Origin of the sequence: Devosia sp. Root436 (assembly GCF_001426345.1) — a bacterium.
GTDB lineage: Bacteria > Pseudomonadota > Alphaproteobacteria > Rhizobiales > Devosiaceae > Devosia.
In genome coordinates this window covers 288,224-454,968 of the sequence record NZ_LMEM01000010.1, presented here as the reverse complement: position 1 = coordinate 454,968, position 166,745 = coordinate 288,224, and the positions used below count along the sequence as shown (strand labels likewise).

167 protein-coding genes, 2 tRNA genes and 3 pseudogenes (1 of these 172 cut by a window edge) are annotated in these 166,745 nt (G+C 64.7%); 91 read left to right on the top strand and 81 right to left on the bottom strand.

Annotated elements, in window-relative coordinates; all coding sequences use genetic code 11:
- Positions 1-135 precede the first annotated feature (135 nt).
- Both ASD04_RS11090 and ASD04_RS11085 read right to left on the bottom strand, forming a co-directional pair.
- Positions 136-1,020 (bottom strand): PfkB family carbohydrate kinase, encoded by an 885-nt coding sequence (locus ASD04_RS11090; protein WP_056256533.1) that lies wholly within the window; start codon positions 1,018-1,020, stop codon positions 136-138.
- On the bottom strand, positions 1,017-1,964 hold the full coding sequence (locus ASD04_RS11085; protein WP_056256530.1) for a pseudouridine-5'-phosphate glycosidase: 948 nt from the start codon (positions 1,962-1,964) through the stop codon (positions 1,017-1,019). Before ASD04_RS11085 ends, ASD04_RS11090 begins: the two co-directional genes overlap by 4 nt.
- A gap of 434 nt (positions 1,965-2,398) precedes the next feature.
- Between ASD04_RS11085 and ASD04_RS11080 the strand changes: the two genes are divergently transcribed.
- From ASD04_RS11080 to purU, 5 genes are all read left to right on the top strand, one after another.
- On the top strand, positions 2,399-3,490 hold the full coding sequence (locus tag ASD04_RS11080; RefSeq protein WP_056256527.1) for a polyamine ABC transporter substrate-binding protein: 1,092 nt from the start codon (positions 2,399-2,401) through the stop codon (positions 3,488-3,490).
- Positions 3,491-3,643: 153 nt separating this feature from the next.
- Positions 3,644-4,792, top strand: a complete 1,149-nt coding sequence (gene potA / locus ASD04_RS11075) for a polyamine ABC transporter ATP-binding protein (protein ID WP_056256524.1) — start codon at positions 3,644-3,646, stop codon at positions 4,790-4,792.
- Between the two features lie 181 nt (positions 4,793-4,973).
- Positions 4,974-5,927 carry an ABC transporter permease subunit gene (locus tag ASD04_RS11070; RefSeq protein WP_056256519.1) on the top strand — a complete coding sequence of 318 codons (954 nt, stop codon included), beginning with the start codon at positions 4,974-4,976 and terminating at the stop codon, positions 5,925-5,927.
- A gap of 1 nt (position 5,928) precedes the next feature.
- Positions 5,929-6,738, top strand: a complete 810-nt coding sequence (locus ASD04_RS11065) for an ABC transporter permease subunit (RefSeq protein WP_056256514.1) — start codon at positions 5,929-5,931, stop codon at positions 6,736-6,738.
- A gap of 276 nt (positions 6,739-7,014) precedes the next feature.
- Positions 7,015-7,869 (top strand): formyltetrahydrofolate deformylase, encoded by an 855-nt coding sequence (gene purU / locus ASD04_RS11060; RefSeq protein WP_056256510.1) that lies wholly within the window; start codon positions 7,015-7,017, stop codon positions 7,867-7,869.
- 42 nt (positions 7,870-7,911) lie between these two features.
- On the opposite strand, the gene ASD04_RS11055 is transcribed toward purU, so the two are convergent.
- The 5 genes and pseudogenes from ASD04_RS11055 to ASD04_RS11035 all read right to left on the bottom strand — a co-directional run bounded on the left by ASD04_RS11055 (position 7,912) and on the right by ASD04_RS11035 (position 13,948).
- Positions 7,912-8,340, bottom strand: coding sequence for an Rrf2 family transcriptional regulator (locus tag ASD04_RS11055; protein WP_056256507.1), 429 nt, complete (start codon positions 8,338-8,340; stop codon positions 7,912-7,914).
- A gap of 612 nt (positions 8,341-8,952) precedes the next feature.
- Positions 8,953-10,722: pseudogene (locus tag ASD04_RS11050) on the bottom strand (cation:proton antiporter); the annotation flags it as partial.
- A gap of 400 nt (positions 10,723-11,122) precedes the next feature.
- On the bottom strand, positions 11,123-12,211 hold the full coding sequence (locus ASD04_RS11045; RefSeq protein ID WP_056233139.1) for an AAA family ATPase: 1,089 nt from the start codon (positions 12,209-12,211) through the stop codon (positions 11,123-11,125).
- Positions 12,211-12,894, bottom strand: a complete 684-nt coding sequence (locus tag ASD04_RS11040; protein ID WP_244488300.1) for a fumarylacetoacetate hydrolase family protein — start codon at positions 12,892-12,894, stop codon at positions 12,211-12,213. Before ASD04_RS11040 ends, ASD04_RS11045 begins: the two co-directional genes overlap by 1 nt.
- Complete coding sequence (locus tag ASD04_RS11035; protein WP_056256497.1) at positions 12,887-13,948, bottom strand: aldo/keto reductase; 1,062 nt, start codon at positions 13,946-13,948, stop codon at positions 12,887-12,889. Before ASD04_RS11035 ends, ASD04_RS11040 begins: the two co-directional genes overlap by 8 nt.
- A 131-nt stretch (positions 13,949-14,079) precedes the next feature.
- Between ASD04_RS11035 and ASD04_RS11030 the strand changes: the two genes are divergently transcribed.
- The 10 genes from ASD04_RS11030 (at position 14,080) to ASD04_RS10985 (ending at position 24,109) form a co-directional block, all read left to right on the top strand.
- Complete coding sequence (locus ASD04_RS11030; protein ID WP_056256494.1) at positions 14,080-14,775, top strand: AprI/Inh family metalloprotease inhibitor; 696 nt, start codon at positions 14,080-14,082, stop codon at positions 14,773-14,775.
- 60 nt (positions 14,776-14,835) lie between these two features.
- Positions 14,836-15,702, top strand: coding sequence for an EamA family transporter (locus ASD04_RS11025; RefSeq protein WP_244488299.1), 867 nt, complete (start codon positions 14,836-14,838; stop codon positions 15,700-15,702).
- Positions 15,703-15,796: 94 nt separating this feature from the next.
- A complete protein-coding gene (locus ASD04_RS11020) occupies positions 15,797-16,168 on the top strand; it encodes a YciI family protein (protein ID WP_056256607.1) in 372 nt (123 codons plus the stop codon).
- A complete protein-coding gene (locus ASD04_RS11015; protein ID WP_056256487.1) occupies positions 16,169-17,437 on the top strand; it encodes an RNA polymerase sigma factor in 1,269 nt (422 codons plus the stop codon).
- Between the two features lie 64 nt (positions 17,438-17,501).
- On the top strand, positions 17,502-17,903 hold the full coding sequence (locus tag ASD04_RS11010; RefSeq protein WP_056256486.1) for a VOC family protein: 402 nt from the start codon (positions 17,502-17,504) through the stop codon (positions 17,901-17,903).
- Between the two features lie 231 nt (positions 17,904-18,134).
- Positions 18,135-20,567, top strand: coding sequence for a DNA ligase D (ligD, locus tag ASD04_RS11005; protein WP_056256483.1), 2,433 nt, complete (start codon positions 18,135-18,137; stop codon positions 20,565-20,567).
- A 42-nt stretch (positions 20,568-20,609) separates the two neighbouring features.
- The gene (locus ASD04_RS11000; protein ID WP_056256481.1) at positions 20,610-21,512 is read left to right on the top strand and encodes a Ku protein; all 903 of its coding nucleotides are present in this window, start codon (positions 20,610-20,612) and stop codon (positions 21,510-21,512) included.
- Between the two features lie 5 nt (positions 21,513-21,517).
- Positions 21,518-22,594 carry a tetratricopeptide repeat protein gene (locus ASD04_RS10995; protein ID WP_056256478.1) on the top strand — a complete coding sequence of 359 codons (1,077 nt, stop codon included), beginning with the start codon at positions 21,518-21,520 and terminating at the stop codon, positions 22,592-22,594.
- Positions 22,595-22,694: 100 nt separating this feature from the next.
- Positions 22,695-23,339: an alpha/beta family hydrolase gene (locus tag ASD04_RS10990; protein WP_056256475.1), complete on the top strand. Its 645-nt coding sequence runs from the start codon at positions 22,695-22,697 to the stop codon at positions 23,337-23,339.
- Entirely contained in the window at positions 23,336-24,109 is a 774-nt protein-coding gene (locus ASD04_RS10985) for an exodeoxyribonuclease III (RefSeq protein ID WP_056256473.1), read from the top strand. The genes ASD04_RS10990 and ASD04_RS10985 overlap by 4 nt, the downstream gene beginning before the upstream one ends.
- A 7-nt stretch (positions 24,110-24,116) precedes the next feature.
- Here the strand turns inward: ASD04_RS10985 and ASD04_RS10980 are convergent, their stop codons facing one another.
- The 3 genes and pseudogenes from ASD04_RS10980 to ASD04_RS10975 all read right to left on the bottom strand — a co-directional run bounded on the left by ASD04_RS10980 (position 24,117) and on the right by ASD04_RS10975 (position 25,985).
- Complete coding sequence (locus ASD04_RS10980; RefSeq protein ID WP_056256470.1) at positions 24,117-25,460, bottom strand: FAD/NAD(P)-binding protein; 1,344 nt, start codon at positions 25,458-25,460, stop codon at positions 24,117-24,119.
- A gap of 184 nt (positions 25,461-25,644) precedes the next feature.
- Positions 25,645-25,808, bottom strand: a pseudogene (locus tag ASD04_RS19860) (ABC transporter ATP-binding protein); the annotation flags it as partial.
- Between the two features lie 87 nt (positions 25,809-25,895).
- A tRNA-Ser gene (locus ASD04_RS10975) sits at positions 25,896-25,985 on the bottom strand.
- Positions 25,986-26,104: 119 nt separating this feature from the next.
- Between ASD04_RS10975 and ASD04_RS10970 the strand changes: the two genes are divergently transcribed.
- The 20 genes from ASD04_RS10970 to ASD04_RS10875 all read left to right on the top strand — a co-directional run bounded on the left by ASD04_RS10970 (position 26,105) and on the right by ASD04_RS10875 (position 41,737).
- The gene (locus ASD04_RS10970) at positions 26,105-26,545 is read left to right on the top strand and encodes a gamma-glutamylcyclotransferase family protein (RefSeq protein ID WP_156461208.1); all 441 of its coding nucleotides are present in this window, start codon (positions 26,105-26,107) and stop codon (positions 26,543-26,545) included.
- Between the two features lie 83 nt (positions 26,546-26,628).
- Complete coding sequence (locus tag ASD04_RS10965; RefSeq protein ID WP_200940255.1) at positions 26,629-27,402, top strand: MBL fold metallo-hydrolase; 774 nt, start codon at positions 26,629-26,631, stop codon at positions 27,400-27,402.
- A gap of 211 nt (positions 27,403-27,613) precedes the next feature.
- Positions 27,614-28,177, top strand: a complete 564-nt coding sequence (rplU, locus tag ASD04_RS10960) for a 50S ribosomal protein L21 (RefSeq protein WP_056256466.1) — start codon at positions 27,614-27,616, stop codon at positions 28,175-28,177.
- Between the two features lie 12 nt (positions 28,178-28,189).
- Positions 28,190-28,456: a 50S ribosomal protein L27 gene (rpmA, locus tag ASD04_RS10955; protein ID WP_056256464.1), complete on the top strand. Its 267-nt coding sequence runs from the start codon at positions 28,190-28,192 to the stop codon at positions 28,454-28,456.
- Between the two features lie 122 nt (positions 28,457-28,578).
- Positions 28,579-29,106, top strand: a complete 528-nt coding sequence (locus tag ASD04_RS10950) for a GNAT family N-acetyltransferase (RefSeq protein ID WP_056256462.1) — start codon at positions 28,579-28,581, stop codon at positions 29,104-29,106.
- Positions 29,103-29,621 carry a GNAT family N-acetyltransferase gene (locus tag ASD04_RS10945; RefSeq protein WP_056256460.1) on the top strand — a complete coding sequence of 173 codons (519 nt, stop codon included), beginning with the start codon at positions 29,103-29,105 and terminating at the stop codon, positions 29,619-29,621. Before ASD04_RS10950 ends, ASD04_RS10945 begins: the two co-directional genes overlap by 4 nt.
- The gene (locus ASD04_RS10940) at positions 29,618-30,154 is read left to right on the top strand and encodes a GNAT family N-acetyltransferase (RefSeq protein WP_082531147.1); all 537 of its coding nucleotides are present in this window, start codon (positions 29,618-29,620) and stop codon (positions 30,152-30,154) included. The genes ASD04_RS10945 and ASD04_RS10940 overlap by 4 nt, the downstream gene beginning before the upstream one ends.
- Entirely contained in the window at positions 30,151-31,194 is a 1,044-nt protein-coding gene (gene obgE / locus ASD04_RS10935; RefSeq protein ID WP_056256456.1) for a GTPase ObgE, read from the top strand. Before ASD04_RS10940 ends, obgE begins: the two co-directional genes overlap by 4 nt.
- Positions 31,195-31,354: 160 nt before the next feature.
- On the top strand, positions 31,355-32,494 hold the full coding sequence (gene proB / locus ASD04_RS10930; protein WP_056256454.1) for a glutamate 5-kinase: 1,140 nt from the start codon (positions 31,355-31,357) through the stop codon (positions 32,492-32,494).
- Positions 32,481-33,761: a glutamate-5-semialdehyde dehydrogenase gene (locus ASD04_RS10925; protein ID WP_056256451.1), complete on the top strand. Its 1,281-nt coding sequence runs from the start codon at positions 32,481-32,483 to the stop codon at positions 33,759-33,761. Before proB ends, ASD04_RS10925 begins: the two co-directional genes overlap by 14 nt.
- Before the next feature lie 82 nt (positions 33,762-33,843).
- Positions 33,844-34,485, top strand: a complete 642-nt coding sequence (locus tag ASD04_RS10920; protein ID WP_056256448.1) for a nicotinate-nucleotide adenylyltransferase — start codon at positions 33,844-33,846, stop codon at positions 34,483-34,485.
- 244 nt (positions 34,486-34,729) lie between these two features.
- Positions 34,730-35,056 carry a ribosome silencing factor gene (gene rsfS, locus ASD04_RS10915; RefSeq protein ID WP_156461215.1) on the top strand — a complete coding sequence of 109 codons (327 nt, stop codon included), beginning with the start codon at positions 34,730-34,732 and terminating at the stop codon, positions 35,054-35,056.
- A gap of 99 nt (positions 35,057-35,155) precedes the next feature.
- Positions 35,156-35,638, top strand: coding sequence for a 23S rRNA (pseudouridine(1915)-N(3))-methyltransferase RlmH (gene rlmH / locus ASD04_RS10910; protein WP_056256443.1), 483 nt, complete (start codon positions 35,156-35,158; stop codon positions 35,636-35,638).
- Between the two features lie 57 nt (positions 35,639-35,695).
- Positions 35,696-35,953, top strand: coding sequence for a type II toxin-antitoxin system prevent-host-death family antitoxin (locus ASD04_RS10905; protein ID WP_056256442.1), 258 nt, complete (start codon positions 35,696-35,698; stop codon positions 35,951-35,953).
- Positions 35,950-36,333 carry a type II toxin-antitoxin system VapC family toxin gene (locus ASD04_RS10900; RefSeq protein WP_056256440.1) on the top strand — a complete coding sequence of 128 codons (384 nt, stop codon included), beginning with the start codon at positions 35,950-35,952 and terminating at the stop codon, positions 36,331-36,333. The genes ASD04_RS10905 and ASD04_RS10900 overlap by 4 nt, the downstream gene beginning before the upstream one ends.
- A gap of 99 nt (positions 36,334-36,432) precedes the next feature.
- A complete protein-coding gene (locus ASD04_RS10895; protein WP_056256438.1) occupies positions 36,433-37,842 on the top strand; it encodes a peptidoglycan DD-metalloendopeptidase family protein in 1,410 nt (469 codons plus the stop codon).
- A 7-nt stretch (positions 37,843-37,849) separates the two neighbouring features.
- Positions 37,850-39,277, top strand: coding sequence for a S41 family peptidase (locus tag ASD04_RS10890; RefSeq protein ID WP_056256433.1), 1,428 nt, complete (start codon positions 37,850-37,852; stop codon positions 39,275-39,277).
- A gap of 94 nt (positions 39,278-39,371) precedes the next feature.
- Entirely contained in the window at positions 39,372-40,499 is a 1,128-nt protein-coding gene (locus ASD04_RS10885; protein ID WP_056256431.1) for a divergent polysaccharide deacetylase family protein, read from the top strand.
- A gap of 9 nt (positions 40,500-40,508) precedes the next feature.
- The gene (locus ASD04_RS10880; protein ID WP_056256429.1) at positions 40,509-41,045 is read left to right on the top strand and encodes an RNA pyrophosphohydrolase; all 537 of its coding nucleotides are present in this window, start codon (positions 40,509-40,511) and stop codon (positions 41,043-41,045) included.
- A gap of 5 nt (positions 41,046-41,050) precedes the next feature.
- A complete protein-coding gene (locus ASD04_RS10875; RefSeq protein WP_056256426.1) occupies positions 41,051-41,737 on the top strand; it encodes an aspartate/glutamate racemase family protein in 687 nt (228 codons plus the stop codon).
- Positions 41,738-41,740: 3 nt separating this feature from the next.
- Here ASD04_RS10875 and ASD04_RS19985 read toward each other — a convergent pair whose 3' ends face one another.
- From ASD04_RS19985 to ASD04_RS10840, 8 genes are all read right to left on the bottom strand, one after another.
- A complete protein-coding gene (locus tag ASD04_RS19985) occupies positions 41,741-41,863 on the bottom strand; it encodes a hypothetical protein (protein ID WP_280137675.1) in 123 nt (40 codons plus the stop codon).
- 58 nt (positions 41,864-41,921) lie between these two features.
- Entirely contained in the window at positions 41,922-42,347 is a 426-nt protein-coding gene (locus tag ASD04_RS10870; protein ID WP_056256424.1) for a F0F1 ATP synthase subunit epsilon, read from the bottom strand.
- Positions 42,348-42,407: 60 nt separating this feature from the next.
- Positions 42,408-43,847: a F0F1 ATP synthase subunit beta gene (gene atpD, locus ASD04_RS10865; RefSeq protein WP_056256422.1), complete on the bottom strand. Its 1,440-nt coding sequence runs from the start codon at positions 43,845-43,847 to the stop codon at positions 42,408-42,410.
- 15 nt (positions 43,848-43,862) lie between these two features.
- Positions 43,863-44,750: a F0F1 ATP synthase subunit gamma gene (locus ASD04_RS10860; RefSeq protein ID WP_056256419.1), complete on the bottom strand. Its 888-nt coding sequence runs from the start codon at positions 44,748-44,750 to the stop codon at positions 43,863-43,865.
- 21 nt (positions 44,751-44,771) lie between these two features.
- The gene (gene atpA / locus ASD04_RS10855) at positions 44,772-46,307 is read right to left on the bottom strand and encodes a F0F1 ATP synthase subunit alpha (RefSeq protein WP_056256416.1); all 1,536 of its coding nucleotides are present in this window, start codon (positions 46,305-46,307) and stop codon (positions 44,772-44,774) included.
- Positions 46,308-46,868, bottom strand: a complete 561-nt coding sequence (locus tag ASD04_RS10850) for a F0F1 ATP synthase subunit delta (protein WP_056256413.1) — start codon at positions 46,866-46,868, stop codon at positions 46,308-46,310.
- Positions 46,869-47,405: 537 nt separating this feature from the next.
- Positions 47,406-49,574 carry a primosomal protein N' gene (locus tag ASD04_RS10845; protein ID WP_082531146.1) on the bottom strand — a complete coding sequence of 723 codons (2,169 nt, stop codon included), beginning with the start codon at positions 49,572-49,574 and terminating at the stop codon, positions 47,406-47,408.
- Positions 49,575-49,693: 119 nt separating this feature from the next.
- On the bottom strand, positions 49,694-50,368 hold the full coding sequence (locus ASD04_RS10840; protein WP_056256407.1) for a L,D-transpeptidase: 675 nt from the start codon (positions 50,366-50,368) through the stop codon (positions 49,694-49,696).
- A 316-nt stretch (positions 50,369-50,684) separates the two neighbouring features.
- Here ASD04_RS10840 and ASD04_RS10835 point away from each other — a divergent pair, with 316 nt between their 5' ends.
- The 4 genes from ASD04_RS10835 to ASD04_RS19705 all read left to right on the top strand — a co-directional run bounded on the left by ASD04_RS10835 (position 50,685) and on the right by ASD04_RS19705 (position 54,475).
- Positions 50,685-50,876 carry a hypothetical protein gene (locus tag ASD04_RS10835; RefSeq protein ID WP_056256404.1) on the top strand — a complete coding sequence of 64 codons (192 nt, stop codon included), beginning with the start codon at positions 50,685-50,687 and terminating at the stop codon, positions 50,874-50,876.
- A 39-nt stretch (positions 50,877-50,915) separates the two neighbouring features.
- Positions 50,916-51,848 carry a tyrosine recombinase XerC gene (locus ASD04_RS10830; RefSeq protein ID WP_056256401.1) on the top strand — a complete coding sequence of 311 codons (933 nt, stop codon included), beginning with the start codon at positions 50,916-50,918 and terminating at the stop codon, positions 51,846-51,848.
- 99 nt (positions 51,849-51,947) lie between these two features.
- Positions 51,948-52,883: a DMT family transporter gene (locus ASD04_RS10825; RefSeq protein ID WP_056256398.1), complete on the top strand. Its 936-nt coding sequence runs from the start codon at positions 51,948-51,950 to the stop codon at positions 52,881-52,883.
- A gap of 86 nt (positions 52,884-52,969) precedes the next feature.
- Positions 52,970-54,475 (top strand): hypothetical protein, encoded by a 1,506-nt coding sequence (locus tag ASD04_RS19705; protein ID WP_056256393.1) that lies wholly within the window; start codon positions 52,970-52,972, stop codon positions 54,473-54,475.
- A 217-nt stretch (positions 54,476-54,692) separates the two neighbouring features.
- Here ASD04_RS19705 and ASD04_RS10815 read toward each other — a convergent pair whose 3' ends face one another.
- The 6 genes from ASD04_RS10815 to sdhC form a co-directional block, all read right to left on the bottom strand.
- Positions 54,693-55,841 carry a tetratricopeptide repeat protein gene (locus tag ASD04_RS10815; protein ID WP_156461207.1) on the bottom strand — a complete coding sequence of 383 codons (1,149 nt, stop codon included), beginning with the start codon at positions 55,839-55,841 and terminating at the stop codon, positions 54,693-54,695.
- An 87-nt stretch (positions 55,842-55,928) separates the two neighbouring features.
- Positions 55,929-56,711, bottom strand: a complete 783-nt coding sequence (locus ASD04_RS10810; protein ID WP_056256388.1) for a succinate dehydrogenase iron-sulfur subunit — start codon at positions 56,709-56,711, stop codon at positions 55,929-55,931.
- Positions 56,712-56,819: 108 nt separating this feature from the next.
- The gene (locus tag ASD04_RS10805) at positions 56,820-57,110 is read right to left on the bottom strand and encodes a hypothetical protein (RefSeq protein ID WP_056256385.1); all 291 of its coding nucleotides are present in this window, start codon (positions 57,108-57,110) and stop codon (positions 56,820-56,822) included.
- On the bottom strand, positions 57,110-58,921 hold the full coding sequence (gene sdhA / locus ASD04_RS10800; RefSeq protein ID WP_056256382.1) for a succinate dehydrogenase flavoprotein subunit: 1,812 nt from the start codon (positions 58,919-58,921) through the stop codon (positions 57,110-57,112). The genes ASD04_RS10805 and sdhA overlap by 1 nt, the downstream gene beginning before the upstream one ends.
- A gap of 3 nt (positions 58,922-58,924) precedes the next feature.
- On the bottom strand, positions 58,925-59,317 hold the full coding sequence (gene sdhD, locus ASD04_RS10795) for a succinate dehydrogenase, hydrophobic membrane anchor protein (protein ID WP_056256380.1): 393 nt from the start codon (positions 59,315-59,317) through the stop codon (positions 58,925-58,927).
- Positions 59,317-59,703 carry a succinate dehydrogenase, cytochrome b556 subunit gene (gene sdhC, locus ASD04_RS10790; protein ID WP_056256377.1) on the bottom strand — a complete coding sequence of 129 codons (387 nt, stop codon included), beginning with the start codon at positions 59,701-59,703 and terminating at the stop codon, positions 59,317-59,319. Before sdhC ends, sdhD begins: the two co-directional genes overlap by 1 nt.
- Positions 59,704-59,984: 281 nt before the next feature.
- On the opposite strand from sdhC, the gene ASD04_RS10785 reads away from it, so the two are divergent.
- Positions 59,985-60,869 carry an AraC family transcriptional regulator gene (locus ASD04_RS10785; RefSeq protein ID WP_056256374.1) on the top strand — a complete coding sequence of 295 codons (885 nt, stop codon included), beginning with the start codon at positions 59,985-59,987 and terminating at the stop codon, positions 60,867-60,869.
- Between the two features lie 135 nt (positions 60,870-61,004).
- Here the strand turns inward: ASD04_RS10785 and ASD04_RS10780 are convergent, their stop codons facing one another.
- On the bottom strand, positions 61,005-61,424 hold the full coding sequence (locus ASD04_RS10780) for a hypothetical protein (RefSeq protein WP_056256372.1): 420 nt from the start codon (positions 61,422-61,424) through the stop codon (positions 61,005-61,007).
- Between the two features lie 171 nt (positions 61,425-61,595).
- On the opposite strand from ASD04_RS10780, the gene ASD04_RS10775 reads away from it, so the two are divergent.
- Positions 61,596-62,183, top strand: a complete 588-nt coding sequence (locus tag ASD04_RS10775) for an NUDIX domain-containing protein (RefSeq protein WP_056256370.1) — start codon at positions 61,596-61,598, stop codon at positions 62,181-62,183.
- Positions 62,184-62,343: 160 nt separating this feature from the next.
- Here ASD04_RS10775 and ASD04_RS10770 read toward each other — a convergent pair whose 3' ends face one another.
- Entirely contained in the window at positions 62,344-62,550 is a 207-nt protein-coding gene (locus ASD04_RS10770) for a DUF1737 domain-containing protein (protein ID WP_056256367.1), read from the bottom strand.
- 72 nt (positions 62,551-62,622) lie between these two features.
- On the opposite strand from ASD04_RS10770, the gene ASD04_RS10765 reads away from it, so the two are divergent.
- The 3 genes from ASD04_RS10765 (at position 62,623) to ASD04_RS10755 (ending at position 64,276) form a co-directional block, all read left to right on the top strand.
- Positions 62,623-63,264, top strand: coding sequence for a carbonic anhydrase (locus tag ASD04_RS10765; protein WP_056256364.1), 642 nt, complete (start codon positions 62,623-62,625; stop codon positions 63,262-63,264).
- A 384-nt stretch (positions 63,265-63,648) separates the two neighbouring features.
- Positions 63,649-63,906, top strand: a complete 258-nt coding sequence (locus ASD04_RS10760; protein ID WP_056256363.1) for a hypothetical protein — start codon at positions 63,649-63,651, stop codon at positions 63,904-63,906.
- Positions 63,907-64,012: 106 nt separating this feature from the next.
- The gene (locus tag ASD04_RS10755; RefSeq protein ID WP_056256361.1) at positions 64,013-64,276 is read left to right on the top strand and encodes a hypothetical protein; all 264 of its coding nucleotides are present in this window, start codon (positions 64,013-64,015) and stop codon (positions 64,274-64,276) included.
- Between the two features lie 8 nt (positions 64,277-64,284).
- Here ASD04_RS10755 and ASD04_RS10750 read toward each other — a convergent pair whose 3' ends face one another.
- Positions 64,285-65,166 carry an EamA family transporter gene (locus ASD04_RS10750; RefSeq protein WP_056256357.1) on the bottom strand — a complete coding sequence of 294 codons (882 nt, stop codon included), beginning with the start codon at positions 65,164-65,166 and terminating at the stop codon, positions 64,285-64,287.
- A 143-nt stretch (positions 65,167-65,309) separates the two neighbouring features.
- The gene (locus tag ASD04_RS10745; protein ID WP_056256355.1) at positions 65,310-66,350 is read right to left on the bottom strand and encodes an aspartate-semialdehyde dehydrogenase; all 1,041 of its coding nucleotides are present in this window, start codon (positions 66,348-66,350) and stop codon (positions 65,310-65,312) included.
- A 389-nt stretch (positions 66,351-66,739) separates the two neighbouring features.
- Here ASD04_RS10745 and ASD04_RS10740 point away from each other — a divergent pair, with 389 nt between their 5' ends.
- Both ASD04_RS10740 and ASD04_RS10735 read left to right on the top strand, forming a co-directional pair.
- Entirely contained in the window at positions 66,740-67,825 is a 1,086-nt protein-coding gene (locus ASD04_RS10740; protein ID WP_156461206.1) for a hypothetical protein, read from the top strand.
- 173 nt (positions 67,826-67,998) lie between these two features.
- Positions 67,999-69,225 (top strand): NAD(P)/FAD-dependent oxidoreductase, encoded by a 1,227-nt coding sequence (locus ASD04_RS10735; protein ID WP_056256350.1) that lies wholly within the window; start codon positions 67,999-68,001, stop codon positions 69,223-69,225.
- A gap of 37 nt (positions 69,226-69,262) precedes the next feature.
- Here ASD04_RS10735 and ASD04_RS10730 read toward each other — a convergent pair whose 3' ends face one another.
- Positions 69,263-69,823: a hypothetical protein gene (locus ASD04_RS10730; RefSeq protein ID WP_056256343.1), complete on the bottom strand. Its 561-nt coding sequence runs from the start codon at positions 69,821-69,823 to the stop codon at positions 69,263-69,265.
- 218 nt (positions 69,824-70,041) lie between these two features.
- On the opposite strand from ASD04_RS10730, the gene ASD04_RS10725 reads away from it, so the two are divergent.
- The gene (locus ASD04_RS10725) at positions 70,042-71,052 is read left to right on the top strand and encodes an LLM class flavin-dependent oxidoreductase (RefSeq protein ID WP_056256341.1); all 1,011 of its coding nucleotides are present in this window, start codon (positions 70,042-70,044) and stop codon (positions 71,050-71,052) included.
- Here the strand turns inward: ASD04_RS10725 and ASD04_RS10720 are convergent.
- From ASD04_RS10720 to argC, 3 genes are all read right to left on the bottom strand, one after another.
- Positions 71,049-71,438, bottom strand: coding sequence for a RidA family protein (locus ASD04_RS10720; protein ID WP_056256339.1), 390 nt, complete (start codon positions 71,436-71,438; stop codon positions 71,049-71,051). The genes ASD04_RS10725 and ASD04_RS10720 overlap by 4 nt on opposite strands.
- An 8-nt stretch (positions 71,439-71,446) precedes the next feature.
- Positions 71,447-72,052, bottom strand: coding sequence for a 3-isopropylmalate dehydratase small subunit (gene leuD / locus ASD04_RS10715; RefSeq protein ID WP_056256336.1), 606 nt, complete (start codon positions 72,050-72,052; stop codon positions 71,447-71,449).
- 270 nt (positions 72,053-72,322) lie between these two features.
- Positions 72,323-73,273 carry an N-acetyl-gamma-glutamyl-phosphate reductase gene (gene argC, locus ASD04_RS10710; protein ID WP_056256331.1) on the bottom strand — a complete coding sequence of 317 codons (951 nt, stop codon included), beginning with the start codon at positions 73,271-73,273 and terminating at the stop codon, positions 72,323-72,325.
- A 133-nt stretch (positions 73,274-73,406) separates the two neighbouring features.
- Here argC and deoD point away from each other — a divergent pair, with 133 nt between their 5' ends.
- From deoD to ASD04_RS10680, 6 genes are all read left to right on the top strand, one after another.
- A complete protein-coding gene (gene deoD / locus ASD04_RS10705; RefSeq protein WP_056256328.1) occupies positions 73,407-74,117 on the top strand; it encodes a purine-nucleoside phosphorylase in 711 nt (236 codons plus the stop codon).
- A 39-nt stretch (positions 74,118-74,156) separates the two neighbouring features.
- The gene (locus tag ASD04_RS10700; protein ID WP_056256325.1) at positions 74,157-74,780 is read left to right on the top strand and encodes a hypothetical protein; all 624 of its coding nucleotides are present in this window, start codon (positions 74,157-74,159) and stop codon (positions 74,778-74,780) included.
- Between the two features lie 241 nt (positions 74,781-75,021).
- Positions 75,022-76,365: a hypothetical protein gene (locus tag ASD04_RS10695; protein ID WP_056256324.1), complete on the top strand. Its 1,344-nt coding sequence runs from the start codon at positions 75,022-75,024 to the stop codon at positions 76,363-76,365.
- A complete protein-coding gene (locus ASD04_RS10690; RefSeq protein WP_056256321.1) occupies positions 76,362-77,180 on the top strand; it encodes a hypothetical protein in 819 nt (272 codons plus the stop codon). The genes ASD04_RS10695 and ASD04_RS10690 overlap by 4 nt, the downstream gene beginning before the upstream one ends.
- Positions 77,181-77,254: 74 nt before the next feature.
- Positions 77,255-77,545, top strand: a complete 291-nt coding sequence (locus tag ASD04_RS10685; protein WP_056256318.1) for a hypothetical protein — start codon at positions 77,255-77,257, stop codon at positions 77,543-77,545.
- A gap of 224 nt (positions 77,546-77,769) precedes the next feature.
- Positions 77,770-78,432: a CPBP family intramembrane glutamic endopeptidase gene (locus tag ASD04_RS10680; RefSeq protein ID WP_056256316.1), complete on the top strand. Its 663-nt coding sequence runs from the start codon at positions 77,770-77,772 to the stop codon at positions 78,430-78,432.
- Here the strand turns inward: ASD04_RS10680 and ASD04_RS10675 are convergent.
- Entirely contained in the window at positions 78,420-78,803 is a 384-nt protein-coding gene (locus tag ASD04_RS10675; RefSeq protein ID WP_056256313.1) for a hypothetical protein, read from the bottom strand. The two genes, ASD04_RS10680 and ASD04_RS10675, sit on opposite strands and share 13 nt — an antisense overlap.
- Positions 78,804-78,984: 181 nt before the next feature.
- Here ASD04_RS10675 and ASD04_RS10670 point away from each other — a divergent pair, with 181 nt between their 5' ends.
- Positions 78,985-80,250 (top strand): Glu/Leu/Phe/Val dehydrogenase, encoded by a 1,266-nt coding sequence (locus tag ASD04_RS10670; RefSeq protein WP_056256311.1) that lies wholly within the window; start codon positions 78,985-78,987, stop codon positions 80,248-80,250.
- 325 nt (positions 80,251-80,575) lie between these two features.
- Positions 80,576-81,676, top strand: coding sequence for a 3-isopropylmalate dehydrogenase (gene leuB / locus ASD04_RS10665; RefSeq protein WP_056256308.1), 1,101 nt, complete (start codon positions 80,576-80,578; stop codon positions 81,674-81,676).
- Positions 81,677-81,873: 197 nt separating this feature from the next.
- On the opposite strand, the gene rpsP is transcribed toward leuB, so the two are convergent.
- Complete coding sequence (gene rpsP / locus ASD04_RS10660; RefSeq protein ID WP_056256304.1) at positions 81,874-82,290, bottom strand: 30S ribosomal protein S16; 417 nt, start codon at positions 82,288-82,290, stop codon at positions 81,874-81,876.
- A gap of 29 nt (positions 82,291-82,319) precedes the next feature.
- Positions 82,320-83,903, bottom strand: coding sequence for a signal recognition particle protein (gene ffh / locus ASD04_RS10655; RefSeq protein ID WP_056256301.1), 1,584 nt, complete (start codon positions 83,901-83,903; stop codon positions 82,320-82,322).
- A gap of 324 nt (positions 83,904-84,227) precedes the next feature.
- Between ffh and ASD04_RS10650 the strand changes: the two genes are divergently transcribed.
- Positions 84,228-84,551 (top strand): hypothetical protein, encoded by a 324-nt coding sequence (locus ASD04_RS10650; protein ID WP_056256299.1) that lies wholly within the window; start codon positions 84,228-84,230, stop codon positions 84,549-84,551.
- A gap of 2 nt (positions 84,552-84,553) precedes the next feature.
- Here ASD04_RS10650 and ASD04_RS10645 read toward each other — a convergent pair whose 3' ends face one another.
- The 3 genes from ASD04_RS10645 to ASD04_RS10635 all read right to left on the bottom strand — a co-directional run bounded on the left by ASD04_RS10645 (position 84,554) and on the right by ASD04_RS10635 (position 88,231).
- Entirely contained in the window at positions 84,554-85,987 is a 1,434-nt protein-coding gene (locus ASD04_RS10645; RefSeq protein ID WP_056256296.1) for a methyl-accepting chemotaxis protein, read from the bottom strand.
- Positions 85,988-86,060: 73 nt separating this feature from the next.
- Positions 86,061-87,275, bottom strand: coding sequence for a GNAT family N-acetyltransferase (locus ASD04_RS10640; RefSeq protein ID WP_056256295.1), 1,215 nt, complete (start codon positions 87,273-87,275; stop codon positions 86,061-86,063).
- A complete protein-coding gene (locus ASD04_RS10635; RefSeq protein ID WP_056256292.1) occupies positions 87,272-88,231 on the bottom strand; it encodes a hypothetical protein in 960 nt (319 codons plus the stop codon). Before ASD04_RS10635 ends, ASD04_RS10640 begins: the two co-directional genes overlap by 4 nt.
- A gap of 363 nt (positions 88,232-88,594) precedes the next feature.
- On the opposite strand from ASD04_RS10635, the gene dapF reads away from it, so the two are divergent.
- The 4 genes from dapF to ASD04_RS10615 all read left to right on the top strand — a co-directional run bounded on the left by dapF (position 88,595) and on the right by ASD04_RS10615 (position 92,688).
- Positions 88,595-89,446 carry a diaminopimelate epimerase gene (gene dapF / locus ASD04_RS10630; RefSeq protein ID WP_156461213.1) on the top strand — a complete coding sequence of 284 codons (852 nt, stop codon included), beginning with the start codon at positions 88,595-88,597 and terminating at the stop codon, positions 89,444-89,446.
- The gene (gene mtaB, locus ASD04_RS10625) at positions 89,446-90,711 is read left to right on the top strand and encodes a tRNA (N(6)-L-threonylcarbamoyladenosine(37)-C(2))-methylthiotransferase MtaB (RefSeq protein WP_056256282.1); all 1,266 of its coding nucleotides are present in this window, start codon (positions 89,446-89,448) and stop codon (positions 90,709-90,711) included. The genes dapF and mtaB overlap by 1 nt, the downstream gene beginning before the upstream one ends.
- A 20-nt stretch (positions 90,712-90,731) precedes the next feature.
- Entirely contained in the window at positions 90,732-91,967 is a 1,236-nt protein-coding gene (gene ftsY / locus ASD04_RS10620; protein ID WP_056256277.1) for a signal recognition particle-docking protein FtsY, read from the top strand.
- A gap of 91 nt (positions 91,968-92,058) precedes the next feature.
- Entirely contained in the window at positions 92,059-92,688 is a 630-nt protein-coding gene (locus tag ASD04_RS10615; protein ID WP_056256272.1) for a septation protein A, read from the top strand.
- A gap of 144 nt (positions 92,689-92,832) precedes the next feature.
- Here ASD04_RS10615 and ASD04_RS10610 read toward each other — a convergent pair whose 3' ends face one another.
- The 5 genes from ASD04_RS10610 to tsaD form a co-directional block, all read right to left on the bottom strand.
- Positions 92,833-93,237 carry a DUF1761 domain-containing protein gene (locus ASD04_RS10610; protein WP_056256269.1) on the bottom strand — a complete coding sequence of 135 codons (405 nt, stop codon included), beginning with the start codon at positions 93,235-93,237 and terminating at the stop codon, positions 92,833-92,835.
- A gap of 372 nt (positions 93,238-93,609) precedes the next feature.
- The gene (locus ASD04_RS10605; protein ID WP_056256268.1) at positions 93,610-94,044 is read right to left on the bottom strand and encodes an EVE domain-containing protein; all 435 of its coding nucleotides are present in this window, start codon (positions 94,042-94,044) and stop codon (positions 93,610-93,612) included.
- A 2-nt stretch (positions 94,045-94,046) separates the two neighbouring features.
- Positions 94,047-94,343: a YciI family protein gene (locus ASD04_RS10600; protein WP_056256265.1), complete on the bottom strand. Its 297-nt coding sequence runs from the start codon at positions 94,341-94,343 to the stop codon at positions 94,047-94,049.
- Positions 94,344-94,347: 4 nt separating this feature from the next.
- Complete coding sequence (locus ASD04_RS10595; RefSeq protein ID WP_056256262.1) at positions 94,348-95,334, bottom strand: NAD(P)H-dependent glycerol-3-phosphate dehydrogenase; 987 nt, start codon at positions 95,332-95,334, stop codon at positions 94,348-94,350.
- On the bottom strand, positions 95,324-96,403 hold the full coding sequence (gene tsaD / locus ASD04_RS10590) for a tRNA (adenosine(37)-N6)-threonylcarbamoyltransferase complex transferase subunit TsaD (RefSeq protein WP_056256259.1): 1,080 nt from the start codon (positions 96,401-96,403) through the stop codon (positions 95,324-95,326). Before tsaD ends, ASD04_RS10595 begins: the two co-directional genes overlap by 11 nt.
- A gap of 57 nt (positions 96,404-96,460) precedes the next feature.
- Between tsaD and hemC the strand changes: the two genes are divergently transcribed.
- From hemC to ASD04_RS10565, 5 genes are all read left to right on the top strand, one after another.
- Positions 96,461-97,405: a hydroxymethylbilane synthase gene (hemC, locus tag ASD04_RS10585; protein ID WP_056256258.1), complete on the top strand. Its 945-nt coding sequence runs from the start codon at positions 96,461-96,463 to the stop codon at positions 97,403-97,405.
- Entirely contained in the window at positions 97,387-98,127 is a 741-nt protein-coding gene (locus ASD04_RS10580) for a uroporphyrinogen-III synthase (RefSeq protein ID WP_056256255.1), read from the top strand. The genes hemC and ASD04_RS10580 overlap by 19 nt, the downstream gene beginning before the upstream one ends.
- Positions 98,124-99,329 (top strand): hypothetical protein, encoded by a 1,206-nt coding sequence (locus ASD04_RS10575; protein ID WP_056256253.1) that lies wholly within the window; start codon positions 98,124-98,126, stop codon positions 99,327-99,329. Before ASD04_RS10580 ends, ASD04_RS10575 begins: the two co-directional genes overlap by 4 nt.
- Positions 99,326-100,693, top strand: a complete 1,368-nt coding sequence (locus ASD04_RS10570; RefSeq protein ID WP_056256250.1) for a heme biosynthesis HemY N-terminal domain-containing protein — start codon at positions 99,326-99,328, stop codon at positions 100,691-100,693. Before ASD04_RS10575 ends, ASD04_RS10570 begins: the two co-directional genes overlap by 4 nt.
- Positions 100,694-100,841: 148 nt before the next feature.
- Positions 100,842-100,917, top strand: a tRNA-Thr gene (locus tag ASD04_RS10565).
- Positions 100,918-100,943: 26 nt separating this feature from the next.
- Here the strand turns inward: ASD04_RS10565 and ASD04_RS10560 are convergent.
- From ASD04_RS10560 to ASD04_RS19420, 3 genes are read right to left on the bottom strand one after another with little or no spacing between them, the layout of a single operon-like run.
- A complete protein-coding gene (locus tag ASD04_RS10560; protein WP_156461205.1) occupies positions 100,944-101,822 on the bottom strand; it encodes a DMT family transporter in 879 nt (292 codons plus the stop codon).
- Positions 101,823-102,863 carry an Ldh family oxidoreductase gene (locus ASD04_RS10555; RefSeq protein ID WP_056256243.1) on the bottom strand — a complete coding sequence of 347 codons (1,041 nt, stop codon included), beginning with the start codon at positions 102,861-102,863 and terminating at the stop codon, positions 101,823-101,825. It abuts the gene before it with no gap.
- A 2-nt stretch (positions 102,864-102,865) separates the two neighbouring features.
- A complete protein-coding gene (locus tag ASD04_RS19420) occupies positions 102,866-103,072 on the bottom strand; it encodes a hypothetical protein (RefSeq protein WP_156461204.1) in 207 nt (68 codons plus the stop codon).
- A gap of 101 nt (positions 103,073-103,173) precedes the next feature.
- Between ASD04_RS19420 and ASD04_RS10550 the strand changes: the two genes are divergently transcribed.
- Complete coding sequence (locus ASD04_RS10550) at positions 103,174-103,821, top strand: GntR family transcriptional regulator (RefSeq protein ID WP_162245121.1); 648 nt, start codon at positions 103,174-103,176, stop codon at positions 103,819-103,821.
- Here ASD04_RS10550 and kdgD read toward each other — a convergent pair.
- From kdgD to ASD04_RS10505, 9 genes are all read right to left on the bottom strand, one after another.
- Positions 103,818-104,720, bottom strand: coding sequence for a 5-dehydro-4-deoxyglucarate dehydratase (gene kdgD / locus ASD04_RS10545; RefSeq protein WP_056256238.1), 903 nt, complete (start codon positions 104,718-104,720; stop codon positions 103,818-103,820). The two genes, ASD04_RS10550 and kdgD, sit on opposite strands and share 4 nt — an antisense overlap.
- A 7-nt stretch (positions 104,721-104,727) precedes the next feature.
- Positions 104,728-105,438, bottom strand: coding sequence for a ribonuclease activity regulator RraA (locus ASD04_RS10540; protein ID WP_056256236.1), 711 nt, complete (start codon positions 105,436-105,438; stop codon positions 104,728-104,730).
- 26 nt (positions 105,439-105,464) lie between these two features.
- Positions 105,465-107,213, bottom strand: a complete 1,749-nt coding sequence (gene araD / locus ASD04_RS10535; RefSeq protein WP_056256232.1) for an L-arabinonate dehydratase — start codon at positions 107,211-107,213, stop codon at positions 105,465-105,467.
- Positions 107,210-108,160: a 2-hydroxyacid dehydrogenase gene (locus ASD04_RS10530; RefSeq protein ID WP_056256228.1), complete on the bottom strand. Its 951-nt coding sequence runs from the start codon at positions 108,158-108,160 to the stop codon at positions 107,210-107,212. The genes araD and ASD04_RS10530 overlap by 4 nt, the downstream gene beginning before the upstream one ends.
- Positions 108,160-109,770: an ABC transporter ATP-binding protein gene (locus ASD04_RS10525; RefSeq protein ID WP_056256226.1), complete on the bottom strand. Its 1,611-nt coding sequence runs from the start codon at positions 109,768-109,770 to the stop codon at positions 108,160-108,162. Before ASD04_RS10525 ends, ASD04_RS10530 begins: the two co-directional genes overlap by 1 nt.
- Positions 109,763-110,689, bottom strand: a complete 927-nt coding sequence (locus ASD04_RS10520; protein WP_244488297.1) for an ABC transporter permease — start codon at positions 110,687-110,689, stop codon at positions 109,763-109,765. The genes ASD04_RS10525 and ASD04_RS10520 overlap by 8 nt, the downstream gene beginning before the upstream one ends.
- Positions 110,690-110,699: 10 nt before the next feature.
- On the bottom strand, positions 110,700-111,614 hold the full coding sequence (locus ASD04_RS10515) for an ABC transporter permease (RefSeq protein ID WP_056256221.1): 915 nt from the start codon (positions 111,612-111,614) through the stop codon (positions 110,700-110,702).
- A gap of 68 nt (positions 111,615-111,682) precedes the next feature.
- A complete protein-coding gene (locus ASD04_RS10510) occupies positions 111,683-113,191 on the bottom strand; it encodes an ABC transporter substrate-binding protein (RefSeq protein WP_056256219.1) in 1,509 nt (502 codons plus the stop codon).
- A 266-nt stretch (positions 113,192-113,457) separates the two neighbouring features.
- Positions 113,458-114,654, bottom strand: coding sequence for a mandelate racemase/muconate lactonizing enzyme family protein (locus tag ASD04_RS10505; RefSeq protein ID WP_280137674.1), 1,197 nt, complete (start codon positions 114,652-114,654; stop codon positions 113,458-113,460).
- Positions 114,655-114,811: 157 nt separating this feature from the next.
- On the opposite strand from ASD04_RS10505, the gene ASD04_RS10500 reads away from it, so the two are divergent.
- Complete coding sequence (locus tag ASD04_RS10500) at positions 114,812-115,522, top strand: FadR/GntR family transcriptional regulator (RefSeq protein ID WP_200940254.1); 711 nt, start codon at positions 114,812-114,814, stop codon at positions 115,520-115,522.
- A 9-nt stretch (positions 115,523-115,531) separates the two neighbouring features.
- Here ASD04_RS10500 and ASD04_RS10495 read toward each other — a convergent pair whose 3' ends face one another.
- The 3 genes from ASD04_RS10495 to ASD04_RS10485 form a co-directional block, all read right to left on the bottom strand.
- On the bottom strand, positions 115,532-116,284 hold the full coding sequence (locus tag ASD04_RS10495) for an acyl-homoserine-lactone synthase (protein ID WP_156461203.1): 753 nt from the start codon (positions 116,282-116,284) through the stop codon (positions 115,532-115,534).
- Positions 116,285-116,417: 133 nt separating this feature from the next.
- Positions 116,418-118,700 (bottom strand): EAL domain-containing protein, encoded by a 2,283-nt coding sequence (locus ASD04_RS10490; protein WP_056256214.1) that lies wholly within the window; start codon positions 118,698-118,700, stop codon positions 116,418-116,420.
- 165 nt (positions 118,701-118,865) lie between these two features.
- The gene (locus tag ASD04_RS10485) at positions 118,866-120,059 is read right to left on the bottom strand and encodes an ABC transporter substrate-binding protein (protein WP_056256211.1); all 1,194 of its coding nucleotides are present in this window, start codon (positions 120,057-120,059) and stop codon (positions 118,866-118,868) included.
- Between the two features lie 224 nt (positions 120,060-120,283).
- Between ASD04_RS10485 and ASD04_RS10480 the strand changes: the two genes are divergently transcribed.
- Positions 120,284-120,574 carry a 4a-hydroxytetrahydrobiopterin dehydratase gene (locus ASD04_RS10480; protein WP_056256209.1) on the top strand — a complete coding sequence of 97 codons (291 nt, stop codon included), beginning with the start codon at positions 120,284-120,286 and terminating at the stop codon, positions 120,572-120,574.
- Between the two features lie 60 nt (positions 120,575-120,634).
- Here ASD04_RS10480 and ASD04_RS10475 read toward each other — a convergent pair whose 3' ends face one another.
- The 3 genes from ASD04_RS10475 to ASD04_RS19605 are packed head-to-tail and all read right to left on the bottom strand — an operon-like array spanning position 120,635 to position 126,412.
- Complete coding sequence (locus ASD04_RS10475) at positions 120,635-124,057, bottom strand: error-prone DNA polymerase (protein WP_082531140.1); 3,423 nt, start codon at positions 124,055-124,057, stop codon at positions 120,635-120,637.
- A complete protein-coding gene (locus ASD04_RS10470) occupies positions 124,054-125,709 on the bottom strand; it encodes a DNA polymerase Y family protein (RefSeq protein WP_162245120.1) in 1,656 nt (551 codons plus the stop codon). Before ASD04_RS10470 ends, ASD04_RS10475 begins: the two co-directional genes overlap by 4 nt.
- Positions 125,594-126,412 carry a hypothetical protein gene (locus ASD04_RS19605; protein WP_056256203.1) on the bottom strand — a complete coding sequence of 273 codons (819 nt, stop codon included), beginning with the start codon at positions 126,410-126,412 and terminating at the stop codon, positions 125,594-125,596. Before ASD04_RS19605 ends, ASD04_RS10470 begins: the two co-directional genes overlap by 116 nt.
- A gap of 230 nt (positions 126,413-126,642) precedes the next feature.
- Between ASD04_RS19605 and ASD04_RS10460 the strand changes: the two genes are divergently transcribed.
- Positions 126,643-127,083 carry a TerB family tellurite resistance protein gene (locus ASD04_RS10460; RefSeq protein WP_056256200.1) on the top strand — a complete coding sequence of 147 codons (441 nt, stop codon included), beginning with the start codon at positions 126,643-126,645 and terminating at the stop codon, positions 127,081-127,083.
- Position 127,084: 1 nt separating this feature from the next.
- Here the strand turns inward: ASD04_RS10460 and ASD04_RS10455 are convergent, their stop codons facing one another.
- Entirely contained in the window at positions 127,085-127,627 is a 543-nt protein-coding gene (locus tag ASD04_RS10455) for a hypothetical protein (protein ID WP_056256197.1), read from the bottom strand.
- Positions 127,628-127,747: 120 nt separating this feature from the next.
- On the opposite strand from ASD04_RS10455, the gene ppa reads away from it, so the two are divergent.
- From ppa to ASD04_RS10440, 3 genes are all read left to right on the top strand, one after another.
- Positions 127,748-128,281 carry an inorganic diphosphatase gene (gene ppa / locus ASD04_RS10450; RefSeq protein WP_056256194.1) on the top strand — a complete coding sequence of 178 codons (534 nt, stop codon included), beginning with the start codon at positions 127,748-127,750 and terminating at the stop codon, positions 128,279-128,281.
- A 69-nt stretch (positions 128,282-128,350) separates the two neighbouring features.
- The gene (locus ASD04_RS10445) at positions 128,351-129,736 is read left to right on the top strand and encodes a serine hydrolase (RefSeq protein ID WP_056256192.1); all 1,386 of its coding nucleotides are present in this window, start codon (positions 128,351-128,353) and stop codon (positions 129,734-129,736) included.
- Positions 129,733-130,368, top strand: coding sequence for a chloramphenicol phosphotransferase (locus ASD04_RS10440; protein WP_056256189.1), 636 nt, complete (start codon positions 129,733-129,735; stop codon positions 130,366-130,368). Before ASD04_RS10445 ends, ASD04_RS10440 begins: the two co-directional genes overlap by 4 nt.
- On the opposite strand, the gene ASD04_RS10435 is transcribed toward ASD04_RS10440, so the two are convergent.
- Positions 130,325-130,861: a cytochrome b/b6 domain-containing protein gene (locus tag ASD04_RS10435; protein ID WP_162245119.1), complete on the bottom strand. Its 537-nt coding sequence runs from the start codon at positions 130,859-130,861 to the stop codon at positions 130,325-130,327. The two genes, ASD04_RS10440 and ASD04_RS10435, sit on opposite strands and share 44 nt — an antisense overlap.
- Before the next feature lie 74 nt (positions 130,862-130,935).
- Here ASD04_RS10435 and ASD04_RS10430 point away from each other — a divergent pair, with 74 nt between their 5' ends.
- The gene (locus ASD04_RS10430) at positions 130,936-131,385 is read left to right on the top strand and encodes a MarR family transcriptional regulator (protein WP_056256187.1); all 450 of its coding nucleotides are present in this window, start codon (positions 130,936-130,938) and stop codon (positions 131,383-131,385) included.
- A 59-nt stretch (positions 131,386-131,444) separates the two neighbouring features.
- On the opposite strand, the gene ASD04_RS10425 is transcribed toward ASD04_RS10430, so the two are convergent.
- From ASD04_RS10425 to ASD04_RS10385, 9 genes are all read right to left on the bottom strand, one after another.
- Positions 131,445-131,999 (bottom strand): dihydrofolate reductase family protein, encoded by a 555-nt coding sequence (locus tag ASD04_RS10425; protein ID WP_056256185.1) that lies wholly within the window; start codon positions 131,997-131,999, stop codon positions 131,445-131,447.
- Between the two features lie 449 nt (positions 132,000-132,448).
- Entirely contained in the window at positions 132,449-134,593 is a 2,145-nt protein-coding gene (locus ASD04_RS10420; protein WP_056256183.1) for a sodium-translocating pyrophosphatase, read from the bottom strand.
- 161 nt (positions 134,594-134,754) lie between these two features.
- On the bottom strand, positions 134,755-135,099 hold the full coding sequence (locus ASD04_RS10415) for a hypothetical protein (RefSeq protein ID WP_056256180.1): 345 nt from the start codon (positions 135,097-135,099) through the stop codon (positions 134,755-134,757).
- 94 nt (positions 135,100-135,193) lie between these two features.
- Positions 135,194-135,511 carry a DUF167 family protein gene (locus tag ASD04_RS10410; protein WP_056256589.1) on the bottom strand — a complete coding sequence of 106 codons (318 nt, stop codon included), beginning with the start codon at positions 135,509-135,511 and terminating at the stop codon, positions 135,194-135,196.
- A 2-nt stretch (positions 135,512-135,513) separates the two neighbouring features.
- On the bottom strand, positions 135,514-135,816 hold the full coding sequence (locus ASD04_RS10405; RefSeq protein WP_056256174.1) for a YggT family protein: 303 nt from the start codon (positions 135,814-135,816) through the stop codon (positions 135,514-135,516).
- A 291-nt stretch (positions 135,817-136,107) separates the two neighbouring features.
- On the bottom strand, positions 136,108-136,716 hold the full coding sequence (locus ASD04_RS10400; RefSeq protein ID WP_056256172.1) for a DedA family protein: 609 nt from the start codon (positions 136,714-136,716) through the stop codon (positions 136,108-136,110).
- A 159-nt stretch (positions 136,717-136,875) separates the two neighbouring features.
- Positions 136,876-138,690: a translational GTPase TypA gene (gene typA, locus ASD04_RS10395; protein ID WP_056256169.1), complete on the bottom strand. Its 1,815-nt coding sequence runs from the start codon at positions 138,688-138,690 to the stop codon at positions 136,876-136,878.
- Positions 138,691-138,938: 248 nt separating this feature from the next.
- On the bottom strand, positions 138,939-141,035 hold the full coding sequence (locus tag ASD04_RS10390; RefSeq protein ID WP_056256165.1) for an EAL domain-containing protein: 2,097 nt from the start codon (positions 141,033-141,035) through the stop codon (positions 138,939-138,941).
- 174 nt (positions 141,036-141,209) lie between these two features.
- A complete protein-coding gene (locus tag ASD04_RS10385; RefSeq protein ID WP_056256162.1) occupies positions 141,210-142,433 on the bottom strand; it encodes an argininosuccinate synthase in 1,224 nt (407 codons plus the stop codon).
- 107 nt (positions 142,434-142,540) lie between these two features.
- On the opposite strand from ASD04_RS10385, the gene ASD04_RS10380 reads away from it, so the two are divergent.
- Both ASD04_RS10380 and ASD04_RS10375 read left to right on the top strand, forming a co-directional pair.
- Positions 142,541-143,188: a LysE family translocator gene (locus ASD04_RS10380; protein ID WP_056256161.1), complete on the top strand. Its 648-nt coding sequence runs from the start codon at positions 142,541-142,543 to the stop codon at positions 143,186-143,188.
- Positions 143,189-144,037 carry a 23S rRNA (adenine(2030)-N(6))-methyltransferase RlmJ gene (locus ASD04_RS10375; RefSeq protein WP_056256159.1) on the top strand — a complete coding sequence of 283 codons (849 nt, stop codon included), beginning with the start codon at positions 143,189-143,191 and terminating at the stop codon, positions 144,035-144,037.
- Position 144,038: 1 nt separating this feature from the next.
- Here the strand turns inward: ASD04_RS10375 and rlmN are convergent, their stop codons facing one another.
- From rlmN to thpR, 4 genes are all read right to left on the bottom strand, one after another.
- Positions 144,039-145,247 (bottom strand): 23S rRNA (adenine(2503)-C(2))-methyltransferase RlmN, encoded by a 1,209-nt coding sequence (gene rlmN, locus ASD04_RS10370; RefSeq protein ID WP_156461199.1) that lies wholly within the window; start codon positions 145,245-145,247, stop codon positions 144,039-144,041.
- Positions 145,248-145,430: 183 nt separating this feature from the next.
- Positions 145,431-145,934 carry an invasion associated locus B family protein gene (locus ASD04_RS10365; RefSeq protein ID WP_056256158.1) on the bottom strand — a complete coding sequence of 168 codons (504 nt, stop codon included), beginning with the start codon at positions 145,932-145,934 and terminating at the stop codon, positions 145,431-145,433.
- Between the two features lie 88 nt (positions 145,935-146,022).
- Entirely contained in the window at positions 146,023-146,544 is a 522-nt protein-coding gene (locus ASD04_RS10360; RefSeq protein WP_056256156.1) for an invasion associated locus B family protein, read from the bottom strand.
- Positions 146,545-146,780: 236 nt separating this feature from the next.
- Positions 146,781-147,320, bottom strand: coding sequence for an RNA 2',3'-cyclic phosphodiesterase (gene thpR / locus ASD04_RS10355; protein ID WP_056256153.1), 540 nt, complete (start codon positions 147,318-147,320; stop codon positions 146,781-146,783).
- Between the two features lie 202 nt (positions 147,321-147,522).
- On the opposite strand from thpR, the gene ASD04_RS10350 reads away from it, so the two are divergent.
- Positions 147,523-148,293, top strand: a complete 771-nt coding sequence (locus ASD04_RS10350) for a Bax inhibitor-1/YccA family protein (protein WP_056256150.1) — start codon at positions 147,523-147,525, stop codon at positions 148,291-148,293.
- A 103-nt stretch (positions 148,294-148,396) separates the two neighbouring features.
- On the top strand, positions 148,397-148,897 hold the full coding sequence (locus tag ASD04_RS10345) for a GNAT family N-acetyltransferase (RefSeq protein ID WP_056256147.1): 501 nt from the start codon (positions 148,397-148,399) through the stop codon (positions 148,895-148,897).
- On the opposite strand, the gene ASD04_RS10340 is transcribed toward ASD04_RS10345, so the two are convergent.
- From ASD04_RS10340 to ASD04_RS10330, 3 genes are all read right to left on the bottom strand, one after another.
- Positions 148,894-149,322: a GNAT family N-acetyltransferase gene (locus ASD04_RS10340; protein ID WP_056256145.1), complete on the bottom strand. Its 429-nt coding sequence runs from the start codon at positions 149,320-149,322 to the stop codon at positions 148,894-148,896. The two genes, ASD04_RS10345 and ASD04_RS10340, sit on opposite strands and share 4 nt — an antisense overlap.
- A 41-nt stretch (positions 149,323-149,363) precedes the next feature.
- Positions 149,364-149,711, bottom strand: a complete 348-nt coding sequence (locus tag ASD04_RS10335) for a DUF2794 domain-containing protein (protein ID WP_056256584.1) — start codon at positions 149,709-149,711, stop codon at positions 149,364-149,366.
- Between the two features lie 377 nt (positions 149,712-150,088).
- Positions 150,089-150,829, bottom strand: a complete 741-nt coding sequence (locus ASD04_RS10330) for a DUF1223 domain-containing protein (protein WP_056256143.1) — start codon at positions 150,827-150,829, stop codon at positions 150,089-150,091.
- A 196-nt stretch (positions 150,830-151,025) separates the two neighbouring features.
- Between ASD04_RS10330 and ASD04_RS10325 the strand changes: the two are divergent.
- Positions 151,026-151,193 (top strand): annotated as a pseudogene (locus tag ASD04_RS10325) (helix-turn-helix domain-containing protein); the annotation flags it as partial.
- A 68-nt stretch (positions 151,194-151,261) separates the two neighbouring features.
- Here the strand turns inward: ASD04_RS10325 and acnA are convergent.
- Complete coding sequence (acnA, locus tag ASD04_RS10320) at positions 151,262-153,934, bottom strand: aconitate hydratase AcnA (RefSeq protein ID WP_056256139.1); 2,673 nt, start codon at positions 153,932-153,934, stop codon at positions 151,262-151,264.
- 171 nt (positions 153,935-154,105) lie between these two features.
- Here acnA and ccmA point away from each other — a divergent pair, with 171 nt between their 5' ends.
- From ccmA to ASD04_RS10300, 5 genes are all read left to right on the top strand, one after another.
- Positions 154,106-154,741 (top strand): heme ABC exporter ATP-binding protein CcmA, encoded by a 636-nt coding sequence (gene ccmA / locus ASD04_RS10315; RefSeq protein ID WP_082531138.1) that lies wholly within the window; start codon positions 154,106-154,108, stop codon positions 154,739-154,741.
- Positions 154,738-155,391: a heme exporter protein CcmB gene (gene ccmB, locus ASD04_RS10310; protein ID WP_056256137.1), complete on the top strand. Its 654-nt coding sequence runs from the start codon at positions 154,738-154,740 to the stop codon at positions 155,389-155,391. The genes ccmA and ccmB overlap by 4 nt, the downstream gene beginning before the upstream one ends.
- 97 nt (positions 155,392-155,488) lie before the next feature.
- A complete protein-coding gene (locus ASD04_RS10305; RefSeq protein ID WP_056256134.1) occupies positions 155,489-156,250 on the top strand; it encodes a heme ABC transporter permease in 762 nt (253 codons plus the stop codon).
- The gene (ccmD, locus tag ASD04_RS19150) at positions 156,247-156,390 is read left to right on the top strand and encodes a heme exporter protein CcmD (protein WP_082531137.1); all 144 of its coding nucleotides are present in this window, start codon (positions 156,247-156,249) and stop codon (positions 156,388-156,390) included. The genes ASD04_RS10305 and ccmD overlap by 4 nt, the downstream gene beginning before the upstream one ends.
- Positions 156,390-156,920 carry a DsbE family thiol:disulfide interchange protein gene (locus ASD04_RS10300; RefSeq protein ID WP_056256132.1) on the top strand — a complete coding sequence of 177 codons (531 nt, stop codon included), beginning with the start codon at positions 156,390-156,392 and terminating at the stop codon, positions 156,918-156,920. Before ccmD ends, ASD04_RS10300 begins: the two co-directional genes overlap by 1 nt.
- Positions 156,921-157,047: 127 nt before the next feature.
- Here ASD04_RS10300 and ASD04_RS10295 read toward each other — a convergent pair whose 3' ends face one another.
- The gene (locus ASD04_RS10295; protein WP_056256128.1) at positions 157,048-157,251 is read right to left on the bottom strand and encodes a DUF1674 domain-containing protein; all 204 of its coding nucleotides are present in this window, start codon (positions 157,249-157,251) and stop codon (positions 157,048-157,050) included.
- Between the two features lie 94 nt (positions 157,252-157,345).
- On the opposite strand from ASD04_RS10295, the gene htpX reads away from it, so the two are divergent.
- The 8 genes from htpX to ASD04_RS10255 all read left to right on the top strand — a co-directional run.
- Positions 157,346-158,329 carry a zinc metalloprotease HtpX gene (htpX, locus tag ASD04_RS10290; protein WP_056256126.1) on the top strand — a complete coding sequence of 328 codons (984 nt, stop codon included), beginning with the start codon at positions 157,346-157,348 and terminating at the stop codon, positions 158,327-158,329.
- Between the two features lie 9 nt (positions 158,330-158,338).
- Positions 158,339-159,640, top strand: a complete 1,302-nt coding sequence (locus ASD04_RS10285) for an RsmB/NOP family class I SAM-dependent RNA methyltransferase (RefSeq protein ID WP_056256123.1) — start codon at positions 158,339-158,341, stop codon at positions 159,638-159,640.
- Between the two features lie 113 nt (positions 159,641-159,753).
- Positions 159,754-161,349: a heparinase II/III family protein gene (locus ASD04_RS10280; RefSeq protein WP_056256120.1), complete on the top strand. Its 1,596-nt coding sequence runs from the start codon at positions 159,754-159,756 to the stop codon at positions 161,347-161,349.
- Positions 161,350-161,492: 143 nt separating this feature from the next.
- Complete coding sequence (purH, locus tag ASD04_RS10275) at positions 161,493-163,079, top strand: bifunctional phosphoribosylaminoimidazolecarboxamide formyltransferase/IMP cyclohydrolase (protein ID WP_056256118.1); 1,587 nt, start codon at positions 161,493-161,495, stop codon at positions 163,077-163,079.
- A 150-nt stretch (positions 163,080-163,229) separates the two neighbouring features.
- Positions 163,230-164,570, top strand: coding sequence for an oligosaccharide flippase family protein (locus tag ASD04_RS10270; RefSeq protein WP_156461198.1), 1,341 nt, complete (start codon positions 163,230-163,232; stop codon positions 164,568-164,570).
- Positions 164,571-164,664: 94 nt separating this feature from the next.
- The gene (gene leuC / locus ASD04_RS10265) at positions 164,665-166,071 is read left to right on the top strand and encodes a 3-isopropylmalate dehydratase large subunit (RefSeq protein WP_056256106.1); all 1,407 of its coding nucleotides are present in this window, start codon (positions 164,665-164,667) and stop codon (positions 166,069-166,071) included.
- Positions 166,062-166,490 (top strand): metallopeptidase family protein, encoded by a 429-nt coding sequence (locus ASD04_RS10260; RefSeq protein ID WP_056256103.1) that lies wholly within the window; start codon positions 166,062-166,064, stop codon positions 166,488-166,490. The genes leuC and ASD04_RS10260 overlap by 10 nt, the downstream gene beginning before the upstream one ends.
- Positions 166,491-166,644: 154 nt before the next feature.
- Positions 166,645-166,745, top strand: the 5' portion of a protein-coding gene (locus ASD04_RS10255) for a hypothetical protein (protein ID WP_056256100.1). It continues 205 nt past the right edge of the window; only the first 101 of its 306 coding nucleotides appear in the window; the start codon lies at positions 166,645-166,647; its stop codon lies off the right edge, out of view.

The following is a 166,745-nucleotide window of genomic DNA, read 5'->3' as shown; positions in this document are numbered from 1 at the left end:
CGTCGCATGCGCCAGAAAGCTCGTCATCTTCGCAAACACGGTCCTGCAAAGAGACAAGCCATGGACCGCATCACTTAATGGTTGCTCATGGTGAGGTGGGAGCGTAGCGACCCTCGAACCACGAGGGCGTGGCACTCAGCCCGGCTGGCCGCCGATGGATTGAACGGCTTTCGCTCCCGCTGCGATGCCTTTGGCGAGCGCACCGGCTTCATCCGCGCCGGCCAGTTTTGCAGCGATGAAGCCGGCCGCGAAGGCATCCCCCGCGCCGGTGGAATCCACCACACTCACCTCCGGGGCCGGCAGTTCGACGCGAATGCCGTTACGGCCGCCGATGGCGGCACCGAGGCGGCCACGCTTGATGAGAACCGTGTCGTAATGGCTGCCCAGGGCCCGCATCTGCGCTTCGCAGCCGGTGACGCCGGTCAGCGCCCCGGCTTCGCTTTCATTGGCGAAGATGGCATCGGCGCCGCTTGTCCAGTCGAGGAACTGGCTGGCGCCGACTTCGACCAGAAACCCCACCGAGGCCGGGTCGACCATGACGGCAATGCCGCGCGCCCTGGCGGCGGCAGACAGGCCCTGCACCGCGGCACGGGGCGCCGGGGCGAAGAAGCTGTAGCCCGAGACCATGACCATGCCGATATCGTCGAGCAGGCTTTCATTGAGGTCGGCGGGCGACAGGTTGAGATTGGCGCCGCGATCGGTGAGAAAGCTGCGTTCGCCATCGGGATCGACAATGGTCACCAGCACGCCCGAAGGCTGCTCGCGGTCGCCGGACAGCACCGGCACCACGCCCAGCCCGCGGAAATAATTCTCGTACATCGCCTTGTCCTCGGCCCCGACACGGGCCGCGAACACCACTTCGGCACCCATGGCGCCCAGCCACACCGCCTGGTTGGCGCCCGAGCCGCCGGGGCGGCTGCGCACCGTGGCGCGGCGATCGCTGCCTTTGACGACAGGGCCTTCGGGCACCACGATGACATCGGTCATCACGTCGCCGACGACGAGAACCTTGCCGCTCATGCGCGGCGCACGGCCGGGCGTGGCGTGGCACGGGCCGCCATGGCCACGGCGATCTGCGCGGCGACCATGGCATTGTTTTCGACCAGCGCGATATTGGAGACCAGCGACTTGCCGTCGGTCAATTCGAAGATGCGCTTGAGCAGAAAGGGGGTCAGATCCTTGCGGGAGACGCCTTCCTGCTCGGCGCCCCTTATGGCCTCGGCAATGCGCGCCTCGATGGCCGCGGGGTCGAGCGCATCGGCTTCGGGGATGGGGTTGGCGACCAGCACGCCGCCCAGGCCCAGGTCGATCTGCATGGCGACCACCTTGGCGATGCCGGCCACCTCATCGAAGCGATGATCGACCTTGTGGCCGCTCTTGCGCGCCCAGAAGGCGGGGAATTCGTCGGTGCCATAGCCCAGCACCGGCACGCCATTGGTTTCGAGCACTTCAAGCGTCTTGCCGATATCGAGGATCGACTTGGCTCCGGCACAGACCACACAGACCGGCGTGCGGCCCAGCTCTTCGAGGTCGGCGGAAATGTCGAAGGTTTCCTCGGCGCCGCGATGCACCCCGCCAATGCCGCCGGTGGCAAAGACATGGATGCCGGCCAGGGCCGCAATCTGCATGGTGGTGGCGACGGTGGTGCCGGCAATCTCGCCCTTGACCAGCAAGGCCGAAACATCGCGCCGGCTGGCCTTGGCGGCCTTGCCGCCTTCGAGCGCCAGCCGCTCCAGATCCTCGCCCGAAACGCCGACGCAGAAGCGGCCATCCATGATGGCGATGGTGGCGGGCACCGCGCCATGCTTGCGGATCACCGCCTCGACATTGTTGGCCATCTCCAGGTTCTGCGGATAGGGCATGCCATGGGTGATGATGGTCGATTCCAGCGCCACGACCGGCTTGCCTGATGCCAGCGCCTTCTTGACTTCTGGACTGACGGAAAGGTAGGCCTTGGCGCTCATCGTCTCACTCGCTCGATCTGTCGGTTGCGGGCCGCCGCGGCCCTGTTGCCGCGGGTTTTGCGCCTTGTTGCGCGATGGCGTCAACCCCTGCGGAATCTTGCCGCCAGATGCTTGTCGCCCCAGCGATTTGGCTCTAGGTTGCCCTCGTAAAACTCCAGCGTGGAAAGGGCACTTCGCTGCAGACGATCATGGTTGATCGCGCCGTGCGCGTCGATCGATACGCGCCCGGCTCCGGGCAGAGGCCAGCCGATTTGCCCAGCGCTTCCGAGCGCTCTTTTTCCGCACCAGCATGCCAGACCGGATCGACCGATCCGGGCCCTCGAAGATGAGCGCTCGGGACTGACCCGTCTGCGCCTCCGGGCGCCCCGATTGTGCCGCGCCACGGCGCCGTAACGCCAAAAAGACCAAAACTTTCGAACAGGAGCTCAATCCAGATGAACAAGTCGCTCGTACTTGCCCTCGGCGCCATCATGGTCGCCAGCCCGGCGCTGGCCCAGGAAGAGGCCGTGCTCAACGTCTATAACTGGTCCGACTACATTGCCGAGGACACCATCGCCAATTTCGAGGCGAAGACCGGCATCAAGGTCAATTACGACGTCTACGACAATAACGAGATCGTCGATGCCAAGCTCCTGGCCGGCAATTCCGGCTATGACATCGTGGTCCCCTCGGGCAACTTCCTCGAACGCCAGATCCAGGCCGGCCTGATCCTGCCGCTGGACAAATCCAAGCTGACCAATCTGGGCAATCTCGACCCGGCAGTGATGGCCACGGCCGCCGGCCAGGACCCTGACAACGCCCATGCCGTGCCCTATATGATCAACACCATCGGCTATGGCTACAATGTCGCCAAGGTGGCCGAGGCGCTGGGCGCCGACGCACCCACCGATAGCTGGGACCTGATCTTCAAGCCCGAATATGCCGAAAAGCTCGCTTCCTGCGGCATCAGCCTGCTTGACAGCCCCTCCGAAGTCACCGGCATCGCGCTGAACTATCTTGGCCTCGACGCCAATTCGGAGAGCGAGGAAGACCTGGCCAAGGCCGAGGAACTGCTCAACTCGGTCAAGCCCTATATCCGCTACTTCCACTCCAGCCAGTATATCGACGACCTGGGCAATGGCGAGATTTGCGTGGCCCTGGGCTATTCGGGCGACATCTTCATCGCCGCCGACGCCGCGGCTGCCGCCGGCGCGGGCGTCGAGGTGCAGTATGTCATCCCCAAGGAAGGGGCGGCGACCTTGTTCGACTTCCTGGCCATTCCGGCCGATGCGCCCCATCCCGGCAACGCCCACACCTTCATCAACTATATTCTCGAGCCCGAAGTCGTGGCCGCGATCACCAATTATGTGTTCTACGCCAACCCCAACCTGGCAGCGACCGAGTTCGTCGATGAAGAGGTCAAGTCCAATCCGGGCATCTATGCCCCGGCCGAAACCATCGCCAAGGCCTTCGTCATGGGCGCCCACAGCCCCGATTTCGAGGAAGTACTGACCCGCACCTGGACCCGCATCAAGACCGGCCAGTAAGACGATCATCCGGGGGCGGCACCAGCCGCCCCCAGCTTGCCAGCAGCCCTCATGGTGAGCCTGTCGAACCACGAGGGCGTGGCAACATCCAGTCACGACCTCGTCCTTCGACGAGCTCAGGATGAGGTCTACTGACAGGATCGCTAGAGACAGATGGCCAAAAAACCCCCGCTCGCTATCGACACCCGGCCCTGGCGCGACCCCAAGGCAAAGCCGTTCGTGCGCATCAGGAACGTCACCAAGAAATTCGGCGACGTTTCGGCGGTGCATGACGTGTCGCTCGACATCTACAAGTCCGAGCTGTTCTGCCTGCTCGGCGGCTCGGGTTCCGGCAAGTCGACCCTGCTGCGCATGCTGGCGGGCTTTGAAACGCCAACATCCGGCACGATCGAGATCGACGGCCAGGACATGACCCAGGTCGCCCCCTATAATCGGCCGGTCAACATGATGTTTCAGTCCTATGCGCTGTTCCCGCATATGAACGTGGAGCAGAATATCGCCTATGGCCTCAAGCGCGATGGGCTGCCCCGCGCCGAGATCGCCGCCCGGGTCGCCGAATTGCTGGCGCTGGTGAAGCTGCAGGACTATGGCGCGCGCAAGCCGCACCAGCTTTCGGGCGGGCAGCGCCAGCGCGTGGCTTTGGCCCGCGCCCTGGCCAAGCGCCCCAAGCTGCTGCTGCTCGACGAACCGCTCGGCGCGCTGGACAAGAAGCTGCGCGAGGAAACCCAGTTCGAGCTGGTCAAGATCCAGGAGACGCTGGGCGTTACCTTCATCGTGGTGACGCACGACCAGGAGGAGGCGATGAGTCTCGCCACCCGCATCGGAGTGATGAACCAGGGCGAAATCGCCATGATCGGCGAGCCCACCGACATCTACGAATTCCCCAATTCCAAATTCGTGGCCAATTTCATCGGCTCCGCCAACATGGTCGAGGGCGTGGTGACCGAGGACGAGCCCGACCATGTGCGCATCCGCTCGGCCGAGCTGGGCTGCGACATCCATGTCGGCCATGGCGTCGATTGCGCCCCCGACCAGCTCCTGTGGTGGGCTATCCGCCCCGAAAAACTGCATCTGAGCCGCGACAAGCCGGCCGGCATCCATGGCGCCAACGTAACCCATGGCATGGTCGAGGATATCGGCTATCTCGGCGACATGAGCGTCTACCAGGTGCTGCTCGACAGCGGCATGCGCCTGCGCGTGACCCAGACCAATACGGTGCGCGGCAACCCCGACGCCATCACCTGGGACGAACAGGTCTATGTTACCTGGGGCGACACATCCGGCTCGGTGCTGACGGTATGATTGTCCATTCGTCTCCGCTGAGCGTGGGCTCCCTCTCCCCTGAGGGGAGAGGGTGGGGTGAGGGGTTCAGTGCTGGTGGGGAGCACGCAGCCCGATGCAGCGCTGAACCCCTCACCCGGCGCTGCGCGCCGACCTCTCCCCTCAGGGGCGAGGTAACAAAGGCAAACGCGGGGACCACAACATGACCACCGCCCACGAACCCACCATTCCCCCGCCGCGCCGGCTTCGGCCCTGGAACGCGGTGGAGCGGCGGCTGGCCAAGGTCGGCATTTCCGGCCGCGTGCTGGTGCTGGTCGCGCCGGTCCTGTGGTTGCTGGTGTTTTTCCTCGTGCCGCTGGCCGTGGTCTTCGGCATTTCGCTGGCCACCAAGCAGTTTGGCCGCCCGCCCTATTCGGCCTTGCTCTCGACCGAAGAAGGCACGGTGCAGCTCACCCTGCATCTGTCCAATTACATCAAGCTCTTCACCGACAACCTCTATGTTGCGGCCTATCTGAGCTCGATCCGCATCGCGGCCATCGCCACGGTCATCACGCTCCTTATCGGCTATCCCATGGCCTATGCCATTGCGCGGGCACCCGACCGCTGGCGCAATATCCTGCTGATGCTGGTGGTGCTGCCCTTCTTCACCTCGTTCCTGCTGCGCGTCTATGCGCTGACCGGCTTCATGCGTGGCAATGGCGTCATCAACCAGTTTCTCGGCCTGTTCGGCATCGAGCCGCTGGTGATGATGCAGACCGATTTCGCCGTCTATGTCGGCATCGTCTATACCTATCTGCCCTTCATGATCCTGCCGCTCTATACGACGCTGGTGAAGCTCGACACCGCCTTGTTCGAAGCCTCCGCCGATCTCGGCGCCCGCCCGGCGCGCACTTTCCTCTCGATCACCCTGCCGCTGTCGCTGCCCGGCATCGTCGCCGGCTCCATGCTCGTCTTCATTCCGGCCATCGGTGAATTCGTCATCCCCTCGCTCCTGGGCGGACCGGGCACGCTGATGATCGGCCGCGTGCTGTGGGACGAGTTCTTCACCAATACCAACTGGCCGCGCGCTGCCGCCGTCGCCATGGCCATGCTGGTCGTGGTGGTGGTGCCCATCATGCTGCTGCAGCGCGCCCAGAGCGCCGTGGTGGAGAAGTAGCATGCGCCGGGGCTGGTTCCTTCCCATCGCCGCGTCGCTGGGCTTCGCGTTTCTTTACGCGCCCATCGTCTCGCTGGTCATCTTCTCGTTCAACGAGAGCAAGCTGGTCACCGTCTGGTCGGGCTTTTCGACCAAATGGTATGGCGAGCTGTTCAGCGACCCGCAATTGCTCGGCGCCGCCTGGCTGAGCCTGCAGATCGCCGCCATCAGCGCCAGCATCGCCCTGGTGCTGGGCACGCTGGCGGCGGTAGCCCTGGTGCGCTTCCGCCGCTTCAAGGGCAGGACGCTGTTTTCCGGCATGGTCTCGGCGCCGCTGGTCATGCCCGACGTGATCACCGGGCTGGCTTTGCTGCTGCTGTTCGTGGCCATGGAATCCACGCTGGGCTGGCCGCAGGGCCGTGGCATGCTGACCATCGTCATCGCCCACGCCACTTTCTGCACCGCCTATGTCTGCGTCGTCGTGCAGTCGCGCCTCAGCGATTTCGACCGGAGCCTCGAAGAAGCCGCCATGGACCTGGGCGCCTCCCCACTCCGCACCTTCTTCGACATTACCCTGCCCATCATCGCCCCGGCTTTGGTGTCCGGCTGGCTGCTGGGCTTCACCCTGTCGCTCGACGACCTGGTCATTGCCAGCTTCGTCTCGGGTCCGGGCTCATCCACCCTGCCCATGGTGATCTTCTCCAAGGTCAAGCTGGGCGTTTCGCCGGACGTCAACGCGCTGGCCACCATCATCATCGCCATTGTGGCTTTGGGCGTGCTGATTGCGACGATTTTGCAACTGCGGGCACGGCCGAAAAAGGCACGAGGCTGACCGGGACTGGACAAGACGGCAAATCAGGCGCACCTTTCCCTCATGTTCAACCAACGTGAAGGAGGTGATCCAGTGTCTTTTGAGATTTTGGTACTCGAAGAAGGTCTGGGATATCGTGTGCTGATCGGGAGTGATCTCGGATAACACGCGCCTCCTCGGCACTCGAGGCCGATACACTCAGGAAGGGTCGTCCTCGCGGGCGGCCCTTTTTGCTGCGCACTTGACGAAAGGGCGCAAGCCATTGATACCGCTGGGCAGATTTCCGGAGCCTCAGCGATGTCCTCGGCCAGTTTCGTTCTTACCCTTTCCTGCGCCGACCGCCCCGGCATCGTCGCCGCCATCACCACCGAACTGGCGGCCCTGGGCGCCAATATCGCCGAATCCAACCAGTTCTGGGATCGCGAGACCGACCGCTTCTTCATGCGGCTGGCCTTCACCACGCCCCATGGCGTGGGGCGCGACGCCATCGAGCGGGCGCTGAAATCGCCGGTGGAACGCTTTTCCATGAAGACCAGCCTGGCCGATGACAGCCGCAGGAAGCGCATGGTGATCTTGGTCAGCAAGTTCGACCATACATTGCTGCATCTGCTCTACCAGATCCGCGTGGGCTGGCTCGATGCCGAGGTGGCGGCCATCATTTCCAATCATGCCGACACGCAAAAGATCGCCCAGGATGCCGGCATCCCCTTCCACCTGCTGCCGGTGACCAAGGACACCAAGGCGGCGCAGGAGGAACAGGTGCTGGCGCTGGTCAAGCAGAGTGGCGCCGACCTCGTGGTGCTGGCGCGCTACATGCAGGTGCTGTCGGACAATCTCTCGACCCGGCTGTTCGGCCAGGTGATCAACATCCATCACTCCTTCCTGCCCAGCTTCAAGGGCGCCAAGCCCTATCACCAGGCCCATGAGCGCGGCGTCAAGATCATCGGCGCCACCGCCCATTACGTGACGCCCGACCTCGACGAAGGCCCGATCATCGAGCAGGAAACCGCCCGCGTCACCCACGCCATGAGCCCCGACGACCTGGTGGCCGCCGGCCGGGATATCGAGAGCCGGGTGCTGGCGCGGGCGGTGAAGCTGCACCTGGAAAGCCGGGTGATGCTGAACGGGAAGAAGACGGTGGTGTTTGGGTAGGGGTGCCCTTTCTTACCTCCCCCAAAGGGAGAGGTAAGAAGTCTAAACCGGGATATCCTCCAGCCGCAGCGAATCTGCCAGCGTGGTGCGGTCCAGCACTTCGCGCGTGGCCAGCGTCACCCGCTCGAAGACGTGGCGAATCTCGCATGACTGCTCGTCGCGGCAATCCTTGCAGCGCTTGTAGGCGATCTTGGAGAGGCAGGGGAGCGGGGCGATGGGGCCATCGATCAGCCGCAGCACCTCGCCGAACATGATCTCCTCCGGGGCGCGGAGCAGTTCATAGCCCCCGGCCCGGCCACGGCGGCTGGCGACGAAGCCGGCCCGCTTGAGTTCCAGCAGGATCTGCTCGAGGAATTTCTTGGGGATCGCCTGTTGCTTGGAAATCTCGCCGATCATCATGGTTTCCCCGCGTCCGGTCCGGGCGAGGGACACCAGCGCGCGCAAGGCATATTTGGCTTTTTGCGAAATCATCGGCCCTACTGACTTCCCGGCGCGCCGCATGGCGCGCCGAACGCGATCGGGGCAGGAACACAGCCCCGCTGAACTCTATGCGCCCGCGCTCAAGCCTTTGACAAGAGGCTAGCTTTTGGGCTCGGGGACCACCGGCGGCACGGTGGGCTCATCCTTGTTTTCCGCATCCGGCTCGGGCGGCGCGATGCCGCCTTCGCTGGTTTCGTTCGCAGCTTCCGCGGCGGTCTCGGCATCGATCTCCGCCGTGGTTTCGGCCGGCCCAGATGCCGCTTCCGGCTCGGCGGCGGGAACCACGACCTCGTCGATAGCGGCCGGCGCTTCGCCCACGGCCGGCGTCGCATCGACCGATTCCAGCCCTGCCGCTGCCGGCTCGCTCGCCGGTTCGTCCGGGATCGACGCGGCTTCCACCGCCGCGATGACCACCGGATCAGATGCCACTGTGGCCGGCGGCGGGAGTTCGATAACGGCGTCCGGCGGCGCCACGACATCGGCCAGTGCGGCCTTTTCCAGCAGGTTCTCCGCCACCGGCAGCCTGGGCTCCTCGGGCACCGGCATGGCGGCGGATGCCAGGTTGCCGCCATCGCCACGCAGGAACATCAGGATGCCCTTGCCGATCTCGCGCTCGCCGCGAATGACCGCGGTGGCGCCGAGATTGCGCAGGAAGGCTTCTTCCTCTGCCGAATAGGCGCGGGCGATGATGGAAATGCCCGGATTGAGCTTGCGGCCGGATTCGCAGACCGATCCGGCTTCGAACCCGTTGGAAATGGCGATCAGCAGGTTGCGCGCCTGGGGCAGGTTGGCCAGCCTGAGCATATCTTCGCTGGCGGCATTGCCGAACACCACTTCGAAGCCCTCGGCCCGCGCGGCGGCCACGTCGTGATCGGAATCCTCGATCACCACGAGCCCGCCGCCATCCGCCTTGATGCCCGCCGCCACGATGCGGCCGACCTGGCCATAGCCCACCAATACGGTATGGCCGGCCAGGCGCGAGGGCTCACCGGTATCGTCGTCAGCGCCCGGCGCACCCGTATCGATGGCGCCCTGGCTGGGCGCATCGGTGGTGGCCGGGCCGTTGGCCGCCTCGGACAATTCGGTGGGCTCGATGCGCGCCTCTTCGGGCTCCGCTTTTGCCGCCTTGCGCGCCGCCGCCTTGGCCTCGAAGCGCGGCTTCACCAGGTCGACGGCCCAGAACACGACCGGGTTGAGCACGATGGAAATCAGCGCCCCGGCCAGGATCAGGTCCTGTCCTTCCTTGGGCAGGATCGCCAGGCTCACGCCCATGCTGGCGAGGATGAAGGAAAATTCGCCGATCTGCGCCAGCGAGGCGGAAATCGTCAGCGCTGTCGCCACCGGCCGCCGGAACAGCAACACGATGGCAAAAGCGGCCAGTGACTTGCCGATGATGATGATGAACACCGTCGCCAGCAGCAGCAGCGGATTGGTGACGATGATGGACGGGTCGAACAGCATGCCGACCGAAACGAAGAACAGCACCGCGAAGGCGTCGCGCAGCGGCAGGGTTTCCTGCGCGGCGCGATGGCTGAGCTCACTTTCGGAAAGAATCATGCCGGCAAAGAAGGCGCCCAGCGCCAGCGACACCCCGAACAGCACGGCCGAACCCAAAGCCACGCCCAGGGCAATGGCCAGCACGGCGAGCCGGAACAGTTCGCGGCTGCCGGTATGGGCCGTGGCATGCAAAGCCCAGGGGATGAGCCGCCTTCCGACCACCAGCATGAAGCCGACAAAGGCCACCAGCTTGATGACCGTGAGCGCCAGCACGCCCCAGAGGCCGACCGAGCCGCCAATGATGCGTTCGACAAAGGACACGAAGGGGTCGTGGACGCCGCTATCGGTGCCCCCCAGGGCGGCCAGGGCCGGGATCAGCACCAGGGCCAGCACCATGGCCAGGTCTTCCACGATGAGCCAGCCCACCGCGATGCGCCCGCGCTCGGTCTCGATCAGCCGGCGATCCTGCATCGCCTTGAGCAGCACCACGGTCGAGGCGCAGGACAGCGACAAGCCGAACAGCAGGGCTGCCCCCAGGTCCCAGCCCAGCAACAGGCCCAGCCCCGCACCCAGCAATGTGGCAAAACCGATCTGCGCGATGGCGCCGGGAATGGCCAGCGCCCGCACGCTCATCAGGTCCTTGAGCGAAAAATGCAGGCCCACACCGAACATCAGCAGGATAACGCCGATTTCGGCCAGCTCGGCCCCCAGCGCCTGGTCGGCCACGAAACCGGGCGTATAGGGCCCCACCAGCACGCCGGCCAGCAGATAGCCCACCAGGGGCGGCATCTTGAACCGGTTGGCGATCATGCCGAATATGAAGGCCAGCACCAGACCCGCGACGATCGTTGAGATCAGGGGGGTGTCGTGGTGCATGATGCCTCCGCTTTTGGGAATGATCCGGGCTGTGGGAAATCTCTACGGGCAAAATGGGGTATAAGCCCAGGATGCGCAAGCGCTGCCAATGCATGAAACATCAGCAATTTGGCTTACTTGGCCAGAAATCTTCACAAGACCGGATGCAGCGGTGCGAGTTTGGCTTTGTTATGGCGGTCCGCGTCTTTGTTGGAGCCGTAGCAGCCCACCGCGCGTGGGCTTCCTCTCCCCTGAGGGGAGAGGGTGGGGTGAGGGGTTCAGTGCGGGTGAAGGCAACAGCGCCTGTCGCGACGCTGAACCCCTCACCCGACCCCTCGGGTCGACCTCTCCTCTCAGGGGAGAGGTGGTTCCGCTCCACTCCATCCGCGATAGCCCTGCCGGACGCGCGGGAAACACCGATCTAGGAAACCACCGTGATCTTTTCCGCCGCCCGGGTGATCCCCGTATAGAGCCAGCGCGCCCGTTCCTCGCGGAACACGAAGCTCTCGTCGAACAGATAGACATTGTCCCACTGGCTGCCCTGCGCCTTGTGGACGGTGAGGCAATAGCCGAAGGTGAATTCATCGAACTGGCGGCGCTCGGGCCAGCTCATCGTATCTTCCTCGCCCGAAAAGAACGCCTTGTGGGTGAGCACGCGCGCCTCGCCCTTGCCCTCGTCCGCCCCCAGCAGCAGCGAATATTTGCCGTTGGTCCGCTTGGTGACTTCGGTGACGATCCAGATCTGGCCATTGAGCAGCTTCTTGCGCGGATTGTTCCTGAGGCACACCATGCGGTCGCCCTCGACCGGCTCGTGGAAGGGCAGGCCGCGTAATTCGCGTAAGCGATCGTTATATTGCAGCCGCGTCTTGTTGCGGCCCACCAGCACCTGGTCGGCTTCCAGTACCGCATTGCGGTCGACATTGTCGCGGCCGACCACGATGGATTCGCCATAGGAGCCGCGCTCCAGAAAGCCGCCCTCGCGCACCTGCATGGAGAGGTGGATGATGGGGTTGTCCGCCGCCTGCCGATGGATTTCGGTCAGCATGATATCGGGTTCGTCGGCGGTGAAGAAGCCGGCGCCCTGCACCGGGGGAAGCTGGAACGGATCGCCCAGCACCAAGACCTTCACCCCGAAGCTCAGGAGGTCGCGGCCCAGCTGTTCGTCGACCATCGACACTTCGTCGATGACGATGAGATCGGCATCGGCGGCCGGGCTTTCATCGTCCAGCACGAAGCGCGGCTCGCCTTCCTTCTCGCTGACCAAAGTATAGATCAGGCTGTGGATGGTCTGCGCGCCCTTGCAGCCGCGCTTGCGCATGACCAGAGCCGCCTTGCCGGTAAAGGCGGCGTATTTGACGCTTCGGACATCCTGCGCCAGATGCACGGCGAGCGTCGACTTGCCGGTGCCCGCCCAGCCGAACAGGCGGAACACCTGCGGTCCGTTCTTGTCCTTGAGCCAGGCGGAAACGGCCTTGAGCGCGCCATCCTGCTGGGGCGACCAGACCGGCATCAGGCGATCCGCGTCCGCACCGTGCCCACCCCGGCAATGCTGCCTTCGAGCACATCGCCGCGCACCACCGCGCCCACCCCGGCCGGGGTGCCGGTCATGATGATGTCGCCGGCCCTCAGCGCCACGAATTGGCTCAGATAGGCGATGGTATCGGCCACATTCCAGATCTGGTCGGCGAGGTCACCCCGCTGGCGCTCGACGCCATTGACCGCCAGCGTTATGGCGCCGCTGTCGGGATGGCCGATGGCGCTGGCTGGCTCGATCGTGCCGATGGGCGCGGAATGGTCGAACCCCTTGGCCATGTCCCAGGGCCGCCCCGCTTTCTTGGCCTGGGCCTGCAGGTCTCGGCGGGTCATGTCTAGCCCGGCGGCATAGCCATAGACATGGGTCAGCGCATCGGCCGAGGCGATGTTGGCGCCATCATTGCCGATGGCGACGACCAGCTCGATCTCGTGATGCAGGTCGGCCGTTTGCGGTGGATAGGGAATATCGGCGCCGCCGACCACGATGGCATCGGCCGGCTTGCCGAAGAAGAAGGGTGGATCGCGCGTGTCATTGCCCATTTCCACCACATGCTCGGCATAGTTGCGCCCTACGCAATAGACGCGGCGCACGGCAAAGAGCCCGCCGCGGGCAATGGGGATGGTAACCGGAGCGTAGGGCTCAAAGAGAAAATCAGCCACGCTTGAACTCCTCGGCATAGGGCCCGATCAAATCGAGGTCGATCTTGCCCAGCCGGTCCTGCGCCGTGAAGGACTGGTGCCAATAGGGGTAGAGCAAGGGCGGCCGGCTGGCCGCATCGAGCCGGGCCCGTTCATCGGCGCCGAGCTTGAATTCGGCCGCCCCCAGATTGTCCTGGAACTGCGCATCGCTGCGCCCGCCTATTATGACCGAGGTCACCCCCGGCCGGCCGAGCAGCCAGGCCAGCGCCACCTGCGCCCCCGAAACACCACGCTCATCGGCCACCGCGACCAGTACGTCGATGATGTCGTAGAATTTTTCCCAGTCGTAGACCGGCGGCTCGCGGAAGCCGCCGACATGCCGTCCGGATTTCGGCCCGCCATCGCGCCGGTACTTGCCACTCAGCAACCCGCCCGCCAAAGGCGACCAGATGAGCATGCCCAGCCCCTGATCCTGGCTGATCGGCACCAGCTCATATTCGGCTTCGCGCGAATGCAGCGTGTAGTGGATTTGCTGGGAGATGAAGCGCTCGCCCTGCCGCTCCCTGGCCGCAGCCAGCGCCTTGCTGATCTGCCAGCCGGCATAATTGGAACAGCCGATATAACGGACCTTGCCGGATTTCACGAGCGTATCGAGGGCCTCCATCGTCTCTTCGATGGGGGTCTGCCCGTCCCATTCATGCACCTGATAGAGGTCGATGACATCGGTCTTGAGACGCCTTAGGCTCGCTTCGGCCTGGGCGATGATGTGGTGGCGGGAAAGGCCGATCTCGTTGGGGCCCTCGCCCATCTTGAAGCGGACTTTCGTGGCGACCAGGGTTTTCTGACGACGGCCATTCTCGGCCAAAGCCACCCCGACCATCTCCTCGGAGACGCCGGCATTGTAGACATTGGCGGTATCGAGCAGGTTGATCCCGGCATCGAGGCAGAGGTCGATCTGGCGCGTCGCATCGGCCTGTTCGGTATGGCCGACCTTCTCGGAGCCGCCAAAGGTCATGGTGCCCATGGTCAGCACGGAGACCTTGAGGCCCGAGCGCCCCAGATAACGGTATTCCATCGCCATTCTTCCTTTGTTCCGTCGGCAAGGGCTAAAGGGTTGCGGTAACGGGGTCAAGGCAGCCCATCGCCCTCTCGCAGAATCATGCCGTTTGGGCAATTGTGCCGGCCGCATCCATGGAGGGAAACTCGATGCGCATCAGCATTCTGCTCGTCGTCGCCTGGGTCGTGGCAATGGGCGCTTCGGCCCATGCCCAGGACAGCAGTGCCCGTTATGCCGGCGCCTGGCAGGTCACCACCGGCGATGGCGGCACCGGCATGTGCCGCATCGACCTGGCCACCAATCGCAGCACCTTTGGCCTGTGGGCGACCAGCCTGGGATGCCTGGGGCCGCTGGCTATGGTCAATGGCTGGAAATCGGAAGCGGGCCACCTGCACCTGCTCGGCTATGACGGCGGTACCGTTGCGACATTCTCGCCCGATGGCAAAGCACTCGACGGTCGTTTTTCCGACGGCGCACCGGTGGCGCTGGCGCCGCTGAACGGGCAAAATGTCGCCTCGCTCAATCCGCCGGTATCGCAGAACTGCATCCGCAACCCCGCCAGCGGCTATTGCGCCGACGCCGCCGATATCAATGTGCCGACGGCTTTTCCACTCTGGGTGCGCGGCCTGCACCCGCTGGTCATCCGCGCCCAACCCAGCATGGCCAGCGACAAGCTGGGCGAGACCACGGCAGGGCAGTGCTTCATGATCGACTCCTGCCAGGGCACGCCGGAAGGCACCCGCTGCCACATCGCCCCAGGCCAGAACAGCCTGCCCACGGGCTATGTGCTCAAGCATTTCAACGACAACGGCAGCACCTTCGTCGCCTTCCAGAACTTCTGCTGACTCCGGCCGGTGACGCGCGCGGCGGCGCCTGCTAAACCGCGCCGTCCCCGGAGCCTTCCCTTGCGCCCGCAATCCGTCATTTTCTCCGTCCTGCTCGTCACCCTGGGCATGGTGTTCACCCAGACCGGGGCGAGCTTTGCCAAGGGGCTGTTCCCCCTGGTCGGCGCGGCGGGTGCGACGACCCTGCGGCTGGTGCTGGCGGCCATCGTGCTGGTCGCCGTGTTCCGGCCCTGGCGACAGAGGCTCGACAAGAGGCAATGGCGCGCCGTTCTGGCCTATGGCGCCGTCATGGGCGCGATGAATCTGTTTTTTTATGCGGCGCTGGCGACCATTCCGCTCGGCGTGGCGGTGGCGCTCGAATTCACCGGGCCGCTGGCCGTGGCCCTGGCCGGCGCACGCAGGCCGCTCGATTTTGCCTGGATCGTGCTGGCCGTGGCAGGGCTGGCCATGCTGCTGCCGCTGGGGCAGTCGAGCGGCGAGATCGGCCTGCCGGGCGTGTTGCTGGCGCTGGCGGCAGGCGGCTGCTGGGCCGGCTACATCATTTTCGGCCAGCGCGCGGGCACCGGCGGCGGTCCACATATCACCGCGCTCGGCGTCTCGGTCGCCGCCATCATCGTCCTGCCCTTTGGCGTGGCAACCGCCGGCACGGCCCTGCTCGATCCGGCCATATTGCCCATCGGGCTGGGCGTGGCCCTGCTGTCGAGCGCCATCCCCTATGCGCTCGACATGGCGGCCCTGCCCCATATGCCTTCGCGGCTGTTCGGCATCCTGATGAGCGGCCAGCCGGCTTTGGGCGCTCTGTCCGGCTTTCTCATCCTCACCGAGACGCTGAGCTTGTGGCAGCTGGGCGGCATTGTCGCGATTATTGTCGCCTCGCTGGGCGCCACCGTGACGATTGCGCGGAACGCCCCGGCGCCGGTGGCTTAGGGGCAAGCCGCGTGGCGTGATCCCAAAAAAGCACTGGAGCCCCTGTCTGAATTGGGCATAGTCGCTCGTCATGTTTCCGACGAGGGATGTCGAAATGCTTTATGCTGTCCTCTGCTACAACGATGAAAACGCCGTCGCCACCTGGTCCAAGGAGGAGGATGACGCCTGCATGGCGCGCCTCGGCAAGGTCGAGGACGGCATGAAGGCCAAGGGCAAGATGGGCCCGGTGGCGCGTCTTCTGCCCACCACCTCGGCCACGACCTTGCGCAAGACCAGTGGCGAGCCATTCATCATCGATGGCCCCTTTGCCGAAACCAAGGAACAGTTCCTCGGTTTCTATATCGCCGATTGCGACTCGCTTGAGGAGGCCATGGCCTTCGCCAAGGATCTGGCCGAAGCCAATCCCGGTGCCGGCGGCTATGAAATCCGTCCGGTCGGCATCTTTCACCCCAGCGAGCTTGGATAAATGGTCGACAACGCCTGGATAGCTGCCGCCCTGACCGCGGCCCGACCCCAGGCGTTGAGCGCCCTGCTGCGCTATTTCCGCAATCTCGATACCGCCGAGGAGGCCTTCCAGGAAGCCAGCCTGCGTGCTGTCCGAACCTGGCCCGACAAGGGGCCGCCGCGCGACGCCACCGCCTGGCTGATTTTCGTCGGGCGCAATTGCGGCGTCGACGTGGTGCGCAAGACCAGGCGCAATGTGGCCCTGCCGTCCGAAGAATACCTGTCCGACCTCGACGATGCCGAGGTCGATATCGCCGAGCGGCTGGACGGCGCCCATTACCGCGACGACATATTGCGGCTGCTCTTCGTATGCTGCCACCCCGACCTGCTGGCCAACCAGCAGATCGCCCTGGCCCTGCGCATCGTCGCCGGCCTGCCGCTCAGGCGGATCGCGCGGGCTTTCCTCGTCGGCGAAGCGGCGATGGAGCAGCGCATCACCCGCGCCAAGGCCCGCATCGCCGCCAACAATGTACCCTTCGATCCGCCCGATGCCGAAAGCCGGCTGCAGCGGCTGGGCGTGGTGGCGGTCATGCTCTATCTCGTCTTCAACGAGGGCTATTCGCGCGGCCATTCCGATCCGGACGCCGCTTTGCTCTGCGATGAAGCCATCCGGCTCGGCCGCCTGCTGCAGCACCTTTTTCCCACCGAGCCGGAAATCATGGGGCTGGTGGCGCTGATGCTGCTGCAGCATGCGCGGCACCGGGCCCGCGTGGATGCCGGGGGACAGATCGTGCTGCTGGAGGACCAGGACCGGACCCTGTGGGACGGGCCGATGCTGGCCGAGGGGCGGGCGCTGGTGGAAAAGGCTTTGCGCCACCAGGAACCCGGCACCTATCAGATACAGGCTGCCATCGCCGCCCAGCATGCGCGGGCCAAGCGCGCCGAGGATACCGATTGGGGTGCCATCGACCGGCTCTACCAGAGCCTCGAAGTGATCCAGCCTTCGCCGGTGGTGACGCTCAACCGCGCCGTGGCGGTCAGCAAGGCCCGCGGCCCCGCGGCGGCCTTGGCGCTGGTCACGCCGCTGGCCGAGAAGCTCGATGGCTATTTCCACTATCACGGTGTGCGCGGCGGGCTGCTGCTGCAACTGGGCAATGCTGCTGGCGCCCGCGAGGCCTTCAATCGCGCCATCGCCCTGGCCGGCTCCCCCGCCGAAGCCGCCCATATCAGGCTGCATCTGGACCGGCTGGCGGCGCTACCGGCTCTGCCGCCAGCGACCATCGCCAACTGATTGCACCGTTTACTGGCGCCGGGCGGCGCATCGTGCTTGCATAGCAACAAGAGGAGGATCGACCATGACCGCACCCCGCCCCACCACCGGCGTTACGCCCTATCTCAATGTCGATGGCGCCCGGCAGGCACTCGATTTCTACAAGACCGCCTTTGCCGCCATCGAGCACGAAGCCATCAAGGCCGAGAACAGCGACAAGCTGATCCACAGCGCCATCGAGATCAACAACAGCGTGATCTTCCTGTGCGACTTCTTCCCCGAATATGGCTTTGCACCGGTCAAGCCGCAAGGCTTCAACATGCATATCCATGTCGACGACGCCCAGAAATGGTGGGAGCGCGCGGTCGCCGCCGGCTGCAAGATCACCTCGCCGCTCAAGACCGAGTTCTGGGGCGACATCTATGGCCAGCTCGAAGACCCGTTCGGGGTGACCTGGGCGATTGGGCAGAGCGTGAAGCTGGGGTGAGCTCCACCTTTTTGCGCCATCAGTCGTCATCCCTCTCCCCTTGAGGGAGAGGGCGGTTTTCCGCGTTCAGCGGAAAACCGGGTGAGGGGTTCTGCACTCGCCCATGCTTCAATGCTGATGGAGAGATCGACACCCCTCATCCGCCCTTCGGGCACCTTCTCCCTCAAGGGGAGAAGGCAACACCCCCGGCATTGAGGTAAGTCTTCACCTCCACCCTGCTAAAGTCCTCCCATGGCCGACAAGCTCAAGACCTACCGTGACAAGCGCGATTTCAAGCGCACTAGCGAGCCAGCAGGCACGTTGGGCAGCGGCAGCAATCGCTTCGTCATCCACAAGCATCACGCCACGGCAGACCACTACGATCTCCGCCTCGAACTCGATGGCGTGCTGAAAAGCTGGGCCGTGCCCAAGGGGCCCTCGCTCAACCCGGCCGACAAGCGCTTCGCCGCCGCCACCGAGGACCATCCGATCGACTATATCGACTTCGAGGGCGTCATCCCCGAAGGCGAATATGGCGGCGGGCCGATGATCGTCTGGGATACCGGCACCTGGGCGCCGATGGGCGATCCACATGAGGACCTCGCCAAGGGCGCCTTCAAATTTCGCCTGGTGGGCGACAAGCTGCGCGGCGGCTGGATGCTGGCGCGGCTCAAGGGCAAGCCGGAGGATAAGGGCAAGGAGGGCTGGATCCTGTTCAAGGAACGGGACACCTCAATGAGCACCGAGGAGGACATCCTCGAAACCCGCCCGGAAAGCGTCAAGACCGGGCGGCGAATCGAGGAACTGGTGGCGCCACCCCCTGCTCCGATCAGGAAAGCCAGCAAGCCGCAGCCGGGCAAGCTGACCGGCGCCGTGAAGGCGCCCCTGCCCGCGACGATGGAGCTGCAACTGGCCTCGCCAGCCGAGAAAGTGCCTGATCCCAAGGGGAAATACCTGCACGAAATCAAGTTCGACGGCTATCGCACCCTGGCCTTCGTGGAAGGCGGCAAGACACGGCTGATCACCCGCGGCGGGCTGGACTGGACCAGGCGCTATGGCGACCTTCCCAAGGCGTTCGGCGAGCTCAATTGCCGCGAGGCGATCATCGATGGCGAGATCGTCGTGCTCGACAAGCAGGGCATCAGCCGCTTTTCCATGCTGCAGGATGCGCTGTCGGAAGGGGCGGGCAACAAGCTGGTCTTCTACGCCTTCGACCTGCTGCATCTCGACGGCTGGGACCTTCGCGGCGTTGAACTGGCCAGGCGCAAGGGGCTGCTGGCGCAATTGCTCTCCGGCCACGTGACGCCGCGCTCGGCCATTCAATATTCCGACCATGTCGAGGGCGACGGGCAGCCATTGCTCGATCTGGCCTCGGAACGTGGCCTCGAAGGCATCGTCTCCAAGCGCGCGGGCAGCAAATATACCACCGGGCGCTCCTCCACCTGGCTCAAGATCAAGGCGCTCAAGACCGGCGACTATGTCATTGCCGGCTATAGCGACAGCGCCGCCAATGGCGGCATCGGCGCGCTGGCGGTGGGCGAATGGGTCGAGGGCGAGCTGGTCTATCGCGGCAAGGTCGGCACCGGCTTTGACGCGGCGACGATGAAAACGCTGCTGGCACGGCTGGCGCCCTTGCGCATCGACGAGAAGCTCGAAGGCGCGCCCAAGGAAATCCTGCCCGTCCGCCCCATCCTCACCGCGCGCGTGCAATATGCCAACCAGACCAGCGACGGCATGCTGCGCCATGCCGTGTTCAAGGGGTTGCGGCAGGCCGAGCTGACGACGCCGGTGGCGGCGCCGGTCAAGCGTATCATTTCGGACGCCGATCTCGCCGGCATCTGGGTGACCAATCCGACACGGCGCCTGTTCGGCAAGACCGGGCCGACCAAGCTCGATATCGCGGTCTACTATGCCGCGGTGGGCGACTACATGCTGCCGCACCTGTTCGGCCGGCCGGTGTCGCTGTTCCGCTGTCCAACAGGCAAGCCGCATGACTGCTTCTTCCAGCGCCATCCCTTTACCGGCATGCCGGGTGGCCTCAAGAGCTTCGAGACGCAGAATTCGGAGGGCGAGAAGCAGACCTATATCTCGGTCGAGGACGCCAAGGGTTATCTGGCGCTGGCGCAATTCGGGGTGGTGGAATTCCACGCCTGGGGCACCCACCACGCCCATATCGACAAGCCCGACCGGGTGATCTTCGACCTCGATCCCGGCGAGGGCATCGAGTGGCGCGACGTGGTCAATGCCGCCGTGCATCTGCGCGGCGGGCTGGAAGCCATGGGGCTCAGGCCCTTCGTCAAGACCTCGGGCGGCAAGGGCGTGCATATCGTGGTGCCGACGACCAAAAACCTGACCTGGAAACAGGCGCATGCCGCCTGCGCTGCCATCGCCGTGGAACTGGCGAAAACCGGGCGCGATACCTTCACCACCACGATGGGCGCCGAGAACCGCAAGAACCGCATCTTCATCGACTATCACCGCAATGCACGCAGCGCGACGGCAGTAGCCGCCTATTCGCTGCGGGCAAGGCCGCACCTGCCGGCCTCCACCCCGCTCGACTGGCGCGATCTTGAATCCATCGACTCTCCCGAGGACCTGAATTATTCTACGCTTCCGGGTTTGTTAACCACGGCGGGCGACCCCTGGGCCGACATTAATGAGTCAGAACGGGATCTAACGTCATGATTTATGTGTTGTTTGCGTAATGTTCGCGCGTAGGAGGCGACAATGGCACCCAGAGCAAGTTGGAAGGGCCATATCAGGCTGAGCCTTGTGAGCTGCGCGGTGAAGATGTTCCCCGCGACGTCAGCGTCGGAGCGCATCAGCTTCAACCAGCTGCACAAGGACACCCATAACCGCATCAACATGAAGCCGGTCGATCCCGAACTGGGGCTGGTCGAGCGTTCCGACCTGGTGCGCGGCTACGAATACGAAGACAAGCAGTATATCATCATCGAGGACGAAGACCTCGAAGCCGTCCGCATCGAATCCAACCACACGCTCAATATCGAAGCCTTCGTCGATGAGAGCGAAGTGGACGTGATCTACCAGGACGCCCCCTATTACCTCGCCCCTGACGGGGCCATGGCCGAGGAAACCTTCGTGGTCCTGCGCGAAGCCATGCGCAAGGCCGGCAAGGTCGCCATCGCCCGCCTGGTTCTCTCCAGCCGCGAACGCGTCGTCACCATCGGCGCCCGCGACAACGGCATGTTCGTCACCACCTTGCGCAACCCCAACGAGGTGCGCGGCACGGCAGAATATTTCGACAATATCCCCAAGGGCAAGCCGGAAGCCGAAATGCTCGAACTGGCCGAAAAGCTGATCGAGCAGAAGGTCACCCACTTCGATCCCAAGGCCTATGAAGACCGCTACGAAGTGGCGCTGCTCGGCATGATCAAGGAAAAGCTCAAAGGCCACAAACCAATCATTGCAGCGGCGCCCGAACGCGGCAATGTTATCAACCTGATGGATGCGCTGAAGGCCAGCCTCGGCGAGGCCAAGCCCGCCGCGAAAAGCAAGGCCAAGGCACCAGCCGCGCCCAAGGAATCCGCCGCCAAGGCATCGCTCAAGGCCGCATTGGAAGCCTCCAAGGCCGCAGCACCAAAGGCGGCCACAAAAAAGAAAGCCTGACCTAGATGCGAGCAAGCGGGGAGAGCTATGGGGTGATCGGCGCCCTGCAGGCCTTCCCGCTGCGCCTCGCCACGCGGCGCGTGCAGGCGCTCGGTGGACGCCTGCACCGCAACATTACCCGCGGCACCACCGCCGTCGTGCTGGGCCGCACGCTGCTCGCGAGAAAATCGCAGGACTATATCGAGCAGGCCGCCGGCAAGGCACGAGAAAACAACGTGCCGCTGCTGAGCGAAAACGGTTTCCTGCGTCTGCTGCGCAGCCTGCCGCCGGTGCCCACGGCCAACATCACCCGCCAGTCCATGCTCGACCAGTCGCGCCTCGATGGCGATGTTCTGGACCTGCTGGCTTTGTTCGACGCCTTCGAGCATCACGCCGAACCCTTCTCCTTCCGCGACGTCATCCTGGCGAAAAAATACGCCGGCCTCGTCGCGTCAGGGGCGAGCTGGAGCGCCATTGCCCGCTCTGTCCACCAGATCGGCCCGGTCGGGTCGCTGACCGCGCTGACCTTGCAGGCCGACGGTCCGGCGCGCATCGTAGCGAAAGACGCCCACTCGCTGGCCGAACTCGACGGCCAGCGCCTGCTGCCCTTGCCCGAGATCGCGGAAGACGCCGAGGACTATTTCGGCCTGGCCGAAACCGCAGAGGCGGCCGAACTCTTCGCCGAGGCAGCAACGCTCTACGAACACTGTTCCGCCATCGACCCGACCGACGCGGTCGCGGCGTTCAATTTCGGCAATTGCCTGCGCAAGCTGGGCCATTTCAATGAAGCGGCGACGGCCTATATCACGGCCATCAAGCGCGATCCCGATTTCGTCGAAGCCTGGTTCAACCACGGCGGCGTGCTGCGCGACATGGGTCGCGTGGCGGCGGCGCGCGAGCACCTGGCCAAGGCGGTGGCGCTGGACCCTGATTATGCCGACGCAGTCTACAATCTCGCCGCGCTGGAATATGACGCGCATGACCTGGCGGCGGCGCGGCAATGGTGGCTGCGCTATCTCGAGTTGGACAGTGACTCGGACTGGGCACGACGCGCGCGGGCCGGGGTGGGGCTGGCGAACCGGACGCTGAACAAGGCGGGGTAGAGGCAGCTTCCCGACACGCGACCGGCACCCTCGGGTCAAGCGCGAGGGGTGACGATCTGTGGGCGGGCGACTACAGTGCCAAAAACAGCGGGACCCACCCATGCCCACCAGCTTTCTCTTCGATGGCCCCGACGATGCCCATGTCACCATCCTGCTCGCGCATGGCGCCGGGGCGCCGATGGACTCCGCCTCGATGAATGCCACCGCCAAGACGCTGGCGGCAGAGGGCTTCCGCGTGGCGCGGTTCGAATTCGGCTATATGGCCGGGCGCCGCACCGAGGCGGGCCGGAAACCGCCGCCACGGGCCGACAAGGTGATGCCCGAATTCATCGCCGCGGTGGACGATCTCGGCCCGACCAACGGCCCGCTGCTGGTCGGCGGCAAGTCCATGGGCGGGCGGGTGGCCAGCATGGTGGCCGATGCCCTGTTCGATGCCGGCCGCATCGCCGGGCTGGTGTGCCTCGGTTATCCCTTCCATCCGCCCGGCAAGCCCGAAACCTTGCGCACGGCGCATCTGGCTACGCTGAAGACGCCGACGCTGATCCTGCATGGCACGCGCGACGAATTCGGCAGCCCCGCGGAAATCGCCACCTACACGCTGTCATCCGCCATCACCGTGCAGTTCCTCGAAGACGGCGACCATGATCTCAAGCCGCGCAAGTCAATTTCCGGCTTCTCGGCCGCCGATCATCTGAGGACCATAGCGACGAGCGTCGACGCCTGGGCCAAGCGCATCGCCAAGTGAAGATCGCCACCTACAACATCAACGGCATCACGAGGCGCCTGCCCAACCTGATGGACTGGCTGGCCGATGCGGCGCCCGACGTGGTGTGCCTGCAGGAACTCAAGGCCAGTGACCGCCAGTTTCCGGCCACCGCCCTTGCCGATGCGGGCTATGGCGCAGTGTGGCGGGGTGAATCGAGTTGGAATGGCGTCGCCATATTGGCGCGCGGCTTGGAGCCGGTGCTGACGCAGGCAGAACTGCCGGGCAATCCCGACGACAAGCAGGCGCGCTATATCGAAGCGGCGGTCAATGGCGTGCTGGTCGCCTGCCTCTATGCGCCCAACGGCAATCCGCAGCCTGGCCCCAAATTCACCTACAAGCTGGACTGGATGCGGCGATTCCTCACCCATGCCGAGGGCCTGTGGGACACCGGCCTGCCGGTAGTGCTGGCGGGGGACTACAATATCGTGCCCGAGCCGCGCGACATCTACGAGACCAAATCCTATCGTGACAACGCGCTGGTGCAGCCCGAGAGCCGGGCCTTGTTCGCCGCCCTGCTGGCGCAGGGCTGGACTGACGCCATCCGCAAGACCCATCCCGACGAGACCGTCTACACCTTCTGGGACTACATGCGGAACCGCTGGCCGCGCAATGCCGGGCTCCGCCTCGATCACCTGCTGCTCAGCAAGTCGCTGGCACGCAAGCTGGTGGCCTCCGGCGTCGACCGCGAGATACGCGGCGCCGAGGGCGCCAGCGATCATGCCCCGGCCTGGATTCAATTGCGGGACTAGCCTTCTGTCAGGCGTCCAGAATGTGTCGCGCCATGTCGGCGCACTGCTTGCGGATATCGGGAACCGCCTCGATCTCGAAGAAGCGTCCGCGGGTCAGCGGGCCGACGGCCAGCAGGTGGCGCGACACCTTGCCGTCGCCGGCAATGACGAAGCAGTTTTCATCGACATCGAGCCCGATATGGAGCGGATCGGGCCGGCCCGCATCCTTGGCGATGAGGTCGCGGATGACAGGGTTCGAGCTGGTTTCCACATCGACCGTGACGCCGCCGCAATCATAGACGCGCGCCACGTCCACGGCCTGCCGCTCCTGGCTGCCACGCGGCCTGATCGTGGCGCGGACACCCGCGCCATGGCGCTCGATGCCGACGAATTCGGCGGCGATCAGCTCGACCTGCCCGTCGGCCACGGCGGCGCTCAGCCGCTCATGCTGCTCGGGCGGCAGCCGATGGCGATGGATATTCCACCAGGGCCGCAGATGGCGCAAAGCCTGGCGCCTGGTATGCTCGGTCCAGCTCTGCCAGATGCGCTGGTTGAACGGCCGCAGCCCATCGATGACGCTGCGCCAGTCGCCACCCCTGGCCTCGGTCTCGGCGATCAGCGCCCGGAACCAGCCCATGAAATAGGGCAGGTTGGTGCCGAAAGGCACATCGGCGGCATCGATCGGCAGCGCCGGGACATCGTGGTGGCCCTTGGGCAGGAAGCCGTTGCGCGAGACGACGAGGATGGGGCCGCGATGCTCGATCTGGGCCAGCGACAGCCAGGTATCGACCATGCTGAGGCCCGAGCCCAGGATCATGACGGGAACATCGGGATCGAGCGGGGTATCGCGCTCCGAGCCGATGCGCACGGCAATGCCGCGGCCGCGGGCCGGCTGGGTCTCGTGACCCACCGCCAGCACGGCATGGCGGCTGACGATGCTGGTGCCATTGTCGAGCACAGTCTCGACGCCGGCTTCGCTCTGGCGCACCGCTACGGCTTCCTCGGCATGGACGATGAGCCGGCCGGGCCGCAGGCAGGCGGCTTCCTCCAGCACATGCTCGAGATAGACACCATAGAGCCGGCGAGGCACGAAGACCCACGAGCCGGTGGGGCTGGGATAGTTCCGCGCCTGCAGCCAGCGCCAGAAATGATCGGGATCGTCGCCGAAGGCGCTCATGCCCCGGGCCGGCACATTGACCTTGTGGTCGCGCTGGCTGGCCGAATAGGCGACGCCCTGCCCGAACTGGCCGCGGCGCTCCAGCAGCGTCACCCGGATATCGGAAGCGGGATCGCGCAGCAGATGAGCCGCCAGCAGCACGCCGCTGGCGCCGCCGCCGATAATGGTCACAGAGGATGGGCCTTGCTGGGGCACTTTGCGCCTTCCGGTCGTTGCCGCGTCAGGCGGTGCATTGATCCTCGCCCAGGATTGCTGCGCCGGCATTGCCCTTCTTGGTCAGCATCGGCGCATATCCCTGCCGCCCCGCAACGGGGCGGCACTGGCGATGCTCTTAATGTCCACCGACCCCATAGACAAGCTATGAGTTCCGCGGCGGGGCCGCCTCGCCGACATCGTGGGTGACAAAGAGGGCGGTGAAGCCCTGCTCGCGCCACACCCGCTCGATCCGCGCCTGCATGGTGATGCGGGTGAGCGCATCAAGGCGCCGAGCGGCTCGTCGAGCCCCAGGAAATCGGGCTGGCCGACCAGGGCGCACGCCAGCGCCCCGAGGGCAGGCCATCAGCCGATGCCAGCAGGACCAGGTCGAGCCTTGCTTCGGGCTGAACTATTGAATTGGGGTATTGGGAAAACTGGCGGAGAGAGAGGGATTCGAACCCCCGATGGAGTTGCCCCCATGCCGCATTTCGAGTGCGGTGCATTCAACCACTCTGCCATCTCTCCGCGAGATCGAAACGGACACCCTAGCGGATGCCGTCTGGTCGATACGGGCGGCTTATGACATAGCAATAAAAGACCCGCAACACCCCTTGTGGGCTTTCATTCCGCTTTGGTCGCATACCATGCTCTTTGTCTATGGCACGCTGCAGGATGCCGATGTGCTGGGCGCCGTGCTGGGGCGACCCATCGACGTGGCGGGATTGCGTCGGGCACTGGCCCCAGGCTTTCGCGCCGTTGCCTATCCCGGGCGGGTTTATCCGGCGCTGGTGGCGGCGGACCTGGATACGGCGCCCGGCCTGCTGCTCGATAGACTCTCTCCACTCGACATGGCCGTGCTCGATGCCTTCGAGGGCGAGGAATACCGGCGTGAGGCGATCACGGTGCTGGCCGGCGGCGCCAGGCACCTGGCCGGTGCCTATCTGCCGGTCGCCGCCATTGCCGCCGCGACGCCGGCCTGGTCGCTGGCGGAATGGACCGCCCGGCACAAGCCGCTCGTGCTGGGCCGGGAGACGGACATGACAACGACGCTCCGCCAGCGCCTGTCGGCACGGCCTGCCCACTGATCGTCACGATTTCGTGCGACATCGAACCACCAGACACGCGTTTGCGTTCGAGGAACGCAAAGCTGAGCACAGGGAGGAATCCGATGACCAAGCGTCGCGGCGTGATTGCCGGCATGGCAACCCTGCCACTTCTGTCCCTGGGCGCTGCCGCATTCCTGCCGGCCTGGGCACGGGAGCAGGCGGCTCTGGAGGGCGACGCCATTGCCACGGCAGATGGCGATATCATCATTCACCCGGTCGACCATGCCAGCCTGCTGCTCAGCTTTGGCGGCGCGGTGATCTATGTCGATCCGGTGGGCGGGGCCAGCCGCTATGAGGGCCTGCCCGCGCCGACGGCCATCCTGGTCACCCACGGGCATGGCGATCACTTCGATGTGCCCACGCTCGAGGCCATTGCCGGTGCGGCCCCCATCCTCACCAGCCAGGAGGTGTTCGACAAGCTGCCCGAAGCCCTCAAGGCCAATGCCACTGCCATCGCCAATGGCGCGGAAACCAGCCTCGACGGCATCGCTGTCCGCGCCATCGCCGCCCACAATATCACCGGGGACCGGATGCAGTATCACCCGGTGGGCGTGGGCAATGGCTATGTGCTCACGCTGGGCGACAGGCGCGTCTACGTGGCCGGCGATACCGAGCCGACCGAGGATATGCTGGCCCTGACCGGGATCGAAGTGGCCTTCCTGCCGATGAACCTGCCCTATACGATGACACCCGAGCAGGCCGTGGAAGCCATCGGCACCTTCAAGCCGAAAATCGTCTATCCCTATCACTATGGGGATAGCGACCTGGCGCCCCTGGAAGCGGTGGGCGAATATACCGAAGTGCGGCTGCGCGACTGGTACGCGAACAGCGCCTGAAGCCTTGACTCTTGGGGCATTTGCCCCGATAAGCGCCACCAGAAACGTGCGTCGGGTCTCCTGGCGCGCTTTTCTTTGTTTGAAAACGCTGTTCGAGGCTGCCTGCCGGTTTTCCGGCCGACCATTCGAAGACCGCAGGATTTCTGGCTTACCTGCGGCGCCGCAGAGCGCGACACAATGGGACCGGGCGTTTGACGCTCCCGGTTAAGCTATGACTTTCGCCGTGATCAAGACCGGTGGCAAGCAGTACAAGGTTGCCGCCAACGACGTTCTCAAGATTGAAAAGCTCGATGCCGAAGCCGGCACCATCGTCACCTTCGACCAGGTGCTGATGGTTGATGGCGAGGTGGGTGCTCCGCTCGTCGAAGGCGCGCTCGTCGCTGCCGAACTGCTCGAGACCCGCAAGCAGAAGACGGTCATCATCTTCAAGAAGAACCGTCGCCACAATTACCGCCGCCGCAACGGCCACCGCCAGCTGCTGTCGACCGTGCGCATCACCGAGATCCTGACCGGCGGCGCCAAGCCGACGATCAAGGCCGCCGGTGTCGCCAAGCCGACCGAGACCGTGACCGAGAAGGCCCCGGCCAAGAAGGCAACCAAGGCTGCACCGCACGCCGCTGCCGCGGAAACCGCCGAGGCCCCGGCCAAGGCACCCGCCAAGGCCAAGGCGGCGCCCAAGAAGGCCGCTGCCAAGACCGAGGAAGCCGCCGCTGACAAGCCGGCGAAGAAGGCCCCGGCCGCCAAGAAGGCCGCCCCCAAGGCCGCCAAGGAATAAGGAGCCCTAGAGATGGCACACAAAAAAGCAGGCGGTTCATCCCGCAACGGTCGTGATACCGCTGGCCGTCGTCTCGGCGTGAAGAAGTTCGGTGGCGAAGCTGTCGTCGCCGGCAACATCATCATCCGCCAGCGCGGCACCAAGTGGCACCCCGGCACCGGCGTCGGCCTGGGCAAGGATCACACCATCTACGCACTCGTTGACGGCGCCGTGTCGTTCCGAACCCGTGCGAATCAGCAAGTTTTCGTTTCCGTCGACCCGGCAAAGGCCGCCGAATAACCCGGCAGGTCGATCGAACCAGCCGGTGACCAGTTCCCCGGCTCGTGTTCTGACGATGCGAGAAAAATCCAAGGGGAACCGGTATGCCGGTTCCCCTTTTCGCATTCTGGAACAGAGCTCAAATGGACAGCATCAAGGATCGCCTCCCCGCCACGCTGACGACGGACCGCCTGGTGCTGACCACCCCCACCCTGGCGCATGTGCCGGAAATGGCGGTGCTGGCCAACAACAAGGCCATCTACGCGGTGCTGTCGCGCCTGCCCCATCCCTATGCGGAAAGCGACGGCGTGTTCTTCGTTGAGACCATCGCGCGCGGCGAGACCGAATTTGCCTGGTCCATCCTGCGCGAGGGAACCTATCTGGGCACGATAGGGCTGCACCTGCTGCCCAGCCAATTGCCCGAGCTGGGCTATTGGCTGGGCGAGCCGCATTGGGGCAATGGCTACGCCACCGAGGCCGCCCTGGCGGTGGTAGCGGCCGCGCGCGGTGCCGGGATCGCGGCTTTGCGCTCACGCGCCTTGCTGAGCAATGCCGGCTCGCGCAATGTGCTGGCCAAGGCCGGCTTCGTCGAAACAGGCGAAACGGTGGACGAGGCCGGCACACTGGCCGGCCGACAGGTAATGCAGATGCGGCTGGAGTTCGGCAGATGATGCCCTTGCATACGCAAAGGCTGATCCTGCGGGAGCCGACGCTCGACGATGCCCCCTGCTATGCGCTGGGCGTCGGCGAGTATGAAGTGGCGCGGTTCCTGACGCCCCTGCCCTATCCCTATACGCTCGCCATGGCCGTCGACTGGCTGCGCCAGGCCCGGCCGGCGACCCCGGCGCGCTCGGTCCTGGTCATCGACCTGCCGGGAAGGGGCGTCATCGGCTGCATCTCGCTGCTCGACGAACTGGGCTTCTGGATCGCCCGGCCGCACTGGAACCGCGGCTATGTGACCGAAGCGGCCAGCGCCCTGCTCGACTGGCACTTTGCCGGGAGCGAAGCGACCAATGTGACGTCGAGCGCCCACCACGACAATGCCGCCTCGCTGGCCGTGCAGTACAAGCTCGGCTTCCGGCCCACCGGCCGCGAGATGCGCTTCAGCCAGACGCTGCAGCACAATGTGGACCATGTGGTGACACGCCTGAGCCGGCAGGACTGGCAAGCGCGAGGTGCCCCATGAACGCAACATTGCACACGCCCCGCTTTATCCTGCGCCAGCCGCAGGTGGGCGACGCCGAGGCCATTGCCCGCTACCTCAACGATTTCGAAGTGGCCGGCAACCTGGCGCGGGTGCCCTTTCCCTATCGCCTGAGCGATGCCAAGGCGTGGCTGCGCACCAGGCGACCGGGCCTGCCGCCCGAGGAAACCAATTTTGCCATCGACCTGCCGGGCGAAGGTCTTGTCGGCCAGGTCGGCTTTCACCGCGGGTCGGACGGCCCGGTCATCGGCTATTGGCTGGGGCGGCCATATTGGGGCCAGCAGATCATGACCGAGGCGGTGATAGCAAGCCTCGACTGGCTGTTCTCGATTTCGACGGCGCCGGCGATCCGTTCCGGCGTATTCCATTTCAATGCGGCTTCGCTGGCCATCCAGACCAAGCTCGGATTTATCCAAACCGGCCGCTCAACCCTGCTCTGCCTTGCGCGCGAGGCCGAGGTGGAGCATATCGACACCATCATGACGCGCAGCGTCTGGAAGGCCAGAAGCAAATGAAATTCCTTGACCAGGCCAAGGTCTATATCCGATCGGGCGATGGCGGCGGCGGTTCCGTCTCGTTCCTGCGCGAGAAATTCGTGGAATTCGGTGGCCCCAATGGCGGCAATGGCGGGCGCGGCGGCGACGTGGTGCTCGAATGCGTCGATGGCCTCAACACGCTGATCGACTATCGCTACCAGCAGCATTTCAAGGCCAAGACCGGCACGCACGGCATGGGCAAGCAGCGCACCGGCGCCGATGGCGCCGACGTGGTTTTGCGCGTGCCCGTCGGCACCCAGGTCTTCGAAGACGACAACGAAACCCTGATCGCCGACATGACCGAAGTGGGCCAGCGCCTGGTGCTGCTCAGCGGCGGCAATGGCGGCTTCGGCAATGCGCATTTCAAGACCAGTTCCAACCAGGCGCCGCGCCACGCCAATCCGGGCCAGGTCGGCACGGAAAAATGGGTCTGGCTGCGCCTGAAGCTCATTGCCGACGCCGGCCTTGTCGGTCTGCCCAATGCCGGCAAGTCGACCTTTCTCGCCGCCGTCTCGGCTGCCAAGCCCAAGATCGCCGATTATCCCTTCACCACGCTCCATCCCAATCTGGGCGTGGTCTCCATCGGCGAGCGCGATTTCGTGCTAGCCGATATTCCGGGGCTGATCGAAGGCGCCAGCGAAGGCGCCGGTATCGGCGACCGGTTCCTCGGCCATATCGAGCGTTGCGGCGTGCTGATCCACCTGATCGACGGCACGCAGGACGATGTGAAACAGGCCTACAAGACCATCCGCGGCGAGCTTGCCGCCTATGACGAGCGGCTGGCCGAGAAGCCGGAAATCGTGGTGCTCAACAAGATCGACGCCATCGAGCCGGACGATCTCAAGGAAAAGCTCAAGGTGCTCAAGAGGGTCAGCAAGGCCGACGTGCTGCTGGTCTCGGGCGTCACCGGCAAGGGCACCGACATGGTGCTTTATGGCGTGGTCGAGACGCTAGATGCCGAAAAGGCGGCAAAGCTGGAAGCGGCGCGGCGGAAGGTCGAGCCGAATTGGGCGCCGTGATCCTCTTCATCTCTCCCTCTGGGGGAGAGGTCGGCGCGCAGCGGCGGGTGAGGGGGCCTTTCCCACCCACTGCATCAAGAAAAGGCCCCCTCACCCGCCTTGCTTCGCAAGTCGACCTCTCCCCCAAAGGGAGAGGTGATCAGATCGAGCTCGCTTCACCATGAACGCCCTTGCGCCCTATAAGCGCCTGACCATCAAGATCGGTTCGGCCCTGCTCGTCGACAAGGCGGGCGGGCTGCGCAAGGCGTGGCTGGGCGAGCTCGCCGCCGATATCACTGCGCTCAAGGCCAGCGGCTGCGAGGTTGTCATCGTTTCGTCTGGTGCCATCGCCCTGGGGCGGAGCCTGCTGGGCCTGTCGGCTGTGGCGCTGACGCTGGAGCAGAGCCAGGCCGCGGCCAGTGTCGGCCAGATCGCCTTGAGCCAGGCCTGGGCCGAGGCGCTCGGCCATCATGGCATCGTCACCGGGCAAATCCTCATCACGCCCAATATCACAGAGGAGCGGCGCTACTATCTCAATGCGCGCACCACCATCGCCACGCTGCTGGGGCTGGGCGCCATTCCGATCATCAACGAGAATGACAGCGTCGCCACGGCCGAAATCCGTTATGGCGACAATGATCGCCTGTCGGCCCGCGTCGCCACCATGATCGAGGCCGATTGCCTGGTGCTGCTGAGCGATGTCGACGGGCTCTATACCGCGCCGCCCGCCCGGGATCCCGAGGCGACCCACCTGCCCGTGATCAAGGCCATCACCCCGGCCATCGAGGCCATGGCAGGCGGCGCCGCCAGCCACCTGTCGCGCGGCGGCATGACCACCAAGGTCGAGGCCGGCAAGATCGCGACCCAGGCCGGCACGGCCATGATCATCGCCAAGGGCACCGAGAGCCACCCACTCAAGGCGCTAATGGAGGGCGCTCGCCACACGCTGTTCCATGCCGCCCAGAGCCGGGCGCAGGCTCGCAAGCGCTGGATCATGGGCACGCTCGCCGTTTCCGGCACGCTGCAAGTCGATGCTGGCGCAGCGCGGGCTCTGCTGACCGGCAAGTCGCTGCTGCCCATCGGGGTGACGAAAGTGACCGGCATATTCGAGCGCGGCGACGCCATTGCCGTGCTCGGCCCCGATGGCGCCGAGATCGCGCGTGGACTGGCCGGCTTCGACAGCGAGGATGCGCGCCTCGTCATCGGCAAGCGCAGCGATGCGGTGATCGAATTGCTCGGTTCGGGCAATCGCGGCGCCATGATACATCGCGACAATCTGGTGCTGATCGGCGCCAAGGAGGACATAAATGAGCCTGGCTGAGGCCGATACATCCATCGCCACCCTCATGGCCGGGATCGGCCAAAAGGCCCGCATCGGCGCGAAGGCGCTGGCCATTGCCACGCCGGAGCAGAAAAGCCGCGCCCTGACTGTCGCGGCCGGCGCCATCAATGCGCATCGCAAGGCCATCCTTGCCGCCAATGCCAGGGACATGGCGGCCGCGGAAGCCAAGGGCATTTCCAAGGCCTTTCTCGACCGCTTGGCTCTGACCGATGCCCGCATCGACGGCATCATCGAGGCGGTCAGGACCATTGCCGTCCTGCCCGACCCCGTCGGCGCCACCATTGCCGAATGGGACCGGCCCAATGGCCTCCACATCGAGCGCGTGCGCACGCCGCTCGGCGTTATCGGCGTGATCTTCGAATCCCGCCCCAATGTGACGGCCGATGCCGGTGCGCTCTGCATCAAGTCGGGCAATGCGGTGATCCTGCGCGGCGGCAGCGACAGTTTTCACTCCAGCCAGGCCATCGTCGACTGCATGCTTGACGGCCTGCACGCCGCCGGCCTGCCGGTGGAATGCGTGCAGCTTGTGCCCACTACCGACCGCGCCGCGGTGGGCGAAATGCTGAAGGGCCTGGGCGGCAATATCGATGTCATCGTGCCGCGCGGTGGCAAGACGCTGGTCGCCCGCGTACAGGACGAGGCGCGCGTGCCGGTCTTCGCCCATCTCGAAGGCCTGGTACATGTCTATATCGACAAGTCGGCCGATCTCGAAAAGGCGGTCAGCGTCACGCTCAACGCCAAGATGCGCCGCACCGGCATCTGCGGCGCCGCCGAGACGCTGCTGGTGCACAAGGATGTGGTCGAAACCCACCTCAGGCCGATCATCGAGGCGCTCATTGCCAAGGGCTGCGAAATCCGTGGCGATGCGGCCGTGATGGCCCTGATTCCTGCGGCCAGGCCAGCTACCGAGGAAGACTGGAAGACCGAATATGAGGACGCCATCATTTCGGTGAAGGTGGTCGACAGCCTCGAAGCCGCCATCGCCCATATCGAGCACTATTCGAGCCACCACACCGAAGCGATCATCAGCGAAGACCCGGCCTCGGTCGAAAAGTTCTTCAACGAAATCGACAGCGCGATCCTGCTGCACAATGCCTCGACCCAGTTCGCCGATGGCGGCGAATTCGGCTTCGGCGGCGAGATCGGCATCGCCACCGGCAAGATGCATGCCCGTGGCCCGGTCGGCGTCGAGCAGCTCACCAGCTTCAAATACCGCATCCGCGGCAATGGCCAGACCCGGCCGTGATTATTCTCGTCCTGACATCAAATACCTGGCCTTTGCCTCCCCTCCCCCTTGAGGGCGCGACAACCATTCGTTCCGGTGTCATTTGACCCTGCGCCATCCCATCCGCATTCCCGGGATTACCGAACTGCCGCCCTCCGGCAGCGGCATGCGCATCGGCCTGTTCGGGGGCAGTTTCAATCCGATCCATGAGGGTCATCGCCTCGTGGTCGAGGAGACCCTGCGCCGGCTGGAACTCGACGCGCTCTGGGTGCTGGTGACGCCCGGCAATCCGCTCAAGAACCACAGGGACCTGGCGCCGCTGGCCGACCGCGTGCAGGCCGCACGCCGCCTGCTCGACCACCCCAGGGTTCGCGTCACCGGGTTCGAAGCGGCGCATGGCTTCACCTATTCCTGGCAGACCGTCCGCTTCCTCACCCAATCCATGCCCGACCGGCGCTTCGTCTGGATCATGGGCGCCGACAATCTGGTGGACTTCAATCGCTGGGAACGCTGGCGCAACATTGCCGCCATGGTGCCCATCGCGGTCTATGTCCGGCCCGGATCGAGCCGCCGCGCGCCAGTGTCGATGGCCGCCAGCTACCTCGCGCGCTGGCGTATCGACGAAGAGGATGCACCCCGTCTCGCCGTGTTGCCGCCGCCGGCCTGGGTCTATCTGCATGGCCGGCAATCGCCGCTATCCTCATCGGCGATACGGGCAAGGCGGCAACACGTTAAGCCAAAGTGAAGCCCCAATCTTGCGAAACTGTCACGTAAAGCGCATATTGAAGCGTGTGATTTTTAGTCACCGGAACAGGAACTGACTGCTTGCCGTTTGCAAAACGCCTGCAACATTCCGATCAACAACCAAGGATGCTGACCCCACGCATGACCCATGCACTGGCATGGGCGGAAGGCCATTGCTGATGGCCGCGCTGCCCGAAAACACCGTCACCAAGCCCGAAGCGCCCGTCGCGGCCCCGGAACGTCCCATGATCGATGTGATCCTCGACTGCCTTGACGATGCCAAGGCTGAGGAAATCGTTGCCGTGGATATTACCGGCAAGTCGTCGCTGGCCGACCACATGGTGGTCGCCTCCGGCCGTTCGCAGCGCCATGTCGGCGCCGTGGCCGACCAGATGGTCACCGCCCTGCGCGACGCCGGCTATGGCAAGCCGCGTATCGAAGGCTTGCCGCATTGCGACTGGGTGCTGGTCGATGCCGGCGACGTCATCGTCCACATCTTCCGCCCCGAAGTGCGCGAATTCTACAATATCGAGAAGATGTGGCAGGCTGACTTCGCCGCCGACGCGCATTAAGCACGGGGGCACGACCTCGTCCTTCGACAGGCTCAGGATGAGGTCTACTGAGATTCCCGAACAGACCTCATGCCTGTCGAACCACGAGGTCGTGGCATTATGCGTATAACCATCGCGGCTGTCGGTCGGATGAAGGCCGGGCCGGAACGGGAACTGGTTGCCCGCTATCTCGACCGCGCAGTCGGCGGCGGCAAACCGCTGGCGCTGACTGGATTCGACGTCACAGAGCTCAGTGAATCGCGCGCGTCCTCCTCGGCCAGCCGCAAGGTCGACGAAGCCAAGGCTTTGCGCGCCGTATTGGCCGACGGCATCGTTGTGGCTCTCGATGAGCGCGGCAAATCCATCGGCTCGGAAGCCTTTGCCAACCAGATCCTGCGCTGGCGCGACGATGGCCGCCCCGCCGTGAGCTTCATCATCGGCGGCGCCGATGGCATCGACCCCGACTTCGTCAAGTCAGCCGACATGGTGCTGAGTTTTTCACCCATGGTCTGGCCGCATCAACTGGTGCGCATCATGCTGGCCGAACAGCTCTATCGCACCACCACGATCCTGAGCGGGCACCCCTATCACCGCGCCGATTGAATTGGACCATCCAATGGTCTATATTTCTGGCGCTTGCAGCATGTAGCGGAGGCACACATGGACGTGTCCGTATCTGACGCCAAGGCGCAACTAACTGATCTGGTTCGCCGCGCCGAGGAAGGCGAGGAAATCGTGTTGACGCGTCACGGCACTCCGATCGCACGCATCGCGCCAGTGAAGAAGCACCTTACGCCATCGCAACGCCGCGCAATCCTCGACGAGGTACGCGGAACGGGCACCGCTAGTTATGGCGACGGTACTGACGCTGCTCACAGCCAAGACTTCCTTTACGACGAAGACGGCCTACCAGGGTGATTGTTGTCGATACATCTGCACTGATTGCCATTATCGACGATGAGCCCTCCGCGCAGGCGTGCTCAACGGCGCTTGAAAATGCGACGGGGATACTTGTCTCCGCCGCAACGGTCTCAGAGGCCCTTATTGTCGCGGCGCGGCGCGGCATTCTGCCCTCGATGAACACCTTGTTGGATCGCCTCGATCTGGAGATCGTCGCCGTGGACGCGGCCGGGGCGCGCCAAGTGGGGAACACCTATGGCCTGTGGGGTAAGGGCTTCCATCCCGCCAAACTAAATTTCGGCGACTGCTTTGCCTACGCGCTCGCCAAGTCCCGCAAATGTCCGCTGCTGTTTGTCGGCAGCGATTTTTCGCAGACCGACATCGTCAGCGCCCTCTGACAATCACGCCATGGTTAAGCAACGTTAACCTGTGGTTTGCGGGCGGCTTGCTATTGTGCATCGATTGATTCGGGCGCTTGCGCCCCCTTTGGAGAGGTCATGGCGCTGGGGCCGGGCAAGAGACTGGGTGTGATGCTGGCCGGCATGCTGCTGGCGGGCGCTGCAGCCCTGCCTTTGCTCGCCCAGACCGAGACGCCTGCAACGCCCACGGACGCGGCGCCGGTGGAAGCGCCCGCCCCCGCTGAAGCCCCTGCTGCGCTGCCAGCGGAAACGCCGGCCGAAGCCGCCCCCAGTGCAACGGAGGGCGCCACCGAGCCTGCGGCTCCCACCCCCGCCGACCTGGACGAAATCGAAGCGTCGCTGACGCTCAGCCAGGAGCGAATCGACGCGCTCAAGGCCGAGATTGCCGAGATGGAGGGCGACCGCACGCGGCAGAATGCGGCGCTGATCGCGGCGGCCCAGCGGGTCAAGCTGGCCGAAATCGAAGTCGCCGATGTCGAGGACCGGCTGTCCAACCTCATCGTCCACGAACTCGAAGTGCGCGGCCGGCTCGACGGCTCCAATGCCGAGATCGCCAATGTGCTGGCGGCGCTGGAGCGCATCTCCCTCAATCCGCCACCCGCCCTGATCGTCGATCCCGATGATGCTCTGGGCTCAGCCCGCAGCGCCATCCTCATCACCGCCATCGTGCCGCAACTGCGCGCCCGCGCCGATGCTGTAACGGCCGATCTCAAGGCGCTGACCGACATCAAGGCGCAGGCGCAGGCCGAAGAGGCGATGCTCAAGGCCAATTATTCCGTGCTCGAGGAGGAACGGCTGCGCATCGCCACGCTGATCGCCGCGCGCAAGCAGGGCATCGAGATGCGTGGCGCGGAGCTGGCCGCCGAGGAAGCCGAGGCGGTGGCGCTGGCCGCCCGCGCCACGACGCTGCAGGAGTTGATCGGGAGCCTTTCGGCACGCGCCAATGCCGTCTCGGCCACCGGCTCCGCCGCCACCGATCCGGATGTGCCGGCGCTGACATCCGAGCAGATACAGGTGGCCTTGGCCAATCCGGCCCGCACCGAACCGGCCATCCCCTTTGCCGCAGCCCGCGGTTACCTGACCATGCCCGCCAACGGCGTCAACGTGGTCGACTACGGGGCCGGCGATGGCTTTGGCGGCATCAGCCATGGCATTTCGGTGGTAACCCGCGCCGAGGCGCAGGTGGTGGCCCCGGCCGACGGCTGGGTGCTTTATAAGGGCCCCTACCTCAATTATGGCCAGATCGTCATTCTCAATACCGGGCAGAACTACACCGCCCTGCTTGCAGGCCTGCAAACCATCACCGTAGACATCGGCCAGTTCGTGCAAATGGGCATGCCGCTGGGCACCATGGGATCACGTACAATTGGGCGCTCGGTAACCACCAATGCTGGCGCGGCCCAGCCGACCCTCTATATTGAACTCCGACAAAACAACGAGCCCGTCGATCCGACCGGATGGTGGGCAAACCCGACACAGAGTGGATAGAACCCTCATGCGCCTGACACCCCTTCGCGTTGCTGCCATCATCCTGGCGCTGTCGCTGCCCGCCGGCCTGTTGATCGCCCAGGAGGAGCCGGCTCCGGCCCCGCAGGAGCAGGCGCCGCCGGCCGAGCCCGCGCCGGCCCCCAGCGGCGAAGTTCCCGAGCCCACGGCCGAGGAGAATGCCGCCGCGCCGCGCGACCCGCTGGAGATTTATGCCGATCTCAACCTGTTCGGCGAAATCTTCGACCGCATCCGCGCCGAATATGTCGATCCGCCCGATGAGAAGGAGCTGATCCGCGCCGCCATCCAGGGCATGCTGACCTCGCTCGACCCCCATTCGGGCTATCTGCCGCCGGCCGATTATGACGACATGCGCGAAGACACGTCGGGCGAGTTCGGGGGCCTGGGCATCGAAGTCACCATGGAAGAGGGCATCATCAAGGTGGTGTCGCCCATCGACGACACTCCCGCCGCCAAGGCCGGCATCATGGCCAATGACCTCATCATCGAGCTCGACGGCATCCAGGTGCAGGGCCTGACGCTGGATGAGGCCGTGGCCAAGATGCGCGGGCCGATCGGCACCTCTATCAAGGTCACCGTGTTCCGCGAAGGCGTCGACAAGCCGCTCGATTTCGAACTGACCCGCGCCACCATCGCCATGCGCGCCGTGCGCTGGACCATGGAAGGCGGGACCGAGGAGGGCAAGGGCGATGTCGCCGTGCTGCGCCTTTCCCGCTTCTCGGAACAGGCCTTCGTGGGCATCGAAAAGGCCCTCAAGGACATCTACGAGCAGCGCGACGGCGTGGCGCCCAAGGGGATCATCCTCGACCTGCGCAACAATCCCGGTGGCCTGGTCGACCAGTCGGTCTATGTCGCCGACGCCTTCCTCAAGCAGGGCGCGGTAGTGCTGACGCGCGGCCGCATCCCCGAGGAAAGCGCCCGCTACGATGCCCAGCCCGACACCCTCGACGCCATGATATCAGACGTGCCGCTGGTCGTGCTGATCAATGGCGGCTCGGCTTCGGCTGCCGAAATCGTCGCCGGTGCGTTGCAGGACCACAAGCGGGCCACGCTGGTCGGCACGCGGTCATTCGGCAAGGGCAGCGTGCAGTCGATCATCTCGCTGGGGCCCGATGGCGCCATGCGGCTGACCACCGCGCGCTACTACACGCCCAATAACCGCTCGATCCAGGCGCTGGGCATCACCCCAGACATCGAGATCAAGCAGGTCGTGCCCGCCGAATTCCAGGGCCGCGACGAGATCATCGGCGAAGCGGGGCTGGCCGGTCACATCACCATCGAGGGCCAGGAAGAGACCAGCGTCGGCTCCTCGGTCTATGTGCCGGCCGAAAAGGCCGACGACACCCAGCTGCAATATGCCATCCGCCTGATCGACGGGGCGGAGACCAACCCGGCCTATCCGGCCGTGGGCGAATAACGGCAGCCGGCCTGCTGTGTTATGAAACCGTGGGGGCGGGGCCGCTGATTCGCTGCCCCGCCCCGCTGTCTTTGCATCGTGGAACCCATGATCGATGGCCAATGACCTGACGACGCCGTTGACCGGGCGCAAGCGCAAGTCCGGTGGCCCGCGTCCGCACCTGCCGGTAGCGCGAACCCTGTTCGCGATCCTGGCGCTCATTGCCATTGCCTTCGTGCTGCGCCTCGTGCTGACCGACGACCCCAATGGCGGCAGGCCCAGCCAGGAAGTCGCCATTGCCTCGACGCGCAACAGCAACGAAGTGGCCAACCAGGTCAGTTCAGGCCCGGTCGCCATCACTGCCGACCCCCAGCAATTTCCTGCCGGCAGCTCGATAACCAGCGTGCCCACGGGGACGTCTGGCGCCGGCTCCATCGCCGGCCTGCCCGACATTTTCGGCGCCCTGCCCGATCTCAGCGAGGAAACCGGCGACGGCCCCATTCCGCGCATTTCCGCGACCGGCCAGACGCCCTTCGCCACCTATGCGCGCCCGGTGGACCCGGCAACGACCAGCGGCATGGCAATGGTCGCCATCATCGTCACCGGCCTCGGCATCAACGAGCAGGGCTCGCTCGACGCCATCGACCAGCTCCCCGACGCCACCACGCTGGCCTTTGCGCCCTATGGCAAGACGCTGACCACGACCGTCGCCGCGGCACGCTCGGCCGGCCATGAAGTGCTGCTCGAAATTCCGCTCGAACCCTTCGACTTTCCGCAGAACGATCCCGGTCCGCAGACCCTGCTGACCGGCGAGCCGCTGCGGGCAAACCTCGAAAAGCTGTTCTGGCTGATGGCCCGCTTCGGCGGCTACACCGGCGTCATCAACAATATGGGCGCCCGCTTCACCGCCTCGGCCGCCGATTTCTCCCCCATCATGGAGGAGCTGGGCGCCCGCGGGCTGGGCTATGTCGATGACGGTTCATCCAACCGCTCGCTGGCCAACCAGCTTGCCGGCGGTAACAAGGTGCCCTTCTCGCGCGCCGACCTGGTGATCGACGCCAATCCGTCGCGCCAATCCATTCTCGCAGCGCTTGCCAGCCTTGAGGCCAAGGCGCTGGAGAATGGACACGCAATCGGTATTGTCAGCGCTCTGCCCATATCGGTCTCGGCGGTCGCGGAGTGGTCGCGGGAGCTCGAGAGCAAGGGCATCGTGCTGGTTCCGGCCAGCGCCCTGATGAAATAGAGAATAGCCATGCCCGCCCGTCCCGACCGAGACTCCCTGCCCTATCGCGATTGCGTGGGCATTGCCGTATTCAACCGCGAGGGCAATGTCTTCATCGGCCGGCGCAAGCGGGACGGCGACCCCGAAAGCAATTCCGAACACGGCGCGCCCTGGCAGATGCCCCAAGGCGGCATCGACAAGGGCGAGGACCCGTTGAAGGCGGCTTTGCGTGAACTCTACGAGGAAACCAGCATCGGCGCGGTGAGCCTGCTCGCCGAGGCGCCGGAATGGATCTACTACGACCTGCCTGACGAAGAGCTGGGCATTGCGCTCAAGGGCAAATATCGCGGGCAGCGCCAGCGCTGGTTCGCCTTCGCCTTTACCGGCAAGGACGGCGACATCGATGTCCTCTCGCCGGGCGGCGGCAAGCACCCTGCCGAATTCGATGCCTGGCGCTGGGAAAAGCTGAGCCGCATGCCCACCCTGATCGTGCCGTTCAAGAAGCAGGCCTATGAGAAGGTGGTGGAAGCCTTCGCCGATATCCCGCAACGCTTCACCCACACCTAGGCGCCATGAAAACCATTGGCCTTATCGGCGGCATGAGCTGGGAATCGACCGCGCACTACTACCGCGTCATCAACCAGGATGTGGCGGCGCGGCTGGGCGGCCTTCATTCGGCGCCGCTGATCGTCCATTCGGTCGATTTCGCCCCGATCGCCGCCATGCAATCGGCCGGCGACTGGGACGGCGCCGGGCGGCAGCTGGCGAAGATCGCCAAAGGGCTCGAGGCGGCGGGTGCCGAGGTCATCGGGCTGGCGACCAATACCATGCATGTCGTGGCCGGCCACATCACCGACGCCGTCGCCGTGCCCTTCATCCACATAGCCGACCCGACCAGCGAGGCACTACTGGCCGACGGCTTCGAGACCGTGGGGCTGCTCGGCACCCGCTTCACCATGGAAATGGACTTTTATCGCGACCGGCTGGCCGCCAGCGGACTCACCTCGCTGATCCCCGAAGTCGATCGCACCAATCTCAACGGCATCATCTATGAGGAACTGTGCCGCGGCATCGTGCGGGACGAATCCCGCCGCATCTATGTGGACGCCATCGAACGGCTGGCGGCGCGCGGCGCCGAGGCGGTGATCCTGGGCTGTACCGAGATCACCATGCTGATCGACGACGCGGTGAGCCCGCTACCGGTCTACGACACCACCGATCTGCATGCCCGCGCCCTGGTGAGCGCCGCCCTCGGCTGAAGGTCAGGCGGCGCGGCGCGCGTCTTTGGCCGGAATGGCGCCATCCAGGGTGAAGACCTCGATGATACGGTCCAGTTCACTGGCCTGGGCTTCCGTCTGCTCGATGGCGGCAATGTCAACCCGCAAGAACAAAGCGCCCGCGGACCGGGGTCCACGGGCGCCGAAACTGCGATGGCAGTATGCCTTAGTGAATATGGCTGCCGTTGATCTGGCCGGCTTCGATGGCCAGGTTCAGCAGGGCGCTGACCACTTCCTGGGCGTAGGATTTGTCTTCCGGGGTCGCGGCAGCGGCCAGCTCGGCCTCGGCCGCCTTGATCTGGGCGGCGAGGTCGGTGTGGTCGAATTCGGCCACCGGCACCGAGCGCTCGGCCAGGATGGTCAGGCCATCCGGCGAGACATCGGCAAAGCCGCCCTTGACGAAATAGATGGCATCCTGCCCGTCAAGGCCGTTCACGGTGATGAAGCCGGGACGCAGCGTCGTCATGAACGGCGCGTGGTCGTCCATCACGGTGAAATAGCCTTCGGTGCCGGGCACGGTGACCGAGGTCACGACTTCCGACAGCACCAGCCGCTCGGGCGACACGATCTCGATCTTGAGGCCTTCAGCCATTGTCTTGGTCCCTTAAGGAGAGTGGGGCTCGCCGCGTGCGGCAAGCCCGATTGTCAAAGCTTAGGCCGCCTGGGCCGCAAGCTTCTGGGCCTTCTTGACGGCATCTTCGATGGTGCCGACCATGTAGAAGGCGGCTTCGGGCAGGTGATCGTATTCGCCCGCCACCAGGCCCTTGAAGCCCTTGATGGTGTCTTCGAGCTGCACGAACACGCCGGGCGAGCCGGTGAACACTTCGGCCACGTCGAAGGGCTGGCTCATGAAGCGCTCGACCTTGCGCGCGCGCGCCACGGTCAGCTTGTCTTCTTCGGAGAGCTCGTCCATGCCCAGGATGGCGATGATGTCCTGCAGCGCCTTGTACTTCTGCAGCACTTCCTGAACGCGGCGGGCGACTTCGTAATGCTCCTGACCGACGGTCAGCGGATCGAGAATGCGCGAGTTGGAGGCCAGCGGGTCCACGGCCGGGTAAATACCCTTTTCCGAGATGGCGCGGTTCAGCACGGTCACGGCGTCGAAGTGGGCGAACGAGGTCGCCGGCGCCGGGTCGGTCAAGTCGTCGGCGGGCACGTACACGGCCTGCACCGAGGTAATGGAGCCCTTGTTGGTGGTGGTGATGCGTTCCTGCATCGCGCCCATGTCGGTCGCCAGCGTCGGCTGGTAACCCACGGCGGAGGGGATGCGGCCCAGCAGAGCCGACATTTCGGCGCCGGCCTGGGTGAAGCGGAAGATGTTGTCCACGAAGAACAGCACGTCCTGGCCCTGGTCGCGGAAGTTCTCGGCGACGGTGAGGCCGGTGAGAGCAACGCGGGCACGGGCACCGGGGGGCTCGTTCATCTGGCCGAACACCAGGGCGCATTTCGAACCGGCGGCCGAGCCACCATTCTCATGGGGGTCCTTGTTCACGCCCGATTCGATCATTTCGTGGTAGAGATCGTTGCCTTCGCGGGTGCGTTCACCGACGCCCGCGAACACCGAATAACCACCATGCGCCTTGGCGACGTTGTTGATCAGTTCCTGGATCAGCACGGTCTTGCCCACGCCGGCGCCGCCCATCAGGCCGATCTTGCCGCCGCGTGCATAGGGAGCGATCAGGTCCACCACCTTGATGCCGGTGACCAGCACCTGGCTTTCCGGGTTCTGCTCGGCAAAGCTGGGCGCGTCCTGGTGGATTTCGCGCCTGGCTTCGCCCGAGATCGGACCGGCTTCGTCGATCGGCTCGCCGATGACGTTCATGATGCGGCCCAGGGTGGCTTCGCCGACCGGCACGGAGATGGCGCCGCCCAGGTCGATCACTTCGGCGCCGCGCACCAGGCCTTCCGTAGTGTCCATGGCGATGGTGCGCACGGCGTTTTCGCCGAGATGCTGCGCCACTTCCAGCACCAGGCGCTGGCCATTATTGGTGGTTTCGAGTGCGTTGAGGATCGCCGGCAGGTGACCGTCGAACGTGACGTCCACGACAGCACCGATGACCTGCGATACGCGACCGGCCTTTTTCTCTGCCATTTGTTTGTCCTTCGCTTAGAGCGCTTCCGCGCCCGAAATGATTTCGATGAGTTCTTTGGTGATCTGCGCCTGGCGCTGCCGGTTGTAGCTCAACTGCAGCTGGCCGATCATTTCGCCGGCATTCCGGGTCGCATTGTCCATGGCGGACATCTGCGCGCCATAGAACGAGGCGGAGTTTTCCAGCAGGGCCTTCAGGATCTGCACCGAGATATTGCGCGGCAGCAGGTCTTCGACGATGGCTTCTTCGCTCGGCTCGTATTCATAGGGCACGGCCGATGCGGCGACATCGCCTTCCCCGGCCTGCTTTTCGAGCTTTGCGGGGATCAACTGCTGGGCCGTCGGCACCTGGCTGATCACGCTGCCGAACTTGGCGAAATAGAGTGTCGCCACGTCGAATTCGCCGGCATTGAACATGGCCAGCACCTTGTCCGCCACCTGCTGGGCCTGGGTGAACCCGACCTGCTTGATCTCGCGGAAGTTGAAGGTATCGACGATATTGGACGGATACTGGCGCTTGAGAATGTCGTTGCCCTTGCGGCCAACGGTCAGGATCTTGACGGTCTTGCCCTGGCTGAGCAGCTTGGCGGCATGCTCGCGGGCCAGCCGCGCGATCGAGGAGTTGAAGCCGCCGGCGAGGCCCCGCTCGCCGGTGGCGACCACCAGCAGATGCACCTGGTCCTTGCCCGTGCCGCCCAGCAGCACCGGAGCATTTTCCTGCCCGTCATAGACGGCGCCCAGCGCGGCCAGAACCTTGCCCATGCGCTCGGCATAAGGGCGTGCCGCCTCGGCCGCTTCCTGGGCGCGACGGAGCTTGGCCGCCGCGACCATCTGCATGGCCTTGGTGATCTTCTGGGTCGACTTGACCGAGTCGATGCGGTTCTTGAGGTCCTTTAGCGACGGCATGACGTCGTCTCCTTCAAGCCCTTAGGCCGCGTAGGTCTTCTTGATATCGTCCAAAGCTGCCTTGAGCTTGGCCCGCGAGTCGTCGGACAAGGCCTTCTCGGTCGCAATGGTCTTGAGCAGGTCGGCATGCTTGCCGCGCATGGCGCTCAGCACCGTCTTCTCGAAATCGGCAACCTTGTTGACCGGCAGCGAGTCGAGATAGCCGTTGGCGCCGGCAAAGATCACCGCAACCTGTTCTTCCGTCTTGAGCGGGGAGAACTGGGGCTGCTTGAGCAGTTCGGTGAGACGGGCGCCACGGTTCAGGAGGCGCTGCGTGGCGGCGTCGAGGTCCGAACCGAACTGGGCGAAGGCGGCCATTTCGCGATACTGCGACAGTTCGCCCTTGAGCGAGCCGGCAACCTGCTTCATCGCCTTGACCTGAGCCGAGGAGCCCACGCGCGACACAGAGAGACCCACGTTCACGGCGGGGCGGATGCCTTGGAAGAACAGGTTGGTCTCGAGGAAGATCTGGCCATCGGTGATCGAGATCACGTTGGTCGGAATATAGGCCGACACGTCGTTGGCCTGGGTCTCGATGACCGGGAGAGCCGTGAGCGAACCCAGACCGTGGTCTTCGTTCAGCTTGGCGGCGCGCTCGAGCAGGCGGGAATGGAGGTAGAACACGTCGCCCGGATAGGCTTCGCGGCCCGGCGGACGACGCAGCAGCAGGCTCATCTGGCGATAGGCGACGGCCTGCTTGGTCAGATCGTCATAGGCGATCACGGCATGCATGCCATTGTCGCGGAAGAACTCGCCGATGGCGCAGCCGGTAAAGGGCGCGATGTACTGGAGCGGCGCCGGATCGGACGCGGTGGCGGCGATCACGACGGAATACTGCAGCGCACCGGCTTCTTCGAGCTGGCGCACGAACTGGGCAACCGTCGAGCGCTTCTGGCCGATAGCGACGTAGATGCAGTAGAGCTTGTCGGTTTCCGACGCATTGGCGTCGTGGGCCGGCTTCTGGTTGAGGAAGGTGTCGAGAATGATCGCCGACTTGCCGGTCTGGCGGTCACCAATGATCAGCTCGCGCTGGCCACGGCCGATCGGGATCAGCGCGTCGATCGACTTGAGGCCGGTCGACATGGGCTCATGCACCGACTTGCGCGGCAGGATGCCCGGCGCCTTGACGTCGACGCGGCGGCGTTCGGTATGCTCGATCGGACCCTTGCCGTCGATCGGGTTGCCCAGGCCATCGACCACGCGGCCCAGCAGGCCCTTGCCGACGGGGGTATCCACGATGGAACCGGTCCGCTTGACGACGTCGCCTTCCTTGATGGCGCGGTCATTGCCGAAAATCACGACGCCGACATTGTCGGTTTCGAGATTGAGGGCCATGCCCTTGACGCCGCCCGGGAACTCGACGAGTTCACCGGCCTGCACATTGTCGAGGCCATAGACGCGGGCAATACCGTCACCGACGGAAAGCACCTGACCGACTTCGGAAACCTGGGCTTCCTGGCCGAAATTCTTGATCTGGTCCTTGAGGATCGCAGAGATTTCCGCGGCTTTGATGTCCATTTATCCGACCTCTTTCATGGCGATCTTCATCGCGGTCAATTTCGTCTTGAGTGAAGAGTCGATCATCTGCGATCCGACCTTCACCTGAAGGCCGCCGATCAGCGACGGGTCGACAAACTGGTTGAGCGTAACGGTCTTGCCGATCTTGCCCTTGAGCGTCTCGGCCAGCGACTTGACCTGGGCGGCGCTGAGCGGGCTGGCCGAAGTCACGTCGGCCGTGACTTCCCCGCGCGCCTTTGCGGCCAGCTCGCGGAAACCCGCGATGATGGCGTCAAGCGCGAACAGCCGCCCGTTCCGAGCGATGAGCTTGAGGAAATTGGCGACCAGCGCATTGGTCTTGCCCTTGGCGAGCAGCGCATCGAGCGCCTCGGCCTTGTCGTCGCCCGATATGACCGGCGAGCGCAGGAAGCGCGCGAAGTCGGCGCTTTCCCCGATAAGGCGGGATACGTCCGAGAGCGACGTCTCGACCGATGCCAATTGGTTCTCGCTCTCGGCGAGGTCGAACAGTGCCGACGCATATGGCCGGGCGATCTGGGTAAGCACTGAATTCTGCGCTGCCAATGCCGCTACACCCTCTAGGTTGCCTGCCCGCTTCTCCGCCCTGTTTCTATTGGGGAAACCCGGGCGGTTGCCGACGCTTGTTCTTGTCTGGAAAAGGGGCCGTCCGGAGACCCCTTCAAAGTCGCGCTCGCTCTAGCACAAGGCCCGAGCGGCTTGCAAGGCTTGGCGCCCCGATTCAAATGTGGCGAAAGTGTCGCAGGCGTCGAGCCGGCTCCAGTGGAGCGATTTGAGGCGAGAAGACCGGGAGAGCCATGCCCGAATGGCGGCAGCGGCGCGGATCGCCTGGGAACTGCGGACGCACAGATATGTGCCAGCTGCCTCCGTGGTTACGAAGGCTTAAGACATGTGCTCGCATTATGTCTGGGTGATCTTCTGATCGCTCCCGGTCTTCTGACCGGATAAGGGGCGCAGCGGGCGGTTGGGATGGCTGGGTAAGCACACCGCCCGCCGCTAGCCTCGGTCATCACTCCGTGGCTGGCCCCACTTTGGGCTCCAAAGGTAAATAATACCTTGCGGGCGCCACCTTACGTCGCGCCGCTACATGAAGCTCATCGGATCGATATCGACCTGTACGCGCAGGTTGCCGCTGACTTTTTCCGCCGATCCGAGCCAGAACCGCACATAGCCGCTGAGGTCGAAATCCTTGCCCGACTGGGCCAGCAATCGCACGCGATGGCGCCCGCGAACCATGGCAACCGGTGCATCGGCCGGTCCGAACAGGCGGACGCCATCGGCCATAGGCGCCACCGAAAGCAGCTTTCTGGCATAGCCCATCGCCACCTCATGCTCATTGGCCGAAACGATGAGCGCCGCGAGCCGTCCGAAGGGTGGCAGGCCGCCGGCTTCGCGCGCCGTCAGCTCATGGGCATAGAAGGCCTCCCGGTCGCCTGACACCATGGCCCGCATCACCGGATGATCAGGGTGATAGGTCTGCAGGAACGCCTTGCCGGTCTTCGAGGCGCGTCCGGCGCGTCCCGCCACCTGGGTCAGGATCTGGAAGGTCTTTTCGGCGGCGCGCGGGTCGCCATGCGCCAGGCCCAGATCGGCATCGAGCACGCCTACCACCGAGAGCTTTTCGAAATGATGGCCCTTGGAAACGAGCTGGGTGCCGATGATGAGGTCGAACTCGCCCCGCTCGATTTCGGCGAAGCGCTCGCGCAACTGGGCATTGCTGCCCATGTCGGAGGAGAGAATCACCCGCCGCGCGTCGGGAAAGCGCGCAGCGGTCTCCTCGGCGATCCGTTCGATGCCGGGGCCGACGGCGATGAGGCTTTCGGTATCGCCGCACTGGCTGCAGGCCTTGGGCGTTTTCACCTCATGCCCGCAATGGTGGCACATGAGGACGCCACGGAAACGATGCTCCACCATCCAGGCCGAACAGTCCGGGCATTGATATTGATGGCCGCAGGATTTGCACAGCGTCAGCGGGGCATAGCCGCGCCGGTTGAGGAACAGCAAAGCCTGCTCGCCGCGATCGAGCGCCGCGAAGACTTCGCGCGCCAGTTGCGGGGCGATCCACTGGCCCTTTTCCGGGCCATCCACCCGCATGTCGATGGCCGTGATATTGGGCATGGCCGCTTCGGCAAAGCGCGACGTCAGCAGCACATGGGCATAGCGCCCGGCATTGGCATTGTTGCGGGTTTCGACCGATGGCGTGGCCGAAGAGAGGATGACACGGGCATTGCTGAGATGGGCGCGCACCACCGCCATGTCGCGGGCGTGGTAATTGACCCCGTCGGACTGCTTGTAGGCGCCGTCATGCTCCTCATCGAGCACCAGCATACCCAGTTCGCGAAAGGGCAGGAACAGCGCCGATCGGGCGCCCACAACGGCGCGTACCGAGCCGTCGAGCACGCCGCGCCAGACTTTGGCGCGCTGCGCCGGCGTCATGTCGGAATGCCATTCGGCCGGCTTGGTGCCGAAGCGCTTGGTAAAGCGGGCGATGAAGGTGTTGGTGAGGGCGATTTCGGGCAAGAGGATCAGCGCTTGTCGCCCGGCGCGAAGGGTATCGGCCACCGCCTCGAAGAACACCTCGGTCTTGCCGCCTCCGGTAACGCCATCGAGCAAAGCGACGCCGAACTGGTGCGGATCGAGCGCGGTGATTTCATCCAGCGCCTGTTGCTGGGCTGCCGACAGCGTGGCGATGGCGGCCTCCGGATCGGGCGGCAACACCACGGGCGGCGGCGGCATTTCGAGCCGTTCCACTGCCCCTGCCCGCTCCAGCCCGTCGATGACCGAGGGGGAAACGCCGGTGGCGCCGATCAAGGCCGGCTTGGGCCAGGCCATGTCGTCCAGCAATGTATCGAGCACGCGCAGCCGCGCCGGGGTGAGCTTTTCCGGCTCATGCCCGGTGCGGCGATAGGCGACGACCGGACGCGGCGTATCGAGCGCTTCGGTGGAGCGCAGCACGGCGCGCAGCACCATTCCCGGCGTCGCCAGCGTATAACGCGCCACCCAGTCCACCAGCTTGAGCAATTCCTCGCTGAGCGGGGGAATGTCATAGGCGATGGCAATATCGCGCAGCCGGTTATGCGCCACCAGGTCCCGGGGCTGGCCCCAGACCACGCCCAAAGTCAGCCGCGGGCCCAGCGGCACGGCCACGATCGAGCCGCGCGTCACCACCATGCCCGGTGGAACGCGATAACTGTAGGGGCCTTCGACGGCGACCCCCACCATGACGGCGACGATGTCTGGACGCTCTTCCATTTGTGCCCGTTCTGTTCGCATCCGAACATAGGGAGCGCAAGTGATTCTGCCAGCCCCGGCTGTTCCTTGTTGTCGCGTTCCCGAACCGCAGAACCGGGACCACTTCTGCTGGAAACGCCCTAGACGACGACCAGCGTCGACCCGACCCGCACTGCGTCATGGAGGTGGATGATGTCCTGCTGCAGCAGGCGCACGCAGCCGCTCGACACCGCCTGGCCGATGGAACGCTCGTCGGGATTGCCGTGGATGCGGTAGATCGTATCGACATTGCCCTGGTGGATATAGAGCGTGCGCGCGCCCAGCGGATTGCCCACGCCCGGCTCCATGCCATGACGGTAAGGCTCCAGCTCGGGCTGGCGGCCGATCATTTCGGATGGCGGCGTCCAGGTCGGCCAGGCGCGCTTATAGGCGATATGGGCACGGCCCGACCAGGCATAGCCAGCCCGGCCGATACCCACGCCATAGCGGGTCGCGAGGCCATCCGCGCCCACGTGATAAAGGAAACGGTTGGCCGTATCGACGACGATGGTGCCGGGCTGCTCGCCGGTCGGATCGATCACCTGCTGGCGCCAGTAGATCGGATCGACCAGCGACATGTCGGCGGCGCGCAGCGGGAAGGGCTCGTCGTAGACCGGGCCATACATCAGCTGCACATCGGCGGGAACGCCATGGCGGACCGGGGCGGCGGGCACGGTGATACGCGGGCTCGTGGTCGCACATCCCGCAAGGGCCAGGGCGGAAAGACTGGCGGCGCCGGCCATGAACTGGCGGCGGCCAAGGGAAAGGCTGGTCATGTTGGAACACTCGGAGAGGCGGCCGAAGAGCCGCGGAAAGGACTGGCGAATACCGAAACGCTTCAGGCCAGCCGAGGCGGCCGCAATTCGGGCGGCAGCACGATCTGCGCGCCCACGATCAGGGCGGCAATGTTGGGGAGACACGTCATATCCCGCCATAGCGCGCCCGTTTCGCGCGCGAAAGCCCGCTCACGCCAGCGTGTAGGCCGGCCGGGAACAGGCCGCGCGCTCTGGTGCATTTGCGCCACAGACGCGCTGCTGACAGGCCCTGTCAGGGAGCGGGCGCATCCTGTCTTTCCAAGCAGAGGAGCATGCCATGTCCCAGATGATCGATCGCCTGCCGCTGAGCGAGGATCTCGTGACCATCGCCAAAAAGGCCAGTCTCTACAGCCTGTTGCAGCAGGCGCTGCGGCGCCGGCGCCTGCCACAGCAATTGCCGCCGCGGCTTTATGACGACCTGGGCCTGCCGCCCAGCCAGCGACCCGATTTTGGCCCGCATTGCCGCTAGGTTAAGACAGGGTTTACCGCACCGGCCGAGACTGCCCCCATGGTCGATTCCGCCTTTGCCACCGACGAATTCATCCGTGCCCAGCTTGCCGCCTGGCAGCGTGAACTGGGCTCGGTGCGCCGGCTGTCGGCCAATACGCTCGAAGCCTATGGCCGCGATGTCGACCAGTTCCTGAGCTTTCTGGCCGGTCATGCCGGCGGGCCGGTGACGCTGGCGACGCTGAAAGAGCTGCGGGGCGCCGATATCCGGGCCTTCATGGCGCAGCGCCGCAGCGAGAGCCTGGGCTCGCGCTCGCTGGCGCGGGTGCTGTCGGCGCTCAAGAGCTTTTTCCGCTTTCTCGAGCGCGAAGGCGTGGTGGCGAGCGAGGCGCTCAATGTCATCCGCACCCCCAAATTGCCCAAGAGCCTGCCCAAGGCGCTGACCGTGATCGAAGCGCGGCAAACCATTGCCGCGACTGAGCAAATGGAGGAGGAGCGCCCCTGGGTGGCGGCGCGCGACATGGCGGTGCTGGCGCTGTGCTATGGCGCGGGCCTGCGTATTTCCGAAGCGCTGGCGCTGACCTCGGGAGACCTCGAAGCCCAGGTTCTGCGGATCACCGGCAAGGGCGGCAAGACCAGGCTGGTACCGCTGATCGAGGCGGTGCGACGGTCGATCGACCTCTATCTGGAGCTCTGTCCCTTCAAGTCCTGGCCCGAGGAGCCGCTGTTCCGCGGCGTCAAGGGCGGGGTGCTGTCGCCGCGGCTGATCCAGATGCGGATGGTACAGCTGCGCAGCGCGCTGGGCCTGCCGCCCTCGGCCACGCCGCATGCGTTAAGGCATTCATTTGCAACGCATTTATTGAGCCGGGGCGGCGATTTACGCGCCATCCAGGAACTGCTGGGTCACGCCAGCCTCTCGACCACGCAGATCTATACGGCGGTGGATACCGACCGCTTGCTCGAGAGCTACCGCAAGGCGCATCCGCGCGGCTAGATGTCAGCACACTGTTAGCATTTGTGTCACCACCCCCACCGAACGGTTAGCGCTTTCGCCGCCTTGTGCGACACGCCTTTGCAGTCCTATCAACAGGTTATGACTGTCACCGCGCCCGCCAGCATCAACGACCCCGTCGGCTACGGCCTTGCCGTGGCGGGGGCGATCCTGTTTTCCACCAAAGGCATTTTCATCAAGCTCGCCTATGGGCTCGGCGTCTCTACCGAAATGCTGCTGAGCCTGCGCATGCTGGTGGCCTTGCCGGTCTACCTGGTCATTCTGCTCACCATCATCAGGCGGGGGGACAAGTTCGTCGGCGCGCTGACGCCCAGGCTGGTGCTGTCGAGCATGGCCATCGGCATCCTGGGCTATTACTTGTCGAGCTATCTCGATTTCCTCGGGCTCAATCACGTCACCGCCCAATATGAGCGGCTGGTGCTGTTCACCTATCCGTTCTTCGTGGTGCTGTTCGGTGTCTGGTTCTTCGGCGACCGCATGGTCTGGGGCGTGGTACCTTCCATGCTGGTGAGCTATGGCGGGCTGCTGGTGATCTTCGGCTGGAACCTGGCTGTCGACCCCGACGGCATCGTCATCGGCACCCTGCTGGTGCTGGGCTCGGCCATCACCTTCGCGATCTACCAGCACCTGGCCAAAAGACAGATGCTGGTGCTGGGCTCGGCGCTGTTCACCTGCATCGGCATGTCGACGGCGGCGGTCTGCGCCATTGCACAGAACCTGATCATCGCGGGTCCGCAAAGCTACCTGGCGCTGAGCCCCCAGCTCTGGGCCTATGGGCTGGCCCTGGGCGTGCTGGGCACCGTATTGCCCAGCTTCCTGATGAATGCCGGCATGGCGCGGATCGGGGCGCGGGCCACCTCCTCCACCGCCGCCTTCGGGCCGGTGGTGACAATTGTCATTGCCGTCATCGTGCTTTCCGAACCCTTCACCCTGTTTCATGGGGTGGGCACGGCGCTGGTTCTGCTAGGATCGGTGCTGTTTGCCCGCGCCGAGCGACGGGCGCGGCAGGCCAGCTGAATCTTTCGGTGGTGGCTTTTGGCCGCCGCAAAGCCGCTGTAATGTCCAGCCACGACTTGCGGCATACATCTGGGAAGGGACGACCGATGAACGCGTTGCAAAAGGTTTTGGGGGGAGCGGTGCTGGCCGTGGTGCTGGCCGCCGGATTGGCGGCTCCGGCCATGGCGCAAAAGCTCGACAACAAGAAAAACCCGCCGCCAGTCACCACCGCCGTTACCGGCGATATCGACTTCGGCGACGATTCGAGCCAGTGGTCCAACGACGGCGAATGCGACGATCCGCGCTTCGAGGGCGCCGGATCGGCTGCCGAACTGGTCGATGCCGATATCCGCAAGGACGCCACCGACTGCCGTACGGCCTTCGAAGCCGGCACGGTGGCACTGGCCGGCGGCGCAACCACGCCCGTCGCCGCCGATATCGACTTCGGCGACAATTCCAGCCAGTGGTCCAATGACGGCGAATGCGACGATCCACGCTTCGAGGGCGCCGGCTCGGCCGCCGAACTGGTCGATGCCGATATCCTCAAGGACGCCAATGATTGCCGCGCCGCGCTCGAGGCCGGTACCGTGACATTCAAGCAGGGCGGCACCACGCCCGCCGACGTGACCATTGCCACGGCGATCGACGCCATCGACTTCGGCGACGACAGCAGCGAATGGAACAATGACGGCGAATGCGACGATCCGCGCTTCGAAGGCACCGGCTCGGCCGCCGAAACCATCGATGCCGACCTGCGCAAGGACGCCACCGACTGCCGCGCCGCCTATGCCGCCGGCACGGTGACGCTCAAGGATGCCGGCGCCGCGACCACGACGACGGCCGCCATCGACTTCGGCGACAATTCCAGCGAATGGGCCAATGATGGCGAATGCGACGACCCGCGCTTCCAGGGCACCGGCTCGGCCGCCGAACTGGTCGATGCCGATATCCTCAAGGACGCCACCGACTGCCAGGCGGCCTATGATGCCGGCACGGTGAGCTTTGTCGGCGGCTCGGCCACGGCCGATATCGCCTATGGCGACGATACCAGCCAGTGGTCCAAGGACGGCGAATGCGACGATCCACGCTTTTCGGGCACCGGCGTTGCCGGCGAACTGCTCGATGCCGATCTCGGCCATGACGCCACCGACTGCCGCGCCGCGGTCGAAGCCGGCACCGCCACCTATAATGGCGAAAGCCCCACGACCCCGGTTGCCGCATTCGACTATGGCAGCGACTGGAGCAAATGGGCCAATGACGGCGAATGCGACGACCTGCGCTTCATGGGCGAAGGTACCGACAAGAAGCTTCTGACCGATGACCTCTATGGCGACGCCACCGACTGCAAGGCCCTGGAAGCCGAAGGCAGGGTGACGATCCGCAAGGTCTATTCGCCCGAATATGCCGCCGGCGCCCCTTATGACAGCAGCCATATCGAGTTCGGCGATAATAGCTCCGACTATGCCAATGACGACCGCTGTGACGACCCGCGCTTCGAAGGCCCGAACGCAGCCTCGGTGCTGCTGGAAAGCGACGAGTATCACGACAGCGTCGACTGCAAGGCCGCCTATGAGGCAGGGACCATCATCCTGACCAGCGAAGCCGGGCTATAGGCCCGACGACAGGGACGGATTTATGCGGCGGGGTGAAAGCCCCGCCGTTTTTGTTGGAGCGGAAGTCACCTCTCCCCTGAGGGGAGAGGTCGACCCGAAGGGTCGGGTGAGGGGTTCAGTGCCGCTTTAGGCATCTCACCCTCCACCAGCGCTGAACCCCTCACCCCACCCTCTCCCCTCAGGGGAGAGGGAGCCCACGCTCAAGGAACTCTAATCATTACCGGCTGCGCAGCAGATAGAGGGTGCCGGGGACCGGCACGTCGATTTCCTGGCGGATGATCAGCGCCTTTTGCTCCACGATGCTGAAATCGAATGCCTCGGCGAGGCCGGCGATATAGGCGTGCGAATGGACGAAGCGGCCGGAGCTGCGGATGTCCACCTCCCCCTGATCGGCGACTTCCACCGAAAAGGCGAAAAGCCCCTTTGGCGCGAGGCGGGCCTTTACCGCGGCAAAGGCGGCTTCGAGCCGGCCGATATAGATGAACACATCGGCTGCCGTCGCCAGATCATAGGGGCCGGCAAAGCCGGCATCCCTGTTAAGGATATCGGTCGCGTCCCCTTCCCTGAGGGTTCGGTAAATCCCGCGATCCGCCGCCTTGGCCAGCATCCTGGGCGACAGGTCCACCCCGTCGATCGCGGCGACTCGCGCGCCCAAGGCCGCGCCGACGAGACCGGTGCCGCAGCCCAGATCCACCGCGCTGGCGATAGCGTCGCCCGCATAGCGGGTGCCGACAAGTTCGGCGATTTCTTCGGGGATGCGATAGCCCAGCTTGCCGGTGAGATGGAGGTCGAACTGCTCGGCATAGGAATCGAACAGTGCCGGGACATACCCCTCCGGCGCAACCGGCGCCGCGTCGGCCAGGGCCGCCAGCATATAGGTGGCGAACTGGTCATCGGGATTGATCTTGAGCGCCTTGCGGAAACTCTTGAGCGCATTACCGCGCTGATCGAGATCGAGTTGCACCAGCCCCAGCCCGCGATAGGCGGCGCCCGAATTGGGGCTGAGCTGCAGGGCTTTCGTATAGACACCGGCCGCCTTGACGGGCTGTCCCGATTTGGCGAACGCCTGCCCCAGGCCCACCAGGATGCGGGTCGTGCCCGGCGAGCTGGCCGCCGCGCGCTCGAGGCTGCCGATGGCCATATCCAGCGCACCGAGCTCCAGCGCCAGCATGCCCATCATGTAGAGGGCGCCGGCATGATTTGGGTCGGTTTTGAGAATGTCGTTGCAGGCATGCAGGGCCTCGGGGATTTTCCCTTCATCCCACAGCTTCTGCGTCCGGTTAAGGACGATTCCCGCTTCCAGCGCCTGGACGGGATTGGCAGTTGGCGGAAGCTGGGACGCCCCCTGGCGCAAGCGTGACGGCACAGCGGCGAACTCCTGGTATTTGCCGAGACCCGGCAAACGAGGCAGTCGTCCGTCCCGTTGCGTCAGGTCGCCTTTGTCGATGGCGGACTAGGCTGCCTTGCGTTCTACCATCATTTTCTTGATTTCGGCGATGGCCTTGGCCGGGTTGAGGCCCTTGGGGCAGACCTTGGCGCAGTTCATGATGGTGTGGCAGCGATAGAGCTTGAACGGGTCCTCGAGGTCGTCGAGCCGTTCCTGCGTGGTCTCGTCACGCGAATCGATCAGCCAGCGATAGGCCTGCAGCAGGGCTGCCGGGCCGAGATACTTTTCGCCATTCCACCAATAGCTCGGGCACGAGGTGGAGCAGCAGGCGCAGAGAATGCACTCATAGAGCCCGTCGAGCTTGGCGCGCTGCGGCACCGACTGGGTCCATTCCTTGTCCGGGGTCGGCGAGGTGGTCTTGAGCCAGGGCTCGATGGCGCGGTGCTGGGCATAGAAGGTGGTGAGGTCGGGCACCAGGTCCTTGACCACGGGCATATGCGGCAGCGGGTAGATCTTGATGGGGCCGGTGGAGTCATCCATGCCCTTGGTGCAGGCCAGGGTGTTGAGCCCGTTGATATTCATCGAGCAGGAGCCGCAGATGCCCTCGCGGCAGGAGCGGCGCAGGGTCAGGGTCGGATCGACCTTGTTCTTGATCCAGAGCAGGCCGTCCAGGATCATCGGGCCGCAATCGTCGAGGTCGACGAAATAGGTGTCGATGCGCGGATTGGCGCCCTGGTCGGGATCGTAGCGATAGATGTGATACTCGCGCAGCCGGCTGGCATTGGCGGGCTTGGGCCAGGTCTTGCCCTTTACGGGGCGATCGGCCTTGGGGAGCATCAGTTCGACCATTTTTGGTCCTTTCCTAAGCGCCGCTCAACCGGCACTGAATTTGTTTCAACCGCAGCGTCATTCCCGCGAAAGCGGGAATGACGTGGTGGGTGAAGCGGACGTCCTTCATCAGTAGTTCAATCCGCAGGCCCGATTGGATTCCTGGAGGTATCGAGCGCGGGCGCCCGCGACGTCGTCGGGTTCGCCGACGGCCCCGCCCTTCATCCCGGCGATGACGTATCCCATCATCCGCTCGTCGATCAGCGTCATCGCCGCATCGGCCTTGCAGGAACACAAGGTGTCATTCTGCGCGATACCCATGCAGACCGCGTAAAATTCATCCTTTTGCGCCTGGGTCGGCGCAGCGAAGGCGGGGGCGGTCAGCAGCAGCAGGGCGGCGAAAGCGAGAGGCGTGCGCATCAATAGACCCTCGCCTTGGGCGCGATCTTCTTGAGGTCGATGCCGCCTTCGCTTTGCGCCGTCAGCGGATCGACATGCACGGGCCGGTAGCCGAGGCGGACGGCGCCGGTGTCGGTATCGATCCAGCTCAGCGTGTGCTTGCGCCAGTTTTCGTCGTCGCGGGAGGGGAAATCCTCGTGGGCATGGGCGCCGCGGCTTTCGTGGCGGGCTTCGGCCGAGACGACGGTCACCATGGCATTGGCCATGAGGTTTTCGAGCTCGAGCGTTTCGACCAGGTCGGTATTCCAGATCAGGCTGCGATCGGTGACCTGCACGTCCTTGAGGCGGGAATAGATCTCGCTCATGCCTTTGACGCCGCTCTTGAGCGAGGCGCCGGTGCGGAACACGGCGGCATCGGCCTGCATGGTGCGCTGCATCTCGTCGCGCAGCTTGGCGGTGGGCTGGGAGCCGGCCGCATTGCGCAGGCGATCGAGGCGGGCCAGGATCTTCGCATCCTGTGCCGCATTGATGCCGGGGATCGGTGCCGATTTATCCACCACCTTGCCGGCGCGGATGGCAGCGGCGCGGCCGAAGACCACGAGGTCGGTGAGCGAGTTGGAGCCCAGGCGGTTGGCGCCATGCACCGACGCGCAGGCCGCTTCGCCCACGGCCATCAGGCCCGGCACGATCCGGTCGGGATTGTCCGGCGTCGGGTCGAGCACTTCGCCATGATAATTGGCAGGGATGCCGCCCATATTGTAGTGCACCGTCGGCAGCACCGGGATCGGCTCGCGCGTCAGGTCGACGCCGGCAAAGATTTTTGCCGATTCGGTAATGCCCGGCAGGCGCTCATGCAGCACTTTTGGGTCGAGGTGGTCCAAATGCAGGTAGATGTGGTCCTTCTTAGGACCAACGCCCCGCCCTTCGCGGATTTCGAGCGTCATGCAGCGGGAAACGACGTCGCGCGACGCCAGGTCCTTGGCATTGGGGGCATAGCGCTCCATGAAGCGCTCGCCCTCCGAATTGGTGAGGTAACCGCCTTCGCCGCGCGCGCCTTCGGTGATCAGCACGCCGGCGCCATAGATGCCGGTGGGGTGGAACTGGACAAATTCCATGTCCTGCAGCGGCAGCCCGGCGCGGGCAACCATGCCATTTCCGTCGCCGGTGCAGGTATGGGCCGAGGTGGCGGAGAAATAGGAGCGGCCATAGCCGCCGGTGGCCAGCACCACGAGCTTGGCGCGGAAGCGGTGCAGCGTGCCGTCGTCGAGCTTCCAGGCGATGACGCCCTGGCATTCGCCGTTATCGCCCATGATCAGGTCGAGCGCGAAATATTCGATGAAGAACTGCGCGTCGTTGCGCAGCGACTGGCCGTAGAGGGTGTGCAGGATCGCGTGGCCGGTGCGGTCGGCGGCGGCGCAGGTGCGCTGCACCGGCGGGCCTTCGCCGAATTCGGTCATGTGGCCGCCGAAGGGGCGCTGGTAGATCTTGCCTTCATTGGTGCGCGAAAACGGCACGCCGTAATGCTCGAGCTCATAGATGGCCGCCGGCGCCTCGCGCGCGAGATATTCCATGGCGTCATTGTCGCCCAGCCAGTCCGACCCCTTGACGGTGTCGTACATGTGCCACTGCCAGGAATCCGGCCCCATATTCTGCAGCGAGGCGGCAATGCCGCCCTGCGCCGCCACGGTGTGGCTGCGGGTGGGGAAGACCTTGGTGATGCAGGCGGTGTTGAAGCCCTGTTCGGCCATGCCGAGCGTGGCGCGCAGGCCCGCGCCGCCGGCGCCGACCACCACCACGTCGAATTCGTGGTCGATGAGTTCGTAAGTGGCCATCGGCTAACCCCAGAAGACGAGCTTGAGAAGCGCGGCGACCCCGGCCACCGCGACGAGAATGCAGAACAAGGTGTTGAGCAGCATCAGCAGGCGATAGAGGCTGCCCGCGAAATAATCTTCCAGCACATCGCGCATGCCGTTGCGCATGTGGATGGCCACGATCACCAGCAAAACCGCCAGCGGCAGGCCGATCCAGCCATTGCCCAGCACCGCCACCATATCGAGCCGGTCCTGCCCGGCCAGCCGCACCACGACGAAGAGCAGCAAGACCAGGAAGGCGATATTGATCGCCCCGGTCAGCCGCTGGGTGATGAAATGACGGGTCGAGGCCTTCTTGTTGCCATAGGCCGTCTTGGGATTGGCGACCATGTCGCGGGTGATGACGGTTTCGCGCATCATGCCATCCAGACGAAAACGGTCCAGACCAACAGGGTCAGGACGATGGAACCGATCAGATTGGCCCAGGCCAGCGCCTCGCGCTGCCCCGGCTCCATGCCGATGATGAAATCCCAGATGAAGTGGCGCAGGCCACCCAGCATGTGGTGGATCAGGCTCCAGGTGAAGCCGAACAGCACGAGCTGGCCGAACCAGGAGCCATAAATGTCATTGACCGCATTGAGCGGTTCCTGCCCCCAGGCGGCGGCCCCGAGCCAGAGCGCCAGCAGCGCCATGCCGGCATAATTGGCGATGCCGGTGGCGCGATGGACGATCGACATCGTCATCGTGATGGTCCAGCGGTAGATTTGCAGATGCGGAGAAAGGGGGCGGGAGCGAACCGTCATGAAGCCTCGCTGGCATGCGGCTTGGCCGCTCGCAGTTTGGAATGGTTCGGGACTTCTAGCGCCCAAAGGTTACAAAATCAAAGCGTCCGCCTGCGACTTTTGGCGCATGTCGCACTTTGTTCGTATGGCGCACTCGATGTGCGCGGAACGCAGAGGAACGGCACGACCAAGCACGCTTGGATGCGTCGGGCGTTTCCGGCAGTCGGGCCCGAAACCGCAAGATCGGTCGAGCGCGCCGAGGACCAGGGCAGCTAGATGACGCCGCCACGGAGAACGGGACGATGACGACGCCGCTTCAAAATTACCAGGCCCGGATGCAGCGGGTGCTGGACCATATCGACCAGCAGCTCGATGGCGATCTGGACCTGGAAACGGTGAGCCGGGTTGCCGCCTTCTCGAAATTTCATTTCCACCGGCAGTTCACGGCGACCTTCGGATTGTCCGTGCACCGCTATGTCCAGCTGGCCCGTATGAAGCGCGCTTCGCACCGGCTGGCTTCGGAGGGCGCCGCAAGCGTCACCGATATCGCGATGGATGCCGGTTACGACGCGCCCGACGCCTTCGCCCGCGCCTTTCGGCAACGGCTGGGGCAATCGCCGTCCGCGTTCCGGAAGTCTCCCGATTGGGGGTCGTGGCTTATGGCCTTCGGGCCACTCGACATAGCAAGGAACACCCTCATGCAGATAATCTTTGACGATAACGACGTGACGATCCACGAGGTGCCCCCGACGCCGGTGGCGATGATCGAACACCGGGGCGAGCGGACAACCATCGCCGATACCCGCCAGCACTTCATTGCCTGGCGCAAGGCGGCCGGCCTGTCGCCCGAAACCAGTCCCACCTACATGGTCTTCCGGTCCGAGCGGGAGCCCGCGAACCCCGCCGATTACAGCATGGACCTGTGTGTCGGGACCGACCTGCCGGTCGGTCCGAACGACGAGCGGGTGAAAGCCGGCATGATTCCCGGCGGTCGCTGCGCGGTGCTGCGCTATCCCGGCAATACCAACAACCTGGAGCCCGCCGCGCTCTATCTCTATCGCGACTGGCTTCCGGCCAGCGGCGAGGAAGCCCGCGACTTCCCGATGTACAGCAAGCGCTGGCTCTCCCGCATTCCGGAGGTGCAGGCCCATGAAGTGGTGGTGGAACTGTATCTGCCGCTGAAATAGCGCCCGGCGGATAGCGGCCTCCGGACTATCGTGGCCAATCTCGACGACGAAAGCGCGCCGAACCTGAAGGCATTGCAACGAAACTGCCCCCGGATCGACCCGGGGGCAGTTCCATGGCCGGCGGATGTAGCCGGATCAGTTCCACTTGATCGGCAGGTCGGGGAGATCGATGCCACCGCCGCCATTGCCATTGTCGAGCGGCAGGTCGGGCAACTTGAAACCGCCGCCTTTCTTGATCGCGCCGGACGAGCCGCCGACGGCCTCGGCATCCTGCATGCCGATGATGCGGTTGACGGCGACCTGGCCCTCGATGCCCGGCCATTCGCAACGGGCGATATTGAGCGTCATGAAGCTGCAGACGATGGTGGTTTCCGGGGTCTGGCAAGCCAGCGTCGGGTTGGCGGCGGCGATGGCGCCGCCCTGGGCGATACAGCGGCTGGCGAAAAGTTCGGGGTGGATATCGACCGAACGGGTGGCGGCCTGGGCCGGCATTGCGGCAGCGAAGCCGGCAATCGAGGCGATTGCGAAAGCGAAGGCGAAGGTCTTGTTGGACATGATAGTTTCCCTTTTGAAGCGTGCGGCGCCGTGGTGGCCGCCGCTGGTGGGAGGGCTTCTAGCGACCCCCACTTCACTCCGCCGTGAACTGCGCGTTTAGCTGCCATTCAGGATTGCGGGCTGGCCGAAAGGCCTGGTTTAGGGCAGAAGACCGACGATCAAGGAGCCCGCATGACCGAACCCGTCACGATTCTGAGCGTCACCCCGCTGGCCCATGGCTGGGGGCGGCTGGACCGCTACGAGGTCGACCATATCAGGCGCGACGGCACGCGGCAGACCGTGCAGCGCGAGGTTTACGACCATGGCAGCGCCGCCGCCGTTCTGCTGTTCGCCCCGGCCGCGCGCACCCTGATCCTGACGCGCCAGTTTCGCCTGCCGGCCCAGGTCAACGGCGATCCGGCCTGGCTGATCGAGGCGCCTGCCGGCCTGCTCGACGGCGAGCTACCCGAAATTGCCGCCCGCCGCGAGGCCATGGAGGAAACCGGCTACGCCCCCGAAACCATGATCTTCCTGTTCGACGCCTATATGAGCCCCGGCTCGGTGACCGAAAAATGCGCCTGCTTCCTTGGCCGCTACACGCCGGGCCAGCAGGCCGCGAGCGGCGGCGGGCTGGCCGAGGAAGGCGAGGATATCGAAGTGTTCGAGCTTGGCCTCGACGAAGCCCTGGCCATGGTGAAGGCGGGCAGCATCGTCGACGGCAAGACGATATTGATGCTGCAGGCGCTGGCGCTCAGACTGGCGGCGGGGGGGGCGGTTTAGGCAGCCATGCACGAAAGCAGGCTCCGGGCGGATGAGGATTGCTTCCACTGGCATTAAAGCATGGGCGAGCGCAGCACCCCTCACCCGGTAATTTCCTCTGAACGAGGAAATTGCCGCCCTCTCCCTCAAGGGGCGAGGGGGAACACCACGCCTGGCAGGACTAGAAATCCACCAGCTTCTTGTCCGGGTCGTAGGGCTGGTCCCTGGCGATGCGGGTCACGGCCTGGCCGGCCTTCATCTTTTTTGAGAAGCCGTCATAGGCATAAGTGGGCGAGCCGTGGAGCTGCCAGCCTTCGCTCAGGGCCTTGGTAACCTTGTGGCAGAAAGCGGCGTCGTCCTCGCCGGTGAGGAAGCGGTAGATGAGCATGCATGGCCCCGATGCGCGGCACGGCGTTCGCCGCAGTTGATCTCGACCGATCTTAGCGCTAATCGAAATGCCATGCACAGCTTTCCCGACTACCTGCTCCAGGGTCACGCCAACTTCATGGCGGGCCGCTATTCCCGAGAGAAGGACCGGATTCGCGACTTGGCCGCCGAGGGCCAGAACCCGTCCACCATGATCATCGCCTGCTGCGACAGCCGCGCCGCGCCCGAAATGATCTTCGACGCTGGACCCGGCGAGATGTTCGTGTTGCGCAACGTGGCCAACCTGGTGCCGACCTACCAGCCCGATGCCGGCCAGCACGGCACTTCGGCCGGCATCGAATTTGCGGTCAAGGCGCTCAACATCGCCAATATCGTTATCATGGGGCATGGCCGCTGCGGCGGCATCAAGGCCGCGCTGGCACCCGATGCCGCGCCGCTCGATGCCGGCGACTTCATCGGCAAGTGGATGGCCATGCTCGGCGAATTGCCCGGCCAGCTCGGCAAGAACAGCCTGATGACGCAAAGCGAGCGCCAGACGGCCCTCGAGCGCATATCGATTCGCAACTCCATCCGCAATCTGCGCACCTTCCCCTATGTCAAAGCGCTCGAAACCGAGGGCAAGCTCGCCCTGCATGGCGCCTGGTTCGATATCTCGACGGGCGAACTCTGGGTGATGGACGCCGATAGCGGCGATTTCGTCCGTCCCAATCTCTGACGCCGGCGCCGTTGGACTTCCGTTTCACTTGCTCGTGAGTGGAAGATAATCCGCTTCACGGCGCCGTGATAGAAAATCATGGCACCGTGTCTTGGCGTTGGTTTTGTGCGTACCAAAATGTCGCAGCGTCAGGCAAATTATTCGCGCAGTATTATTTCATCACGACATTAGATTGAATTGGTAGTCTTGACGATTACATCTGTCTTTTCGTCTGGCGTTACTGCCCGGATTTTGCCGCAGTAAATCCCGACCACCGCCGATTTTCGGGCCCGGACGAGACACATTGGGAAATCATTGTCTGTCTCACGGGCCGCAGGAGAGTGGCTCGTCGGAGACCGGCTAACCGGTCACCGTTTTTCTCCCCAACATTGGAGCTCACCTCCCATGAAGAAGATCATCCTGTCGTCCCTCGTCGTTCTCGGCCTTTCGACCGCCGCGTTCGCCCAGGCTGCCACCGATTTCGCGACCGTTGATGCGGATGCCAGCGGCGGCGTATCCCTGGCCGAGGCCCAGGTTGCCTGGCCCCACCTGACCGAAGAGGCCTTCACGGCTGCCGATATCGACGCCAATGGCGATCTGTCCGCCGAAGAATACGACGCACTGGTTGCCGCTTCGGCGGCCCCGGCTGTCCCGGCCAGCTAATCCCGCTGACGCCCTCCCCCGGGCGTCCCATGAAGCCACCCCACGCCTCCTGGGGTGGCTTCTGTTGTTTCAGGCCGCGGCCGCGGCCGCTATCGGAGTTATTTTCATGCACAAGATTGCCCTGACCCTGGCCATTCTCGGCCTGTCGGCGGGCGCTGCCCTGGCGCAGACCCCGACCAGCTTTGTCGATGTCGATACCGATGCCAATGGCGAGCTGAGCTTTGCCGAACTGCAACTGATCTGGACCGACCTGACCCAGGAAGAGTTCGACAGCGCCGATGCCGATGCCAGCGGGGGCCTGACCCCCGACGAGCTCAACAGCCTGCAGCCGGCGACCTTGCCGGCCACGCCGGAAGCGCCGGCGCAGTAACCAGCATTTCAGTCGAGCCGGACACCCGGCTCGACTGGCCGTCCGCGCAGCACCGTGACGAGCAGGCCGGCAATGACCAAGACCGCACCGCCGATTTCCATCGACGTGATGGTTTCCCCCAGCACCAGATAGCCCGACAGCAGCCCGGTGATCGGCACCAGCAGGGTGAACGGCGCGACGACGGTGGCCGGGTGGCGCCCGAGCAGCCAGCTCCAGATGGCGCCGCCCAGCAGCGTCGCCGGATAGGCGAGGAAGGCGATGAGCCCCGCATCCGCCCAGCCGAAATTGGCGAGCGCGTCGAGCACCGCCCGCGGACCCTCGACCAGCAGCGACAGCCCGATCAGCGGCACTGGCGCGGCCAGCGCGCCCCAGACGGTAAAGGCCAGCGCATTGACGCGGCCGGCCTTCTTGGTCAGCACATTGGCCAGCCCCCAGCTCAGCGCCGCCAGCAGCGTCATGCCCAGCGGCAGGATGGCCGTGGCGGCCAGGCGTTCGACGGCGATGACGCCGATGCCGGCAAAGGCGATGAGCGCGCCGACGACCTGGAAGCGGCTGGGCCGTTCGCCCAGCACCACGAAGGCCAGGGCCATGGTGAAAAACGCCTGCGTCTGCAGCACCAGCGAGCTCAATCCCGCCGACATGCCCCAAGCAATGGAGAGGTTGAGGAAGCCATAAAGCGCAAAGCCGAAGGCCAGCCCGAAGCCGACCACGTAATACCATTGCGTTTTCGGCGGCCGGATGAAGAGCACCGCCGGCAGAGCCGCCGCGACGAAACGCAGCCCCGCCGCCAGAATGGGCGGCAGGGCCTCGACGCTCAGCTTGATGATGACGAAATTGAAGCCCCAGATGGCAACGACGAGCAAAGCGAGCGCGATGTGGCGGAGGGGCATGGAAGACTCAAGAGCGACGGCAAAAACACAATGTCATTCCGGCGAAGGCCGGAATCCATCCTGAGATGGCACATCCCTCCGTCGATCTCAGGATGGACCCCGGCCTTCGCCGGGGTGACACCGTGACTGGGGTACGATTCGAGCTAAGCCGCCAGCCTTGCCTTGAGCCCGCGGGCGATGAGTTCTTCGGCGATCTGGATGGTGTTGAGCGCGGCGCCCTTGCGCAGGTTGTCCGAAACCACCCACATGACGAGGCCGTTCTCGACCGTATTGTCCTCGCGGATGCGGGAAACGAACGTGTCGTATTCACCCACCGTCTCGACCGGGGTCGCGTAGCCGCCCGGCTCGCGCTTGTCGAGCACCGAAATGCCCGGCGCGTCGCGCAGCAGGTCGCGCGCCTCATCGGCGGAAATGGGGTTCTCGAACTCGATATTGACCGCTTCCGAATGGCCGACAAACACCGGCACGCGGACGGCGGTGCAGGTCACCTTGATCTTGGGATCGAGGATCTTCTTGGTTTCGGCCAGCACCTTCCACTCTTCCTTGGTGTAGCCGTCTTCCATGAACACATCGATATGGGGGATGACGTTGAAGGCGATCTGCTTGGGGAACTTGCCGGGGGTCGCCGTATCGTTGACGAAAATGCCCTTGGTCTGGTTCCACAGCTCGTCGACGCCTTCCTTGCCGGCGCCGGAAACCGACTGATAGGTCGAGACGACGACGCGCTTGATCCTGGCCGCGTCATGCAGCGGCTTGAGCGCCACCACCAGCTGGGCAGTGGAACAATTGGGATTGGCGATGATATTGCCGCGCTTGGGATCGGCCAGCCAGCGGTCGAGCACATGCCCGTTCACCTCGGGCACCACCAGCGGCACATCGGAATGGTAGCGCCAGTAGCTCGAATTATCGATGACGATGCAGCCGGAATTGGCGATCTTGGGCGCCCAGTCCCGGGAAATGGCGCCGCCGGCCGACATGATGGCGAAATCGACGCCCTTGAAATCGAAGTCGTCGAGATTCTTGGCCTTGAGGATCTTGTCGCCATAGGAAATCTCGCGCCCGATCGACTTGGACGAGGCGAGCGCGATCACCTCATCGGCGGGGAACTTGCGCTCGGCCAGAATATTGAGAACTTCCCGGCCCACATTGCCTGTGGCACCGACGACAGCGACGCGATAACCCATGCTAGAACTCCAGTCCCTTGCCATTTCCGCCCCCGCGCGATGGCTATCCATCGCGGTCAGTGCTTTGAGCCTCTCCCCGTCGGGAGGCGACCCGGGGAAAAGCGTCAGGCGGTTTTGGTGGTTTTGGTCATCGGCGCAGCGACGCCCCCGGCGGCTGGCCGGGCGGTTGCAAGATTCGCAATGGCGAAAAAGCTGCGCATCGATTGACTGCTCTGGTTGAAAGCAGGACTTCTCATACGCCCAAATAGGAAAGAGTCAATGAAATTGCCGCGCGGTACGCCCAGTGATGCAGCCTTGCAACAAGGACTGTGTTAAGATGCTGTTAAGCGACTAAATTATCGCGCTATGAAGGGCTTTCGCGCCGCAATGGCGCGAACGGGGGACTGGCGATGCGTGCTGTTGTGTTTGCGGGGGCGGCGTTGGGAGCACTGCTGCTGGCGGGAAGCGCCGCAGCCCAGAGCGATGCGCTCTATTTCAGCCCCGATCTCGGCAGCGACTTCACCGCGCCCAGCGCCTTCGATGGTCTTTATGCCGGCGTGCTGATCGGCCCAATCTCGGCGCGAAAGAACAATTTCAACACGGTTGGCTGGGACATCCGTCCCGAAATCGGCGGCGTGGTCGGCTGGAACCAGCCTGTCGCACCGGGCGTCATCGTCGGCGCCGAACTGCAGGGCACCGTCGCCACCGATTTTTCGAGCTCGGCCTATCTGCGGCTGATGGCACTGGCCCGGCTGGGCTTTGCCGCCGGCGACAACAGCCTGATCTACATGCTTGCCGGCGCCGGCCGCCTGGGCGAGAGCTGGGCCTTCGAGGCCGGTATCGGCGCCGAGGTCATGGTGACCTCCAATATGGGCCTGCGGCTCGAAGCGGCCGGCATCGGCCAGCTCGGCCCAGTGCCCAATGGCAACAATGTCCCGGCCATCTCGGCCATGCGCATCACCTCGGGCGCCATCTGGCAGCTCGATGGCGGCCCCGTATCGACCGGCTTCAGCAGTGGCCCGGTGACCGACTTTTCCGGATTCTATGCCGGCATCAACATCGGCAGCCTTGCCGATCCGCAGTTCAACTTTTTCGATGATTATGGTCACGGCTGGCATTTGAGCCGCTTCGAGATGGGGGGCCTGGCCGGCTATAACCATGCGCTGGGCGACATGATCCGCGCCGGTATCGAAGTGCAGCTCGGCGCCAATTACGACACATCGGGCGATGCCGGACTCGACGCGCTGGCGCTGGCCCGCATCGGCGTGGTGCCGGTGCCGGGCGTGCTGGCCTATGCCGCGGGCGGCGTGGGCCTGGTCGAGGCGGCGGGCGCCTATGCCTTTGGCGGGGGCCTGGAATATGCGCTGTGGGGCGATGTGGCGCTGCGTGGCGAAGCGCTGCTGCTGGGCCGCATGGACGGCGCGCCGGGCCTCACCGGCATTTCCGGCCCCACCACCTCCAAGGTCACCATTGGCACGGTGTGGCACTTCGACTAAGAGCGGGCTTTGTGCCACGCCCCTCGTGGTTCGAGGGTCGCTGCGCTCCCGCCTCATCATGAGGGCTACTATTAGCTCCGTGTTCCAGTAGCCCTCATGGTGAGGTGCGAGCCCTTCGCGAGCCTCGAACCACGAGGGGCGTGGCACACATCTCTCCGCGCACAGGACCTGCCATGCCCCATTATGATGTCGTGATCCTTGGTGCGGGCGCAGCCGGCATGATGGCGGCTATAGAGGCCGGCCGGCGTGGCCGCTCGGTGCTGGTGGTGGATCACGCCAGATATGCCGGCGAGAAAATCCGCATTTCGGGCGGCGGACGCTGCAATTTCACCAATATCAATGCCACCACCGACAAGGGCCGCGACCGCTTTCTCAGCGCCAATCCCCGCTTCGCCCTGTCGGCGCTGAGCCGCTACACGCCCGACATGTTCATCGCCCTGGTGCGCGAACACGGCATTGCCTTCCACGAAAAGACGCTGGGCCAGCTGTTCTGCGACGGCCCGGCCACCCAGATCAACACCATGCTGCTGGGCGAGATGCGCAAGGCCGGCGTGACGCTGGTGCTGGAAACATCGGTCGAGAGCGTAAGCCGGGACGAAAGCGGCTTTGCGGTGCAGCTGAGCACCGCGTCGATCACCTGCGACAGCCTTGTCGTCGCCACCGGCGGCAAATCCATTCCCAAGATGGGCGCCACCGGGCTCGGCTATCAACTCGCCACCCAGTTCGGCCTGCGCCTGACCGAAACCCGCCCGGCTCTGGTGCCGCTGACCTTCGAGACCGGCGCGTTGGAAAAGCTCCGGGACCTCTCCGGCATCGCCACCGATGCCATCGTGCGGCACGGCAGGACCGCGTTCGAGGAAGCGCTGCTGTTCACCCATCGCGGGCTGAGTGGCCCGGCCATCCTGCAAATCTCCTCCTATTGGCGCGAGGGCGACGCCATCGCCATCGACCTGCTGCCGCACCAGGATGCCGGCGAAGTTCTGCGCGCGGCCCGCCAGGCGACGCCCAAGCTGCAGGTGCAGACTGTGCTGGGCAATGTGCTGCCCAGAAAGCTGGCGCAACTGCTGGGCGACGAGCTCGGCATGACTGGCATGATCGGCGATTTCTCCGACAAGAAGCTGGCGCTGGTGGAAGCAAGGCTCAAGGCCTGGACCCTGAAGCCGGTCGGCTCGGAAGGCTATCGCACGGCGGAGGTGACGCTGGGCGGCGTGGATACGCGCGATCTCGACGCCAAGACCATGACGGCAAGGGACGTGCCGGGGCTGTTCTTCATTGGCGAGGTGGTTGACGTGACCGGCTGGCTCGGCGGCTACAATTTCCAATGGGCCTGGGTGTTCGCCGAGGACAAGAGCCTCGCGGCGACGCTGAGCGGCCCAATCGAGGCGTGGATGCAGGGGTGAGCGTCTCCACCTCTCCCTTGGGGGAGAGGTAAGAAAGCTAAAACCGGAAACCCAGCCTCACCCCGACATTGGTATTCGCCCGCGCCACCCCGCAGGTTCCGAAATCGGGCAGGTGCTCCACCGTCCCGATCAACGACGCGCCCAGCGGCAGGTTGATGCCGGCGCTGGCGGCCACCCGCAGGCCGACGCCACAGCCGAAATTGCGTGATGGGTCGTTTTGCGGGGCGCTGAACATCGCACTGCGCACCACGCCGCCGGCGCTGGCTTCGACGAAAACCGGCAGGATCGGCGCCTGGAAGGTCCAGCTCAATCCGGCATAGCCGTAGGAATCCTGGCCGCGAAAGCTCACCGTGGCGCCCAGATGCGGCCGCAGCTCGCCGATGACCGACCAGGCATTGAGATCGGGCACGGCAAACAGCAGCTCGACATTAGCATCGCCGATGCGATCAGGATCGAGCAGGTTGCCACCGCCATCGACCCCGCGCATGCCGACGCCGCCCCGGATTTCGGGAAGCAGGTTGAACTGCGCCTGCGCGGCCGGGATCGCCAGCAGCAACAGCGCGACGACGAGGCTCAGGCGATGAACGAGATGGCGCATGGGGAAAGCTCCTTGCCGTCAATCTTCGATTGAGCGGGCCGGGCGGCCGGACGGCAAGATTTGACTAAAATTGTAATGAACCAGACCCTAACGCCTGTCTGCCAAAAGGGACCGCGGTTGGGGCAAAGACATGGAAAAACAAACGGGGCCAAACTGGCATCTCGCTTTCATCGCATTTTGCCGATAGAAGGCAGCGATTGCCGAAAAGGAACATTACCATGGCCGCTCCCTTCGCCCTGTCGCTGCAGGATCTCGCCCCCATCGCCGAGGGCACCACCACCGCCCAGGCCATGGCCGAGACCATCCTGCTGGCGCAGGAGGCCGACCGGCTGGGCTATACCCGTCTCTGGTATGCCGAGCATCACGGCATGCCATCCATCGCCTCTTCGGTGCCGGAAATCCTCATCGGCAGCGCCGCTGCCCATACGAAAGACATCCGCATCGGCTCCGGCGGCGTCATGCTGCTCAATCATGCCCCTTTGCGCATTGCCGAGGCCTATCGCACGCTCGAGGGCCTTCATCCCGGCCGCATCGACCTGGGCATCGGCCGCGCCCCCGGTGGCGACGGCTATGCCATGCGCGCGCTGCGCAGCGGCGGCGGCGAGGAATTTTCCGCCTATCTGGCCGAACTCATGGCCTTCGACGAGGACGGCTTTCCGCCCGACCATCCGTTTTCGCGCGTACCGGTCTCGCCCGGCGGCATCAGGCTGCCGCCGATGTGGCTGCTCGGCTCGTCGGGCGCCAGCGCCCAGGCGGCAGGGCAATTGGGCATCGGCTATGCCTTTGCCGCCCATTTCAGCCACACGCCCCCTGCCCCCGCCTTCGACGCCTATCGCTATGGCTTCAAGGCAACCGAGGCTTTTCCCAAGCCGAAAACCATGCTCTGCGTCTCGGCCATCTGCGCGCCGACGGATGAGGAAGCGCATTATCTGTCGCGCTCGCAGGCGGTGAGCTGGGCTTTGTTCACATCGGGCGAGCAGCGCGAGCTGATGAGCCCGGAGCAGGCCCATGCGCGCGTGCTGACGCCCCAGCAACAGGGCATCATCGACCATCAATCGAGCCTGTGGATCGTCGGCTCGCCCGAAACGGTACGCGACGCCATCGCCGAAAAGGCCGAGAGCTGCGCCGCCGACGAGGTGATGATCACGACGACGGTGCACAGCTACGAATTGCGCCGGCGGAGCTATGCCCTGATCGCCGGGGCTTTTGGGGTGGAAGCGCGCGGCTAGCTGTTGGCGGCGCCGATGCGGGCGGTGACCTCGATCTCGATCTTCATGCCGGCTTCGATCATCTGCACGATCAGCATCGAGGCGGCCGGGCGGATATCCTTGAATACCGGGCCGACGGCCTTGACCACGGCGTCGACGTCGTTGCGGTCGCCCACATAATAGACCACGCGCACGGTGTCCTGGATCGACGAGCCGGCCTCGCGCAAGGCCTTGTCGATGGTGGCCAGCGCATTGGCCGCCTGCTGGCCGACATCGTCGGGCATGGTCATGCTGGCATAGTCATAGCCGGTCGTGCCCGAGACATAAACGGTGTCCTCGTGCCGTACGGCACGGGAATAGCCGAAGGTCGCCTCGAAGGGCGAGCCGGTGGAAATGCGCTGCACCATTATTGCCTCTAGAGCCAGGGGCGGTCGGCCGCCATCTTGTTTTCGAACGTGGTGATCGACGGGTCGGACTTGAGCGTGCCGGCGATATCGTCGAGGCCTTCGAGCAGGATCTGCTTGCGGCTCGGATCGATATCGAAATGGATGGTGCCGCCATCCGGCCCCTGCACGGTCTGGGCTTCGAGATCGACAGTCAGCGTGGCGTTGGAGCCGCGCTCGGCATCGTCGAGCAGCAGCTTGAGCTGGTCGGGGGTTACCACCAGCGGCAGAATGCCATTCTTGAAGCAGTTATTGTAGAAGATGTCGGCAAAGCTGGTGGAGATGACGCAGCGTATGCCGAAATCGAGCAGTGCCCACGGCGCATGCTCGCGCGACGAACCGCAGCCGAAATTATCGCCGGCCACGATGATGGTCGCCTTGCGATAGCCCGGCTTGTTGAGCACGAAATCCGGATTTTCCGTACCGTCCTCATTGTAGCGCATCTCGCTGAACAAGGCGCTGCCCAGGCCGGTCCGCTTGATGGTCTTGAGATACTGCTTGGGGATGATCATGTCGGTGTCGATATTGATGATCGGCAGGGGCGCCGCGACACCGGTCAGGCTGGTGAACTTGTCCATGAGGAAACCTCGCTTTGCCAAGGGTATTTGCGCAAAGCGAGGTCCTGGTCAAGTCAGAAGCGTACTCCTGGGTACGGTTGAAGTGATTTTGCCATGGAATGACGACGGAGCCTCTACCCTCTCCCCTTGAGGGAGAGGGACGACCTGACGCGTTCAGCGGAAGGTCAGGGTGAGGGGTGCTGCGCCATCCCATGCTTCAATGCTCGAGGAACCAACCCCTCATCCGCCCCTTCGGGGCACCTTCTCCCTCAAGGGGAGAAGGGAAAGAGATCAGGCGGCCAGGCTTTCTTTCGCGCTGACGCCCAGCATCAGGTTGAGGTTCTGCACGGCGGCGCCCGAGGCGCCCTTGCCCAGATTGTCATAGACCGCCACCAGCACGGCCTGCGCCCGCGTGTCATTGGCGAAGACATGCAGGGTCATGGTATTGGTGCCGTTATGCGCCTGCGGATCGAGATCAGGGGTCTTGGCGGTCTCTTCACAAGGCGCCACGGCCACGAAGCTGTCCTTGATGCCGGCATAGTGGTCGGCAATGGCGGCATGCAGCTCGCGGCCGGTGGGCACCTTGGGCAAGTGGTTGAGTTGCAGCGGCACGAACGTCGTCATGCCCTGGGCGAAATCGCCGACACTGGGCACGAAAAGCGGGGCACTGGCCAGACCGGTATAGAGCGTCATTTCCGGCACGTGCTTGTGCTGGAAGGTCAGGCCATAGGGCATGAAGTGGCTGGCCGCATCGCCGGCGGTTTCATATTCTGATATCATCGCCTTGCCGCCGCCCGAATAGCCGGAAATGCCGTTATAGGTGACGGCGAAATCGGCCGGGAGCAGGCCGGCAGCGATCAGCGGCCGCACCGTGGCGATCAGCCCCTGCGGCCAGCAGCCCGGATTGGCGACGAAACGCGCATCGGCGATCTTCTCGCTCTGGCCCTTGTCCATTTCGGCAAAGCCATAGGCCCAGTCCGGATCGACCCGGAAGGCCGTGGAAGCATCGATGACGCGCGTGCTGCCGTTCTCGATCAGCGACACGCTTTCCCTGGCCGCATCGTCGGGCAGGCACAGAATGGCGATATCGGCCGCATTGAGCAGGCGCTTGCGCTCGTCCTGATCCTTGCGCTTGTCGGCGGCGATGGAGAGTACGTCGAGGTCGCGGCGGCCGGCCAGGCGCTCGCGGATCTGCAGACCCGTGGTTCCGGCTTCGCCATCGATGAAAATCTTCGCGACCATTGGTGTTCTCCAGATGCGGCTGCGTAAATGGACCTCTGACATGTCGAGGTCAAGACGGCAGGCCGCGGATGGTTGCAGTGCACGGCGCGCAATGGCATTGCTTTGACCAACTGGACAAAATCGAGGAGCCGCCATGACCCCCCATAATCACGCCAAGCAAGGTGACTATGCCGATGCCGTGCTGCTGCCGGGCGACCCTTTGCGAGCCAAATGGATTGCCGAGACTTTCCTCGATGATCCCATTCTGGTCAATTCGGTGCGCAATTGCCTGGGCTATACCGGCACCTGGAAGGGCAAGAGCGTTTCGGTGCAGGCCACCGGCATGGGCCAGCCGTCATTGGCCATCTATGTGCATGAACTGATCAACACCTATGGGCTCAAGACCCTGATCCGCGTCGGCACCTGTGGCGGGCTCAATGCCAAGGTGAAAGTGCGCGATCTCATCCTGGCGCAGGCGGCCTCGACCGACAGCGCCATCGTCCGCGACCGCTTCGGCCCCTATAATTTCGCGCCCATGGCCGATTTCGGCCTGCTGCGTGCCGCGGCGGAAAAGGCCGAGGCGGCGGGCATGCGCTACCATGCCGGCAACATGCTCAGCTCCGACATCTTCTACCATGCCGACGGCTTTGCCGGTTACGACAAGCTCCCCGACCACGGCGTCATCGGCGTCGAGATGGAGGCTGCGGCGCTCTATACTTTGGCGGCGCGCTTCGGGGTCAAGGCACTGACCATCTGCACCATGACCGATTGCCTGATCACCCATGAGGAAATCGACGCCAACGAGCGGCAGACCTCGCTCAGGGAAATGGTGACGCTGGCGCTGGATGTGGCGGTGGAGTCCTAGGCCCTCAATAGACCTCAGGGGCTTACAGAACAGGTTGTCATGACCGTACTCGACAGACTTTCCGGCGCGCTGGACCGGCGCGATGAACAGCCCAATGTAGCGCTGGCCGAGGATATCGTAGCGCGCCAGGACACGGCTGCAGTCGCCGAACTGGCTGTGGCCGTGCGCTCGGGACCGGTGCGGCAGGCCAATGACGCGCTCAAGGTGCTCTACGAGGTCGGCGCCCGCAATCCGGCTCTGGTGGGTGGACAGTGCCCCGTCTTCATCGAGGCGCTCAAAAGTTCCAACAACCGTAAGGTCTGGGGCGCCATGACGGCGCTGGACGCGGTGGCCGAACAGCGTGCTGCGACTCTGGTGGCCGAATTGCCGGCCATTATCGAGGCGGCTGATCGTGGCTCTGTCATCGCCAAGGACCGTTGCAATTCGATCCTCGTGAAGCTGGCGCGCGCTGGCTATGGCGACAGGGCCGTGCCCATCCTGGTGGAACGGCTCAAGCATGCCGCGCCCAACCAGTTCCCCACCTATGCCGAGCAGGCCGCCGCGGTGCTGACACCCGAGCAGAAGCCGGGATTCCTGGCCACGCTCAAGGAGCGGATCGGCAAGATCGGGCAGGAGAGCAAACGCAAGCGGATAGAAAAACTGATGCGGAAGTTGAATGGGTAGGGACACGCCCCGTAGTTCGAGGCGCTGAAGAAGCGCACCTCACCATGAGCGCTAATACAACGGCTGCTTCCAACTCGGCGCTAACAGTAGCCCTCACGGTGAGGCGGAAGCGGAGCGACCCTCGAACCACGAGGACGTGGCGCCGGCACACTCACACCCTCGTCATTAACCCTCGCCCACGCCGCCCACATCTTGCCGCCATCGCTGTGTTAACCTCCGCTTAAGACAGGGGCCCGGAACCATGCAGCTCAAACCGAACGCCTACCGCCTCAACGAGACCGTCAAGGGCGTCGAGACGATGACCCGCTTTGCCCTGGCCGTGCTGGCTCTGGCTTCGGGCGTCTATACCTATCTCGGGGTGCGCGGCCTGCTCGATGGCTCGGCCAGCTTCGTCTTTTTCGCGGCGGTGATCTATTCGGCCGCCGTCTCGGTGGCTATCTATGCCTTCTGGAGCTTCATGCTGCGCTTCGTGCCGCTGGTGACTTCGGGCGTGCAGCGCATCGGGCTCTTTCTCACCATGGCGGTGGGCTGCGCCATGATCATCGCCATGTCGAGCTGGCTCAATGCGGCGGCTCTGGCCGGCTCGGCCGCGCTGGAACAGCATATGGCGGTGACCCTGCAAGGTTATGCCGAGGATCTCGACCAGGCCCATGCCAATGCCCTGGCCAGCCAGAGTCTGCTGCCCGACGTGGAACGGGCGGCCGAGCGTTTTGCCGGGCTGGCCGCCGATGAGCGCGAAAGCGGTGCGCTGACCGGTACGCAGGGCTCGGGCAGCGTGGTGCAGCTCCTGACCCAGATGAGCGCGCAGATGAGCCAGCTGGCATCAACCATTACCGGTAGCCGCGACGAAGTGGCTTCCCTGTTCGAGCAGGGCTCGGCGCGGCTGGCCACCATGCGCGAACTGGTCTCCACCCCCGGCACCATCGAGCCGCGCTCCGACAGTTTCCAGGCGGAGGCCGTGCAGCTATCCGCCGTCATCGGCGCCCTGCAGCAGACCGATGTGGCCGCTTCGGTGAAGCGCGCCTCGGCCGATCTCAGCGCCGGCTTCATCGCCCCGGTGGCCGATGGGCGTTCGGGCGACCTCGCGAGCCGGCAGGACCAGGTGATGGAAACCGTGCGCGCTTCGGTCGCCAGCCAGTCGGCGGCACTGACCACGGCGGCCGACGAAATCCTTGCCACGCCGGCCGTGGAGCAGCGCCGCTTCGTACCCCTCTCCAGCGCCGAGGCGGTGCTCCGCTACTGGCAGGATTTCATCCCCAGCTGGGCCGGCGCCATTTCCATCGACCTGCTGCCGGTCGTGCTGGTTCTGGTGCTGATGATCGTGCATGACGCCATGCGCCGCGACTCGGCCTCGCTGGAAGAGGCCGAGAACATCACCGCCGCCGAAATGCTGCGCGCCATGGCTTTGTTCCGCCAGATGGAAGCGGCGGGCATCGACGTGACGACGGGACAACCGCGCACCGAACCCGCCGAACCTCTTTCGACCGATCTGCCGGACGTGGCCGAGGCGCCGCCCGATGACGGGACCGTCACCCCTATCGACGCGGCGCAGCGCAAGCGCACCGACACGCCGCGTCCGATATGAAGACCGAGGCCAATGCCCGCGCTGCGACCAGGGACAGCCCGTTCTATCGCAGATTGATCGAAAGCATCGCGGCCATTGACGATGGCAATATCCTGCGCGTCGCCTTCTTCGCGCTGCTGGCCGGCACCGCCTCGGTGCTTTATGTCGATTATCGCGAACTGACCGCCGATGAAGGCGCGGCTTTGGCCATGCCCATGCAGCCCATCCTGCCGCCGTTCAATCCGGACGGCCCGGCCGATGGCGCCACGCCAAATGTAACGACCAGCCCGCAACTGCTTGAGCAGCCGCTCGAAATCGTGCTGGCGCCCGGTGGAGAACTGCGCCTGACCGGCTCGATCGACGTCGGTTCGGCCACCCGCTTCGCCGCCGAGATTGCAGCGCGGGGCGAATACGCAGAGACTGTAGTTCTCGATTCGCCTGGAGGATCGGTCGTGGATGCACTCGCCATCGGCAGTCTGATCCATGAAAAGGGCCTTGCCACCAAGGTCGCTGCCGGCTCGCTTTGCGCCTCGTCCTGCCCCATCATCTTTGCTTCCGGCGCCCGGCGCATCGCCAGCGCCGATGCCGCCATCGGCGTGCACCAGATCTATGCTGCGGCGCTTGCGGCCGATCCGCAGAACGCCCTGCGCGTCGCCGGTACGGCCATGAGCGATGCACAATCCACCACCGCCGAGATCATCGGCCACCTGACGAAAACCGGCGTCGATCCAGCCCTGTGGCTGCATGCGCTCGAGACCCCGCCGGACCGGCTCTATTACTTCAGCCCCGAGGAGATGACGCGTCTCAAGCTTGTCACCGAACTGGACGATAATTGATCCCGAAACGGGGAACCGGCGGAGGACCGGCTTCGTTTCAGAAGGTTAGTAACCATATTTGGAGGGGAGGCCACATGAATCAGATTCACACGCTGACACGTCATCGCGATATCCAGAACTGGGTCACCGACCGGCACGGCATTCCGGCGATAGCGCGGGTGCGCAACCGCTTCGGCGAGGAGCGCGCCCAGCTCAAGCTGAGCTTCCAGAAGCGCGTCAAGCGGCAGATCGAAAGCCAGGACGATGGCATGAGCCCCTGCTCGTGGACCGCCTGGCTGGCCGAACTCGACCGCCAGCAACTGGCGCTCAAGGTCGATATGACCGCGGACGACTTCGAACTGGTGGATCGCAGCCAGGCGAATTGAGTTCGTTGCTCGCCGCGACGCTGGTGCATGTGGCCACCCCCACCCTTGATCCCTCCCCACAAGGGGGAGGGAGACGATGAACACGGGCATTGGAGCTGGCGCCTCCCTCCCCTTGATGGGGAGGGATTGAGGGTGGGGTGGGCCACGCACGCTGAATGCCCCCCAGCATTGCCCAATCCCCCATTTTCTGACTCAATGCGGGCTCACCGAATGAGCCCGCATTGATGACTCGCCCCCAGTTCGCCCTCGTCCTGCATGCGCTGGTGTTGATTGCCGCGCTGACCCAGGTCGTGCCGGCGCTGACCGGGGCCTGGGGCGGGCCACGCGGCTATCTCGCGTCATTGGCCGTCTATTGGTTGGCCTTCTGCCTGCCGGTCATCTTCCTTCATGTGCGCAATCGGCGCGGACCGCGGCTGTTCAGCGAAAAGCTGGCCTGGCGCGACTGGTGGGTCCCCGGTCTGCTCCTGCTGCAGGTCGGCGCCGTCGCGCTGCTCGCCTTCGTGCCCAATACCGCCCTGCTGACCACGCATGCGGCCATGCTGGCGGCTTTGGTCGGCATCATCAATGGCCCGCTGGAGGAAGCCGCCTGGCGCGGCGGCTTCATGACCCGTTTTGCCGAACGGCCGCTTCTTGGCTTCTGGCTCGGCTGGGTGCTCTACACCGCCTGGCACCTGCCCCTGCTGCTCAGCCACGGCGTGGTCTTCGACGGCGGCTGGATGCCGCTGATCGCCGGCGCGGCACTGCTCGGGCTGCTATGGAACTGGATTGCCTGGCGCACCGGCTCGGTATTCTGGACCGCCTTGGCCCATGTGCTGACCAACACCATCACCTTCTGGGTGCTGTTCGACCATAACGGCTTCGTGGCCGCCCTGGGCTACCAGCCGTAATCGAGCACGGTCAGCGTGCGGGTTCGGCCGTCATCGAGCCATTCTATGCTGGAATTGCGGTGCATGCCGATCAGAGCCGCGCCCACCGGACCCAGAATCGGCACGCTGCCTTTTTCCCCGAAGGCGCGGTTGGGATAGATCAGCCGCCCGATCCGCGTCAGCGGCTCCTCGTCCAGCCGGAACATGACGCGCTGCCCCATGGACACCCCGGCCGGGTTCCAGGGATCGCACACTTCGGCCCGGTTCAGCTCACGTTCCAGATAGGCCGAGACATAGGGCATGGTCATGCTGACCTTCTCGGCCAGCAGCATGACGCGGTTATAGTCGTCGGAATTGACCAGGATTTCTGGTAGCGGCAGCGAGGGAAACAAGGCTTGAGACCCCGATTTCGATGGTTGGAGACATTGCTGCGAGAAAAATGCACCGTCAATAGGCGCTTCGCAGCAAATCTATGCAATGTGCGTCAGCTTTATTGACCTAAGCACGCCGTCATGGCAAATCAATGCCGCATAATTATGCGTTGTGCACATTTTCTGTTCATGAAAGCTCGCCATGACCGACGATACCCTGCTTGATCGTGCCTTGATCCGCCTCGAAGAGGCTGCCAGCCACCTCCAGATCGACCAGGATGTCATCGAGAAACTCAAATATCCGCGCGAGACCACCAAGACGCGCCTGCTGATCCGCATGGATGACGGCTCGCGCAAGTCGTTCCTGGCCTGGCGCTGCCGCTATGACGATACGCGCGGCCCCACCAAGGGCGGCATCCGCTTCCACCCCGACAGCACGATCGAGGAAGTCGAGACGCTCGCCTTCTGGATGACGTTCAAATGCGCGGTGATGAACCTGCCCTATGGCGGCGGCAAGGGCGCCGTGCGGGTCGATCCGCACACCCTCTCCAAGACCGAGCTGGAGCGCCTGTCCCGCGCCTATATGCAGGCCTTCGCCACCACGGTCGGTCCTGACCGCGATATTCCGGCGCCCGACGTCTATACCAATGCCATGATCATGGGGTGGATGGCCGACGAATATAACCAGATCACCGGGTCGGTTTCGCCCGCCGTCATCACCGGCAAGCCCATCGCCTTGGGCGGCTCGCTGGGCCGCACCGACGCCACAGCGCGCGGCGGCTTCTACCTGGTGCGGCACCTGGCGCAGGAACTCGGCCTCTCCGGTTCGCGCACCGTCGCCATCCAAGGCTTCGGCAATGCCGGCCAGTATTTCGCCCAGCTGGCCGATGAGGATGGCAACAAGATCGTCGCCGTCTCCGACTCCACCGGCGCCATCCACAAGCCCGACGGGCTGGACGTCAAGCGCCTGATCGAGGGCAAGACCGCCGGCCGGCGAGTGGCCGACATGGCCGCCGAGCTCGGCGCCACCGTGATCCCCTCGGACGACCTCATCGCGGTCGATGCCGAGCTGCTGGTGCCGGCCGCGCTGGAGGAAATGATCACCGCCGACAATGCCGCTTCGATCAAGGCCAGGGTGGTGCTGGAACTGGCGAATGGCCCGGTGACATCGGAAGCCGACAAGATCCTGGCCGATAAGGGCGTCGTCGTACTGCCCGATATCCTGGCCAATGCCGGCGGTGTCACCGTCTCCTATTTCGAATGGGTGCAGAATCGCCAGGGCTTCTACTGGGACCTTGAGGAAATCCATGCCCGCCTCAAGAAGATGATGGAGCGCGAAGGCCGCGCCGTCTGGGCCATCTCCCAGGATCGCAGCGTCTCGGTGCGTTCGGCTGCCTATATCCACGCTCTGGGGCGTCTCGCCACCGCCATCGAGGCCCACGGCACCCAGCCCTTCTTCGCCGGCTAGGCGCCGGCGACACTGAGCGCAGGCTCCCTCTCCCCTGAGGGGAGAGGGTGGGGTGAGGGGTTCAGTGCTGGTGAAGGGTACAATGCTAAACGCGCGCTGAACCCCTCACCCGACCCTTCGGGTCGACCTCTCCCCTCAGGGGAGAGGTGACTTCCGCTCCACTCAATATGCGACGTCCTCCGCTCGAGAATATCAAACGGCCAGCCTCGGGCCGACTTTTTGCTGCCCGGCAGGACCGATCAACCCCCGCACACCCTTGCGCGCCAGCCAGAAATCCCGCTATGTGCGCGGCACAGGCGTAACCACCAGTACGGCGAGGACTTCCATGGCCACCCATTCCCTATTCCTGCTGCCCGGCGACGGCATCGGCACCGAGATCATGCTCGAGGTGGAAAAGCTGATCGCCTGGACCAATGCCGAACAGCTGACCGATTTTTCGACCGATTCCGGCCTGGCCGGCGGCTCGGCCTATGACAAGTATCAGGTGGCCATCACCGATGAGGACACCGAAAAGGCCAAGGCCGCCGATGCAGTGATCTTCGGCGCCGTGGGCGGCCCGAAATGGGACGACGTGCCCTATGAGCACCGGCCCGAAGCCGCCCTGCTGCGCCTGCGCAAGGAAATGGCCGTCTTCGCCAACCTGCGCCCCGCCATCTGCTATCCGGCTCTGGCCGATGCCTCCTCGCTCAAGCGCGAACTGGTGGAAGGCCTCGATATCCTCATCGTGCGCGAACTGACCGGCGGCGTCTATTTCGGCGAGCCCAAGGTCATCACCGATCTCGGCGACGGCCAGAAGCGCGCCGTCGATACCCAGGTCTACGAGACCTATGAAATCGACCGCATCGCCCGCGTCGCCTTCGACCTGGCCCGCACCCGCAACAACAAGGTACATTCGGCCGACAAGAAGAATGTCATGAAGTCGGGCGTCTTGTGGGACGAAGTGGTCAAGGGCGTGGGCAAGGACTATGCCGACGTAGAACTGCACCACATCCTGGCCGACAACGCCGCCATGCAGCTGGTGCGCAATCCCAAGCAGTTCGACGTCATGGTCACCGACAACCTGTTCGGCGACGTCCTTTCCGACGTCGCTGCCATGCTGACCGGCTCGCTCGGCATGCTGCCCTCGGCTTCGCTGGGTTCCCCCGATCCGGTGACCGGCAAGCGCAAGGCCTTCTACGAGCCCGTACACGGCTCGGCGCCCGACATTGCCGGCAAGGGCATCGCCAACCCCATCGCCATGATTGCCAGCGTGGCCATGGCCCTGCGCTACAGCTTCGGCATGGTCGAGCTGGCGACGAAAATCGAGAACGCCATATCGGCGGTACTCAGCGACGGCCTGCGCACCGGCGATATCGCCCAGGACAACCGCAAGACTGTCGGGACCGAGGAGATGGGCGCGGCGATTCTGGGGAAGTTGAAGGCTTAGCGCCACGCCCTCGTGGTTCGAGGCGCTGAAGAAGCGCACCTCACCATGAGGGCTACTTCCTGCGCCGAATGCCCCTGAAACCTCATAGTGAGGTGCGAGCTCTTCGCGAGCCTCGAACCACGAGGGCGGGTTCACCAGTCAAACAAAAAGCCCCGGCGCTCACGCACCGGGGCTTTTCAATTCGAGCGGCAGGAAACTTATTCCGAAGCAGCTTCCTCGGCGGCGGGAGCTTCCTCGACCGGGGCTTCCTTCGGTGCGTTCTTGGCTTCTTCCACGGCGGCAGCCTTGGCAGCCTTCTCGTCGGCGCGGGCCACGGCCTTCTCGCCCGGCTTGGCCTTGTTCGGGTTGTTGCGGACATCGCGCTTGGCAACGCCGGCGGCGTCGAGGAAGCGCAGCACGCGGTCGGTCGGCTGTGCGCCAACATCCAGCCAGTGCTTGGCGCGCTCGGCGTTCAGCACGACGCGGTTTTCCGCGTCCTTGGCGAGCAGCGGATTGAAGGTGCCCAGGGTTTCGATGAAGCGGCCGTCGCGGGGCGAGCGGGCATCGGCGACGACGATGTGATAGAACGGGCGCTTCTTGGTGCCACCACGGGAAAGACGGAGCTTGAGGGCCATTTTGGTATCCTTGAGTTTAGATGAAACGACTATTTCTTCTTGCCCAGGCCGGGAAGGCCGGGGAAACGGGGGGCGCCGCCGAGGCCGGGCAGCCCGGAACCGGAGGACTTGAACAAGGCGCCGACATCGCTGGGGAGCTTTTCGGCAAGCTGGGGCGTCGGCGCCGAAGGCAGGCCCTTGAGCTGGTTGGGGTCGATGCCGGCCTGGCGGGCCATCTGTTCGAGCTGGGCCGGGTCCATTTTGGAGAGGTCCGGCATGCCGCCGAGCATATTGCCCATCTTGCCGCCGAACATGCCGCCCAAGGCACCCATGCCGCCCTTGCCGACCTTTTTCATCATGTCGGCCATCTGGCGGTGCTGCTTGGCCAGCTTGTTGATCTCGGAAACTTCGACACCGGCACCGGCAGCGATACGCTTGCGCCTGCTGGCATTGAGCAGTTCGGGCGCGGCGCGTTCCTTCTTCGTCATCGAATTGATGATGGCGATCTGACGATCGAACACCTTCTCGTCGACATTGGAATTGGCCATAGCCTTCTTGATCTGGCCAGCGCCGGGCAGCATGCCCATGAGGCCGCCCATGCCACCCATCTTCTTCATCTGGATGAGCTGGCTGCGCAAATCTTCGAGGTCGAAGGAGCCCTTCTTGAGCTTCTTTGCCATCTTCTGCGCATCTTCGGCCGACACATGCTCGGCGGCCTTTTCGACCAGCGAGACGATATCGCCCATGCCCAGGATGCGGTCGGCGATGCGGCTGGGGTGGAAATCCTCCAGCGCATCCATCTTTTCGCCGACGCCGATCAGCTTGATCGGCTTGCCGGTCGCCGCGCGCATGGAAAGGGCCGCGCCGCCACGGCCATCGCCATCGACGCGGGTCATCACGATGCCGGTGACGTCGAGCCGGCTGTCGAAGCTGCGGGCGACGTTGATGGCGTCCTGACCCGTCAGCGCATCCACCACCAGCAGGATTTCATGCGGGTTGGCGATGGCCTTGATCTCGGCCGTTTCGGCCATCAGCTCTTCGTCAATATGGGTGCGGCCGGCCGTATCGAGGATGAGCACGTCATAGCCGCCCAGGCGACCCTCGCGCTCGGCGCGGCGGGCGATCTGCACCGGAGTTTCCGACGTGACGATCGGCAGCGTATCGACGCCGACCTGCTCGCCCAGCACGCGCAACTGCTCCATGGCGGCGGGACGGCGCGTATCGAGCGAAGCGAGCAGAACCTTCTTCTTGTTCCGGTCGGTCAGGCGCTTGGCGATCTTGGCGGTGGTGGTGGTCTTGCCCGAGCCCTGCAGGCCCACCATCAACAGGGTGACGGGCGCCTTGGCATTGAGGTCGATAGGCGAGGCCGTGTCACCCAGCACGGCGACCAGCTCGTCATGGACGATCTTGACCACCTGCTGGCCCGGCGTCACCGAGCGGGTGACTTCGGCGCCGACAGCGCGCTCCTTGACCTGTTCCACGAAGGCCCGGACCACTTCGAGCGACACGTCGGCCTCGATCAGCGCGCGGCGGATTTCGCGCATGGCTGCATCGACATCGGCCGCATTCAGCGCGCCGCGGCCACGAAGCCCATCGAAGATTTTGCCAAGCCGGTCTGAAAGGCTCTCGAACATATTTTGGTCCTTCTCTGCGGGATGTCCCGCGAGACATAGGATCCATCAGTCCAAACGCCAAACCCACCCGCGGGCGCAACGCGCTGGCGGATGGTGGCCTCCGGGATCGGTTTATACCCTTGGGGGTCCCGGTCGGCTGGTCAGGAGCAAAGCCTGATGAATGGGCCAGCGTTTAGGGGAAAGGGGCGCTGGAGTCAAGAATGGCCGCCCAACCTTGCCGGAGGCTTTCCGGCAGGTGACAGGACGCGCAAGACAATGACCAAACCCTAACTTGTCCATCCGCCGGGCCGCGCTCATCCTCGCATGCGACGGAGGAGAACCATCATGACCAAGATTGCCATGACCAGCCTTGCCTTGCTCGGCCTCGCTACCCCTGCTTTGGCGGCCTCGACCCCCCAGCAGGTTTTGCATGATCCCAACCGTCCGGTCGCGGCGGTGGCGGGCGAACTGGGCGTAACGCCGCTGCAATTTGCGACCTGCTTTGCCGGCGTCACCCCTGCCCGCACCGCCGACGAGCTCAATGGCGCGCGCGAACGCGACAACAAGGCGATCCTGCTGCCTTGCCTGCAGGCCATCAACCCGGCCATCGACAATGCCCGGCTCGATGCGGTGATGGACAAGTATCGCGGCGGGGCGCCCGCCAACTAGGTCTAGACCTTGAAGGCCAGCCTCAGCCCGCCCCAATGCCGGCCATTGACGATGATCGGGGCCGAGCAATCCTTCATCAGCGCAAACTGCCCGCCGCCCATGTCGCGCCGATAGGTCTGCAGCAGGAAGGGCCGGGTCGAGCGCCCGGCCGAAAGCCCGGTCCGGTCGTTGAAGATGCGCCGGTTGCGGCAATTGGCGGCGTTCCACACCGGATCGCTGCCCTGCGGCTGGGAATAGATGGTGTTGTGGGTGGGCAGATAGCCATTGCGATCGACCGCCGCGCAGAAGGCGATGCGCTTGTCAAAGCCCAGCACCGGCTCCTGCACGTCAGGCAGCACGCGATCTGTAAAGGCATTGAACCGCGTCAGCACCTGCTTGGGATTGCTGCCTGGAACATCCCGATAGGCCTCGTCGAACAGGTCCGCCATGCTGATCTGGCCCCGCGCGACGGCTGCAGAAAACAGCTCGGAAATCTCGCCGGCCTTGGAGCGGGCCAGGTCGATGAAGGCCGCATCGGCGGTTTCAAAGCCGCTCTGCACCAGGAACAGCATGAATTCTTCCGAGATCGACAGGATCGACTGCGTCCGCTTTTCGGCCTGGGCCAGGTGACCGCGCCCCTCGGCCACGCCATCGGCCAAGGCCGCCAGTTCGGCCTGCATGGTCTCGAAACCCGTCACGGATTGCTCCACCGGCTGCGCCATGGCGTCGATATCGGTGACCAGGCGATCGACCGAGCCCACCAGGTCGGCCAGCGTCGAGCTCGCCTCGGCGGCAGCGCCGGAATCGGCCATGGCCTGCTGCGCCGCTTCGGCATTACCACCGGCCTGCGCGCCCAACGCGCCCAAGGCCTGGGTCAACTGCTCGAGATTGCTGCTGGTCTGGCTGGAAAAGCCATGAATCTGGTCGGCCAGTCCCTTGACCGCATTGGCGATGATGGCAAAGCCGCGCCCGGCATCGCCGGCGCGGGCTGCCTCGACCGAGGCATTGAGTGCCAGCAGCTTGGTTTCCCGCGCAATCTGGGCGATGGCGGCGCTGGCCGCCTCGACATTGCGAATGGTGCCGGACACCCCGTCAAGCGTGGTCTTGATGCTCATGGCGCCATCGGACAGGGTCGCCATCGTATCGGCGGTGCGCGTCACCGCGCCCGACACGGCCTGGGTGCTCTGGTTGAGAATGGCGCGCACCTCGGCCGCTGCCGTGCGCGTCGTCGTCATCGAGCGGCCGAGCTGTCCGGCCGCCGCATTCATTTCGCCGGCCGCGGTGCGGGCGGCTTCTGCCTGCAATCCCTGCTGCTGGCTGATGGCAGACAGGTCCGAAATCAGTCCGGCCACGTCGGCGATCTCGACACCCAACCGCCCGGCACGGTCGCCGATATCGGTCTGGCGCATGCCGTCGGCATGCCGTGACTCAAGTCTTTGCGCAGTGCTGGCCGTCATGCATCCCCCTCCAGAGCGGCATCGGGGAATCCTAGTACGGAATGGGTAAGGAAGGATTAACCCTGTTTGCGCTTTAGAGACTGCGACCTGCCAGCCTGACAGCCAGGGCCCGCAGGCCGGCGGGCATATTGAGCACGGTCTTCTTGATGAAGGGCCGCAGCGTCCTGTCCCAGAGATTGAGTACCAGCACGCCGCGCGGCGTGACCGGCAGGGCATAGTCCCGCACCGTCACGACTTCGGTGGCCCAGGTGAGCTTGTAGGGCATGACCGGCACCATCAGGTCGGCGCCGTCGAGCCCGCGTTCGGCGCAGGCATGGATGACTTCGCCCAAATGCAGCTTGCCGGGGCTTTCATCGGAATTGGAGAAGTCGCGGCTGGCGACGAAGGCATAATAGCGCTGCTTGTGGACGAACCCCCACTGCTCGGCGACAGGCTCGCCATTGTGGTGCAGCGACATGGCCAGCACCGGCAGGTCGGCGCGCCCGGCAATGGAAGCGCAGAAATTGGCAAAGGCGGCATCGCGGAAGGCGCGCGAACTCAGCCCCTGATCGCGCAGACGCCCGGCCCGGCCCGACAGCGTGCGCTCGATGATGCCAAGCATTTCCCCGGCGGTCTCGGCGACATGGTGGGTCACCGCGCCATCGCGCTCCAGCCGGTTGCGGGCATTGCGCATGTTCTTGCGCGTCTTGGGCTTGATGGTCTGGAAATAGGCCGCATAGTCTTCGAAGCCGCTGAGCGCCACATAGGGCGCGCCCTGTTCGGCGCCGGTGACGAGGTGGTTGGCCGGCATGCCGCGGGCCAGCAGGCTGTCCTCGCGCACCTTGAGAAAACTCACCGCATCGCAGGGGGCCGCCGTGACGGCCGCGCGCAGCAGCCGCGCCACGGCATCGCGCGGCTCGAGCCCGGCGGAAATCAGCGCATCGGAATATTGACTGAAGGCATGGCCAAGCGGCGCCAGCACGGTGCGGGCGCGGGTGCGGATGCGCTCAAGCGGCAGCACTGCCACGAGGCGCTGGCCATCGCTCAGCGTCACCACCACCGGATCGAAGGCGGCATTGCCGCGGGCGGCCTCGAAATCGAAGATGGCCCTGGCCCAGCCACTGCCCTGGAACAGCAGGGCGCCATCGACCTGGGCTTCGAGCCCTTCCCATTGATAGGCCATGGCGTCGAACGCTTCGCGCGTCCGCACCACGGCGGCGCGCAGCGCACAGACATCGGCGCCAACGCGATCGGCGGCGCGAAAACGCCGCCGCTCATCGGTTCTGGGAAGGACGCCGAGCGCACTCATTTGCTGAAGGAATAACCCTCGATGTCGCGCACGCCTTCGGGCGCGGTCGGATCGACCTGGAAGTCGACGGTATAGACCTTCTTCTTCTGCGGATTGAGCGGGGTGAACTTGACCGCCGCGGCCGTGGCCAGCTTGACCAGATAGGACGCGCCGGTCACCTGCTGGCTCAGCTTCTGCATGCCCAGTTTGGAGCGCAGGAAGCCGTTGGCATAGTTGACCGCATAGTGCTTGCGCAGCTCGTCGGTCCAGTGTTCGGTGGTGAAGGAGACATTGAGCATATTCTCGTTGACCACCCGATGCGGCCCGTTGAGCGGCCAGTGCAGCATCTTGCCGGCTTCGAGCATATGCACTTCGGCATAGTCGTCGTACCAGCTCTCATAGGGCATGTCGGTTTCGCGGAGCTGCCCGAGAATGAGCTTTTCCAGCGCCGGCTGCGAAATGAACGGCTTGTTGGCCGGATAGACGAACACCTTCTTGGTGCCGCGCACCTGCCACAGGCTCTGGCCGGGTACGTCCGAATGATATTTCACCGAGACATTCGGCGAGGAAATGAGGATGGTGAGATTTCGCTTGTAGCTCTTGTAGCCGGGAACGCGCTCCTCGAATTCGGCATAGAGGCTGTCGAGCAGTTCGCCATAGGCGGGATCGACGCTGGCCGGGGCAGTGAGATTGACCCAGATATTGCCGTTCCTGACCACATCAAGCACTTCGTGGCCGGTCAGGCCCTTGATCTCGCCCTCGCGGCGCTTGGGCGGATTGCCCGGCGTCTTCTGCGAATAATTGACGTGGTAGGCCTCGCGCGGCGACTTGTCGATCAATCGCGCCAGCGCATCGTCGCTGAACAGCGGCGAAGCGGCCAGGCGATGGCTCAGCGCCAGCGAATGATTGCCCCACAGGGACGGGAAATGAGGCTGCCAGTCGGTGATGATCTGGTCGGTCTGCATGGTCATGTTCATGGGGCCGGGCCTCCAAGGCGTTGGCGGAAAGGGTCGATCCTCAACATCTGGGCGGAAGGTAACCGACAAGCTCAACTTTGGCGCGCCCAGACTGGTTTGCTGGTTAAGGCGCCATGAAGTGCGAAACCCTTACAAAATATGAATATTTTTAGACTTTCTTCCCCTCTCCCCTTGCGGAAGAGGGCGGGTGAGGGGTTTGCCTTCCCCATCGCAGACCCCTCATCCGGGGCTGCGCGCCCCCTTCTCCCGCGCGGGGAGAAGGAAAAGGCGCCCCGCACTGGCAATTTTCGCCTTTATCCGCCATATAGAGCCCGAACAGCATTGGACGAGGCAGACCAATTGAGCGGCGCGCCGTTTCTCAAGATGAACGGGCTGGGCAACCAGATCATCGTGGCCGACATGCGCGGCCGCGCCGACCGGGTCACCCCGGCGGCGGCGATCGCCATCAATGCGACCGCCGGGACCAGCTTCGACCAGATCATGGCAATCCACGATTCCCGCACGCCAGGCACCGCCAACTATATCGAGATCATCAATTCGGATGGCTCCATCGCCCAGGCCTGCGGCAATGGCATGCGCTGCGTGGTGCAGATGCTGACGGCAGAGCAGGGCCAGCAGAAGTTCACCTTCGAGACCGTGGCTGGGATCCTGTTTGGCGAGACCCGCGACGACGGCATGATCACCGTCGACATGGGCACGCCAAAGTTCGCCTGGTACGACATTCCCCTGGCCGATGAATTTGCCGACACCCGCAAGATCGAATTACAGATCGGCCCGATCGACGCGCCAGTGCTCCATTCGCCTTCGGTCGCCTCGATGGGCAATCCGCAAGCCACCTTCTGGGTGCATGACGATGTGTGGAACTATGCGCTCGACCGCTTCGGGCCCATGCTGGAAAACCACCCCATCTTCCCAGAACGCGCCAATATCTCCATCGCCCAGGTGGTGGCCCAGGACAAGATTATCCTCCGCACCTGGGAACGCGGCGCCGGCCTCACCGAAGCCTGCGGCACCGCCGCCTGCGCCGCCGTGGTCAATGGCGCCCGCACCCGCCGCACGGCACGATCCGCCACCGTCACCCTGCCCGGCGGGGACCTGTTCGTAGCATGGCGCGACGACGACCATGTGGTACTGACCGGCCCGGCCGAGCTCGAATGGACTGGTACGCTCGACCCCGCCTCCGGCCTTTGGGCGCGCAACGAGGTGGCGGCCTGATGGCCGTCGAAACGGTAACATTCGGCTGCCGGCTCAACGCCTACGAAGCCGAGGTGATGAAATCAGAGGCCGAAAAGGCCGGGCTCGACAATGCCATCATCATCAATACCTGCGCCGTCACTGCCGAAGCGGTGAAACAGGCCAGGCAGGCCGTGCGCAAGGCCCGCCGCGACAATCCATCGGCCCGCATCATCGTCACCGGCTGCGCCGCGCAGACCGAAGCCCGCAGCTTCGGCGACATGGCGGAGGTCGACCTCGTCATCGGTAATGCCGACAAGATGAAGGCGCAGAGCTACGCCCCCATGGTCTTCGGCACGCCGCTCAACGACAAGGTGCAGGTCAACGATATCATGAGCGTGCGGGAAACCGCCGGCCACCTGATCGAGGGCATGGACGGCCGCGCCCGCGCCTTCGTCCAGGTGCAGAACGGCTGCGACCACCGCTGCACCTTCTGCATCATCCCCTTCGGCCGCGGCCCCTCGCGATCGGTGCCCATGGGCATGGTGGTCGAGCAGGTGAAAAAGCTCGTCGCCAACGGCTATCGCGAAGTGGTCCTGACTGGCGTCGACATCACCTCCTACGGCCCCGACCTGCCCGGCAGCCCGACCCTGGGCAAGCTGACCCAGTCCATCCTGCGCCATGTCCCCGATCTGCCGCGCCTGCGCATTTCTTCCATCGACTCCATCGAGGCCGACGAAGCGCTGTATGATGCCGTGGCTACCGACCGAAGGCTGATGCCGCATCTGCATCTCAGCCTGCAATCGGGCGACGACATGATTCTGAAACGCATGAAGCGCCGCCACTCCAGGGACGACGCGCTGGCCATTGTCGGCAAGCTGCGCAGCCTGCGCCCCGACATGGTCTTCGGCGCCGATATCATCGCCGGCTTCCCCACCGAAACCGACGCCATGTTTGCCAATACGCTCGCCATCGTCGCCGAGGCGGACCTGACCTATCTCCACGTCTTCCCCTATTCGCCGCGCGAGGGCACACCCGCCGCCCGCATGCCGCAGGTGGACAAGAAAATCGCAAGAAATCGGGCAGAAATCTTGCGGCAGGCCGGCAACCTGCAGCTGGCAAATCTGATGGCCAGCCGGATCGGCAAGATCGAGAACGTCCTCATCGAGCGCAACGGCCTGGGCCGCACCGAACAGTTCGTGCCGGTCACCGTGGCGGGCTCGCAACCGGGCGAGCTGCTGGCCGTTCGGGTTACGGGCACTGCCGCTGATGGGCTGATCGGCGAAGCGCTGCGCGAAGCCGCCTGAATACGGACCAAAGGCAAAAAATGACCGACAAGAAGCCGGGATTCTTCAAGCGCCTGTTCGGCGGCGAGCCGCCGGTGCAGACGCCTGCGCCGCCCGAAACGCGGCCGGAAACCCCGGCGCCGGCGCCCGAGCCGGTCGCGCCCACGCCCGCGCCACCACCTGATGTGGTACCCGAGCCTGAACCCGTCCCCTTGCCCGGTCCGCCGGAAACCACGCCCGACTATGTCGAGGATATCGAGGAGCAGTCCACGCCGCAGCCCCAGCCGGAGCCGGTGGTCGAGACCATGGCGGTTGCCATCGATCCGCCCGCCATGGTGGAGGTTCCCCTCGAAGCGCCGCGCCAGGGCTGGTTTGTTCGGCTGGCCACCGGCCTCAAGCGCTCGTCCGACCAGCTCACCGGCTCGATCACCTCGGTCTTTACCAAGCGCAAGCTCGATGCGGCGACGCTGGATGAGCTGGAAGACGTGCTGATCCAGGCCGATCTGGGCATTGAGACCGCCACGGCCATATCGGAGACCCTGCGCCGCGACCGCTTCGACCGCGATGTATCGGGCGAGGATGTCCGCGCCGTGCTGGCCGCCGAGGTCGAGAAGGTGCTGGGTCCGGTTGCCCTGCCGCTGGTGATCGACCCCGCGCAAAAACCCTTCGTCATCCTGATGATCGGCGTCAACGGCTCGGGCAAGACCACCACTATCGGCAAGCTGGCGCAGAAGCTGGCGGTCGAGGGCAAGTCGGTGATGCTCGCGGCCGGCGACACCTTCCGCGCCGCCGCAATCGAGCAATTGCAGGTCTGGGGCCAGCGCACCAATGCGCCGGTCATTACCCGCCCGGCCGGTGCCGACGCTTCGGGCCTCGCCTATGACGCGGTGACGCAGGCAAAGGCCGAGGGCCGCGACGTGCTCATCATCGATACGGCGGGGCGGCTGCAGAACCGCGACGAGCTGATGAACGAGCTGGAAAAGATCATCCGCGTCATCAAGAAGGTCGATCCCAGCGCCCCCCATGCCACCCTGCTGACGCTCGATGCCACCACCGGACAAAACGCCCTCAGGCAGGTGGAAATCTTCGGCCAGCGCGCCGGCGTGACCGGGCTGGTCATGACCAAGCTCGACGGCACGGCACGCGGCGGCATTCTCGTCGCCATTGCCCGCAAATTCGGCCTGCCGGTGCACTTCATCGGCGTCGGCGAAAGCGTGGGCGATCTCGAACCGTTTACCGCCAGCGACTTCGCCCGGGCCATTGCGGGAGGGGAATAGCCCCAATCTCACCACGCTTGCGGTCTATCCCGCCTTGCATCACCCGGCGCTTGCCCTCACATTGCAACGCGTCGAACTGAAAGCCTTGCCCATGGTCGAAAAAGCCACCGAGAAAGCCGAGCCCGAAATCAACTGGGACGAGTTGCGCCCGCAGCTGACCAAGATGGCGCTCGAACTGGGCCCGCTGGTGGTGTTCTTCATCGCCAATGCGCGCGCCGACATTTTCGTCGCCACCGCCTGGTTCATGGGCGCCATGGTGATTTCGCTGGTGCTGACCTGGCTGATCCTCAAGAAGATCGCCATCATGCCGCTGGTGACTGGCGTCGTCGTGCTGGTCTTCGGCGGACTGACGCTCTGGCTGCAGGACGACACCTTCATCAAGATCAAGCCGACCATCACCAATTCGCTGTTCGCGGCGGTGCTGCTGGGCGGGCTGGTCTTCGGACAATCGCTGCTGAAATACGTCTTCGGCGACGTCTACAAGCTGCGCCCCGAGGGCTGGAGCAAGCTGACGCTGAACTGGGGCCTGTTCTTCGTGGTTCTCGCTGTCATCAACGAGATCCTGTGGCGCAATTTCTCGACCGATATCTGGGTCGCCTTCAAGGTCTGGGGCGTGATGCCGCTGACCGTGATCTTCTCGATCACCCAGGTCGGCCTGCTCAACAAATACGCCCCGCCGGCCGAGCCCAAGCACGTACCGCCGATCGTGGTGGAGAGTTAGCACCTCTTCACCTCTCCCTTCGGGGGAGAGGTCGGCCGAAGGCCGGGTGAGGGGGCCTTTACTTGGCTCGGTGTTCGGGGAAGGCCCCCTCACCCGACCCGAAGGGGTCGACCTCTCCCCCAAGGGAGAGGTGGCGCTGCGCGCCTACCCGAACACGCCCACGATCGCCCCGTCGATCAGCAGCACCGCCAGCAGGTAGCCACCATCGATGACGGTGAGCGACCAGCGCGCACCCTGGTAGCGATGGTTGAGCACCATGGATGTGGCGATGAAGCCCAGCCACATATGAGCACCGACGATCAGCCCGTTGGTGACGCTGAGCGAGCCGGTCAGCAGCGGCGTCAGCAGGGCGATGAAATAGGCCATGACCAGCAGGCACAGCACCGACCATAGATAGGGCGTGTAATCGGCCTTATCGATATCCTCGGGCTTCTTGCCGATGGCGGCAGTCCACTGCCTGGCCAGCAGCATGTACCACCCGGCCCCGAAGCTCCAGCTGACGACAGTGGCCAGGATCACGGCGAGCCAGTTGACGGCGAAATGCGACATGATTGATTTCCCCCGAGCGCTATTTGCGCGAGAGGGAGATTAGCGTTCGGAACGCCGACAGCCTAGAGTCGATGGCGACACTTCCCTATCGGCACTGTCCACCCTCCCCCTTATGGAGGAAGGAAGCAGTCTCGTCACTGAGCGTGGGCTCCCTCGCCCCTGAGGGGAGAGGGTGGGGTGAGGGGTTCAGTGCTGGTGAAATGCACAATGTCCGCCGCGGCGCTGAACCCCTCACCCGACCCTTCGGGTCGACCTCTCCCCTCAGGGGCGAGGTTACTTGGGCTCCACTCTCATATGCGATAGCCCTCCCCCTCGAGGGGAGGGAGGCGCAAGAACCGACAATTCCAGGGACGCGGAAGGGGCAACCACGCCCTAAAGCCCGCCCATCTTGCAGATCAGCTTCCACTCATCCTCGCCGACCCGCGACACCGATAGCCGCGAGAGCCGCACCAGTTCGAGATTGGCCAGTTCCGGCGTGGCCTTGACCTCGGCCAAGGTCACCGGCTTGGGCAGCGGCTTCACCGCTTCCACATCGACGCATTGCCAGACAATCTTGCCCTTATCGTTGGGCTCGGCGGTGCTGTCAGGATGGGCCAGGGCGATCACCTTGATGATGCCCACGATCTCCTTGCCGATATTGGAATGATAGAAAAAGGCCAGGTCTCCCAGCTGCATTTCCATCATGTTGTTGCGCGCCGTGTAGTTGCGCACGCCATGCCACTGCTCGGGCTCGCCGCGCTTGGTCTTGGCCACCATGTCGTCGAAGGAGAAGACATCGGGCTCCGATTTCATCAGCCAATAGGCCATGGCTAGAACTCCCGTCCGCTATGGTTGAAAGCGATGCGCCACGGCTTGACCTCGACCGAACCGAAAATGCCCTCGGACACGAAGGGATCGGCCAGCAACACCGCCTTGGCCGCTTCGAGATTATCGGCTTCCAGCACCAGCAGCGAGCCTTCGGGATTGCCGTCCTCACCCATCAGCGCACCGGCAAAGACCAGCTTGTCGCCCATGGCGGTGAGGTGATCCATATGCACCGGCCGGGTGGCGGTACGCTTGTCGCCGGTTCCCGGCTTGTCCTTGGCGATCATCACGAAGAGCGGCATGGGATCAATCCTCCCGTTTGAGTGGGCGGGACATCAGCCCCGCAACGACTGTGGCAATATCGGCGCTGCCGCTCAGCACGGCATGCACCGCCTGGATCAGCGGCGCCTCGACGGCAAGGCTGCGCGCCAGCGCCTCGGCAACCGGTGTCGTGGCGACGCCTTCTGCCAGCTTGGCGCCATCGGCGATGATGGCTTCCACCGATTGGCCGCGGCCCAGCGCCATGCCGAACTGGTAGTTGCGCGACTGCACCGAGGTACAGGTCAGCGTCAGGTCGCCCAGCCCGGCAAGGCCGGTCAGCGTCGCTGCCGAACCGCCCATGGCCGAGACCATGCGCGCCATTTCCGCATAGGCGCGGGCGATCAGCGCCGAGCGGGCCGATGCGCCCAGGCCGGCGCCATCGACGGCGCCGCAGGCCAGGGCATAGACATTCTTCAGCGCCCCGGCGATCTCGACCCCGATACGGTCATCGGCGGCATAGGGGCGGAAGCTGGGCCCGGCCAGCGCCGCCGCCAGCGCCGAGGTCTCGTTGGCATCGTCGCCCGCCAGCGTCACCGCCGTCGGCCGGCCTGCCGCCACATCCATGGCAAAGCTGGGGCCGGACAGAACGAAGGGAATGGCATCGGGCGCCATGTCGTTGAGAATTTCGCTCTGCCGCTGCAGCGTGCCTGTTTCGAGCCCCTTGGCCGACAGCACCACCGGCTTGCCGGCGAGGAGAACGGGGTCGAGCGCCGCCAGGGCGGCACGGCTCGATTGGGCGGGGACAGCCAGGATGACGATGTCGGCATCGCCTGCGGCGGTCGTGGCGCTGATGGCCGGATGAAGCTTCTGCGCTCCCAGATAGCGGGCATTGGCATGGCTGGTATTGATCTCGTCGACCTGGCTCGCATCCCGCGCCACCAGCGACACCGTGCGCCCGGCCATGGCGGCAGCCTGCGCCAGTGCCGTACCCCAGGCCCCGCCGCCGATGACCGAGACCGTTTCAAGCCGCATCGGGGGCTATCCTCATGTCATCGAGATCGAGCGGCCAGCGCGGCCGGGCGGTGAATTCGAGCCCGTCATGTACGCCTAACGCAAAACGCTCAGCCCCGGCCCAGGCGACCATGGCGCCATTGTCGGTGCAGAGCGCGATGGGCGGCACGATGAGCGCGGCACCCGCCTCGGCACAGGCACCGCGCAAAGCGCTGCCGATGGCCTGATTGGCGGCAACGCCGCCGGCCACCACCAGTTGCGGGCTGGCATCGGGCAATTCAGCCTTGAACTTGGCCAAAGCCTGCCCGGCGCGCACCGCGACCACTTCGGCCACCGCCGCCTGAAAGCTGGCGGCGATATCGGCCACATCCTGGTCACCCAGCGGCGCCAATGCCTCGGCCTGCAGCCGCACCGCAGTCTTGAGACCGGAAAAGGAAAAATCGAGCCGCGCCTCGCGCAGCAGTGGTCGCGGAAACTTGAAGCGCTTCGGGTCGCCGGACTTGGCGATGGCCTCGACGGCCGGCCCACCGGGATGGCCGAGGCTTAGCAGCTTGGCCACCTTGTCGAAGGCCTCGCCCAAAGCATCGTCGATCGTCGTGCCCCAGCGCTCGTAATCGCCGACGCCACGCGCCAGCACGAACTGGCTGTGCCCGCCGCTCACCAGCAGCATCAGATAGGGGAACTGCACCCCGTCGGTCAGCCGCGCCGTCAGCGCATGGGCTTCCAGATGATTGACCGCGATCAGCGGCTTGCCCAGCGCCGCCGCCAGCGCCTTGGCGGTGGTGAGACCCACCAGTACGCCCCCGATCAGCCCCGGCCCGGCCGTGGCGGCGATGGCGTCGACCTCGTCCAGCCTTACGCCGGCCTCGCGGCAGGCCTGGGCGATGATATGGTCGAGATAGGTGACATGGGCGCGTGCCGCCAGTTCAGGCACCACGCCGCCGAATGCCGCATGTTCATCGAGCTGGCTGCGCACCACATTGGAGGCAATCGTGGCTCTGCCGGATTCGTCGCGCAGGACCACAGCTGCCGCGGTTTCGTCGCAGCTGGTCTCTATGCCGAGGATGATGGCTGGCGCTTGCCCGGTCACGATGAACTGGTTACTCCCTCTGGGGGTCAACCCTGCCTACTATAGGACGTTCGGACTTTGCAATCTTCGACACCATTCGCCCGGATCGGAACACGCGGCAGCCCGCTGGCCTTGGCCCAGGCGCGGCTGGTGCGGCGCCTGCTGAGCGAAGCCCATGGCGTCAGCGAGGATGATATCGCCATCGAGGTGATTTCCACCGGCGGCGACCGCAGCCAGGCCAGCAATGCCAGCCTGATCGAAATCGGCGGCAAGGGCCTGTTCACCAAGGAAATCGACGAGGCCATGCTGTCGGGCCGGGTCGATATCGGCGTCCATTCCTCCAAGGATGTGGCGACGCGCCTGCCCGATGGCATCAGCCTCGTGGCCTTTCTCGAACGCGAGGACGTGCGCGACGCTTTCCTCTCTGTCAAGGCGCGCGGCATCGACTACCTGCCCGAGCGCGGCAGGTTCGGCACCTCGTCCATTCGCCGCGCCGCGCAGGTTTTGCGCCTGCGGCCCGACCTCAACATCGTGCCCTTCCGCGGCAATGTCGGCACACGGCTGCAAAAACTGCTCGATGGCGTGGCCGACGGCACCATGCTGGCCATGGCCGGGCTCAACCGGCTGGGCGAGGGCCACCGGGCCACCGCCCTGCTCGACCCCGAAATCTTCATGCCGGCCCCGGCGCAGGGCGCCATCGGCCTGGCCGTACGCAGCGATGACGCGCGCATGGCCGGAATCGTCGCGGCGCTGGACCACGCCCCCACCCACAAGGCGATTCTTGCCGAACGCGCCATGCTGGCCGTGCTCGACGGCTCCTGCCGCACGCCGGTCGGCGCCTTGACCCGGCTCGATGGCGCCACGCTGACCCTCAAGGGGCAGATATTGAGCCTGGATGGCCGCACGGAATTCAACAGCGCTGCCACCGGCAGCGATCCCGAAGCGCTCGGCCGCCAGGTGGGCGACGACCTGATCGCGCAGGCCGGCACGGAATGGCTGGCGCAATGGGCGCAACGCTCATGAAGATGCTGGTGACCCGGCCCGAGCCCGATGCGCAGGCCACGCTGGCCCGGCTCGGTGCGCTCGGCATCGAGGCCATTGCCGCGCCCCTCATGGTGCGCCAGACGCTTGAGGGCAGCCTGCCGCCGCCAGATGGCTTCACCGCGATGGTGCTGACGTCAGCCAATGCCATCCGCGCGCTGGCCGACCGCAATATGCTCGACCGATACCGCCACCTGCCGGTTTTCGCCGTAGGCGACCATACGGCGCGCGAGGCCAACGAGGCCGGCTTTGTCCGGGTCAGCAGCGCCGCCGGGGCCTTCCAGGACCTGGTCAATGCCATGACCATAGCCCGCATGCGCGGACCGATCTTCTATCCCGCCGGCAAGCATCAAAGCGCCGACCTCGCCAAGGCCCTGGCGCCCTTGGGCGTCATGGTGGCGACTTCGAAGGTCTATGAAATGGTGGCGGCCGACGCCCTGCCCGATACCGTTCTGGCCGAACTGGGCGGAGAAATCGGCGCGGTACTGGCCTATTCGCGCCGTTCGTCCGAGATATTCGCCCGGCTGGCCGGCACTTTGCAGCGCGAGCGCCGCAACCGCCCGGCCATGCTCTGCATGTCCGAGGCGGTGGCCGAGCCACTGCTCGAAGCGCGCTTCAGCCGCATCAGCCTGGCCGACCGGCCCGACGAAGACGCCATGATGGCACTCGCTTTGGCTTTTGCCCGCGAGCAAACTGGGCCATGATCGGCACCCAAGAAGAGGACACTGCCATGGCGGACAGCAAGCCGACCGAAAGCAAGACCGGCCCGGTCAAACCGCCGGTGCTCGACCTCAAACCGCGCGAAACCGGCGCCGACAAGCCGGAAACCAGGCAGGCGCAGGCAAAGAGCGAGCAAGCGGCGGGCAAACCGGCGGCAGGCCCGCGGCAAGCCGGGAGCTTTGCCTTCGGCGCTGCGGTGCTTGGCGGCGTGCTCGGCCTCGCCGCGGCCTATGCCCTCGCCTGGTTCGGCCTGTGGCCATCGATGCCCGCACCCGCCCCGGTGGCCGATCCGCGCCTCGCCCAATTTGCCACCGCCATTCCCGAACTGGAGACGGTGACCGAGACCACCCAAAGCGAGCTGGCGACGCTCAACCAGCGCATCGGCGCCCTCGAATCGGCAGCCCCCTCCACCACCGGCGCCGCGCCGGTCGATCTCACGGAAATCGAGGCCGATATCGCCGCGCTCACCACCCGCATGGATACGCTGGCTGCCACGCCGGCCCCCGCTGCCGATAGCGGCGCAGCCGACGCCCTGCGCACCGACCTCGCCGCACTGGGCACAAGGCTCGACGAAGTCGCCGCCCGGCTCGGCACCGCCGAAGCCGGATTGCGCACCCTCGACACCACCATGACCGCGACCACAGCCACGCTGGCCGAGCAGCCCGGCGATATCGGCGCGGTGCTGCAATTGCCGCTGATCCTGTCCGGCTTCGAAACCGCCTTTGCCAATGGCCGGCCCTATGAAACCGAGCTGGCTGCGCTGCGCGCCGCCATGCCCGAGGCCGCGGTGCCCACCGCCATCGCCAATAATGCCGAAACCGGTCTCACGCGCCCCGACGTGATCTCCAGCCGTTTCGCCGCAGTGCTGCCGGCCATGCTGGCGGGCCGCCCGGCCGATCCCACGGCGCAATGGCAGGATGGCGCGCTCGACTGGTTCCGCTCGGCTATTGCGCTGCGGCCCACCGGCGAGATCGCGGGCGATACCCCCGAAGCGGTGATGTCGCGCCTTGAAGGCGCCATTGCCCGCCGCGATTTCGTCACCGCCGAAACCCTGCTGCCAGCCCTGCCCGCCCCCATGCTGGCGGCCGGCGAGGATGTGCCGGCCCTGATCGCTGGCCAGGCCGAGGCCGCGCGCTTCCTCGATACGCTGCGGGCCAGCGCCCTTGCCGGCGGAGTCGGCCAATGATCCGCCTCGCCTCCTGGATAACAGGCAGCCTGCTGGTTGCCGCACTGGCGGCCTGGCTGATTTCGCTGCCCGGCACGCTGACACTGGAAGCAGCCGGCTATCGCATGCAGCCCAGGTTGGGCGCGGCCATCTTCATGGTCATCGTCGTGGCCATCGTGGTCATCGGCCTTTGGGCCATCGTCCGGCGCATCCTGTCGGCGCCGCGCAACATGGCCCGCCGCAGCCGCGAACGCCGGCGCGAGCAGGGGGTCGAAGCCTTGTCCGACGCCATCGTGGCCCTGCAGGCCGGCGATCCGGGCCGTGCCCGCATGCTGGCGCGCGAGGCGCAGGCCCGCCTGCCCGCCAATGCCGCCGCAAGGCTGCTCGAGGCCCGCGCCGACCTGGCTTTGGGCGACATGCCGGCGGCACGCGAGCATTACCGCGCCCTCATCGCCAGCGAAAAGACCGCAGTCGCCGCATTGACCGGACTTTACGACCAGGCCCGCACCCAGCAACGGCCCGAAGCGGCGCTGACCTTTGCCCGCAAGGCCCTGGCGCTGGCGCCGCAAAGCAGCTGGGCTGCCGACGCCGTCTTCGACGACCTGACGCGGCGCGGCCAATGGGCCGATGCGGTGGCCATGGTCAATGTCGAGCAGGCGCAGAGCCGCGAGGACCGCGCCCGCAAGCGCCGCCGCCAGGCGGTGATCGAAACCGCCCGCGCCCGCGAGGCCGAGACCAGCGCGCCGCTGGCCGGGCTCGACCACGCGCTGACCGCGCTCAAGCTGCTGCCCGACTTTGTGCCGGCAGCCCTGATCGCCGCCCGCATCCACATCAACAGGGGCGAGACGCGCAAGGCCATGAGCCTGCTGCGCCGCATCTGGCGCGCTACCGGCCACCCCGATATCGCCGCGCTCTATGCCCATGCCCAACCCGGCGCCTCGGCGGTGGAACGGCTCAAGCGCCTGGGCGAAATCATCGAGACCCCGCCGCCACATCGCGCCGCCGGCATGGCCCTGGCCCGCGCCGCCATCGATGCCTATGACTGGCCCCTGGCCCGATCGGCGCTGGCGCCCTTCATCGGCCCCGAGGCCACCCAGGGCGTCGCCAGCCTGATGGCCGAGATCGAGGAAGGCCAGAGCGGCGACCAGGGCAAGGCCCGCGAATGGCTGGCCCGCGCCGTCCGCGCCCCGCGCGACCCGGCCTGGACCGCCGATGGCCTGGTCAGCGACGAATGGGAGCCGATATCCCCGGTCACTGGCAAGCTCGACGCTTTCGAGTGGAAAGTGCCGATGACCATCACCGGCCGCCCGATCGCCGAACCGCTCCCCCCGCAATTGCCCGCGGAAGCCCCCTTGCCTCTTGCACCGGCCGCCAACCCAACGTAAAAGGCCAGCCGTTGCCGCTTTAGCTCAGTTGGTAGAGCACATCATTCGTAATTAGCGGGTCCGCTACAGAATGAGGTTCGAAGCCAGTGAGTTGGGGCTGGTGAGTGAAAGTTAGTAGGGCCATAGTATGGCCAGTGTGAAGGGTTAAGCCGCTTTAGCTCAGTTGGTAGAGCACATCATTCGTAATGATGGGGTCAGGTGTTCGAGTCACCTAAGCGGCACCATTTCCACGCATCGAGATCAACGATCTTCAGCCCGGCGGCGTCACCACGTCCCGGTGGCGTGAGGCGACGAAGCCGTTGAGCAGCAGCGAGACCAGGATCAGCGCCCCGCCGGCAATGATCGGCGCATCGAGCGATTCCCCAAAAAACAGCAGCCCGGCGCCGATGGCCAGGGGCAATCGGATGAAGTCGACGATAATCAATACCGATGCCCGGCCCATGCGCATGGCGGCCGATACCGAGAGTTGCGCCAGCAATCCACCCACGCCCTGAATGGCCATGATGGCGAGGTCGAGCGGAGCCGGATTGGACCAGAATGGCGCGCACATCAGCCCGGCCAGCGGCACGCTGAGGATCAGGTTGAGCCAGGTGACGCGGCGCCCGTCCTCGCGGTCGGCCGAGGCCTTGAGCAGCAGCATGACGGCCGCCAGCGCCAGCGCCGAGGCAAAGGCATAGAGCAGGTTCCAGTCGGGTGCCGTCACATCGGGCCGCACCACCACCAGCACGCCACCGAAGCCGATCAGCAGGGCCACCATCTGCGGCCAGCGCACGCGCTCGCCAAGGATGAGCACCGCGCCGATGACGGCGAAGACCGGCGTGGTGAAGCCGATCGAGGTCACGGTCGCCAGCGGCAATTGGCCAATGGCGATGAAGGAGGCGCCCAGCGCGAAGAGCTTGAGCACGGCGCGCGCAATATGCAGCGGCCACAGCGTGCCGCCGCGCAAATGCCATTCGGCCCGCGGCATCAGCGCCATCAATGCCAGCATGCTGAAGAGATTGCGGAAGAACACGATCTCGAACGGATGCACGCGGTCATCGATGAGCCGCACCGCGATCACGTCCATGACCCCGACCACGGCAGCGACCAGCATCAGCATGCAGCCGGCAAGAATGGGGTTAAGGCGCAATCAGAGCGGCCAGTTCACGTTGAGGGCTGTGGCCCGGCTCGCCAGGCCATCGAGAATGGCGTCGTCGATCTCGACCCCTTCGGCCAGCGCGCGCCGCCGTGATGCTGCGGCGCCGTCGCCGGGCACCCGCACCTTGCCCAAGCCCGGCGCCGGCCGGTTGTCGCGGCAGAGGCCGGCGGTATGGCTGGCCTCGGTCACGAAGGCCTCCCGGCCACTGAAGGCGGCGGGATCGAGCACCTGGAGGAACACCGAGAGCGTCATCGGCTCGTGCTGTTCGGCGCGGCCGCTGCCGGCAAGTCCCTGGCTCAGCACATCGACGGCGAGCGCCATGCCGAAACCCTTGTAGCCCTTGCGCGCGCCGCCGATGGGCATGAGCGTGCCGCCGCGCGACACCACATCCTCGGGATCGTCGGTGGGCTGGCCATCGGCGGTGAGCCCCCAGGCCTCCGGATAGCGCTGCCCCGCGGCCGCCAGCTGCCGTGTCATGGTGGTCGTGGTGATGGAGGCGCTGATATCGATGAGGATCGGGTCCCCGTCGGTGGGAAAGCCATAGGCCTGGGGATTGGGCGTCAGCACCGGCTCGGTGCCGCCGAACGGGGCCATGCGGCAGGCCGACACGGTGGAGCAGTTCATCTGGACGACATAGCCCTGGTCCGTGACCCGCCTCATATAGGCGGCCAGCGCCCCGGTGTGATGGCTGTTGCGGATGGCGACGGTCACCACGCCATATTGGGCCACCCGCGCGCAGGCCAGATCGAGCGCCCGGCGGACCAGCCATGGCCCTGGCAGCTTGCGGCCATCCCAGGTGATGCAGGCGCCGCGGTCGGCAATGACCTCGATATCGCCCTGCCCCTTGAGCTCGCCATTGCGCAGGCCATCGAGATAACCCGCCACCAGGCCCGTGCCATGGGTGGTGTGGCCGATCATGTCGGCTTCGACCAGCACCTCGGCGACAACAGGGGCCTTGTCGGCATCCATGCCGCCGGCCGTGAGGAGAGCGCCAAGCGCATGGCGCAGGCGGTCGACATCGATACGCGCCATGCTCAGGCTCCGATCAGCTTGTTCTGGATCATGAAATCGCGCAGGCGATCCTGCTGCGTCGCGGTGAGCGGCCAGGCCGAAGGCGGGCGAGCCGGGCCGCAGTCGTGGCCCTGCATCTGCAGGGCCGATTTGACGCGGGTGACATTGGTGCCACCCATGTCTTCTGCCAGGAAGTTCCTGTGAATTTCCCCGGCCCTTGCACTATCCACTATCTTATCCCCTCACTTCAAATATATTAGTTTTTCGAGATAGGAACCGCATGATTCAAAGCCCGACCCCATCCCCTGCCCGCCTCGACCGGCGCCTTCCGGTGGTCAATCAGATCTTCGATGCGCTGCGCAACGAGATCATTGCTTTGCACCTGGAGCCCGGCAGCAACGTCTCGCGCAGTGCGCTGGCCGCCCGGTTCGGCGTGAGCCAGACCCCGATCCGCGAAGCGCTGCTGCGTCTGGAGCAGCAGGGGCTCGTCGATGTCTTCCCGCAATCGGGCACGATGATCTCGCTGATCGACGCCCGCCAGGCGGCGCAGGCGCAGTTCCTGCGCGTCGCGGTCGAGGCCGAAGTGGCCGAGACCATAGCGCGGAAGCCCACGGCCTATGACCTGAGCGAGGCCGAGGCGATCCTGGCCGAGATGTGGCGCATCTGGCGCGGCACCAACGATCCGCGCGCCATCCGCCCGCCGGACCAGAGCTTCCACGCCGCTTTGTGCGAGGCTGTCGGCCATGGTGAATTGTGGGAGCAGGTGGTGGCCCGCAGCGGCAATGTCGACCGCTTGCGCTCCATCAACATCTATCCCGGCAAGGCCGAGAGAATCCTCGCCGAACATGGCGAACTGCTCGATGCCCTCAAGGCGGGCGACGCCCCCCGCGCCCGGGCGGCGGTCCGTGTCCATCTGAGCGAGACGCTGCGCGCCGTGGACGATCTGCGAACCGCCTACCCCCATTACTTCCTGCCTTAGCTATAGGGCTTGATCAGGTTGGCGAGGATGGCCTCTTCCTCGTCGGTGAGATCGACCAGCGGCGAGCGCACCTTGCCGGCGGCGAAGCCGCGCTGGCGTACGCCGGCCTTGATGGCGGCAACGGCATAGCCGGCCCGGCGTTCGCGCAGGGCCATGAAAGGGTAGAAGAATTCGGTGAGAATCTTCTCCATGGTGGGACGGTCGTTGCCGCGCAGGGCGGTGTAGAATTTCAGCGCCGTTTCCGGGATGAAGTTGAACACCGCCGAGGAATAGGTGGTGACGCCCACCGCATTGAACGCCTCGGCGAACAGCTCATGCGTCGGCATGCCGCCGACATACGCGAGGCGATCGCCCAGGCGCGACACGATCTGGCGCACGGCGAGCACATCGCCCGTGCCGTCCTTGAACCCGATGAGGTTGGGGCACTCATCGGCCAGGCGTTCGAGGTGATCAGCATCAAGGCGCGAATTGCCCCGGTTGTAGAAGATGACGCCGATCTTGACCGCCTTGCAGACTTGCCTGGCATGCTCGTAGATGCCCGCCATCGGGGCCTCGGTGAGATAATGCGGCAGAAGCAGCAAGCCATCGGCGCCGGCAGCCTCGACGGCCTTGGCCATATCGACCGCCATGACCGTGCCATAGCCGCAGCCGGACAGGATCGGCGTATTGCCCGAAACCGACTTGGCGGTCCGGACGGCATCGACCACTTCCTCGGGACGCAGCGAGAACAGCTCGCCTGTGCCGCCGGCGGCGAACAGGCCCGCGGCCGGATAGGTCGACAGCCACTCGATATGGGCGGCATAGGCCGAGGCGTTGAAACGGTTGTCGGCGTCGAATGGCGTCACCGGGAAGGAGAGCAGGCCGGAACCGATACGGGCCTTGATATCTTGCGGAGTCATGAGAAAATTACCTTCCGGTCTTGGTACGCCAGGCGGCGAAGTTGATGTGGGTTTCGGGATTGGTGGGCGGATAGAGCCCGATAATGGTCTTGCCGTTGCGGACTTCCTCGGTGACGAAGTCCTCGAATACGGTCATCTCGACCGCCTCGTCGGCGATCTCGTCGGCAATGGCCTTGGGGATGATGATGACGGCTTCGTCGTCGCCGACCACCACGTCGCCGGGCCACACGGCCACGTCGCCGCAGCCGATCGGAATGTCGAATTCGAGCGCCTGGTGCAGTGTGAGGTTGGTCGGGGAGGATGGACGGTTGTGATAGGCCGGGATGTCGAGCGTGGCGATCTCGGGGCTGTCGCGGAAGCCGCCGTCGGTCACCACGCCGGCCGCGCCGCGCACCATGAGGCGGGTCACCAGGATCCCACCGGCCGAAGCGGCGCGCGGATCCTTGCGGCTATCCATGACCATGACGGCGCCCGGTGGACAGGCCTCGACGCCCGCCCGCTGCGGGTGGTTCGGGTTTTTGAACACCTCGATGCCGTTAAGATCCTCCCGCGCCGGGATGTAGCGCAGGGTGAAGGCCGGCCCCACCATGTTGCGGCCTTTCCGGGCCACGGGATGGACATCCTGGATGGTCTGGTTGCGCAATCCGCGCTTGAACAGCGCCGTGCATAGCGTGGCAACGCTGACACGAGACAGCTTGTCCCGTGTTTCGGGCTTCATCTGGTGGCTCACAATGATCTCCGCCGTTAGAAAATGTCGGGTTCGCCGGCCGTGCGGCCGAAGCTGGGCGCGAGGTAGTCGAAATCGCACCCCTTGTCGGCCTGGCTCACATGCTTGGCGAACATCCAGCCATAGCCGCGTTCGAAGCGCTCGGGCGGCTTGACCCAGGCGGCACGGCGCGCTTCCAGTTCTGCCGCGTCGACCAGCATTTCCAGGCGCCGGTTGGGCAGGTCGATGGAAACGATGTCGCCGGTGCGCAGCAGAGCCAGCGGCCCGCCGACAAAACTCTCGGGCGACACATGCAGCACGCAGGCGCCATAGCTGGTGCCGCTCATGCGCGCATCGGAAATACGCAGCATGTCGCGATGGCCTTGCTTCACCAGCTTGATCGGCAGGGGCATCATGCCCCATTCGGGCATACCCGGCCCACCCAAGGGTCCGGCATTGCGCAGGACGAGAACATGGTCCGGCGTGACATCGAGATCGGGATCGTCGATCGCCTTCTTCATCTCCGGGTAGCTGTCGAACACCAGCGCCGGCCCCTGATGCACATGGAAGCGCGGATCGCAGGCGGCCGGCTTGATCACCGCGCCATCGGGCGCCAGGTTGCCGCGCAGCACGGCGAGCGAGCCCTCCTTGTAGACCGGGTTGTCGAGCGACCGGATGACATCGTCATTGTAGATCGGCGCATCGGCCACCACTTCGCCCAGCGTCAGCCCCGATACGGTGAGCGCGCTGAGGTCCAGCTTGTCACCCAGATTGCGCATCAGGCCCAAGAGGCCTCCGGCATAGTAGAAGTCCTCCATCAGATAGCCCTTGCCCGAGGGCCGGACATTGGCGATCAGCGGGGTGGTGCGCCCCAGCGCATCGAGGTCATCCAGCGTGAAATCCACCTGGGCGCGGCGCGCCATGGCCAGCAGATGCACCACTGCATTGGTGGAGCAGCCGGTCGCCATCGCCACCACGCCGGCATTGCGCACCGAGGCGGCGGTGACGATCCTCTCCGGCGTCATCTCCTCCCAGACCATGTCGACGATGCGCCGGCCGCATGCGGCGGCCATGCGGATGTGGTTGGCATCGGGCGCCGGGATCGAGGAGGCGCCCGGCAGCGTCAGGCCCATCGCGTCGGCGATCGCCGTCATGGTGGAGGCGGTGCCCATGGTCATGCAATGGCCATGCGAGCGGGCGATGCCCGCCTCAACGCCCAGCCATTGCTGGTCGGTGATATTGCCGGCGCGGCGCTCGTCCCAGTATTTCCAGCCGTCCGAGCCCGAGCCCAGTTGCTGGCCGGCATAATTGCCGCGCAGCATCGGCCCGGCCGGCAGGTAGATCATCGGCAGCCCGGCCGACAGCCCGCCCATGATCAATGCCGGCGTGGTCTTGTCGCAGCCGCCCATCAGCACCACGCCATCCACCGGATGGGAGCGCAACTGCTCCTCCACTTCCATGGCCAGCAGGTTCCGGTAGAGCATGGTCGTGGGCTTCATGAAGCTCTCGGACAGGGTCACCGCCGGCATTTCGACCGGGAAGCCACCGGCCTGCAGCACGCCGCGCTTCACGTCTTCGACGCGCTGCTTGAAATGGGAGTGGCAAGGATTGAGGTCGGACCAGGTGTTCATGATCGCGATGATCGGCTTGCCCACCCAGTCGTCGGGTGCGTAGCCCATCTGCATGATGCGCGAGCGATGGCCGAAACTGCGCAGGTCATCGGGCGCGAACCACCGCGCGGAACGCAAATCTTCCGGCTTCTTGGTCTTGGGATGGGGTGAGGTCATGGCGGGCTCAGGGGTGTGATGAGAGGGCGGCCGGAAAAGTGGGCCGCCAGGTTATCGACGACGAGCTGGCTCATCCGGCTTCGGGTTTCGAGACTCCCGCTCGAATGGTGCGGATAGAGAACGACATTGGGCAGCCGGGCCAAGGCCGGATCGACATTGGGTTCGTCGGCATAAACGTCGAGCCCGGCGCCGCGGATACCGCCGCTGCCGAGCGCGGCGATCAGCGCCTTCTCGTCGACGACGCTGCCGCGCGAAATATTGACCAGCCAGCCGTCCGGCCCGAGCGCGGCCAGCTCCCTGGCGCCGATCAGCCCGCGGGTCTCTTCGCCGCCCGGACAGGTCAGCACCAATACGTCGGAAGCCCGGGCAAGGTCCTCGACGCTGGCGTGATAATCATAGTCGACCGCCTGCGGCCGCCGGCCGGTATAGGCAACGCGCATCTTGAGGGCCTTTGCCCGATCCGCCACTTCCCTTCCGATACGGCCGAGGCCGACAATGCCCAGCACCTTGCCGGTCAGCGTGGTGGTGAAATTCATCATGCCCTGCCGCGCCCAGTCGCCGGAGCGGACATAGTCGTGTCCCTGCGGCATCTGGCGCAGCGCGGCGATGACCAGCCCGATGCCCAGATCGGCCACGTCGTCATTGAGTACATCGGGCGTATTGGTCACCGCGACGTCGCGCGCCTGGCAGGCCTCGACGGCAATGCTGTCGGTGCCGACGCCGGACGAGGCGACGATTTCGAGCGCCGGCAACTGCCCCAGCAGCCCGGCCGGAAAGCCCTTGCCGCCGGTGGTGACGACACCCCTGACCTGGCTGCCGATATCGCGCACCATGGCAACCTTGTCGGTGGACGAATGATAGTGATGCAGCCGATAGGCCGCTTCCAGCTGCTGCATCTGGGCCGGCAGGATGGGCTGGACGACGAGTATGTCGATGCGCTGATCCATCACGCGGACTCGCTTTGATGCTTGCCGCGCTGGTCGGGATCGGCCTCGAGGCTGGCCGCCAGCAGCGCCTGCGTATAGGCGTGGACGGGCGCTTCGAATATCTGGACGACGTCGCCTTCCTCGACGATCACGCCTTCCTTCATCACCACGACCCGATCGGCGAAATCGCGGACCACGGGCAGGTCATGCGCGATGAAGATGAAGGCAACGCCCAGCCGGTCGCGCAGGCTGTCGAGCAGCCTGATGACCTGGGACTGTACCGACACGTCGAGCGCCGACACCGCCTCGTCGCAGATGATGATGCGCGGCTGCATGGCCAGGGCCCGGGCAATGGCGATGCGCTGGCGCTGCCCGCCGGAGAACTGATGCGGATAGCGGTCGGCATGCTCGGGCTGCAACCCGACCAGGTCGAGCAGTTCGAGTACCCGCTCGCGCCACTGGCCCCGCGGTACGATGTCGGCATGGATGCGCCAGGCCTCGGAAATGATCTGGAACACGCTCATGCGCGGATTGAGCGACTGGGTGGGGTCCTGGAACACCATCTGGATATCGCGGCGGAGCAGGAACATCTCCTTGTCGCTGAGCGCACAGAGGTCGCGCCCGCCATAGTGGACGCTGCCCGAATCGGCATCATCGAGCCGCACGATGGCGCGAGCGGTGGTGGATTTGCCCGAACCCGATTCCCCGACAATGGCGACGGTTTCCCCCGCCCGCAGGTCGAAACTCACATCGCGCAGCGCATGATAGGCGCCGAAATGCTTGTTGAGATTGCGCACCGAAAGGATCGGTTCGGCAACGCCAATGGCGCTGTGACGAATGCTGCCCTGCCCGGGTACGGCGGCAATGAGCTTTTGCGTATAGGCGTGGCTCGGATGCTTGAGCACATCGCGCACCGCCCCCGTCTCCACCACTTCGCCGGCATTCATAACGATAGCCCGGTCGGCCATTTCCGCTACCACGCCCAGATCGTGGGTGATGAGCAGCAGGCCCATGCCGGTCTCGTCGCGCAGTTCCTGCAGCAGGCGCAGGATTTGCAGCTGCACGGTGACGTCGAGTGCGGTGGTCGGCTCGTCGGCGATCAGCACGTCCGGGTCATAGCCCAGCGCCATGGCGATCATCAGCCGCTGCCGCTGGCCGCCGGAAAACTGATGCGGATAGGCCTTGGCCCGCTGCTCGGCATCGCGGATGCCCACCCTTTCCATCAGCGCGATGGCGCGGCGCCTGGCATCGCCTGCCGGCATGCCGTGGACGCGCATGGCCTCGGCAATCTGCCAGCCCACCGGATAGACCGGATTGAGATGGGCCAGCGGATCCTGGAAGATCATCGCGATCTTGCGGCCATTGATCTCTCGCCTCTTGCCGGCCGGCATGTGGAGCAGGTCTTCGCCGCGATAGGTGATGGCCCCGGACGTGATCCGGCCCGGCGGGCAATCGATCAGGTCCATGACGGCAGAAGCCGAGACGGACTTGCCCGACCCGCTTTCGCCCAGGATGGCGAGCGTCTCGCCCCGATCGAGGTGGAAGCTGACATTACGGACAGCCTCGACCACCTTGCCTGCCGTGTGAAACTCCACCGAGAGGTCCCTGACCTCGAGGACATGCTCAGCCATTGGTCGTCTCCCTGCGCTTTTCGAGGCGCCAGCGCTGGGTGGGGTCGAGCACGATGCGCAGCCAGTTGGAAACCAGGTTCAGCGACATCGCCGTCAGCACGATGAACAGGCCCGGCCAGAAGCTCAGCCACCAGGCCTGGTTCATGTAGGGCCGGCCCTGGGCGACCATCAGGCCCCAGGTGACTTCGGGCGGCTGGATACCGATGCCGAGAAAGCTCAGCGAGCTTTCCGCCAGCATGACGAAGGCGAAATCGAGCGTCGCTATGGTCAGCAGCGTCGGCAGCACCATGGGCAGGATATGCACGAAGGCGATGCGCCAGGACGAAGCGCCCATGACCTTGGCGGCCTGCACGAACATGCGCTCGCGAATTTCCAGCACCTCGGCTCGCGTGGTGCGCAAATAGACCGGGATGCGGGTGATGGCGAGCACGATCACCAGGTTTCCGACCGCCGGCTCGAGCATGTAGAGCACGATCACCGCCAGCAGCAGCGAGGGAAAGCTCATGATGACGTCGGCCAGCCGCAGGATGGCGTCGGACAGGAATTTCCGCGAATAGCCGGCGACCAGCCCCAGGGCTGCGCCGATACAGGAGGCGGCGACCACGGTGAAGGCGGCGATCATCATGGTATTCTGTGCCGCGACGATGATGCGGGCCAGGATAGGCCGCCCCAGGCTGTCCGAACCCAGGATCATCAGCCAGCCGTGATCGAGCTGGAACGGCGCCAGGTTGCGGCCGCGGAAGGCGACCTTGCTGGCCACCCCGTCCAGCAGCGCCGGCCCGATCAGGGCGGCGATGGCGACGAGACAGAGAAAGATCACGGCGACCGTGGCGAACTTGTCGGCCAGCAGCAGGCCGAGCCAGGTCGGCAGTTTCGGGGGTGATTTGGCCGGAGCGCCATTGATACCGGTTTGGGTCATGGTCATGGGCTCAGTACCGGATGCGCGGATCGAGCAGCGCATAGGCCAGGTCGATCAGCAGGTTCATGGTGAAGATGGCCAGCGAGGTGACCATGATGGCCGCGAGGACGACGGTGAAATCGCGCTGCAGGATGGAGTCGATCATCAGCTTCCCCACGCCGGGAAAGCCGAAGACGGACTCCACCACCACCGCCCCATTGAGCAGGCCCGCCGCCTGGTCGCCGGCCACGGTGATGACAGGCAGCATGGCGTTGCGCAGGGCATGGACGAAGGTGATGGCGCGCTGCTTGACGCCCTTGGCGCGGGCCGTCTTGACATAGGCCGAGGACAAAGCGGTGATCATCGAACTGCGCACCACCTGCAGCACCAGCCCGAATGGCCGCACGAACAGCACGGCCACCGGCAGAATCCAGTGCCAGGGTGTGCCGGTGCCCGATGTCGGCACCCAGCCCAGCCCGACGGCAAAGATGAAGATGGCCATGAGCGCGAGCCAGAAATCGGGGGCGCTGGCCGCAGCCAGCGAAATGACCGAGGAAATGCGATCGAACACGCCGCCTACCTTGATGGCGGCCAGCGCACCCAGCACCACGGCGCCCGACAGCACCAGGGCCATGGTCAGCCCGGCCAGCCCAAGCGTCCAGGGAAAGGCTTCCATCACCACGTCGAAGGCGGGACGCTGGCGGCGCAGGGAATCGCCGAAGTCGAATTGCGCCAGGTTGAACAGGAAATCGCCGAACTGGGAGATCAGCGGATCGTTGAGGCCCCGCGCCTCACGGAAGGCGTCGCGCACGCTTTGCGGGGCATCGACCGGCAGGTAGAGCGCCGCCGGATCGCCCGTCAGCCGCGAGAGGAAGAAAACGAGCACCAGCAGCCCGAACAGGGAGACCAGGCTGAACAGGCTCCGCTTGAGGACAAAGCGACCCATGAGGTGCTCCAGTTTGGTCAGGAATATCCCGGGGACAGCATAGCCGTCCCCGGGCAGGGAGGTTGATTTTACTTGAAGCCGATCTGGGCCAGCTGCAGTTCGCTGTTGGTGGCGATGGTGGGCTTGAAGTCGAGGCGCGGGCCGACGCGGGAGAAGCCGACCATGTAGAACAGCGGCACGTCGGCGATATATTCGTCATTCACCTTGGCGAACATCTCTTCCCAGAGCGCCTTGCGCTCGTCGCCGCTGGCGGCGGTTGCGCGGGTGATGAGGTCATCGACCTCGGGCACCGACATGGCCGAATGGCTACCGTCGGTATGGTGCTTCACGAAGGCGGTGAAGACCGGATCGCCCTTGGCATTGTCGTGCTGGACCTGCACCAGGTTGGGCGCACGCGGCTCGGGGAAGGGCTTGACGAAGTAGCGGTTCCACTCGCCGACATCATACATCTGCAGCGTGGCGTTGAAGCCGACATCGAGCAGCATGGACTGGATGCCTTCCATCACTTCGGTCGCATTCGGATAGATGTTGATACGGCCGATCATCTCGATCTCGGTATCGACCGGCACGCCATCGGCCTTGGCCTCGGCAAGCAGCGCACGGGCGCGGTCGGGATCATAAGGCCAGGGCTGCAGATCGTGGTTGAAACCGATGGTGCTGGGCGGCACCTGCTGGGTGGCCTTCTCGACACCGGCAGCGAAGATGGTGCCGATCATGGCATCGCGATCGATGGCCAGATTCAGCGCCTCGCGAACGCGGCGATCGTTGAAGGGCGGCAGCATGGAATCGATACGCAGGGCCGACATTTCGGAGTTCGGATAGCTGAAATCGGTATCCGGGTTGGTGGCGTCCTGCACCGCGATATTGGGCGCGATATCGGCTTCACCGGCCTGCACCATGGCCGCGGCCACGGCCGCGTCGGTGCGGAAGACATAGGTGGCGCCGGTCACGACCGGCTGCTCGCCCCAATAGTCGGGATTGCGTTCGACCACCAGGCTCTGCCCCACATCCCAGCTCACCAGCTTATAGGGTCCGGTACCGATGGGGTTGGTGGTGAACGTGTCGGCAGGGTCGCTTTCGGGCTGGATCGGCATGACCGAAAGCAGCAGCGGCAGGATGGGCGATGCCGGAGTGCTGGTGATCTGGATGGTCGTGTCGTCGATGGCCTCGGTGGTGAATTCCATGCCGCCGAAATACTTGCCGCCGGTCTCGCAACCGAGCGCCGCATTCTTGTTGCGATCGATCGAGAAGGCAATGTCGGCCGGATCGAACGCCGAGCCGTCATGGAACTTGACGCCTTCACGCAGCTTGAATTCCCAGGTGTCCTCGTCGATCTGGCTCCATTCGGTCGCCAGGCGCGGTTTCAGCGCCGACTCGGCCGGAGCGTATTCGGTCAGGGTTTCATTGATATTCTGCAGGACCACGCGGCCTACGTCGGAACGGGCGGCCATGCACGGCTCGATCACATCGAGCACTTCGGTCAGAACGACGTTTACCGATTGATTGTCCTGGGCCGCCGCCGGCACAATGGCCACGGCAGACACCATCATTGCCCAAGCAAGGTTGGATAGCTTCATCGATTTTCCTCCACAAGGCATCCGAACGACGCCCGATTGCGGGCCGTCGTCTGTGCAATGTCGCTTCCGCGCTCTCGACCCACTGCAACACTAATATATTACAATTTTAGACGCAAGGCACTCCGGAACCCGGCTTCACCGCGTCGAGTCGTGGTCCCGCAGCCCGGTGCTGGCAAAGAAAAACCCCGCTTTTGCGGGGCTTTACTCCTTGCATCCCGGCACGGTGCACCCGCTTGTCGTGGCAAGTGCGGCGGCGGATCGAGATGCTACTTTCTGATGATAGCGGACTCGACGGTCCAGGCGCGGGCCTGCTCGCTGATAGTGAAGCCCAGCCCCGGACGGTTCGGCACCACCATATTGCCGCCTGACGTTTCGAGCCGCTCGTTGAACAGCGGATCAAGCCAGTCGAAATGCTCCACCCAGGCCTCGTGGGCATAGGCAGCTGCCAGATGGATATGGATTTCCATGGCGAAATGCGGCGCCATCTTGAGATATTTCTGCTCGGCCGCCGCAGCGATCTTGAGGAACTGCGTAATGCCGCCCACCCGCCCGGCATCGGGCTGGATGAAGTCGACCGCATTATGCTCGATCAGCGCCCGGTGCTCGGCAACGCTGGTCAGCATCTCGCCCGAGGCGATGGGCGTATCGAGCTGGGCCGCCAGCATGGCGTGGCCTTCCACGTCATAGGCATCGAGCGGCTCCTCGATCCAGACCAGGTTGAGCTGCTCCAGCACGCGGCCCACCCGTTGCGCCGTCGGCCGGTCCCATTGCTGGTTCGCATCCACCATCAGCGGCACATCGGGCCCGAGATGGTTGCGAACGGCCTCGAGCCGCTTGAGATCGATCATCGGATCGGGCTGGCCAACCTTGATCTTGATGCCGCCAATGCCGTTCCGGACCGAGACCGTACAGTTTTCGAGCAGCTTTTCGAGCGGCGTCGACAGGAACCCGCCCGACGTATTGTAGGTGCGCACGGCATCGCGGCGCGCGCCCAGCAGCTTGGCCAGCGGCAGGCCGGCCCGCTTGGCCTTCATGTCCCACAGTGCGTTGTCCATGGCGGCGATGGCCTGGGTGGCCAGGCCACTCCGGCCGACCGATGCCCCCGCCCAGATCAACTTGTCCCAGAGCCGCGCGATATCGTTGGGATCTTCGCCAAGCAGGGCGTCGGCCACTTCCCTGGCATGGGCAAACATGCCACGTCCGCCGGCACGCTTGGAATAGCTGAAGCCGACGCCCTGATGGCCTTCCCGGCTCGAAATCTCGGCAAACAGCATGGCGACCTCGGTCAACGGCTTCTGCCGCCCCGTCAGCACCTTGGCGTCGCTGATCGGCTCGGCCAAAGGCAGCATCACCAGCGACAGCTTGACTTCGGTCACGGCGTCCTGCGTCGCCGGGCCGATTGCCAGCCCGGCCAAGGGCGGGTTGGTGGGGATGGAAACATTCTCGACGAGTGAAATCTTCAACTGATCCTCCAAGGCTGGGCATGCCCTTCGCTGGCCGGAAGCTAGGTGACTTGGCGCCAACTCGTCAATAGTTATCATATATGTTTGGATATTCCCTTTTCAGCCGGGCACTTTGCACGGTACAAGTGTGCGAGACCCGACACTGGGAGCATCCTTCTTGACGACAGCAACGCTAATCGTGCGGCGCGCCCGCGGCAGCCTTGTCAAGCGCATCATCGGCGAGCTGCGCGGTGCGATCCTGGCCGGGCAATATGCTGTCGGCGACAAGTTGCCGTCGCAGGCCGAGCTTGCGGAACGCTACCAGGTCAGCCGCACGGTGGTTCGCGAAGCCATTGCCGGCCTCCAGGCAGATGGGCTGGTCGAACCCCAGCAGGGCGCCGGCGTCTTCGTCACCTCCCGCATGGCACCAGCCTCGCCCTTCGGCGCGCTCGATGTCGCGCGCGTATCCTCGATCCTGGAAACGCTGGAACTGCGGGCGGCGGTCGAGGTCGAGGCCGCGGGCCTGGCAGCCTTGCGGCGCTCACCGGCCCAGGAAGAGGCCATAGTCGCAGCCCATAAGGCCCTGGTGAGCCAGATCGCCGATGGCGGCTCCTCCACCGGGGCCGACTTCGCGTTCCACCGCGCCATCGCCGCCGCCACCAATAACCGGCGTTTCGTGGAACTGCTCGACCTGCTTGGCGCCAGCGCCATTCCCGAAATCATGCGCCAGGGCTACCTGGACATGATCATCGAGGAACACCGGGCCATCGCCTATGCCATCTCGGCGGGCGACGAGGCAGCAGCACGCGAAGCGATGCGGATCCACGTTCGCGGCAGCCAGCGGCGCTACCGCCAGCTTCTGCACGGTGATCTGGCTCAACCCGCCTGAGCTGAACGGTCAGGCCGTTTCCCTGGCGTCAAGCTGCCGCAGGCGCTGCGCGATCCGGGCCGTCGGCATCACGATGCCACCCTGCGAACGCGTGTCGAACATGGCTTTGCGTTCCTCTTCCGTCGAGTCAAAGAACGGGTAGCGGTGGAGCACGCGGGGCAGCATGACCGGGATATAGGAGGCGTAGAGGCACACCGGAAAGGTCAACTCGCCCCAGTAGCCTTCGCCGGCCAGCTGTTCGGAACCGAAGACACGCCGATAGAAGGCGACATGCTCGGGCCGGACCGAAGAAATGCAATAGGTCGCGTTGAAATGCGCGCAAGCCATGACCGCGGTGCGCAGCGTGAGATATGGCAGGGCCGGAAAGGCCAGCGACGCATCGTGGTCGGCGGTGAAGCGGCTGGGATCGATATAGCTGCCACCCTTGCGGATAATGTCGCCCAGCACATCGGGCCAGATGGCCGCGCTCGGCGATGTCGGGTTCGCTTCAGTGGCGATATGCAGCCGGATCGAGCTGACCAGTTGGTCATCGATATAGACGCCGAAGCAATGACAATTGCTCGCGTCATCATAGCTGTCGCGCGTCAGTTGCTGCGAGTTTATCGGAATGAATTCTTCCCGCCGATACGCTTCGTAGCGCAGCCGGTAGACGGCGTCGAATTGCTCCTCCACCGACACCCGCCGATATTGGACGCGGTCGAGCAAGTCGATGAGAGTCAGCGCGAAACGGGAGGTTGCACTTGCCTGGGATGCAGCACTCATTACCAAAAGTCCCCTAATCAAGGGGATATTAAGCTTTTGTTAGGCATGCAGGCATTGGGAAAAATGACGCCCCACCCGGCCGACGGACCGGACGAGGCCGAATTAATCTTCGTTTACAAAATGTTAACCGGGATTAACCATGCCGAAGCTTTGCCTTCGGCGCGCCCTGGGCGGCGTTGAGACGGCCGATCAACTCGCCAATATCGCGCTCCGGCAGCGGCCGGCTGAAAAAATACCCCTGCACTTGCTGGATTTCGGTATGCGCCAGCATGGTGTTGAGTTGCTCCTCGGTCTCGACGCCTTCTGCAATCACGGTGAGGTCGAGATCGCGCCCCAGCCGGGCCACATTGGCCAGCAGCCGCAGCGAACGCGGGTTGGTGGCGATGTCGGCCACGAAGGACCGGTCGATCTTGAGCTTGGTGAAGGGCAGTGCGTTGAGATAGCTCAGGGACGAGTAGCCGGTGCCGAAATCGTCGAGTGCGATGGCGATGCCCTTGGCGGCCAGGTCGCTCAGCACGCGATGGGCAATTTCGCGCTCTTCGATGACGGCGGTCTCGGTGACCTCGATTTCCAGGCGCGCCGGATCGAGCCCGGACTTGGCCAGCCCGTCCTCCACCAGCTTGCAGAGGTCGATGCCGCGGAAGTCCCGCGCCGAGATATTTACGGCCACGCCCACCTCGCCCGGCCATTGGCTGCACTGGGCCGTGGCGCGATCGATCACCCAGGCGGTGATGTCGGAGATGAGGCCCATTTCCTCGGCGAGCGGAATGAAGGTGGATGGCGGAATCGGGCCCAGTTCGGGATGATTCCAGCGCGCCAGCGCTTCACAGGTCACCACCCGGCGGGTGGCGATGTCGAGCAACGGCTGGAAGGCAAGCGACAGGACGCCTTCCTGCACCGCCTGGCGCAGGTCGGTCTTGAGCCGCTGGCGGTAGTGGTAGTCGATATCCATCTGGGCGTGGAACAGCTGGCTGCGCGCCTTGCCGTCGCCCTTGGCCGAATAGAGCGCCAGGTCGGCCTTGGTCATCAGGTCGTCGAGCGTCTCGGCGGCGATGGCGCTGGTAGCCAGCCCGATGCTGACCGCGACCGACAGCGTCAGGCCATCGAGCCGGAACGGCGCGGCAAAGGCGGTGAGGATGGCTGCGGCGTCGGCCTGAGCCTGGGCCGCATCGCCCACCGCACCGCGATAGATGACGAATTCATCGCCGCCCAGCCGCGCCAGTACGGCCTCGGCCGGCAGCGCCTGGCGCAGGCGGTTCGCCACCTGCATCAGTAGCTCGTCGCCCACGATGTGGCCGAACGTGTCGTTGACATGCTTGAAGTCGTCGATGTCGATGATCATCAGCGACACCAGGCGGGGCTGCGCCCCCGCGAAGCGACGGGCTTCCATGTCCTCGGTGGCCAATTCGCCGAAATAGGTCCGGTTGGGCAGGGCGGTCAGCGTATCGTGGCGCGCCATGAAATTGATGCGCTCTTCCGAAGCAACGCGCTCGCTGATGTCTTCGAACAGCAGCACCGTGGTTTCGTCGCGCGCGCTCACCGAGACTTCGTAATAGCGCCCAGCGGGCAGGCAGAGCAGGACCTTGCCCGACATATGCTTGCCGATGACATCGAGCAGGCGGTCGACCGCCGTGCGCGGCAGCACACCGCTGTCGCCCAGCGCGCCAAGCACCGAACTCACCGGCCGGCCGAGCAGTTCGGGCAGGCCCATGAGGCTGAACAAGCGCACCGCGCGCTCATTGGCGACCGAAATAACGCCGCGCTCGTCGAGCATGCACAAGCCGTGTTCGAGCGTGGTCATCGCCATGTCGAGTTCGGCGGCAAGGCGCGACGCCTCGACCCGCCCATGCACTGCACTCAGCAGGATAGAGCGAACGTCGGCCGCCAGCTTACGGAAACTCGCCAGCATGATGCCCAGCAAGCCGGCAAGGATAGCGTGGTACACATCGCCATGCAGCGCATAGCCGGCCGAAAGCGGCACGATGACCAGCAGCATCTGGATGGTGACCAGCCGGTCGAGGCCGAAGTTGCGCGCCACAATGCCGACCATGACGGCGATGGAAATGGAGGCACTGGCCAGTTCGGCAAAGGGATCCTTGACCACCGCCATCGAGATCAGGCACCACATGCCGTAGACCAGCGCCAGCAGGCCGCCATAGATCACGGCGCGATTTTCCCACTCCTCGGCAGCCATGGCGTCTTCATTGTTCATCGCCGCGCGCCAGAAGGCGCGCATGTTGGCATAGCGGATGAGCCCGATGACCACGAAGGCGACGCTGACAATGTAGAGGGCCAGCGAGTCGGTCTTGAAGGCGGTCAGCCACGACGCGATGGCGCTCGCCACGCTGCCGCCCAACATCGCGCGTCGGTCACCATAGACCGAGCGGATAATCGACACGTAATCGATTGCCGGCATTGTCTTTCGCGCTGAGGTAAACACATGGTTCCCCTGGTTAGCCGGTATAGAAACCCCAAAAGCCCTTAAGAACGCCTTGAAACGGGCTTGACGGCCCCCGGGGTTGCGAAAATTCCCGATAGCAGGGTGAATATCCGCTTAATGACTTTCCACGGCTTGGCGGCGCTAGAAAGCTGTTTGCGCCGCCTTGAGCGCCGCTACGCCATCGGCAGGGGTCATGGTCGGATCGTTCCAATAGGTGTTGGCAACCGTCCACACCGCCGCGACCCAGGCCGGCAATGCGGTCAAATGCGGGGTGGGCAAGGCGAAATCGCCCCGATTGAGTGCCTCCAGCACCTTTTTCGAACAGGAATCGATGCCCGCGCGCGCATCCGGCCGGACCGGGGTGGACCCCTTGGCCGCCGCAAAGCGGGCCTGCACGTCGGCATCGAGCAGCACATCGGCAAAGCTGCGTTCGGCCGCTTCGATTTCGGGCGAAACACCCCCCAGCAGGCCCCAGCTGTCGATCGTGACCGGCACATGGGCCGCACCCGGCACGAAGAGGCAGCCGAAATCGCTCGTCTCGCTCTTGCCCGCGGCTCGCCACTCCCCCTTCATCCAGTCGCCTTGCAATTGCAACAGCGCCTCGCCCTTGATCACCATATTGGTGGCCATGTTCCAGTCGCGCGGCACCGCTTCGGTATCGGCCTGCTGCTGAAAGCGCCGCAACCAGGCAAAGACATCGAGCAGGCTGGCATCGTAGAGCACGGCCGGATCGGTGACCTCGCCATAAAGCCCGGCATAGACACCGGGACCGCCAAGGCTGGCCACCAGGGCATGCAGCAGATAGCCGACCTGCCAGGGCTGGGCGCCCAGAGCGATGGGCCGGAAACCCGCGGCGCGCACCGCGTCGAAATCGGCCCACATATCCTCGAGCGAGGTCCAGGCCTCCGGGTCGATGCCCGCGGCGTCGGCCACGGCACGATTGTAGTAGATCATGGCGTCGGCATGGATGGTCGCCGGGATCTTGACGATGGCGCCGTCGACGGTGATGGCGCTGCGCACCACCGGTGGCAATTGTTCGAGCACGCCGCTGGCGGCGAGCTGTTCGTCCAGATGCAGCACTTTGCCGTCGGCATCGAGCGCGCGATAGATGTCGGGCTGCAATTGCAGGAAGACATTGGGCGTCGCCCCGGCGCTGATCAGCTGCAGCACGTCGATATCGCCATTGGCATCGTGCGGAATGGCCAGCGGCACCCAGCTATGGCCCTGTTCTTCCAGCCCGTCGCGCAGCACGTTGAGTGCGGCCAGTTCGGCCGGCGATGCCCAGTTGTGATAGACGACAAGCTCGGCGGCGCCGGCGGTGGAAGCCACCAGCATGGAAGCCAGCGCCAGGGCGCCAAGTCGTTTGGTCCAAATCAGCGCACGTCCTCCCGCTCGCGGATCTGAAATGACCCTGTCCGGCTGCCGGCCATTGAGGCCTTGTCACGCCGATCCAGGTTAGGGATTTCAGGCTGCGGCCAAACTGCTTGCCAGCGCGTTAACGCCGCCACGGAAGCGTCGTTTTGCCGGTCCAGGCTGCGCCGGGATTGAAGAGGTGGATCATGGTTGAAAAACTGAGCGACACGGAACGGGAAGAGGGCCTGCATGGCCTCAGCGGCTGGATTTACGACGAGGCAGCCGACGCCATCGAGCGGGTCTTCAAGTTCAAGGACTTTTCCGAGGCCTTCGGCTTCATGACCCGCGTGGCGCTGGCGGCCGAAAAGGCCGGCCACCACCCCGACTGGTCCAACAGCTACGACAGCGTCACCATCCGCCTCTCGACCCACGATGCCGGCGGCATCAGCGCCAGGGACATCGCATTGGCGCAAGCCATCGACAAGCTGCTGATCTAGCGGCTTTATTGGTCGCGCTTCCGAGCCGCAAAAACCGTTGCCACCCTTGCTGGAAACGCCCTAGTGGAAATTGCGACCACCCGGCAGGGCTGCATAAGCCCGGCGGCGGGCTTTTTCGATTTCGCGCTGAGTATTGCGGTCATGCCCCCTGTCGTCGGGCGGGCCGATTTCCTCGATATCCCTGCCATTGCTGATGTCGAGCAATTGCGGGGTCAGGTCGGTCATGTCCTCGGCAATGACATGGATCACCAGGCCTTCCTTTTGCAGCTTGCCGCGGACCGCCAGCATGCGGCTCGCCAGCAGCGTCCGGCGCATCTCGTCCTTTTCGAATAGCTTGGGCCAGATGACGATATTGGCAATGCCGGTTTCGTCCTCGAGTGTAGCGAAGATCACCCCACTCGCCGTGCCTGGCCTTTGTCGCACCAGCACCAGCCCCGCCACCTCGATCCGCTGTCCCGGCATCGCCCGGCCCAGATGGGCTGCCTTTATCGTACCCCGCCTGTCGAGCATCGGCCGCAGGAACTGCGCCGGATGCCCCTTGAGCGAGAGGGAGAGCGTCGCATAGTCGTGAATCACCTCCTCGCCGGGCTGCATCAGCGGCAGGCCGGCCGGCTCTTCCGCAGGGATCGGCAGGGCCGGGCGTGTGGCGGCAAAGAGCGGCAGCGTCTCGGCCCCATGCGTCCCCATCAATCCCTTGACCGCCCACAATGCCTCGCGCCGGTTGAGGCCCAGTTCGGCAAAGGCATCGGCACGGGCGAGCTTTTCGAGGCTGGCAATAGGCACCCCGGTCCGCAGCCAGAGATCGCGAACGCAGGTGTAGCCACCCCCGCGCAATTCGACAATCCGCTCTATGTCTTTCTTGGCCAGGCCTTCGACCTCCCGCAGGCCCAGCCGCAGCGCCCTTTTCGACCAGATGACATCCCGCATCGGCGCATGACGATCCCAGACATGCTCGCGAGCCTGCCAGCCATCGTCTTCGAGCGAGCAATCGTGATTCGAGAGGTTGACGTCTGGCGGCCGCACCTCGACGCCATGCTCGACCGCATCGCGCACGATCTGGCTGGGGGCATAAAAACCCATGGGCTGGGAATTGAGCAGCGCGCAGGCAAAGACATCCGGGTAATGGCATTTGAGCCAGCACGAGGCATAGACCAGCAGGGCAAAGGACGCCGCATGGCTTTCGGGAAAACCATATTCGGCAAAGCCTTCAATCTGTGAAAAGCAGCGCTCGGCAAACTCCCGCGTATAACCTCGCGGATTCTTCAGCATGCCATTGATGAATTTGTCTTTGAAGATGCCAATCTTTCCGGTGCGGCGCCAAGCGGCCATGGCACGACGTAAGTGATCCGCCTCACCGGGTGTGAAGCCGGCCCCTTTGACAGCCATCTGCATGGCCTGTTCCTGGAAGAGAGGGATGCCAAGCGTCTTTTCGAGCACCATGTCGAGCGGATCGTCGGGATTGGCCTTCCAACTCCCGTCCTGCCGGCGCTTGAGATAGGGATGCACCATGCCGCCCTGAATGGGGCCCGGCCGCACGATGGCGACTTCGATGACAAGATCGTAGAATTCGACCGGCTTGAGCCGCGGCAGCATCGACATCTGCGCCCGGCTCTCGATCTGGAACACACCGATCGTGTCCGCCCGGTGGGTCATTTCATAGACCGGTTTTGCCCGGTCCGGATGGCTGAATTCTTCATTCTGCAGCTCGGCCAGTTCCACCTCCTGTCCATAATGCGCCCGCATCAGGTCGAAGGCCCGTCTGAGGCATGTGAGCATGCCCAAAGCCAGCACATCGACCTTGAGAATGGCCAGAGCGGCGATATCGTCCTTGTTCCATTCGATGATATTGCGATTGTCCATCGCCGACTTGCCGATGGGCACCAGGCTTTCGAGCGAATCGCGGGTGATGACGAAGCCGCCGACATGCTGGCTGAGATGACGTGGAAAGCCCTTGAGAACCTTGATGACCTCGAACATCTGCGCCAGCACCGGATCGTCAGGATCGAGCCCGATGGAGCGGACCTTGCCCAGCTCGACACGCGACCCCCAGCCCCAGTTCAACTGGTTGAAGGCGTTGATCACATCGTCGGAAATCCCGAAGGCCTTGGCTGTCTCGCGCATGGCGCTCTTGGAGCGATAGGAGATGACATTGGCGGTCAGCCCCGTGCGCTTGCCGCCATATTTCCGGTAGACATATTGCATCACCTCCTCGCGCCGCTCATGCTCGAAATCGACATCGATATCGGGCGGTTCGTCGCGCTCGGTCGAGATGAAGCGGCCAAAGACCAGCTTGGCTTTGCGCGGATCGACCGCGGTGATTTCGAGGCAATAGCAGACCGTTGAATTGGCCGCCGACCCGCGTCCCTGGCACAGGATATTCCGCTCGTCGCGGGCAAAGCGGACGATGTCGTGCACCGTCAGGAAATAGGCGGCATAGCCTTTATAGGCGATGAGGCAGAGCTCGCTCCAGATCGAGTGTTTGATGCTGTCAGGCACGCCTTCGGGAAACCGCTTCGCCGCCCCCTCCCAGGTCAGCCGCTCCAGCGTCTGCTGGGCGGTTTCGCCATTGCCGATGGTTTCCTCGGGATAATTGTATTTGAGCTGGTCGAGCGAAAACCCGATACGGGCGACAAACCCCTGCGTTTGGGCGATGGCATCGGGATGATCGCGGAACAGCCGGGCCATTTCAGCGGCTGGCTTCAGATACCGCTCGGCATTGGCCGTAAGGCGCCAGCCCGCGCTTTCCAGCGTCAGATGCTCGCGGATGCAGGTCACCACATCCTGCACCATGCGGCGGTCGGGCTCGTGATAGAGCACGTCATTGCTGGCGATCATCGGAACGCGGTGGACCCGGGCCAGCTCGGCAGTCCGGTTAAGGCGAGCCCGGTCTTCTCCGTCGAAACGGGGCGTACCGGCCAGCCAGACGCGATCGGGCGCCTGCCGCGCCAGCACGTCGAGGGTTCGTGCCGTCAGGCCCCAATCGCTTTCGTCCGGCATGAGGATGAAGAGCTGGCCCTGCGCATAGTTTTCCGGCGGCCCCTGCTCCTGGGCCAGGCTCCCCGAACCGAACAGATCGGGAAAATGCAGCACCGGCTTGCCCTTTTTGCCCCGCTGGTTGCCCACCGTCAGCAGCTTGCACAACCGCCCATAGGCCACCCGGTCGGTGGGATAGGCAATGATATCGGGCGTGCCATCGGCAAAGCAGAGCCGCACGCCGACGAGATAGCGAAAGCCGGGAAACTGCTCCTTGTTGTCGCGCGCCACCACATAGCCGCGCACCACGCCGGCAAAGCTGTTGCGATCGGCAACGCCAAAGGCGGCGAGCCCCATCTGCATCGCCGCCGCCACCATTTCTTCGGGCGATGAGCCGCTGCGCAGGAAGGAGAAATTGGTGGTCGAGACCAGTTCGGCATAATCGGCGACAGGCCGGGCCGGCCGGGAGCGGGGATTTGCCTTCTGCTCGAGGGTAACGACCTGGCTCATGGGAAAAAGCCGTGCAGATACCAGGGCGGCGGATTTTCCGCCGTGTAGAAGCCCTGCCGGAAAATCCAGAAGCGGCGGCCGCTTTCGTCTTCGACCACGTAATAGTCGCGTGTGCCGGCCTCGGGATCGAATTGCGGCAGGTTGGGAATATAGGGCGGCGCCTCGCCCTTTTTGGGCGTCTCGGGAACCACCAGTTGCAGCCGCTGGCCGCTGCGCCACCACTCTGCCCCCAGCCGTTCCGGGCCGGAGGCCTTTTCGATCTTGTAGCTGTCGCGCCGCCAGATCATCGAGGCCGGCAGCCCCTCGGGCACTTCGGCATTGATCGCCACCCTTTCGGGCATCGGCAGCAGCCGCAGCGGCCGGAGCGGAGTGGGCCAGCCGGCGCGATCCTCATTGCTGGCCACCAGCGCCGGCACCAGCCGCGCCGCCTGCTCGGGAATATGGCTGGCCACCAGTTGCGTCCTGAGCACCGCCATCGTGCCGAGCCGGCTGCTCATCCGGTCGTTGAGCTGGTCGAGATCCTCGGCCACGCCCCGATGCGAGAAGGCGCCGAGCTGCACCGCATCGAGCTCGGAAACCGAACTGACCGCCAGCCGGATCATGTCGATGCCGAAGCCGGCGTCATATTCGCCCTCCAGCCGCTCCGAGCGGTTGGAAAACAGCTTGGTGATATGCTCGGGGTCGCGCGTCAGCCGCGCCGAATTGACCGACAGCGCCATCACCTTGTGATCGACGCGATAGAGGAAGAGATGGAAGGCCTGCCCACCCTGCCCTTCGGCCTCGAGTCTGATGCCGAGCTGGATGGCCAGGTCGTGGCAGGTCATCAGCACGTCGTCCATCAGCCCGATCGGGTCGGCAAAACGCCGCTCGGCATAGCGTTCGGCCAGGGGCAGGCGCGGCACCATCCGCTCCTCGATATGGCCATAGGCCTGGTCGAGCCGCTGCAACAGCGAGATGCCGAACCGCGTCTGCAGCGGCTTGCGCTCGCGCGGGCGAAGCTGGCCGATGGTCGTGAGCCCCATCTGGGAAAGGCCGGCAATCTGGGCCGGCTCCAGCCGCAGCGCATGAACCGGCAGCGCATCGAGAACGGTTTCGAGATCGGCGGCCTCGACCACCTGGCTACGGGCGAAGTGGCTGACGCCCCAGGCTGCCCCGATCGTGGGCGCGATGGCGCCGGCCACGGTATAGCCGAGATCGCGCAGTCGGGTCAGCAACAGGCGCAGCATCGGCCGCTCGCCACCGAACAGATGCGCCACCCCGGTAATATCGAGCACCAGGTCGCCGAAGGTGCTGACATCGCTCATCGCGGCCACCAGCGGGCTGGCATTGGAGTGCCAGTCGGCAAAATCGGCGAAGGCTGCCTCGAGCTGCGGGCGATCCATTTCGCGCACCGTCAGCTCGGGCACCATGGCCCGCGCATCGGCGAGATTCTGCCCGACGCTGAGGCCGCGACGCGACGCCTCGGCATCGACGGCAGCCAGACGCAGCCCGCCCTTGATGGCTTCATAGAGCACCAGCGGCCCCTTGAGCCCGCCATCATGCCGTTTGAGGTAATCCGTCGGCCAACTGGGCAGGAACAGCACGAGGAAGCGTCGCGCTCCCGATGCGCCGGTCTGCATGGCGGCGCTGAGCAGTGAATGTTGCGAATCCATTTTCCGTCCAACCCAGCAGAAATTCGGTCTGGTTCTTGATCGCGTTCTTGATGAGGGCTCCCTTTTCGAGTTCCGCGCGCCAGCGCAGTGGACCGGGAGCCTTGGCGTCATGGCGCCGGCGGGTACTTTGCGCGGGCGACAGGCGCCAGCGCAGATGCGCCGCGCTCGCCGCGCGCCCCTGCCCGTAGCGCAACAGGAAGATCGAACCGCCCGTCGCCGCCGAGCGCAGGCTGAGGCGGCGGCTGGCGGTGAAATCGAGGAGTTTTGAATGACTGCCGAGATCGGCCACCACAGCGGCCACGGCCCGGCAGGCAATGGCCTCCTCGGCCGCCCAGAGCAGGTCACCCATATTGGCGGCCCGCACCAGCACCAGCGCATCCGGATCGAAGCCGAAGCTCAAGAGACCCGGCCCGTAGGGCATGCCCAGCTTCTGTGCCTCGTCGGCCAGTTGCAGATAGATGACGGCCGGCCGCTGCGAGGTCAGCAGCCCCTTGGCCTGCGCCAGCGCAAAGCCGAGCAGCGCCCCCCCATTGCGGCGCTCGTCGGTGAACATTTCCTGCAGCATCCCGCCGGCCAATACCGGAAAGGCGCCATCCTGCTGCTCGGCCAGCACCCGCGCTTCGGCCAGTGCCGGCTTGCGCTCGATATCGGCAATGGTTTCCCGCAGCGCGGCAAGGCGCTGTTGCTGGTCGGGTGCGGGCATCGCACCAATCCTTATGTGAACAAAACAGGAACATTTAGACTCCGAATCTGCATGGAGTCGAGTCCTTTTCGCGGGGAAGGGTGTGGCGCCCACGCATCAAGCCCGGTCAAGAGCGCGTGACCCAGCGCCTCGCCCATTCACGCCGGACAGCCGGGCTGCTAATCCTGCCCCTGCCTGCCTCCCGGCGTGCAAACCCTTTTCGCCACCGCTCCCCGAAGGAGGCTTGCGCCATGTTCGAGGCCATTACCCGCCTGTTCAACAAGCCCGAAACCGTTCTTTCCAACCACGACCCCAAGCTGGCCGTCGCGGCCCTGCTGGTGCATCTGGCCGCCGTGGACGGACAGATGAAGGACGCGGAACGCAATGCCATCAGGGAGGCGCTGCAGGACCATTATGACATGGATGAAGCCGCCGTGGACAAGTTGGTCCGCGAAGCGGCCTTGCGCGATGCCGAGGCGGTGGATTTCTACAAATTCACCTCGGGCCTGACCCAGCTCGAAATGGAAGACCGGATCGAAATCGTCCGCATGATGTGGACCGTGGTCTTTGCCGATCGCAAGAACCACGAACTTGAAGACAACATGGTCTGGCGCATTGCCGAGCTAATCGGCGTCTCCAGCCGCGACCGCACCATATTGCGCAATCAGGTCGGCAAAGCCGAAAAGGCCTAGCCTAGTAAGCCTCGAACTTGCCGATGATTTCCACCTCGTCGCTGGCGCAGTCGAAATCCCCCGATGCGTCGGCCGCCTGGCGCGCCAATTCGTTGGCATTGGCATTGGCCACCGCATCGATATAGGCGATGTGGCAGCTATTGCCCTCGACCAGTTGCGTCACCACCAGCACCTGCCCCTTGTCTTCCCCGGTTTCGGGATCGGCGGTGTGATAGCGCACGATGGTCGCGATCGGCATCCAGCGGCCGAGATCGTTGCTCAGCCGCCATTCGAGCTTTTCCCCCAGCCGGTTGAACGGCGGCAGGGTCTGGCCATCACCCGCCTTGGCGCCGAAGCCGTAGATCAGCGAAAAGCGCAGGTCGCCTTCGCTCACCATCAGCGGATAGCCCTTGTAGCCCGGACAGGCCCAGCTCGCGCCGAAATCGTCGGCATCGAGCACCAGGCATTCGTCGAGGTCGAGATCGGTATAGGCGCTGTTGAACGCGGCCTGCGCCGGAGTGGCGAGGGCGGCAATTGCCAGCAAGGCGGCCAGGATCGGTTTCATCGCATTCCTTCGCTGAAGAGCAGGACAGGCAGGGTTGCGCCAAACTGGCTTGCCTTTGCGGCCTCGGTTGGGCACAAGTCCGCAACTTTGTCGCCTCCCCGATGAACGAGACCTGAAGCCATGAATATCGACGCCATTCCCACCGGCAAGAACCCGCCCGACGACCTCAATGTCATCATCGAAGTGCCTATGGGCGGCGAGCCGATCAAATACGAAATCGACAAGGCCAGTGGCGCGCTGTTCGTCGATCGCTTCCTCTATACGCCGATGCGTTATCCAGGCAATTACGGCTTCGTGCCCCACACCCTGTGCGGCGATGGCGACCCGCTCGACGTCATTATCATGAATTCGCGGCCCCTCGTGCCCGGCGCCGTCGTTCGCTGCCGCCCGATCGGCGTGCTGTTCATGGAAGACGATGGCGGCCAGGACGAGAAAATCCTCGCTCTGCCGGTGCCCAAGCTGACCCGCATGTATGACGACATCAAGGATATCAGCGACATACAGGCCATCCAGGTCGAGCGCGTGAAGCACTTCTTCACCCACTACAAGGATCTCGAGCCCGGCAAGTGGGCCAAGATCAGCCATGTCGGCGGCTATGAGGACGCCAAGAAGGTAATCCTCGACTCCATCGAACTGGCCAAGACGGCAAAATAGCGCCGGCCTCATCCTCGCCGCATGGATTGTGCATGCCGGTGATCGGCCCTGCACAATCGGGAGGTTTCGATGCCACGCACCCTCGCCGCACTCGCCACCGCCGCGCTGATCGCCACGCCCCTCATGGCGCAGGAGGCCACCATGCCGCCTGACGCCGCGATCGAACAGATCCTGGCCGACCGCATCGACCGCGACCATGCCAATGTTGCCATAGCTGTGGCGGTGATCGAGGGCGGCGTGCCGCGCTTCGTTTCGCATGGCACGCTGTCCAGGGACGATCCGGCCCCGATCGACGAACACACCTTGTTCGAGGCCGGCTCGATCACCAAGGTCATGACCAATGTGCTGCTGGCGCAATTGGTGGTGGACGGCAGGATCGACCTCGATGCGCCGCTGACCGACTACCTGCCCCAAGGCACGATACTGCCCGAGCGCGATGGCAAACCCATCACCGCCTTCGATCTTTCCACCCACAGCGCCGGCTTTTCCGGCCTGCCCGAGACCATTCTGGCCGAGGGCGCGGCCAACCCCTATTCGGGTTATGGCGCCGATGAACTGATGGCCTGGATCGCCGCATACGAGCTGCCGCGCGGCATCGGCGAACAGTTCGAATATTCCAATGTCGGTGTCGCCCTGCTGGCCCAGGCCATCGCGCATGTGAGCGGCAAGCCTTATGCCGAACTGGTGCAGCAGCAGATTTTCGATCCTCTCGGCATGACCGAGACCCGCCTCGCCACAGCGCCGGGCGACATTGCCGGCATGGCGCAAGGCCATGACGCCGCAGGCGAGCCGGTGCCCAACTGGGACATGGATGCCTTCGCGCCGGTGGGCGCGCTGGTCACCAACACATCCGACCTCGCCAAATTCATCGCCGCCGCCAGCGGTGCGGTGGAAAGCCCGCTTGCGCCAGCCTTTGCCATCATGCTGGACCGCACGCGCCCCGCCGGCGGACCAGGCGAGGTCATCGGGCTGGGCTGGTTCAACCTCATCGAAGGCGGCCGCGACATCGTCTGGCACAATGGCATTACCGGCGGCTATCGCAGCTTTGCCGGCTATGATCGCAAGACCGGCAACGGCGTCGTGGTGCTGTCCAGCATGGTCACCGAGGCCGGCATCGAGGATATCGGCCTGCATTTGCTGGACCAGACGCTGCCGCTGCGGCCCCAGCCGACGCCACGGGAAGTCGTTGAGGTCGATCCGGCTATCCTGCCCCCCTATGCCGGCCAATATCTGCTGGCGCCCGGCATCACCATCACCATCACTGCCGAAGACGACCGGCTCTTTGCCCAGTTGACCGGGCAGGAGCGTTTTGAAATCTTCCCCGAAAGCGAGAAGCGCTACTTCTTCCGGGTCGTCGACGCCCAGATCACCTTCGCCGATCCGGTCGATGGCGCCGCACCGGCCCTGACGCTGCATCAGAACGGACAGAACATGACGGCTATCCGTGTGCCATGACCGGCCATATCGTCATTCTCAACGGCGTGCCGCGCTCGGGTAAATCCTCCATCGCCAGGGCCATGCAGCAAGATCTGCCAGGCCGTTGGATCAATCTGGGCGTCGATGCCCAATATGCGAGTTTACCTGACGCGCTGAAGCCGGGGATAGGTTTGCGGCCGGGCGGGGAACGGCCGGAGCTGGAGCCTGACGTCGTGCGGCTCTACCTGGCGCTCTACGACGCCATCGCCGCCCATGCCCGGCAGGGCTTCGACGTGGTTGCCGACCTGGGCCATCACGACGCCTATTCGGCCCCGCTGGGCATCCTGCCCCAATGTGCCCGGCGCCTGGCCGGGCTCGACGCGCTGTTCGTGGGCGTGCATTGCCCCATCGAAACCATCATGGCCCGCCGCAATGCCGACCCGCAGGGCGGCTTCTATGCGGCCGGCGAAGGCGTGCCCGAGCCGGTGCGGCGCTGGCAGGAGGCCGTGCATAGGCCGGGCATTTATGACCTGACGGTCGATACCGGCACCATGACCCCCGCTGACTGCGTCAGCGCCATTGCCGCGGCACTGGCCCGGCCGAAGCGGGCCTTTGCGACCCTCGCCGCTATGACCCCACCCCCATCCGCGCCAGCAGCCGGTCGCGCCTGACGAACTGGTGCCACAAGGCCGCACCGATATGGCCGGCCAGCAATACGAGCAGCCCCCGCGCCAGCAGCCCATGCACGCTAAAGGGCGGCGCCAGGGTGAAATCGGGCAGCGGCAGGGGCGCGGCCCCGGCCAGTTGCGCGCCACCGCCGCTGAGGATGACGGTGGCGATGCCGCTCGCCACCATGACCAGAATGACCGCATAGAGCCCGTAATGCACGACATGCGAAGCCAGCGACTGGCCGCGCGACAGACCGGCGGCATCGGCCGGACGCTGGTCGAAGGCCAGCCACCAGACGATGCGCAACAGCGTCAGCACGCCGATCAGCACGCCCATGATGGCGTGGCCGCGCAGCAGGTTGAGCTTGACCGCCTCGTCGCCCGTATTGGCGGCGGTGAGGCCGCTGGCCAGCATGCCGATAATGGCGATGGCGGTCAGCCAGTGGATGGCGATGGCAACGGCGCCATAACGGGTTGGACTGCTGGTGAGCGACATGACAGGCTCCTTGCGGGGCATTGGCTGGAGGGATATAGATAGCATACTATGTATTTAGATAGCAAGCTATGTAAATGACCCTCAACCGCGACGGCTCGGTGGGCTACCTCACCAATCTGGCAGGACGCCTGCTGGTGCGTGAACTGGAGCGGCATCTGTCGCCCCTCGGTCTCAGCCCCGCCCATATGCCCGTGCTGCTGGCGCTGGACGATGGCTCGGCCCTGACGCAGAAGGCGCTGACGGAGCGTGCCGGGGTGAAGCAGGCCACCATGACCGCGACGCTGACCCGCATGGAGCGCGATGGCCTCGTCACCATCCTGCCCAATCCGGAAGACGGCCGCAGTACGCTGGTTGCCCTGACGCCGCTGGCCTTGGACAAAATTCCCGCCGTAGCCGCAGCCGCCACCGCCATCAATGCGCTGGTGCTGGAACAGCTCACGCCCGAGGAGCGCAGCCAGTTCTTCGGACTGATCAAGCGCATCATAGCCGTGCTGGAAACCCAGGATGGCGCCGCACGGACATGAGCCGCCCTATGGATCGGGTGAGCGCCCTTATTCTCTCCCCGTCGGGGAGAGAACAAAACCTAGTCGCGCTTGCCATAGGTCAGCACCGCATTGCCCTTGCTGGTGATCTGACTGCTCTTGAGCGCCAGCCGCGTGGTGGGCGTGCCGTCTTCGAACAGGCGCCGCCCCCTGCCGGCCACGACGGGATGGACGATGAGCGTCAGTTCGTCCATCAGCCCGGCCAGCAGCAATTGGCGCACCAGCGACATGCCGCCCATGACCGCAATCGTGCCGCCCCGCTGCTGCTTGAGATCGCGCACGAAGCTTTCGAGATCGCCCTCGATCAGCGTGGAATTCTGCCAGATCGCCAGGTCGGCCGGCTTGAGGCTGTGCGAGGCGACGAATTTGGGCACGGCATTGATATAGCTGGCGAAATCCATGTCCTCGCCGGCATTGGGCCAGAAGCCCGCCCATTCCTGCCAGCCCTTGCGGCCCAGCAGCACCGTATCGACCTCGGTCATGACGCCGCCGAGCAGCGCCCCCAGTTCGTCGTCGAAACTGTCGAACTGGAACTGGTCGGGCGCCTCGGCCACGCCATCGACGGAATAGAACAGGCCTGCAGTCACTTTACGCATCTTTATTCTCCTGTGCCTGGCAGCCCTCCCGGCCGCCATCTGACAGGGCGACGAGCGGGGTGGCCGGACTTCGACATTTTGCCCGAAGTTTTTGCAACGCGTGCGTCCGGACGGCCGATGCAGCCTCCGGTTGTCATGGATGGACGGACCCCGAGACGGCTGACGCCCCTGAGTAATTTAAGAGTGAGACGGAAGCCGTCTCGAAGGGAGCGGCCGCTACTCGAACCTGCGCGGCAGCGAAGCCGGCCCGGCGCCCTCCGCCACTGTTCGCCTGCAGGCCGCCCATGCGGAGGGATGGGGGGAGTATGCCTGAGATTTTGGGGAGGGGGATAAGATGGATAAATTGGTGCGTGTGATACCCCCACCTTGGGTCCCGGCTCAGCAATGAATAACAAGAAGGCCCGGGATCGCTCCCGGGCCTTCTTCAGTTCAGTCCTCACTATGTCTGGTCACCCCAGATGCGCCAGCACCGCCAGCAGCAGCAGGGCCACGATATTGGTGATCTTGATCATCGGGTTGACGGCCGGGCCGGCCGTGTCCTTGTAGGGATCGCCGACGGTGTCGCCGGTAACCGAGGCCTTGTGGGCGTCGGAACCCTTGAGGTGCTTGACGCCGTGGCTGTCGGTGAAGCCGTCCTCGAAGCTCTTCTTGGCATTGTCCCAGGCGCCGCCGCCGGCGGTCATGGAAATGGCGACGAAGAGGCCGGTGACGATGACGCCCATCAGCATGGCGCCCAAAGCCGAGAAGCCGGCGGCGGCGCCCGCGATCCAGTAGATCACGAAGAACACCACGATGGGCGACAGCACGGGCAGGAGCGATGGCACGATCATTTCCTTGATCGCCGCCTTGGTCAGCATGTCGACGGCCCGGCCGTAGTCGGGCTTTTCGGTGCCGGCCATGATGCCCGGCTTTTCCTTGAACTGGCGGCGCACTTCCACCACCACCGACTGGGCGGCGCGGCCCACGGCGGTCATGCTCATGCCGCCGAAGAGGAACGGCAGCAGGCCACCGAACAGCAGGCCCACCACGACATAGGGGTCGGCCAGCGAGAAGGTGAGCTGGCCCACGCCCTGGAAGATGACCGGGGCATCGGGCAGACCCGAGAAGTAGATCAGGTCTTGCGTATAGGCCGCGAACAGCACCAGGGCGCCCAGGCCCGCCGAACCGATGGCATAGCCCTTGGTGACGGCCTTGGTGGTGTTGCCGACGGCATCGAGCGCGTCGGTATTGTGGCGCACTTCCTTGTCGAGGCCGGCCATTTCCGCGATCCCGCCGGCATTGTCCGTGACCGGGCCGAAGGCATCGAGCGCCACCACGATGCCGGCAAGGGCCAGCATGGTAGCGACGGCGAAGGCGATGCCGAACAGGCCCGCCAGGTTGTAGGTGACGATGATGCCGGCGATGATGACCAAAGCCGGCAGGGCCGTCGATTCCAGCGAAACCGCGAGACCCTGAATGACGTTGGTGCCATGGCCGGTAACCGAGGCTTCGGCGATGGAATTGACCGGACGGCGACCCGTGCCGGTATAATATTCGGTGATGACGATGATCAGGCCGGTAATGACCAGGCCCGCCACGCCGCACCAGAACAGGGCCCAGGGCGTGAAGGTCTTGTCGGAAGCCTCGATGACCACGTTGAGATCGCCGAAGACGAACCACAGCACCGGCAGCAGCGCGACCAGCGACAGGACGCCGGTGGCGATGATGCCCTTGTAGAGGGCGCCCATGATATTGTTGTCGGCGCCCAGCTTGACGAAGTAGGTGCCGATGATCGAGGTGACGACGCAGGCGCCGCCAATGGCCAGAGGCAGCACCATGCCGATGAGCTTGAACGCATCGGGCAGGATGATGGCCGCCAGGACCATGGTGGCGACGATGGTCACCACGTAGGTCTCGAACAGGTCGGCGGCCATGCCGGCGCAGTCGCCGACATTGTCGCCCACATTGTCGGCAATGGTGGCCGGGTTGCGCGGATCGTCTTCCGGAATGCCGGCTTCGACCTTGCCCACCATGTCGCCGCCCACGTCGGCACCCTTGGTGAAGATGCCGCCGCCGAGACGGGCGAAGATGGAGATGAGCGAGGCGCCGAAGCTGAGGGCCACCAGCGCATCGATGACGCTGCGGCTGGTCGGCTCGAAGCCCAGCCCCTGGGTGAGGATCATGAAATAGAGGGTGACGCCGAGCAGGCCCAAACCGGCCACGAGCATGCCGGTGACGGCGCCCGACTTGAAGGCGAGATCGAGCCCCTTGGCCAGCGAGCTGGTGGCCGCCTGCGCCACGCGGACATTGGCGCGCACCGACACATTCATGCCGATGAAGCCGGCCGCGCCCGAGAGCACCGCGCCGAGCAGGAAGCCGATGGCGGCATAGATGCCGAGCAGGAAGAAGGCGGCGATCAGGATGACCACGCCGACAATGGCGATGGTGGTATATTGCCGCTTGAGATAGGCCGATGCGCCTTCGCGGACGGCCGCCGAAATTTCCTGCATCCGGGCCGAACCGCTATCGGCGGCCAGCAATTGCTGCGTCGTGTAGACGCCGTAGACGATGGACAGAGCGCCGCACAGGACGATCAGCCAGAGTGCCAAAGTCATCAGATTAGTCCCTCTAGATTTTTCCTCCGGGGACTCCACGCAAACCCGATGCCGGTCCTCCAACCCGCACGGCATGCCCTCCTGGAGCCCCTTCCGGGAACGGAGATTAGCGGGATTGTTTGGTTAAGCAATCGATATTGCGACGATTTGGCGCGCCGGGCCTAGCGTGTGATCGTAAGGCCACCGGGCCTGGGCGCGACCGATGGCTTGCCGCTGCCGGACGACCGGCCGGGATCGGCGAGAACGGCATCGAGATCGGCATGGGGCAGGCGTGTGCCGCCCACCCTGGTCCAGACCTCGCACTCGCTTTGCGGGGTGGGGCAGACGATCGTCGAGCCGTCGACGACGATGACGATCACCTCGCCGCCGCTATTGTCATAGATCACCTTGCAGCCCGGCCGCGCCTCGCAGGAGCGGGCTGCGTCGATGCCTTTCATTGCGAAGGCCGGCAGTGGGGACAGTATGGTCAGGGCCGCGACCGCGGCGCCCAGCAAACGATGGTCCATGGTTCAATCCTCCGGTTCAGGACCGCTCGGTCCTGCGCTCAGGATTGGCATTTGCAGGCTGAATGGCGGCTGAACGGGCTGGCCGCCACAGGGGTCAGCCGAGCGCCTCGATACCGGTTGCCAGCGCCGGCCCATCCCCGCTGATCGACAATGTCTTGAACCGGCTGGTCTCGCCGCTGCTCACGCTCACGGCAGATTTGGGCACGCCGAGGGCCCTGGCCAGCAGCGCCACCACGGCGGCATTGGCCTTGCCCTTGTCGGGCACGGCGCTGACGCGAAGCCGGAGGACGGCGGTATCGTCATCGCGCAGCTCGACGCCCTCGATGGCGTCGCGCCCGGCATTGGGGGTGACTCGAACGAAAAGGCTCAGCCCATTGGGGCCGAGCCGATAGCATTTGGCAGGCTGCGCCAGGGCTAGATGCCGGCGCGCGCCACGGCGGGATAGATATAGTAGCCGATGATCTGCTGGATGAAGAAGATGATGATGAAGGCGATGATCGGGGAAATATCGAGGCCGGAGAAATTCGGCATGATGCGGCGGATGGGTCGCAGCACCGGCTCGGTGAGCTGGTTGAGCACGCGCCACAGGCCCTCGACGAAACCATTGCGCGTGTTGATCACGTTGAAGGAGATCAGCCAGCTCATGATGATCATGGCGATCAGCACCCAGCGATAGAGATCGAGGATGAGCAGGATGATATCGAGCACGGCGCGCATGGGCGTCTCCGGTTAGAAAGCTCCGGAATACTTAGTGGCTGCCGCGCCTTGCGGCAAGAGCGGCGCCGAAAGCATGAGAGCCTCGCTCCGGTCGCACGGAACGAGGCCCCAATGACTTTGCATCCGGTACGCAATACAATTTCCGGACAGCCGGACCAATGCAGGAAGCGTGCCAGTTGCGGCAGGCCCGCAAAGCGGGCGGCACAGGTTAAAGTATTGTGAATATTCGCGTTTTGCAGGCGAAGCTGCGTCGCAGAACGCGAGACCGGTTGCAATTTGCGAGAGCGGCTGTCAGCCCTGCTGCCGGGCCGGCTTCCAGGTCACCACGCGGAACAGGTAGAGCAGCACCACCGCGGCCAGCACGATATAGCTCAGCGGATCGAGGATAACTTCGACCAGTTCGTAATGTTCATGCAGGACATAGCCGGCAAGGGTCAGCACGGTGTTCCAGATCAGCGCCCCCGCTGTCGAGGCGAGCAGGAAGGCCGGCAGGCTCATGCGGGCGAGGCCGGCGGGAATCGAGATCAGCGTGCGGATGATCGGCATCAGCCGGCCGAACAGCACGATGACCGGACCGAAGCGCTGGAAGAAACCGACGGCCACGTCGATCTCCGCCGCATTCATGGTCAGCAGCCGCCCATAGCGGTCGGCCAGCCGGCGCACCCGCTCGAGCCCGAACAGCCGCCCGGCGAAATACCAGGGCAGCATGCCGACCACGGCGCCGACAGTGGCAGCGGCAAGCACGCCGAAGAAATCGAGCTGCCCATTGGCGGCGGCAAAGCCGGCAAAGGGAATGATGAGTTCGGACGGAATGGGCGGAAAGATCGATTCCGCCAGCATGACGAGGAAGATGCCGACATAGCCGAGATCGGAAATGGTCTGGATGATCCAGTCGGTCATGAGAGCTCCTCGAAGTCTCGTTCTCGTGGCCCCACCCCACCCTCGGTCCCTCCCCATCAGGGGGAGGCAGGCGCAGACTGAGGACCCCGCAGCTCCATCGTCTCCCTCCCCCTTGTGGGGAGGGATCAAGGGTGGGGGTGCCGGCGAAGCCGGCTCTCCTTACGCCGACTTCTGCGCGCGCATGTTGCGCTTGCGGTCATTGGGGTCGAGCCACATCTTGCGCAGGCGGATCGACTTGGGCGTGACCTCGACATATTCGTCATCGGCGATATAGCCGATCGACTGTTCCAGGGTCAGCTTCTTGGGCGTGGTCAGCCGCACCGCTTCGTCCTTGGACGTGGTGCGGATATTGGTCAGCTGCTTGCCCTTGAGCGCGTTCACTTCAAGGTCGTTCTCGCGGCTATGCTCGCCGATGATCATGCCTTCATAGATGTCGACGCCGGCATCGATCATGATCGGGCCGCGATCTTCCAGGTTCCACAGCGCAAAGGCCACCGACTGGCCGGTGCCGTTGGAAATCAGCACGCCGGTCCGGCGGCTGGCCAGTTCGCCCTTGAACGGGGCGAATTCATGGAACAGGCGGTTGAAGATGGCGGTGCCGCGCGTATCGCTCAGCAATTCGGCCTGATAGCCGATGAGCGAACGGGTGGGCACCAGCAGGCGAATACGGGTGCGGCCAACGCCCGAGGGCCGCATGTCGGTGAGTTCGCCCTTGCGCTCGGTGAGCTTCTGCACCACGGCGCCGGTATGCTCGTCATCGACGTCGATGATGACTTCCTCGATCGGCTCGAGCTTGACGCCGTTCTCTTCCTTGTACAGCACCTTGGGGCGGCCGATGGTCAGCTCGAACCCTTCGCGGCGCATGTTTTCGATCAGCACGGCCAGCTGCAATTCGCCACGGCCGGCCACGTCGAAACTGTCATTGTCGGTGCCCGGCGTCACCTTGATGGCGACATTGCCCTCGGCTTCGCGCATCAGGCGCTCGCGGATGACGCGCGACTGCACCTTGTCGCCTTCGCGGCCGGCCAGCGGGCCGTCGTTGATGCGGAAGGTCACCGACAGGGTCGGCGGATCGATCGGCTTGGACGGGATCGGCGTAATGTTCTGCGGCACCGAGATGGTATCGGCGACGGTGGTGGTTTCGAGGCCGGCAATGGCGACGATATCACCCGCAAAGCCTTCATCGATCGGATTGCGCTCAAGGCCACGGAAAGCCAGAACCTTGGAGACGCGGCCCTTTTCGACCACCTTGCCTTCACGGTTCAGCGTATGGATGGCATCGCCCGCCTTGACCGAGCCGGAAAAGATGCGGCCGGTCAGGATGCGGCCGAGGAAGGGGTTGCGCTCGATGGTGGTGACCAGCATGCGGAACGGGCCGGTTTCGACCTTGGGCTCGGGCACATGCTCGATGACCTTGTCGAGCAGCGGCGCCAGGCTTTCGCGGGCGCCATCGGGTTCGTTGGCCATCCAGCCCAGCTTGGCGGCGCCGTAAAGCACAGGGAAATCGAGCTGCTCGGGGGTCGCGTCCAGCGCGATGAACAGGTCGAAGATTTCTTCGAGCACTTCGAGGTGCCGCTCGTCGGACTTGTCGATCTTGTTGATGGCCACGATGGGACGCAGGCCCTGGGCCAAGGCCTTGCCGAGCACGAACTTGGTCTGCGGCATCGGGCCTTCGGCCGCATCGACCAGCAGCACCACGCCATCGACCATCGAAAGGATGCGCTCCACCTCGCCGCCGAAGTCGGCGTGGCCGGGCGTGTCGACGATATTGATGCGGGTGTCCTTCCACAGCAGCGACGTGACCTTGGCCAGGATGGTGATGCCGCGCTCGCGCTCGATATCGTTACTGTCCATGGCGCGTTCTTCGACGCGCTCGTTTTCGCGGAACGAACCGGACTGCTTGAGCAGCACGTCGATCAGCGTGGTCTTGCCGTGGTCAACGTGGGCGATAATGGCGATATTGCGCAAGGACATATGGGGTCGGCCTCTGGTGGCATGATCCCAGAACCGGGTCCGCGTCTTGAGGAAGCGGACTGCAACGGACGAACCATGCGGGAATGAACGCACACCAGCTCCCGCAAAGTGCGGTTCTGGCGCATTTGGCGCTGCCTTACAGGAAGACGGGGTTTTCCACAAGCGCGGGGCACGCAGAGGTGGGTTGCGGGGTTAATGCCGCGCCGGGATGGCGGCCCGATCGGCTTGCGTTTCGGCGGCCGGATAGCTCAGGACGCCCGCTTGCGCTCGAGCTGGGTCGAGGCCGCTTCGGAGTGAAGCAGGTTGGCCAGGGCCGCCGCCGGCAGCGGCGGGGAAAACAGGAAGCCCTGCACTTCCGAGGCACCCTGGGCCCGCACCATTTCGAGCTGTTCCTCGGTTTCGACGCCCTCGGCCGTGGTCGACATGCCCAGCGACTGGCCCAGCCCGATCACCGCCTTGATGATGGCCTGGCTGTCGCCGCGGCTGGTGAGGTCGCGCATGAAGGAGCGGTCGATCTTGATCTTGTCGAAGGGGAAGCTGCGCAGGTAGCTCAGCGAGGAATAGCCGGTGCCGAAATCGTCCATCGAGATGCGCACACCCATGGCGCGCAGGTCATGCAGCACCTTGAGATTGGTGTCGTTCTCGGCCAGCAGCAGGCTCTCGGTGATTTCGAGCTCCAGCCGCGTCGCCGGAATGCGCGCCTCGGACAAGGCCGATTTGATCAGGCCCAGCAGGTCCCGGCTCTTGAACTGGACCGGCGAGAGATTGACCGCGACGCGGATATCGCCCGGCCAGGTCGCCGCCGTCTTGCAGGCTTCGCGCAACACCCATTCGCCGATGGCGACGATAAGCCCGGTTTCCTCGGCGATGGGGATGAATTCGACGGGCGAGATGGTGCGGCCTTCATGGTCCCAGCGCAGCAGGGCCTCGACGCAGGTCACGCGGTTTTCCTTGAGCCCCAGCAGCGGCTGGAACATCAGCCGCAATTCCTCGCGCTGCAGGGCCAGGCGCAAACCGGCCTCGATGGAGCGGCGCGACTGCAGGTCGGCATCCATACCGGTTTCAAAGAAGTGGTAGGTCGAGCGGCCTTCGCTCTTGGCCTTGTAGAGGGCAAGGTCGGCATTCTTGACCAGTGTGTCGGTCTTGACCCCGTCGCCCGGCCCGATGGCGATGCCGACGCTGGCGCCGATCTCGATCTGCTGGCCGCCGATCAGCATGGGCGTGCCGATGGACTTGATGATGCGGTCGGCCACCTTGGCGGCGTCGGCGGCGCTGTCGATCGGGCGCATCAGCAGCGCGAATTCGTCGCCGCCCAGCCGCGCCAGCACGTCGGTTTCCCGCGTCGTGCCCCAGAGCCGCGCCGAAGCCTGCTTGATGACCTCGTCACCAACGGCATGGCCCAGCGTATCGTTGACCGCCTTGAAGTGGTCGAGGTCGATATAGAGCACGGCCGCCATTTCGCCGCGGCTGAGCCCGGCTTCCGTCTTGGCCATCTGCTCGAGGAATTCGATACGGTTAGGCAGGTCGGTCAGCGCGTCATGGCGGGCCAAGTGGCGGATGCGCGCCTCGTTCTGCCGCTGCTCGGTAATATCCTCATGCGTCGAGACCCAGCCGCCATCCTTCATCGGATGGTGCTGCATCATGATGGTGCGGCCATTGAGCTCGTGGATATTCTTGCCATATTCGCGCCGGTTGATCACATCGCGGCGCCATTCGACATATTCCTCGCGCGTGCCGCCGGCACTCATGCCCACGTCGAACAGGTGGCTGAGAATGTCTTCCAGCTGCGTGCCCGGCCGCAGCATGCTGGAGGGCAGATTGTAGATGCGTGCATAGGGTTCGTTGCAGATCACCAGCCGCCCCTTGGCGTCCATCATGCAAAGGCCCTGGGAAATATTGTTCACCGCCGCGTCGAGCCGGATATTCTGCCGCTCCAGCTCGAGCTTGCGCTTCTGCACCACTTCGGTACGCGCGATCTCGTCGGTGACGTCTTCATGCGTCACCACCCAGCCCAGGGCTTCCGAATAGACATGGGCGGTTTCGATGGTGCGGCCGCCATGCACCATTTCCTGGCTCTTGGTGCGGGCCCCGCTGCGATTGGCCAGCAACTGGCTGGTATAGATCTCGTAGAATTCGTCGGCACCGTGGCCGGGATGATTGCCGAGCCGGTCGGAAAGCTGCACCACCTCTTCGAGGCTCATACCGCGATAGATGGCATCGGACGAGAAACCGTAAATGTCGCGATAGTGCTTGTTCCACATCACCAGCCGGAACTGGGGGGACCAGACGCAGAAGCCATAGGGGATGTTCTCGAGCGCAGCATCGAGCAGCAGCGCTTCAGCCATCTCGCTCAAGCTGCCAGCGTCTTCTGCTCGCACCCGCCGATTCCCCCGTCTCAATGCTTCTGCATGACGCTACGGGAAAGCTAGATCGTTCACGTTAACGAGCGATTAAGTTCGGACGGCGAAGACCGATCCGGACCATTCAGGGATGATCCGGATCGCCTGCAGGTGCATAAATCAGCCGCGGGCCTGCTTGTTGCGCGCAGCCCAGGTCTTGAGGCGAAGGCCGTTGAGGCGGATGAAGCCTTCGGCGTCCTTGTGGTCATAGGCCACGGCGCCTTCCTCGAAGGTCACCAGATCCATCGAATAGAGCGAATGCGGCGAGGTGCGGGCGATGACGCTGGCGCTGCCCTTGTAGAGCTTCACCGTGACTTCGCCGGTGACATAGTGCTGGCTCCTGTCGATCAGCGCCTGCAGCATGTCGCGCTCGGGCGAGAACCAGAAGCCGTTATAGATCAGCTCGGCATATTTGGGCATCAGCTCATCCTTGAGATGGGCCTCGCCGCGATCGAGCGTGATGGATTCGATGCCGCGATGCGCCACCAGCAGGATGGCGCCGCCCGGCGTTTCGTAGAGCCCGCGCGACTTCATGCCGACAAAGCGGTTTTCCACCAGGTCCAGCCGGCCCACGCCATGCTTGCCGCCCAGTTCATTGAGCTTGGTGAGCAGGGAGGCGGGGCTGAGCGTGACGCCATTGACCGAGACCGGATCGCCCTTCTCGAAGCCGATGGTGATGATTTCGGGCTCGTTGGGGGCCTTTTCCGGATCGACGGTGCGCTGCGGCACGTAATCGGGGAAGGGCACCGCCGGGTCTTCCAGCACCATGCCCTCGGACGAGGTATGGAGCAGGTTGGCATCGACCGAGAACGGGGCTTCGCCGCGCTTGTCCTTGGCGATCGGGATCTGGTTCTTTTCGGCATAGTTCAGCAATTGCGTGCGGCTGCGCAAATCCCATTCGCGCCACGGCGCGATCACCTTGATCGAAGGATCGAGTGCATTGGCGGTGAGTTCGAACCGCACCTGGTCGTTGCCCTTGCCGGTGGCGCCATGCGAGATCGCGTCGGCGCCGGTTTCCTGGGCAATTTCCACCAGCCTTTTGGCGATCAGCGGGCGGGCGATGGAGGTGCCGAGCAGATACTGGCCCTCATAGACCGTATTGGCGCGGAACATCGGGAACACGAAGTCGCGCACGAATTCCTCGCGCAGGTCCTCGATGCGGATATCCTTGATGCCGAACATCTCGGCCTTCTTGCGCGCCGGCTCCAGTTCCTCGCCCTGGCCCAGATCGGCGGTGAAGGTCACCACCTCGCAATCATAGGTTTCCTGCAGCCACTTGAGAATGATGGAGGTGTCGAGCCCGCCCGAATAGGCCAGCACGACCTTCTTGATGTCTTTTGCCATAAGTTTACGCCTGCTTGGGGCGCCGGGGCGCCCTGAAATCGGCCGCACCCTAGTCAGGAGCGGGCTTTGGTGCAATTGTCCGCGCCAAGATTCTTGAGCATCAAGCCATGCCCGCCTTCATTCCCGACCTTTCCGTCATCCTCGCGTTTGCGCTGGCGACCGTTGTCCTCGCCATCACCCCCGGCCCCGACATGGCGCTGCAGATGTCGCGCGCCATCAACTATGGGCGGGCCCATGGCCTGGCCGCGATGTTCGGCGCCATGGGGGGCATCCTGGTCCATACCATGCTGGTCGCCTTCGGCATTTCCATCCTCATCATCGCCGCGCCGCCGCTGTTCCTGGCCCTCAAGCTCGCCGGCGCGGTCTACCTGCTTTATCTGGCCTATCAGGCAGTGTTCCATGGCGGTGGCCTCCGCCTGGCCGAGGCGGCGAAGAAGCCACCCACCGTGCGGCAGAGCTTTGCCACCGGCATCGGCATCAATCTGCTCAATCCCAAGGTAGTGCTGTTCTTCGTGACCTTCCTGCCGCAATTCGTCGATGCCCATGATCCCGGCGCCACCGGCAAGCTGATCTTCCTCGGCCTCGAATTCGTGGCCCTGTCGATCCCGCTGGGGATCGTCACCGTGCTGCTGGCGGAACGCCTCGCCGCGGCCTTCCGCTCCAGCAAATGGGTCGAGCGCGCGCTCAACTGGAGTTTTGCCGCCATCTTCACCGCCTTTGCCGCCACCATCCTGACGGCACAGGCGCGGCACTAGATGAACTATCGCCACGCCTTCCATGCCGGCAACTTTGCCGATGTGGTCAAGCACCTGATCATCGTCCGCATCGTCGAATACCTGAAGCGCAAGGACGCCGCCTTCCGCATGCTCGATACCCATGCCGGCATCGGGCTCTACGACCTCGAAGGCGACGAGGCCGGGCGCACCGGCGAATGGGTGGATGGCATTGGCCGGCTGATGGAACGCGGCCTGTCCGGGCCGGCGGCAGAACTGGCCGCGCCCTATCTCAATGCGGTCCGCGCGCAGAACCCCGATGGCGGTCTCCGCTTCTATCCCGGCTCGCCACTGATCGCCAGGCACCTGCTGCGCCAGCAGGATCGGCTGTTCGCCCTCGAACTACACCCTGAGGATGCCGAAAAGCTGCGCGAGAATTTTGCCGGCGACATCCAGGTGCGCGCCACCCATCTCGACGGCTGGGCCGCAATGGGCACGCATCTGCCGCCGAAGGAAAAGCGCGGCCTCGTCCTGATCGACCCGCCCTTCGAGGAAAAGGGTGAATTCGCCCGCATGGTCGCGGGGCTGGTGAAAGCCCACCAGCGCTGGCCCGGCGGCATCTATGCCTTCTGGTACCCGGTCAAGGACCCGCACGAAATCGCCGAATTCATCGACGCGCTCCAGCGCACCGGCATCCCCAAAATCCTGCGCATCGAGCTGAACGTCCGCCCCTTCGCGACCCCGCTCCGCCTGCACGGTACCGGCATGATCGTGGTCAATCCGCCTTATGCGCTGGAAGCGGAGATGAAGGTACTGCTGCCGGAATTGGCCGGACTATTGGCCGAGGACGGCAAGGGCCGCGTGCGCATGGAATGGGTGGCGGGGGAGTAGCCTAAACCCCGGCCAGCGCGTCCCTGTCCTTCTTCGTCAGCCGCTCGCTCTCGCTCTTGAGCTGGCCACATGCGGCAAAGATATCCCGGCCGCGCGGGGTGCGGACGGGGCTGGCATAACCCGCCTTGTTGACGATGTCGGCGAAGCGTTCGATGCGCGAGGAGGGCGAGGTGCCGTAATTGGCGCCGGGCCAGGGGTTGAACGGGATGAGGTTGATCTTGGCCGGAATGCCGGCCAGCAGCCGCACCAGTTCGCGGGCTTCGGCATCGCTGTCGTTGATGCCGTCCAGCATCACATATTCGAAGGTGATGCGGCGGGCATTGCTGAGGCCCGGATAATTGCGGCAGGCTTCGAGCAATTCCTCGAGCGGCCACTTCTTGTTGATCGGCACCAGCACGTCGCGCAGATCGTTGTTGGTCGCATGGAGGGATATGGCCAGCATGACGTCGATCTCGCGCCCGGTCGGCTCGATGAACGGCACGACGCCCGAGGTCGAGAGCGTGATGCGCCGCTTGGAAAGGCTCATGCCGTCGCCGGCCGAGGCGATGAGCAAGGCCTGCTTGACGTTGTCGTAATTGTAGAGCGGCTCGCCCATGCCCATCATCACGATATTGGTGATGGCGCGCGTGTCGCCATTCGGCACGAGCCCGCCGTCGTCCGGCCGCACACCGCCGGGGAAATCCCCCAGCCGCTCGCGCGCCATCAGCACCTGGCCGAGGATTTCCCCAGCCGTGAGATTGCGCACCAGCTTTTGCGTGCCGGTATGACAGAACGAGCAGGTGAGCGTGCAGCCCACCTGGGACGAGACACAGAGCGTCCCGCGATCCTGCTCGGGGATGTAGACGGTTTCCACTTCCACCGGCGGATAGTTGGGATTGGCCGGATCGCGGAAGCGGAACAGCCATTTGCGCGTGCCGTCGGTCGACACCTGCTCGGTGACGATTTCCGGGCGGTCGAGAATGAAGGTATCGCTGAGCTTCTGCCGCACCGGCTTGGCCACATTGGTCATGCGCTCGAAATCGGTAGTGCCGTTGACATAGAGCCAGTTCCACAACTGGCTGGCGCGCATGCGCGCTTCCTTGTCCGACGCGATCCCCGCTGTGGTCAGCGCCTCGGCGAGCTGGGGCTTGCTGAGGCCGATCAGCGACGGCCGGCTGGCCGCCTGGGGGCGGAGGGCAGTCGAATGGTCAAGGTTCAGCGCAATGCTCATGGCGTGGCGAAAGGTCCGGAAGATGCGGGATTGGCGCGGCCAATAGCATATGGGCGGAGTTTTCGCAAAGTCACCGTCTCGGGAGGGAGCTTTGCACGGAGTGCGCCTATAAGCCGGATCGTCGTTAAGCGCAGTGTCCTCGGATCAGGCCCGAAGGATGACGCTTCGCGGTTGCGGCACGCGTCAGCAGCCGCTTCCGATCGACTGCTGCGCCGCCGTGGCGCCCGAGAGCGAATAGGTCTGCGTCACCTTGATGCCGGCGGCGGTCGTACCCTCGACCACCATGCTCGAACCGGCGCGGATGGCGCTGGCCAAGGCCGCCGACTGGCCGGCATCGTCGAGCCAGGCCGCATCGTTCTGCGTGAACAGGTTGAAAGTCTGCCCGCCGACGCTGACCGTGGCCTTGCTGTCGGGCTGGAAGGCGAAGCCGGCCACCAGGTTGAATTCGGTGGTGACGTTCTCGGCGGGACGGTTGGTGATGTAGATATAGGCCTGGCTATAGCCGTCGGGCGTCGGCGTGACGCTTTCCGGCTTGGTCATGGCAAAGCAGACCGGGCCGGCCGCGTCATTAGCCGCGTAGCTCGACCAGGCGCGATGCTCACCGAGCATGCGCACCTGCTGGGCGCTGGCTGCGCCGGTGAGGAGAAGACTGGCAACAAGGGCGAGCGCCACGGCGAACTTGGACATCAGGGCCTCTTGGAAGCGAAAAAGGCGCGGGCCTTGCCGGCCCGTCGCCTCAGATATGGCTGATTGCCCCGGCGGAGCAACCCAAAAATCACTTGCAGGCGGCGTCGATGGCGTTCATCGCCGCGGTCGCGCCCGAGAGCGAATAGGTATCGACCGTATTGGTGCCGCGCTGGCTGGTGCCACGAATGACGAGGCTGCTGCCCGCCTTGAAGGCCTGCACGAACCCGCCTTCGTCGCCGGTGGAAGCCAGCCAGGCGGCCGAACCTTCGGTGACCATGGGATAGGCCTTGCCGTCGACCGTGGCGCTGGCCTTGGCATCGGTCGTGTTGAACGGATAGCCGATAATGGTCTGCACCTCGTTCTTGGTGCCCATGCCCTTGCGGTGGATGATCATGAAGTGGATCGGATCGCGGTTGGCGCCGGCCGGTTCGCTGGCCTGCGGCGTCGCCGAAACATAGCAGATCATGCCGGACGCGTCCGTCGCCTGCCAGGCGGTCCAGGCGTTGAAAGTGCCGAGCTCGGTCGCCTGCTGTGCCTGCGCGGCAGGCGCCAGAGCTATGATCGCGCCGACCGCGAGCCCGAGTGCAAGGCCACCGGTTTTCGTCGTCATCGCCAATTCATCCTTTGTCTCGAAGATCCCATTCTGGGGTGAGCTGCCCGCAAACTCTGCCCCAGACATGGTTACCAGAAAGTCAAACGCCGCCACGTTCGCGTGCATTTGCTTCAACTGCGAGTCAATCACGGCGGCAATTTGACGGGCCGGGCCGCGCTGCTTCCGGTTTGCGCCGTCAGGGTTAACAATGTGTTGATGGCGGCAAGACTGTGATCGGGCCGCCAGCAGCACGCTTACGCAGCCAAGGGATAGCTCTGTTCCACCACATAGGGGCCGCCGCCCACCGAATCCTTGCTCGAAAACAGCACAAAGCGGCCGATGGGGAAACTCAGCGGCTCGAAGCGGCCGGCCTCGGCCATGAAGCGGGCCAGTTCGGCGGCACTGCAGCCGCGCAATCGCGCCAGCGACACATGCGGCACGAATTTTCGCCCGTCGGGCGGCAGGCCGGCCCGCTGCAACACCCGCTCCTGCGCGGCCTGCAGGCGGCTCAGCTGCTCGCTCGGCTCCACCCCGGCATAGAGCGCCCGCGGCTTGTCGCCGCCAAAGCTGCCCAGATGGGTCAGCCGCACCGAAAAGCGCAGCGAATTGGACAGCCGGTCGAGGCTGTCGGCCACCTCGTCGGCGGTCTGATGATCGACATCGCCGATGAATCTCAAGGTAATGTGATAGTTTTCCGCATCGATCCAGCGGGCGCCGGCAAGGCCTCCGCGCTTGAGGGAAAGCGCAAATCCAACATCGGCCGGTATTTCGAGGCCGGTAAAGAGCCGGGGCATGGGGCCCTCCTCTTCATCAGGATTTCAACACGCGATTCGACCTCGACCGTAACACAGACCAAACCCGTGGCCAGCCCATTCGTCGCAGCCCGGCGAGATCACTTGTAAACAACTGGTCCCGCATCCATATTGCATCATCAAGTGGCAACCAATGCCCACCGGCGGTAGAAGAGACCGCGTCAATTGGGAAAGGAAACCGACTATGGCTGAATATGACCGTCAGACCCTCGGTGCGCGGGCCGGCTCGGCCTTGGCCGTGGACGAGGGCCTGCGCAGTTACATGCTGCGCGTCTACAATTACATGGGGGTCGGCCTGGTTGTGACCGGGCTTGCCGCCTGGTTCGCCGCCGCCGCCGCCATCACCACTGATCCGAACGCCGCCGTCGGCCAGCTCGCCAATGGCCAGCTGGTCACCCAGTGGGGCTACCTGCTCTATGCAAGCCCGCTGCAATGGGTGGTGATGCTCGCTCCGCTGGCCTTCGTGCTGGTGCTGAGCTTCGGCATCAACAAGCTCTCCGTGCCGGCCGCACAGGGTGTTTTCTGGGCCTTTGCCGCCATCATGGGCGTGTCGCTGAGCTCCATCTTCCTGGTCTATACCGACGCCTCGATCGCCAAGGTGTTCTTCATCACTGCCGCGACCTTCGGTGCCATGAGCCTTTATGGTTACACCACCAAGCGTGACCTGACCCAGATGGGCAGCTTCCTGATGATGGGCCTGATCGGCCTGATCATCGCCTCGGTGGTCAATATCTTCATGCAGTCCTCCATGCTCGAATTCGCCATCTCGGCGGTCGGCGTGCTGATCTTCGTGGGCCTCACCGCCTACGACACGCAGAAGATCAAGGAAGGCTACTCGGAGTCCTTCGGCGCCGACGTGCTGGCCAAGGGCGCCATCATGGGCGCCCTGAGCCTCTATCTCGACTTCATCAACCTGTTCCTGATGCTGCTCCGCCTGTTCGGCAATCGCGAGTAAGCAACGGAAGCCTTGATCGAGCGATCAAGCAATTTGGTTGGACGATATCGGGGGCCGCAGCCTAAAAGGGTTGCGGTCCTTTTCTTTGCCCCGGAACTTCGCCGTGCCCGATCATCGCCTGCGCCCCTTCCAGTGGTCCGACGTGCCAGCCATCACCGCGATCTACCGGCACTACGTGTACAACTCGGTTGCTACTTTCGACCTGGAGGCACCTGGCGAGGATTTCATGGCCGAAAAATTCGGGCACATTCTCGCTCTCGGACATCCAATTGTCATGGCGGAGGGCAATGATGGCGCCCTGCTCGGCTATAGCTATGCCTCCGTCTACCGGCCCCGCCCGGCCTACCGTTTCACCTGCGAGAACTCGGTCTATTGCGCGCCCGACGCGCAGGGCCGCGGCCTCGGCTCAGCCATGCTGGGCGAAGTCATCAGCCAGTCCCGCGCCTTCGGCTTCAAGCAGATGATCGCCGTCATCACCGCCGAAGGCACCGGCTCGATCCGCCTGCATGAAAAGCTCGGCTTCCGCCATATCGGCCGCCACGAAGCCCTCGGCTTCAAGTTCGACCGCTGGCTCGACATCGTGCATATGCAGCTGGCGCTCTAGGCGAGCCGCTTGCGCATCCGATAGCCCTCGCCACCCTGGCAGGCCACCCTGGCGTCATCGTCGATCCAGCCGGCAGCATGGTAGAAGGCGCGCGCCGTGATCGTGCTGGTGAGGCGAGCCTCGGCCACGCTTTGCCGCAGCAACCCGTATTCCATCGCCGACAGCAGTGCCTTGCTGACACCGCGGAAGCGCGCAGCCGGATCGACATAGTTGAGCGCGATCTCCCCCTTGGCCGGGATTGTCGCGCCGACCGCCACGACCTGGCCATCCAGCTCTCCTACCAGCAGCGACAGTCCGGGCTGAGCAAACATGGCCTTTACGCCATCCGGCGTCTTGTTGGCCGTCCAGGATGCCAGCCGTTCAGGCCTGTTTTCGTGGTCGGCAGCGCAAAGCTCGGTGATGGAAGCGATCAGGACCCGGCTCATATCAGGCACATCCGCTTCCCTTGCCGGGCGGATGACGGGGTTCACCCCACCACCGCCAGTTTCGGATCGAGCACGCGCAGCACCAGAGCCAGGTCGTGGCCGCGCTTGAGAATGCGGCCCTGCTGGTTGGTCACCGCATATTGTCCCTGCCGGTTGCGCAGGCGTGGCGTCTTTTCCACGATGAAGAGCGGCCGCTCCGACATGCGGGCATAGATGGAAAACACTGCCCGCTCGCGCAAAAAGTCCATGGCATAGTCGCGCCACTCCCCCAGCCCGACCTTGCGGCCATAGACGCTGAGGATCAGCTGCAATTCCCTGCGGTCAAAGGCGACGATGGCGGGGATCCTGGCAGGCGCCGGGCTCAATGGCGCATCGCCGGCATGGACCAGCGAAAGACTGACGGTCTTGTCGTTCGGCGTGCGGCCCTGCACCGGTCGGATCAACTCCGTGTCAACATACTGTCATGATTGCGGGATTTGCGGGCGGATGCAAGCGCGAGATGGCAGGACGCAAAAACCCCAATTCGGTCACAGTTTGTCCGTGAACGCGCCAGAATGGTCCGGCATCGTCCCATCATTGCCTCCAGTGGCTGGCATCCGGGCCGACCGAGCCCCCAAACCCAGAAGCCTGGGTGCCAGCCGCCCTATATTGAGTTGACCAGTCAGACCTTCCCGTCCCTGCCCCCAGGGGCGGGACTTTTTTGTGCCGGACAGGACCTGTTTTTGTCTTTGCCCCCAGAACCCAGGCCACTTTTGGCAGACATGCTCTAGCGCTCGTAGGTCGCCGCGCCCAGAATGGGGCCGGGCAGCCCGTTGCGCTCCTGCTGCACGATCACCGCGATGCCGGTGCTGCCTGCGCTGAGCAGTTCGGGCAGCGGCAGCTTGAGATCGGCGCCGGTGGCGCTTTCCCACATGCCCAGCGCCTGGCGCCCGGTCACCACCTGCGTATAGACCATGGACTTGCCGGCATTTTCGCCCTTCTCGATGGTCACATCCGCCCGGTCGAGATAGCTGACCATCCAGACGACCGCATCCCCGAGGGTGCGATCGGGCGGAATGGCCACCTTGAGCATGTCGCCATCGCGGGAAATTTCGACCGCCAGCGGCAGGGCGGCGACGCCATCGAGCGCGCCATGCACCTCGCTGCGGCGCGAACCGACCACGCCCTTGGCGCCGTTGACCACCATCTGCGGCGTATAGATGCGCGACGAGCCCCAGCTCTTGGCATAGGCGCGCTGGCGGTCCGAATAATCCTGGTCGCCGAACGTGTCTTCCCAGCCCACATAGTCCCAGTAGTCGACGTGATAGGCCAGCGCCACCACGTCGCCTTCCTCGGCCAGCCCCGTCAGCAGCGCATCGGCGGGCGGGCACTGGGCGCAACCCTGGCTGGTGAACAGCTCCACCACCGCTTTGGGGCGCGCGCGCATGCTCTCGGCCCCGGCCGGATGGACCAGGGTGGCGAGCGCGACAATGCCGAGGGCGGGGCCAAGCAGGGGTCTTGAAATCATGGGCAAGGTTGTAAGCCGGGCCAGCCGAACCCCGCCAGTCAAAAGAGGGTGAGAGACGGCATTTGCCGTCCCACTGCGTGATATTTATCTTTGGTTAACCATTGGGGGGAATGCTGAGGGTATTCTGAGCAGGACTTGGGGGCTCAGAAAGTGATGTGACATGCAGGACTTCAATCCCGATATCTCGGCCGCCGAGGCTCTGGTGGGATTAGCCGTCGCCGACGTCGAACTGAATCTGATTCTCGCCACCTTGCGGCAGACCGAGGGGAACCGCACCCACGCCGCCTTTATCCTGGGCATTTCGATCCGCACCTTGCGCAACAAGCTGCGCGACTATTCCGAACGCGGCTTCGCCATTCCCTGAACCGCACCGCCAGGACCGCAAAGAAAAGGCCCCGCATGCGGGGCCTTTTGCATTCATGATTCGGGCGGTTACGCCGCGACCAGGCTGCGAAGCACGTAGTGCAGGATGCCGCCATGCTTGTAATAGTCGAGCTCGTTGGCCGTATCGATGCGGCACAGCGTTTCCACATTGACCACCGAGCCATCGGCACGGGTGATCTTGACGGTCACCTTGGCGCGCGGCGCGATCTCGGTGACCCCTTCGATGTCCACCGTCTCGGTGCCGTCGAGACCCAGCGTCTGCCAGCTCTCGCCATCCTTGAACTGCAGCGGGATGACGCCCATGCCGACCAGGTTCGAGCGGTGGATGCGCTCGAAGCTCTGGGCGATCACGGCGCGCACGCCGAGCAGGTTGGTGCCCTTGGCCGCCCAGTCACGGCTGGAGCCCGTGCCATATTCCTTGCCGGCGAAAATCACCAGCGGCGTGCCGGCGGCCTGGTAGGCCATGGCTGCATCATAGATCGCCATCTGGCTGCCATCGGGGCCCTTGGTATAGCCACCCTCGACGCCATCAAGCATCTGGTTCTTGATGCGGATATTGGCGAAAGTACCGCGCATCATGACTTCATGATTGCCGCGGCGGGCGCCGTAGGAGTTGAAGTCGCGTGGGGCGACCTGGCGTTCTTCCAGATACTTGCCGGCAGGCGTCGAGGCCTTGAACGAACCGGCCGGGGAGATGTGGTCTGTGGTGATCGAATCGAGGAACAGGGCCAGCACCTTGGCCTTTTCGACATTGGTGACCGGCTTGGGTTCCATCGACATGCCCTCGAAATAGGGCGGGTTCTGCACATAGGTCGACGACGCGTTCCAGCCATAGGTCTGGCCGCCCTCGATGACGATGTTCTGCCAGTTGGTGTCGCCCTTGAAGACGTCCGAATAGCGGCCCTGGAACATTTCCTTGGTGACGTGCTTGCGCACGATCTCGGCGACCTCGTGATTGGAAGGCCAGATATCCTTGAGGTAAACCGGCTTGCCATCCTTGCTGGTGCCGAGCGGCTCCTTGGTGATGTCGATCTTCATCGAGCCGGCCAGGGCATAGGCGACGACCAGCGGCGGGGAAGCGAGGAAGTTCGCCTTCACATCCGGATTCACCCGGCCTTCGAAATTGCGGTTGCCCGACAGCACCGACGCGGCGACGAGATCGCCCGATTGCACGGCCTTGGAGATTTCTGCCGGCAGCGGGCCCGAATTGCCGATGCAGGTGGTGCAACCATAGCCGACCAGGTTGAAGCCGATGGCATCGAGATCATCCTGCAGGCCCGCCGAAGTCAGGTAGTCGGTGACCACCTGCGAACCGGGCGCCAGCGAGGTCTTGACCCAGGGCTTGCTGTCGAGGCCCAGGGCCCGCGCCTTGCGCGCGACGAGGCCGGCGGCAACCAGCACCGAGGGATTGGACGTATTGGTGCAGGAGGTGATGGCGGCAATCACCACGTCCCCATGACCGATGGCATAGTCGGTGCCGTCCACGGCAACCTTGGGGTCATCAGTCTTGCCGAATTCCTTGGGCAGGGCGGCTGCGAACGCCGACTTGGCATTGTCGAGCGCGATACGGTCCTGCGGACGCTTGGGGCCCGAGATCGAGGGAACGACGGTGGTGAGATCGAGTTCGAGCGTCGAAGTAAAGACCGGATCGGCCGAATTGGTCTCGCGGAACATGCCCTGCGCCTTGGAATAGGCTTCCACCAGCGCCACGCGCTGCGGATCGCGGCCCGACGTGGTCAGGTATTTCAGCGTATCGGCATCGACCGGGAAATAGCCGCACGTGGCGCCATATTCGGGCGCCATATTGGCAATGGTCGCCTGGTCTTCCAGGCTGAGATAGTCGAGGCCCGGCCCGTAGAATTCGACGAACTTGCCGACCACGCCCTTCTTGCGCAGCATTTCGGTGACCGTGAGAACCAGGTCGGTGGCGGTAATGCCTTCATTGATCTTGCCGGTGAGCTTGAAACCCACGACTTCGGGGATCAGCATGGTGATCGGCTGGCCCAGCATGGCGGCCTCGGCCTCGATGCCGCCCACGCCCCAGCCCAAAACGGCCATGCCGTTGACCATGGTGGTGTGCGAGTCGGTGCCGACCAGCGTATCGGGATAGGCGACGGTCTCGCCATTCTCGTCCTTGGTCCAAACGGTCTGGGCCAGATATTCGAGATTGACCTGATGGCAGATGCCGGTGCCGGGGGGCACGACGCGGAAATTGTCGAAGGCCGATTGGCCCCAGCGCAGGAACTCGTAGCGCTCGCCATTGCGCTCATATTCGAGCTCGACATTCTGCCCGAAGGACAGGGCCGTGCCGAAGCTGTCGACCATGACCGAATGGTCGATGACCAGGTCGACCGGCACCAGCGGATTGATCTTCTGCGGATCGGCGCCGAGCTTGGCGGTGGCATCGCGCATGGCGGCAAGGTCCACGACGGCGGGCACGCCGGTAAAGTCCTGCATCAGCACGCGAGCCGGGCGATACGAGATTTCGTGTTCCGAAGTGCGGGAAACGAGCCAGGTGGCCACCGCCTCGATATCGGCCTTGGTAACCGTGCGGTTGTCCTCGAAGCGCAGCAGGTTTTCCAGCACCACCTTCATCGAATGGGGCAGCGCCGAGACGCCCTTGAGGCCATTCTTCTCGGCCTGCAGGATCGAATAATAGGTGTAGGTCTTGCCGCCGACCACAAGGGTCGATTTCGACTTGAAGCTGTTTACCGAGGCCATGGTTTCCGCCCTAATCTTGTTCGGTTGCGGCAGGCGCGCCGGTCCGGGCAAACCACCCGAAAACCGCTCGACAGCGCTGCCTTTCCTGGAATGACTCCAATCTATCAGGGCTTATAGAGAAAGACGAATGGGCTTGCCAGTGTGACCTTGGGTTCAATACGAGAAGGGGTCATGACGTCAAGGCAAGTCTTCCCCCCGCTGACCCTGCGCGCCGCCGGCCTCGTTTGCGGACGCGGCGGCATGGCGCTGACCCATGACCTGACCTTGGCGGTGGGCCCCGGACGTTGCCTGCTGCTGCGCGGACCCAATGGATCGGGCAAGACCACCTTGCTGCTGACGCTGGCCGGCATCGTCGCGCCGCTCGAGGGTTCTTTCGCCCTCGAAGGCGCCGACGCGGAAACTGGCCCGAACCTGCACTATTGCGGCCACCGCAACGCGGTCAAATCCCGGCTGACCGTGGCCGAAAATCTCGGCTTCTGGGCCGCGGTCAATGGCGCCACCGGCATGGCCGTGGCCGGGGCCCTGGATGAGGTCGGGCTGGGTCGTCTCGGCACCCTCGATGCCGGCTATCTCTCGGCCGGCCAGTCGCGGCGGCTTGCCTTGGCCCGGCTGCTGGTCAGCCTGCGCCCGCTCTGGCTGCTGGACGAGCCCACCGCGGCGCTCGACAGCGAAGGCCACGAGCTGGTGACCCGGCTGATCGAGCGGCATCTGGCCATGGGCGGCATCGCCGTCGCGGCGACGCACGACCCCATTACCCTGCCCGACCCCGCCTGCATGGAAACAATGGTACTGGGGGCCCGGCCATGACCGCTTTCCGGGCCATGCTGAGGCGCGAACTGCGCCTGGCTCTGCGCGGCGGCGGCGATGTGCTGACGCTGGTGCTGTTCTTCGTCATCGTCGGCGCCATCGTGCCCTTCGCGGTGGGCCCCGATCGTGCATTGCTGGCCCGCATCGCCCCCGGCATCGTCTGGATATCGGCCTTCCTCGCCATGCTGCTCGGGCTCGACCGGCTGTTCCGCCCCGACCACGAGGATGGCTCGCTGATCCTGCTGCGGCATGCCCACCTCCCGCTAAGCGCCACCATTGCCGCAAAATTGATTGCGCACTGGCTGGTCGCCGCGCTGCCGCTGATCGTCGCCTCGCCCTTCCTCGCCATGCTGCTGGCCATGGACGAGCCGACCTTCTGGCGCATGCTGGTTTCGCTGCTGGTCGGCACCCCCGCTCTGGCCGCCTTCGGCGCCGTGGGAGCCGCGGTGACCGTGGCGATAAGACGGGGCGGACTGATCGCCCCCATCCTCATCGCGCCGCTCTCGATTCCCGTGCTGATCTTCGGGACCGGCAGCATCACCGCCCCCCAATCCGCCGCCGCCATGCTGTTTCTTGCGGCATTGAGCCTCATGGCGGTGGCCCTGGCTCCCTTTGCCGCCGCCCTTGCGATAAGCTCGGCCGAAGATTAGGCATTGTCGCGTAACGCCTTCACGGCGTCATTCCCGCTTTCACGGGAATGACACGGTCGGTGAAAGACATGACCTGCAATTCCGAAGCACCGAGTTGATGAGCATAGACACCACATCCAAGCAGAGCTGGTGGAGCCGGATCGCCCATCCGGGGCAATTCGTCATCTGGACGAAACCCCTGCTGTGGCCGCTGACCATCCTCACCGCTTTGCTGTTCGTGGGGGGGCTCTATTTCGCCTTCTTCAACTCGCCCGCGGACTACCAGATGGGCGATACCGTGCGCATCATGTATGTCCATGTTCCCAATGCCTGGCTCAGCCAGTTCGTCTATGGCGTGATGGCCGTTTCGGCGCTGGGCACGCTGGTCTGGCGCCATCCCATGGCCGACGTCTCGATGAAAGCGGCCGCCCCGCTGGGCGCCCTGTTCACCGCCCTTGCCCTCTTCACCGGCTCGCTCTGGGGCCGCCCGACCTGGGGCACGTTCTGGGAATGGGACGGCCGCATGACCTCCACGCTGGTCCTGCTGTTCATCTATCTCGGCATCGTCGCGCTGTGGCGCGCCTTCGACGACCAGTTGCGCGCCGCCCGCGTCATCGCCGTCTTCACCCTGATCGGCGCAGTCAACATCCCGATCATCAAGTTTTCGGTCGATTGGTGGAGCACCCTGCACCAGCCGGCCAGCGTCTTCCGGGCGGATGGTCCGAAAATGCCGGGCTCCATCCTGACCCCGCTTTTCGTCATGTTCTTCGCCTTCACCTTCCTGTTCCTCACGCTGCAGCTCAAGGCCATGCATACCGAGGTCAAGCGCCGCCGGGTGATGACCTTGCAGCGCAGGGCCGCGCAGGGAGAGAGTGCATGATCGACCTCGGACCCCATGCCGTCTTCATCGTCTGGGCCTATATCGGCGTCGCCCTCGGCGTCGCCGGGCTCATAGGCTGGACGCTGTACGATGCCCGCACCACCGCGAAAAAGCTCGCGGCGCTGGAAGCCCGCCGCTGATGCGCTATGTCCTTTTCGGCCTGCCGCTGGTCGCGCTCATCGCGCTTGTCGCCGTCTTCGCCTTCTCCATCGACCGCGATCCGGGGCTGGTGCGCTCGGTGCTGATCGACAAGCCTGCCCCCGGCTTTGCCATGGAAGCAGTGCCCGACCTGGGCGTGCCGGGCTTTGATACAGCAAGCCTCAAGGGCGAAGTCACCGTGGTCAATGTCTTTGCCTCCTGGTGCATTCCCTGCCGCGACGAGCATCCGTTGCTGGTGGCGCTCAAGGATATCAGCGGCGTCCGCCTCTTCGGCATCAACCAGTCCGACGCCCCGGAAAACGCCCGCGCCTTCCTCGCCGAACTGGGCAACCCCTACGACGCGGTCGGCGCCGACCGGGACCGCCGCGTTTCCATCGACTGGGGCGTCTACGGCGTGCCGGAAACCTTCGTGGTCGATGCCCAGGGCGTCATCACCTTCAAGCATGTCGGCCCATTGACGCCGGAAGCGGTTGAGACGGAGCTATTGCCGGCGATCGAGAAGGCGCGCTGAAACCCATATATATTCTCGGTGTCATTCCGGCGCAGGCCAGAATCCATCTTGAGATGACTGGCCCGTCGCGGACGTGGAGATACCTCAGGATGGATCCCGGCCTGCGCCGGGATGACATCGTGGTTGGTCAAAAGTCGCTGGTCAGCCCCTTGATCTCCCAGTCGCCATAGCGTCCCGGCTCGAGCCCGCCGCGCCCGCCCTGCTCTTTCGGTGCAAAAGCCCCCTTGCCATCGATCTCGGCCCGGCGGGCTTTCGCCTCGGCCAGCGCCCGCTTGGCCGCTTGGCTCAGGGGTGGGCGTGGCGCATCTTCCACAGTCTCTTCGTCGCTCATCTTCGCATCCGGATTACGTTTTGGTCATGCCGCTTGCATGGAACCTCTGTGTACCCAACATAATTGCCCGAGAACTCGAACCCAAGGGCTCCTGATGTTCAATGCGTTTCGCACCACCGTCCTGCTCGCCGCGCTGACCGCGCTGTTCATGACCGTCGGCTATTTCATCGGCGGCACCTCGGGCATGATGATCGCCTTCGGCTTCGCCCTGGTAACCAATCTCTTCGGCTACTGGAATTCCGACAAGCTGGTGTTGCGCATGCAGAATGCCGTGCCGGTGGAACGCTCCCGCGTGCCCGAGCTCTACGACATGGTCGATATCCTCGCGCGCAAGGCCGGCATTCCCACGCCCAAGGTCTACCTCATCCAGTCCGAGCAGCCCAATGCCTTCGCCACCGGCCGCAATCCGCAGAACGCCGCCGTTGCCGTCTCGGCCGGGCTGCTCAAGCATCTCGAAACCCACGAAGTCGCGGCAGTGATTTCCCATGAGCTGGCCCATATCCGCAGCCGCGATACCCTCACCATGACCATTACCGCCACCTTTGCCGGCGCCATTTCGGCCCTGGCGCAGTTCGGCCTGTTCTTCGGCGGCGGCAATAACCGGGACAATCCACTCGGCGGCATCGGCGCGCTGCTGATGGTGTTCCTCGCGCCCGTCGCCGCCATGCTGGTGCAGATGGCCGTGAGCCGCACCCGCGAATACGAGGCCGACCGGGATGGCGCCGAGATATCGGGCGATCCGCTGGCCCTGGCTTCGGCGCTGCAGAAGATCGCCGGTCTCGCCGGCCGTCAGGTCAATATCGCGGCCGAGCGCAACCCGGCCATGGCCCATATGTATATCATCAATCCCCTTTCCGGGCAGCGCATGGACAACCTGTTTTCAACCCATCCTGACACGGCCAATCGCATCGAAGCCCTGCGCAAGCTTGCAGCCAGCATGCAGGTGGACGATAAGGGCCGCAGGCCTCAGCCTCGCCCTGCCCCGGTTTCGACCGGTCGCGACATCGGCGGCGGCTGGCGCGTGCCGACCGTCGGACGGACCGACGAGGATGGCGGACAACGCGGTCCCTGGGGATGAAGAACAAGCGTGGCGCAGAACAAACCTGATCCGGCGGGGCTCAAGCTCCGCCTCGTTGCCGCGCAGCGGCTGAAATCGGTGCTGGCTGGCGATAATTTCTCGCCGCTGACCGCGACCGATCTGGCCGATGGCCGCGACCGGGCGCTGGCCAACCGGCTGATCACCACGGCCCTGCGCCGGCAGGGCCAGCTCAATTTCATCATTCACGCGCTGCTCGACAAAGGCATGCCCGGCAAATCGGGCAGTTTCGAAGCCGTGCTGCGCCTGTCGCTGGCGCAACTGGTGTTCCTGCCCGACCTTGGGGCACACAGCGCGCTGTTCCTGGCGGTGGAAGCCACCAAGCGCGACCCCAAGGCGCGCCATCTCAGCGGGCTGACGAATGCCGTGCTTCGCAACGCCCAGGCCAATTCGGCCAAATATGGCATGCTCAGCGACGACCTGCTGATCCCCGACACTTTCGGCGACACCTGGCTCCAGGCCTATGGCGAAGAGGCTATCGATGGCTTCTCGACCGCCTTGCTGGCAGGTGCCCCGCTCGACCTGACGCTCAAGAGCGATGATGCAGATCTTGTCGCCTCGCTCGGCGCCGAACCCGTCATGGCCGACACCGTGCGCATCGACCAGCGCGACCGGCCCGTGGAAGCCCTGCCCGGCTTTGCCGAGGGTCTCTGGTGGGTCCAGGACGCCGCGTCCGCCATTCCGGCGCGCCTGCTCGGCGCCAAGCCCGGCGGCCGCGTGCTCGATCTCTGTGCCGCGCCGGGCGGCAAGACCGCACAGCTCATCAAGGCCGGCTATGCCGTCACCGCGCTCGACAGCGACGCCGGCCGCATGGAACGGCTCAAGGAAAACCTGGCCCGGCTCCACTATACGGCCGAAACCGTGGTCGCCGATGCCGGCAATTATGCGCCGGCCTCGCCCTATGCCGGCGTGCTGCTCGATGCGCCCTGCTCGGCCACCGGCACCTTCCGCCGCCACCCCGAGGTGATCTGGCATCGCTCCACCGGCGATGTTGCCGGAAGGGTACGGTTGCAGCGGGCACTGCTCACCAATGCCTTCCGCTGCCTTGATGCGGGCGGTGTGCTCGTCTATTGCGTCTGCTCACTGGAGCCGGCGGAAGGCGAAGGCCAGGTCGAATGGGCGCTCGATGCCCTGCCGGGGCTGGACCTCTGGCCGGTGACGCCGGCCGAACTGCCCGGACTCGAAGGCGCCGTGACAAAGCGCGGCCTGGTGCGCACTCATCCGGGCATGTCACCGGGCGGACGCGAGGGCGGCATGGACGGGTTCTTCGTGGCGCGCTTCCGCCGCCGTTGAAAAAACAAGATGATGGCGCCTGCTGTGGCGGTGCCAGGGCAAGGTAGTGGGTCGTTGAGAGGCATTGACGAGGCAACGCTGGCGGGTGCCGCACGGCGGGAGCAGGTGTGCTGATGACGCCGCCGCTGCTCCATGTCCTGCGCCGTTTCGCCCTCGGCCTGGCCGATACGGTGGTGACTCTGCCCATCCTGCGCTGGACCTGGCGCGGGCTGGCCGATGACGCCTTTGCCGGCGAACTGCCCGAATTCCGCCCTGCCGACCGCGAAGCGGTGCGCGACATGATGGCGGGCCGCTACCTGCTCGCCAGCAAGCTCATCGAAACCGGTGGCGCTTCGCCCTTCAGCCTCGATGTCGACCATGTCGACTGGTGGCTCAACCTGCACGGCTTTTCCTGGCTCCGCCATTTCCGCGATGTGCGCGACCCCGGCGAACGCCGTTTTGCCCGCATGCTGGTGCTCGACTGGATTGGCCGCGAGGGCCAGTTCCAGCACGATACCTGGGCCCCCGCCCTCACCGCCCAGCGCGTGCTCAACTGGTTGCGCCACCTGCCCTTGCTGCTTGATGGCGCCACGCAACCCGAGGCCAGGACCGTGCAGCGCGTGCTGGGCGCGCAGATTCAGAGCCTCAAGGTGCGGGGACCCTTGGCCAGCGACCCCGCCGACGCCCTGTTCGCCGCCATCGCCCTGCTCGGAGCGGAACATTGCGAGCAGGACGACCGGACCGACGTGCCGCGGCGGGTCGAACAGCTCAATACCCTACTGGCCAGCCAGCTCGACGCCGGGGGCTTCCACAATGCCCGCAATGCGCGGCTGCAATTGCAGTTGCTGGTCGATCTCGTCAGCATCCGCCGCATCGCCGCCGGGGTGAAATCGGAGGCCGGCAACGAACTGGGCGCCCAGATCGACCGCATGCATGAAAGCCTCGACGCATTGACGCTCTCCAGTGGCGAACCGGCCTATTTCAATGGCTGCGGCCACCTGCCCCATGATGTGCTGATCGCCATCCAGGCCAACGGCCCGGGTCGCCGGCAGCGCTCCATGCTGCTGGGCGGCTATGGCATTTTGCGCGATGGCGACGCCGTAGTGATCGCCGATTCCGGCCTGGTGCCCCCTCCGGGGCTGGCGGGAGACCTCCATGCCAGCGCCCTGGCTTTCGAATTCTCCCATGGCAGCGAGCTGATCCTGGGCTCGTGTGGCCCGGCCCCGTCGGACCTGCCCGACAGCAAGGCCCTGTTCCGCCAGGGCGTGGCCCATTCCGGCCCCACCATCGATGCCGAGGACGCCAGCGGCGGCACGCCAACCATCGCGCTCGATCCGGCCGACCATCTGCTGACGCTGGCCACCGACAGCTATGCCAAGCGCTTCGGCGTCGCCCTCGAACGGCGCCTGACGCTGCTCTCGGGCGGCACGACGCTGGTCGGGCAGGATCGCATGATTGGCACGGGCATGCCTGCAGGCCTGCTGGCGCTTCGCTTCCATCTTGCACCCGGCATCATGGTGCGCCGCAATCGCGGCGAAGGCATCGTGCGGCTGGTGCTGCCCAACGGCGCGGTCTGGAGCTTCCTCTGGGAGGGCGCACAGTTCCGCGAAGAGGAAAGCGTGCGCCAATCGGCCTATCTCGGCTTCCACAAGACAAGGCAGCTGGTGCTCGAAGCCGATGTCGCCGCCGAAGCGGAAGTGGCGTGGATTTTCACGCTGGAGCAGGGCTGACTGTTCTTGCATGGCGTCATTCCCGCGAAAGCGGGAATCCCCCTTTCAGCGCTCACAAGGGAGATCCCCGCTTTCGCGGGGATGACGCAGCGGAAACTTCGTGCTAGCGAGCGCACAAATCACAGCAACGGGCAAAAATCCTCATGAGCAAGACGGTCAAGGTCGGGCGGGCGCTGCTTTCGGTATTCGACAAAACCGGCATGGCCGACTTCGCCCGAGGTTTGAGCGCCGCCGGCGTGGAACTGGTCTCCACCGGCGGCACCCATAAGCTGATCAGCGATGCCGGGCTCCCGGTGCGCGAGATCGCCGACCTCACCGGCTTTCCCGAAATGATGGATGGCCGCGTCAAGACCCTGCATCCCAAGGTGCATGGCGGCCTGCTTGCCGTCCGCGACAAACCCGATCACGCCGCCTCGATGGCAGAGCATGCGATCGGCGCCATCGACCTCGTCGCCGTCAACCTCTACCCGTTCGAGAAGACCGTCGCTTCGGGCGCCTCCTATGACGACATCATCGAGAATATCGATATCGGCGGGCCGGCCATGGTCCGCTCCGCCGCCAAGAACCACGCCTATGTGACCGTCGTCGTCGATCCGGCCGACTATCCGGCCATCCTGGCCGCCATCACCCAGACCGGCGGCGTGCCCTATGAGCTACGTCAGCAGCTGGCGGCCAAGGCCTATGCCCGCACCGCCGCCTATGACAGCGCCATTTCGACCTGGTTCGCCAAGGCCATCGACTACCCCGAAATTCCCTATCGCAGCTTTGCCGGCAGCTTGCGCGAAGTCATGCGCTATGGCGAAAACCCGCATCAATGGGCCGGCTTTTATGCCAATGGCGAAGACCGCCCCGGCGTCGCCACCGCGACCCAGGTGCAGGGCAAGACCTTGTCCTACAACAATATCAACGACACCGACGCCGCCTTCGAGCTGGTCTCCGAATTCGACCCGGCCCAGGTCGCCGCCGTCGCTATCATCAAGCATGCCAATCCCTGCGGCGTTGCCGTGGCCAATGACCTGCTGGTCGCCTATCAGAACGCCCTGCGCACTGATCCCGTCTCGGCCTTTGGCGGCATCGTCGCCACCAACAGGGAGATCGACGCCAGGACCGCCATCGAGATCGTCAAGGTGTTTACCGAGGTGATCGTGGCCCCTTCGGCGACGCCGGAAGCCCAGGCCATCATTGCCGCCAAGAAGAACCTGCGCCTGCTGCTGACCGGCGGCATTGCCGATCCCAAGGCCGACGGCCTCATGGTGAAATCGGTGGCCGGGGGCCTGCTGGTGCAAAGCCGCGACAACCGCAATGTCGATGACTGTGATCTCAAGGTCGTCACCAGGCGCCAGCCGACCGCAGCCGAAATGGCCGACCTGCGCCTCGCCGCCAAGGTGGCCAAGCATGTCAAATCCAACGCCATCGTCTATGTGAAGTCAGGCGCCACCGCGGGCATCGGCGCCGGACAGATGTCGCGGGTCGATTCCGCCCTCACCGCCCACCGCAAGTCGATCGACGCCGCCAGGGCCGCCGGCATCGAGGGCGCCCTGACCCAGGGTTCGGTCGCCGCCTCCGACGCCTTCTTCCCCTTCGCCGATGGGCTGGAAGCGCTGGTCGCGGCCGGTGCGACCGCGGTGATCCAGCCGGGCGGCTCGATGCGCGACGACGAGGTCATCGCCGCCGCCGACGCCGCCGGCATCGCCATGGTGATGACCGGCATGCGCCACTTCCGGCACTGATGGCCCGGTAGACCTCATCCTCACCTGAGCTAGGTCAACCTTACCAATCCGTAATATGTATGAGGCCTGTCAGGTAAGAGCTTCCTAAGGTTGGCGTGCCAGATTGCCCTTGGTCGTGGCGGTGCAAGAACCGCCATTTCGAGGCATTCCATGCGGCTACCCATACCCTCCGATCTGTCAGCTTTGCTGCATACCGGCCTGTGGCGCTCGGTTGGCTCGCTCGGCATCAAGATAGCGACAGCCGGCCTCACCTATCTCACCTATGTCGCGCTTTCGCGCACCATGAGCCCGGACGAATACGGCCACTTCGCATTCGGGCTGGCCATAGCCACCGTGCTGGCCATTGCCGCCGGCGTCGGCCAGCCCATGGCCATCCTCCGGCTGTGGCCGCAGGAAACCGTGGCCGGGCAGCAGGACGCCGCAATCGCCGCCGTCCGCTCCGGCGCGATGCTGACCATTCTGGCCGGCCTCGCCGCCAGCCTGGGGCTTGCCGTCACCGTCTTTATCACCCTGCAATTCGTCACCTTCGACGATACGGCCAGCCACTTCTATGGCGCAGCCTTCCTCGTATTGCCCATGGCGCTGGCCGAATACAATTCCTCGGCCCTGCGCGCCCAGGGCTCGCTGTGGACCGCGCTGGTGCCGCGCGACATCCTGTGGCGGCTGGCATTGCCGGCGGCCGTATTGGGCCTGTTTGCCACCGGGATCGTGCTCAGCGGCCCCGATGCGCTGGTGCTGTCGGCGGCCCTGCTGTCGGGCATGCTGGCGCTGCAATTCTGGCAGGCCGGGCGCACCAGCTATGTACTCGCCCCCGGCATTGCGGCCCTCAAGGCCTATTGGAGCCGCTGGGGCGGCATCAGCCGCTGGCTGATGCTGGGCGCCCTGATCGAAACCGCCGCGCTCAATGCCGACGTGATCCTGGTCGGGCTGATGCTCGACCTCGAAAGCTCGGGCGTCTATTTCAACGCCTTCCGGACCGCCGGGCTGATGACGCTTTTCACCTTCGCCATCGAGCTGGTCATCGCGCCCATGGTGGCGCAGCACTATCATGCGGGCCAGATGCGCCAGGCCCAGGCCATCACGGCGCTCGCGGCCGGCGGTGGCTTCCTGTTCTCGCTGGTGATCTTCGCCATCTTCGTCGGCTGGGGCGACTGGATACTGAGCTTGTTCGGACCCGCCTATGCCGAAGGAACGCTGGTGCTGGTGCTGCTGGCCTTCGGCCTGCTGTTCGACGCCGCCACCGGGCCATCCAAGATCGTCATGATGATGACCGGCCACGAGCGCGCCTATGTCGGCATTTTCGGCATCATCATGGGGCTCGGCTTCCTGGTGCAGATCGCCGTCATCCCCGCCTTCGGCATTGTCGGGGCCGCCGCCGCCAATATGGGCGCGCGCATCGTGGCCCAGCTGGCCATCGCCCTGTGGTGCCGGTGGCGCATCGGGCTCGATACCAGCCTGCTTGGCGCTTTTTCTATCCGCCACGCGAGCTGACCCAGAACCGTACCCATGAGTACGGTTCTGCTTGACCGGCAAGCCCTTCCCGGCTTAGAACCACTCCAAACTTCCCCCCTGCCGGAATACCGCTATGACCAAGGCCCGCACGCTCTACGACAAGATCTGGGACGACCATCTGGTGCAGAACAACGAGGACGGGACCTCGCTGCTCTATATCGACCGGCACCTCGTCCACGAAGTCACGAGCCCGCAGGCCTTCGAAGGCCTGCGCATGAACAACCGCAAGGTGCGCCACCCCGAGCGCACCCTGGCCGTGGTCGACCACAACGTGCCCACCACCGACCGCTCGCTGCCCAATCCGGACCCCGAAAGCGCCATCCAGATCGCCGCTCTGGCCGAGAATACCAGGGATTTCGGCATCGAATATTTCGACCCCTTCGACAAGCGCCAGGGCATCGTGCACATCGTCGGCCCGGAACAGGGCTTCACCCTGCCCGGCATGACCATCGTCTGCGGCGACAGCCATACCTCGACGCACGGTGCCTTCGGCGCGCTGGCGCACGGCATCGGCACGTCGGAAGTGGAACATGTTCTCGCCACCCAGACGCTGATCCAGCAGAAGGCCAAGAACATGCTGGTGCGTGTGGATGGGCAACTGCCCCCCCATGTCACCGCCAAGGACATCATTCTCGCCATCATCGGCGAAATCGGCACTGCCGGCGGCAATGGCCATGTCATCGAATTTGCCGGCGAAGCCATCCGCTCGCTCTCCATGGAAGGCCGCATGACGGTCTGCAACATGACTATCGAAGGCGGCGCCCGCGCCGGCCTGATCGCGCCCGACGAGACCACCTTCAACTATGTGAAGGGCCGCAATCGCGCCCCGACGGGCAAGGCCTGGGACATGGCGCTGGACTACTGGAAGACGCTCTATACCGACGAGGGCGCTGTCTACGACAAGGTCGTCGTGCTCGACGCCGCCAAGCTGCCCCCCATCGTCTCCTGGGGCTCTTCGCCGGAAGACGTGGTCTCGGTGACCGGCATCGTGCCCAATCCCGACGATATCGAGGACGAGAACAAGCGCGCCTCCAAGTGGCGGGCCCTCGACTATATGGGTCTCAAGCCCGGCACCAGGATCACCGACATCCCGGTGGAGCGCGTCTTTGTCGGCTCCTGCACCAATGGCCGTATCGAGGATCTGCGCGCCGCTGCCGCCGTGATCGGCGGCCGCAAGGTGGCCGCCGGTGTCAATGCCATGGTCGTGCCCGGTTCGGGGCTGGTCAAGGACCAGGCCGAGGCCGAAGGTCTCGACGTGATCTTCAAGGATGCCGGCTTTGAATGGCGTGAACCGGGTTGCTCGATGTGCCTGGCCATGAACCCGGACAAGCTCAAGCCGCAGGAGCGCTGCGCCTCGACCTCCAACCGAAATTTCGAAGGCCGCCAGGGCTTCAAGGGCCGCACCCATCTGGTGTCGCCCGCCATGGCCACCGCCGCCGCGATTGCCGGCCATTTCGTCGACATCCGCGAGTGGCAGTAAGCGGCGCCGACTGGGGTTCGCGCTTCGCGCCCACCCTCGACGATATCGAGGCACTGGCGACGGCCGCCCTCAAGGAACTGCCCGAGCCCTTCAGGTCGCTGGCCTCGGACGTCACCTGCTCGGTGGCCGAATTTGCCGAGGACGACGTCCTCGAAGGCTTCGGCATGGAGAGCCCGTTCGAGCTGATGGGGCTGTTTTCCGGCATCGGCATGACCGAGGACGGCGCCATGCCGCAGACCGGGCAGTTGCCGAACACCGTTTTCCTCTATCGCCGGGCTATTCTCGACTATTGGGCCGAGAATGACGACAACACGCTGGGCGAAATCGTCACCCATGTTCTTGTGCATGAACTGGGGCACCATTTCGGCTTTTCAGACGAAGACATGGAAGCCATTGAAGCAGCCGCCGACCACGGCTAGGCGATGCTGCTGCGCCGGCCGGCCGCCGTTAAGGTAAACCAACGGTAAATCTTGGGATTATCGCGCCACAGGCTATTAGTGGGCCCACTGCGCTCCCGCTGGCGATCGGCCAGTCGAGTCAGCGCAGGCGCAACCAAGATGTGGAATCACCGAAATGACCATACGGTCCAAAACCACCCTCAAGATTGTACAGCCCGAGATCGAGCAGATGGAAGCCGTTGTCCAGGAAGCGACCAAGCAGGCCGCTCCCATGGT

What these genes read in the sequence shown, in the direction of transcription:
- ASD04_RS11090 (WP_056256533.1), bottom strand. Translation starts at nt 1,020, where the DNA reads ATGAGCGGCAAGGTTCTCGTCGTCGGCGACGTGATGACCGATGTCATC.
- ASD04_RS11085 (WP_056256530.1), bottom strand. Translation starts at nt 1,964, where the DNA reads ATGAGCGCCAAGGCCTACCTTTCCGTCAGTCCAGAAGTCAAGAAGGCG.
- ASD04_RS11080 (WP_056256527.1), top strand. Translation starts at nt 2,399, where the DNA reads ATGAACAAGTCGCTCGTACTTGCCCTCGGCGCCATCATGGTCGCCAGC.
- potA (WP_056256524.1), top strand. Translation starts at nt 3,644, where the DNA reads ATGGCCAAAAAACCCCCGCTCGCTATCGACACCCGGCCCTGGCGCGAC.
- ASD04_RS11070 (WP_056256519.1), top strand. Translation starts at nt 4,974, where the DNA reads ATGACCACCGCCCACGAACCCACCATTCCCCCGCCGCGCCGGCTTCGG.
- ASD04_RS11065 (WP_056256514.1), top strand. Translation starts at nt 5,929, where the DNA reads ATGCGCCGGGGCTGGTTCCTTCCCATCGCCGCGTCGCTGGGCTTCGCG.
- purU (WP_056256510.1), top strand. Translation starts at nt 7,015, where the DNA reads ATGTCCTCGGCCAGTTTCGTTCTTACCCTTTCCTGCGCCGACCGCCCC.
- ASD04_RS11055 (WP_056256507.1), bottom strand. Translation starts at nt 8,340, where the DNA reads ATGATTTCGCAAAAAGCCAAATATGCCTTGCGCGCGCTGGTGTCCCTC.
- ASD04_RS11045 (WP_056233139.1), bottom strand. Translation starts at nt 12,211, where the DNA reads ATGCCGGTCTGGTCGCCCCAGCAGGATGGCGCGCTCAAGGCCGTTTCC.
- ASD04_RS11035 (WP_056256497.1), bottom strand. Translation starts at nt 13,948, where the DNA reads ATGGAATACCGTTATCTGGGGCGCTCGGGCCTCAAGGTCTCCGTGCTG.
- ASD04_RS11030 (WP_056256494.1), top strand. Translation starts at nt 14,080, where the DNA reads ATGCGCATCAGCATTCTGCTCGTCGTCGCCTGGGTCGTGGCAATGGGC.
- ASD04_RS11020 (WP_056256607.1), top strand. Translation starts at nt 15,797, where the DNA reads ATGCTTTATGCTGTCCTCTGCTACAACGATGAAAACGCCGTCGCCACC.
- ASD04_RS11015 (WP_056256487.1), top strand. Translation starts at nt 16,169, where the DNA reads ATGGTCGACAACGCCTGGATAGCTGCCGCCCTGACCGCGGCCCGACCC.
- ASD04_RS11010 (WP_056256486.1), top strand. Translation starts at nt 17,502, where the DNA reads ATGACCGCACCCCGCCCCACCACCGGCGTTACGCCCTATCTCAATGTC.
- ligD (WP_056256483.1), top strand. Translation starts at nt 18,135, where the DNA reads ATGGCCGACAAGCTCAAGACCTACCGTGACAAGCGCGATTTCAAGCGC.
- ASD04_RS11000 (WP_056256481.1), top strand. Translation starts at nt 20,610, where the DNA reads ATGGCACCCAGAGCAAGTTGGAAGGGCCATATCAGGCTGAGCCTTGTG.
- ASD04_RS10995 (WP_056256478.1), top strand. Translation starts at nt 21,518, where the DNA reads ATGCGAGCAAGCGGGGAGAGCTATGGGGTGATCGGCGCCCTGCAGGCC.
- ASD04_RS10990 (WP_056256475.1), top strand. Translation starts at nt 22,695, where the DNA reads ATGCCCACCAGCTTTCTCTTCGATGGCCCCGACGATGCCCATGTCACC.
- ASD04_RS10970 (WP_156461208.1), top strand. Translation starts at nt 26,105, where the DNA reads ATGCTCTTTGTCTATGGCACGCTGCAGGATGCCGATGTGCTGGGCGCC.
- ASD04_RS10965 (WP_200940255.1), top strand. Translation starts at nt 26,629, where the DNA reads ATGACCAAGCGTCGCGGCGTGATTGCCGGCATGGCAACCCTGCCACTT.
- rplU (WP_056256466.1), top strand. Translation starts at nt 27,614, where the DNA reads ATGACTTTCGCCGTGATCAAGACCGGTGGCAAGCAGTACAAGGTTGCC.
- rpmA (WP_056256464.1), top strand. Translation starts at nt 28,190, where the DNA reads ATGGCACACAAAAAAGCAGGCGGTTCATCCCGCAACGGTCGTGATACC.
- ASD04_RS10950 (WP_056256462.1), top strand. Translation starts at nt 28,579, where the DNA reads ATGGACAGCATCAAGGATCGCCTCCCCGCCACGCTGACGACGGACCGC.
- ASD04_RS10945 (WP_056256460.1), top strand. Translation starts at nt 29,103, where the DNA reads ATGATGCCCTTGCATACGCAAAGGCTGATCCTGCGGGAGCCGACGCTC.
- ASD04_RS10940 (WP_082531147.1), top strand. Translation starts at nt 29,618, where the DNA reads ATGAACGCAACATTGCACACGCCCCGCTTTATCCTGCGCCAGCCGCAG.
- obgE (WP_056256456.1), top strand. Translation starts at nt 30,151, where the DNA reads ATGAAATTCCTTGACCAGGCCAAGGTCTATATCCGATCGGGCGATGGC.
- proB (WP_056256454.1), top strand. Translation starts at nt 31,355, where the DNA reads ATGAACGCCCTTGCGCCCTATAAGCGCCTGACCATCAAGATCGGTTCG.
- ASD04_RS10925 (WP_056256451.1), top strand. Translation starts at nt 32,481, where the DNA reads ATGAGCCTGGCTGAGGCCGATACATCCATCGCCACCCTCATGGCCGGG.
- rsfS (WP_156461215.1), top strand. Translation starts at nt 34,730, where the DNA reads ATGATCGATGTGATCCTCGACTGCCTTGACGATGCCAAGGCTGAGGAA.
- rlmH (WP_056256443.1), top strand. Translation starts at nt 35,156, where the DNA reads ATGCGTATAACCATCGCGGCTGTCGGTCGGATGAAGGCCGGGCCGGAA.
- ASD04_RS10905 (WP_056256442.1), top strand. Translation starts at nt 35,696, where the DNA reads ATGGACGTGTCCGTATCTGACGCCAAGGCGCAACTAACTGATCTGGTT.
- ASD04_RS10895 (WP_056256438.1), top strand. Translation starts at nt 36,433, where the DNA reads ATGGCGCTGGGGCCGGGCAAGAGACTGGGTGTGATGCTGGCCGGCATG.
- ASD04_RS10890 (WP_056256433.1), top strand. Translation starts at nt 37,850, where the DNA reads ATGCGCCTGACACCCCTTCGCGTTGCTGCCATCATCCTGGCGCTGTCG.
- ASD04_RS10885 (WP_056256431.1), top strand. Translation starts at nt 39,372, where the DNA reads ATGGCCAATGACCTGACGACGCCGTTGACCGGGCGCAAGCGCAAGTCC.
- ASD04_RS10880 (WP_056256429.1), top strand. Translation starts at nt 40,509, where the DNA reads ATGCCCGCCCGTCCCGACCGAGACTCCCTGCCCTATCGCGATTGCGTG.
- ASD04_RS10875 (WP_056256426.1), top strand. Translation starts at nt 41,051, where the DNA reads ATGAAAACCATTGGCCTTATCGGCGGCATGAGCTGGGAATCGACCGCG.
- ASD04_RS10870 (WP_056256424.1), bottom strand. Translation starts at nt 42,347, where the DNA reads ATGGCTGAAGGCCTCAAGATCGAGATCGTGTCGCCCGAGCGGCTGGTG.
- atpD (WP_056256422.1), bottom strand. Translation starts at nt 43,847, where the DNA reads ATGGCAGAGAAAAAGGCCGGTCGCGTATCGCAGGTCATCGGTGCTGTC.
- ASD04_RS10860 (WP_056256419.1), bottom strand. Translation starts at nt 44,750, where the DNA reads ATGCCGTCGCTAAAGGACCTCAAGAACCGCATCGACTCGGTCAAGTCG.
- atpA (WP_056256416.1), bottom strand. Translation starts at nt 46,307, where the DNA reads ATGGACATCAAAGCCGCGGAAATCTCTGCGATCCTCAAGGACCAGATC.
- ASD04_RS10845 (WP_082531146.1), bottom strand. Translation starts at nt 49,574, where the DNA reads ATGGAAGAGCGTCCAGACATCGTCGCCGTCATGGTGGGGGTCGCCGTC.
- ASD04_RS10840 (WP_056256407.1), bottom strand. Translation starts at nt 50,368, where the DNA reads ATGACCAGCCTTTCCCTTGGCCGCCGCCAGTTCATGGCCGGCGCCGCC.
- ASD04_RS10835 (WP_056256404.1), top strand. Translation starts at nt 50,685, where the DNA reads ATGTCCCAGATGATCGATCGCCTGCCGCTGAGCGAGGATCTCGTGACC.
- ASD04_RS10830 (WP_056256401.1), top strand. Translation starts at nt 50,916, where the DNA reads ATGGTCGATTCCGCCTTTGCCACCGACGAATTCATCCGTGCCCAGCTT.
- ASD04_RS10825 (WP_056256398.1), top strand. Translation starts at nt 51,948, where the DNA reads ATGACTGTCACCGCGCCCGCCAGCATCAACGACCCCGTCGGCTACGGC.
- ASD04_RS19705 (WP_056256393.1), top strand. Translation starts at nt 52,970, where the DNA reads ATGAACGCGTTGCAAAAGGTTTTGGGGGGAGCGGTGCTGGCCGTGGTG.
- ASD04_RS10810 (WP_056256388.1), bottom strand. Translation starts at nt 56,711, where the DNA reads ATGGTCGAACTGATGCTCCCCAAGGCCGATCGCCCCGTAAAGGGCAAG.
- ASD04_RS10805 (WP_056256385.1), bottom strand. Translation starts at nt 57,110, where the DNA reads ATGCGCACGCCTCTCGCTTTCGCCGCCCTGCTGCTGCTGACCGCCCCC.
- sdhA (WP_056256382.1), bottom strand. Translation starts at nt 58,921, where the DNA reads ATGGCCACTTACGAACTCATCGACCACGAATTCGACGTGGTGGTGGTC.
- sdhD (WP_056256380.1), bottom strand. Translation starts at nt 59,317, where the DNA reads ATGCGCGAAACCGTCATCACCCGCGACATGGTCGCCAATCCCAAGACG.
- sdhC (WP_056256377.1), bottom strand. Translation starts at nt 59,703, where the DNA reads ATGACGGTTCGCTCCCGCCCCCTTTCTCCGCATCTGCAAATCTACCGC.
- ASD04_RS10785 (WP_056256374.1), top strand. Translation starts at nt 59,985, where the DNA reads ATGACGACGCCGCTTCAAAATTACCAGGCCCGGATGCAGCGGGTGCTG.
- ASD04_RS10780 (WP_056256372.1), bottom strand. Translation starts at nt 61,424, where the DNA reads ATGTCCAACAAGACCTTCGCCTTCGCTTTCGCAATCGCCTCGATTGCC.
- ASD04_RS10775 (WP_056256370.1), top strand. Translation starts at nt 61,596, where the DNA reads ATGACCGAACCCGTCACGATTCTGAGCGTCACCCCGCTGGCCCATGGC.
- ASD04_RS10770 (WP_056256367.1), bottom strand. Translation starts at nt 62,550, where the DNA reads ATGCTCATCTACCGCTTCCTCACCGGCGAGGACGACGCCGCTTTCTGC.
- ASD04_RS10765 (WP_056256364.1), top strand. Translation starts at nt 62,623, where the DNA reads ATGCACAGCTTTCCCGACTACCTGCTCCAGGGTCACGCCAACTTCATG.
- ASD04_RS10760 (WP_056256363.1), top strand. Translation starts at nt 63,649, where the DNA reads ATGAAGAAGATCATCCTGTCGTCCCTCGTCGTTCTCGGCCTTTCGACC.
- ASD04_RS10755 (WP_056256361.1), top strand. Translation starts at nt 64,013, where the DNA reads ATGCACAAGATTGCCCTGACCCTGGCCATTCTCGGCCTGTCGGCGGGC.
- ASD04_RS10750 (WP_056256357.1), bottom strand. Translation starts at nt 65,166, where the DNA reads ATGCCCCTCCGCCACATCGCGCTCGCTTTGCTCGTCGTTGCCATCTGG.
- ASD04_RS10745 (WP_056256355.1), bottom strand. Translation starts at nt 66,350, where the DNA reads ATGGGTTATCGCGTCGCTGTCGTCGGTGCCACAGGCAATGTGGGCCGG.
- ASD04_RS10740 (WP_156461206.1), top strand. Translation starts at nt 66,740, where the DNA reads ATGCGTGCTGTTGTGTTTGCGGGGGCGGCGTTGGGAGCACTGCTGCTG.
- ASD04_RS10735 (WP_056256350.1), top strand. Translation starts at nt 67,999, where the DNA reads ATGCCCCATTATGATGTCGTGATCCTTGGTGCGGGCGCAGCCGGCATG.
- ASD04_RS10730 (WP_056256343.1), bottom strand. Translation starts at nt 69,823, where the DNA reads ATGCGCCATCTCGTTCATCGCCTGAGCCTCGTCGTCGCGCTGTTGCTG.
- ASD04_RS10725 (WP_056256341.1), top strand. Translation starts at nt 70,042, where the DNA reads ATGGCCGCTCCCTTCGCCCTGTCGCTGCAGGATCTCGCCCCCATCGCC.
- ASD04_RS10720 (WP_056256339.1), bottom strand. Translation starts at nt 71,438, where the DNA reads ATGGTGCAGCGCATTTCCACCGGCTCGCCCTTCGAGGCGACCTTCGGC.
- leuD (WP_056256336.1), bottom strand. Translation starts at nt 72,052, where the DNA reads ATGGACAAGTTCACCAGCCTGACCGGTGTCGCGGCGCCCCTGCCGATC.
- argC (WP_056256331.1), bottom strand. Translation starts at nt 73,273, where the DNA reads ATGGTCGCGAAGATTTTCATCGATGGCGAAGCCGGAACCACGGGTCTG.
- deoD (WP_056256328.1), top strand. Translation starts at nt 73,407, where the DNA reads ATGACCCCCCATAATCACGCCAAGCAAGGTGACTATGCCGATGCCGTG.
- ASD04_RS10700 (WP_056256325.1), top strand. Translation starts at nt 74,157, where the DNA reads ATGACCGTACTCGACAGACTTTCCGGCGCGCTGGACCGGCGCGATGAA.
- ASD04_RS10695 (WP_056256324.1), top strand. Translation starts at nt 75,022, where the DNA reads ATGCAGCTCAAACCGAACGCCTACCGCCTCAACGAGACCGTCAAGGGC.
- ASD04_RS10690 (WP_056256321.1), top strand. Translation starts at nt 76,362, where the DNA reads ATGAAGACCGAGGCCAATGCCCGCGCTGCGACCAGGGACAGCCCGTTC.
- ASD04_RS10685 (WP_056256318.1), top strand. Translation starts at nt 77,255, where the DNA reads ATGAATCAGATTCACACGCTGACACGTCATCGCGATATCCAGAACTGG.
- ASD04_RS10680 (WP_056256316.1), top strand. Translation starts at nt 77,770, where the DNA reads ATGACTCGCCCCCAGTTCGCCCTCGTCCTGCATGCGCTGGTGTTGATT.
- ASD04_RS10670 (WP_056256311.1), top strand. Translation starts at nt 78,985, where the DNA reads ATGACCGACGATACCCTGCTTGATCGTGCCTTGATCCGCCTCGAAGAG.
- leuB (WP_056256308.1), top strand. Translation starts at nt 80,576, where the DNA reads ATGGCCACCCATTCCCTATTCCTGCTGCCCGGCGACGGCATCGGCACC.
- rpsP (WP_056256304.1), bottom strand. Translation starts at nt 82,290, where the DNA reads ATGGCCCTCAAGCTCCGTCTTTCCCGTGGTGGCACCAAGAAGCGCCCG.
- ffh (WP_056256301.1), bottom strand. Translation starts at nt 83,903, where the DNA reads ATGTTCGAGAGCCTTTCAGACCGGCTTGGCAAAATCTTCGATGGGCTT.
- ASD04_RS10650 (WP_056256299.1), top strand. Translation starts at nt 84,228, where the DNA reads ATGACCAAGATTGCCATGACCAGCCTTGCCTTGCTCGGCCTCGCTACC.
- ASD04_RS10645 (WP_056256296.1), bottom strand. Translation starts at nt 85,987, where the DNA reads ATGACGGCCAGCACTGCGCAAAGACTTGAGTCACGGCATGCCGACGGC.
- ASD04_RS10640 (WP_056256295.1), bottom strand. Translation starts at nt 87,275, where the DNA reads ATGAGTGCGCTCGGCGTCCTTCCCAGAACCGATGAGCGGCGGCGTTTT.
- ASD04_RS10635 (WP_056256292.1), bottom strand. Translation starts at nt 88,231, where the DNA reads ATGAACATGACCATGCAGACCGACCAGATCATCACCGACTGGCAGCCT.
- dapF (WP_156461213.1), top strand. Translation starts at nt 88,595, where the DNA reads ATGAACGGGCTGGGCAACCAGATCATCGTGGCCGACATGCGCGGCCGC.
- mtaB (WP_056256282.1), top strand. Translation starts at nt 89,446, where the DNA reads ATGGCCGTCGAAACGGTAACATTCGGCTGCCGGCTCAACGCCTACGAA.
- ftsY (WP_056256277.1), top strand. Translation starts at nt 90,732, where the DNA reads ATGACCGACAAGAAGCCGGGATTCTTCAAGCGCCTGTTCGGCGGCGAG.
- ASD04_RS10615 (WP_056256272.1), top strand. Translation starts at nt 92,059, where the DNA reads ATGGTCGAAAAAGCCACCGAGAAAGCCGAGCCCGAAATCAACTGGGAC.
- ASD04_RS10610 (WP_056256269.1), bottom strand. Translation starts at nt 93,237, where the DNA reads ATGTCGCATTTCGCCGTCAACTGGCTCGCCGTGATCCTGGCCACTGTC.
- ASD04_RS10605 (WP_056256268.1), bottom strand. Translation starts at nt 94,044, where the DNA reads ATGGCCTATTGGCTGATGAAATCGGAGCCCGATGTCTTCTCCTTCGAC.
- ASD04_RS10600 (WP_056256265.1), bottom strand. Translation starts at nt 94,343, where the DNA reads ATGCCGCTCTTCGTGATGATCGCCAAGGACAAGCCGGGAACCGGCGAC.
- ASD04_RS10595 (WP_056256262.1), bottom strand. Translation starts at nt 95,334, where the DNA reads ATGCGGCTTGAAACGGTCTCGGTCATCGGCGGCGGGGCCTGGGGTACG.
- ASD04_RS10580 (WP_056256255.1), top strand. Translation starts at nt 97,387, where the DNA reads ATGGGCGCAACGCTCATGAAGATGCTGGTGACCCGGCCCGAGCCCGAT.
- ASD04_RS10575 (WP_056256253.1), top strand. Translation starts at nt 98,124, where the DNA reads ATGATCGGCACCCAAGAAGAGGACACTGCCATGGCGGACAGCAAGCCG.
- ASD04_RS10570 (WP_056256250.1), top strand. Translation starts at nt 99,326, where the DNA reads ATGATCCGCCTCGCCTCCTGGATAACAGGCAGCCTGCTGGTTGCCGCA.
- ASD04_RS10555 (WP_056256243.1), bottom strand. Translation starts at nt 102,863, where the DNA reads ATGGCGCGTATCGATGTCGACCGCCTGCGCCATGCGCTTGGCGCTCTC.
- kdgD (WP_056256238.1), bottom strand. Translation starts at nt 104,720, where the DNA reads ATGACTCCGCAAGATATCAAGGCCCGTATCGGTTCCGGCCTGCTCTCC.
- ASD04_RS10540 (WP_056256236.1), bottom strand. Translation starts at nt 105,438, where the DNA reads ATGAAGCCCGAAACACGGGACAAGCTGTCTCGTGTCAGCGTTGCCACG.
- araD (WP_056256232.1), bottom strand. Translation starts at nt 107,213, where the DNA reads ATGACCTCACCCCATCCCAAGACCAAGAAGCCGGAAGATTTGCGTTCC.
- ASD04_RS10530 (WP_056256228.1), bottom strand. Translation starts at nt 108,160, where the DNA reads ATGGATCAGCGCATCGACATACTCGTCGTCCAGCCCATCCTGCCGGCC.
- ASD04_RS10525 (WP_056256226.1), bottom strand. Translation starts at nt 109,770, where the DNA reads ATGGCTGAGCATGTCCTCGAGGTCAGGGACCTCTCGGTGGAGTTTCAC.
- ASD04_RS10520 (WP_244488297.1), bottom strand. Translation starts at nt 110,689, where the DNA reads ATGACCCAAACCGGTATCAATGGCGCTCCGGCCAAATCACCCCCGAAA.
- ASD04_RS10515 (WP_056256221.1), bottom strand. Translation starts at nt 111,614, where the DNA reads ATGGGTCGCTTTGTCCTCAAGCGGAGCCTGTTCAGCCTGGTCTCCCTG.
- ASD04_RS10510 (WP_056256219.1), bottom strand. Translation starts at nt 113,191, where the DNA reads ATGAAGCTATCCAACCTTGCTTGGGCAATGATGGTGTCTGCCGTGGCC.
- ASD04_RS10495 (WP_156461203.1), bottom strand. Translation starts at nt 116,284, where the DNA reads ATGAGTGCTGCATCCCAGGCAAGTGCAACCTCCCGTTTCGCGCTGACT.
- ASD04_RS10490 (WP_056256214.1), bottom strand. Translation starts at nt 118,700, where the DNA reads ATGCCGGCAATCGATTACGTGTCGATTATCCGCTCGGTCTATGGTGAC.
- ASD04_RS10485 (WP_056256211.1), bottom strand. Translation starts at nt 120,059, where the DNA reads ATGCTGGTGGCTTCCACCGCCGGCGCCGCCGAGCTTGTCGTCTATCAC.
- ASD04_RS10480 (WP_056256209.1), top strand. Translation starts at nt 120,284, where the DNA reads ATGGTTGAAAAACTGAGCGACACGGAACGGGAAGAGGGCCTGCATGGC.
- ASD04_RS10475 (WP_082531140.1), bottom strand. Translation starts at nt 124,057, where the DNA reads ATGAGCCAGGTCGTTACCCTCGAGCAGAAGGCAAATCCCCGCTCCCGG.
- ASD04_RS10470 (WP_162245120.1), bottom strand. Translation starts at nt 125,709, where the DNA reads ATGGATTCGCAACATTCACTGCTCAGCGCCGCCATGCAGACCGGCGCA.
- ASD04_RS19605 (WP_056256203.1), bottom strand. Translation starts at nt 126,412, where the DNA reads ATGCCCGCACCCGACCAGCAACAGCGCCTTGCCGCGCTGCGGGAAACC.
- ASD04_RS10460 (WP_056256200.1), top strand. Translation starts at nt 126,643, where the DNA reads ATGTTCGAGGCCATTACCCGCCTGTTCAACAAGCCCGAAACCGTTCTT.
- ASD04_RS10455 (WP_056256197.1), bottom strand. Translation starts at nt 127,627, where the DNA reads ATGAAACCGATCCTGGCCGCCTTGCTGGCAATTGCCGCCCTCGCCACT.
- ppa (WP_056256194.1), top strand. Translation starts at nt 127,748, where the DNA reads ATGAATATCGACGCCATTCCCACCGGCAAGAACCCGCCCGACGACCTC.
- ASD04_RS10445 (WP_056256192.1), top strand. Translation starts at nt 128,351, where the DNA reads ATGCCACGCACCCTCGCCGCACTCGCCACCGCCGCGCTGATCGCCACG.
- ASD04_RS10440 (WP_056256189.1), top strand. Translation starts at nt 129,733, where the DNA reads ATGACCGGCCATATCGTCATTCTCAACGGCGTGCCGCGCTCGGGTAAA.
- ASD04_RS10435 (WP_162245119.1), bottom strand. Translation starts at nt 130,861, where the DNA reads ATGTCGCTCACCAGCAGTCCAACCCGTTATGGCGCCGTTGCCATCGCC.
- ASD04_RS10430 (WP_056256187.1), top strand. Translation starts at nt 130,936, where the DNA reads ATGACCCTCAACCGCGACGGCTCGGTGGGCTACCTCACCAATCTGGCA.
- ASD04_RS10425 (WP_056256185.1), bottom strand. Translation starts at nt 131,999, where the DNA reads ATGCGTAAAGTGACTGCAGGCCTGTTCTATTCCGTCGATGGCGTGGCC.
- ASD04_RS10420 (WP_056256183.1), bottom strand. Translation starts at nt 134,593, where the DNA reads ATGACTTTGGCACTCTGGCTGATCGTCCTGTGCGGCGCTCTGTCCATC.
- ASD04_RS10415 (WP_056256180.1), bottom strand. Translation starts at nt 135,099, where the DNA reads ATGGACCATCGTTTGCTGGGCGCCGCGGTCGCGGCCCTGACCATACTG.
- ASD04_RS10405 (WP_056256174.1), bottom strand. Translation starts at nt 135,816, where the DNA reads ATGCGCGCCGTGCTCGATATCATCCTGCTCATCCTCGATCTCTATCGC.
- ASD04_RS10400 (WP_056256172.1), bottom strand. Translation starts at nt 136,716, where the DNA reads ATGACCGACTGGATCATCCAGACCATTTCCGATCTCGGCTATGTCGGC.
- typA (WP_056256169.1), bottom strand. Translation starts at nt 138,690, where the DNA reads ATGTCCTTGCGCAATATCGCCATTATCGCCCACGTTGACCACGGCAAG.
- ASD04_RS10390 (WP_056256165.1), bottom strand. Translation starts at nt 141,035, where the DNA reads ATGGCTGAAGCGCTGCTGCTCGATGCTGCGCTCGAGAACATCCCCTAT.
- ASD04_RS10385 (WP_056256162.1), bottom strand. Translation starts at nt 142,433, where the DNA reads ATGGCAAAAGACATCAAGAAGGTCGTGCTGGCCTATTCGGGCGGGCTC.
- ASD04_RS10380 (WP_056256161.1), top strand. Translation starts at nt 142,541, where the DNA reads ATGCCCGCCTTCATTCCCGACCTTTCCGTCATCCTCGCGTTTGCGCTG.
- ASD04_RS10375 (WP_056256159.1), top strand. Translation starts at nt 143,189, where the DNA reads ATGAACTATCGCCACGCCTTCCATGCCGGCAACTTTGCCGATGTGGTC.
- rlmN (WP_156461199.1), bottom strand. Translation starts at nt 145,247, where the DNA reads ATGAGCATTGCGCTGAACCTTGACCATTCGACTGCCCTCCGCCCCCAG.
- ASD04_RS10365 (WP_056256158.1), bottom strand. Translation starts at nt 145,934, where the DNA reads ATGTCCAAGTTCGCCGTGGCGCTCGCCCTTGTTGCCAGTCTTCTCCTC.
- ASD04_RS10360 (WP_056256156.1), bottom strand. Translation starts at nt 146,544, where the DNA reads ATGACGACGAAAACCGGTGGCCTTGCACTCGGGCTCGCGGTCGGCGCG.
- thpR (WP_056256153.1), bottom strand. Translation starts at nt 147,320, where the DNA reads ATGCCCCGGCTCTTTACCGGCCTCGAAATACCGGCCGATGTTGGATTT.
- ASD04_RS10350 (WP_056256150.1), top strand. Translation starts at nt 147,523, where the DNA reads ATGGCTGAATATGACCGTCAGACCCTCGGTGCGCGGGCCGGCTCGGCC.
- ASD04_RS10340 (WP_056256145.1), bottom strand. Translation starts at nt 149,322, where the DNA reads ATGAGCCGGGTCCTGATCGCTTCCATCACCGAGCTTTGCGCTGCCGAC.
- ASD04_RS10330 (WP_056256143.1), bottom strand. Translation starts at nt 150,829, where the DNA reads ATGATTTCAAGACCCCTGCTTGGCCCCGCCCTCGGCATTGTCGCGCTC.
- acnA (WP_056256139.1), bottom strand. Translation starts at nt 153,934, where the DNA reads ATGGCCTCGGTAAACAGCTTCAAGTCGAAATCGACCCTTGTGGTCGGC.
- ccmA (WP_082531138.1), top strand. Translation starts at nt 154,106, where the DNA reads ATGACGTCAAGGCAAGTCTTCCCCCCGCTGACCCTGCGCGCCGCCGGC.
- ccmB (WP_056256137.1), top strand. Translation starts at nt 154,738, where the DNA reads ATGACCGCTTTCCGGGCCATGCTGAGGCGCGAACTGCGCCTGGCTCTG.
- ASD04_RS10305 (WP_056256134.1), top strand. Translation starts at nt 155,489, where the DNA reads ATGAGCATAGACACCACATCCAAGCAGAGCTGGTGGAGCCGGATCGCC.
- ccmD (WP_082531137.1), top strand. Translation starts at nt 156,247, where the DNA reads ATGATCGACCTCGGACCCCATGCCGTCTTCATCGTCTGGGCCTATATC.
- ASD04_RS10300 (WP_056256132.1), top strand. Translation starts at nt 156,390, where the DNA reads ATGCGCTATGTCCTTTTCGGCCTGCCGCTGGTCGCGCTCATCGCGCTT.
- ASD04_RS10295 (WP_056256128.1), bottom strand. Translation starts at nt 157,251, where the DNA reads ATGAGCGACGAAGAGACTGTGGAAGATGCGCCACGCCCACCCCTGAGC.
- htpX (WP_056256126.1), top strand. Translation starts at nt 157,346, where the DNA reads ATGTTCAATGCGTTTCGCACCACCGTCCTGCTCGCCGCGCTGACCGCG.
- ASD04_RS10280 (WP_056256120.1), top strand. Translation starts at nt 159,754, where the DNA reads ATGACGCCGCCGCTGCTCCATGTCCTGCGCCGTTTCGCCCTCGGCCTG.
- purH (WP_056256118.1), top strand. Translation starts at nt 161,493, where the DNA reads ATGAGCAAGACGGTCAAGGTCGGGCGGGCGCTGCTTTCGGTATTCGAC.
- ASD04_RS10270 (WP_156461198.1), top strand. Translation starts at nt 163,230, where the DNA reads ATGCGGCTACCCATACCCTCCGATCTGTCAGCTTTGCTGCATACCGGC.
- leuC (WP_056256106.1), top strand. Translation starts at nt 164,665, where the DNA reads ATGACCAAGGCCCGCACGCTCTACGACAAGATCTGGGACGACCATCTG.